Here is a 225,606-nt window from a genome sequence, read left to right as displayed (position 1 = left end):
CCGCTGCTGGACCGGATGGAGCTGGTCCGCCTCGACGGCTACACCGAGGACGAGAAGGTCACCATCGCCAGGGACCACCTGCTGCCCAGGCAGCTGGAGCGGGCGGGCCTGGCCCCCGACGAGGTCACGGTCGACGAGCCGGCGCTGCGGAAGCTGGCCGGTGAGTACACCAGGGAGGCCGGGGTGCGTGGCCTTGAGCGCACGGTCGCCCGGGTGCTGCGGAAGGTCGCGGCCCGCGCCGAGCTGGGCGAGCTGACCCTGCCGCACGCCGTCGCCGAGGACGGGCTGCGCGCCCTGATCGGCCGGCCGCACCACACGCCCGAGGCCGCCCAGGAGCCCGGGCGGCAGCGCACCGCGGTGCCCGGCGTCGCCACCGGGCTGGCCGTCACCGGCGCGGGCGGCGATGTCCTCTATGTGGAGGCGTCGCTCGCCGATCCGGAGACGGGCGGCTCCGGGCTCACCCTCACCGGGCAGCTGGGCGATGTGATGAAGGAGTCGGGGCAGATCGCCCTCTCCTATCTGCGGTCGCGCGGCGCCGAGTTGGAGCTGCCGGTCGGCGATCTCAGGGAGCGCGGCATCCATCTGCACGTGCCGGCCGGCGCCGTCCCCAAGGACGGCCCCAGCGCCGGGGTCACCATGACGACGGCCCTGGCCTCGCTGCTCAGCGGGCGCCGGGTGCGGCCCGAGGTGGCCATGACGGGCGAGGTGTCGCTCACCGGCCGGGTGCTGCCGATCGGCGGGGTCAAGCAGAAGCTGCTGGCCGCCCACCGCGCCGGGTTGACCACGGTGATCATCCCGCTCCGCAACGAGCCGGACCTGGACGATGTGCCCGCCGAGGTCCTGGCCGATCTGCGGGTGCACCCGGTCTCCGATGTCCGGCAGGTGCTCGAACTGGCCCTGGCCCCGGCCGAGTCGGCCGTCCCGCTGGCCGCCTGAGCCGGCCGTCCCACCCCTCCCGCGAGCCACCGGAAGGCGGCGCGCGGGAGGGGCGTAGGGTCTGCCGTTATGAGTCCTTCGATCGCGACCAACACCCGCGTTGACCTCGACGGCCTGCTGGACTTCGTCCGGGCCAGGCACCGCGCCGTCCTGCTGACCCGGCGCTCCGACGGCTCGCCCCAGGCGTCCCCGCTGACCTGCGGGGTGGACGACGCCGGCCGGCTGGTGATGTCGACCTACCCGGAGCGGGCCAAGACCCGCAACGCCGAGCGGGACGCCGAGGTCAGTGTCCTGGTCCTGTCCGACGAGTGGGACGGCCCCTGGGTGCAGGTGGACGGCGTCGCCGAGGTGTTGCGGGTGCCGGAGGCGATCGAGCCGCTGGTGGAGTACTACCGCAATATCGCCGGCGAGCACCCGGACTGGGCCGAGTACCGGGAGGCCATGGCCCGCCAGGGCAAGTCCCTGATCCGGGTCACCCCACGCCGCTGGGGCCCCGTCGCCACCGGCGGCTTCCCGGCCCGGCTGGCCAAGCCCTAGACAGCCGCGCGACGGTCGTGTGCCCGCAGCACCAGCCCGTGCGGGGCCATCACGATGCGGGGCCTGGGCCGCACCCGGGCGCCCGGCTCCGGCCGCAGATCCCACCGGCCGGCCAGCGCTGAGACGGCGATCACGGCCTCGTGCAGGGCGAACCTGGCGCCGATGCAGATCCGCGCCCCCGCGCCGAACGGCACATAGCCGACGGACGGCACCAGCGCCGAACGCCCCCCGGTCCACCGGTCGGGATCGAACCGCTCGGGATCGGGATGGACCGCCGGATTGTGGTGGAGCTGGTAGGGGCTCACATAGAACTCGGTGCCCTCGGGGAACCGGTGCCCGCCCAGCTCCACCTCCCTGGTGGCGCAGCGCGCGATGATCCAGGTGGGCGAGTGCACCCGCAGGGTCTCGGCGAACAGCGCGTTGGTGAACGGCAGTTGGGGCACATCCTCGGCCGTCGCGGTGCGTCCTTCGAGGACGGTGTCCAGCTCCTGGTGCAGCCGCTCTCCGAGCGCCGGGTCCTCGGCGACCCGGTGGAAGAACCAGGACAGCACGCTTGCGGTGGTCTCGGTGCCGGCGGCCAGGAACGTGACCACCTGGGCCTTCAGCTCCTCGTCCGAGAACAGCGCCTCCTCCTCGCCCGCCCCCTTCTCCAGCAGCGCGCTCAGCAGCCCACCCGCCGCGGGATCGGCGCGCGCGCTCTCCACGGCACGGGCGCAGGTGGCGTCCGCCTCCGCCACGGCGGCGGTGAACCTGCGGGCCGACGGCAGCGGGAGGTTCCGCGCCCACTCGGGGAGCACCGCGTGCCGGAACACCTCGCCGTCCAGCAGCCGGTCGAAAACGCTCACCATCTCGTCGATGCTCGACAGGTCGAAGCTGGGCAAAAGCGAACGTATCGTGACGCGTTGGGTGAGTCGGTTCAGTACCGGCACCAGGTCGAGACGCTCGCCGTCCCGCCAGGAGGCGGCCAGCCGCTCGGCCTCCTCGACCATGACGACGCCGGCCTCGCCGACCCGCTCGCGGGTGAACGCCGGCTGCATCAGCCGTCGCTGCCTCCGGTGCTCCGCCGCCGGGCAGGTGAGCAGCCCGTTCCCGAGCACCGCGCGGGCCTGATCGGCGATCTGCCCGCCCTTGTCGAAATCGCTCACATTGGTCAGCACCGAATGGGCAAGCTTCGCATCGGCAACCAGATAGCCGCGACGTCCCCGCAGCTTCAGCTCCTGAATGCCGGGGCCTCCCGAGCATGCCTTGAGCCAGCCGAGCGGATCCCGCCAGAGCGCCCCGGTATGGCCGAGGACCGGAATGGACCGAGGTGCCCTGGGCACGGTCCCTTGCTCGGATATCGACATACTGTGCCCCTTGTGCGGAGTTTGCGGTGATTTCTGGCCGGTGTAAGCGTGCCCCGGCCCCCGAACCGGACATCGTCGGGACGCTCCGTGGTCGGCGGAACGCGGCGCGCTGGCTGGCGCCCCGTCATGTTATGTGCTGCCGCCCCGCCCCGGCCAGGTGCGCCGGGTAGGGGATCGAGCGGCGTCGACCGGGGGAGTACCCGAGCCGTTGATTCGCTGCTGCGAAGGTTGAATCGAGGGGTGCCCCGGCTTCGTCCCGAAGGGCTCGGGCCCATCCGTCCCGGCCCGCCACCTCCCCGTCCGAAACCCGCCAGTGCCCAGGTCGGGCGACGTCGCACACTGGACGGGTGATGGACGACGACAGCAGGTACGAGGCGGTGCGCAGCCGCGACGAGCGATTCGACGGGGTGTTCTTCACCGCCGTCCTGACCACCGGCATCTTCTGCCGCCCCAGCTGCCCGGCGACCACACCCAAGCGGGCCAACGTCCGTTTCCTCCCCTCGGCCGCGGCCGCCCAGGGCGCCGGGTTCCGCGCCTGCCGCCGCTGCCGTCCGGACGCGGTGCCGGGATCGGCCGAGTGGAACGTGCGCGCCGATCTGGTCGGCCGGGCGATGCGGCTGATCGGCGACGGCGTGGTGGACCGGGAGGGCGTCGCCGGCCTGGCCGACCGGCTCGGCTACAGCGCCCGGCAGGTCCAGCGGCAGCTGGTCGCCGAGCTGGGAGCCGGACCCATCGCCCTGGCCAGGGCCGGACGCGCCCACACCGCGCGGATCCTGCTCCAGACGACCGAACTGCCGATCACCGAGATCGCGTTCGCCGCCGGCTTCGCCAGCGTCCGCCAGTTCAACGACACCCTGCGCGAGGTCTACGACCGCACCCCCAGCGCGCTGCGCGCCACGGCCCCCGCCGCCGGCCGCGCCGAGCCGGTCGAGGGCGCGGGGGTTCCGCTGCGGCTCGCCTACCGGGGCGCCTATGACGCGCGGCAGGTCTTCGACTTCCTCGCCCGCCGGGCGCTGCCGGGCGTGGAGGAGACGCTGGGCGCCCCCGGCGCCCGCACCTACCGGCGCACGCTGGCGCTGCCGCACGGCAGCGGGATCGCCGAGGTGGCGGAGAGCGCCGGCGCCCAGGACCGCCGCTGGCTGCCCTGCCGGCTGTTCCTCACCGATCTGCGCGATCTGACCTGCGCGGTCCAACGCCTGCGGCGCCTCTTCGATCTGGACGCCGACCCCTATGCCGTGGCCGACCGGCTCGGTGGCCGGCCGGGGCTCGGGCCGCTGGTCGCCCGGGCGCCCGGGCTGCGCTCGCCGGGCGCCGTCAGCTCCGACGAACTGGCGATCCGGGCGGTGCTCGGCCAGCAGGTCACGGTGGGCGCGGCCCGCACCCTGGGCGGCCGGCTGGTCGCCGCGCTCGGCAAGCCGCTGGGGCGGCCCGACGGCGGCCTCACCCACCTCTTCCCCGAGCCGGCGGCGCTCGCCGAGGCCGAACTCGCCGAGCTGGGCATGCCCGAATCCCGCCGCGCGACACTGCGCACCCTGGGCGCCGCGCTCGCCGACGGCCGCGTCCAGCTCAGCCCGGGCGTCGACCGGGACGAGGCCGAACGGCGGCTGCGCGCGCTGCGCGGCATCGGCCCGTGGACGGCCGGCTATGTGCGGATGCGGGCCCTGGGCGACCCCGATGTCTTTCTGCCGGGGGACGCCGGAGTCCGGCACGGGCTGGCCCTGATCGGAGCGACCGTGGCCGATGCGGAGCACTGGCGCCCCTGGCGCTCCTACGCGCTGCACCACCTCTGGCGGGCCACCAGCTGACCGAAAATCGACGCCCCCGGTGACACGTCGACGCCCCCCGGGGGGACCGAACGACGGCTCCCCCATGACCAACGGGCGAACGACCCTCGCCGCCACCGTCACCCCGAACCGACCGCGGACCGATCCGCGGACCGACTCACAGACCGATCGCACCACACGAACAACGGAGAGCACCGTGCGCTACACCATCCACCCCAGCCCGCTCGGCGACCTGCTGATCGCGGGCCCCCGCCCCGGCGTGCTGTCGTCGGTCACCGTGCCGGGGCAGCGGCGCGGCGCGACCGTCCAGCCGGACTGGGTGCGCGCCGACCCCGAATTCCGGTCCGCGACCGAGGAGTTCGACGCCTACTTCGCCGGCGAGCTGACGGAGTTCACCCTCACCCTGGAGGCGGCCGGCACCCCGTTCCGGCAGCAGGTGTGGGCCGCGCTGGACGAGATCCCGCTCGGCACCACCACCACCTATGGCGCGTTGGCCGCGAGCATCGGGATCTCGCCCCGCGCGGTGCGCGCCGTCGGCGGCGCGGTGGGCGCCAACCCGCTGACGGTGATCCGCCCTTGCCACCGGGTGCTGGGCGCCGACGGCTCGCTCACCGGCTACGCGGGTGGCCTGGACCGCAAGCGGCAGCTGCTGGTGCACGAGGGAGTGGCGCTGGGCTGAGGCGGGGCACCCGGTCAGCCGAGCAGCAGCACCGCGAGCCACAGGCCGACGACCAGCAGGCAGGCACACAGCTCCACCAGGGTGTAGCGGCCGGTCGTGCGCAGAATGTCCCGGGTCGACGCCCAGGCGGAGCCGTGCCCGCCGAGTCGCAGCCGCTCCCAGCCGTAGAGGCCGGCGACAAACCCCGGTACCGCGCCCACGACCGGCAGCAGGAAGAAGCCGACCGTCCCGGTGCCCGAGGCGAACAGCAGCTGACGGGTGCGGACTTCGGCGACCTGACCGCTGCCGGACGGCAGCAGCCACCGCACCACCTGGCTGATCAACAGCAGCGCCGTCGCGGCGACCAGCACCCACCAGGCGCGGGTCGTGCCGTCGGCGGACGACCACCAGAACACCCCGGCCCAGACGGCCAGGGTGCTCGGGACATGGGGCAGCGCGGTGGCCAGCAGGCCGCAGAGCATCACCACGCCCACCAGCGCCGTCTGCCACGTCCCCATGCGCCAAGGCTGCCCCAGGCCCCCGGGGCCCGTCACCCCGGGGGCGGTGACACATCCCCGGCTAGCCGAACTGGCGCTCGATTCTGGCCAACTTCTCCTCCAGGGAGTCGAGGCGCGGCGCGGCCGTCGACATCGAGCCGGCGTCGCCGTCGACCGTCGGCCCCTGGAGCGCCCTGGGCGTCCCCGCCGCCTCCAGGGCGGCCGGCTCCGGCGCCGGGGCCGGCGGCATGCCGACGCCCAGCTCCCGCCGGCCCCGCCCGAAGAACCGCTGCTGACCGCCGCCGATCGCGCGCAACCTGGCCCGCTCCAACTGGCGTTGCTCCCGGCGGCGCAGCTTGCCCTCCTCCTTCTTGCGGCGCTCCTCGCGCACCTCCTCGACCGCCTCGTCCAGGGTGCGCACCCCCTCGAGCAGCATCAGCGACCAGGCGCCGAAGGTCTCGCGCGGGGCCCGCAGCCAGCGGACGAAGCGGATCTGCGGCATCGGCCTGGGCACCAGACCCTGCTCGCGCAGCGCGGCCCGCCTGGTTTGCTTCAGCGCCCGGTCGAAGAGCACGGCGGCGGAGAGCGACATGCCGGCGAAGAAGTGCGGCGCGCCCGCGTGGCCCGTACCCCTGGGCGCGTGCACCCAGTTGAACCAGGCCGCCGCCCCGGCGAACAGCCACACCAGCATCCGGGAGCCCATCGAGGAGTCGCCGTGGCTGGCCTCGCGCACGGCGATCACCGCGCAGAACATCGCCGCGCCGTCCAACCCGAACGGCACCAGGTACTCCCAGCCGCCGGAGAGCGCGAGGTTCTCCCGGCCGAAGCCGACGAGACCCTGGAACGAGAGCGCCGCGGCCACCCCGGCGCAGCAGAACAGCAGCGTGTAGGACGCGGAGGCGTAAACCCGTTCCCGGCGCCGCCGTTGGGACTCCAGGCGTTCCCAGGAGTCCGTCTCCTGAGCCTCTCCAGAGGACTTACGGCCCCGGGTGAGCAGGGCCGTGGCGGCCAGGAAACCCACCAGCAGGATGGCCGCCGCCAACACCCAACTGAACTGCATGTCCGTCACCTTCACCGCGATGTTGCCCCTCGCCCGGGTGTGCCGTGCGACCCGGCGACGCCGGGCGCTCTCGGATTCCAGCTGTTTGGAGAAAGCGTGATGCTACCTGAGGCCCCGTCAGTTCCAATTCGGGCGTAATGCCACCAACGAGTGGTAATTTGGGGGAACTTGCCGCCGGGTACCGGATGATCTGTTATCAACCGGCGGTCAGGCGCCGCACCCGGTCGCTGTCACACATCCGCGGGCAGGTCACGCAGGTGTTCTCCGGGCGCAGCGTGTAGAACATGCAGCAGCTCGCCCGGTCCCGGGTGCGAAGCGGCTCGTCGGCCGGCCCGGTCAACTCCCGGAAGCCGGCGTCGGCGCGGAACGGCGCGGTGTTCCCCGGGAGAAGCAGCCCCAACTCCCGGACGGCACGCTCCTCCTCGTTCAGCAGATGGCCGAAATACCACAGGGACTCGGCGAGTTCGTCCGTGGCCACGCCCCAGAGGGCGCGCGCCCTGCGGCGCATCCTGGGCCCGAAGGCGTCCAGCAGCGGCCCCAGATGCTCGCTCGCCCCCCGCCGCACCTCGGCACGCAGCGCCTCCTCGTCCGCGACCACCACGGCGCCGGGCAGCCCGGCCGCCGGATCGTCCGGCAGACAGGCGAACGCGGAGACGCGGACGGTCAGCCGGGTCGGGTCCCGTCGGATCGCCACATCCTCGGGCGCCAGTCGGGGCACCCGGCGCAGCAGGAAGTACGGCAGCGTGAAGAGCACGGCGGCCGGCCAGGCGTACCGGTGCAACGCGAAGCTGGCCACCACATCGGGCCGGGCGTCACGGCCGTAGGCGACGCGGGCCTGCTCGGCCTCGGCGGCGATGAACGCGTCCAGCGCCGCGCCCCCGGCGGCCAGCTCGTCGCCCCGTGTCCAACCCGCACCGGACCGCGGCCGACCCTCGGTGATGCCCAGCGTGGGCATCGCCTCGGTCACCCGGGCAAAAGCGGGCGTCAGCGGTGTCGTGGTGGTCAACGCGGGCACGGTCATCTGGCCACCGATCCGTAACTGGTGCAGGTAAGCCTTACCTTACCTGACCGATCTCTGGGGTTTGCGGGTACGGAAACTCCGCCTAGGGTGCTGGAACCCACTTGATTCGGGGGCAGGAGGGATGGAGCGGACAGATGGAACCCACCCGAATGGAATCGGCCATTTCGGGGGCCGGGGCCGTGGCTGACCGTGTCCCGCCCAGGCGACGCTCACCGCTGCCGGTGCGCCCCCGTTCTTTGCCCGAGCGCTACTCCGTCAGGGCCCAGGTGCTGGCCGCCCTGAGGGACGCCCTGGCCAGCGGGGAACTGACCGCCGGCGAGACCTACTCGGCGCCGCTGCTCGCCGAACGGTACGGAGTGTCGGCCACCCCGGTGCGGGAGGCGATGCAGCGGCTGGCCAGCGAGGGCGTGGTGGAGACGGTGCCCAACCGGGGCTTCCGGGTCACCGGGCGCAGCCAGCGCGATCTGGCCGAGGTGGCCGAGGTACGCGCCGCCCTCGAAGTCCCCGCCCTCCTCGCGCTCGGGCGCACCCTGCCCCCGGAACGCTGGGAGGAACTGCGCCCGTTGGCCGACGCGACGGTCCGCATCGCGCTGCTCGGCGACCGCGCCGGCTACGCGGAGGCGGACCGCGCCTTCCACCGCGAGCTGCTGGGCCTGACCGGCAACCGCCATCTGGTCGCCGTCGCCCAGGAGATGCACCGCAAGGCCCAGAGCCCCCGGGTCGGCGGCCGCCCACCCGGCTGCGTCGAACTGGTCGCCAGCGCCCGCCAACACGGCTTCCTCCTCGACGCGTTGACCCGCCGCGACCTCCCCACCGTCGAACGCCTGGCCCACGCCCACCTGACGACGTGACGCGGCGGGACGCTGCGGCTGTCGCTCGACGCCATCGGAGGGCGGGCGCGGGAGGGGACGAGATCGGCCGGGCCGTTTGCGGCCGGTGGACAACACGGTGACGCGGTTACGCGCCGTTGGGCATCCGCGCACGCGGGTGACGCGGCGTTGTCATTGGTGAGTTGACGTCCGCGCCCGCGCCCGCGGGGGACGACGCGGCGCCCGGCTCGCTGTGCTGGCGCGGCGTTGCGCCGCCGGCCATCCGGCACGCCGGTAACACGGCGCCCCGGCCGGCGCGTTGGCATGCTGCCGCGATCGGCCGTCCGTACCCCGGCGGACGGAGGTACGGTCTGCGCCCGGCCCGGCGCCGCGCGGGCCCTTCACGGCCCGCTGTCCAGCGGGCCGGGCGGCACCGGTGCCGCCGCAGGCGCATCGGCAGTGGGCAACCCGGCCCACCGTGGACCGGCCCGCGCTGCCGGCGCCGTTGCCGCATCGGTTCGGTGGCAGCGGTGGTGCGGGGTCCCCGCCAGTGGGCAACGCGGCGCGCCGTGGGGTGGCCCGCGCTGGTGGCGTCATTGCCGCATCGGTTCGGCGGGCGCGGTGGGCGACGCGGCGCTGCGGGAGGGCGTTAGTCCGCGTTGCTGGTTCGGTGGCAGCGGTGGTGCGGGGTCCCCGCCGGTGGGCAACCCGGCCCACCGCGAGCTGGCCCGCGCTGCCGGCGTCGTTGGTGCATCGGTTCGGTGGGCGCGGTGGTGCGGCGTTCCCGTCGGTGGGGAACACGGCGTGCCGTGGAACGTGGAACGTGGAACGTGGAACGTGGGCGGGTGGCCGGGGGGCGTTGGTCTGTTCGCCCGGTGGCAGTGGTGGCGTGCCGGGGCGGGGGCTGCCGCAGGCGGGGGGCCGGCCCTGGGGTCAGTCGACTTCCGCCAGTTGGGGGGCGAGCCAGTGGGGGACCTCGCCGAGGAGACGGAAGAGGCGGGTGGCTTCGGCGCGCAGCCGCTCCGCCTCCTGGGGCGGTTGCACGCCGGCGAGCGCGACCAGGGCCGGTGCGATGCCGACCAGAAAGCCCAACTCCTCGCGCAGCCGCAGGGATTCGGCGAAGCCATGCCGGGCCTCCGCCACCTCGCCGTTCTCCAGCGCCAGCGCCGCCAGATGGCGCCAGGTGTAGGAGCTGAGCAGCGCGTCGCCCCTGCTCAGCGCCTCGTTGTGGGCGCGACGGTAACCCGTCTCCGCCGCCTGGGGGTTGCCGCTCACATGCTCGGCCATCAGCCCGCGCCGGAAGTCCAGCAGCGGCCGTCCCGGGGAGCCGGGCGCCAGCAGTGCCGCCGCGCGGCCCAGCGCGGCGCGCGCCTCGTCGGCGCGGTCGCGCACGCGCAACAGCGTTGCCGTGTAGGCGAGATAGCCGCGCTCGCAGGCGGCGGTGCCGCGTTCCTCGTCGGTGAGGGCCATCGACTCGGCGGCGCGCAGTGCCTCCTCGGCGCGCTCCCAGCCCTGGCTGGTGAACATGCAGCGTTCCACCAGCAGTCGGGCGCGGAGCAGCGCCGACCTCGGCTGGTCCTTCGCGGTGGGTTCGAGGAGGGCCGCGGCGTCCTCCCAACAGCCTCGTGACCGCAGCCGCCATACCGCACTGTCGAGCGCCGTTCCGCTCGCCGTTTCCAGAACCGGATGTGGTACGGCGGTATCCGTCACATCGCCCTCCCAGCGCGTCGTTGTGCTGTTAGCCCCTCGTGATGTGAGTGCATCTCAGCATGGGAGACGGCACCCGGCCAAGAGGGGAGCGTGAAACAGTTCACAAGTACCTTCCCCGGTCAGACCGTTACGCGCTTCGGTTGGGGCGGGAATCGGCCATTCGTGGCGGGTCAGCCCAGCCGGAGCGCCAGCAGGAAGTCGACCGCGTCCTCAAGGCGGTGTAGGTCGCGGCCGGTCAGCTGCTCGACGCGGCCGATGCGGTAGCGCAGCGTGTTCACATGGAGATGGAGTCGGGCGGCGCACCGCGTCCAGGAGCAGTCCTCTTCGAGGAACGCCTCCAGGGTGGGCAGCAGCGCCGCGTTGTTCCGTTCGTCGTAGGCGCGCAGCGGGGCGAGGAGTCGTTCGGTGAAGGCGCGGCGCACATCGTCGGGGACAAAGGGGAGCAGCAGCACATGGGAGGCCAGCTCCTCGTGGCCCGCGACGGACACCCGTCCGCCGCCCCTGGCGGCGGCGACCCGGCGCGCGTGCCTGGCCTCCTCCAGCGCCCCGCGCAGTCCGCCGGCCGATGAGACGGCGGCGCTGACGCCGAGCGTCAGCCGGGCGCCGTCGCCAAGTCCGGCGGCCAGCGGACGGTCGATCGCGCGGGCGATCGTCTCGGCCCGCAGCGGGGCGCCCGCGGTGTCCGCGTCGGCCGGCCAGGGGACCGGGACCAGCGCCACGGCCTCGCCCTCGGTGTGGGCGACGGCGCAGCCGGTGTCGGGGGAGGTGGGGTCCCAGAGCAGTTCCTCCAGGACCGTCCTGGCCGCCGGGCCCGCCTCGAAGTCCGCTTCGGGGCGGTGGAGTTCGGCGACCACCACCTGCCAGTCGGGGTCGCCGCCGCCGGGCAGCAGCACCGAGGCGGCGACCCGGAGGCGGGCGGCCAGCTCGGCCGGCGCGGCGCCGGCCGCGAGCAGGTCGAGGATCTGTCCGGCCAGTCGGCGGCTCACCCCGCGCGCGGCCTCCCTGCGGTCCCGTTCGGCGGCCACCAGATCGGCGACGCCGGCGAGCAGGTCGAGCCGGGCGGGCGGCCAGTCGGTGGCGTCGGCGCGGACGGCGAGCAGCCAGTCGGCGAGCGGGGTGGCGCCGGGGGACGTGGCGTCGCCGCGGACCGGGAAGACGGAGTACACCGGTCGCCCCTCCGGCGGCACCACCCGGTAGGGGCCCGGCCGGTCGGCGCGCCGGGCCGCGAGATGTCGGGCCGCGAGTTCGGGTCCGACGCCGGGCGGCAGCGCGTCGTCGGTGGCGCCGGCGATCTCCCGGCCGGTGGCCGTCAACAGCCAGGCGGACAGGTCGAGATCGGAGGCCAGCAGCGCCAGTACGGCACCCGGTCCCTCGCCGGCGGGGCCGGCGGACATCAGCCGCCGGTGCCGGTCCACCACGGCGGCCAGATCGCCGGCGCGCTCGCCCGACACCTGGCGGACCACGTGTTCGGTGAGTTCGGCGAAGCCCACCTTCTCGTCGACGGCGAAGAGCGGGAGCCCGTGCGCGGCGCAGGTCGTGGCCAGCTCGTCCGGCACGGTGCCGAACTCGACCTCGCCGGCGGCCAGTCCGGAGACCCCGGCGTCGACCAGCGTCCGCACGAAGGACGCCGCGTCCTCGGGGCCGCGCCACCAGGCCAGGCCGGTGAGCACCAGCTCGCCGCCGCGCAGATAGCGGCTGGGATCGCGGAGGTCGGTGGTCATCACCCCGCGCACCGGCCGGTCCAGCTCGGTCTCGCCGCACAGCAGTCGCAGTCCGAGGCGATCGGACTCCAGCAGGGCACGCAGTCGCACGGTGGGCCGCTCCTCGTGAACGTGTGTCGGCCTGTGGGGGGTGTCACGGGCCCGCCTCCACGGCGACGCCGAACCCGTGTGTTCGTATGAACCTACAAGAACGGTAACCCCTCCCGTGGTGGGCTTCGGCCCTTCGGTGACTGCACCTCCGGGCCCGGCCGGGGTCTACTGGGCGGAACGAACGACGGCGCCGGCCCCCCGGCGGGGGCGAGCGGCCCCTTCCCGCGCGCGTGCTCCCGTGACGGTCCCCGTACGCCCGTCCCGCCCGTTCGTCCGCACGTCCCGTACCGACCCCTCGCCCGTACCCGACGCGGAAAGAGCGACCCGATGGAGTTCTTTCGTCCGGCCACCTGGCAGGAGGCGCTGGCCCTCCGGGCGGCGCACCCCGACGCGGTCCCGCTGGCCGGCGGCACCGATGTGATGGTGGAGATCAACTTCGGCCGCCGGCGGCCCGAGCGGCTGCTCGACCTGACCAGGATCGCCGAGCTGCGCGAGTGGCGGATCGACGGCGACGCCGTGTCCCTGGGGGCCCTCGTCCCCTACCGCACGGTGATCGACAGGCTGGCGGCCGAGCTGCCCGGGCTGGCCCTGGCGGCCCGCACGGTCGGCTCCCCGCAGATCCGCAACCGGGCGACCGTCGCGGGCAACCTCGCCACCGGCTCGCCGGCCGGGGACGCCCATCCGGCGCTGCTGGCCGCCGGCGCGCGGGTGGAGCTGGCCAGCGTGCACGGTGAGCGCACCGTGCCCGTCGAGGAGTTCTTCACCGGGCCCAAACGTACGGTGCTCGCCCCCGGCGAGTTGATCCGCGCGGTGTCGGTGGACCGGGCGCGCGGGCCACAGGAGTTCGCCAAGGCCGGCACCCGCAACGCCATGGTGATCGCGGTCTGCGCGTTCGCCGTCGCCCTGCACCCGCACACCCGCACCGTGCGCACCGGCGTCGGCTCGGCGGCGCCCACGCCGATCAGGGCCACGGCGGCCGAGGAGTTCCTGGCCGGCGTGCTGGCCGAAGGCGACCACTGGACGAACGGGCGGCCCCCGCCACCGGCCGCCGCCCGGCGGTTCGCCGAACTGGCCGCCGACGCCTGTTCCCCCATCGACGACGTGCGGGGCAGCGCCGACTACCGACGCACCGCCGTGCGGGTGTTGGCCCGCCGCACCCTGGACTGGGCCTGGCGCGCCCAGACGATGCCCGAAGGAGGCACGCCATGCGCATCGAACTCACGGTGAACGGGCGCCCACACAGCGCGGATGACGTGTGGGAGGGCGAGAGCCTTCTCTATGTGCTGCGTGAACGGCTCGGGCTGCCGGGTTCCAAGAACGCCTGCGAACAGGGTGAATGCGGCTCCTGCACGGTCCGGATGGACGGCGATCTGGTCTGCGCCTGCCTGGTCGCGGCCGGCCAGGCCGAGGGCGCCGAGATCCGTACCGTGGAGGGCATGGCCGAGCGGGAGGGACAACTCGCCCCGCTCCAGGCCGCGTTCGTCGAGGCGGGCGCGGTGCAGTGCGGTTTCTGCACCCCGGGGCTGCTGCTGGCCGCCGAGGAGCTGCTGGAACGGGTGCCCCGCCCGGGGGACGCCGACATCAGGGAGGCGCTTTCGGGCAATCTCTGCCGCTGCACCGGCTACGAGAACATCCTGGACGCCGTCCGGCTGGCCGCCTCCCGAGGCCAGGACGCGCCGTCCGCACCCCAGGCGCCGACCGGCGGCCTGACGCCCGAACGGAGGCCCTGACCATGTCCGTTGTGCCTCCGCCCGCAGGACTGACCCAGCACGCCGACGCCCGCCCAGGGGCCGACGGCGGTGTCGGTGCCTCCCCGCAGCGCCCGGACGGGATCCTCAAGGTCACCGGCGAGTTCGCCTACTCGTCCGATCTCTGGCACCAGGACATGCTCTGGGGCCACACCCTGCGCAGCCCGCACGCGCACGCCGAGATCCGGGGCATCGATATCAGCGAGGCACTGACCGTGCCCGGTGTGCACTGTGTGCTCACCCACGCCGATCTGCCGGCGGCCACCCACTACGGCCTGGAGTTCGAGGACCAGCCGGTGCTCGCCTCCGACCGGGTCCGTTACCAGGGCGAGCCCGTCGCCCTGGTGGCCGCCGACCACCCGGAGACCGCCCGCCGGGCCGCCGAGCGGATCAGGGTGGACTACGCGCCGCTGCCCGTGGTGCACGACGAGGCCAGCGCCACCGCGCCCGACGCGCCCGTGCTGCATCCGGGGCGGGACGACCACCACGCCGAGCATGTGCCGCACCCCAATGTGGTGCATGTCCAGCCGGTGATCAGCGGCGATGTCGAGTCGGCGCGCGCCGAGGCCGAGGTGGTGGTGCGTGGCAGCTATACCGTCGGCATGCAGGACCAGGCGTTCCTCGGGCCCGAGTCGGGCCTCGCGGTGCCGGCCGAGGACGGCGGCGTCGACCTCTATGTCGCCACCCAGTGGCTCCATGTGGACCAGCGTCAACTCGCCCCCGTCCTCGGCCTGCCGGCCGAGCGGGTACGGCTCACCCTGGCCGGCGTCGGCGGCGCCTTCGGGGCCCGCGAGGACCTGTCGATGCAGGCCCACGCCTGCCTGTTGGCGCTCCGCGCCGACCGCCCGGTGAAGATGGTCTACAACCGCTACGAGTCCTTCTTCGGCCATGTGCACCGCCACCCGGCCCGGTTGACCTACGAACACGGCGCCACCAGGGACGGCCGGCTGGTCTATGTGACCGCCCGGATCGTGCTCGACGGCGGCGCCTACGCCTCGTCCACCCCGGCCGTGGTCGGCAACGCCGCCTCGCTCGGCATCGGCCCCTATCGGGTGCCGCATGTCTCGATGGAGGCCGTCGGGCTCTACACCAACAACCCGCCCTGCGGCGCGATGCGCGGCTTCGGCGCGGTGCAGGCCTGCTTCGCCTACGAGGCGCAGATGGACAAGCTGGCCGCCGCCCTGGGGATGGACCCGGTGGAGCTGCGGCAGCGCAACGCGCTGAGCCAGGGCGGCGCGCTGCCCACCGGGCAGCGGGTCGACGCGCCGGCGCCGGTCGCCGAACTGCTCCGGCTGGTCAGGGACAGGCCGTTGCCGCCCGAGCGGCCCTGGGAGACGTCGGACGCCGTCGGGCGTCCCGCCGTCGACCTGCGCGCGCTGCCCGGCGGGCTGGCCAACACCACCCATGGCGAGGGCGTGGTGCGCGGCGTCGGCTATGCGGTCGGCATCAAGAACGTCGGCTTCTCCGAGGGCTTCGACGACTACTCCACGGCCCGGGTGCGGCTCGCGGTGGTGGCCGGCGAACCGCAGGTCACCGTGCACACCGCGATGGCCGAGGTGGGGCAGGGCGGCGTCACCGTGCACGCCCAGATCGCCCGCACCGAGCTGGGCGTCGGCCGGGTGAGCATCCTGCCGGCCGACACCAGGGTCGGCTCGGCGGGCTCCACCTCCGCGTCCCGGCAGACCTATATGACCGGCGGCGCGGTGCGGAACACCTGCGAGGCGGTGCGCGCCGAGGTACTGAGACTGGGCAGGGAACGGCTGGGCGATGAGCATCCGGGTTGGGCGGAACCGGAGTTGCGGCTGGCCGACGGCGCGGTGGTGACCGAGGACGGCACGGCGCTGGCCGGGCTGGCCGAGGTACTGGGCGACACCGCGATCGATCTGGAGCTGGAGTTCCGCCACCGGCCGACCGAACCGTTCGACCGGGCGACCGGGCAGGGCTTCGGGCATGTCCAGTACTCGTTCTGCGCGCACCGCGCCGTGGTCGACGTGGACGTGGAACTCGGCCTGGTCAAGGTGGTGGAGCTGGCCGCCGCGCAGGACGTCGGCCGGGCCATCAACCCACAGGCGGTGCGCGGCCAGATCCATGGCGGCAGCACCCAGGGCCTCGGCCTCGCGGTGCTGGAGGAGATCCTGGTCGGCCCGGACGGCACCATCCGCAACCCGTCCTTCACCGACTATCTGATCCCCACCATCCTGGACACCCCGCCCATGCCGCTCGACGTGCTGGAACTGGCCGATCCGCACGCGCCCTACGGGCTGCGCGGCGTCGGCGAGGCGCCGACCCTGTCGGCCACACCGGCGATCGTCGCCGCCATCCGGCAGGCCACCGGACAGGAGCTGCCCCGGGTGCCGGTGCGGCCCGAACACCTCGCCCGCGGCTGAACAAGGGAGGCCGGTCATGCTGGACATCGCCACGGAACTGGTCGACTGGTGCCACCGGGGCCGGCCGTTCGCGGTCGCCACGGTGGTCGACGTCACCGGCAGCGCGCCCCGCAGCCCCGGCGCCGCGCTGGCCGTGGACGCGGACGGCACCGCGCTCGGCAGCGTCTCCGGCGGATGTGTGGAGGGCGCCCTCTTCGAGGAGTGCCGGCTGGCGCTCGACGAGGGCGCCCCGCGCCTGGTCGACTACGCGGCGGACCCGGCCGACCCGTTCGCACCCGCGCTCACCTGCGGCGGCGCCGTCGAACTGCTGATCACCCCGGTCCCCGCCGCATCCCCCGAACGGGCGTTGCTGGCCAGGGCGTTGACGGCGGTCGCGGACGGCGAGCCCGTCGCCCTGGTCCGCTCGCTGAACGGTCCCGGCACCCTGCTGCTGTGCGGCCCGGACGACACGGTGCACGGCACGCTGGGCCGGGGCCGGGCCCACGACCGCGCCGCGCTGGCCCGGGCCCGGACGATGCGCGCCGAGGGGCACACCGGCACGGTGCGGCTCGGCCCCGACACCCTGCTGGTGGAGACCCGCCAACCGCCGCCCAGGCTGCTGGTCTTCGGCGCGGTCGACTTCGCCGTCGCGCTCAGCCGCGTCGGGGCGCTGCTCGGCCACCGGGTCACCGTCTGCGACCCCCGTCCGGTCTTCACCACCCCGGAACGTTTCCCGGAGGCGGCCGAGGTGATCGTCGACCGGCCGCACCGCTACCTCGATGCCCAGCGACTGGGCAGCCGCGATGCCGTCTGTGTGCTCACCCACGACCCCGAGGTCGATGTGCCGCTGCTGGTGCGTGCCCTGCGGCTGCCGCTGGGCTATGTCGGCGCGATGGGCTCCCGCCGCACCCATGAGGACCGGCTGCGCCGGCTGCGCGCCGCCGGGGTCACCGAGGCCGAACTCGCCGTGCTGCGCTCGCCGATCGGCCTCGACCTGGGCGCCCGCACCCCGGCGGAGACCGCGCTCGCCATCGCCGCCGAGATCGTCGCGGTCCGCGGGGGCGGCAGCGGCGCGCCCCTCACCGGCGGTCGGATGCCCATCCACCGCGACCGGGGCGCCGGCCGCGAAGCCCCCGCCGACTGTCAGTGGCCGGACATAGGCTCGCCCCATGACGACCCCGCCCACCCTCTCCCAACGGGCCCTCAACCGCGCGCTGCTCGACCGCCAGTTGCTCCTCAGCCGCGCCGCGACCACGGCCGAGCGGGCGGTGGAGCGGCTGGTGGGCCTGCAGACCCAGGTGCCGACCAACCAGTACACGGCGCTGTGGTCGCGGCTTGTCGGATTCGACCCTGAGGATTTCTCCCGGCGGTTCGAGGCGCGCGAGTTCGTCCGGATCTCGCTGCACCGCTCCACCATCCACACGGTCACCGCCCGGGACTGCCTGCGGCTGCGGCCGATGCTGGAGCCGGTCCACCAGCGGCCGTTCCGCTCCGCCCTGGGCAAGCGGCTGGCGGGGGTCGAGCTGGCGGCGGTGGTCGCGGAGGCGCGCGCCCTGGTGGAGCAGGAGCCGCGCACCTTCCAGGCGTTGGGCCGCGAGCTGACCAGGCGCTGGCCGGAGCATGGGATCCACGATCTGGCCATGGTCGGCCGGCAGCTCCTGCCGCTGGTGCAGGTCCCGCCGCGCGGCCTCTGGCAGCGCGGCGGCGCGGCCGGGCACACCACGGCACAGTCCTGGCTGGGCGCGGAGCTGGGGGAGGAGACCGCCCCCGACGAGCTGGTGCTCCGCTATCTCGCGGCGTTCGGCCCCGCCTCCGTCAAGGACGCCCAGAGCTGGTCGGGGCTGACCAGGCTGCGCGAGGTCTTCGCCCGACTCGCCAGCCGGCTGCGGGAGTTCCGCGCGCCGGACGGGCGGGTGCTGTACGACCTGGCGGACGCCGCCGTCCCGGACGAGGACACGCCGGCGCCCGCGCGCTTCCTGCCCGAGTTCGACAATCTCTTCATCGGCCACCACGACCGCACCCGGGTGATATCCGACGAGGTCAGAAGCCGCACCTTCGTGGGCAACCGGGCCTATCCGGTCTTTCTCGCCGACGGGTTCATCCGGGGCACCTGGCGGATCGAGAAGGACCGCCGGGGCGCCTCGGCCACGCTCGCGCTGACCGCCCTGGAGCCGCTGTCCGCCGGGCAGCGCGCCGAGTTGGAGCGGGAGGGCGCCGAACTGCTCGCCTTCCACACCCCGGACGCCCGGCACGAGCTGCGCTGGACCACCGACTGAACGCGTGCGCCCCGGCCGGCGGGGAGTCAGCCGAGGTCGGCGTCCACTCCGTGGCGGAGCAGCAGTTCGCCCGGCTCGTTGACGGGCTGGGGCGTGCCGCTCAGGTCCAGCACCAGCAGCGGCAGCCGCAGCCTTTCGGCCTGGTCCCTGGCCGCCCCGAGATAGCCGGCCAGCGAGAAGGCCACCGGCTGGGAGGAGCTCAACAGGCCGTGCAGCCACAGCACTTCCAGCTCCTCGCCGCCGGTCGGCTGGGTGCTGGTGTCCACCAGGCCCACCACCGACGGGCCGCGCAGATCGAGCCCGGACGCCGTCCTGGGGACGGTACTGCGCACCCCGGTGAAGCCCAGCCAGCGCAGAAAGTGCGCGGCGCAGGCCACGGCGTCGTAGCGGGTCCTGATCGTCAACGGGCGGAACGCGCCGCGCGTCCCCTGGGCCGCCGCGTCGGCCGCCGCTTCGGGCCCCCGCTCGGCCGCGCCGCGCGCGGCGCGGCGGCCGACGGCGAAGTCCCTGGCCGCCCGGCCCCCGGAACCGGAGTTGGCGCCCGGCCCGCCGCCGGTCTCGGCGGCCGGGCGCCTGGCCCTGGCCGGGCCTCGGCGCCGCCGGGGCAGCGGTCCTGCCGGGTCCGAGCCCCCGCCCGCCGGCAGTTCGTCGGCCGGCGCCCCGGCCCCCGTGCCCCGGCGCTGCGGCGGCACGACGGGCTCGGCGGTCCCGGGCGGCCCGGCCGTCGCGTGCGTCTCGTTCGGCGCGGTGCCATCGGCGCCGCCGGCTATCCGGGGAGCCAGCGGGGTGAGCCGCACGGCGGCCCCGCAGGGGCAGTCGAAGCCCGGCTGCGGCCACTGCCCCGACTCCCCGCACGCCGGGCACTCCACCTCGGTCCAGGCGTCGGCCCAGGAGCGGAACGCCACCCGCTCCGGCACACAGTCGACCGCCACCGGGAGGGTCACCGGGGCGCCACAGGCACAGGGGTACTCCGGCGGGATGTAACGGTGCTCACGTCGGCACACGGGGCACCGTGTCACCACGCTCTTCGCCATCTCTCGCTCCCCGGACGGAACTTCTCGACGGGATTCACACAGGGTCCGTCGCACTTCTTATGACCATACGGTCCTATGCTGGAACTCCCATCGCTCTTCTGCCCGAGCGCCCCGCGAACAACTCCGAACCCCGCTCGGAGGAGACCGGAGGAGTCCGGAGGAGACCGAAGAACGACCGAAGAACATTGTTCATCGGAATGTGACACGCAATCTAGCCCTCCGTATGGCGTGATGCGCGGACAGTGATATTTACTTTCCCTGCTGGGTCTTGTCGCTTTGAGTTCGTCGTCTGTGGCCGGGGCGGGGGGCTCGGGCGGCGGTGACGTGGAGACGGGCATGGGGAGGGCTGAGTGGCAGGAGAAGCTGAGACGGCCCACACGGTACGGGGCGTACCGGTGGCCGGGCTCGACCCCCGGGTCACGACACTGCGCGCGGCCGTGCAGCGGCTGCGTCGTGAGCTGGGCGGCTATCAAGCGGCGCTCGCCGATCGCGAGGTCGCCGAGGGGCAGTTGGCGCGGCTCGAAGAACTGTCGGTGTCCGGGGTTCCCGACGAGGCGGCGCTGGGGCAGGCGCTGTTGGTGATCGCGGCGGCGCTCGGTTCGGTCAGCGCGCTGACGCCCGCGGTCGTGGAATTCCGAAGGGCCGTCGAGCTGTTCGGCGTCCCGCACTATCGCATCCAGGACGGTTCCTGGTTGTCCGTTCCCCGTCCGGGCGTCGGACGGGGGCAGGGAGCGGGCGCCGGGTTCTGACCCGGTGCCCCGGATCGGTGCGCGGAGGGCGTGACGACGGGTGCGGGCGCCGGCGTGGCGGGCGTCCGGCACCGGGTTAGGTTGGCCGCGTGCGACTGAGACTTGAGTTCACCACCGAACCCTTCGACCTGGACGAATCCCCTCCGCACGCCGTGGTGGCGCGCGAGGTGGTGCGTGCCGCCGGGTTGGAGGGGGTGGAGGTGGGTCCGTTCGGGAACACCGCCGAGGGCACGCCCGAGGCGGTGTTCTCCTGTGTGGACGCCCTGCTGCGCCAGGCGCTCGCCGCGGGGGCCACCCGAATATCCCTCCAGGTCAACGCCGTTGAGGCGAAACCCGATCAGGAGACGGAGCAGGACGCCGAGCCCGCCGGCGAGCGGGCGGCGGACGGGGGGTTCCCGATATGACAGGGCCCATCGTGCCCGGAGGGGCCCAGGACGCGGACGCGTCGGACGAGTCGGAGGAGGCGCGGTTCCTGGCGGCGGTGGCCCCGCTGCTGGACGCCATCGGCGGTGAGCTGGTCGCCCCGCTGGAGGCCGGCGAGGACGATGTCCCGCTCCGTTGGGAGGGCGCCACCGTGGCCGCCGTGCGGCTGCCCCTGCTCTCCGACTCCCTGGAGCATCTGCTGGACGATCTCAGGCGGCGGCACGGCCGGCCGCTGGCCGATCTAGACCGGCGGACCAAACAGCGGATCGTCCGAAGCCTGGAACACCGGGGCGCGTTCGCGATGCGCCATGGCGTGGAGACGGTGGCCGGGGCCCTCGGGGTGAGCCGGTTCACCGTCTACAACTACCTCAACCGCGCGAGCGGCGGCTGACCGGCGGCGGGGAGGGACCGCACCGGGGCGACGTGTCGCCGCGCACTTCAACAAACTGTTGACGCCCGTCGATCATGCGGCTTAGCTGGGCCCATGACCTCGCCTCCGCAACCCGGGTTGACCTGGCTCAACCACGCCCCGGAGAACGCCGTCCGGGAGACGCTGCGGCATGTCTGCGCCGCGTCCGCCTGGGGTGAACGGCTGCTGGCCGGGCGCCCGTTCGCCGATCTGGCCGGGCTGCTGGCCGCCCAGGACACCGCGTTGGCCGCGCTCTCGGCCGACGGCTTCGACGAGGCGGTCGCCGGCCATCCGCCGATCGGCCGGCCCAGGCCGGGGGACCCCACCTCGGCCCGCGAGCAGAGCGGTCTCGCGGAGTCGGACAGCGCGGTGCGGGACGCCCTGCTCGACCTCAACATCAGCTATCAGGAGCGCTTCGGCCGGGTCTTCCTGATCTGCGCCAGCGGGCTGTCGGGGGAGGCGATGCGCGACGCGCTGCTCGCCCGCCTCGACCACGATCCGGCGCACGAGGCGACCGTGGCGCGCGCCGAGTTGGGCAAGATCAACCGGCTGCGGCTGACCCGGCTGGTCCAGACGCCGGTCGCGGTCTCCACCCATGTGCTGGACACCAGCGCGGGCCGGCCGGCCGCCGGGATCGTGGTGCGGCTCGCGGTGCGCGAGGCCGGCCACGCGGGCGGCGCCGACTGGCGCCCGCACGCCGAGGGGCGCACGGACGCCGACGGCCGTTGTGCCGCGCTGCCGCCGCTGCCGGGGGGCGCGGTGGCGGCCCGGCTGACCTTCGACGTCGAGCCCTATCTCACCCGGGGCTCCACCGGGACCGCGTTCTTCCCCGAGGCCACCGTCACCTTCGCGGTCACCGCGGGCGAGCGCTACCACATCCCGCTGTTGTTGAACCCGTACGGCTATTCCGTCTATCGAGGGAGCTGATCCCATGCCGGTGCTCGGGCAGAACCAGTACGGCAAGGCGCAGACCCGGGTGGTCCGGGTGGGCCGGGCCGGTGAAACCCACCAACTGACCGATCTCACCGTCTCGTTGGCGTTCTCCGGGGCGATGGAGCGGGTGCACCTGGAGGGCTCGAACGAGGCGGTGCTGCCGACCGACACGGCCAAGAACACCGTCTACGCCTTCGCCAGGGAGCGCGGCATCGCCTCCCCCGAGGCGTTCGGGGCCGAGCTGGCGCGCCATTTCGTGGACTCCCAGCCGACCATCCACCGGGTGGTGGCGGATATCGAGGAGCACCACTGGGAGCGCCTTGGCGGGCACTCCTTCGTGCGCGGCGGTCAGGAGACCAGGACGGCCCGGGTCTCCTGGGACGGCGAACGGCTCGAAGTGCTCTCGGGGTTGACGGGGCTGACCGTGCTCAACACCACGGACTCCGAGTTCCACGGCTTTGTCAGGGACCGTTACACCACGCTGGCCGAGACCACGGACCGGGTGCTGGCCACCGAGGTGAGCGCGCGCTGGCGGCATGCCGCCGAGGACGCGGGGACGGTCGCGGCCACCGACTGGAACGCGGCCTACGCGGACGCCAGGGCAGCGCTGTTGGCGGCGTTCACCGACACCTACTCCCGCTCGCTGCAGCAGACGCTCTTCGAGATGGGGTCCGCAGTGATCGAACGAGTCACCGGGGTGGAGGAGATTCGTCTCTCTCTGCCCAACAAACACCATTTCCTGGTTGATATGAGCCCCTTCGGGATCGAGAACGAAACCGGGGATGGCGCGGTCTATGTGGCGACCGACCGGCCCTTCGGACTGATCGAGGCCACCGTGCTGCGGGACGGCGCGGACGAACGCATCCCCGTCGAGCTGACCCGCCCCTGAACCCCGCTCCTGACCCGCCCTGTCCAAGGAGGTGACCGTGTGACCGACGAGCCACGCGTGCTGATCGAGAACTGCGCCATCGCGACCATGGATGATGCCCAGACCGAGCACACATCCGGGTATCTGGTGGTCGCCGGCCGCCGGATCGTCGCCGTCGGGCCCGGTGCCGCGCCCCCCGAACTCGGCCCGTTCGACCGCAGGATCGACGCCGCGGGCCATCTCGCCACGCCCGGCCTGGTCAACACCCACCACCACTTCTACCAGTGGCTCACCCGGGGGCTGGCCCAGAACGCCAACCTCTTCGACTGGCTGGTCGCCCTCTACCCCACCTGGGCCAGGATCGACGAGGCCATGGTGTACGCGGCGGCCCGCGCCTCGTTGGCCATGATGGCGCGGGGCGGCGTCACCACCGCGATGGACCACCACTATGTCTTCCCGCGCGGGGCCGGCGATCTGCTGGGCGCCGAGATCCGTGCCGCCCGCGAGCTGGGCGTGCGGTTCACCGCGACCCGGGGTTCGATGGACCTGGGCGAGTCCAGGGGCGGGCTGCCGCCGGACTTCGCCGTGGAGACCACCGAGGAGGCGCTGGCCGCCACCGAGCTGGCCGTCGCCACGCACCACGATCCGGCGCCAGACGCGATGCTGCGGATCGCCGTCGCGCCCTGCTCCCCGTTCTCCGTCACCACCGAACTCATGCGGGAATCGGCCGAGTTGGCCCGCCGGCTGGGCGTTCGGCTGCACACCCACGGCTCGGAGACGGTGGAGGAGGCGGCGTTCTGCGAGCAGCGGTTCGGGATGGGGCCGACGGCCTACTTCGAGAGCACCGGATGGCTCGGCGACGACGTCTGGATGGCGCACTGCGTGCATATGACGGACGCGGACATCGCCGCCTTCGCCCGCACCGGCACCGGCGTCGCGCACTGCCCCTCGTCCAACGCGCGGCTGGCCGCCGGCATCGCCCGGGTGCCCGAGATGCTGGCCGCCGGGGTCCCGGTGGGCCTGGGCGTGGACGGCACCGCGTCCAACGAGTCGGGGGAGCTGCACACCGAGCTGCGCAACGCGCTGCTGATCAACCGCCTCGGCCCCGGCCGGGAGAAGGCGCTGACGGTCCGCCAGGCGCTGCGGCTGGCCACCAGGGGCGGCGCCGAAGTGCTGGGCCGGCAGGGCGAGATCGGCTCGCTCGAGGTGGGCAAACTGGCCGATCTGGTGCTGTGGCGGCTCGACGGTCTCGGCCATTCCACCATCGAGGACCCGGTGGCCGCGCTGGTCCTGGGCCCGCCCGCGCCGATCACCCTCTCCCTGGTGAACGGGGCGCCGGTGGTGGAGAACGGTGAGCTGCGCACCGCCGACGAGTCCGCCGTCGCGGCGGAGGCCCGGGCCCAGGCCCGACGGCTGGCCCAACTCGCCGCGAACGGCTGATCGTTCACGGGCGAACCGGGTCGGTGGAAGGGGCCGGCAGCTGTTCATGACATTTGTTCATGGCATTGCAATGTGTCGCAATGGCGCCGGCCCCGGCCCCGGGCGCAGGATGCTTGGCCATGACGACCAACGAGAGACGCTACGACCGCCGTCGGCTGCGCCAGTTCCTCGATGGCACGGCGCGTGCCGAGGGGATCGACCGCCGGGATCTGATCCGGCTGCTCGCCGCCGGTGGCGCCGTCGCCGCGACCTCGTCGCTCGCCTGGGCGCCGGGTGCCGCCGCGGCCACCGTGGCCGACGATCCCGCGCCCGGCATCGTCAAACCGCTGCCCGAGGACGGGTTCGTGGTGCACGGCACCAATGCGGAGACCCGCTGGTCGGCGCTGCGCGGCACCGGCTACCACACGCCCAACGAGCTGTTCTTCGTCCGCAACCACACCCGTACCCCGACGATCTCGGCGGCCGACTGGCGGCTGCGGCTGTGGGGGAGCGGACTGCGGGGCGGCGAGGTGGAGTTCGATCTGGACGCGCTGCGCGCGCTGCCCACCACCGTGCACACCGCGGCCGTGGAGTGTGCCGGCAACGGGCGCAGTTTCTATGCCACTCAGCAGGGTGAGGCCGCCTCCGGCACCGCCTGGCAGCTGGGCGCGATCGGCGTCGCCCGCTGGCGCGGCGTGCGGCTGGCCGAGGTGCTGCGCCGCGCCGGGCTGCGGCGGGACGCGGTGGACGTCCAGCCGCGTGGCCTCGACGATCCGTTTGTCGACTCCTCAGGGGCCGAACTCGGCCGGGTGCGCCGCCCGTTGCCGCTGGCCAAGGCGCTGGACGACGTGCTGCTCGCCTATGAGATGAACGGTGCGCCGCTGCCGCCCGACCACGGTCATCCGGTGCGGGTGCTGGTGCCGTCCTGGATCGGGATCGCCTCCATCAAGTGGGTGGGCGATATCGAGGTGTCGGCCGAACCGCTCTACTCCCCGTGGAACACCGATCTCTACCGGCTCTTCGGCCCCGACCACCCGGAGGGCGGCAGCGCGCCGCTGACCAGGCAGACCGTCAAGAGCGCCTTCGAGCTGGCCTTCGACGCGCCGCTGGCCGCCGGCCGCACCCATGAGCTGACGGGCCGCTCCTGGTCGGGCGCCGGGGTGATCCGCTCCGTCGAGGTCAGCACGGACGGCGGCCGGCGGTGGCGGCCGGCGCGCCTCAAGGACGCGCCGCGCCGCGACAGTTGGGTGCGCTGGTCGGTGCCGTGGACGCCGCGCCGGCCGGGGTCGGCGACCCTGTTGGCGCGCGCCACCGACTCGGCGGGGCGGACCCAGCCGGAGCGCTCGGTCTACAACCAACAGGGCTATCTCTTCGACGCGGTGGTGCGGCACCCGGTGCTGGTCACCGGCTGAGCGCGGGTTTCGTTTCGAGGGGGACCGGGTCAGGCGCGGTCCCCCTCGTCCTCGCCGAAGGCGGTCAGCACCCGGCCGCCGGTCTCCCGGTAGATCATCGAGCTGCGGAAGCTGACCACCTCGCGGCGGGCGCTGAACCGGTCCATCAGAAAGCCGTGCAGATGCTCGATATCGGTCACCGACACATGGACCACGAAGTCCTCGTCCCCGGAGACCACCATCACGGAGCGCACCTCGGGCAGTTGGGCGAGATAGTGCTCGAAGCTGGTGATCACCTCCCGGGTCAGGGGGCGCAGCCGGGCGAAGATCAGCGCCTGCAGGGAGCGGCCGAGCGCCCGGGGATCGACGGCGGCGTGGTAGCCGGTGATCACCTCGCGGGACCGCAGACCGCGGACGCGTTCGAGGCAAGTGGAGGGCGCGATTCCGACCAGGCGCGCCAGCTCGCGATTGGTCAGCCGTGCATCGCGCTGGAGATGGGCGAGGATCGCCGAATCAATGTCGTCCATGGAGGCTATTCTCCGGTCAACTCCGAACAGCGTTCGGTGCGGTCACCGGAGACCCGTCACGCCGGCTAGGTTCCTTGGGTACTCCCGCGCTGCCCGCTGTCGCCGAAGGAGCCGCCCATGACGCCCGCCGTCGATCACTACGACCGTCTGCTGGCCGAGCACTACTCCTGGATGCTGGGGGGCGATGTGCCCGGACTGGTGCCCACCCAGCGGGAGTTGCTGCTCGACCTGGGCGTGGCTCCGGGGACGGGCGGGGGGTTCGCCGTCGATCTGGGCTGCGGCCCCGGGCACACCAGCCTGGCGCTGGCCGCGCTGGGCTTCGAGACCGTGCTCGCCGTCGATCTGAGCCGACCGCTGTTGGCCGAACTGACCGACTACGCACGGGAGGTGCCCGCGGTGCGTCCGGTGTTGGCCGATGTGCGCACGGTACTGCGTGAACGGGTGCCCGTCGGCACCGTGGACGCGGTGGTCTGTCTGGGGGACACCCTGACCCATCTGCCCAGCCGGGGCGATGTGGCGGCGCTGCTCAACGATGTGGCCGCCGCGCTGGCCCCGGACGGGGTCGCGGTGCTGTCCTATCGCGATCTGACCGTTCCCCTTACGGGGACCGACCGTTTCCTTCCGGTCCGGGCCACGGACGACCGGATCATGACCAGCTTTCTTGAGTACCCCGACGACGACAACGCCTACACGGTGGTCGTCCACGATCTGGTGCACACCCGCCGGGACCCGGGCGACGACTGGACGTTGCGCACCAGCAGCTACCGCAAGCTGCGGCTCTCCCACGAGTGGGTGAAGCGGCAGTGCCGGACCGCGGGGCTGCGCGTCGTCGGGGACCACCAGACCACGGGAGGCGGCCTGCGCACCGTCGCCCTGCGGCTGGTCGGCTGACCGGCCGCAGGGCGACACCGCGGAGCGTTCAGTGCGTTCAGTGCGTTCGGTCGAGCAGTTGGTAGGCGGGAAGCGTCAGAAAGTCCACATAGGACTCGTCCAGCGCGATCTCCATCAGCAGGTCGAAGGCCCGCTCCCAGCCGCCCTCCACATAGGCGTCCTCGCCGATCTCGTCGCGGATGGCGAGCAGTTGGTCGGCGGCGACCTGGCGGACATAGGGCCGGGTGACCCGTTCACCGTTGTCCAGCAGCACCCCGGCGTTGATCCACTGCCAGATCTGCGAACGGGAGATCTCGGCGGTGGCCACGTCCTCCATCAGGTTGAAGACCGCGACGGCGCCCCGGCCGGCGAGCCATGCCTGGAGGTAGCGGGTGCCGACCTGGACCGCGTTGCGCAGCCCGTCGGCCGTCGGCGTGGCGGGCACCGAGCCGATGTCCAGCAACTCCTCGGCGGTGACCTTGACCTCGGGGCGCAGCCGCTCCTTCTGGTTGGGCCGCTCGCCGAGCACCGCGTCGAACGCGGCCTGCGCGACCGGCACCAGACCCGGGTGCGCCACCCAGGACCCGTCGAAGCCGTCGCCCGCCTCCCGCTCCTTGTCGGCCCGCACCTTGTCGAACGCGGCCCTGTTGACCTCGGCGTCCTTGGCCGGGATGAACGCGGCCATGCCGCCGATGGCATGCGCGCCGCGCTTGTGGCAGGTGCGCACCAGAAGCTCGGTGTAGGCACGCATAAAGGGCGCCGTCATGGTGATCGCGTTGCGGTCGGGGAGCACGAAGCGCTCGCCGCCGTCCCGGAAGTTCTTCACGATCGAGAACAGGTAGTCCCAGCGGCCGGCGTTCAACCCCGCCGCGTGCTCCCGCAGTTCGTAAAGGATCTCCTCCATCTCGAAGGCGGCGGTGACCGTCTCGATCAGCACGGTGGCCCGGACGGTGCCCTGCGGGATGCCCAGCGCGTCCTGGGCGAAGCGGAACACCTCGTTCCAGAGGCGCGCCTCCAGATGGGACTCCAGCTTGGCCAGATAGAAGTAGGGACCGCGACCGGTCTCGGCGAGCAGGGCCGCGTTGTGGAAGAAGAAGAGCCCGAAGTCCACCAGCGAGCCGGGAACGGGACGCCCGTCGACGGTGAGATGCCGCTCGTCCAGATGCCAGCCGCGCGGGCGGGTCACCACGACGGCCAACTCGTCGTCGGGGCGCAGCGCGTACTTCTTGCCGCGCTCGTCGGTGAAGTCGATCCGGCGGCGGAAGGCGTCGGCCAGGCTGAGCTGCCCGCCGATCACATTGGCCCAGGTCGGCGAGAGGGCGTCCTCGAAGTCCGCCAGCCAGATCCGGGCGCCCGAGTTGAGCGCGTTGACCGTCATCTTGCGGTCCGTCGGCCCGGTGATCTCCACCCGGCGGTCCTGGAGCGCGGGCGGCGCCGGGGCGACCGACCAGTCGCCGTCCCTGACCTCCGCCGTCTCGGGCAGGAAGTCCAGCCGGCCGGTGCGGGCGATCTCCTCCCGCCGGCGGCCGCGCAGGGCCAGCAGCTCGTCCCGGCGCGGGGTGAAGCGCCGGTGCAGCTCGGCGAGGAAGTCGAGAGCCTGTGGGGTGAGCACCTCGTCCTGGCGTGGCACCCGGTCCCGAGCTTCCACGGTGACGGCTGACATGGGTCACTCCTTCACTACGGTTCAGTGTTCGCTACGACATTCACTACGCCATAACGGCATGGAAATGGATAGTAGTTTCTACATCGTGGAAGATCAACGATGCGGTGGGGGTCCCGACAGCCGGCGCAGATCGGCCGGTTGGTCGATATCGTCCGGCGCCGCCACATCCCCACACTCCACCAGCGTGAGCTGGTCCGCGCGCGCCCGCAGATAGTCGCGCGCGCCCCGGTCGCCGCGCGCGGCGTCGGCCACCCCGGCGAAATGATCGGCCCCCAGCAGCACCGGATGCCCACGCCGCCCGCCATAGCTGGCCGAGACCAGCGACGCCGGGGAACGGAACGCCGCCCGCACCCGGGCCATCGCCTCGACACCCACCCACGGCTGGTCCACCAGCGCCACCAGCGCCCCCGCCGGCGGCTCGGCCAGGGCCCCGAGCGCGGCGAGCCCGGCACGCAACGACGAACCCATCCCCGTGGCCCACTCCTGGTTGCGCACGATCCGGCAGGCGCCCAGCGACGCGCGCTCCTCGACCTCGTCCGCGCCGGCGCCCAACACCACCAGCACCGGCGCGCAACCGGCCGCGCGCAACGCCTCGGACGTCAACTCGACCAGGGGGCGCCCCTCGTGCTCCAACAGCGCCTTGACCCGGCCCCCCAACCGGCTCCCACCCCCACCCGCCAACACCACCCCGGCCACCGCCTCACCCGTCATCCGCCCAGCGTAGGCCCGCGACCGGCCAGTTGCCGGGTGGCCTCCTGCGCCGGCGGGGTCGGCCCTTGCACGGTCCGGTGGGGGCCCGGTCAGCCCGGCCGGAGGCCGCCGCGTCAGCCGTCCGTGTCCGGCGCGGCCGTGGTCGGTGCCCGGTCGGCCGGGCCGGAGGCCGCCGGCTCCGGGGCGGCGGCCAGGACCGTGCCCAGTTCGTGGGCGACCTCCCGAAGCAGTGGGGCCAGTTTCTCCACGGCCTCGTCCGTCAGTCGTCCCGCCGGGCCGGAGACGGATATGGCGGCGGGGGTCGGGGCGTGCGGCAGCGCCACCGCGAGGCAGCGCACGCCGATCTCCTGCTCGTTGTCGTCCACCGCGAAGCCGCGCGCCCGCACCGTGCCCAGCTCGCGCAGGAACGCGTCGGGGGAGGTCAGGGTGCGCTCGGTGACCGCGGGCATTCCGGTGCGGTGCAGCAGCGCGCGCACCTCCTCGTCCGGGAGCCCGGCCAGCAGCGCCTTGCCGACGCCGGTGGCATGCGGCAGCACCCGGCGGCCCACCTCGGTGAACATCCGCATCGAATGGCGCGAGGGCACCTGCGCCACATAGACCGCCTCGTCCCCGTCGAGCAGCGCCATATTGGCCGTCTCGCCCGTCCCGGCCGCCAGCCGGGCCAGGAAGGGGCGGGCCCAGGTGGCCAGCGGACGGGCCGCGGCCTCGCCGAGCCGGATCAGTCGGGGGCCCAACGCATAGCGTCTGTTGGGCTGTTGGCGGACATAGCCGCAGGCGACCAGCGTGCGCATCAGCCGGTGGATGGTGGGGAGCGGCAGCCCGCTGCTGCTGGCCAGCTCGCTCAGCCCGGTGACGCCCCCGGCGTCGGCCATCAGTTCGAGCAGCCCGAAGGCTCGCTCAAGGGACTGAACCCCGCCGCTGGCGGAGGACTTGCGCACGTCGGACGGGGGCACGTCGCGTTCCTCATTCGGTGGTAGCGGTCCCCCAGAGCCTACCGGCCCTTGACGGGCCGCCCCGGTCCGTCGAACATCGAACCCTGACCGACTTCAACAAAACGTTGAAGCGACGTCGTCAGCGACCGCTGAGGAGTGGCCGGTTGTCCGAGGCAGACGCAGTTCCCGCGCGGCCGATCGAGGTGCTGCTGCGCTCCCGCCGGGTGGTCACCCCCACCGGCACCCGTCCGGCCGCCGTCGCGATCGCCGGCGAGCGGATCGAGGCGGTGCTGCCGCACGACGCCCCGCCCCCCGAGGGCGCCCGACTCGTCGACTACGGCGACGCCGCGCTGCTGCCCGGGCTGGTCGACACCCATGTGCATATCAACGACCCGGGCCGTGCCGCCTGGGAGGGCTTCGCCTCCGCGACCAGGGCGGCGGCGGCCGGCGGCGTCACCACCCTGCTCGACATGCCCCTCAACAGTGTGCCGCCCACCGTCAGTCCCGAGGCACTGGCCGTCAAACAGGCCGCCGCCCGGGGCCGGACCTGGGTGGACGTCGGCTTCTGGGGCGGCGCGGTGCCGGGGAACGCGGGGCGGTTGCGGCCCCTGCACCAGGCCGGCGTCTTCGGCTTCAAGAGCTTTCTCTCGCCCTCGGGCGTCGAGGAGTTCCCCGCGCTCGACCCCGAGGGGCTGGCCGGGGCGCTGACCGAGGTGGCCGCCTTCGACGGGCTGCTGATCGTGCACGCCGAGGACCCCGAGAGGCTCACCGAAGCGCCCGAGGGCAGCCGGCGCTATGCCGACTTCCTGGCCACCCGGCCGGCCGAGGCCGAACACGCGGCGATCGAACGACTGATCACCCTGGCCGCCCGAATCGGCGCCCGGGTTCATGTACTACACCTCTCGGCCGCCTCCGCGCTGCCGCTGATCGCCGAGGCCAAGGCCGCGGGGATCGCCGTCACCGCCGAGACCTGCCCGCACTTCCTCACCCTGACCGCCGAGGAAGTCCCGGACGGCGCAACCGAGTTCAAATGCTGCCCGCCGATCAGGGAGGCCGCCAACCAGGACGCGCTATGGGCCGCGCTCGCCGACGGCACCCTCGACTGTGTGGTCTCCGACCATTCACCGTGCACGGCGGACCTCAAGGTGCCGGACTTCGGCGCCGCCTGGGGCGGGATCTCCTCACTGCAACTGGGCCTGCCCGCCATCTGGACCGCCGCCGAGGCCCGGGGCCACCAACTCGACGATGTCGCCCGCTGGATGTCCACCGCCCCCGCCCGGCTGGCCGGCCTGCGCCACAAGGGCGCGATCGAGCCGGGCCGGGACGCCGATATCGCGGTGCTGGACCCGGAGGCCGGCTTCACGGTCGACCCGGCCGCGCTGCACCACCGCAACCCGGTGACGGCCTACGCCGGCCGCACCCTCAAGGGCGTGGTGCGCGCCACCTGGCTGCGCGGGCGACCCATCCTGGAAACCTCGGGAACTTCCGGGGCGGCCACCATGGACGGGCCCGGTCCGGGCGGGGCGCGTCCGGCCCCCGAACCGACCGGCCGGTTGATCGAGAGGACTGTCACGTGACAACGGATGGGACCAGCACGGTTTTCCCCGGCCACGCGGCCCCCTACGGCGGCGGCGACCCCTACGCCGACTACCGCGCCGCCGCCCCGGAGGACCTGCCCTTCACCCGGCTGCCCGATCTCGCCGTGCGCGCCGTCGGCGGCTGTGTGACGGCCGCCAACGACGAGTTCTTCGCCGAACGGGAGAACCTGCTCGCCCCCGGCCGCGCCGTCTTCGACCCCGCCGCCTTCGGCAACAAGGGCAAGGTGATGGACGGTTGGGAGACCCGCAGGCGGCGCGGCCGCCACGGCGAGCATCCGCACCCGTCGGCCGACGAGTACGACTGGGCGCTGATCCGGCTCGGCGTCCCGGGACGGCTGCACGGCCTCGTCGTCGACACCGCGCACTTCCGGGGCAACCACCCGAACGCGGTGCGCGTCGAGGCCACCACCAGGCCCGGCACCCCGGGCCCGGAGGAGCTGTTCGGGCCCGAGACCCGCTGGACGGAGCTGGTGCCGCGCACCGAGATCGGCGGCCACGCGGCGCACGCCTTCCCGCTGGCGCCCGCCGCCGGCGCCCCGTTCACCCATCTGCGGCTGAGCCAGTACCCGGACGGCGGCATCGCCCGGCTGCGGGCGCACGGCGTGCCGTTGGCCGACCCGGACTGGCTGACTGCCCTGGGCACGTTCGACCTGGCGGCGCTCACCCATGGCGGACTGGTGGAGGACGCCTCCAACTCCTTCTACTCGCCCCCGACCCACACCGTCTATCCGGGCCGGCCGCGCACCATGGACGAGGGCTGGGAGACCGCCCGCCGCCGGGACAAGGGCCACGACTGGCTGCGCTACCGGCTCGCCGAACAGGGCGTGGTGCGGGCCGTCGAGATCGACACCGGCTGCTACCGGGGCAACGCACCCGGCTGGGCCGAACTCTCCCTCTGGGACGGCCCGTCGGAGGAGGCGGCCACCGCGCCGGCCGAGACCTGGCGTCCGGTGCTGCCCCGCACCCGGCTGCTCCCCGACACCGTGCACCGTTTTGTGCTGCCCGACGACGTTCCCCCGGCGACCCATGCCAGGCTCGATGTCCACCCGGACGGCGGGGTGGCCAGGCTGCGGCTGCACGGCACCCTCACCGAAACCGGACTGCGGCGGCTGCGGGAGCGTCAACACCCGGTCGAGGGCTGAGAGTTCGGCGCCCGCTTTCGCGACCGCGAGGTGGGCGCGGCGTCGTGGTCATGTGAATTCCTGGGAAATATCCGGGATGCGTGGTTGACGCGGGTCACGCTACGCGCGTCACACTGGTTGGCATGGGCATGAATCGCGTATCCAGGACCGCCAGGGGCGCACGCGCCGGCGCCCTCGGCGCGCTGCTCGCCACCCTGTTGGTGGGCGGCCAGGCCACGGCAACGGCGGCACCCCCCACTCCTGCCCCGACCCCCGGCCACGCCACGACGGCCTTCGCTCCGCTGGCCTTCGGCGACATCTGCTACGGCGCCCTGCCCGCCCAGGCGTACGACACGCTCGACCTGATCGAGCGGGGCGGCCCGTTCCCCTATCCGCAGGACGGCGGCACCTTCTACAACCGTGAGGGCCTGCTGCCCGGCCAACCCACCGGCTACTACCACGAGTACACCGTGGAGACTCCCGGCAGCGGCGACCGCGGCGCGCGGCGGATCGTCACCGGCGACTCCCCACGGGAGGACTACTACACCGCCGATCACTACGCCTCGTTCGACCTGATCGACTACGGCTGCTGATCCCCCGAACCGCTGTCCCCCCACGGCGGCGCCGGGACCGTCCCCCACCGGTCCCGGCGCCGCACCTCTCACCGGCGCCGTTCGGGGCCGGGGAACTCACCCGAACGTGTGAACCGCGTGGCTCGTTCAGTCCTCGCTCGGCGGTGGTCCGGTCGAGCCGCGCAGGGTGAGCGAGGGCGCCGTGTCCTGGAGGTCGCCCGGCCGCTGTCCGCCCGCCGCTGCGCGCAGTCGCCGCGCCGCCCGCGCCCCGTAGGCCCCGATGTCCCGGCTGAGCGCGGTCAGCGGCGGGTCGACCAGCTCGCAGAGCGCGGAGTCGTCCCAGGCCACCACGGACACATCGGCCGGCACCCGGAGGCCGAGGCCCTGCGCCGCCGTCACGCCGGAGAGGGCCATCACATCGTTGTCGTAGAGGATCGCCGTCGGCCGCGAAGGGCCCGAGAGCAGCTCCCGGGTGGCGGCCGCGCCCCCCTCGCCGCTGTAGTCCGCCTCCAACGTGCGCCCGGCCAGGCCCAGTTCGGCGGTCATCCGGTCGAACGCCACCGCCCGGACCGAGGTGTGGCGCAGCCGGGCGGGGCCCGACACCCGGGCCAGCCGTCGGTGTCCGAGACCCGCCAGATGCCGCACGGCGACATCGACCGCCGCCGCGTCGTCGCTCCAGACCGCCGGCAGCCGGCCGGTGCCCAGCGGTCCGCCGATCACCACCGCCGGCATGCCCAGCTCCTCCAGCACCGCGACCCTGGCGTCGGACAGCTGCAGGTCGACCAGGAACACCCCGTCCACCGCGCGCCGCGCCCACCAGGAGCGGTACAACTCGATCTCGGCCGCCTGGTCCTCCGCCATGGTGAGCAGCAACGGCGTGGTGTCCCGCGCGAGTTCGGCCTGGATGCCGGAGAGCAGCTGCATGAAGAACGGTTCGATGCCCAGCGTGCGCGCGGGCCGGTCGATGACCAGACCGAACGCGCCGGCCCTGCCGTCCGAGAGCGCCCTGGCCGCGCTGCTCGGCTGCCAGCCCAACTCCTCGGCGATGGCCAGGATGCGGCCCCTGGTGGACTCCGAGACCCCGGGGCGGCCGTTGAGCGCGAAGGACACGGCGGCCTTGGTGACCCCCGCCCGGTCGGCGATGTCCCGCATGGTCGGGCGTTTCAAGCGGACCTCCTTGGATGACCGGCGGCCCGCTCGGCGCACCGGGCGGGCTGACCGCAATGATCCCCGGAGCGCGGCTGCGACAATCGGGCGGTCCCCCCGTCACCCGGGCGGGGCAGCCGGGGCCGCCCGCCCACCGCCGCCCGGCGCTTCGTACGCCGTTCCCCCGCCGGTCGTCGCCCGTTGTGCCCCGGGTCACCGGGGCGCCGCCCGGCGTTGGCCGGTCCGCTGCCAGCCGGTGGGCAGCCCGCCACCCTCCGCCGGCGTAGGGCACAATCGAGCCGATGAGTACCTACCGTGAGCGTGCGCACCGCCAGACGGCACGGGCTTCCGTGCTGCGTGCCATCGCCAGCCGCGAGCGCTCCTCACATCTGTCGGCGCCCCGGGTGCCGACCGTGGGGATCGACATCGGCGGCACCAAGGTGATGGCCGGTGTGGTGGACGCGGACGGCACCATCCTGGAGCGGCTGCGCACCGAGACGCCGGAGAAGTCCAAGAGCCCCAAGGTCGTCGAGGACACCATCGCCGAACTCGTGCTCGACCTCTCGGACCGGCACGATGTGCACGCGGTGGGCATCGGCGCGGCCGGCTGGGTGGACGCCGACCGGTCCACCGTGCTCTTCGCCCCCCATCTTGCCTGGCGCAACGAGCCGCTGCGCGCGGCGTTGGCCTCGCGTCTCGCCGTTCCGATCATGGTCGACAACGACGCCAACACCGCCGCCTGGGGCGAGTGGCGCTTCGGCGCCGGCCGGGGTGCCGACCATCTGGTGATGATCACCCTGGGCACCGGCATCGGCGGCGGGATACTGGAGTCGGGCAAGGTCAAACGGGGCGCGTTCGGGGTGGCCGGCGAGTTCGGGCACATGCAGGTGGTGCCCGAGGGGCACCGCTGTCCCTGTGGCAACCGTGGCTGCTGGGAGCAGTACAGCTCGGGCAACGCGCTGGTGCGCGAGGCGCGTGAGCTGGCCGCCGCCGACTCGCCGGTGGCGCACCACATCCTGGCCCGGGTGGAGGGCCAGATCGGGGACATCACCGGCCCGTTGATCACCGAGCTGGCCCGCGAGGGCGACGCGATGTGTGTGGAACTGCTCCAGGACATCGGACGTTGGCTGGGTGTCGGCATCGCCAACCTCGCAGCCGCGCTCGATCCGGCGCGCTTTGTCGTCGGCGGTGGGGTCAGCGATGCGGACGAGCTGTTGATCGGCCCGGCCAGGGAGGCGTTCAAACGGCAGCTGACCGGCCGGGGTTACCGCCCGGAGGCGACGATCGTGCGCGCGGCGCTCGGCGCCGACGCCGGCATGGTGGGCGCCGCCGATCTGGCCCGGCTGGTGGCCCGCCGGTTCCGCCGGGCCAACCGGCGCCGGGCCGAGCGCGCCCAGCACCCGGGCTTCGAGCTGCGGTTGACGCCGCGCGGACGGGCCGGTGACGCATGACCAGCACCCTGGGCACCAGCACCTCCCCCGGGGTGCCGCAACGACCGCCGCACCGGCCGCGCCACCGCTGGCTGGTCGCGCTGACGGTGCTGCTGCTGATCGCCATCCCCGCCGGCTATATGGTGCTCTCCGCCTACCAGAGCCGGGACAGCGGCGAGGACAAGGCCCGTTCCGCCTCCGCGCGGACCCTGGTCTACGAATGGCCGAGCAAGGTCCAGCGCCGCATCTACGACATCCCGATCCCGGGCGGTTCGGCCTATGTGGGGCATTTTGAGACCAACTCCTGGGACCGCAGCACCATGTATGTGGAGTTCCGCTGCTCGCCGAGTCAACTCAGCGGATTCCTCGAATCGTTGGGCACCAGCCGCGCCGCTCTCGCCGAGGGCACGGTGACCATCTCGGACGAGGAGGCGGACCAGGTCGGTTGGTCCTTCGAGGACCAGGACCGGGTCTACGCGGGCACCGTGGTGCGCCAGTCGGACCAGGAGCCCGAGGTCTCCATCACCGTCGACCTCACCAAGGAGGAACGGCCCCGCGTCTACGCCGTCTCCACCACCGAACCCTGACCTCCCGCGCCGTGGCCGGGTTGCGATCATGGGCCGGGGAACCGTGGGACAAGAGGCGCGGAAGGGACGGACGATGGAGGGTGCGGTGCCGCCGGTGGACGAGGAGCCGGGCGGGGGCGAGGCGGCGGGCGACAGCGCGTTGGCGCGGGTGCTGCGGGCCGCCGCGCGGGGGGAGTTCCCGCCGGGCGACGGCGGGGTCACGGTGATCCCGCCGCCCAACGCGCGGGACAGCGGCGTGCTGGGCATGACCGCGCATGCCGTCGTCTTCACCGACCAGGACCCGGAGTGGGTGCGGGCCACGCTGCGCGCCGCCTCGCCCGACCCGCTGGCGGCCCCGCTGGGGCCGGCCTTTCTGGCGGCCTTCGGTGCCCGGACGGGCCGCCGGGTCAACTGTGTGGATCTGCTGACGGTGGCCCCGGCGCTGCCCGGGGAACCGGAGTTGGAGCTCACCGAGGTCAGCGGCACGGACCACCCCCGGGTGGTGCGGGCCCGACGGTTCCGCGACCGGGTGCGGGTGTGGACGACTCCGGACGGCGGGGTGCTGGTGCTGGGAGCCGGCGTGGCCGGCCGCCTGGAGGTGGCGATCGAACTGGACGAGGCCGCCAGGGGGCGCGGCCGGGGCCGGGAGTTGGCCCTGGCGGCCCGCCAACTGGTGCCGGCGGGCGAGCTGTTGTGGTCCCAGCAGCCGCCGGGGAACGCCCGCAGCGTGCGCACCTTCCAGGCCGCCGGCTACCGGCCGGTCGGTGCCGAGGCACTGCTGATCGTGGACTGACGGTCCCGCAGGGCCTTCGGCGGTCGACCCATGGCCCGTTGTCAGTGGGTCCGATTACTCTGTGTGTTCAGTCGGTTGGGGGTGGCCGGAGGGCGGTCGGCCCGGTGCGGAGGGGGAGCCATGAGAGGTCTTCGGGATGCGGCGGTCACGCCGGCGCGCGCTCGGCGCGGCGTGGCGTGGGGGCCGCTGGTGGTGCTCCTGTTCCTGGGCGGCGGCTGGGCCGCGGTCACAATGGGGGTCGTTTGGTGGTTGGCGCTGGTCTGGGCGGTGGCGCTGGCCGGCCTGTGCTGGATCACGGCGGTGGCCCTCCTGGAGTCGCCCCGGCGCTGGCCCACCGCCGAGGTGCCGCACGATGCCGGCCCCGGCCTGTGGCTCTCCCAGGTCAAGGAGGTGGCCGCCCGGATGCGGACGCTGGCCGGGCGCCATGGCGAGCCGGGCCGTGGCGGGCTGTTGGAGGTGGCGGAGGCCGCCGATCGGCTCAGGGACACCGCGCTCGCGGCCCTGCGGCTCCTGGAGACGGCGGGCCCACGAACGGCGGCGGAGCTGAGCGAGGCGCGGGAGGCGAGGCCGCGCATACCGCCTGGCCCGGCGCGGGCGGCCCACCGGGCCGAGCTGCGGCGGCTGGACGACTGGCTGGCCTTCCGGCGCGCGTTCGAGGCGGCGCGGGGCGAGCTGCTGGGCACGCTTGAGGGCGGCGTCTTGGCCCTGCGCACGGCGGCGAAGGCGGAGAACGAGCGGCACAAGCGGGCCGCGCGCGGGCGCGAACTGCGCCGGCGTGGGCCCGAGTTGGCGGAGGCGCTGGCCGCCGTCGAGCGGTGTGACGCGCTGCTGGGCGCGCTCCGCCCGCCGCCCGGCGGCAGCCGGCTGCGTCGGCCCCGCTCGCTGGCCCTGGCCGGTTTCCTGGCCGCCTGGCTGGTCGCGTTCGGCGTGCTGCTCTGGTGGCCGCGGGGCTGGTATCTGATCCTGATCTGCACCGCGCCCTTCCTCGGGCTGCTGGCCTGGGGATACTCCGCCGCCGGTGGCGGCGCCGCCGCGTCGAGGTTGCTGCGGTCCGGCACTGGCCTCCTCGCGGGGCTGGTCGGCGGGGCGGTGCTGATCACCACGATGGGTGGCGGGGTGTTGGCCTACCACGAGCTCTTCGGCGAACGCGCGGTCGCCGAGGTCGTGTCGACCACGGTGGAGCGCGAGGCGCGCTGGCACGACCGCCCCACCGGGCGGAACTACGGGGTCGTCGAGGCGGGCACGGGCCGGGAGCTGGGCCGGATGTACATCGGTCCCCATGAGCGGGCCCATGTCCGGGATCGGCTGGCGGTCTCCGTCGACCGCTTCGGGGTGGCCGATCCGGTCTCCGCCGACCGGCTGCGCACCCTCTCGCCGCATACCGCGCTGATCGTGGGCGGGGTGGTGGGCCTGTTGGCGCTGCTGCTCGCCACCGCCCGCGCGGAGGCGCGCCACCACCGAATATCCGGTGGCGGCGCGCCCGTCGACTGATCGGGCTCCTGTCAGTCGACGGTGATCTCCAGGTTGTCGATGAAGGCGTCGAAGTCGCCGGTCGCCTGGTTCCGGTCGTAGCCGATCAGGATGGTCTCGATCGTGGTGCCCGCCAGCTCCGGGCCGAACTCGCTGACGATCGTGGTCCATTCGCCGACGGTGCCCTTGGGGGCCGCCGGGTGCATGTCCACCCCTTCGGTGGTGGTGGCGGCGCTGTCGCGCAACGTGGTGCCGTCGCTGAGCACGAAGTCCACCGCGATCTGGCGGCCGCCCTCGTTCTTCGGCAGGAAGTCGTAGGAGAGCCGGGTCCCGGCCGACACGGGGATGTGCACGTCGAAGGCCGCCATATACGCGTAGGAGTGGTCGGGTTGGGGAGCGTGCCCCCGCAGGCGGAGCGCGGACCGGCCGCCCCGCTGGTCGGTCCCCGTCGCGACGCGGAGCGTGGGGCCGCCCTCCCCCTCGGGGCCGGTCACATTGGCCGTGCCCCCGGGGCCCGGAGTGTCGGTCCAGGTGGGCTGGGCGTCGACGTCCGCCTCCAGACCGGTGCGGAAGAACACCGGCCCCTCGGAGAGCGGCACCGGAATCTCCGTCTCCAGGGGCTCGTCCCCGGTGATCATCCGGCTCGCGTGCGCCGCGAGCCGCAGATAGAAGTCGGGGGAGGTGAACACCCCGTCCGAGCTTGTGGTCTGGAAGTACTGGTCGGTCGGGATCATCGAGGAGTCGCTGGCGGCCGGCGCGATATTGGTGCCCTCGTCGTACTCGTCGAACATGGCGATAAACGCCTGGGGGATGTCGAGCGAGCGGACATTGACGGCCTGCTGCCACAGGAACTCGCCGCCGGCGCGGGGGATCTGGTTGCGCTCGCCGCCGTTCCAGTTGGCCCAGGAGAAGCCCGGGTAGATCACCGGGAGATAGTCCTGGCCCCGGCTGGCCAGATCGTCCCGGTCGGCCTCCAGAGTCGGGGTGAGATCCCCCTGGCTGCCGACGAACCATGGCGAGATCATGTCGAAGGCCCGGTAGACGGGGGTGAAGCCGGGCTTGGAGTTCGCCTCGGTGCGCCATCCGGATGGCACCGCCCCGATCACATAGGCGCCCTGTTCCTGGAACCACTCGACCACGCGCAGCGCGGTCTCGGCGGAGCCGGGGCGGTTGCTGAAGCCGAAGCCGAAGACCGCCACGACGGGCCTGCCGTCCTCATGCGCGTAGGACGGCGAATCCGGCAGCCCGAGCGTGCCGTTGACGCTTTCCGTCCAGTCGTTCCTCAGCGTCTCCTCGACGTTCTCGTCGGTGAGGCCGCTGATGTCGTACTCCAGATAGAAGCCCCGGTCGTGGTCCTCGGCCGCGTCCCTGGCCATGGCCGTGATGGCGTCGCGCTGCTCCTTGCGTTCGGGCACCACCATGTCCTGGCCGAACCGCTGGAGCGCCGCCCCGTCGATGCCGTACTCCCGCATCCAGGAGAAGTGTTGGTCGACGACCTCGGTGGAGTAGGAGGAGAAGAGCGTCGCCGGATCGCCGTTGCCCAGCCCCGCGTAGCCGGTGGGGAAGTGCGCGGAGTCGGGGTAGGCCGACATGTCCGGCCACATCTCGAAGGTCTGGTTGCCGGGGGAGGGTTGGCTGCCGTTCCAGTGCCGCCACTGGTTGACCGGGGAGCCGTCGCCCTCGGCGGAGAACCAGCCCTGATAGCCGGCGTACACCTGGCCGGTGATGGAGTGGTGTCCGGCGGCGGGCGCCGGCTCCGCGCCCGCCCGGGGCAGCGCGGCGGCCCCGGCGAGCAGCCCGGCGGCCGCCAACAGCGCCACCCCGGGCACGACGAAGGGAAGTCGCCGGCCGGTCTCTCCGTGTCGATGCATGCTGTCACCCTTGATCGTGGGCGGTGGGGGGAAGTGCCGCAGCGATGGAACATGAAAGTCCAACGGATTGGCTTAGTCAACCCTCTGCGCCCCGGATCACTCGATGATCAGCGGGAGTTGGGCCATACCGACGGCTGGTCGCCGCCCGGCCGGTGGCCCTTCTGGCAGATAATTACTTTGTCGGCTGTGTCGTGGCGCTGCTCGTCGCGCCCCTGACTCCTGGTTCCAAGGGGCGGGCCGGCCCCGATCGTCGGAAGGGCCGGGCGACGCACCCTAAGGCGCCAGCCGCTCCTCGGCGAGCTGGGCGGCCACGCGTTCCAGCAGCGGGCCCGCGTTGTCCATGCTGCGGCGGGGGTTGGGCTCCAGCGCGGTCAGCGGATAGGCGGCCTCGATGCCCGCGCCGGCCAGGTCATCCGCGTCGATGGCCAGCCGGCCGCAGACCGCGAGCACCCGACGGTCGGCCGCGCGGGCCGCCGCCGCGACGCCGGCCGGAGCCTTGCCGCGCAGCGTCTGTTCGTCCAACGAGCCCTCGCCGGTGATCACCACATCGGCCTCGGCCAGCGCCTCGGCGAAGCCCAGCACATCGAGCAGCACCTCGATACCGGGACGGAAGGTGGCGTCCAGGCCGATCAGCGCGCCGAAGCCGACGCCGCCGGCCGCGCCGGCACCCGGCGCCTCGGCCAGTTCGGCGACCCGGCTGCCCTCGACACGCTCCAACACCTCGGCGAAATGGGACAGCGCGCCGTCCAGCACCTCGACTTCCAGCGGGTCGGCGCCCTTCTGCGGGCCGTAGACGGCGGCCGCACCGGTGGGGCCGCACAGCGGATTGTCCACGTCGCTGGCCAGCACGAACTCGGTGTCCTTCAGCCGGGGATCGAGGCCGGAGAGGTCCACCGTGGCCAGCTCGCGCAGCGGCCCGCCGCCGAGCGGGACCGGATCGCCCTCGTCGTCCAGCAGCCTGGCGCCCAGCGCCATCAGCATCCCGGCGCCGCCGTCCGTCGTGGCGGAGCCGCCCACGCCGAGGATGATCCGGCGGGCGCCCGCGTCCAGCGCGGCGGCGATCAGCTCGCCGGTGCCGAAGGTGGTGGCCGTCATGGGGGCGAAGGTGCGCGGCGGCAGCAGCACAAGCCCAGACGCCTGCGCCATCTCCACCACGGCGGTGTCCCCGCGCAGCGCGAACCGCGCGGCCACCGGCGTGCCCAGCGGGCCCGTCGCCTCGACATCGACCGGGGTGAAGCCGCCGGCGACGGCCGCGTCGACCGTGCCGTCGCCCCCGTCGGCCACCGGCAGCGCGGTCACCGTGACCTCCGGGCGGATCTGACGGATACCGGCCGTGACATGTTCGGCCACCTCGGCTGCGGTGAGCGAACCCTTGAACTTGTCGGCGGCGATCAGCACGCGCCAGGTCTGCGTCATTCTGCGGTCCCTGTGGTCGTTGCGGTCGAACACGGACCCTATCCGGCTCCCCGCCCCACCACCACGGTTGCCGGATGCCGCGCCGGTCACACGGCCCCCGGGCGGGCCCTGGGCCGGCTGTCGCTAGATCGACAACGCCGGTGCGCCCCGGCGGAGTTGGCGCCACACCGCCTTGGCGGCGTTCTGCCCCGACATGCCATGCACCCCGGGCGCCGGCCAGGTCGCGGACGAGCAGAGGAAGACCGCGGGGTGCGGGGTCGCATAGGGACGGAACCCGATCCGCGGCCGGAACATCGTCTGGGTGCCGGAGAAGGCGCCACAGCTGATGTCGCCGCCCACATAGTTGGCGTTGCGCCGGGCCAACTCGGGCGGTCCGGCGACCGCCCGGGCCAGCACCAGATCCCGGAAGCCGGGCGCGAACCGCTCGATCTGGCGCTCCACGGCGTCCGTGAGATCGCCCGTCCACCCGTTGGGCACATGCCCGTAGGCCCAGTACACATGCTTGCCCGCGGGCGCCCGGCTCGGGTCGAACAGGGTCGGCTGGGAGGTGACCAGGAACGGCACCTCCGGGGCCTCGCCCCGGACCGAGGCCGCCCGCAGCGCCTCGGTGATCTCGGCGCTGCTGGAGCCGAGATGGACCGAGCCGGCGCGGCGCGCCTCCGCCGAGGTCCAGGGCACCGGCCCGTCCAGCGCATAGTCGATCTTGAAGGCGGCGGCGCCGTAGCGGAAGCGCCGGTAGGCGCGGCCCAGGCCGGCGATCCTGGCCAGCGCGGTGGGGGAGGTGTCGAAGACATAGGCGCGCGCGGGCGGCAGTTCGTCCAGCCGCTTGACCTCGACGCCGGTGTGGATCTCCCCGCCGAGATCGCGCAGATAGCCGGCCAGCGCGTCGGAGATGGCCTGGGAGCCGCCCCTGGCGATCGGCCAGCCCACCTCGTGCGCCGCCAACGCGAACACCAGCGCCACCGCGCCGGTCGCCGGCGTGGAGGTCGGCGCGATCACATGCGCGGCGAGCCCGGTCAGCAGCGCCCTGGCCCGGTCGTCGCGGAAGCGCCTGACCAGCCAGGAGACGGGCGGGGTGCCGGTGAGGCCGAAGCGGGCCAGCAGCAGCGGATCGCGAGGCAGCCCGTCCCAGGGCACCTTGAGGAAGTCGCCGACCAGCGTCTCCCACCGCCCCAGATAGGGCGCGAGCAGTCGGCGGTAGGCGGCGGCGTCGCGCGGGCCCAGGCTGGCCGCCGTCTCGCCCACGGTCCTGGCCAACACGGCGGCGCTGCCGTCCGGGAACGGATGCGCCAGCGGCAACTCCGGCTGCACCCAGCTCAGTCCGTACCGGTCCAGCGGCATCGCGTTGAACGCGGGCGAGCCGACGCCCATCGGGTGGACGGCGGAGCAGGGGTCGTGCCGGAAGCCGGGAAGCGTCAACTCCTCGGTCCTGGCGCCGCCGCCGACGGTCTCCTTCGCCTCGAAGAGCGCGACCGACATTCCGCGCCTGGCCAGCTCCACGGCGGCCGTCAGCCCGTTCGGCCCGGCTCCCACCACGACCACGTCACGCAACGCAGGCAACGTACGGCTCTCCCCTCAACGGTGAGTCACAGGCGGAACAGCACCCCGAGGATACGCCGCCGTCCCCGCCGCCCGGCGGCCGCCGTCCCGTCGCGCGCCCCCGCCCCGGGGACGGACGAACGGAAGGACTGGCGGACGGATAATCGGTTGTCCCGCACGGGTGTTGGGTCACAACCTGGCTCGTATGGGTTACACCGTGCGTGCCTATCGGCCGGCCGACGAACCGTCCTGGCTGCGCTGCCGGGTGCTTTCCTTCCTGGACACCCCGTACTACGACAATGTGCTCACCGCCAAGCCGGCGACCCCGGCGCCGGGCTTCTCCCTGGTCGCGGTGGACGAGGAACGGCCGGCCGGGGATGCGGTGGTCGGCTGTCTCGACCTCACCATGGCCGCCCCAGCCGCAGCCGATGGAATCGCCGCCGACCCAGCCGCAGCCGACCCAGCCGCGGCCGACGGAACCGCGGCCGACGGAACCGTGGCCGAGCGGCTGGCCACCATCGAGACCATCGCCGTGCATCCCGATGCTCAGCGACAGGGCATCGCCACCGCACTGCTGGCCGAGGCCAGGGCCCGCGCCGAGGCGGCGGGGGCGACCACCCTGGACGCCTGGACACGCGACCAGCCCGCCGGCCTCGCCTGGTACCACGCCGTGGGGTTCCTGGAGAGCGACCACTATCTGCATGTTTACGCCAACCACTATGCCGACGCGGGCGAGCCCGCACGGGCGGTGGAGCGCCCCCGGCCCGGCCTCGATCCGGTCATGATCTTCAACCATGCCCAACTGGACCGCGAGGCCGAGATGCGCGCACAGTTCCAACGCGTCTATGTATGCCGCAGGTTCAGCCAGCCGCTCGAGCCCAACCGCTGAGCCCGGAGCGCAGGCGAGGTCACCCGACCCGGACTCCCTCCGCGTCCTCCGATCCGAAGAGCGCGATCAGCCGCCGGGCGGTGGCCTCGTCGCGGGCCGCGGTGAACGGCATGTCGTTCCCGCCGGCCAGCCGGAACGGGGCCCCGTCCCGGGTCAGCTCAAGGCCGCCCGCCTCGCGGACCAGCAGCAGCCCGGCCGCATGGTCCCAGGCCTTCTCCCAGTCGAACGCGATGGCGTCCAACTCGCCGCGCGCCACCGCCAGATATTCGAGGCCGGCCGCCCCGCAGGGGCGTGCCGCCACCCCCTCGGTCTCCAGCGCGGCCAGCGCGCGCTTCTGCCGTGGCGAGGTGTAGTCGGGGTGGGAGTGGGCCACCCGCAGCGGGCGCGCGGGGTCGGGCGCGCCGGCGTGCAGCCGTACGCCGTCCAGCCATGCGCCGGCGCCGCGCCAGGCGTGCGCGAACAGGTCGTGCGCCGGCGCGTACGTCCAGGAGCCCAGCAGCTCGCCACGGTGGGCCAGCGCGACCAGGGTGCAGAACCCGGGCTCGCCCCTGACGAACGGCCGGGTCCCGTCCACCGGGTCCACGATCCAGACCGGGGCGTCCCCGGAGAGGGCCGCATAGCGCGCCGGATCCTCGTGCACCGCCTCCTCGCCCACCACCACCGAGCCGGGGAGCAGCCCGGCCAGGACGGCGGTGAGGGACCGCTCGGCGGCCTGGTCGGCGACCGTCACCAGATCGTGCGGCCCGGTCTTCACCGAGATCTCGTCGTCCGCCAACTGCCGCCAGCGCGGCAGGATCTCCCGGGCCGCGACCGTCCTTATGGCCTCTGTCACTGGGCTCACCAGCTCTTCCGCTCTCACCCGCCCATCGAACCACGCCCAGGAGCGGCGGATCGGTCGAGTGGGGGCGAACCAGTGGATTCCATCATCAGAGCCGCAGGTGCGCCGGGGCGCGCGCCCGGTTCAGGCCACGCCCGCGCGCCGGAGTTCGCTGGTGACCGCGAAATGGTGGCCGGGGGAGACCTCACGGGCGGCGGCCAGCAGGATCGGCACCAGCACATCGGGGGCGGTGTGCGCCGCCTGCGCCGCCTCCTCCGCCGTGCGGGCCCGCACCAACCCCCGCAACAGCGCGATCGCCTGGCGGCCGAGGCCGAACCCGCGCAGCGCGGCGGCGACCGAGCCGACCTCGGCGGCCGGCCGGGCCGCCCCCTGCCGCAGCAGCTGGTCGCAGTCCCGCTCCCGCCCCGCCAGGGACAGCGCCTCGGCCGCCGCCGCCAGCGCCTTCGGCGGCAGCGAACCGGCCTCCCACAGCAACGTGGTGGTCTCGGCGCCCAGGCCGGCCCGCTCCAACTCGGCCAGCAGCAGCGCCAGTCGGATCGCCGAGCCGCCGGCCGCCGCCGAGAGCAGGCCGTGCGCCGCCCCGCTCTCCCCCCGCGCCCGCAGCTCCCGCAGCTGGTCGACGGTCCTGGCCGCCGCCTCCCGGTCGTCCTGGCTCACCCGCTCCTCAAGCGTCGGCCGATGCTCCTCCAGCGCGCCCGCGAACCGGGAGCCGCTGGGCGGCCGGACCTGGGCGCCCGTCGCCGGTGCCGGCTCGGGGACGGCCGTCGGCCCGGTCGGCGGGGTCGGCTCCGGCTCGTCCGGCACCTCGATGCCGGCGAAGCGCGCGCCGCGCGGCCGGCGCGCCGGCTTGGACCGCTTACGCGCGGGGGCCGGGGCCGGGGCCGGGGCCGGCTCCGGTGTGGCCTGCTGCCGGGGGAGCGGGGGGCGCTCGGCGAGCCGTGCCAGCCGGGCGTGTGCCTCGGCGCGGCGGGCCAGCACGCGCTCCTGATCGTCGCGGGCCCACTCCGCGAGCCCGGCCAGCCGCTCCGCCTCGGGCAGCTGCCCCATCCGCCGGGCCGTCTCCTCGGCGTGCGCCAACATCCGAAGCCGCGCGTCGAGTTCCGCGCGGGTCCGGTCGAGATCGGTCAGCAGCAGCGTCAACGCCTCTTGTCCGCCCGGCAGTTCGTCATGGGCCAGGATCGCCGCCTCGTAGTGGGCGCGCAGCCGCCTGGTCGCGCGCCGCGCCGGCTCCGGGCCGCTCCGGACCGCAAGGTCCTGCACCAGATCGGCCACGGCGTCCCACGGTGGCAGCGCCCGACCGGCCAGCCAGGCGGCCAGCTCCGCACCGTTGCGGCGCTCGAAGGCCCCGAGCCAGCCGGACGCCGGATCGAGGACGTCGGCCAGCGCCCGGAGCTCGACGGTGAACGCCGCCAACCGGGCGGTCCACTCGCGTTCCGTCATGGACGCGTCAGGCATGGGCACATCAGGCATGGGCGTACTGAACCAAGCCGTGTTACGAACCTTGTTTCCGGCGGGCTACAGAACGTTTTCGGACGCAGCGGGTTGACCCGCGTGGCCTTTCGGCACCCCAAGTCGGCGCGCGGCCGATTCAGCGGCCCACGGCATAACCTTGCATCCCCCGGGGGTTGGCCGCCGCCGACAGCACCCCGGATTCCGGGTCACGACCCACCACACAGAGTCGCCCCTCCGTCCACGGTCCGGCGACCGTCACCCGGTGGCCGCGCCGGCGCAGCTCCTCGATGACCGGCTCGCCGATCCGCGCCTCGACGGTGACCGCGCCCGGCGTCCCGTCGCGGGGGAAGAACGAGCTGGGGAAGCCGTCCTGGTGCCAGTTGGGCGCGTCGATCGCGCCCTGTAGGTCGAGGCCGCCACGCACCGGCGCGCGCAGCGCCACGGCGAGAAAGAAGTGCGTCTGCCACTGGTCCTGTTGGTCGCCGCCCGGGGTGCCGAACGCCAATGTCGGCTCGCCGCCGCGCAGCGCCACCGTCGGGCTGAGCGTGGTGCGCGGCCTGCGCCCCGGGACGAGCGAGGACGGCAACCCCTCCTCCAGCCAGGTCATCTGCAGTCTGGTGCCCAACGGGAAGCCCAACTCCGGTATCACCGGGCTGGACTGCAACCAGCCGCCGCTCGGCGTCGCCGACACCATGTTCCCCCAGCGGTCCACCACGTCGACATGGCAGGTGTCGCCCCTGGTCTCGCCGTCCGCGCCCACGGTGGGCTCGCCGGCGCCGGCGGTGGGTGCGGCCGGGGTGGCCGCGCCGGACAGCAACCGGTCGGTCAGACGCGGCAGTCGGGGCGCCCGCCCGTCGGGTGCGCCCGGGCGCAGCTCCAACGAGGCCCGGTCGCCGACGAGTTGTCGACGTTCCGCGTTGTACCCGGGGGAGAGCAGCGCGTCGAGCGGCACCGGGGCCGAGTCCCCGTACCAGGCCTCCCGATCGGCCATGGCAAGTTTGCTCCCCTCTATCAGGGTGTGCACATAATCGGGCGTGCCATAAGCGGAGGCGTCCAGTCCGCCGTCCAGCAACGCCAGTTGCTGGGGCAGCACCGGCCCCTGGGACCAGGGCCCGGCCTTGCAGAGCGTCCAGTCGCCCCACTGGTAGCGCACCGGAGCCTCGTATCCGGCCGACCAGCCGGTCAGATCGTCTCCGGTCAGCACCCCGGCGTGCCGTTCGCCCGAGGAGTCCATCGCCGGACGGGCCGCGTGCCGGGCGATGGCGGTGCCGATGAAGCCCTCGCGCCAGATCCGGCGGGCCGCCTCGATCCGGGCCTCGCGGTCCCCGCCGGCCGCCGCGCTCTCCGCCAGCAGCCGCTGCCAGGTGGCCGCCAGCGTGGGGTTGCGCAGCAGCGCGCCGGGCGCCGGGGCGCGTCCGCCGGGGAGATAGACCTCCGCCGAGCTGGTCCACTCCCGCTCGAACAGCTCCCGGACCTTCGCCACCGTCCCGCCGATCTGCTCCACGGCCGGATGCCCCCGCTCGGCGTACCCGATGGCATAGCCGATGACCTGTTCGAGCTCCCTGGTGCCATGGTCGCGCAGCAACGTCAGCCAGGCGTCGAAGGCGCCCGGCACCACGGCCGCCAACGGCCCTGTGCCCGGGACGAGTTCCAGCCCGAGACCGGTGTAGTGGGCCACACTTGCCCCGGCCGGCGCCGGCCCCTGCCCGCACAGCACCCGCACCTCGCCGCCGGCCGGCGCGACGATGATCGGCACGTCCCCGCCCGGGCCGTTGAGATGCGGCTCGACCACCTGGAGCACAAAGCCGGCGGCCACCGCCGCGTCATAGGCGTTCCCGCCGTCCTCCAGCACCGCCATCGCGGACTGGGACGCCAGCCAGTGGGTGCTCGAAACCATGCCGAAGGTGCCCCGCAGGGTGGGCCGTGTGGTGAACATGCGCGGAGCATACGTGCCGGCCATCGAGCCCCAACAGGCCCATGGCCTCGGCCGATCGACGTGATAACCGTTTCCTCCCGGGCCGCCGGCCGGTCAGGATCGGGCCATGAGCACATCCGAAACGGAGCTGGCCCGCTGGCAGTTCGACCTCAGCTGGGCGCTCTTCGACCACCACCTCCAGCGGTTGGCACCCGACGACTTCCTCTGGGAGCCGGGACCGCTGTGCTGGACGCTCGACGCCGGCCCTGACGGCAGCTGGATCCCCGACTGGGCCGACACCGAACCCGACCCCGTCCCGGTGCCCACCATCGGCTGGCTCAGCTGGCATATCGGCTGGTGGTGGAGCGTGACCATGGACCACGCGCGGGGGCGCACGCCCCGGGAGCGCGAGGAGATCCACTGGCCGGGCCCCGGAGAGCCGACCATCGCCTGGCTCCGCGCCCTGCGCGACGAATGGCTCGACATCCTCGGCGGCCTCGACCCGTCCGCCCTCGCCGCCCCGGTCACCTTCCCCTGGGGCGAAGACTCCCCGTACACCGGGGCCCACCAACTCGCCTGGGTCAACACCGAACTCACCAAGAACGCCGCCGAGATCGGCCAACTCCGCCTGCTCCGCACCGCCGCCACGGCCGCCCCCGCCTGACCCCACGGCCCGGCGTGCACACCTCGCGTCGCGTGCCCGAGGCCGCCGGGACAGCTTGCGGTTTGTCGGCTGTCGGCCCGTTCCTGGGTGTCCGCGACGGGCTGGGCCATCGTGCCTCTGTGTCCGAGGTGGCCGCCGGCGGATCCCCGCCCGGGGTGTGGTGTGTCCGGTGGCCCCTCCGGCGGGGCACACTTCGCGCCGTGCGCGGCGGCCCGCCACGGGGCGCTACGACCGCACCGCACCACGGGCGCCCGCCCCCACCGCCGGCGTGCGACGTCAGCGCGCAGTGCCCAGCGCACCGCCGGCGCGCGGTCACCCCGCCGGGAGGCGGTACGCGCCGGCGACGGCCGCCGCCGCGGCGGCCGTCGCCGCGCGGTCGGCGGTGGGTTGGTCGATGGGGTCGCCGCTGGCCAGCAGCCGGTAGTAGAGCGGTGCGGAGACCGCGCGGACAACCTCCTCCGCGTCGGTGTCCCCGGAAAGCTCGCCCCGTTCGATCGCCTGGTTCACGCAGGGCGTCCACTCGGCGATCCGCACCCGGTAGAAGCGGTGCAGCGCCTCGGCGGTGCGCGGGTCGCACGACGCAGCGGTGATCACCGCGCGGAACAGCGGACCCTGGCGCGGGTCGGTCAACGTCCGCTGGACGAGGCGCCCGTTGGCCTTGAGGTCGCCGAGCAGCGAGCCGGTGTCGGCGCGGGGGAGCGAGGTCTCGGCCCATTCGGTCAGCAGGTCGGTGATCAGCCCGGTGGGCGTGCCCCACCGGCGGTAGACGGTGGTCCGTCCGACGTCGGCGCGGCGCGCGATATCGCCGAGGTCGAGTCGGGCGAAGCCGTGCTCGATCAGCGCGTCCCCGGTCGCGCGGAGCACGGCCTCGCGCACCCGTGCCGTCCGGCCGCCCGGTCGTGCCGTGCCCGGCTCGGCGTTCTCCACCATAAACGGGACTCCAGTTTCATTAGATGGCTGGGTCGTGCTAGCTTTCCCTCATCCTAATGGAACGACAGGCCCATTAACGGGCCGGTCGGCGTCGGGAGGACCCGTCATGGAATACCGCCAGCTGGGCTCGTCGGGGCTCAGGGTTCCCGAACTCAGCCTCGGCACCGGCACGTTCGCCGGCCGAGGACCACTCTTCGGCGCCTGGGGCGACACCGACGAACAGCAGGCCCGCCGCATGGTCGACATCTGCCTGGAACACGGCCTCACCCTGTTCGACAGCGCCGACGTCTACTCCGACGGCGCGGCCGAGGAGGTGCTGGGCGCCGCCATCAAGGGGCGCAGGGACCAGGTGCTGATCTCCACCAAGGCCGCCCTGCCCACCGGCGAGGGCCCCGGCGACGCCGGCACCTCCCGCGCCCGCCTGATCGCCTCCGTCGACACCGCGCTACGCCGCCTGGGCACCGACCACATCGACCTCTTCCAACTGCACGCCTTCGACGCCGCCACCCCCGTCGACGAGGTGGTCACCACCCTCGACGACCTGGTGCGCGCCGGGAAGATCCGCTACACCGGCGCCTCCAACTTCTCCGGCTGGCAGCTGATGAAGTCCCTCGCCTCCGCCGACCGGCACGGCCGCAACCGGCATGTGGCGCACCAGGTCTACTACTCGCTGGTGGGCCGCGACTACGAGTGGGAGCTGATGCCGCTCGCCCGGGACCAGGGCGTGGGCGCGCTGGTCTGGAGCCCGCTCGGCTGGGGACGGCTGACCGGCCGCATCCGCCGGGGCACCCCGCTGCCGCCCGGCAGCCGCCTCCACCGCACCGCCGACTTCGGCCCGCCCGTCGAGGACGAACAGCTCCACCGCGTCACCGATGTGCTGGACGAACTGGCCGAGGAGACCGGGCACATCGTCCCGCAGATCGCCATCAACTGGCTGCTGCGCCGCCCCACCGTCTCGTCCGTGCTCATCGGCGCCCGCAACGAGGAGCAACTGCGCCAGAACCTGGGCGCGGTGGGCTGGGCGCTCACCCCGGAACAGATCGCCCGGCTGGACGCGGCGAGCCTGCGTACCGCGCCCTATCCGTACTACCCCTACCGCCGGCAGGAGGGCTTCAGACGGCTCGACCCCCCGCTGGCCGGCTGACGTCGACCAGTTCGATATTGCGGGCGAACGGGCGGAACCCGAGCGAGGCGTAGGTCGCGGAGGCGGCGGGCGCGGCGGCGTCGCCCCGGGCGCAGACCCGCGCCGTGCGCGCGCCCAGCCGGCGGGCGGCGCGCAGCGCGCCGAGCATGGCGGCCCGGGCCAGCCCGAGCCGCCGATGACCGGGCACGGTGCCGACCGGCTCCAGCACGGCCGTCCGCGTCACCTCGTCGTACCAGGCGAGCGCGAAGGCCGCCGTCGACCCGTCCGCCGCCGTCACCCGCCAGTCCGTCTCCGGACGGTAGGGCCAACTCGCCGTGATCCGGCGGTAGTCGGCGCCGGTGAAGCCGCTCGCGGCGGGAAACGCCGCCCGATGCGCCCGGGCCCGCGCCGCCGTGTCGTCCGCCGTCCCCGAGGCCGTCACCGAGGCAGGCCCCGCCAGGTAGCCGGCGGGCAGCGGCGGCGGGTCGGGCAACTCGGCCAGGTCCAGCCGCAGATGGACGAAGAACGGCCGGCCCTCGTCCCGCCGCCGGAACCCGCGCGCGGACAACGCCTCGACCAGCTCCGTCTCGGCGTCCAACACGGTGACCGACCGGACCGCGCCCGCCCCGCCGACCCCGCTGACCTCGTCGAACCAGTCGAGCAGCGGCTCAAGAACCGCCAACTCCTGAGGATCCACCTGGAGATCGAGCGCGGCCGACGGTTTCTTCCAGGCCCAGGCAACCGTGCGGCCGTCCGCGTCCGACCAGAGCGCCATCGGCCGGTCGGGCGGCGGCACCGCGAACTGCCGCTGGAAGAACGCGAGTTCGCCCGGATGCCAGCGGCCCGGACCGTCCCACAGGCGCTGGGCCAGTGTCTGCGTCTCCCGCAGCATCTCCGCCCCGACGAGCTGCCGCCGCCGGTACCGTTGGTCGTCCGCCATGGCCAACCACCCTACGGCCCGGCACCGTTGGCGTCAGGCCACAAGCAGCCGCAGGCCCAGCTCCGCCGCGTCGAGGGCGACCAGATCGCGGTTGCGCTCGGCCCACCGGCCCGAGTCGAGGTCGTCGCGCAGCCCTCGCACCGCCCGCTGCTCGGCCTCGGGCCCGACCCTGGTCCAGACCGACACCGCCCGGCGCACCTGCTCCTCCAGATAGGCCTCGGGCCGGCGCCAGTGGGCCTCGAAGAAGCCGTCGGCGCAGTCCCAGGGGACGAGCACCGGCTCCGCGCGGCCACCGATCGCATGGGTCAGATCGGCCAACGAGGGCCAGTCGACCAGCAGTTCGGCGAACTCCGGCAGATAGTCGCGGGTGAGCCAGAACCGCTCCCGCCGGCCGGCGTCACCGGCGTCGTAGGTGAACACCACCACCCGACGCGCCACCCGCCGCATCTCCCGCAGCCCGGCGATCGGATCCCGCCAGTGGTGCACCGTGCTGAACGCCATCGCCGCGTCGAACGACCGGTCGGCGAAGGGTAGTCGCTCCGCCGCGGCGGCCAGGCACCGTGCCGCGCCCGCCGGACGCAGCGCCCGCATCACCGCCGACGGCTCCACCGCCGTCACCTCGCGGTCCGGTGGCTCGTAGGAGCCGGTGCCGGCCCCGACGTTCAGTACCGTTCGGGCGTCGCCGAGCGCGTCCCAGACCCGTGCGGCGATCCGGGGCTCGGTGCGCCGCGTCGTCGGGTAGTCGGAACCGATGGCGTCGTACAACTGTGCGCCGAACATCCTCAGTTGCTCCTCCGGTGTCGTTCTGATCCCCATGGCCCGCGCCTCCAACTCGCCGTCGATGGCCGTCACCATGGCGGCGGCCCGGTCGCGCTGTTCCAGCAGCAGACCGCGCAGCCGCCGCAGACGCGTCACCGCGTCGGTGGCCGGATCGTCGACCAGATCCGCGATCTCGCGCAGCCCGAACCCCAGCCGCCGGTAGGCCAGTACCTCCCGCAGCCGCTCCACATCGCGCGCCGAATAGGCCCGGTACCCGGCGGCGGTCCGCGCGGACGGCCGGACGAGGCCGATCTCGTCGTAGTGGTGCAGCGTGCGGACGGTCACGCCGGTCAGCTCGGCCACCCGTCTCACGGTCAGGTGCTCTTCCACCCGAGCGGCTATGCGGCATGACGTCACGTGAGGGTCAACCGCCGCGCCCGGGGAGACGACCGGGCCGCCCGCCCCAAGAGCCGGTAAAGATTCTCCCCGGCACCCGCCGCCCGACCGCCGGGGGCCCACCGGTTCCCGCAGGTCAACGGCCGCCGCGACGCCGGATATCGCCGTCCGGCACCACGGCGGAGAACCCCGTGCGCGCCTCTGGACCGACGCGCCGCCCCGCGTTAACGTCAGTGGATGGGAGCGCTCCCACTCCGGCTGCCCCACGCAGTCCCGGCGCACCGCACCCCCCACGATCAGGAGTATCGCCATGTCGCCTGCCCCCACCCCCGGACGCCGTCTGCGCGTGCCCGCCGCCGTGGCATTGGCCGTGACGCTCACCGCCGCCGGCGTCTCCTCCGCGCTCGGCGCCGATCCGGGCGCCCGTGCGGTCGACGTCCCGGCCGCAGCCGAATGCGGGACCGACGGCTTCTGCGAGGACTTCGAGGAGATGGACGGCGGTGCGCCGGGCGGCCGTTGGGAGGTCGAGACGCGGGACTGCTCGGGCACCGGGACGGCGACCGTGGACCCCGAGGCGGGGCGCGACGGCGGGCAGGCGCTGCGGATCGACGGCGCCGACGGCTACTGCAACCATGTCTTTGTCGCCACCGACCTGGCCGATGTGGACACCGGCGCCGGCCTCTATGTCCGCTTCTGGGTGCGGCACACGGACGAACTCCCGCAGCAGCATGTGACGTTCCTGGCCATGGAGGATGTCGCCGACAACTCCCGCGATCTGCGGATGGGCGGCCAGAACGCGGCGCTCCAGTGGAACCGGGAGTCCGACGACGCGACCCTGCCCGAGCAGAGCCCCGCCGGTGTCGCGCTGAGCGAGCCGCTCCCGGTCGACGAGTGGGTCTGTCTTGAATACCAACTCGACGGATCCGCCGGGCTGTTGGAGACCTGGCTGAACGGCGAGCAGGTGGTCGGGCTGGTGGTGGACGGGGAGCCGACGCACGATATCGACTCGCAGTGGCTGAACCGCGCCGACTGGGCGCCCGATGTGGTGGATCTGCGCCTGGGCTGGGAGAGCTACGGCGAGGGCGCCGACACCCTCTGGTACGACGACATCGCCGTCGGCACCACCCGCACCGGCTGCTGACCGGGGCGGAGTTGACTCGGTCGCCCGGGGAACTGGCGGTGGCACGCGCTCCCCGGGCGACCGGCTGGACAGGGGACGGGGCGGCGGCTCGGGGCCTGGGAGGCGGGTACCCCGAGCCGCCCGTCGGTCAGCCGCCGGGGGGCGTGAAACGCTCCTCGGTCAGCGGGATCTCACCCCGGAACATCCGCCCGCCGTCGCCGGTGAGGCGGAGGTAGTAGTCGGAGGTGCAGAACGTGCCGTCCTCGTCGAGGGCGAGGAAGCCGGAGTCCGTCGGGATGTCGGCCTGGGTCTCGGCCGTCTTGGCTATCTGGTTGGCCTCGTTGTACTCGTCGAACATCGAGATGTAGAGGCCCTGCACGCCGATCCGCGTCAGGTTGTAGAACTGTCGCCACATGAAGTCGCCGTGCAGTCGGTGACGTCGGGAGTTGTCGCCGGGGATGACGCACGGCTGGTAGTCCATCCCGTGTTCGTCGCATTCGGCCTGGTCGGGTGTGTTGACATGCTGGTAGAAGTGCTCGATGTCGGCGAGGTTGGTGAGCCGTCCCACCATCCAGGGCGAGAGCATGTCGAGCGAGCGGTAGACCTCGATGAAGCCGGGCCTGGAGTCCTGGGTGCCGGTGCGCCAGTGGGTGGGCACGCCGCCCATGACATAGATGTCCTGGGCATGGAACCAGTCGATGACGTCCTGACAGACCTCGGGCGGCCAGGTCTTGTTGGGCTCGTTGAAGCCGAACCCCCAGATGCCGACGACGGGTTTGCCGTCCTGCATGGCGTAGGCGGGGGAGTCGATATGCGACCGCATCTTGGCGGTCCAGTCGGCCTTGACCTCCTCCTGCATATCGTCCCAGGCCGTGACGTCGTACATGATGTAGTACTTGATCCCGTGCGTCTCGGCGGCGGCGCGGACCTTCTCGGCCATGTCGTCGCGGGTGGGGCCCTCCGAGCCGTTGGGGTTGAAGCGTTGGAGCGCGGCGGTGTCGATGCCGTACTCCCTCATCCACCGGAAGTGGACGTCGACGGTCTGGTCGTCGTGCGAGGAGAACACCGTGGCCGGGCCGCCGCCGCCGAGGTCGGCGAAGGCGGTCGGGTAGACGTTGCTGTACTCCCGCATGTCGGGCCAGCTCATGAGCGCGTGGTTGGTGGGGGACGGCGGCTGGGACCAGTTGGCCGACCAGTGCCACCAGCCGTCGATGGGGGCCTGGTCGCCACGGGCGGCGAACCAGCCCTGGTAGCCGGTGGTGATCCTGCCGACCACATCGCCCACGGCTCGGGCGCCGACCGCCCTGGTGGCGGGGGCGGCGCTGCTGGTGGAGGCGACCGAGGTCACCAGGGCGGCGGCCGGGGCTGCGGCCAGGGCGGAAGTGACGAATGCGCGGCGTGAGATTCCCATGTGGACCTCTCCGGTGGGGGATTTCCGCGAGTGATTGCAGCGCATCGTAACGACGAGGTTAAGGCTCTGCAATAACTGTGACGATCTGCGCAAAAACCTGATGAGTTCCGGGAGTTGGCGGCCAGGTGGGGGAGAGGCCCGCTGGCTCACGGGGCGCCCGCATCCGAACGGCCCCCGGCCGGCGCCGCGTTGGTCCGGCGGCATGCGGCCGCGTTCGCCGGGCGGCCGGCCGATCGGAAAGTGGGCCGACCCGGTCGGCATCGATGCTTTTTGGTCCATCCCCCGCTGATAGCTGGCCAGTTGCCCCCGCGCTGCTCCCAACGCCGTTGTTCAACGGGCAGAATCAGCCATGGCGGCCCGAGGCCGACCAGGGTGAGAGGGCAAGATGAACCAGCAGACCGTCGCCGATCCGGCCTGGCCCCGTGTCCATGACCTGCGTGGCGATCCCCTGGAGGGGCCGCTCTCCCTGTCCTGGCCCGCCGGCCACCGGGTGGTGGTCAGCGGACTGCCGGGGTGCGGCAAGTCCACCCTGATGCGTCGCGCGGTCGGCCCGGACGGCCGGGGCGACTCCGTGATCACCGTCGACTCCCAGGACGCGCGCGGGCGTTGGGACCGCAGGCTGGCCCACCGGCTGCCCTATCCCGTCTACCGTCCCCTGGTGCGGCTCGCGCACTACGCCAGGATCGTCTGGGTGCTGCGCCGCGCGGCGCCTGTCCTGGTGCACGACTGCGGTCGGGTGCCGTGGGTGCGCGGCTGGCTGGCCTGGCACGCCAGGCGCCGGGGCCGGCCGTACCATCTGCTGCTCGTCGATGTGCCGCCGGACGAGGCGCTGGCCGGGCAGGCCCGACGCGGGCGGGCCGTCTCCGCCTACGCCTTCCGCCGGCATCGGCGGGCGATGGCCCGGCTGGTGGCGCGGGTGGAGTCCGGGCGGCTGCCCGCCGGCTGCGGTTCGGTGATCCTGCTCGACGGCCCGGTGGCGGCACGCGCCCTGCTCCGCTTCACGGCCGAGCCCGACGGCATCGAGGCCGACGGCTACCCCAGGGTGGGGCGTCCCTAGGCGTACCGATCACGAGGCGTGTCCCGCGGCCGAGTCGGGGATGGCGGCATGGCGAAATGTTGCGGATGAGCCGTGATGATCACTCGATGGCGTGAGAATTCGGACGATTGGGTAACGTTCGGGCCTCGTTGGCGAGAGTGCTGGTGACGCAGACTTGCCAAGGAGGCCCGATTTTCGTGGTGGACCGAGTGTCTTCCCCGTGCCAGGACCGGCGTGACTCCCCGGAGTCCCCCGGCATCACATCGACCGATGGTGACGCCTCATCGGTGGCGACGGCCGAGGTGCCGCGCGCCTATCCCTTCGGGGACACCATCGGTCTGGCGCCGCATCCGGCCTATGCCGCGCTGCGGGAGGGGCCGCCCATCCGGGTGCGGCTGCCGTACGGGGAGCCGTGCTGGCTGGCGACCGGCCATGAGGACGTGCGCACGGTGCTGACGGACCAGCGGTTCAGCGTCGCCGAGGCGATGAGCCGGGACCATCCCCGGATGCGCCCGCTGGCCAGAAGGGGCGGCGGCATGGTGGCCATGGACCCGCCCGAGCAGACGCGGCTGCGCCAGGTGGTCAGCCGACGGTTCGCCGCCCGCCGGGTCGAGCGGATGGGCGACTACATCCGCGAGGTGGCCGAAGAGCAGCTGGCGGTGCTGCTGGCCGCTCCCCAACCTGCCGATTTCGTCGCGCTGTTCGCCACCCCGCTGGCGATCCGGGTCAGCTGCGATCTGCTGGGACTGCCCGAGGACGGGCGGCGGCAGTTCAGCGACTGGGCGCGCACCGTGCTCTCCTTCACCGCCACGGACGAGGAGGTGGCCGGCCGCACGGTCGCCTTCCGCGGCTATGTCGCCGATCTCGCCGAGCGTCGCCGGGCCGAGCCGTGTGACGATCTGCTCACCGATCTGGTCCAGGCGCGGGACGCCGGCAGGATCCACGAGGGCGAGCTGTTCGCCATCGCCGCCGAACTGCTCAACGCCGGATTCGAGTCCACCGCCTGCCAGTTGAGCAGCATCTGCTATCTGCTGGCGGTGCGCCCCGAGGTGTCGGCGCTGTTGCGTGGGCGCCCCGAGCTGATCCCGGGCGCGGTGGAGGAGATGCTGCGCTTCATCCCCCTGATCCTCGGCTCCACGCTGCCCCGCTACGCCACCGAGGACATCGTCCTGGGCTCCACCCTGATCCGCGCGGGATCGCCCGTGCTGGTGGATCTGGCGGCGGCCAACCGGGACGGACGGGTCTTCGCCGAGCCCGACACGTTCTCCCTGGAGGCGGCGGAGTCCACGGAGGCGCCGCGCCATCTGGCCTTCGGCGCGGGGCCGCACTACTGCCTGGGTGCCCAGCTGGCGCGCCAGGAGCTGCGGATCGCCCTGGAGCTGATGGTCACCCGGCTGCCCGAACTGCGCCTGGCCGTCCCGCGCGAGCGGGTGCCCTGGCGCACCGGCTCCCTGCTGGCCGGCCCCGAGGAGCTGCCGGTGGCCTGGTGAGGCGTCCGGCGGTGGTCAGGGCGTGGCCCGGATGAGGACGAGGGAGCCGTGGTACTCCGGCCGGTGGCGCAGCGCCCCGTGCCGGGCGTCCCAGGCGCCGGAGTCGAGATCGGCACGGAGCCGTGCGACGGCGGCGTCGGCCACGGCGGGCTCGACAAAGCTCCAGGAGGAGCAGGCCCGGCGGGCGCCGGGCTCCAGAAGCATCTCCGGCCGGCCGTAGTACGCCTCGTTGAAGCCGTCGACGCAGTCCGCCGGGATCCTCACCGGCTCCACCGTGACCCGCCCGCCGACGGCCTCGGCGATGACGTCGACGGGCGGGTACCGCCGGGCCTCCGCGTCCAGGACCGGTGGCGCGTACTCGTACAGCCAGAAGTCCCGGACGAGGGCCGGGTCGCAGGTGAGCACGACCACCGGGCCCGTGGCCACCCGGCGCATCTCGGCGAGCCCCGCCCGCACGTCCTGCCACTGGTGGACGCTGAAGGTGGTCAGCGCGGCGTCGAACGCGTCGTCGGGGAAGGGCAGTCGCTCGGCGGTGGCGTCCACGGCCGGCGCGAGGTGGGCGGGCCGTTGGGCGCGCATCGCCGCGGCGGGCTCGACCGGGGTCACCCGGAGGTCCGGCGATTCGTAGGAGCCGGCGCCGGCGCCCACGTTGACCACGGTGTCGGCGTCGCCGAGCGCGGCGCCGATCGCCCGGGCGATCCGGGGATCGGGCCGCCGGTAGTCGCGGTAGCCGGCGCCGATGGTGCCGTAGTCGGCGTCGCCGGCGCTGCCGGTCCCGGTTTGTTCAGTCACGGCATAAACGTATCCCCGGGGTCGCCGGGAGCGCCATCGTCGGTGCGCTCAGGGCGTCAGGCCGTAGACCTGGCGGGCCGTGTCGCCGAACACGTCCGAGCGTTCCTCCGGGGTCAGCCCCGCCGTCAACTCCTCGGCGGCGCCCACGACTTCGGCGTAGGAGGCGGCGGCGAGGCAGACCGGCCAGTCGGAGCCGAAGAGTAGTCGGCGCGGGCCGAACGCGTCGAGCGCGACCTCCGCGTAGGGACGCAGCCCGTCCGTCGTCCAGCCCGCCGGACCGGCCTCGGTGACCAGCCCGGACAGCTTGCAGCTGACGCCCGGCTCGGCGGCCAGCCGCCGCAGGTCGGCGGCCCAGGGGAGCAGTTCGCCCGAGGCGATCGGCGGCTTCGCCAGATGGTCGAGGACACACCGCAGTTCGGGCAGCGCCCGCACCGCCTCGACGGCGGCGGGGAGTTGGTGCGGCAACACCAGCAGGTCATAGACCAGGCCGGCCTCCGCGACGGCCGCCAGGCCCGCGCGTACCTCGGGGCGGGCCAGCCAGTCGGCGTCGGGCTCGCCCTGCACCAGATGGCGGATGCCGACCAGCCGATCGCCCCCGGGCCCGGCGCGCAGCGCGGCGATGGCCTCGGCGACCGCGCCGCCGCCCGCCGTGAGATCCACCCAGCCGACCACCCCCAGCACCAGCGGTTCGTCGGCGGCCAGCGCCAGGAACTCCGCCGTCTCCGCCATATCGGGCAGCACCTGCACCAACACCGTGCCCGCGACGCCCGCCTCGGCGGCCCGAGGCGCCAACTCGCCCAGGGCGAAGGTGCGGTGCAGCCGCGTCAGGCCGGCTTCGAGCAGCCAGGGCTGGGGGCGGCGGGTCAGATCCCAGAGGTGGTGGTGCGCGTCGATCCGGCTCATGCCCGGCCCTCCTCGCCGGCCGGCACCAACGCGTCCAGCTCGCGCCAGAGTTCCTCGGGGATCTCGACGGCGGCATGCGCCGCGTTCTCCGTGACCTCGCGGGCGTTGCGCGCCCCCAGCACCACCGCGCCGACCGCCGGATGCCGCCATGGGAACTGGATCGCGGCGGCCGCCAGCGGCACCCCGAACGCGGCGCAGGCTTCCGCGAGTTGACGCGCCCGGCGGAGCAGCGGCTCGGGCGCCGGCGCGTAGTCGAAGGTCGCGCCGGGGCGCGGATCGGCCAGCAGCCCGCTGTTGAACACGCCCCCCACCAGCACCCCGGTGCCCCGTTCGAGACAGGCCGGCAGCAGGGCCTCGGCGGCCCGCCGGTCCAGCAGCGAATAGCGGCCCGCGACCAGCACACAGTCCAGATCGGCCTCGGTGACCAGGCGCGTCAGCATCTCCGTCTGGTTCATCCCGGCGCCGATGGCCCGCACCACGCCCTGGGCGCGCAGCTCGGCCAGCGCCGGATACGCCTCGTGCAGGGCCTGTTCGCCGTGGTCGTCGGGATCGTGCAGCAGCACCAGGTCGAAGTGGTCGAGCCCGGACCGCTCCAGGCTCTCCTCCAGGGAGGCGCGCACGCCGGCGGCGCTGAAGTCCCACACCCGGGCCAGATCCGTCGGCACGCCGTGGAAGCCGTCGGTGCCGGGCGGCGAGAAGCCGGGCCGCAGCAGCCGTCCGACCTTGGTGGAGACCACCACCTCGGCCCGGGGCCGGTCGCGCAGAAACGCGCCGAGGCGCCGCTCCGAGACGCCGAGACCGTAGTGCGGCGCGGTGTCGAAGGTGCGAACTCCCGCGTCCCAGGCGGCCGTCAACGTCTCCTCGGCCGCCGCCTCGCTCACCGGCGTGTAGAGCCCGGCCAGCGGGGCGGTGCCCAGCGCCAGCCGGCCGACGGTGACGCCCGAGCCGCCGAGCGGGGCGCGCCCGCCGGCGGCCGTCATCGCCCCGCCCCGGCGCGCACGCCGGGCGTGCGCTCAGCGCGACGCGCCCCGCGCGCTTCCACCGGTTCGGCGTTCTGCGGGTGGGGGCCCCGCCGGGGGGTCGGCTTCGTCGGCATGGCTCTCCTCGCTCGGGGCCGCGTCCAGGCCCCGTTGGATTTCCAGATGGCGTCGCAGCCAGTGCTCGGTGCTGCTCACATGCACCAACGCCGTGGCCTCGGCCAGCGCCGCGTTCCCGTCGGCGAGGGCACGATAGATCGCCTCATGCTCGGCGAGGGTGCGTTCCGAGGCGTGCTCGTCCACCAGCGCGCGCCAGATCCGGCCGCGCAGGGTGCGTCCCGAGATGCCGTCCAGCAGCGAGATCAGCGTTTCGTTGCCGGTGGCGGCCAGCACCGCGCGGTGGAACGCCGCGTCATGGCGCACCAGCAGTTCGACGTCGTCCCTGGCGGCCCGCATGGCGTCCAGCTCGTCGGCCACCACAGCCAGCGCCTCCGGCGTCATCCGCCGGGCGGCCAGCCCGGTCGCCACCGGCTCGAACAGCCGGCGGGTCTCGGTGAGTTCGAGCAGGGTCTCGCCGTGCAGCAGCTCCACGGCGACCGCCAGGCCCTCCAGCAGCAGACTCGGCTGCAGGCTGGTCACATAGGTGCCGTCGCCCCGCCGGATCTCCAGCACCCGGGCGACCACCAGCGCCTTGACGGCCTCCCGCATCAGATTGCGGGAGAGGCCCAGCTCGGCGGCCAGCTGCTGCTCCGGCGGCAGCTTGGCGCCCGGCGGCAGCGCGCCCGTCTGGATCAGCTCTCGGATACGGACGATGGCGTTGTCGGTCAGCGACATCTGGTCCACCTCGGTGCGGGCCGTGGAGAGCGGGGCCTGAGGATGCAGGACCCTAACAGAAAGATCCTATCTTCCGGGAGGGGGTGTGATCTCCTGCCCCCCGGTGGATTGTCAACCACCCAAATAACCTGCGGTTTTGCTGCGAGGGGTGGACGTGGGGGGCGCTCGGGCCTATCAATAGATCCCATGTCTTGGGGTATCGCTCTGACCCGTATCAGCGCCGCCAGGCCGACGCGCACCGCCGTCGCCCGGCCCTGCCCCGAGGCCGAAGACGCCCACCTCCAGCAGCCCCGGCAGGCCCCATGACTGAGCAGATCACCGCGCTCGACGTGTCCGACGTCAGATTCCCGACCTCCCGCCAGCTCGACGGCTCCGACGCGATGAACCCCGAGCCCGACTACTCCGCCACCTATGTCACCGTCCGCACCAGCGCCGGCGCCGAGGGCCACGGCCTCGCCTTCACCATCGGCCGGGGCAACGAGGTCCAGGCCGAGGCGGTGCGGGCGCTCGCCCCGCTGGTCGTCGGGCTTCCGGTGGACGAACTCCTCGCCGATCTGGGCGCGTTCTCCCGCCGCCTGACCGGCGACGGCCAACTGCGCTGGCTCGGCCCGGCCAAGGGCGTGATCCATATGGCCGCCGCCGCCATCGACAACGCCGTCTGGGACCTGGCCGGGCGGCTGGCCGGCAAGCCGGTGTGGCGGCTGCTCGCCGAGATGACCCCCGAACAGCTCGTCGACCTGGTGGACTTCCGCTATCTGCGGGACGCCCTCACCCGCGACGAGGCCCTTGCCATCCTGCGGGCCGCCGAACCGGGGCGCGCCGAACGCACCGCCCGGCTGCTGGAGTCGGGCTACCCCGCCTACACCACCAGCCCCGGCTGGCTGGGCTACACCGACGAGAAGCTGGTCCGCCTCGCCAAGGAGGCGGTCGCCGAGGGCTTCACCCAGATCAAGCTCAAGGTCGGCGCCGATCCGGAGGCCGATCTGCGGCGGGTCCGGCTGGCCAGGGAGGCGGTCGGCCCCGACATCCGGATCGCGATCGACGCCAACCAGGCATGGGGCGTGCCGGAGGCGATCGAACGGCTGCGCCCGCTGGCGCCGCACGCGCCGTACTGGATCGAGGAGCCGACCTCGCCCGACGACATCCTCGGCCATGCCGCGATCCGCCGCGCCGTCGCCCCGATCCGGGTGGCCACCGGCGAACACTGCCAGAACCAGGTGATGTTCAAACAGCTGCTCCAGGCCGAGGCCGTCGATGTGCTGCAGATCGACGCCAGCCGCGTCGCCGGCGTCACGGAGAACGTCGCCATCCTGCTGCTGGCCGCCAGGTTCGGCGTTCCGGTCTGCCCGCACGCCGGCGGCGTGGGCCTCTGCGAGATGGTGCAGCATCTCGCCATGTTCGACTATGTGGCGGTGAGCGGCAGCACCGAGGACCGGGTGATCGAGTACGTCGACCACCTGCACGAGCACTTCACCGCGCCGGTCGAGGTGCGGGCCGGCCGCTACACGGCGCCGACGACCCCCGGGCTGGGCGCCGAACTGCGGCCCGAGTCCGTGGCCGCCCACCGCTATCCGGACGGGCCCGTCTGGCGGGCCGACGCGTGAACCAGGGAGCCGTGACACAGCCATGAACCCCTCCGAACGTCCCAACGCCCCAGCGTCAGAAGGAGAGTTCACCGGACTGGCCGCGCTGGTCACCGGCGGTGCCTCCGGCATCGGCCTGGCCACCGCCGGCCTGCTCGCCGCACGCGGCGCCACCGTCGCCTGCCTCGACGTCAACCCCGAGGTGCCCGCGCCGCTCCTCGGCTTCCGGGCCGATGTGAGCGACGACGCCTCGGTGCGCGTCGCCGTCGCCGACGCCGCCGAGGCGCTGGGCGGCCTCGACATCCTGGTCAACAACGCGGGCATCGGCGCCGCCGGCACCATCGAGGACAACCCGGACGACGAGTGGCACCGGGTGCTGGACGTCAACCTGCTGGGCGTGGTCCGGGTGACCAGGGCCGCGTTGCCGCTGCTGCGCGCCTCCGACCACGCGGCCATCGTCAACACCTGTTCCGTCGCCGCGACCACCGGGCTGCCCGACCGGGCGCTCTACTCGGCGACCAAGGGCGCGCTGCTGGCCCTCACCCGGGCCACGGCGGCGGATCTCGTCCGCGCCGGGATCCGCGTCAACTGCGTCAACCCCGGCACGGTCGACACCCCCTGGGTGGGGCGGCTGCTGGCAGCCGCCGACGATCCGGTGGCGGAACGGGCGGCTCTGGAAGCCCGCCAGCCCACCGGGCGGCTGGTCGCCGCCGAGGAAGTAGCCGAGGCCATCGCCCAGTTGGCCAGCCCGCGCGCGGGCGCCGTCACCGGCACCGCCGTCGCCGTCGACGGCGGCATGCACAGCCTGCGGCTGCGGCCCCGCTGACGCCGAGGCCGGAGGGAAAACGGCTGGAGCGGGAGCGCCGACCCATGCTGTCCCCGGTCCCGACGGACCGGTCGCGCGACCGGCCGAGCGAGGAGATCCGGCAGGCCACCCGCACGGGCCGAGCCGCGCGCCGACCGGCGTGGCCGGCGGTCAGCTCTCCCGCCAACCGAGCTTGATCAACCGGTTCTTGGCGTCCTCGGCGACCTCCTGGTCGGCGACGACGTCATAGTGCGCGGCCACGATCCGGTTGCGGGACGCGAAGTCCCGCTGGCCGCCGGTCATCGCCTGCCCGGCGAAGCCGAAGACGGCGCCGAACAGCGCGCCGTAGAACACGCCGCTCAGAATCGTCAACAGCACGCTGGCGCCGCCGTCCACGAAAAGGGACAGCAACAGCCCGACCAACAGGCCGAACCAGGCGCCCGTGCCGGCGCCGGCCCCAGTCGCGCGGGCCAGCGTGAGCCGGCCCAACACCGTCTCCACCATGCGCAGATCGGTCCCCACGATCGCCGTCCTGTCCACCGGGAACTCGTCGTCGGCGAGATGGTCCATCGCTCGCTGGGCGCCGGCGTAGTCCGGATAGGAGGCCACCACCGGGCGGGCGGCGGCGGCCCCGGCCTCGTCCTGGGACACCTGCTGCAGATACGAGATGCGGGACATCGCGCGACTTCCTTTCGCTCGGTCTCCCCGGTTCGCTCCTCTGCCTCCCCCCAGCCCAGGGTGCGCCCCGGCGCTGGTCCCCGCAAACGCGCCGGAGCGCACCCCCCCTGGTCAGCCCTCGGCGGGCAGCTCGTAGGAGAAGTGGTACGGGGTCGACGTCTCCCCCGGCCGGTGGGTGAAGCCCCCGCCGCCGGTCAACCCGGCCAGCGCGCCGCTGCCGGAGCCCGGCACCACGGAGAACTCGCAGGTCACCACGCCCGCCTCGTCGAAGTCGCCGCGCTCCTCCAGCACAAAGCCGCCGGCGCGGCCGTCCACCTCGCCGGTCACCAGCTCAAGACCGACAAACCGGCCGGTCTTCCCCTCCGTGTAGGCGATCGTGTACTCACAGCGCGTGTCGGCCGCCACGATCCCGCCGGAGAACGCGTTCCGCACCGTGGCATGCGCCAGCCTGGGCGGCTCGGCGTCCGCCGGGCCCACCGGGCTCTCCACCCAGTCGGCAAAGGTGAACTCGCCAGTCAGTGACGCGGACAGTGACTCGGACATCGATGGTCCCCTTCCGTGTTCCGCCACCGGCGCGGACCCTCCGGGCCGGGCGGACGAAGAGCACTCTGCCCGCCGTACCTGACACCTCCTGTCAGGTACGGCCTCGGGTCGTCGCATCATGGGACTTATGCGCGCCGACCGTCTGCTCTCCCTCCTCCTGCTGCTCCAGAACCGGGGCCGGCTCACCGCCCCCGAGCTGGCCGCCGAGCTGGAGGTCTCGGTGCGCACGGTCTACCGGGACGTCGAGGCGCTGGCGGCCTCCGGCGTCCCGGTCTACGCCGACCGGGGACCGGCCGGCGGCTATCGGCTGCTGGACGGCTACCGCACCCGGCTCACCGGGCTGACCGACGCCGAGGCCGACTCCCTCTTCCTCGCCGGAATACCTGGCCCCGCCGGCGAGTTGGGCCTCGGCGCCGAACTGGCGGCGGCGCAGCTCAAGCTCCGCGCCGCCCTCCCCGCCCCGCTGGGCGCCCGGGCGGCGCGGGTCGCGGAGCGCTTCCACCTCGACGCACACGGCTGGTTCCGCGAGACGGAGTCCGTCCCGCGACTGGCCACCGTCGCCCAGGCGGTCTGGGACCAGCGCGTCCTGATCGTCGACTACCGGGGCTGGCACCGCTCGGGCGAGCGGGAGCTGTGCCCGCTGGGGCTCGTCCTCAAGGGTGGCATCTGGTACCTGCTGGCCACCCGGGGCCGCCCGGACGACGAACCCAGGACCTACCGGGTCTCCCGGCTCGACACCGTGCGGCTCGCGGAAGCCACCTTCGAGCGGCCCGCCGGCTTCGATCTCGGCGCGCACTGGGCCGAGTCCACGCGCCGGCTCGCGGAGGCGCGTTTCCGCCACCGGGCCACGCTGCGGATATCGCCGCGCGGCGCCAAACTGCTGACCATGTTCTTCGGGGCGGCGGGCGCCGAGGCCCTGGCCGGCGCCGAGCCGGCGACGCCGGACGGCTGGCTGCGGGTCGAACTCCCCGTGGAGACCGAGGTGATCGCGGTCGGGGACCTGCTGCGCCTCGGCATCGAGGCCGAGGTGCTGGCGCCGGCCTCGCTCCGCGCGGCGGTGGCCGGGACGGTGCGCGAACTGGCCCACCGCTATGCCGCCCCGGACGCCGGCCGCCCGGGCGCCGAGGAGGGGGAACGGGCTGTCGCCCCGCCGCCCCCCACCCCCTGAAGCCGCCGAGAGCCCCGGAGAGCCCCCGAGATCCCCCGAGTTCCCCCGAGAGACTGGCCGGAAAGTGACGGCGTGAGTCGCCCCGCCCCGGCGCGCGCCACCCACCGCGCGCCGTCCGACCGATGCGACGCTCCGCCAGGTCCCCGTTCCGTCCGGTTCTCGCCAGGGCTCGTCCCTCGTGTCATGCACCGGTAGATTCCCGGCCATGAATGACGACGCGCTTCTCCCGGTGATCGCGGTGGCGGCCACCGCGTTGGTCGCTCTCGTGCTCGGGGCGTGGTTGCGCGGCCGGCTGGCCGCCCGGGCGAGACACCGCCTGCAGAGCTTCTTCGGGCTGCCGGACAACGCCGAATGTCTGCTGGTCGTCGGCCGCGACACCACCGCCGAGGGCGCGGTGACCCGCAACGACGTGCTGGCCCTGCTCGAACTCTCCGCCGTGATCAGGAACTGTGGCGCCACGGCCCAGCTGATATCGGGGGAGAGCGCCCGCCAGGGCTTCGGCGAACGCACCGAGTTCTGCCTGGGCGGCCCGACGGCCAACCGGCGGACCGCCGCACATCTGAGCAGCCTGCTGCCCGGCGTGCTGGTGAACACCGACTCCGAGGGCCCCGACCGCTGGGCCCTGGGCATCGGCTCCGAACGCTACCGGCTGGAGTCCGGCGTCGCCGAGTACGTGCTGCTGGCCCGCATCACCGCCGGACAGCAGGACCGCCCGGTCTTCCTCGCCTGCGGCCAGCGCTCCGTCACCAACCAGGCCGCCACCCGCTATCTCGCCAGGCACCATGTGAAGTTGGCGCGCAAGTACGGTTCCGGCGGCACCTTCTGCCTGCTGCTGAAGGTCTTCAACTCCCAGGCATACGGGGCGGATCTGGTCGAACTGGTCGACGATGTCACCAAGGCGGCCACCACCCCGCCGCCCAAGCTCACCACCAGTAAGGAACTCTGACGCGGCGTGACGTAGCCTGGGCTGGCGGGTACGGACGCCTCGTACGCCGTGGAAGGGAGACGCGGATGGGCGACAGCCGGCCGATGTATCAGCGCATCGCGGACGATCTGCGCCGCCAGATCGACGAGGGCGCGCTGCTGGTGGGGGCGCGGATTCCGTCCCGGGCGGAGCTGAAGCGGACCTACGGGGCCAGCGACCAGACGGTGGATCGCGCGGTGCGCGTCCTGAAGGCCGCCGGCTATGCCACGGGCCAGTTCGGGCGCGGGGTCTTCGTCAGCGACCGGGCCCCGATCGGCGCGCTGCTGCGGTCCACGGGCGCCGTGGACTCGCCGCTGTCGGCCAGCGTCCAGGCCCTGGCGGGCGGCTCGGCCGAGCATCCCGAGGTCAGCTGGGAGGCCGTCTCCACGCCCACCGTCGCGCCGCCGGGCATCGCCGAGCGTCTTGGCGTGGCGCTGGGGGAGGCGGTGATGTGCACCCAGTACGAGTACCTGGCGGATCGTCGTCCGCTGCAACTGGCCACCAGCTGGGAGCCGTTGACCCTGACCGAGGGCACCGACGTGGTCTATCCGGAGCGCGGCCCCTATGCCCGCAGGGGCGTGCGGGGCCGGTTCGCCGCCATCGGGGTGCGGGTGGTGCGGGCCCGCGAGGTGGTCGGCTCACGCCCGGCCACGGGCGCCGAGGCGGAGGCCCTGGGCTGCTCACCCGGGCAGTGCGTCACCTCCGTCGAGCGCACCCACTACGACGCGGACGACCGGCCGGTCGAGACATCCGACACCGTGGTGCCGGGGGACCGTTGGCGGCTGGAGTACGCCATCGCCTTCGGCGGCTGACCGGACGGGGGGCCGCCCGGCCGGCCCCCGCGGCATCCCGGCCCGCCGGCGCCGCGCGGCCTAGGATTCGGCCACCTCCGCGTAGACCTGCGACAGTTCGGGCGAGCCGGCCTCGGCCCACTGCTGCCCGGTGGCCGCCACATCGACCTGCCGCCCGGAGGCCATCACCACCACGGGCTGCCCGTCGGGCCCCGGGCCCCAGCGGGCGCCCGGCACGGTGCGCACGATGACCGTGCCGAGGTAGAGCCCGGCGTCGTTGGCCAACCAGGGCAACTCCTCCGGATCGTCACGCCAGCGGGGCACCAACTGGTCCAGCGCCTCAAGCGAGATCGGGGTGTCGCCCAGCACCAGTCCGGCCCGCTGCGCACGGTCGCGCAACAGCTCGCACTCGGAGAGCAGTTCCGCCACCCCTTCGGTGTCCGACCAGGCGTCGGTCGCGGGAGCGGGCCGCTTGCGCCAGTTGTCCAGGAAAGGGATGTTCATGCCCCAAGGGTCGCACCCCGGGCCCGGTTTGGCCGAAGCGGCGCGCGGTTCCCGCCATCCGTCGCGCCGTTCCCGCCGGCCGCCGGGAGGCGCAACGGGGACGCGACGCGGGCGACTTGCTTCCGCGCGCCGCCGTTCGGCTCAGCCGGCGAGCGTCAGATCCACCACCACCGGGGCGTGGTCGGACGCGCCCTTGCCCTTGCGCTCCTCCCGGTCCACATAGGCGTCCGAGACGGCCGCCTCGAACGCCGCGTTGCCGTAGACCAGATCGATCCGCATGCCCCGGTTCTTGGGGAAGCACAGCTGCCGGTAGTCCCAGTAGGTGAACGGGCGGTCGTACTTGAGCGGGCGCGGCACCACATCCGACAGCCCGGTGGTGCGCAGCTCGGCCAGCGCGGTGCGCTCCGCCTCGGTGACATGGGTGGCGCCGTCGAACTCCCCGATGTCCCACACGTCGTGGTCCGTCGGCGCGACATTGAAGTCGCCGAGCACCGCGAACGGCGTCGCCCCCGCCGCGTCCTTGGCGACCGTCTCCCGCAGCGCGGAGAACCAGGCCAGCTTGTAGGCGAAGTGCGGATGGCCGATCTCCCGCCCGTTGGGCACATAGACCGACCAGACGCGCACCCCGCCGCAGGTCGCCGCGACCGCGCGGGGCTCCGCCTCGTCGTTGAACGCCGGGCCGCCCGTGAGCCCCTCCACCACATCGGTCAGGCCGACCCGGGAGAGCACCGCGACGCCGTTCCACCGGCCGCTCGCGTGCACCGCGGCCTCATAGCCGGCGGCGCGCAGCGGCTCGGCCGGGAAGGCGGCGGTGTCGCACTTCAGCTCCTGCAGGCACAGCACATCCGTCTGACTGCGCTCCAGCCAGGCGAGCAGCCGCTCAAGACGCACGGTGATCGAGTTGACGTTCCAGGTGGCGATGCGCATGACGGCTCTTTCGGGAGGGACGTTCGACGAGTTGCAGCAGGTTATGGCGAGTTGGGGCGGGCGTGGGGCGGGGGGTTCGGCGTCCGGGCTAGACGGAGACGGACTCCCCGGGCGTCAGCCGGGCGTAGGAGGACGGGCCGATGTCCAGCCCCTGGGGGCTGAGGTTCCGCCCGTAGACGGCGAGGCCCGTGTCGGAGAGCAGCCCGTCGTGCACCGCGACGGCGCGCTTGGGAGCGACCTCGCGCACATAGTCGACCACCTCGGAGAACTTGTTCCACGGGGCGTGCAACGGCAGCATCAGCGTGTCGACGGGGCGGCCCGGCACGGTCAGCGCGTCGCCCGGATGGAAGACGGACTCGTCCACCAGGAAACCGATGTTGGCGATGCGGGGCAGATCCGGGTGGATCACCGCGTGCAGCTGGCCGTGCACCTCGACGCGGAAGCCCGCCGCCTCGAAGGCATCGCCCTCGCCGACCCTGTGCACCCGCCCGGGGAACGCGCCGGCGAGCAGATCGGCGACGGCCCCGGACGTCCAGATCTCCAGGCCGGGATCGGCGTCCAGCGCGGCCCGCAGCCGGCCCTCGTCCAGATGGTCGGGATGTTCGTGGGTGATCAACACGGCGTCGGCGCCCAGCGCGGCGTCCGGCTCGCTGAAACCACCCGGATCGATCACCAGCGTGCGGCCCTGCTCCGTGAGCCGCACACAGGCATGGCCCTTCTTGGTCAACTCCATGCGGCCATTGTGCAACGGGCCACCGACAGTCGCCGGAGCGACCACGAACCCGGCCGCGCCTCGCGGGGCGCGACCGGGTTCGGGACGTACGGAACAGCCGGAGGTACGAGCGGCCGGGGCCTCAGGACTGGGCGGCGCGCGCCTCGCGGCGGTTGTCGCGGAACGCGAAGACCCGGCGGCACATGGCGAACAGCGGGATCACCGCGCCCAGCACCAGTTGGAGCGAGCAGGCCGTCTGCAGCATCAGCAGCCCGCCGGGTGCGTCGAACGCCCAGGCGGTGAGCAGCGCCATGCTGAGCGTGATCCAGGCGAGCATGGCGACGGCCAGCGTGCCACGCGGCTTGGGGTACTCGACCCGGCTCACCATCAGCCAGGCGACGCCCCCGATGGCCAGCAGCGTGGGCGTGAACGGCAGTTCCAGCAGCACGATGGAGACCACGGTGAGCGCGCCGAAAGGGCTCGGCATGCCCTGGAAGACGCCGTGCGGCATGGTCACACAGGAGAATCTGGCCAGCCGGAGCACCACCGCCAGCAACACCACCGTGGCCGCCAGCGCCGAGAGCGGTTCATGGACGTCGCCGACCACCATCCCCCAGACCAGCACGAAATAGGCCGGGGCCAGACCGAAACTGATCAGATCGGAGAGGTTGTCCAGCTCGGCGCCCATCGGGGAGGAGCGCAGCTTGCGTGCCACCAGCCCGTCGCAGAGATCGAAGACGGAGGCCAGCAGCATCAACAGCACCGCGGTGGCGGCGTTGTTGCGGACCACGCCCGCGTCCCCGCTGTTGGTCAGGTGCGGGATCAGCACGCCGGTGGTGGTGAAGTAGACGGCGAGAAAGCCGCAGGTGGCGTTCAGCAGGGTGAGCGTGTCCGCTATTGACAGCCGCATGGAGAACGGCATGTCATCGGTCTCGCCGTCCCCCTCCTCATCAGCCCTCGCCCAGGCACGGGCGGACTTGCGGTCAATCACGGTCAAGGCGTGTCACTCCCGCCGTAGTGCGTTGGCCGACCTCGACGGCCGGCTCGATGCCCTCGGGGAGGTACACGTCGACCCGGGAGCCGAAGCGGATCAGGCCGATCCGCTCGCCCTGTTCGACCTTGCAGCCCTGGGGCACATAGGGCACGATCCGGCGGGCCACGGCGCCGGCGATCTGCACCATCTCCAGATCGCCCAGCTCGCTGTCGAAGCGCCAGACCACCCGCTCGTTGTTCTCGCTCTCCTTGTCGAACGCCGGGACATAGCCGCCCGGGATGTGCTCGACGGAGGCGACCGTGCCGGCCACCGGGGCGCGGTTGACGTGGACGTTGAGGGGGCTCATGAAGATCGCCACCCGGATCCTGCCGTCCGGCCAGTCGGTGATGCTCTGCACCACCCCGTCGGCGGGGGAGATCAGCCGGCCCTGGGAGATCTCCCGTTCCGGGTCCCGGAAGAACCACAGCATTCCCGCGGCCAGCGCGGTGGTCGGCACGGCCGCCGCCGCCCAACGACCGGACCGGCGCGCCTTGACGAGGCTGACGCCCGCGGCGGCGACCGTGGGCAGCAGCCAGGCGGACGCGCCGCGGGCCAGACGTACCCGGCCGCTGGGGGAAGAGGATGAGCGGTGAGGCATGAGAGACCTTCGTAGCGGTGAGTGCCGCACCCGTCCACAGCGAAGCGGCTTACTACCGATGCTATAGGTCCCCGGCGGTAACTCGGCAAGCCAGCGGGCTCATCGACGTCATTCGGCGGTCGTGGAACGGGCGCTGACCAGGGTGTGAAAAGGACAATCCGCTCAGTGGACGGGGCGCGTCCGGGAGGTGTTGGCTGAAGATCATCTTCCGATTGTTGACGGTTCCCTCATGGATCGGTCACATGACCGTTTCGCTCCGTGGCGGTCCGGTCGCCCAGTGCCGGCGGGTCGGTGGCGGTTTCCGTGCCGGCGGGGGCGCGTGGCCCTGGCGTGTTTCGGACGTTCCGGCGCGTCCTGGGCGGCGCCCTTCGGGCTCTTCGCGCTGGTAGCGCCCGGGTTGTCCGCTCCGGCGGCACGGGGTCGGTGCCCGGGCCGTGCGGACGGAGTGCCGGGCTGCGGGGGAGCGGGGGCCGGCGGCGGTGGCACGGAGGGTCGCGGAACGGTCGCGGGTGGTTTCCGAACGGGCCCCGTTCGGCGTGGTTCATGATCTGGTAAAAATCCGGGCGCGCGGGTGTGGATGGCCCGCACTGTGCCCGGATGGCCGAAATGCGTGGGCATCCGCACCCGCACCTCCGAGCCGCCGGCACCGCCCCGTCAGCGCTCCGGTGGTGTGAAGGCCGATGTACGCGTCAGGCCGGCGGCCCGGCCCTGGGCGGCGACCACCAGCGCCATCTTCCGACTGGCCTCGTCGATCATCTCCTCGCCCAGCATCACCGCGCCCCGGGCGCCGCCCGCCGCCGACAGCGCATGCGCATAGGCGTCCAGGATCAGTTCGGCCTGGTCGTAGTCGGACTGGGACGGTGCGTAGATCTCGTTGGCCGCCTGGATCTGGTCGGGGTGCAGCACCCATTTCCCGTCGAAGCCGAGCGCGGCGGAGCGGCCGGCCACCTCGCGGAAGCCGTCCGGATCACGGATCTGGAGATAGGGCCCGTCGATGGCCTGCAGGCCGTGCGCGCGGGCGGCAAGCAGGATGCGCATCAGGATGTGGTGGTAGGCGTCCGCCGGATAGCCGGGCGGCTGCTCGCCCACCACCAGGGTGCGCATCGCGATCGACGCCATGAAGTCGGCGGGCCCGAAGATCAGCGTCTCCAGGCGGGGCGAGGCCGCCGCGATGGCCTCCACGTTCAGCAGGCCCCTGGCGTTCTCCACCTGGGCCTCGATGCCGATGCGGCCGACATCGAGGCCCATCGTGCGCTCGATCTGGGTGAGCAGCAGATCGAGGGCGACGATCTGCTCGGCGTCCTGCACCTTGGGCAGCATCAGGCAGTCCAACCGGGCGCCCGCGCCCTCGACGACCGTGATCACATCGCGGTATGTCCAGTGCGTGGTCCAGTCGTTGACCCGCACCGCGCGCGTCTTGCCGCCCCAGTCGCCCTCGTTGAGCGCGGCCACCACCAACCCCCTGGCCGCCTCCTTGGCCGAAGGCGCGCAGGCGTCCTCCAGATCGAGGAAGACCATGTCCGCCGGCAGACCCTGGGCCTTCTCCAGGAAGCGCGGGTTGCTGCCGGGCACCGCGAGACAGGAACGGCGGGGCCGGAGCACGGGCGACGGAACGGCGGTCATCGAGGGGCCTTTCGAAAGCCGGCGGACATCGACGGCCGGCGGCGGCGACGGACCGACGGACGTCTACGGGGACGTCGTCGACGATACGACGTGGCACTGACAGCGCCGATCACCGCCGCTGGTGCAGCGCCTGTTCGATCGCCTTCATCACCTCGGGCAGCGGCGCGTCCGTCCTGGCGACCGTCACCAGCACCTCGCCCTCCCGCGTCGACATGACCGGCGGCCGGCTCGGCTGAGCCGCGCCCGACGGCAGATCGCCGAAGGCGCGCCGCACAATGGTGAACGCGTGGTCGAGCGCCGCCTCCACATCCCCCTGCCCCTCCCTGCGCAGCCAGCGGCGCAGCACATGGTTGTGCGCCGTGACCACCGCCGAGGCGGCCACCTCGGCCAGCAAGGGCTCGTCGCCGAGATGCGAGTGCTCGTCGAACTCCGCCAACAGATAGCGGGTGAAGAGCCGTTCGTAGCGGGAGACGGAGGCGATCTCGCGTTCCCGCAGGGCCGGCACCTCGCGGGTCAGTCGGTAGCGGGCCACCGAGAGGGCGGGCGAGGCGGTGTACATCCGCATCACCTCCTTGATCCCCCGGCAGATCGTGTCGATCGGGTTCTCCTGCGCCGGCGCCCCCAACAGCACCGACTGGACGCGCTCCAGGGTGTCGTCGTGGTCGGGGAAGATCGCCTCCTCCTTGGACCGGAAGTGGCGGAAGAACGTCCGTCTGGCGACGCCGGCGGTGGCGGAGATCTCGTCGACCGTGGTGGCCTCGTACCCCTTGGTGGCGAACAACTCCAGGGCCGCCGCCGCGAGTTCGCGGCGGACCTTGCGGCGCTGGGAGGACTGCTGGGTGCGAGCCGACTTCACGGGACGAGCCATGCAGGGAACGTACTCCATACGCGGCGTCCCACGCTCCCGGATACCCCCTGTTCCGGCGCCCGAGCCGCCTCAGGGCAGCGGGCCGGTGCGTCGTTCCTCGGCCACCAGTGCCGTGCCGATCCGCTCCTCGCGGCGCCGGCCGTCCGGCGGCAGCCCGGCCGCGGTGTAGAACCGCTGGGCGCGCTCGTTGCCGACCACCACCCACAGCCGCAGCCGCGCGTACTCCCGGGCGGCCAGCCAGTCGCGCGAGGCCGCCAGCAGCGCCCGGCCGACGCCGACGCCCCAGGCGTCGGGCCGGACATAGAGGGCGTACAACTCCCCGTCGCCGTCCCCGTCCGTCCCCGAGGCGTCGTCCGCCCGGTAGGGACCGGAAGACGCCCAGCCGGCCAGCTCGCCGTCCGCCCGGTGGGCGACCAGATGCCCGTCCAGCGAGGGACGCGTATCCAGCCAGCGGACGAACCGCCCGGGGCTCAGCCCGTCCAGGAACTCCGCCGGCATCAGCCCCCGATACGCCGTCCGCCAGCCCGCCACCCGCAGTTCGGCGACGGCCGCCGCGTCACCCTCAGTCATCGGTCGTATCGCGATGTCCATGGCGCAACGGTAGTGCGGGCGGGCGGCGGGTCGCCCCGGTCGCCGGGTGGGCCGGGCGCCACTACCGTGGAGCAAAGTGCCCCAAAAGGAGCAAGAACGTGCGTGCCTGGAGGTAACTGTGAAGGCGGTCGTGTACCAGGAGCCCTACTCCGTGACCGTGGAGGACGTACCCGACGCCCGGATCGAGGATCCGAACGACGTGGTCATCCGGGTCACCACCAGTGCCATCTGCGGATCCGATCTGCATATGTACGAGGGCAGAACCGGCGCCGAGCCGGGCATCGTCTTCGGCCACGAGAACATGGGCGTCGTCCAGGAGGTCGGACCCGGCGTGGCCAGGATCAAGAAGGGGGACCGGGTGGTCCTCCCGTTCAACGTCGGTTGCGGCTTCTGCCGGAACTGCCTCGCCGGCAAGACCGGATTCTGTCTCACGGTCAACGAGGGCTTCGCCGGCGGCGCCTACGGCTATGTCTCCATGGGCCCCTACCGGGGCGGCCAGGCCGAGTACCTGCGTGTGCCCTTCGCCGACTTCAACTGCCTGACGCTGCCCCCGGGCGAGGAGCACGAGGACGATTTCGCGCTGCTGGCCGATATCTTTCCCACCGGCTACCACGCCACCGAGCTGGCCGGTGTCAGCCCCGGCGAGACCGTCTGCGTCTTCGGCGCCGGCCCGGTCGGCCTGATGGCGGCCTACTCGGCGCTGCTGCGCGGGGCCAGCAAGGTCTTCGTGGTGGACAAGCAGCCGGACCGGCTGGCCCTGGCCGAGCGCATCGGGGCCATTCCCATCGACTACTCCAAGGCCGATGCCGCCAGCCAGATCAAGGACCAGACGGGCGGCGACGGCACCGACAAGGGCATCGACGCCGTCGGCTACCAGGCGACCGTCAAGGAGGGCGAGGAGCAGCCGGCCATCGTGCTCAACACCCTGATCGAAGCGGTCCGCCCGACCGGCGCCCTCGGCGTCGTCGGCCTCTATGTCCCCGAGGACCCCGGCGGCCCGAGCGAGAGCGCCAAGCACGGTCAACTTCTCGTCAAGGTCGGCAAGTTCTTCGAGAAGGGCCTGCGGATGGGCACCGGCCAGGCCAACGTCAAGGCGTACAACCGGCAGTTGCGCGATCTGATCATCGCCGGCCGCGCCACCCCCAGCTTCGTGGTCTCCCACCGACTGCCGCTGGCCCAGGCGCCCGAGGCCTACGACCGCTTCGACAAGCGGGCCGAGGGCTGGACCAAGGTCCTCCTCAAACCCGAACTCGTCGCCGCCTGACGGCGCCACCCAACGGTATGGCCGCCTGACGGCGCACGCCGGTCCCGCCCCGCTCGACGGGGCGGGACCGTTCTCGCTTTCGTGGACCGGATGCCTCGCTCAGCGCGGATACGGGCTGCCCCGGTCGGTCGAGCGCGCGGCCATCGCCAGGGCCACCACCCAACCCACCAACGTCCACCCCAGAAAGAGGTTGACGACCAGCACGGATCCCGCGTTACGCACGCCGCGCGCGAAAGCGATGATCGTGGGCACGAAGTAGAGCACCGCCAGTAGTAAGAAAACCGGTCCCGCAACGTCCATGACTCCCCCAGGAGTCAGTGGTCACTGGCGGAGACCCTACCGCAAACCTGACGCAGCGTAAGTGGTCGGTGTCGCCTTGCCACCGGCCGCACCCGGCTCCCCTGCCGTTGGCTTGCCCCAGGGGGACGGTGTACCGCTACGGTCCTGTCAACGCCCGTCGGCACAGAGGGCGTTGTCGATCATCGCCCGGGTCGCCTCGTCCTGGGCCTCCTGCTGCTCCTGGTCCTCGAAGCGCAGGGTGAACACGGCGGCGCTCGCCGCCGCCTCGCCGTCCTCGGTGACGGCGCCCTCGGAGACCGTGCCGAACGAGGTCCCGCCGTGGAACCACAGCCCCGGCTCGCCCTCACCGCAGCGCGGCGCCCAGACCAGGCCCAGGCCATAGCCCGCGCCCTCCCCGAAATCGTCGGCCGGCACCGTCTCCTGCATCTCGGCCAGCCGCTCCGGCGGCAGCAACGTGCCGTCCACCACCGCCCGTAGGAAGGTGTTCATATCGTCGGGCGTGCTGATCAGCGCACCGTCCGCGCCGCCTTCGCTCTGGAGCGTGGTGTCCGTCAACTCGCTCTCGCCCGGGAACTGCAGATAGCCGTGGGCGGTCGGCTCCGGAACGTATGCCGAGGTGCCGGGGGAGAAGGTGTGGTCCAGCCCCAGCGGCTCGATGATCCGCTCGTGCGCCTCCCGCTCCCAACTGTGGCCCGTGGCCTCCTCGATGATCATTCCGGCCAGCAGATAGTTGGTGTTGGAGTACGCCCACCTGGTCTCGCCCCCCGGGTCATCCGCGTCCGGAAGCCAGCCGGGCGGCTCGGTCATCGCCAGCGTCACCTTCTCCTCGACCGATCGCACCAGGAAACGTTCCTCGTGGTAGTTCTCCGGGTTGAGGAGTTCGGGATCGCCGAACAGCAGATCCGTGTAGTTGGTCAGCCCGCTGGTGTGCCGCAGCAGGTTCGCCACCGTCACCCGACTGCCGTCGTTGCCCTCGCCCGAGACGACGCCCGGCAGCCACTCCTCCACCGTGTCGGACAGCTCCACCCGTCCCTCGTCGACGAGTTGAAGCATCAGCACGGCGATGAAGGTCTTGGTGTCACTGCCGATCCGGTAGTACCCGTTCCACGGCACCTGCCGCTCGGTCCCCAACTCGGCGACCCCGGCCCGCGCCCGCTCCTGCTCGCCGTCCGCGCCCTCGACGGCCACCGTCATGCCGGTGGCCCCGGCCTGGACCACCAGCGCCGCGTCCCTTTGCAACCGCGACTCGTGCCCCGAGTCGCCCCCGCCGGCCGACGAGCCGATCGCCGCCCCGTTCGGCAACAGCGCCACGGCCGCCCCCGTCGCCACCACCCCGACACCGGCCGTCCACAGCCACGCCCGTGTCAGCCGCCCGTTCCTCGCCGTCCTCATCAGCAGATGCCTCCTCGGCGTTGCCGCCTCGCGCAAGATCAATGTGCGTGATCAACGTTAGAAACGGCGCGGCCCGGCCACCATGCGGCCCGCCCGCCACTTCGGGGTGGGGCTAACCCCCGGGTGGGCCGCCGGCCGTCAGTGTTTTGAACGCCTGAACGCCCCCGCTGCGCGGGGGCGTTCAGGCGTTTGTGGCTGGGTTCGGGGCCGGTTTGCGGCTGGTTCCGTGGCTGGGGCTGGTGGCCTCCGATGCTTTAGGCAGCCACCAGGGGGCGAGCCTCTAAGAGCGGGGGGCCACTCGGTCGAAAACGCGGTCAGGCACGGGTGCCCGACTCGCCGGTCAAGCTTACGGCCCCCCGCTCTCTCGCCCCCTGGCAGCTCCCGCCCAAAGCCTCTCCGGCCACCCGCGTGGGTTCGTTCAGGTGGTGGGGAGTTGGATGCTGATGCCGCTGTCGGCGGCGTCCAGGGCTTCCCCGATGATGCCGCTGTTGATCGATGTGGTGGGTGCCCAGCGGGTGTTGGGGTTGGTGTCCTCGGTGACGTCCGGGACGGTGTCGAACGTTCCTCCGTCCAGCACCCACAGTTCGCCGTTCTCGGCGGTCGGTTGGACGGTCCAGGCGCGGGTGATGTCGGCGAGGTGTCCGGTCCCGCGGGCGAGGGTGAGCCGTCCGGTGAGCGCGAGGTCCCCGTGGGCCGGGACGGTTGCCTGCGGCAGCTCATCGCGGTCGAGGAGGACGTACCCGTTGCGGGTGGTGACGAGGACGATGATCTGCTGGGACATGTGTTGGCTCTCTGTTCTAGGTGTAGGCGGCGTCGGGGCGTTCGCCGTTGATGAGTACGGGTACGCGACGTCGTTGGGCGGCGGCGCTGAGGGCGTTGCGGACGATGGGGGGTGGTTCGTGGAGTTCGCGTAGCGGCAGCCAGCCGGCGTTGGCCGGGAGGTGCTTGTGCGCGCCGGCGGGGATGGTGGGGGTGTGTCCGCCGTCCAGGACGTAGGTCAGCGATAGGTGGGGGTGGTGGGTGAGGCTGATGGCGTAGGCGTCGGTGACGCCTCGGTCGTAGCCGGTGGTGTCCATCAGCGTTTCGCGTGCGGTGAGGACGGGGCAGCGGCCGGGCGGGATGGTGCCGTGGGGCAGTGTCCAGCCGTCCGTGCCCTGGACCATCAGCAGGTGCCCGTCCCGGGTGGTGGCCAGGACCATGAAGGTGATGAGCATGAAGTTGTTTGTCCTTGTTGCTCAGTTGAGGGAGATGAAATAGCCGGTCAGGGCCGTGAACAGACACATCAACCCGACGAACGCCGGCCCGAACGCCCGGTCCAGAAACGCCAGCACCGGCTTCTGCGGGGGCGGCGGGTTCTCGTCCTCGTGCCGGCGGCGCACGACGCGCCAGTGCTTCTCCGCCCGCGCGAGAAACAGGTCGTGGTCCGGGTGTTGGGCGGTGTGCTGAACGGTCCAGACCGCAACGGGCTGCGCGTCGTCATCGAAGAGGGGCGAGCGGGCCTCGCAGACCATGCACTCCACGCCGTATATCCCGCTGGGCGCCCCGGGCCCGTGATCGTCGGTCAGGACCCAGTCCGCCGCCTTGATAATCGGCTCACGGGTCACGGCGCCGCCGCCTCGAACCGGTAGGCCCGCGTGATGTGTTCCCGGTAGGCGAGGTGATCCGGGTGAAGAGCGAGATGCTGCCCCGCCCACTCCGCCCCGTCCTCCGCGTCCTGCCCCTTCGGCCCGAAGAACCCGCAGCTCACACACTCCATGACGAACAACGTCGGCTGGTCCGGATCGAGAACGAACTCCGGAATACTCACGGCACATCCCCGCTCTTCAGGCGGTAGTTGCTCTCGCTGGCCGCGTTCCGTGCCTTGAGCCGCGCCCGCAGCTCCGCGTGCCGGTCCTCGGCCTCCGGCTCGGGCTCCGAACCGTCCTCCACCTGCGGCTCCTCCGCGTCGGACCGGTCGCTGCCCCGGCGCGAAAGAAACCGGGCGATAGGTTGATACATGCTGTCATCTCCAGATCTGTAGGTGATCGCACTCTCGAACTGTTCGAGTAGTTGCAGGAGATTTCCGGGTTTTGGTCCCGTGAGCACTGCGCCACGGTGTGTACTTGGGGAACCCGAGTGCTCATTGGTATCCCAAACCTGGCCGCCGACAGGCCGTTTGAAGCCCTCCAGGTGTTGTCCCCCACGTCTGACAGCGAGTAAGGCCGAGATGACAGAACAGATCGACGAAGAGCCGACAAGCGCGCGGGATGTGCTGAGCTACATGCTCAAGAGCCTGCGGGAGAAGGCCGGGAAGTCCCTCAGTCAGCTTGCCGAGGACACCGGCTACGAACGCAGCTACCTGAACCGCCTGGAGAACGGCGACCGCCTCTCCAAACGGACGGTGATGGAAGACCTCGACGGTTACTACAAGACCGATACCCTGCTCCGCAAGCTGTGGAAGCTGGCCAAGGACGAGGTGATCGTGGACCGCTACCGGCTGTTTATGCAGTACGAAGCCACGGCCACCATCATGCACCGGTATGCGGAGATCATTCCTGGACTGCTCCAGACCGAGGAGTACGCTCGCGTCATTCTTGCTTCGGCCCCCGGGCCGTGGACGCAGGATGAGTTGGAATCCCAGGTCAGTGCCCGTATCGATCGTCAGTTGCTACTGCACCAATCGCCAGCTCCCAGCGCGCGCTTCATCGTCAACGAGTCAGTCCTACGCAGACCCACTGCTGATCCCGAGGTCTGGCGAGAGCAACTCCGTCACCTGCTCAAGTCTGCCGATCTGCCTTCGATCGTCCTTCAGGTGCTGCCATTCAGCGTTGGCGTCCACCCGCTGATGGGTGGGTCGATGGCCTTGCTCTGGCAGCCGGACCATAGCCCCGTTGCCTGGTTGGAAGGCAACTACTCTGGGAGCTGTATGAGGACTCCGAGGAAGTCACGCAGTTCCGGTTGTCCTACGATCGGCTGCGTGATCTGGCGCTGACGCCCTCAGCCTCGGTGAACTTCATCAGCAAGATCCTGGAGGACTGCAAGTCATGAACACCCCTGACCTCACTGCCGCCTCGTGGCGCAAGAGCAGTTTCAGCACCGGGGGCGACAACAACTGCGTGGAGGTCGCCGACGGCTTCGCCGGCGTCGTACCGGTGAGGGACAGCAAGACCAGGTCCGACGTGCTGATGGTTCCTGCTCCGAGTTGGGCGGCGTTCGTCGCGTTCCTCAACCAGCGGTGACCTGATCCACATACGTCAATGTTCCGCTTGCTGTCTCCAGCCATCGCTCCGGTGCGTCGACACCCAGGTGCGGACCGTCCATAGGTCTTGGGGCTGTATCCCTACACGGTGTTGCGGCTGGACAAGGAGAGTGGGCTGGCCGCCGGCGACGCGGGCGGCAGCCCACTCGTGGTCAGCGGAAGTGAAGTCGTCGTCGATCCAGACAAATGGCGCTCCGGCGGCGTGCTGGATGAGGTGATCCCGCTTCCACAGATAGCCGTTGGGGTGGCTGGTGGTCAGCGGCAGGCGGGGGAGGGAGACATGCGGCCAGTCAGGAAGGCCGAGGCAGGGTGCGATGAGGCGGGAGGCGTCCTGGCGCCAGCTGGTGCACCACACCGGGGTCAGGCCGGTGTCGGCGACAAGGGCAGCGAGTTGGGGACCATGGTGCGGGTTGAGCCATACCTTGATCGGCTTGTCGTAGCCGGTCGGCGTGACGTGGTGGATGTCGTGGGTGGGAGGAGGGTCGCCCTGGTCGTCCGGTCCGGGGATGAGGACGCCGTCGACGTCGAGGTAGAGGATCATCTTGATTCTCCCTTGTACCCGCAGGTCAGCGTCGTGCAAGGACGGTGATGTAGTCGTGGTGGTCGTCGGCGCGAAGGACGACGAGGAGTTGTCCGCCGGGCCGTAACGCGTCGGCAGTGGCGGCCAGGAGTGGGCGCGGAGCAGCGAAGGAGAGGGCTCCGAAGATCGAGAGACAGACATCCACGGAGCCTGCCGCCAGGTTGCGCAGCCGCTCCGCCGCGTCTCCGTGAAGGAAACGCAGCCGGGGGAGATGGCCATAGAGGGCGCGAGCTCGGTCGACCTTGGAAGGATCGTGGTCGATGCCGATGCAACGAGTGGCGTGGGTGCTGAGGTGGGCGAGGTTGTGACCGCTGCCGCAGCCGAGCTCGACCACCAGGGCACCGGTCAGGTTGCCTAGGAGGGAAATGTCAGGGCCGGTGCCCGGCCGCCGGGTGAGTTCCAGGCGGCCGGGCGGAGTCAGACCTTCAGCAGTTCGGCGGCGTCCAGCACGTGGCGGGTGATCACGGTCATCCACTTGTCCTCGGCTCCTTCGGCCCAGCCCAGGCCGATTTGCTGGGTGAACCACTCGGCCACCCAGACGCGGTGCCAGCCCAGAGCCCACGAGGCGGCGTCCAGGCCGCCGCGGGCGGCCACTGCTTCGGCGGGGCCGCCGGCCCGCACATAAGAACTGAGCAAGGCATGGGTGTGGTCGGTGTCAGGGGTGGCGGTGGTGCCTTGCCAGGAGGCCAGGTCAAGCAGGCCGGGGCCGGTGAAGGCGCGTGCCAGGTCCAGCACGCGCAGGCCGGACGCGGTCACATGGAGCGAGGTGGGGTGGAACTCGGAGTGCACCAGCCCGAACGGCGGCACCTCCGCGCCCTGGGCGCGGGTCTCGGCGGCCCGGCTGAGCGCGGTCGCCGCAGTCCGAGCCTCTTCGCTGGCGCCGTAGCGGTCCAGACGGCGGGCGATCTTTCCGGGCAGAGCGGCGAGTTCGGGTTCGCCGAGGTGGGGGAGGCCCGGGGCGGAGGCGACGCGGTGGATCTGGACGGCGGCGGTGGCGCCGTCGGGGTCGTCGGCCTCGCGAACGGGTTCGCCAAGGTCCTCGATCAGCATCCCCAGCAGACGCTCGGCGTGGTGGGCCGCGTAGATGGCGGGGACCGGGAGCCCGCCGGCTGCCGCGATTTCGAGGGCGCGGTCCTCGCGGTCGAAGGGTGCCTCGGCGTACTTGAACACCACGGACGCGGCGCCGGGGAACGTCAGACGTTCCACGCCGGAGCGGGCCCAGACCCGGATCGGCTGGCGAACCGGGTCGCCCGGCAGTCCGGCGTTGGCCAGGAGGCCGGGCAGCAGGGCGGTCACGTCCGTGGTGTTCATCTGGGGGACTCCTTTTCGCTGATCAGTTGGTGGTCGGGACGGTGCGGCACGCGTAGACGGCGGTCAGCCATTCGTCGCGGAAGGCCCGCAGGCCGGTGCGGAAGGTCTCGATCGAGGCGCCGTAAGGCAGGCAGGCGCCACCGGACTGGTCGGGAACGGACTGGCAGCCGTGTACCAGCCGGCCGCCGAGGGCGGCGTGGGCCTTGATGGACTCCACTCGCCGTGACTCGTTGAACCACGTGCTGTGGTACACCTCGTCGATCATGCCGCCGGTCGTTTCGTCCAGGTCGAAGACGACAGACGTGGCGGCGGGGAAGAACCAGCAGGGGCCCACGTTGGAGATGGTGCCGTCCGGCTCGACCTTGTTCAGTGCCATGAGCGTCGCGGCCTCACGCAGCATCCGCAGCTCGTCGGGGCCGACCTGCTCCAGGCCGCCGACCGGCAGCAACTCGTCGCGGAACAGGTAGGAGTACACCCGTGAGGCGATGGCCAGGACCTCGGCGGCATCGGTGGTGGAGCGGCTGTTGCTGCGAATGAACTCCAACGCCGTCTGCTCCAGGGCGGCTTCGGCGGTTTCCTCCACGTTCAGGAGCTGATTCCGGACCAGGTGCCAGTCGCAGACCAGCCAGGAGGCAGAGTCGAAGCGGAAGAAGTACTCGGCAGGGTTGATGGACAGGGTCGGGCCGTCCACGGTGATACCGGGCAGGCGGGACCAGCGTGGATCGAACGCCTGGGCCAGTTCGACACTGATCGTGGATGGGGCGGTAGCGGTCATGTGCGCAACCTCCTGGCACTGCGAGCGGCTGTTACTCAGACTGGGGCCGTGCCGCACCTCGGCTTTGAAGATGCGCCCAAAGGGGGCGGTGAGGACAGCAAGTGGCATCGGCGGGGATGCTTGGCACCTGTGACATGCGGTGGTTGGACCGGATGAGTATCCGGTTCGTCAACGACCGTAAAGAGGAGGGCCGGCAGCACTCAACGAAGTTGCGGATGATTGCGGATCGTTCACCCGAGTGAGCCACGCGCCGAGATGATCAGGGCGCGTGCGTCGTCGCCATGGACGGCCATGCGCGCCAGCTCACCGAAAGCCTTGAAATAGTCGGCAAGCTCCCGGGGACGGGTGATGTTGATCTCAGCGGTCAGTGTTTCGACCACGGCCCGGCTTCTGTCATAGAGGGTGAACGCTTCGAGCGGCCAGACGGAGCGTCGGGCAGTCCTGGGAATGACCCCCAACGAGACCGAGGCGAGGGGGAGAACCGTGAGCAGATAGGAGAGTTGATCAGCCATGGTCTTCTCGCAGCCCACCTGTGAGTACAACACCCACTCTTCGATGAGGACGACAAAGCGGTGGTTTCCTTCGCGGAGTAATCTTCCGCGGGCGACGCGTGCCGCCACGGCCTCGCTGACGTCGTCGGGAGTGCCCTGGAAGCTCGTGATCGCGCTCATGAGCGCGGTGGCGTAGGCCGATGTCTGAAGGAATCCGGGGACTACGTTGGAAACGTAGGAGCGGCAGACTTCCGTCCGCTCGTGGAGCCCGTAGAAGTCCTCCTGGGTCTTCCGCATGCCGGTCCGGTGGAGCCGTCGCCAGTCCAGATACATGGAGTTCACGGTCCGGGCGGTGGCGATCAGGTCGTCGACTTGTTCTTCCGCACCACACGCCGCACACCAGGCGCGGATATCCGCATCGCTCGGGGTGGCTCTGGCCTTCTGGATGCGTGTGGTTTTCGCAGGATGCCAGCCACATCGGGCTGACAGTTCGCGGCCCGTGAGACCCGCATCCTGGCGGAGGTCTGTCAGGCGGGCGGCAAGGGACTCTCGGGCCGCCTGGGCGCTGGAATACGGTGACGCGGCCACGCGGATCAGGAGATGGCGTACTTCTCGTGGGGGATGGCCCGACTCCAAACGCTCTCAAATGCGGAGGAACACAGCGCCACGACATCGGCGCTGTCGCTCATCTCGGCCTCTACCGCTTCACCCTCGCCGGAGAAGTGGTTGAAGCGCACTACCCGATCATCGATAAGCCAGAAGTCTGCGGCGGGCAGAGGAATGCCGATCGCCTGGCGTCGTGCCAACCACCGCACGCTCTCACCGGCTTCGATATTCAGCGGGGTGAGCGCGTGCTCGTAACGGACGTAGCTGGTGACGGGCTCGGAAATGATACGTGCGCGACGCACGGCCACCCCACGAGACGAAACACTGGCCACCAGGCTCATCCAATCGGCGAGAGCTTTCCGGCCATCCGCCAGAGTCCATCTCCCCGACTCCCACAACTCACGCTCCTGCGCCTCCTCCGCGACGGCGTACACATCGCGCATTTCCAGATGGAGGGCCGAGTGTTCAGCAGAGGACAGCAGCTCATCGAAGCTGGGGATGGTCGATGGCTTCCGCGTCATCGATGGCCTTCCTGATGATGTCGATCATGCGATACGGGAGACGAATGACTGCCTCGTTGTCGGGCAAGGGGCTGTCACGTTGCGTTTCTGTCATCATCTCATCGTCGGCTCGCCACCCTTGCAGCACCAGTTCCTTCCTGGCGTCGTCGAGCCAAACAGCGGGGCAGTTGCCTCCGCCGGTCTCCGGATCGATGCCGATGAACCGTAGGACCACGACTGCCTCCCGAAGCCAGCGAATTGCGGGAACTGCTCAAGTCAAACGAAACGGTGACATCACGTCAACGACGGGGGTTCGATCCAGCCATCCAGGAACAAACCGGCGGTGGTACGAGGGAAGACGTTGCTGTCATCCACAGGACCGTCGGAGCTGATCGGCGAGCGGCGGAGGTGGGTGGTGGACTGGGCCTGGCCGACGAGGGGGGCGGCGTTTATCGATCCGGCGCTGTTGGTGACCCAGCTGGTCGCCGGTGGGCATTCGCCGGCGGGGGCGGAGGCCTGGGCGGCCGGTTGTCCGGCCTGGGTCGGGGCGGATCCGAAGGCGATCGATGCCTGGGCCGTGGCCTATGCGCGGATGACCCGGGTGCGGGCCCTGCGGAAGCCCGGCGAGCCGTGGCTCACGGCCATGGCTGACGCGATCGAGAGCTGGGCCAACCACCGGGGCATCACGGACATTCTCTGAGCGGTGGCCGGCCCCCCCCGCCCCATGATGTCGGGCATCGGCTCACGCCGCCGTCGCTCGTGGCGTGGCACCGGGCTGACCCGCCGTGCGCGTGTGTCAGCTGGTGGCCGACCGGTGTGGGTGGGGCATGTTCCAGCCCTGGGCGAGTCTTGACGGGTGGACGTTGGTGCCGCCGCCGAAGAACTCGCAGAATTTCATGATCAGCGGGTCCCAGCGGAGTGGGTCCACATGGTGTGTCCCCGGGATGATCAGTTCCTCCTCGACATGGGCGCGAAGAACCTCGACCTGGATGGCGCTGGCGTCGGGAGCGGGGTGTCCGAAGGGGTGGGCCGCGACGACCCGGCACTCCAGCTGGATCGGACACTCCGCGACCCGGGGGGCTCGGACCAGGTCCGATGGCTGCTCGGTCAGCCCGGCGGTCGAGAACTTCGCCGGCTCGTAGCGGTAGCCCTGCTGCACCTTGTGGTCCGGCACGGTCGGCTTCCCGGTGGTCAGCGCCAGCCGGTCAACCGCCTCGACCATCGCGGAGGAGGGCAGGTTGAGCACGCACTCGCCCTCCCGCAGCAGGTTCGCCGTGGTCTGGGCGCTGTCGCCGAGGCCGAGCACACAGGTCTGGCCCAACCACCACGCCGAGGACATCGGCGCGAGATTCGGTGTGCCGTCCTCGTTGAGCGAGCTGATCAGCACCACCGGGGTGCCGAAGTACAGAACCTTGAGGCCGGGGACGACATGCATGGGGTGGGCCCTTCACGGAGTTCAGCGGGAGGGACCCGCGATCGGGAGCACGGGCCTTCGGTGACTCTCCCGCAGGCGCCACCTCCCTGACCGGCGGAAACGCGACATCGCGCCCCGGAGTTGAACCGTCGGGGAGGGTGCGGCGTCACCGGCAACAGCCCGGAGCTTCGCCGGGACCCGATTCGGGCCCTCGCTGTCCCTGATCGTCAACGACCCGGGTGGGAGAGCCCCGTGAGCGAGATCGAGGACGACTACGAGGCGCTGCGCGCGATCGACTCCCGGGCGCGGGAGGCATGGTTGCGCGGCCGCTTTCCGCAGGGTGCGCCGCCGCAGTGGTGGCACGGGCTGCTGGGGTTCGCCGAGTCGGCGGCGCACCCGCTGCGCGGGCTGCCGGAGGCGGAGAGCCGGGCACGGTTCGCGTTCGCCCTCGCGCTGGTCCACACGGCGCACCGGACCGGTGCCATGAGCCGCTGCGCGGCCGGCTACCAGCGGGCCAGGCTGGCCGCGCTCGCTCTGCGTCATCAGCCCCGACTCGACGGGCTGCCGGCGGAGTTGAGCCCCGAGGGTGCCGTCCGCCAGCTGCTGGACGGGCTTCCGTTGACCCGGAGCGAGACGCGGGCGGCGATCGAGCGGCGTCGGCTCGCGGGCGACGACCACCCCGTTCGGGATGTCCTGCTGCACGATCTGGAACGGGCGCTGACCGCGCTGCCCTGGCTGACCGAGCAGCTCACCGACCCCGCCCTGAGGCGGGAGGCCGCCGACTGGCTGACGCTGCTCCGCTAGGCCGTGTCCGTAGGAGGGGCAGGGGGGTCGGGGGGCGTGAGCCGGCGGAGGCCGAGGTGGAAGGCGAGGAGGCGGGTGCGTTCCGGGCCGAGGACGGGCCGGGCCTCGGCCAGGCGCGTGGCGAGCACGGCGGCGATGGTGGCGTTCGGCATCGCGTAGGTGGTGGCGGCCTCGCGGGTCACCCAGGTGACCAGGTCGTTGCGGGCTCGGCCGCGCAACGCGTCGAGCGGGTCGGCGACGAGTTCCAGGTCGGTGCGGAGCCGGGTCCAGACGTCCAGGGCGTGGAGCAGCCGGTAGGCGGCCAGCCGGATGTGCCGGGGCCGGCGGATGTCGAGGAGTTCCCTGAGGTGGCGCGGGTCCAGCTGGTCGGTCCTGGCGCGTAGGGCGGTGCTGACCTGGCGGGTCACGGCGCCGGACGGGTCGGTGAGCAACGGGAGCAGGAGCGCCGGCTCGGCCGCGCCGAGTCGTCGTAGCGCGCGCACCGCGGCGGCTCGGCCCCGGGGGCGGGGGTGCGCCAGCCAGGGGCGGACGAGGTCGGCGTCCGGGCCGGCGCCGGTCTCGCCGAGGCCGGCGATCGCTCCGGGGGCGGGGGCGGGGCCCGCGAGCAGAGCGCGGTAGTGCTCCTCGGGAACGGCCCCGTCGCGGCGCAGTGCCGCCTGGGCGACGGCGCGCACGATCGGGTTGCGGTCCGGGAGGGCGTCGTGGGCGGGGCCCACCTCACCGGTGTTGGCCAGCGCCTGGACCGCGGCGGCGCGGACCACCGCGGCGCCGTTGGTCAGTAGCGGGCGGACCAGCTCGACGGTGCCGGTCTCGACGGCCTTCACCACGGCGGTCTCGGCGCAACGGGCCCTGGTCGGGAGGTCCTTGTCGTGTCGGGCGGCATGCAGCATCCGGGGCAGGTCGAGCCGGCCGGTGGCGAGCGCGGTGAGGTGGGCGGTGCGTCGGGTGTGCCGGTCCGGGGCGGCGAGGGCGGCGTGCAGCGCCTCGACGGGGCCCTCTCGGAGCATGGCCTCGACCCGTTCGGCGAGCCAGTGGCCGGTGCGGCGTTCCCGCAGGGCCAACGCCACCGGCGCGGTCGCGGCCAGGGTCGCGCCGGGTTGCTCCGACAGTCGGCGGGCCAGCGCGTCCCGGGCCGGGGTGCGGACCTGGGGCACCCAGTCCGCCGCCCGCAGGGCGAGTGTGGCCGGCGCGAGGGGGGCGTCGAGTTCGGCGAGGGCGTCGACCGCGGCCTGTCGCACATGGCCGTTGGGGTGGGTGGCGGCGAGGACGAGCCCCAGCGCGTGGGGGCCGTCGCGCAGCAGCCGTTCGACCGCGCTGGTCGTCCACCGCGGCTCGTGCCACCAGATGCGGCGGAGCCGCTCGTCGAGCAGCAGCCAGTGGCGGGGCGCGGCCGAGCGCAGCGTTCGTTCGACCTCCGCGCGCACCGCCGGATCGTCGTCGTGGCCGGCGGCGACCAGCGTCGTGGCCGACATGCCCGCCGGATCGCGGGGCTGGTGGGGGTGATGGGGCTGGTGGGGGAGCGGGCCATGGGGTACAGACCAGTGGAACATGTGGGCGCGGGCGTGCAGTTGGTGGAGCACGCGCTGTCGCAGGTGGTGGGTCATGGCGGTCCCCCTCGGGACGTTCGGCCGGCCCGCGCGGACGAGGCCCGGGCGGTCAGTCGTCGGCGCCGGAGGCGGCGTCAGTGGCAGTGGCGTCGGCGCCTCGGCCACGGTTGCGGGCGCGGTTGATCAGGGCGGCGATCATCATGACGGGGAAGAGGATCGCGCAGAGGACGAAGGGGCCGCCGGCGATCAGTAGGAAGAGGCCCATGAAGAGGAAGAGCACCAGCGCAGTGCCCCAGCCGTGGCCGAACGCGTAGGCGGTGTCCTTCTCGTTGGGCATCACCCAGCTGCTGAGGTCCTTGCGGATCAGCCGCACGTCGGCGACGTTCCCCTCGTCGCAGTCGCCGATGTGCACGCGGGTGTCGGGGAGCGGCGGGCCGCCGTTGTCCGGGGTGAAGACGCCGAAGCAGTGGGTGGCGGTGTGGCTGCTGCCTCGGCCGCCGCCCTCGCGGACCTCACGGGACTCGGTGACGGTGATGGTGCCCTGCTCGCCGTGCAGGTCGAAGGCCGCCGCGACGACGCGCGCCGACAGCACGGGCACGTCCTCGATCAGTTGGACGACAAAGACCGCCACCGGTAGACATATCAACCAGATCACCAACAGTCCGCCGATACTGGCGTGTTGGATACCCGAAAACAGCCGTCGCCCCCGCATCGGCCCCCCGTTCGATCGCGATGGCCCAGCGTACCGCCGCCTATGGGCGGGTCCGCACGGCCCCGCGTGACGTCATTCGTCGACGCGGGCGGGCGTCGAGGGGTGGGCGTCGGCGCGATCGGTGCCGTCCGCGCCCAGGCCGGCGAGCAGGCGCAGCCCGTCCTCGGCCGGGGTGCCGGGGGCCGCGGACAGGACCAGCAGTTCCCTGCCCGAGGCGTCCGGCAGCGCGAAGTTCTCCTGGTGGAGTTCCAGCAGGCCGACCAGCGGATGCCGGTACGCCTTGCGGCCATGGGTGCGGGCGCGCACGTCCGCGCGGGCCCAGAGGCGGCGGAAGCGTCCGCTGCCCATGGCCAACTCGCCGATGAGCGAGGCCAGTCGGGGGTCGTCGGGGTATTTGCCGGCGGACAGGCGCAGATGGCCCACCGCGTCCAGGGTGCAGTTCTCCCAGTCCGCGTAGAGGCCGCGTTCGGCCTCTTCGAGGAAGAGGTGCCGGGCGGTGTTCAGGCCCGGCATCGGCCGGCCGTAGAGCAGCCCGGCGAGGCGGTTCCCGGCAAGCACGTCCATCCGGTGGTCCATGATCAACGCGGGTGCGTCGGTGACCAGATCGAGAACGCGCAGCAGCTCGGGCCGGAGCCGTCCGCCCGGTGTCCGCGCGGGGCGGCGGCGCTGCCGGGCAAGCCGGTCGAGATGTTCGCGTTCGGTCTCGTCGAGTCGCAGGACGCGGGCGAGCGCGTCGAGGACCTGCTCGGACGGCTGGGTGGCGCGGCCCTGCTCCAGGCGGACGTAGTAGTCCACGCTGACGCCGGAGAGGTGCGCCACCTCCTCGCGGCGCAGGCCCTCGACCCGGCGGCGGCTGTCGGTGGGGATGCCCACGTCGGCGGGGTCGACCCGGGAACGCCGGGTCCGCAGGAAGCCAGCGAGATCGTCCATGCCTCCCAGTATGTCCCCCCGGATCCCGTCGGCGGGGTGCGCGAGGGTGGTCCCGCCGATACCAGGAAGTCCCGTCCGATGGAAGAGGAGCCCCTGAACGCGGGGCGGCGCCGGGCCCAGGATCGAAGGCGTCCGATTCCGAGTAACCCGAGTAACCCGAGCAACCCGAGGAGTTCCCATGAAGACGCTGATCGTTCATGCCCACCCGGAGCCGAGGTCGCTCAACGGCTCGCTGAAGGATCGCGCGGTGGCGACGTTGGAGAGCGACGGGCACGAGGTCCGGGTGAGCGATCTGTACGCGATGAACTGGAAGGCCGTCGTGGACGCGAAGGACTACGGGCCGGACGCCTCGGATCCGTTGCGGGTGGTCCGGGATTCGGGGCGGGCCTTCGACGCGGGGACGTTGACCGCCGATGTCCGCGCCGAACAGGAGAAGCTGCTGTGGGCCGACACGATCATCTTCCAGTTCCCGCTGTGGTGGTACACGATGCCGGCGATCCTCAAGGGCTGGGTGGACCGGGTGTTCACCTCCCACTTCGCCTATGGCGTCGGCGAGCACAGCGACGTCGGATACGGCGAGCGCTTCGGTGAGGGCACCCTCGCCGGCCGGCGGGCGCTGCTGTCGGTGACCGTCGGCGGCCCGGAGCCGCATTACGCCGCGCGCGGGATCAACGGGCCCATCGACGATCTGCTGTTCCCGATCCAGCACGGGATCCTCTACTACCCGGGTATCGAGGTGCTGCCACCGTTTGTGCTCTACGGAGTCGACCGGATGACCGGCGAGGGCTACGAGGCGGCCGTCAAGGCGTGGGAGGAGCGGCTGCGCACCCTGGAGTCGACGGAGCCGATCGCGTTCCGTCGGCAGAACTTCGGCGACTACGAGATTCCGTCGCTGCGCCTGAGGGAGGGGCTTGAGCCCGAGGGCCGTACGGGGTTCGGGCTGCATGTGCGGGGCTGACGGGTAGGCTCACCGGCCATGTCACCGATCCCGTTGCCGGCTGCCGCCTCGATCGACCGGCTGCTCGCGCTCGTTCCTCCGCCGTCGGATCCGGTGGCGGCGGACGCCGACTGGGCGGCGGCCGAGGCCGCGTTGGGGCTGGTGTTGCCCGCCGACCTCAAGGAGGTCTGGCGCCGTTACGGGGCCGGGATGTTCTGCGGCGAGGTGGGGCTGTGTTCGCCGGAGCAACTGGTGGAGTCCAACCGGCGGTTGCTGGGGGACTGGGCGACGATGCGGGAGGACTACCCGGAGGAGTACCCGCTGCCGTTCCACCCGGAGCCGGGCGGGCTGCTGGTCTGGGCGCTGGACTCGGTGGGCGGGGCGCTGTGTTGGCTGACGGAGGGCGATCCGGCGGGCTGGCCGGTGGTGCGTTGGCAGCAGCGGGACGGGGACTTCGCGAGATGCGAAGGGGGCGCGGCCGACCGGCTGGTGGCCGAGGTGGAGCGGCTGGTGGCGCGCTCGGCGGAGGGCGGGGTGCCGTATGACGCGCCCTGGTTCTCGCCGCGCCGCGAACTCGTCCATGTCGAGCTGCTGTTGACCCCGTCCCCGATGCCCTATCCGGAGCGGCTGAGGCTGCTGCGGGAGCGCCTGGCGCCCACGGTCGGCCGGGGCGGCTGGGCCGATCCGGACGGAGGGGTGCGGCAGGACCACTTCCTGGCCGACGAGTTGGGGTGGCGGCTGACCTACGAGATGGCGTACGGGCATCGGCTGCGGGTGAACTACCCGCCGGCGGACGAGGAACGGGCCCGGGAGACGGTCCTGGCCGCCGTCGCCGCGTTGGGCTGCCGGGTGATATCCGCCCACGGCGCGGCCGCCGGCTGGGGCCCGGCGCCCGCCGAAGACTGAACTGGCACTGAACTAGCGCGGCCCGTTGGGCACATACCCCAGGTGGACGGGGGCGCCGTCACGGGTTCGGTGTTCGGCGAGCAGGGTGGCCAGGGTGGGGGGCCACAACGCCTCTTCGGCGGTGGCCAGTTCGGCGGGGGTCCACCAGCGCCAGTCGAGTATGCCGTCCTCGGCGTGCGCGGCGGCCAGGCCGGGGCCGAGTTCGCGGCGGGGGCCTGGCGTGAGATATCCGAGATAGATGTGTTCGTGTTGGCGGACGGGCACGCCGCCACGGGTGTAGTCGTGCTCCCAGGTGCAGAGCAGTGGCCCGGGCTCGATATCGAACCAGCCGGTCTCCTCGCCGAGTTCGCGACGGGCGCCCTCCCTGGTGCTCTCGCCCGGATCGAGGCCGCCGCCCGGCAGTGACCAGTGGACGCCGACCTCCGAGTTGTCGTAGCGGAAGAGGAACGTCGCCCCGTCCGGTGCCAGCACCGCGATCCGCGCGGCGCGTCGTGGGGTTCTGGCGTGCGTCATGGCACCTCCGTGCTCGGTCACCCGGTGCAGCCTAGTTTCCCCCGTTCGCCTCCCCGGATGCGGCCGTCGGGGTTGACGCAAATTTCTTGCGGTTCTTGCGGGTTGTCGGCCCCCGGCGTCGGGGGCGGGCGTAAGTGGCAGCTCAACGGGGCGGCGGCATTTGCGTGCCCCGGGCAACCGGTGGGCGGGGGTGCGAAGTTGGTAAGCAAGAAGGCGTGCGCGACCTGTGGACACCTTGGCATGCTCCTGCAACTCTCTGATGTCAATACGCAAAATCATGCGCACGCCATGCGTGGTCATGCACGGTCATGCGTGCTGTCGGGATGGGCCAGGGATGTCGGCCAGGGACGAGGGCACAGGATGAGAGGCCAGGGATGAGACGAAGAGGTCTGGGAGCGCGGGCCGGAGCCGCCGCGCTCACCGCCATGCTGATGATCGGAGGTGGACTGACCGCCGGGGTCGCCACCGCCAGCGACACCGGGTTGGCCGCCGGGGCGCCCGCGACGGCCAGCAGCGTCGGCGGGGAACGCGCCGCCGCGCATATCACCGACGGTGACCAGGGCAGCTACTGGGCGAGCGCCGCCGACGAGTTCCCCGCCTGGGTGGCCATCGACCTGGGCGAGGTGGCCCGCGTCGACGGCGTGGTGCTCAGCCTGCCGGCCGACTGGGAGAGCAGGGAACAGACGGTCGCCGTGCACGGAAGCATGGACGGCACCACCTTCACCACGCTGGCCAACGCCGCCACCCTCACCTTCGACCCGTCCTCGGACAACCGGGTGACGGTCCCGCTGCCCGCGCAGCGGACGCGGTTTGTCCGGCTGGAGTTCACCGGCAACAGCGCTGCGGATCAAGCGCAGTTGGCGGAGCTGGAGGTGAGCAGGGCCGAGGAGTCGGAGGAGAACCTGGCGCGCGGGGCCACGTTCACCGCCAGCAGCTCGGCCGACGGCGGCGACGCCGAACTCGCCGGTGACGGCGAGCGGAACAGCTACTGGCAGAGCGAGAGCGGCGAACTCCCGCAGTGGCTGCGCGCGGACCTCGGTGCCTCGGTGCCGCTGAACCGGGTGGTGCTCGGCCTGCCGGGCGACTTCGAGCCGCGCACCCAGACGCTGACGCTCCAGGTGTCGCAGGACGGTACCGAGTTCACCGATCTCACCCCGGCCGAGGACGCGCTCTTCGACGCCGACGCCGCCGACAACACGGTGACCCTGGCCTTCGACAACACCACCGCCCGCTATGTGCGGGTGCTGGTCACCGGCAATACCGGCCAGGACGCCGCCCAGCTGGGCGAGTTGGAGATCTACGGCCCGACGGACGGCGACACCGAGGCGCCCGGCGCGCCGGGGTCGCTGACCAGCGCCCTCGCCGAGCCCGGGCAGGTCGGCCTGAGCTGGTCGGCCGCCGAAGACGACACCGGGGTGGTCGGCTACGAGATCTACGCCGACGGGGTGCTGCGCACCACCGTCTCCGGCGAGGCCACCTCCTACACCGACACCCAGCCGGCGGATGCCACCGTCAGCTACACGGTGCGCGCGCTCGACGCGGCGGGGAACCGTTCCGCCGACAGCGACGCGGTCACCCATGAGGGTGAACTCAACGTGCAGGCCGTGGAGTTGGCGCAGGGCAAGCCGATCAGCGCCTCCTCCCATGTACACACCTTTGTCGCGGCCAACGCCAACGACGGGGATGTGGCGACCTACTGGGAGGGTGGTGACCACCCGAGCGAGCTGACCGTCCAGCTGGGCGCCGAGGCCGAACTGGACTCGGTCGTGGTGCGGCTGAACCCGGACAACGCCTGGGGCGACCGCACCCAGCGGATCGCCGTCCTCGGCCGGTCCGGCTCGGGCGGCTTCGAGACCCTGGCCGCCGCGGCCGACTACGGCTTCTCCCCGGCCACCGGGAACACGGTGACCATCCCCGTCAGCGGGCAGGCCGCCGATGTGCGGCTGGCCATCACCGCCAACTCGGGCGCGCCGGCCGGACAGGTCGCCGAGCTTGAGGTGTACGGCGAGCCGGCCCCCAACCCGGACCTCGAAGTGGTCGCGCTGACGGCGACGCCGCCGGTCCCCTCGGAGTCGGACCCGCTGACCCTGACCGCGACCGTGCGCAACAGCGGCCCGGTCGCCTCGTCCGCCACCGAGGTGGCGTTCCTGGTGGACGGGGACGAGCAGGCCACCGCCGAGGTCGACGGGCTTGAGCCCGGCGACACCGCCGAGGTCTCCGCCGAGGTGGGCGTCTTCCCGGCGGGCGAACTCACGGTCGGCGCCGTGGTCGACCCGGAGAACACCGTGGTCGAGCAGAACGAGGACAACAACACCTATGTGAGCCAGGAACCGGTCGTGGTCGAGCCGGTGGCCAGCGCCGATCTGGTGGTGGCAGCGGTGACCTGGGACCCGTCGAACCCGTCGGCCGGCGACGAGGTCGACTTCTCGGTGCGGCTGGCCAACCGGGGCAGTCTGGACACGACGACCGGCAGCCACGAGATCACCCTGACGATCGGCGGCACCACGCTGACCGGCGCCTACAACGGCGCGATCGCGGCCGGCAGCACCACATCGGCCATCGCGCTGGGCAGTTGGACCGCGCAGGACGGCTCGTTCACCCTGTCCACCACGGTCTCGGCGGACGCCAACGAGATCCCGGCCAAGCGCGGCAACAACACCGACACCCGTTCCTTCGCGATCGGGCGCGGCGCGCAGATGCCGTACTCGATGTACGAGGCGGAGGACGCGACGACCGGCGGCGGCGCCACGGTGGTCGGCCCCAACCGGGACATCGGCGACCTCGCGGGCGAGGCGTCCAACCGCCAGGCGGTGACGCTGGAGTCGACCGGCGAGTACGTCGAGTTCACCACCGCGGAGGCCACCAACACCCTGGTCGCCCGGTTCTCCATCCCGGACAGCGCGAGCGGCGAGGGCATCGACAGCACGCTCAACGTCTATATCGACGGCGAGCCGCACGCCCCGCTCCAACTGACCTCGCGCTACTCCTGGTTGTACGGCGACGAGGCCAACCCGGGGAACTCGCCCGGCAGCGGCGGGCCGCGCCATATCTATGACGAGGCGCATCTGCTGCTGGACCGGACCGTGCCCGCGGGCAGCACCATCAGGCTGCAGAAGGACACGGCCAACGACACCGAGTACGCCATCGACTTCATCAGCCTGGAGCAGGTGGCGCCGCAGCCCAACCCCGACCCGACCGCCTACACCGAGCCGGAGGGCTTCACCCACCAGGACGTGCAGAACGCGCTGGACCGGGTGCGGATGGACACCACCGGCACCCTGGAGGGCGTCTACCTCCCGCCGGGCGACTACGAGACGTCCAACAAGTTCCAGGTCTACGGCGGCGCCGTCGACGTGGTGGGCGCCGGGGTCTGGTACACCCGCTTCCACGCGCCGACCTCGCAGACCAACACGGACATCGGCTTCCGCGCCGACTCGACCGCCGAGGGCTCGCGGTTCGCGCACTTCGCCTACTTCGGCAACTACACCTCGCGGATCGACGGCCCAGGAAAGGTGTTCGACTTCGCCAACGTCTCGGACATCGTGATCGACGACATCTGGGTCGAGCACATGATCTGCCTCTACTGGGGCGCCAACACCGACCGCATCACCATCAGCAACTCGCGTATCCGCAACCTGTTCGCCGACGGTCTCAACATGACCAACGGCAGCACGGACAACCATGTCACCAACAACGAGACCAGGGCGACCGGCGACGACAGCTTCGCGCTGTTCTCGGCGATCGACGCGGGCGGCGCCGACGAGACCGGCAACGTCTACGAGAACCTGACCTCGTTGCTGACCTGGCGCGCGGCCGGCCTGGCGGTCTACGGCGGCTATGACAACACCTTCCGCAACATCCGTATCGCGGACACCCTGGTCTACTCGGGCATCACCATCAGCTCGCTCGACTTCGGCTACCCGATGAACGGATTCGGTGAGATCCCGACCAACTTCCAAAACATCACGATCGAGAGAGCCGGTGGCCACTTCTGGGGCGACCAGGTCTTCCCCGGCATCTGGCTCTTCTCCGCCTCGGAGGTGTTCCAGGGCATCAGGGTCTCGGACGTGGACATCATCGATCCCACCTATGTGGGGATCATGTTCCAGACCAACTACGTCGGCGGCCAGCCGGAGTACCCGGTGACCGACACCGTCCTCACGGACGTCACCATCAGCGGGGCGCGGCTCAGCGGTGACAACTGGGAGCACAAGTCGGGGATCGGGGTCTGGGCCAACGAGTCGGCCGAGGCCGGCCAGGGTCCCGCGGTCGGCGAGGCCACGTTCAACAACCTGGTGCTCAACGACAACGTGGAGGACTTCCGCAACACCACCTCCACCTTCGAGTTCCATCTCAATCCGTAGCGACACCCGTAACACCGGCAGCAAGGCGGGGTCGTCCGGGATGTCCGGGCGGCCCCGCCGCCGTTCCGCTCAACCAGGCGTCCCTCAGGTGTCAACTCGCGGTTGACACTCGATGGGGTGTCAACCTAGAGTTGACACCATGACGGAACCCGTGGGAATGGCATATCCGGTACGGCTCGACGATCTGATCGACGCGATCAAGAAGGTCCACCCCGACGCCCTCGACCAGCTCACCGACGCGGTGCTCGCCGCCGACCACCTGGGCGAGCTGGCCGACCACCTCATCGGCCACTTCGTCGACCAGGCCCGCCGCTCCGGCGCCTCCTGGTCGGAGATCGGCCGCAGCATGGGCGTCACCCGGCAGGCGGCGCAGAAGCGGTTCGTGCCCAAGGACCCGGCGGGGCAGGGCGGCGCGACCGCCGAGGGGGACGCGGGGCTCGACCCGAGTCAGGGCTTCGGCCGGTTCACCCCCCGGGCGAAGAACGTGGTGATGGCGGCGCAGAACGAGGCCCACGCGGCGCGCAACAACGAGATCACCGCGGCCCATCTGGCGCTCGGGCTGCTGGTCGAGCCCAAGGGCGTCGCGGTGCTCGCCGTCGAGAGCCGGGGCGTGACCCCCGAGGCGCTGCGCGAGGCGCTGGTCGCCGCTCTCCCGGCGGCGGCCGACGAGGTGCCGGCGCTGATCCCCTATGACACGGGCGCGCGCAAGGCCCTGGAGCTGACGTTCCGCGAGGCGCTGCGCCTCGGGCACAACTACATCGGCACCGAGCACATCCTGCTGGCGCTGCTGGAGTTGGAGGACGGCGAGGGGCCGCTGCACGAGCTGGGCGTCGACAAGCCGAGCACCGAGGCGTTTGTCGTCGAGCTGCTGAGCCAGCTGGTCGAGAAGGACGGCTGAGCGGCGCCGGGGTGGGCGGCGCCGGCGGATCACATCAGCGTCAGCTGGGTGACCGCCGGCGTCGGCTCGCCCTCGACGGGGGGCTCGGGCTCGACGCGGGCCTCGGGCCCGGGGGAGCGGTGCGTGCCGGGCCGGCTCGGGCCGATCCCGCATTCGGCGGCGGCCTCGTGCACCTCCCGGGTGATCCGCCGCTGATACCACTTGGGGGCGTAGGCGCCGTCCGCGTAAAGGGCCTCGTAGCGGGGGACCAGGCGCGGATGGTGCCGGGCCAGCCACGCCATGTACCACTCCCTGGCGCCCGGCCGCAGATGCAGCGCCAGCGGGGTGACGGAGGTGGCGCCGGCCTCGGCGACGGCCCGCACCGTGCGCCGCAGCTGATCGGGGGAGTCCGCCAGATAGGGCAGCACCGGTGCCATCAACACCCCGCAGGGGATGCCGTGTTCGCGGAGCGTGCGGACCACGTCCAGCCGCCGCTCGGGCGCCGGGGTGCCCGGCTCGACCGTGCGCCAGAGCGTCTCGTCCAGCAGGCCGACCGAGACGGAGATCCCCACCTCGGTGACGGCGGCGGCCTCGCGCAGCAGCGGCAGATCGCGCAGGATCAGCGTGCCCTTGGTGAGGATGGAGAACGGGTTGGCCCGGTCCCGCAGCGCCGCGATGATCCCGGGCATCAACCGGTAGCGGCCCTCGGCCCTCTGGTAGCAGTCGACATTGGTGCCCATCGCGATGTGCTCGCCGCGCCACCGCGCCGCTCCCAGCTCCCGACGCAGCAGCTCGGGCGCGTTCACCTTGACCACGATCTGGGTGTCGAAGCCCAGCCCGGTGTCCAGATCCAGATAGCCGTGGGTCTTCCTGGCGAAGCAGTAGACACAGGCGTGGGTGCAGCCGCGGTAGGGGTTGACGGTGTAGGTGAACGGCATCCGCGACGCACCCGGCACGCGGTTGACGATGGACCTGGCGCGCACCTCGTGGAAGGTCACGCCCCGGAACTCGGGGGTGTCGATGGTCCGGCTGACCACATCGCTGCCGAAGAGTGCGGGGGGCGCCCCCGCCGATCCCTCGCTCAGCTGGTTCCAGCGCATCAGTGAACCCTCCTCGCCGCCGTGGACTCGTTAATAGAACACAGGTTCGAAGGCGAGGTGTCAAGCCGATTTGGCCGGGGACGCCCGAAGTGGAAGGCTTGTTGGCGGTTCCATCCGCTCGACGCACCGTCCAACACACCGCCCGACACACGGGTTTGACCGACACACGGGTTCACCGACGCATGGGGAGTGCTCGCATGGCGCAGATCGAGGTTGTCGCACGCCGGGAGATCGCGGCGCGGCCGGAGGAGGTGTATGCCGCCCTCGCCGACTTCCAGGAGGTCCACCCGCGGCTGTTGCCCGAGGAGTTCACCGACTACGAGGTGCGCGAGGGCGGTCACGGCGCGGGCACCGTGGTCTTCCTGAAGCTGCACGCCACCAGGAAGCGGGTCCGCTCCTGCCTGCTGGAGATCTCCGAGCCGGAGGAACGCACCCTGGTGGAGACCGACCGCGAGTCCACCCTGGTCACCACCTGGACCACGGCCCCGGCCACCGCCGAGGGCCGCGCCGAGGAGACGGATGTGACCGTCCGCACGGTCTGGGAGGGGTCGGGCGGCATCGGCGGCTTCTTCGAGAAGACCTTCGCGCCCCGGGTGCTCAAGGGCGTCTACGAGCGGCTGCTCGCCAACCTCGCGGCCGAGGTGGAGCGGGACAACCAGCCCTCCTGAACGAAGAGCCGGGGGCGGGCGGCACCGCCCGCCCCCGGGCCCGCCCTAGCCGAGGTGCAGCCCCATCCCCGCCGCCCCTGGACGCCGCTCCCGGCCCGTACGCAGCACCAGATCCCTGGTGTAGTCCTCGTCGCGCAGGCTCAGATAGGGCAGGGGAGGCTCGGAGAAGAGCCCGGCCAACCGCTCCCGGTAGGCGGCGGTCACCCGCGCGTACCCCTCCTCGTCCAGTTCGGGCGCGCCATACACCGGGAACGGCTCCAGCACCGCGAGCCCGGTGAAGAACAACACCCCGTGCTGGAGCGGATAGAGCACATCGGCCAGCGGGCCGTTGATGCCCCGCGCGGAGAACGAGGGCTCGTCGGCGCCGATGGTCACCGAGAGCAGCGCCCGGCGTCCGGCCAGGGTGCCTTCGCCGTACTTGGGCATCGAGCTGTCGCCGTAGCCGAAGCCGGCGGTGAACACCCGGTCGAACCAGCCCTTGAGGATGGCCGGCATCGAGAACCACCAGAGCGGGAACTGGAACACCACCGCGTCCGCCCAGCGCAGCTTCTCCTGCTCGGCCACCACATCGGCGGTCAACGTACCGGCGTCGAAGGCCCGTTCGGACACCCCCATCACATCGAGCCGTTCGGCGGGGTCATGTCCCGGGAAGTCGTCGCCGTCGACCGTGGCCTTCCACTTCATCGCGTGGAGGTCGGAGGTCCGCACCCGATGGCCGGCGGCGCGCAGCTCCGCCTCGGCGAAGGCGGCGAGCGAGGCGGTCAGCGAACGGGGCTCCGGATGGGCATGGACGATCAACACCTTGCGGCCGGTCCCGGCCGCGCTGTCATGCGTGGTCATGCCCCAGTTCTCGCAGCTCGGCCAGGGCGCAGCCAGAGCCCGGCGCGACCGGAGGACCGGCGTTCCTGGGACCGGCGGTCCCACCCTCGCGGAGGCCGCGTCGCCTCCGGCGCGATACTGGAGCCATGGCGGCGGACAGACTCAGGGACAGCGGCCGGGAGTTGGGGGCCTTTCTCCAGGCGCGCCGGGCGCGGATCGCCCCGGAGAGCGTGGGCGTCGACGGCGGGCGTCGCCGTCGGGTGAGCGGCCTGCGCCGCGAGGAGCTGGCCCGGCTCGCCGGGATCAGCGTCGACTACTACGTGCGGCTGGAGCAGGGCCGCGCCAACCAGCCGTCCCCCGAGGTGCTGGACGCGCTGGCCAGGGCGCTGCGCCTGGACCACACCGCCCGCGCCCATCTGACCGCGCTGGCCGGCCGGCCGCGCGCCACCGCCCCGCGCCCCGCGCCCTCGCCGGGACCGATCAGGGCCGAGCTGCGCCGGGTGCTGGACGGGCTGGCCGGGCTGCCGGCCGTGGTGCTCGACGAGCGGCTGCAGCTGCTCGCCTGGAACGCGCTGGGCTCCGCCCTCTTCGGCGGGCTCGACGAGCCGGCCGTCAGGGACCGCAACCAGGCGCGTCACCTCTTCCTCGACCCGTCCGCCGGGGAGACCTTCCCCGACTGGCCGGACCGCCGCCAGGAGGTGGTGGCGCTGCTGCGGCACGCCGTGGGGCGCTACCCCGAGGACGATCAACTCGCCGAGCTGGTCGCGGAGTTGGCCGAGCGCAGCGCCGACTTCAGGACCCGCTGGGCGGCCGGCGACGTGCGGATGTGCGGGGAAGGCAGCAAGCGGTTCGGACACCCCACCGTCGGCCCGCTGGAGCTGGACTACGAGACGCTGCACGTGCCGCCGCTGCCCGGCCGGATGGGGCAGCAGCTCCAGGTGTTCAGCGCCGCCCCCGGCACCCCGGGCGCCGAGGCGCTGCGCCGGCTCGCCGAGGAGGTGAACGGCGCTCGCGGGGGCGCGCGCGATCTGGCTGTGGGCTGAACGCGAAGGTAACGTCTCCCCCCATGACGAAGATCCTTATCTCCGCCGATATGGAGGGGGCCACCGGCGTCACCTGGCCGGCCGACTGCCTGCCCGGCACCCCCGAATGGCAGCGCTGCCGGCCGATGCTCACCTCGGACGTCAACGCCGCCATCGCCGGCTTCCTCGCCGGCGGCGCGGATACGGTCCTCGTCAACGAGGCGCATATGACCATGCGCAATCTGCTCCTCGAACAGCTCGACGACCGGGCCCAGTTGCTCACCGGCCGGCACAAGGACCTCAGCATGGTCGAGGGCGTCCAGCACGGCGACGTGGACGGGATCGCGTTCGTCGGCTACCACACCGGCGCCGGCGCCCCCGGGGTGCTGGCCCACACCTATCTGGGGAACTCCCTCACCGGCGTCTTCGTCGACGGCGTCCGGGCCAGCGAGGGCCTGCTCAACTCGCTGGTCGCCGCCGAGTACGGCACCCCGGTGGTGCTGGTCACCGGGGACGATCTGACCTGCGAGGACGCCAAGGGGTACGCCCCCGGGGCGGTGGGCGTCGCGGTCAAGGACCATGTGTCCCGCTATGCGGCGATCTGCCGCACCCCCGCCCGCACCGCGGCCGATATCACCGAGGGCGCCACCCGGGCCGCCGCGCTCGCGGTGCGGCACCCCCCGGCGGGGCCCAGGCCGCGCACCGTGGAGATCGACTTCGACGCCGAACAGCTGGCCGGCGCCGCCGCCCTGGTGCCCGGCGTGGAACAGACCGCCGAGCGGCGCGTCGCCTATACGGCGCCCACCATGTACGAGGGAATTCGCTGCTTCAAGACGGTCACCACCATGGTGTCCGCCGCCGTGGAGGAATGGTATGGCTGAGCCCCAGGCCCCGACGTCCGCCCAGGCCCCGGCCGCGCCCGAGGCGCCGCCGCATATCGACGCCCGGGCGCTGGACGAGGCGGTGCGCTTCACCTCCGAGCTGATCCGGATCGACACCACCAACCGGGGCGGCGGCGACGGCGTCGAGCGTCCGGCCGCCGAGTACGTCGCCGAGCGTCTTGCCGAAGTCGGCATCGAGCCGACGCTGTTGGAGAAGGCCCAGGGCCGCACCAATGTGGTCGCGCGGATCGAGGGCAGCGATCCCTCGGCCGACGCGCTGCTGGTCCACGGCCATCTGGACGTGGTCCCCGCCGACCCCGACGAATGGCGGGTCCACCCGTTCTCCGGCGAGATCAGCGACGGCGTGGTCTGGGGCCGGGGCGCGGTCGACATGAAGGACGCCGACGCCATGGTTCTCGCCGTGGTGCGCGCTTGGGCGCGCGCCGGCGTGCGCCCCCGGCGCCCCGTGGTGCTGGCCTTCACCGCCGACGAGGAGGACACCGCCTCCTTCGGCTCGGGGTTCCTCGCCGAACAGCACGCCGAGCTGTTCGACGGCTGCACCGAGTCCATCGGCGAGTCCGGCGCCTTCACCTTCCACCCCGGCGACGGCCGCCGCCTCTACCCGCTGGCCGCCGGCGAACGCGGCACCGCCTGGCTCACCCTCACCGCCCAGGGCCGCGCGGGACACGGCTCCAAGATCAACGCGGAGAACGCCGTCACCCGGCTGACGGCCGCCGTCACCAGGATCGGCGAACACCGCTGGCCCGTCCGGCTCGCCCCCACCGTCCGCGCCGGTCTCGCCGAGCTGGCCAGGGTCTACGGGGTGCCGCTGCCCGACCTCGAAGACCCGGACCCCGAACGTCTCGCCACCTCGGTGGACCGGCTGCTCGCCCTGCTGGGGCCGGCCGCCGAACTCCTCGCCCCCACCGTCCGCAACAGCGCCAACCCCACCATGCTGGACGCCGGTTACAAGGTGAACGTGATCCCCGGCAGCGCCGGCGCCCATGTCGACGGCCGGGTACTCCCCGGCACGGAGCGGGAGTTCGCCGCGACGCTGGACCAACTCACCGGGCCCGACGTCGACTGGGACTTCCTGCACCACGAGATCCCCCTCCAGGCCCCGGTGGACGCCCCCACCTACGCCGTGCTCCGCGACGCGCTGCTGCACTTCGACCCGGACGCGAGGGTCATCCCCTACTGCATGTCGGGCGGCACCGACGCCAAGCAGTTCTCCCGGCTCGGCGTCACCAACTACGGCTTCATGCCGCTGCGGCTGCCCGAGGGCTTCGACTACCAGGCGATGTTCCACGGCGTCGACGAGCGGGTGCCGGTCGAGGCGCTGCACTTCGGCACCCGGGCGCTCGACCGGGCGCTGCGCGCACTCTGACTGCCCGACAGCCCGACAGTCCATCAGTCATTGCCATCCGGGAGGACATCGGTCATGCCCCAGGCTCCGTACGGAAGTTGGCCCTCACCCATCGACGCCGCGCTGGTCGCCCAGCACGACGGGCGCCCCGAGGCGCTGGGCGTGGTCGGCGACGAGATCTTGTGGACGGCGCCGCGCCCCGCCGAGGGCGGCCGGCGCGCGCTGCTGCGGCTGCGCCCAGGGGACACCGCGCCGGTCTCCGCGCTGCCGGCGCCCTGGAACGTCCGCAACCGGGTCATCGAGTACGGCGGCTTCCCCTGGGCCGGCACGGCGCGCGCCGAGGGCGGCCCGCTGATCGTCTTCACCGACTTCGCCGACCAGCGCCTGCACGCCCTGGAGCCGGACGCCCCCGGCGGCGCCGCGCCCAGGGTGCTGACCCCGACCTCCGAGGTGGGCGGCGGGCTCCGCTGGTGCGATCCGCTGCTGGTGCCCGAACGCGACGAGGTCTGGTGCGTCCTTGAGGAGTTCACCGGCCCCGGGCCGAGCGATCTGCGCCGGCTGCTGGTCGCCGTGCCGCTGGACGGCTCGGCCGCCGAGGACCGGTCCGCGATAAGGGAGTTGACGGACGACCGGCACCGCTTTGTCACCGGCCCCCGTCGTTCGCCCGACGGCTCCCGGATCGCCTATCTGGCCTGGGACCACCCCCGGATGCCCTGGGACGGCACCGAACTGCTGCTCGCCGAGGTCACGGACGACGGCCGGCTCCGCCCCTCGCGGATCCTCGCCGGCGGCCCGACGGAATCCGTCACCCAGGTCGAATGGGCCCACGACGGCAGCCTGTTGGCGCTCACCGACCGCGAGGGCTGGTGGCAGCCGCACCGGATCGACCCGGACACCGGCACGGTCACCAACCTCTGTGCGAAACAAGAAGAGTTCGGCGACGCGCTCTGGCGGATCGGGCTGCGCTGGATGGTTCCGCTGCCGCACGGTACCATCGCCGTGCTGCACGGTCTCGGCACCTCGCGACTGGCCGTACTCGACCCGGCCACCGGCGAGTTGGCGGACGCCGTCGGCCCCTGGACCGCCTGGTGGCCCTCGCTGGCGGCGGCCGGCGAGCGGGTCGTCGGCATCGCGGCGGGACCGGACCGCGACTACGAGGTGGTCTGTCTCGATACCGCCACCGGCCACTGCCGGGTGCTGGCCGAGCGGCACGAGGACCGGGTCGACCCGGAGCACCACTCCCGGCCGGCGGCCCGGGTCTTCGACGGCCCCGGCGGCCGCGAGGTGCACGCCTGGGTGCATCCGCCGCGCCACCCCGGGTTCACCGGGCCGCCCGGCGCGGCGCCGCCCTATGTGATCTGGGCGCACGGCGGCCCCACCGACCATGTCCCGCTCGCCCTCGATCTGGAGATCGCCTACTTCACCTCGCGCGGCATCGGCGTCGCCGAGGTCAACTACGGCGGCTCCACCGGCTATGGCCGCGCCTACCGCGAGCGGCTGCGCGGCAACTGGGGCGTGGTCGACGTCGAGGACTGCGCCGCCGTGGCCCGTGGCCTGGTCGCCGAGGGCGCCGCCGATCCGGCCCGGCTGGGCATCCGCGGCGGCAGCGCCGGCGGCTACACCGCCGCCGCCTCGCTCACCGACCCGGACACGGCCGACCTCTACGCCGCCGGCGCCATCAGCTATCCGCTGCTGGACATGGTCGGCTGGTCCAGGGACGGCACCCACGATTTCGAGTCGCACTATCTGGAGTCGCTGATCGGCCCGCTGGACGATGTCCCCGACCGCTACCGGGAACGTTCCCCCGTCCACCACGCCGAGCGGATCGTCGCCCCCTTTGTGCTGCTCCAGGGCCTGGACGACCGGATCTGCCGCCCCGAGCAGGCCGAACGGCTGCTGGCGGCGGTGGCCGGCAGGGGGGTGCCGCACGCCTATCTCACCTTCGAGGGCGAGGGCCACGGCTTCCGCCGCGCGGCCACCATCCGCCGCGCCCTGGAGGCCGAACTCGCCCTCTACGTAAGCGCGTTCGGCCTGGACCGGGACGATGTGCCGGAGCTGGACCTGGACGGCGGCCGGGAGGCGCACTGAGAACGGCGCGGCGGACTACGTCACGGGCCGACGGGCGGCTACTCACCCGAATGGCGCAGATGGGGCGAATCGTCGAGCATGGTGGGGAGGCATGAGAACCACCCAACCGAAATGTTCGAGGAGGGACCCCTCATGACCATCGCCGCGGACATCATGAACCCCGGCGCACAGTGGATTCCCGCCACCGAGAGCCTGGACCGGGGCGCGCAGCTGATGCGCGAGCTGGACGTGGGCGCGCTTCCGGTGAGCGACGTCGACGAACGTCTCTGCGGGATCATCACCGACCGTGACATCGTGGTGCGGGTGGTGGCCGCCGGCCACGACCCGGCCAAGGTCACGGCCGGGGACCTGTGCCGGGGCACCCCGCGTTGGATCAACACCATGGCCGAGGTGGACGAGGTGCTCGCCGAGATGGAGACGCACCAGATCCGCCGCCTGCCGGTGATCGACGAGAACAAGCGCCTGGCCGGCATGATCAGCGAGGCCGATCTGGCCCGGGTGCTGAGCGACGACCAGCTCGCCGAGTTCGTCGAACGCGTCTACGCCTGAGCGCGCCCCGAGCGCCCTGGCGGCCGTCCCCCTTCCCGGCTCGGCGGGCGGACGGCCGCCTTCGCTCTCATCCTGGGGTCATGACCACCAGGACGAGAGCCCCACGGACCAACGAGTTCTTCACTCCCGGCCGGATCATCATGCTGGTGATCGCCGTGCTGACGCTGATCTTCATCTTCGGCAACACCCGCCAGACCAGGATCAGGCTGTTGATCCCCGAGGTCACCATGCCGCTCTGGCTGGCGCTGCTCTTCACCCTCGCCATCGGCGCCCTCTGCGGCGTCTACGCCGCCAGACGCCGCTGACCCGTCCGCGCCGTCCGCGCCGTCCGCACCGACGCGGCCGTTGCTGCGCCCGCTCGGGCAGTTTCCGGGCGTCCGGGCCCCGAGCGGGCTGAGGCTGGCCGGAAACGGGCGAGCCGGGCGGCGTCCGCGCCCCGCCGCGCGCCGCTGAGCTGCGCCGTCCACCCGCCGCCCGGCGCAAACAACGGGCACAACCGGGCATGATCCTGAGCAGTTGCCCTCTGTTCGACGCCGCTCTCCGACGGTACAAATCTCCGTACGGGCCCATTCGGGCACAGCTGGGAGAGACCGGACCGTCGTGGAGGCAGAGTGACCGCGGTAGAGCGTCAGCGCGCCATCGTCCATGCGGCGCGGCGCGCGGGTTCCGTCGAGGTCGCGGAGCTGGCCAGGGAGTTGCGGGTGGCGCGGGAGACCGTCCGCCGCGATCTGCGGGTGCTGGAGGCGCACGGGCTGCTGCGCCGCACCCATGGCGGCGCCTACCCGGTGGAGAGCGCCGGGTTCGAGACCACCCTGGCGGCGCGCTCCACCCGCCATGTGCCGGAGAAGCGGCGCATCGCGGCGGCCGCGGCCGAGCTGGTCGGCGACGCCGAGACCATCTTCGTCGACGAGGGCTACACCCCGCAGCTGATCGCCGAATGCCTGCCGCGTGACCGCCGACTCACCCTGGTCACCGCCTCCCTGGCGGTGGCCAGTTCGATGGCGCAGGTCAGCGAGTTCTCGGTGCTGCTGCTCGGCGGGCGGGTCAGGGAGGCGACGCTGGCCACCGTGGACAGCTGGACCACCAAGATGCTCGCCGGCTTCGTCATCGACCTCGGCTTCATCGGCGCCAACAGCATCTCCAGGGAACACGGCCTCACCACCCCCGACCCGGCCGTCGCCGAGGTGAAACGGCAGGCGGTGCTGGCCTCCAGGCGCCGCGTCTTCGCCGGTATCCACACCAAGTTCGGCGCCGCCAGCTTCTGCCGCTTCGCCGAGGTCTCCGACTTCGACACCATCGTCACCAGCGTGCGTCTCCCGGCAGCCGAGGCCCACCGCTATCTCCATCAGGGGCCCCAGGTCATCCGCGTCTGACCCGGCGCCCCGCCCGATCCCGCCAACCACCCACCCCCGCCTCGCGGGTGGGGTGATCCCGCACGGCCTCCACCACCTCAGGAGTACCCCACATGTCCCCTTCGTCCCGACGCACCCGGTGCGCCCTGGCCGTCGCCATGGCGGCCGGACTGCTGGTCACCTCCTGCTCCGGAGCCGGCGGCTCCGGCTCGTCCGACGGCGACAGCATCAACGTCCTGATGGTCAACAACCCCCAGATGACCCAGCTCCAGCAGCTGACGGCCGAACACTTCACCGAACAGAGCGGCATCGACGTCAACTTCACCGTCCTGCCGGAGAACGAGGTCAGGGACAAGATCAGCCAGGACTTCGCCAACCAGTCCGGCCAGTACGACGTCGCCACCATCTCCAACTACGAGACCCCCATCTACGCCGGCAACGACTGGCTGCACTCGCTCGACGACTATCTCGCCGACGACGCCGACTACGCCGTGGACGACATCCTGGAACCCATCCAGACCTCCCTCACCGGCGCGGACGGCAGCGTCTACGCCCAGCCGTTCTACGGCGAGTCGTCGTTCCTGATGTACCGCACCGACGTGTTCGAGGAACACGGACTGACCATGCCGGACCGCCCCACCTGGACCGAGGTCGCCGACTTCGCCGCCACGATCGACGGCGCCGAGGCCGAGATGAAGGGCATCTGCCTGCGTGGGCTGCCCGGTTGGGGCGAGGTCATCGCGCCGCTGACCACCGTCGTCAACACCTTCGGCGGCACCTGGTTCCACGCCGACTGGCAGGCCGGGCTCACCGACCCCGAGTTCGTCGAGGCGGTCGGGTTCTATGTGGACCTGGTCCGCGAGCACGGGGAGTCGGGCGCCGCCCAGGCCGGCTACGCCGAATGCCTCAACAACATGGTCCAGGGCAACACCGCCATGTGGTACGACGCCACCGCCGGCGCCGGCTCCCTGGAGGCCGAGGACTCCCCGGTGCGCGGCCGGATCGGCTATGTCGCCGCGCCCGTCGAGCAGACCGACAGCTCCGGCTGGCTCTACACCTGGGCCTGGGGCATCCAGAAGGCATCCGACAACGCCGACGCCGCCTGGGAGTTCATCTCCTGGGCGTCCAGCGCCGAGTACGAGGAACTGGTCGGCGAAACCCTCGGCTGGGAGAACGTCCCCGCCGGCAAGCGCTCCTCCACCTACGACAACCCGGACTACCAGCAGGCCGCCGCCGCGTTCTACGAGGTGACCAGGGACGCCATCAACGAGGCCGACCCGATCAGCCCCGGCGTGCAGGAACGCCCCGCGCCCGGCGTGCAGTTCGTCGGCATCCCCGAGTTCGCCGACCTCGGCACCCGGGTCTCCCAGGAGATCAGCGGCGCCATCGCGGGACAGCAGAGCGTCGAGGACGCCCTGACCGCCTCGCAGCGGCTCGCCGACGAGGTCGCCGAGAGGTACCGCGACTGATGGCCGGCCGCCTCCGAAGCGGCGGTCCCGGGACCGGACCCGCGCACGACGCCGTCGGGCCGCGCCGTCCCCAGCGGACGCCGGCCCGCGGCGGGAACCGGGCCAGGGCCTGGTCCACCAGGGCGCCGCTGCTGCCCGCGCTGGTGTTCCTCATCCTGGTCACCCAACTCCCCTTCGCCGCCACCCTGGTGATCTCCCTCTTCGAGTGGAACGCCCTCTACCCCGACGAACGCGCCTTCACCGGATTCGACAACTACGACACGGTGCTCGGCGAAGCCAGCCTGCGCCGCGCCGTGTTCACCACCGCGCTGCTCACCGCGACGGTGGTCATCGTCAGCCTGCTGCTCGGCCTCGCCCTGGCGCTGCTGCTCGACCGCCGCTTCCGGGGGCGCGGCCTGGTCCGCACCATGACCATCACCCCGTTTCTGCTGGTGCCGGTCGCCGCCGCGCTGATGTGGAAGCATCTGCTGTTCAACCCCGAATACGGCCTGCTCAACGGCCTGTTGGGGAAGTTCGGCGATCTGTTCGGCTTCACCGCGCCGCAGCCCGACTGGATCTCGGAGATGCCGCTGCTGGCCGTCGAGGTCTCGCTGATCTGGCAGTGGACCCCGTTCATGATGCTGATCCTGCTCGCCGGGCTGCAGAGCCGACCGCCGGAACTCGCCGAGGCGGCCCGGATCGACGGCGCCGGGGACTGGCAGATCTTCCGCCATCTCACCCTGCCGCACCTGCGGCGCTACCTCGAACTCGGCGCCCTGCTCGGCTCGATCTACATTGTGCAGAACTTCGACGCCGTCTTCACCCTCACCGGCGGCGCCCTGGACACCGCCAACCTCCCCTATGTCATCTACCGCGAGTTCTACCAGGCGCAGGACTACGGCGTGGCCTCGGCCGCCGGCGTGCTGGTGGTGCTCGGCTCCATCGGCATCGCCGTGTTCGCGCTGCGCGTGGTGTCCTCGCTCTTCCGAGAGGAGGGCAGCCGAGGATGACCTCCCCGACGTCCACCGGCTCCCGCGCCAGGCCACGTTCCGCCAAGGGCGCGCTGCTCGGCCTGCTGGCCTGGTTCGCCGGCCTGGTCTTCTTCCTGCCGGTCGCCTGGATGGTGCTGACCTCCTTCCACGCCGAGTCCGACGCGGCCAGCAACCCGCCGGCGCTCACCGCGCCCCTCACCCTGGACGGCTACCGGGAGTTCTTCGGCGCCTCCTCCGGCACCGACCCCTGGCCGCCGCTGATCAACTCGCTGACCGCCTCGCTGGTGTCCACCGCACTGGTGCTGCTGCTGGCGCTGCCGGCCGCCTACGCGCTCTCCATCCGGCCGGTGAAGAAGTGGCGGGACGTGCTGTTCTTCTTCCTCTCCACCAAGATGCTGCCCGTGGTCGCCGGGCTGCTGCCCATCTATCTCTTCGCCAAGAACACCGGACTGCTCGACAACATCTGGCTGTTGGTCCTCCTCTACACCTCCATGAACCTGCCGATCGCGGTGTGGATGCTGCAGTCCTTCCTCGCCGAGGTGCCGGTCTCGGTGATCGAGGCGGCCCAACTCGACGGCGCCAGGCTGCCGGTGGTGCTCGGCCGGGTGATCGCCCCCATCGTGCTGCCCGGCATCGCCGCCACCGCGCTGATCTGCTTCATCTTCAGCTGGAACGAACTGCTCTTCGCCCGGGTGCTCACCGGGGTCGTCGCCGAGACCGCGCCGGTCTTCCTCACCAGCTTCATCACCAGCCAGGGCCTGTTCCTCGCCCAGCTGTCCGCCGCCGCCATCGCCATCTCACTGCCGGTGCTCGCCGCCGGCTTCGCCGCCCAGGACAAACTCGTCCAGGGCCTGTCGCTAGGAGCCGTCAAGTGAAAGCCGCCCTGATCGAGTCCGTCGGCACGGTCACCGTCACCACCGTGCCCGACCCGACCCCGGGCCCCCGCGAGGTGGTGGTGAAGGTCGCCGCCTGCGGGCTCTGCGGTACCGACCTGCACATCAGGCAGGGCGAGTTCGCGCCGACGCTGCCCGTGGTGCCGGGCCACGAGTTCGCCGGCGAGGTGATCGCGGTGGGCCGCGACGTCCACGAACGCGCCGTCGGCGAACGGGTCGCCGTCGACCCCTCCCTCTACTGTCACGAGTGCCGCTACTGCCGCACCGGCCACAGCAACCTCTGCGACCGGTGGGCCGCCATCGGCGTCACCGTCGCCGGCGGCGCCGCCGAGTACGCGGTCGCGCCCGTCGCCAACTGCGTGCCGCTGCCCGACCATGTCGCCACCGAGGACGCGGCGTTGATCGAACCGCTGTCCTGCGCGGTGCGCGGCTACGACGTGCTGCGCTCCACGCTCGGCGCCCGGGTGCTGATCTACGGCTCCGGCACCATGGGCCTGATGATGCTGGAACTGGCCAAACGGACCGGCGCCAGCGCCGTCGACGTGGTCGACATCAACCCCGAACGACTCGCCACCGCCGGCCGGTTGGGCTGCTCCAACACGGCCGGGAACGCCGACGAGCTGGACCGCCCGCAGGGCTGGGACATCGTGGTGGACGCGACGGGCAACGCCGCCGCCATCCAGGACGGCATCGGCCGGGTCGCCAAGGCCGGCACCTTCCTCCAGTTCGGCGTCGCCGACTACGCCACCACCGCCACCATCGAGCCCTACCGCATCTACAACCAGGAGATCACCATCACCGGTTCGATGGCCGTGCTGCACAGCTACGAGCGGGCCGCCGAACTCTTCGCCACCGGCGTCCTCGACCCGGGCGTCTTCATCAGCGACCGGCTGCCGCTGGACGACTACCCGGCCGCCCTCGACCGCTTCGCCGCCGGCCTCGGACGAAAGATCGTGGTCCGCCCCTGAGCCCGCCCCGCCGCCCGGCCGGGGCGAGACGCTGGCTTATGCGGTCGAGAGCGTGGCCGATGGGCGGCGCCCGGGCGGTGTCGGTTCACTGGGGGGCATGACCACTCTGGCCCTGCTCGGCGCACTGCTCACCCTGGTACTGGCGGCGGTCGTCGCCGGCACGTTCTTCGCCTTCTCCGTCTCCGTGCTCCCCGGGTTGAACACCCTGGAGCCCGAGCAGGCGGTCGCGTCCATGCGGGCGATGAACGCCAGGATCCTCAACCCGCTCTTCCTCACGTCCTTCACCGCGATCCCGCTGACGGCGATCGCGACCGCCGTCGCCCTGCTGGCCCTCGGCCACCGGGCGGCGGCGTTCGTCTTTGTCGCCGCCGGGGTCAGCTATGCGGTGGGCGCCTTTCTGCCCACCGTGGCGGTCAACGTCCCCCTCAACGAGGCCCTGGCCAACGGCACCGCCGACCCCGCCACCCTCTGGCACGACTTCGCCCCCCGCTGGACCCGCTTCAACGCCCTGCGCACCGCCTTCGGCACGGCCACCGTGCTGCTGTCGGGACTCGGCCTCTTCCTCTGGCGCAGGGGTTGACCACGACCGGGGGTGGCCGCCCTAGGGTCGGCAGAGCAGTTCGCCGTGCGGGACGAGGAACCAGCCGTCCGGGTCCGCGCCCCAGGCGTGCCACGCCTCGGCGGTGGCGCGCAGCTCCTCGGCCGTGGCATGGCCGCCGGCCAGGGCGAGATCGGCGAACGAGGAGTCGGTGGTCCGCTCCGCCCACAGGCCGCTCCACCAGGCGCGGTCGGCCTCGCTCGCGAAACACCAGGCGGTGGCCGAGGCGGTGACCTCGGCGAAGCCGGCCTCCCGCGCCCAGGCGACGAGCCTTCGCCCCGCGTCCGGCTCGCCGCCCTCCGCCCGCGCCACCCGCCGGTAGCGGTCCAACCAGCCGTCGAGACCCGGGTGTTCGGGGTACCACGTCATGGCCGCGTAGTCGGCGTCCCGGACCGCGACCACGCCGCCCGGCCGGCAGACTCGGCGCATCTCGCGCAGCGCCCGCACCGGATCGGCCAGATGCTGCAGCACCTGATGGGCGTGGACCACGTCGAAGGAGTCGTCCTCGAAGTCCAGCGCATGGGCGTCGGCGGTGTCGAAACGGATGCCGGTGAGGCCCCGGGACTCCGCCTCGGCCCGGGCCGTCGCCAGGATGGCGGGCGCGTGGTCCACGGCGGTCACCTGCCCGGGGGCCACCCGCGCGGCGAGGTCGGCGGTCAGCGTGCCGGGGCCGCAGCCGAGGTCCAACAGGGCCTGTCCCGGGCGGAGTTCGGGCAGCAGATAGGCGGCGGAGTTCGCCGCGGTCCGCCACCGGTGGGAGCGCAGCACCGAGGTGTGGTGCCCATGGACATAACGGGACTCCGGATGCGTCTTCGACATGCCCCACACCCTCCTCCCGTCTCAGATCCCGGTCAATATCGTTTCGCATCATGGACACCGTCACTGGATCGGCCCACTCGCCCCGGCCGCCCGGATGGCCGCCACGCATGGCCGTGTTGCGCTGAAAGCGTGAGATGGGAGGCCCCATGACCGACCGGACGGAACCAACCGAGCGGCCCCGTCCTGCCACCGGCGCCGATCCGGCGGAACGGCAGGCGACCCCGCCGCGTCCGCTGTTCCAGCGGCGGCCCTGGCCGCGCGGCTTCGCCGAACGGCTCACCGACCCGTTGCCCGGGCTTCGCCCGATGCTGCGCGCCGTGCGGCAGGGCGCGCTCCGCCCCGGCGCCTCGGCCCGCTACGCCGCGGCCGGGCTCCCGTTCGCGCCCGAGCCGGTGCCGGACGTCGGGCCCGACACCGTGGCCGTCAGCTGGGCCGGACACGCCAGCTGGATCATCCGCATCGGCGGGCTGACCGTGCTCACCGACCCCGTCTGGTCCCGCAAGATCCTCGGCACCCCGCCCCGGCTCACCCCGGTCGGCGTGCCCTGGAACGAGCTGCCGCCGGTGGACGCCGTGGTGATCTCCCACAACCACTACGACCATCTCGACGCGCCCACCCTCAAACGGCTGCCCCGGCTCACCCCGCTCTTCGTGCCGGCCGCCCTCGGCGACTGGTTCCGCCGCCGGGGCTTCAACCAGGTGACCGAGCTGGACTGGTGGGAGGCCGCCGAACTCCCGGCCGCCGGCGGCCCGGTGCGCTTCGACTTCGTCCCCGCCCACCACTGGTCACGGCGCGGACTGCTGGACACCTGCCGCTCCCTCTGGGGCGGTTGGGTCCTCACCGACGGCGCGGGGCAACGGGTCTACTTCGCCGGGGACAGCGGCTACGGCCACTGGTTCGCCGAGATAGGCGCCCGCTGTCCCGGCATCGATCTGGCCCTTCTCCCGATCGGCGCCTATGCCCCGCCCTGGCTCCTCCGCCCGGTGCACACCGACCCCGAGGAGGCCGTTCGCGCCTGCCACGACCTGGGCGCGGCACTGATGGCGCCGATGCACTGGGGCACGTTCTCGCTCTCCGCCGAACCCCCGCTGGAGCCGCTGGTCCGGGTCCGCGCGGCCTGGCGCGCGGCCGGCCGCGCGCCCGAGGACCTCTGGGATCTGCCCATCGGCGGCAGCCGCGTCCTCTAGAACCCGCCGCCGGGACCTGCCGCGCCCCCGCCGTCCGTTCCGGGCGGCGGGGGCTTCGGCGTTCCCGCCGTTCCCCCGGAACTACCCGAAGGGGTAACGCGATCGGCGGCCGCTCCTTCCTAGACTCCAGGTCCCAACGGCCCACGGCTAACGGCCACGGCTAACGGCTAACGGCTTTGGGGATGACGGCGTCGTCAGGAACGAGGGAGGTAGGCCGATGTACAACCTCCACAAACTGCTATGGGACATCCGAAAGGACCCGGACCTCGCGAGGCGTTTTCTCGCCGATCCGGACGCGGTCCTGGATTCCTACGGAATCACCGGCGCGAACCGTGCCGCGATGCGCGATCTCGACTTCAGGGCCATGTACGAGCGCGGGTTCAACCCGTATCTCATCTACTTCTGCGCCATTCAGCTGAAGGTCGACCGCGCCGAGTACTACGCACGGATACGTGGGGAGGAGGTTCGATGAGCGAGCCCAGGGGACGCGTTGTCGGCGCTTTCACCGCTTCGCACTCACCGGGCATCACGGGATGGCCCGAGCGCGCCGAGCCCGCGAAACGCGAGGCCGTCGAATCCGCCTTCGCCGAGGTGCGGCGGAGAATCGACGCGCTGGCCCCCGACGCGATCGTCGCGGTGTCCGTCGAGCATTTCACCAACTTCCATCTGGGGAACCTCCCGGCCTTCGCCATCGCGACCAGCGACTCCTATCTGGGCCCGGTGACCAGGGAGATGGGCCGGTTCCTCGATGTCGAACAGCACCACTATCCGGGGCAGCCGGAACTCGGCCGGCATCTCTACGAGTTCGCCCTGGAATCGGAGTTCGACCCCGCCCTGGTCGAGGGCGGGCTTGAGTTCGACGAGAACTTCTGCGTTCCCCTCAAGCATCTCGACCCCGCGTCGAGGTACCCACTGGTGCCGGTCATCGTGAACGGCGTCAACCCGCCCTGGCCCGGCCTGCGGCGCTGCCACGACTTCGGGAAGATGATCCGCCGCGCGGTCGAGGCGCAGTCCGATGTGCGACGCGTCGTCGTGGTCGGCACCGGCGGCCTCTCGCACTGGGTCGGGCTGCCGGAGTCGGGGCGGATCAACACCGCGTTCGACCGCGATTTCCTCGGCCGGTTGAGCGACGGCGACGAGAGTCGGCTGCTCGCCTACTCCGCCGGCGAGATCGACGCCGCCGGAAACGGCGCCCATGAGATCCGGACCTGGCTGGTCGCCGCGGGCGCGGCCCGGGCGCCGTTCGAGGTGCTGGCCTACGAGCCGGTCCCCGAATGGCTGACCGGGACGGCGGTGGCCGCCGCCCGTATGTGAGTTCAGCCCGATCGGGCGGGCCGGCTCGATCGAGAAGACCGTGAACACCGAGAAGAAGGCAGGACCTGATGAGTAGCAAGCTTCCCAAGGTGACCGGGCGTGACATGCGCGGTGTCATGGCCTACCCGCCCACCCCCGCGCTGCCGGGCGCCGACCGGGTGGACGCGGAGAACACTGTGGACCTGGTGGAGACCGAGCGGATGATCCGCGCGCTCATCCGGGACGGCGTCGACGCGATCGCGACCAACGGGACGCTGGGCGAGATGGGCACGCTCACCCTGGACGAGTGGAAGGCGTTCGCCACCTGCGTGGCCGAGACCGCGCGGTCGGAGGACCCCGACTTTCCCGTCTTTGTCGGCGCCACCACCCTCAACACCCGGGACACCGTCGCGCGGATGAGGTTCCTCTCGGACATCGGCGTCACCGGGACCCTGCTCGGCCGCCCGATGTGGGGTGACATGGTCGCCCCGATCATGGAGCGGTTCTACCGGGACGTCGCCGAGGCCGTGCCCGAACTGGCCATCGTGGTCTACGACAACACGGCCGCGTTCGGTGGCGTGATCCCGCGTTCGATCTACCGCAGCCTGGTCGAACTGCCCCAGGTCGTCGCGGTCAAGTACGCCGGCGGCGCCTCGGTCGGCTTCCGCTACCACAACGACATGGCGCACACCGGCACCAGCTTCCCGCTGATGCCGATCGAGACCGACTGGTTCGCGGCCTGGGAGATGTACGGCGAGGAGCTGGCCGGCATGGCCTGGTCCTCGACCACCGCCATGGGCCCCGGTCCTGTGCTCGCGCTGCGCGACGCCCTCCGCGAGGGCCGCACCGACGACGCCCGCTGGCTCACCGAGCGGCTGCGCTGGGCGCACGAACCGTTCATCGTCGGACAGGACTTCTTCGAGTTCGCGAAGTACAACATTCCGCTGGAGAAGATCCGGGTCAACGCCGCCGGCTATATGAACGTCGGGCAGAGCCGGGTGCCCTACACGGAGGATCTGCTGCCCGAGGTGCACCGCGGGACGACGCTTGAGCATGTCGAGCGCTATCGGCAGATCACCGCCGAGATCGAGGCGCGGCTGGGCACCTCCACCCGGTCCGCCGAGAAGGTGTGACCCATGACCACGACGCCGATCGGTAAGGGAGTTGAATCGGCCCTCGAAGAGATCAGGGACGGAATTCCACAGGGACGCTTCCCGGCGCGCGTCTTCAACGACAGCGAGATCTTCGCCATCGAGCAGGAACGCCTTTTCGGCAAGGCGTGGTGCTTTCTCGCCCACGAGTCAGAGGTGCCCAACGCCGGCGACTATGTCACCCGCTATATCGCCAACAACAACCTCATCGTCGCCAGGGACGAGCACGGCGAGATCCATGCCAGCCTCAACATGTGCCGGCATCGTGGCAACATGCTCTGCAAGTCGGAGATGGGGAACGCCTCGCACTTCCGCTGCTCGTACCACGGTTGGGTGTACAAGAACTCCGGGGAACTCATCGGCGTTCCCTATCTGAAGGAGGGATACGAGGGCAGGCTCAGGAGACGCGACTGGGGTCTGCTCAAGGTGCGCACCGAGAGCTATGCGGGTCTGGTGTTCGGGACGATCGACCCCGAGGCGCCGTCGCTCGACGAATACCTCGGCGGTTTCCAGTTCTATCTGGACCTCTATCTCAAACAGGGGCGTTCGGGCAGCGAGGTGCACGGCCCGCCGGACCACTGGGTCACGGAGACCGACTGGAAGATCGCCGCCGAGAACTTCTCCGGCGACGGATACCACACGCCGGTCGCCCATCAGTTCGGCTTCAATCTGGGCTATTTCGCCTCCTCGGGGGCCACCCACAGCCAGGGCTGGGCCGCGAGCATCCCCGGCCGGGGACATGGCATCGGCCTCGGCCATACCCCTGGCTTTCCGCCGTTCGCCGGTTTTCCCGAGGAGTTGACCGCCGAGATGCGGCAGAGCCTCACCGCCGAACAGATCGAGGTGTTCTCCAGGACCAGGACCGCCGTCGGCACGCTGTTTCCCAACCTCTCCTTTCTGATGCAGCCGTTCAGCGTGGTCCCCGGGGAGACCGGCGTGCGGTTTGTGACGATGCGTCTCTACCATCCGATCGGCCCGGGCAGAACCGAGATGTACTCCTGGTGTCTGGTTCCCAGGGACGCGTCCGAGGAGTACAAGCGGGAGGCGTACCGCGCCTACACCCTGGCCTTCGCACAGGCTGGAACGTTCGAGCAGGACGATCTGGAGAACTGGGCCCGGGTGACGCGGTCCGCCGGGTCGACCATGGTCAGGGATGTCGACTTCCCCTACATCATGGGCATGGACAGCTCCCCCGATCCGGAGTTCCCCGGTCCCGGGCATGTGGTGAAGCCCTATGTCAACGACTCCAACTTCCGCAATCTCTGGTCCCGATGGTCCGACTACATGACGGGACGGGTGTGAGGGACGTGGCAGCCAAGGGAGTTGACCGGGACACCCTGCTCGACGTCGCCGACTTCCTGCACCGCGAGGCGCTGGCGCTCGACGAACGCCGCTACCGCGACTGGCTCGGGTATCTGACGGACGACATCAGCTATGTGGTGCCGCTCCGGGTGACCAGGGAGGGCCTGGCCGAATGGGAGGTCTCGCCGACGGCGCGGATCTTCGACGACGACAAGCAGACCCTGACCCTGCGGGTCGCCCGGCTGGAGACCGACTTCGCCTGGGCCGAACAGCCGCCGTCCCGTACCCGGCACTACGTGACCAATGTGGTGGCGGATCCGGGGGAGCGGGACGACGAGCTGCTGGTCTCGTCGAACTGCCTCGTCTACCGCAGCCGGGGGGACAGCATCGAGCCGAACCTCTACTCGGTCGCCCGCAGGGACACGCTGCGCCGCGCGGCGGACGGCTGGCTGCTGGCGCGGCGTTACGCGGTGCTGGACCAGGCGGTGATCAACGCACACAACCTGTCGATCTTTCTCTGACCCGACCGACCGAAGGAGCGCGCTGATGAGTGACGACGGGCCGGAACCCACGGCCGAGCACACCCCCCTGGCCGAGAACCCCGAGGACGGCGAGGTCCTTCCCCATCCGCGCGACGGCGGCAACGAGGGCCCCGTCGTCATCGCCAACGAGTTCGCCGACGTCGTGGTGCGCAAGGTCCAGACGCGCAACGGGACGCGGCTGGAGATCTGGTCCCCCCGGCGCAACACCTGCGTCCGCTACGACGCGGTGGCGCTGGACTGTCTGAGCTATCAGGAACCGGAGTTCATCACCGGGCTGCTGGCGAGGAAACCGGGAGCATGAGCGCGCACCCGAAGGGGCCGCGGCCCGGACCGCTGGCCGGGCTCAACACCCTGGTCACCGGCGGCGGTTCCGGCATCGGACGGGCGGTGAGCCTGCGGTATCTGGCGCTCGGCGCGACCGTCACCGTGCTGGAGAGATCCGCCCACCACGCCGAACTGCTGCGCCGCGACGCCGCCGGCCCGGCGGGGAGGCGGCTGCGGACGGTGGTGGGCGACGCGACGGACGCGGCGACGCTGGCCGAGGCGCTGGACGTCGCACGCGGCGACGAGCACCGGCTGGACCATCTCACCGCCTGCGTCGGGGTGTTCGACTACTACGCCTCCATCCGCGAACTCGACTGCGCACGACTGGAGTCGGCGGCCAGGGAGATCTGGGAGACCAATGTCCTCAGCGCGCTCAAGGGGATCACCGTCTGCCGGGAGGCGCTGTCGGCGGCCGGCGGATCGGTGACGCTGACGCTGTCGGAGTCCGCGTTCCACCCCGCCGGCGGGGGCGTGCTCTACGGCAGTTCCAAATGGGCGCTCCGGGGGGTGGTCGACCATCTGTCGGTCGATCTCGCCCCCCGGATCCGGGTCAACGGTGTCGCCCCCGGCGGCACCGGCGGCACCCGGTTCGGCGGGCTGCGCTCGCTCGGCCAGAGCATGACGGCCGACCGGGTCGAGGGCCGCGACGAACGCATCGCCCGCGGCAATGTGCTCGGGGTCACCCCGCAGCCGGACGACCACACGGGGGCCTACAGCTATCTGGCCGATCCGGTCGCCGCTCGGGTCGTCACCGGGATCGTCATCAACACCGGTGCCAGGAGAGAACCATGAAGGTGACCAGGGAGCACACGACGGGCGCCGAGGCGGTGGGCGGCACGCTCGCCGACCACGGCGTCGACACCGTCTTCGGGGTGGTGGGCAGCGGCAACTTCGTCGCGACGGACGCCCTCGTCCGGGGCGGGGCGCGGTTCCTCGCGGCCCGCCACGAGGGCGGCGCCATGGCCATGGCCGACGCCTACGGGCGCACCACGGGCCGGATCGCGGTCTGCAGCGTCCACCAGGGGCCGGGACTCACCAACACCCTCACCGCCCTCGGCGAGGCGGCCAAGAGCCGGACCCCGGTCGTCGTCATCGCCGGGGCGACCTCCGCCGGGATGACCAGGTCCAACTTCCATATCGACCAGGCCGCGTTGGTCACCGCCGCCGGCGGGATCGCCGAGCAGCTGTACCGGCCCGAGACCGTCGTCGCCGACACGGCCCGCGCCTACCGCCGGGCCCGCGACGAGCGGCGACCCGTGGTCCTCAACATGCCGCTCGACGTGCAGGCGGCGCGGGTCCCGGGGCCCGCGGAACCCGCCGGTGCCGTCGCGCTGTCGCCCCCGACCGCCGATGTCCGGCCGTCCGAGCGGGTCGTAGCCGAGCTGGCCGCCGAACTGCTGGCCGCGCGCCGCCCGGTGCTGCTCGCCGGCCGGGGCGCCTGGCTCGCCGGGGCCGGCGCGGTGATCGGCGAACTCGCCGACCGGATCGGGGCGCGGCTGGCGACCACCGCCGTGGTCAAGGGGCTGTTCGCCGGACACCCACGGGATGTCGGCATCGCCGGCGGGTTCTCCGAGCCCGTCGCCGTGGAGACCCTGGAGTCGGCCGATCTGATCCTGGCCCTGGGCGCGACGCTGACCACCTGGACGACGCGCGGCGACACCGTCTTCGACCACCGGGTCAGGGTGATCCAGATCGACCGGGACCAGCGGGCCATCGGCCTCAACGGACGGGTCGATCTCGGCATCGTCGGCGATGTGGGGGCCACGGTCACCGCGCTGCTCGCCGAGATCGACGACCGCCCGGCGGCCGGCACCTTCGACCCACCGCCACGCCCCCCGGCGCCGGACCCACCGGGGCGGAACACCGGGCCCGCCGCCGACGGCACCTGCCATCCCGCCGATCTCACCGCCTGGTTGGAGGAGTTGCTGCCGGCCGAACGGTCGCTGGTGCTGGACGGCGGCCACTTCATCGGCTGGCCGGCGATGGGCCTCTCCGTCCCCGACCCCGCCGGGTTCGTCTTCACCAGCGCGGGATTCCAGTCCATCGGCCTCGGCCTCGGCGCCGCCATCGGCACGGCCGTCGGCCGACCCGACCGACTCACCGTGCTGGCCGTCGGCGACGGCGGCTACCGCATGGCGCTGGCCGATCTGGAGACCCTGGTGCGCCTCGACCTGGATGTTCTGGTCGTGGTCTACAACGACCACGCCTACGGCGCCGAGGTCCACCACTTCCTCGACCACGGCTCGGGGTTGGAGCTGGTGCGCTTCCCCGACACCGACCTCACCGGCGGCGGGGACATCGCGGCGGGCGCCCGCGCGGCGGGGGCCCGCGCGCTCACCGTGCGCCGGCACGCCGACCTCGCGGCGGCCGCCGACTGGTTCGCCCGGCCGCGTGGACCCCTCGTTCTGGATGCCCGGATCGACCCCGGCGTCGTCGGCCCCTGGGCCGAGCAGGACTTCATCGGCCACTGAACCGAGCCCGCCCCCAGGGCAGTTCGGCGTGTAGTTCGGCAGCGGCTGTTTTCAGCCAGCCGGGCGAGGCCCTGGCCGCCCCTTCGACAGCGCCCCGGCGGGACCCCACCCGCCCCGCCGGGGCGCTTCCGCGCGCCCGCGCGCCTTCCGTCAACCGGCCCCGGCACGGCCCCTGAACACCGAGAAGTACCCGGACGGGGCCATGCCCGGGCGTCGAGTCCTCGGTAGCGTCCCGCCACACGTTCGCCCCAGCACATCGCGATAAGCGCACCAGAAGCTTGGAGAACGAGATGTCTCGAACAAAACGCTACCGAGCGGTGGTCGCCCTGTCGGGCGCCGCGCTCTGCCTCACCGCCTGTATGGGCGGGGGAGGCGCGCCCGCCGCTGTCGAGCCGGACGCCGAGATCAAGCTGAGCTACGCCTTCTTCGCGCCCGCCGCCTCCTTCCCCGGGGTGCAGATGCAGGAGTGGGCCCGGCGGCTCGGCGAACGGACCGATGGACAGGTGACGGTCGACCTCTACCCCGGCGGAACGCTGTTGTCCGCCGGCGACATCTACGACGGCGTCTCGGCCGGAGTCGTGGACATCGGGTTGGACTCCCCGGCCTACGACAGCAGACGGTTCCCGCTCTCCTCGGTGATCAACCAGCCGGTCGGCATCGAGAACGCCCAACAGGGCAGCGCCGCCTTCCTCGATCTGCTCCTGGAGTTCCGGCCCGAGGAGTTCGACGGCTACCAGATCATCACGGCGTTCACCACGGAGCCGGCCTATATCCAGACCAAGTCGCCGGTGCGCGGCCTCTCCGATATCGCGGGGACCGCCATCCGCAGCTCCGGCGCCGCGATCCCCACCATGGAGGCGCTCGGCGCCTCGCCGCTCAGCCTGTCCATGTCCGATGTCGCGGAGAACCTACAGACGGGCGTCGTCGACGGCTATGTCTCCTCGCGCGAGGTGCTGCGGGACTTCTCGCTCGCCGAGCAGGTCGGGCATGTCACCGACTACCCCCTCGGCATCTCCAACAGCTTTGTGGCCGTCATGGACCAGGAGGTCTTCGACTCGCTGCCGCAACACGTCCAGGACGAGATTCTCGGCCTGCGCGAGGAGATGACCACCTTCGCCTCGGAGTTCCACGACGACGAGAACGTGCGGGGAGCCCTTGAGTGGGCCGCCGCCGAGCACGGCGTCGAGACGGAGGAGCTGGAGCCCGGCGTCCGCGCCGAGTTGGACCGCCTGATGGAGGACCTGACCGACGACTGGGTCGACGACCACGCGGGCGCCGACTTCGACGCCGCCGAAGTGCTCGCCCGGATGCGCGAGTTGGTCGACCAGGCCGCCACCGCCGCCGACGACGAGGGACCGGCCGGGACCGAGCGGGCAGGGGAGGCGCCGTGACCACCAGGTTGATCGCCGGCACCGAACGGTTCACCCGGTCGCTGGCCCATGTCGGTGGCGTGGCGCTGCTCGCGATGCTGTTGCTGCTCGTCGCCAACATCGTGCTGCGAATGCTGGACACGCCGATCCGCAGCACCTACGAACTCGTGTCGATGCTGGTCCTGGTGGTGTCCGCGTTCGCGCTCGGCGAGGCGCAGACCCACAAGTCGCATGTCGCCATCGACATGGTCACCGGCCGGTTGACCAAGCGCGTCCAGCTGGTCGTCGGCACCGTGGTGACCCTCGCGTCGATCGCGCTCTTCGTCCAGCTGGCGCTCAGTCTGCTCCGCTACGGACTCAACCAGTACGACACCGGCTCGGCGACCGAGGCGCTTCAAGTCCCGCTGTGGCCGCTGGTGTTCGTGCTGCTCGTCGGTGTCGTCGGCCTGGTTGTCGCCCTGCTCGGCGATCTGGGCCGGATCACCGCCTGCTGGCGCGACAGGTCCGCCGAAGTGGACATCTGGTGACCGGCCCGAAGACCGGCGTTCCGACGCCGGCACCCGTTTCCACGCACGGGAGTACCTTGTGAGCCCGACCCTCGTGGCGATCCTCGGGATCGTCGTCATGCTCGGCATCCTGCTTCTCAGAGTGCCGGTCTCGTTCGCCATGCTCGGCGTCGGCTTCTTCGGCGCCGTGATCATCAAGGACGTGGACGCCGCCATTCATCTGGTGGCCGCCGACATGTACCGGCAGTTCTCCTCCTACACGATGGCCGTCGTGCCGCTGTTCATCCTGATGGGACAGGTCCTGTTCCGCACGGGAACCAGCGCCAAGCTCTTCGACACCGCCTACAAGTGGTTCGGGCACCTCCCCGGGGGCGTGGCCGCGACGACCGTCGCCGCGAGCATCGGCTTCTCCGCCATCTCCGGCTCCAACTCCGCCTCCACGGCGGCCGTCGGCTCGGTCGCTCTGCCCGAGATGAAGAGGTACGGCTACAGCCCCCGGCTGGCCGGCGGCGCGGTCGCCGTCGGCGGCACGCTGGGCATCCTGCTGCCGCCCTCGACCGCGCTGATCATCATCGCGGTGCAGTCCGAGCAGTCCATCACCAACCTCTTCCGCGCGGCCCTGGCCCCCGGCATAGTCGTCGGACTGCTGCTGCTGGCCACGGTGTTCGTGATGTGCCGGCTCAGACCCGAGCTCGGGCCGGCCGGGGAGAAGGCCGGTTGGAAGGAGCGGTTCAGCTCCCTTTCGGCGGCGAGCGAGACCGGGCTGCTGTTCCTGGTCGCCATCGGCGGGCTGTTCGCCGGGCTGTTCACGCCGGCGGAGGCCGCGGGCGTCGGCGCGTTCGGCGCCATCGTCATCGGCGTGCTGAGCCGCAGGCTGACCTGGAGCCTCTTCTGGACCTCGATCATCGAGACGCTGCGGATCTCCGCCATGGTCATCTTCCTGGTGGCCAGCGCCATTGTCTTCGGCCGCTTCCTCAGCCTCAGCCGGCTCCCGTTCGACCTGGCCGAATGGGTGGGCGGACTGCCCCTCGCGCCCATCGTGATCCTGCTGATCGTGATGGGGATCTACCTGGTCGGTGGCGCGATCATGGACGCCCTCGGCTTCCTGGTCATCAGCATCCCGCTGCTGTTCCCCCTGGTCGGCGAACTCGGTTACGACATCGTCTGGTTCACCATCATCGTCACGATGATCACCACGATCGGCGCGATCACCCCACCGGTCGGCGTGAACGTCTTCATCACCTCGGGCCTGGACAAGTCACTCGACGCCGTCACGGTGTTCCGCGGCGCCGCGCCGTTCCTGATCCCCTACGCCCTGGCGATGACGGTCTTCGTCATCTGGCCCGAGACGATCCTCTTCGCCGTCTGACCGCCGCGCGCCGCCGGGCCGGAACTACCCCACCGGGTGATGCCGGGGGAGCCGATGCCGGCCCTAGCGTGGCGACCTACTCACGAACTTCGTACAGCGATACGAACTTTCAAGAACTGCCAAGAACCGCCAGAACTGCCAGAACCGCCAGAACTTCCAAGAAGGAGAAGGTGCCGTGGCCGATTCGTCACTCCAGGTCCGAAAGACCTTCGCGCAGATCGAGGAGATCCGGTCGTCGGCCGGCAGCTCCGACGGGACGCCGCTGCGGAAGGTCGCCGTGTGCGCGGTGATCAGGAACCCCTACGCCGGACGGGGGTTCGTCGACGACCTCTCCGAACTCGTCGAGGCCGCCGATGCGTTGGGCACCTCCCTCGGGGAGGAGGCGGCCCGGCTCCTCGGGGCGCCGGTGGAGAGCTACGGCAAGGGCGGCCTGGTCGGCTCGGACGGCGAACAGGAGCACATCAACGCCGCGTTGACCTCCGTCTTCGGCAACGCCTTCCGCGACGCCATCGGCGGCGGCGCCGCCTGGATCACCTCCATGACCAAGCCGGCCGTCGCCGGCGACCGCATCGACGTGCCGACGGCGTACAAGGACGACGTCTGGGTGCGCAGCCACTACGACGGGGTGGAAATACGCGTCCCCGACGCGCCGCACCCGGACGAGCTGGTCGTCATCGCCGTGGTGACCAACCGGGGCCGGCTCAACGCCAGGGTCGGCGGCACCACCGTCGCCGATGTGCTGGCACGTGGGGACCAGCGATGAGCACGCTCGCCGTCATCGGCGCCGCCACCGTCTTCTCCGGCGACATCGAGGCGCCCGTCGTGGCGGGCGCCGACACCGTCGTCGTCACCGACGGCGTCATCAGCCGGGTGGGCGCCGCCGCCGGGCTGCGGGAGGTGATCGAAACCGCCGACACCGTGGTGGACGCCCGGGGGGCCACCCTGGCGCCCGGGCTCATCGACTCCCACTGCCATGTGGTGCTCGGGGACTACACCCCCCGGCAGAAGACGGTCGACTTCCTGGCGAGCTATGTGCACGGCGGCATCACCCGGGTCGTCAGCCCGGGGGAGATCCACGCCCCCGGACGCCCCCACTCGGCGGTGGGCGTCATGGCCCTGGCCGTCGCCGCCAGGACCTGCTTCGAGAACTTCCACCCCGGCGGCATGACGGTCCACGCCGGCGCCGTCGTGCTGGAACCCGTCCTGCGGGAACGGGACTTCGCCGCCCTCCAGGAGGCCGGGGTCTCGCTCGCGAAGTTCGGCTTCGGCCGCTACCAGGACCCGGCCGACGGCGCCGACCAGGTCCGCTGGGCGCAGCGGCACGGCATCACGGTGATGTGCCACTCCGGCGGCGCGAGCATCCCCGGAAGCAAACCGATCACCCCCGAACACCTCCTGGCCCTGGCGCCCGATGTCTGCGGCCATATCAACGGCGGGCCGACGTCCCTCGACCCCGCGGGGGTCGACACGATCATGGACCAGACCGAAATGGCGCTCCAACTGGTCCAGGCCGGAAACCTCCGGTCGGCCGTGCGCATTCTGCGACGCGCCGCCGAACGGGGCGCGCTGTCGCGGATCGTGATCGGCTCCGACACCCCGACCGGCACCGGAGTGATGCCGCTGGGTGTCATCAAGACCGTCGCCGAACTCTCCTCGCTGACCGGCCTCGATCCGGCGCTCGTCTGGGCCGCCGCCTCGGGGAACAACGCCCGGGTCTGGAACCTGCCGGCCGGGCTGATCGCCGAGGGGCGGGCGGGCGATCTGGTCGTCATGGACGCGCCCTGGGGATCGACCGGGGACAGCGCGCGCGCCGCCCTCGCCATCGGCGACATCCCCGGCATCTCCGCCGTCATCAGCGGCGGCCGGGTGCGCGCCCTCAACAGCCGTAACACGCCCGCGGCCGCACGGGACGCGACCGTCGAACCGCGGATCGAGCATCTGGAACCGAGCGGTCACTGACCCTCGAAGCGACGTCACGGAGGTGACACGACATGGGGACGAAGCTAGCGCTCGATGTGGACGCGTGCCAGGGGTACGCGAACTGCCTGATCGAGGGCCCCGCGCTGTTCGACCTCGACGACGACACCGGCAAGGCGGTGCTGCTGCGTGCGAACCCCACGCCGGAACTCCAGGCCCAGGCCGAGGCCGCCGTCCGGGGCTGCCCGGCCCGGGCCATCGCCATCGCCGTCGAGAGCGCCTGACATGCGGCGGGTCGCCATCGTCGGAGGCTCCCTCGCCGGGCTGAACGCCGCCGACGCGCTGCGCGAGCACGGGTTCCGGGGCGAGATCACCCTGATCTCGGCCGAGGACGAACTGCCCTACGACCGGCCGCCGTTGTCCAAGGAAGCCCTGCTGGCCGGCGTGGAGATGGAGAAGCTGCGGCTCCGCGCCCCGGAGTGGTACGAGGAGAACGGCATCACCACCCGGCTCGGGCACGCCGCCGTCCGCCTCGAACCCGCCCGGCGCAGGGTCCTGCTCGACGAGGGCACCGCCGTGGAGTACGACGGTCTGGTCGTCGCCACCGGGTCCAGGGCCAGGCGGCTGCCCAGCGCGGAGAACGCCCCGCCGGTCCATGTGCTGCGCACGGTCGAGGACGGCCTCCGGCTGCGGCAGGAACTCCGCCCCGGCCGCCATCTGGCGCTGATCGGCGCCGGGTTCATCGGCCTGGAGATCGCCGCGACCGCCCGACAACTGGGCCTGGACGTCACGGTGGTCGAGGTGGGACGCGTCCCGCTGACCCGGGCCCTCGGCGACGAGGTCGGCGCCTGGTTCCGCGCCCTGCACGGACGGCACGGGGTGGAGATCGAGTGCGCCTGCACCGTCGACACCGTCGTGCGCTCCGGCTCGGGCGCGCGGCTCACCCTGAGCAGCGGGCGGACCATCAACGCCGATGTCGTGGTGGCGGGCGTCGGCACCACCCCGGCCACCGACTGGCTCGACGGCAGCGGCGTCGAGACGACCAACGGCGTGGTCTGCCACGCCGACCTCTCCACCTCGGTGCCCGGCGTGGTGGCGGCCGGCGACATCGCACGCTGGTACAACCCGCTGTTCGACGAGGAGATCCGCGTCGAGCACTGGACCAACGCCGTCGAACAGGGGCGCCGCGCCGCCCAGACCCTGATCGGGCACGGCGAGGCGTTCACCGCCGTCCCCTACTTCTGGACCGACCAGTACGAGGCCCGGATGCGGTTCGTCGGACGCGCGGCGGCGGCCAGCGAGGTCGCCGTCCGGGAGTGGACGGACGACCGGCTGGTCGCCGTCTACGGCCGGGACGGCCTGGTGCGGGGCGCGGTGTGCGTCAACGCGCCCCGGGAGCTGGCCCGTTACCGCGCCGCCATCCGCGACCAGGTGCCCTGGGGCGATATCGCGGCGCTGTCATCCGCCGCGGGCCGCTAGAGAGACCCCCTTCCACAACCCACGAGGAGCAGAAGTGACCGATACCAAGACCGAGCCCGAGACCCGGAGCAGGCCGGACGGCGACGCCCTCGCCATCATCGAGCTGTTCCCCCAGGACGAGGACTGGTCGCTGCAGACCATGCGGCTGCTCGCCCAGGTCGCGGTGGGCGGCTCCGACCTGTTCGAATGCGCCCGCACGGCCGCCAGGATCGGCGACCGGACCACGGACCCCGAGGTGTGGGAGCGGGAGTGGAGCCGCACCGCGCGGGAGACCGCCGAACTCGGCCGTGCCGCGCTGCGCGCCGGGAACGTCACCACCGGGCGCCGCGCCCTGTTCCGCTCGATGAGCTACTGGCGGCACTCGGAGTTCTTCCTCACCTCCGACGACCCCAGGCGGAAGCGCGCCTACACGGAGGGCACCCGGAACTTCCAGGAGGCGGCCGAGCTGACCGGAGGGCTCATCGAGCGGATCAGCGTTCCCTTCGAGGGACAGACGATGGACGGCTATGTGGTCCGCCCCGACGCGTCGGGCCAGAAGCGCCCCACGGTGCTGCTGCTCGGCGGCGCCGACTCCTGGGCGGAGGAGCTGTACTTCCTCGGCGGCACCGAGTTCCCGGCCCGTGGCATGAACGTCGTGATGGTCGACACCCCGGGGCGCGGGAGTTCGCTGCGCTTCAAGGAGATGTACAGCCGCCACGACTACGAGGTGCCGGTCGCCGCGGTGCTCGACTTCCTCGCCGGGCGCTCCGACATCGACATGGACCGGCTGGGCCTGGCCGGGGTCAGCTTCGGCGGGTACTACGCGCCGCGCGCGGCGGCCTTCGAGCCCCGGGTGAAGGCCGTGGCGGCCTGGTGCGGCACCTGGAGCATTCTCACCGACTTCTACGAGTTCTATCCGCCGTTGCAGCAACAGCTGCAGTGGCTCTCGGGATCGAAGGACGACGCCGAGGCCCGGGAGAAGCTGGCGAAGTTCACTCTCGAAGGCGTCGCCGAGAAGCTGAACGTTCCCGTCTATGTCATGCATGGAACGGACGACATCGTCATGGATGTCGAGGGCGCGCGCCGTTTCGAGGCCGCGTTGCAGGTTGACGACGTGACCGTCGACATCTACGACCGGGCGGGCTCGTTGCACTGCAGCTACGACTATCTCGCGGTCGCCGCCGCGAGGTTGAGCGACTGGTTCCTTCGGCGGCTCTGAACTCCCGGCTCCGAACTCCGGGTTCCGAACTCCGGGGTCGCCGGCGACCGTTGCCGAGTCGGGGATCGCCGGCGGATGGAAGGCCCGCCGGCGATCCCGCCTGCCCGTTTCATGGGCACGTCATGCTCACGCACCGTACGGTTACCGCTTCTTTGCCATGTATTGACAGTGGGCCCGGGCATCACGTGTAATCGTGCGACTAACCCGGGCGCACCTCCGTCGAGCGAATGGGGTAAGTCCATGAGTTCCAAACTCGGCCTCACCGGTGACGGACGACACAGGTTCGCCCTCGAACTCCAACAGGCGCAGACCATCGACGATGTGCGGGACGTCTACTTCGGGACCGTGCATCAGGTCCTGCCCGCCGACGGCATCGGTTTCTACCGTTTCGGCCGCGACACCACGCCGGTGCTGGAGAGCCGATCGACGCTCAGTGACCGGTTCATGTACGCCTACGAGGGCACCGGCCGCCGCGACGATCCGGTGCTGGAACTGGTGCTTGAGCACGGGCTGCCGGCCGATTCCCACCATCTGGTGAGCCCGCGCCGCTGGGACTCGTCCGGCGCGAGATCCGTCCTGCTCGGCGAGGGGCTGGCCTACTCGATGGAGGCGCCGCTCATCGAGTCGGGCAGCGTGGTCGGAACGATCAACTTCGCCCGCGCCACGGACGGGAAGCCGTTCTGCGAGGAGGATCTGACCTCGGCCGGATTCATCAGCGAACATCTCAGCCTGGCGATGGAACGGGCCCGCCGATGGGACGATCTCGGGGAATGGGCGAGCCTGCTCGAAGGCACCTTCGACCACTTTCCGCACGGTGTTGTGGTAAGCGACCTCGACGGCCGGAGGCTTTTCTCCAACCGTGGCGGCCGAAATATTCTGGACAGCCCGGGCCATGCGCGGGAAACCTCTCGGGATCGCGCCATCGGGGGATTGTTCGACGAAGCGGTCGTCGAATTCCTGGAAAGCGGCCGGAAATCCGCTACCACCAATGTGCGGGACAATGTGACCGGCAAGAAAATCATTGTCAAGTCCTACCGGGCGCCAAGTCAGGATTCCGTTATCAGCCTGGTGTACGAGTGTATCGACGAGCAGGCCAAGGCACTTCCGGTATGGGGCGTTCTCTCGCCGAGGGAACAGGAGATCGCCACCCTCGTCAGCCAGGGACTCACCACCAAACGCATCGCGCAGAAGGCGTTCGTCAGCGAGAACACGGTGAAACAACACCTCAAGCGGATCTTCGCCAAGACCGATGTGCACAACCGGGCCGAGCTGGTCCAGCTGATCTGGACCTCGGGCGATCCCCGAGGGCTTCCCGACGCCCAATGAGGCGCCGGACGAAACACCTGACGAGGCGCCGAAAAAGACGCCTGACGGGGTGTCAACCCACGCCGCCGGCAGGTCAGTCGGCGTCGTCCGGGGTGGCGCGGCGGCGTCGGAGGCGGGGGAGGGCGGCGATCAGCAGGGTGAGGGCGATGGCGGCGACCACGCCCTGCCAGGGGTGGGGGAAGAGCGCGCCGCCCACCATGCCGAGCAGCCCGTAGACGCCGGCCCAGGCGATCGTCGCCGGGAGGTTGCCGCGCAGATAGACATGCGTCGGCGTGCGGGACACCAGACAGGCGAGCATCACCGGGAGGCGGCCCGCCGGGATCAGCCGGGAGACCAACAGCAGCAGCGCGCCCTGGCGTTCAAGCCGCCGTTGGGTGTTCTCCAGCGTCGCGGGGGAGACATGCGCGCTGATCCGGTCCAGCCAGCGGGACCCCCGGCGGCCCAGCAGGAACAGCGCCGTATCGCCCAGGAACGCGGCGCCCGCCGCCACCACCCAGACCAGCAGCGAGGTGACCACCGGATCGCTGTGGTGCACGGCGACCACCGCGGCCGAGCTGACCAGCGCGCCCGTCGGCACCACGGGAACCAACGAGCCCAACAGCACCAGTGCGAACAACGACGGGTAGCCGATGGCCTGTTGGGCGCCCTCGTGGGTGACCGTCTCCTCCGCCGCCAGCGCGGCGCCGGCCAGGGCCGCCGGCACCACCGTCACCCGGCCACCGCCAGCCGCACGCTCTCCCCGTGGGCCAGCCGGTGCACCCGCACCTCGGGCGCCAGCCGGGCGGCGTGCCGGTAGAACTCGTCGCCCGGGGCATGGAACTCGTGCGGGCGCACCGCCGACATGCCCAGCGGCCAGTAGGTGCCGTAGTGCACCGGAACGGCCGAGCGGGGCCGCAGCCGGGTCAGCGCCTCGGCAGCGCGCTCCGCGTTGAGATGCCCCTGCCCGAGGCCGGGGCCCCAGCCGCCGACCGGCAGCAGCGCCGAATCGACCGGGCCGACCTCGTCGGCCATCCCGCCGAAGAGATCGGTGTCCCCGGCGAAGTACGTCCTGGCCTCGCCCTCGACCACATAGCCGAGCGCGGCGGCCCGATGCCGCCCGAACGGCATCCGTCGCCCGTCGTGCTCGGCCGGCACCGCGCGTATCGTCAGCGGCCCCATGCACATCCGTTCGCCGGCGGTCAGTTCGCAGAAGTCCAGCCGGGGGGCCAGCCGGCGCAGCGCCGGCACCGCGTCGACGGTGCCGCGCGGCAGCACCAGCGGGATGCCGGCGGGCAGCGTGGCCAGCGAACGCAGATGCAGATGGTCCCGGTGCAGATGGGAGACGAGCACCAGATCCACCTCCCGCGCCGCGGGCGACGGCAGCGTTCCCCGGCGGCGCCGCAGATGGGCGCAGCGGCGGGTCAGCAGCGGATCGGTGAGCACGGCGGTACCCGAGTCGCGGACCGTGACCGTGGCATGACCCCACCAGGTGATCTCCACGGGCATGGGCGCTCCCTCATCCACTCGCTCCGCCGGGACGGTCGGACCCGGTCAAGGATGCCAGGTGGCGCGCGCGAGCGGAGGCGGGAGAACGGGGGGGGCGCTCCGTCGCCCGACCCCGCTGATCGGTAAGGATGGCGGAAGAGCGAAGCGAACAGTGGAACCGGAACCGGAACCGGGGAACGGAGGTGGTGCGCCGGTGGGCGGGTGGCGGAACGCGGGCGCGGCGGTGTTGCGGGTGCTGGCGGTATGGGCGGTGGCCACCGTCACCCTGATCGTGCTCGCCCTGCTGCTGCCGGACTTCCACCTCCAGTCGGCCGACGGCGACAGCCTCACCCGGGTGGGGTTGACGGCCGCGCTGGGCGCCGGGTTCTTCGGCCTGCTGAACGCCCTGGTGTGGCCCTGGCTGGTACGGGCCCTGCTGCTGGTGCCGGCGCTCGCCCTCGGCTCGCTGGTGTTCCTGCTCAACGGCTCACTGATGCTGCTGGCGCTCAGCGCGGTCCCGGGGCGCGGCCAGGCCGGCGCCGGCACCGCCGTGGTGGTGGCCGCGGCGACCTCGGTGACGTCGTCGGCGACCGGCGCCTTCCTGGCCGTGAGGGACCGGGGCGCGGCCCACCGCCGGCTGCGGCGGATGGCCGGGCTGCGCTTCGGGGGCGCCAGGCGCGGGGCGCCGAAGCCGCACAGCCGGGCCGCCGGCATGGTCATCCTGCAGCTGGACGGCATCGGCCTCGGCGTGCTGCGCGGGGCGATCATCGGCGAGCGCCCGGTGATGCCCACGGTGGCCGGGCTGTCCGCGCACAGCCATCGGCTGACCGGCTGGCGCACCGACTGGTCCAGCCAGACCGGCGCCTCCCAGCTGGGCATCCTGCACGGCAGCAACGAGGACGTGCCGGCGTTCCGCTGGTACGAGAAGGAGACCGGGCAGGTGCTGGTGAGCAACCGGCCGTCCAGCGCGGCCGAGCTGCAGCGCCGCGCGCAGGCGCGGGCCGGCAGCGCCGGGCTGCTGGCCGAGGACGGGGCGAGCCGGGGCAACCTCTTCACCGGCGGCGCCGGGCAGGCGGCGCTGGTGCTCTCGGTCGCGGCCAGGCGGCGCGCCGGGCAGCGCTCCCGGGCCGGTTACTTCGCCTACTTCTCCGATCCCGCGCATGCCGCCCGCACCGCTGGATCGTTTGTCGCCGAGCTGGTGCGGGAGCTCGGCCAGTCGCTCCGCGCCCGGCTCACCGGGATCCGGCCACGGGTGTCGAGGGGCGGCCTCTATCCGCTGATCAGGGCGTTCGCCACGGTGGTGCAGCGGGATGTGGTGACCGCCTCGGTGGTGGGCGACATCCTCAACGGGCGCGGCGTCGTCTACGCGGATCTGGTCGCCTACGACGAGGTGGCGCACCACTCGGGCCCGCACAGCCGGGACACCCGGCAGGTGCTGGCGCGCCTGGACCGCTGCGTGGAGCTGATCGTCCAGGCCGTCGAGCACGCGCCGCGCCCCTACCATCTGGTGCTGCTCTCCGACCACGGGCAGAGCCAGGGGCCCACGTTCGCCGGCGCGTTCGGGCACGGCCTGGAGGAGCTGGTGCGGATCGGCTGCGGCCGGCCGGTGCCCAGGGCGCCGCGCCGCGAGGAGTCGGGGGCCGAGGCCAGGGGAGTGGCGCGGGTGGCGCTGCACCGTCCGGAGGAGCCGGCCGAGCCGCCGCCCAGGGAACGCGACGAGCCGGGCTCCGAGACCGCGCCGGTGGTGCTGGCCTCGGGCAATCTGGGCCTGGTGTCCTTCCCCGACCTGCCGGGACGCGCCGACCGGGGGACCATCGACGGGCGCTATCCGGCGTTGCTGCGGACCCTGGCCGAGCACCCTGGAATCGGGTTCCTGCTGGTGTGGGACGAGCGGCACGGCCCGGTGGTGCTGGGCGCAGGCGGGGCCGAACACCGGCTCGACAGCGGGGAGATCAAGGGCGCCGACCCGTTGGCGCCGTTCGGCCGGGGGGCCGCCGAGGCGGTGCGGCGCACCGCCGGGTTCCGCAACTGCGCGGACATCATGGTCAACTCCGCCTACGATCCGGTCGCCGGCACGGTGCACGCCTTCGAGGAACAGATCGGCTGCCACGGCGGGCTCGGCGGCGCGCAGAGCCGGGCGTTTCTGCTCTCCCCGCGCCGGCTGTCGCCGCCGGCGCCCGACGGCGAGCTGGTCGGCGCCGAGGCGCTGCACCGGGTGCTGCGCCGCTGGCTGGACGAGGCCGCCACCGCCCACCCCGACCCGGCGGACGCCCCCGCCCGCGCCGCCTCGTAGCGCGGAGCGACGCGTACGGAACTACCCTGACGGGGAACGTGCGGCGAGCCGAGGAGGGTGACGATGGCACCGAAGCCGTTGAACGAGGTGGAGATCGGCGAGGTCCTGAGCGGCCTGCCCGGCTGGTCGTTCGGCGACGACCGGCTGGTGCGCGAGTACACCCTGGACGGTCCGCCGGCCGCCGTGGCGATGCTGGTGCATGTGTCGACCATCCAGGAACAGCTGGACCACCACGCCAGCCTGACGGTCACCTACAACCAGCTGGGCATCGCGGTCAACACCCACAGCGTGGGCGGCAAGGTCACCGAGCTGGACACCCAACTGGCCACCCGCATCGAGGAGATCGCCCCCGCCCACGGCGCCCGCTGACGGCCGCCGGCGGCGGCGGAACACGGTGGTACGGCCGGCGCCGGCGACCGCATACTGACGTCCATGGTCGACCACCAGTTCGCCGACGCCGGTCTCGCCGCGCTCTACGACCGTTTCCATCCCTGGGAGTCCAGGGGCGACGTCTCCTTCTATCTGCCGCATGTGCTGGCCGCCCGCTCGGTGTTGGACATCGGCTGTGGCACCGGACTGCTGCTGCACCGCGCGCGGGACGCCGGGCACACCGGCCGGCTCTGCGGACTCGACCCGGCCACCGGGATGTTGGAACGGGCCAGGCGGCGCAGCGATGTCGAATGGGTCCAGGGGGATCTCGAAACCGTCGACTGGCGCGGCGAGTTCGAGCTGGCGGTGATGACCGGCCACGCCTTCCAGGTGCTGGTGGCGGACGAGCAGCTGCGCGCCGCGCTCGCCGCCGTGCGTCAACTCCTCACCGAGGACGGTCGGTTCGCCTTCGAGACGCGCAATCCGGCGGCCCGGGCCTGGGAGCGCTGGACGCCGGAGAACTCCTCGACCACCCGGGCCGCCGACGGCACACCGGTGCGGATGGAGCACCGGGTGCTCAGCCCCGCCCCCGGCGAGCCGCTGGATCGCACGGTCACGTTCTCCACCACGTTCTCCGGCCCCGACGGGCGGGCGGAGGAGCGGAGTCGGAGCACGCTGCGGTTCCTGGACGCGCCCGAACTCGACGCGTTTCTGGCCGAGGCGGGTCTTGAGGTGGTGGAGCGGTTCGGCGACTGGGACGGCAGCCCGTTCGATCCCGAACACAGCCCGGAGATCATCGTCTTCGCCCGCCGAGGCGAACGGGCGCCGTCCCGGCCCTGAGAGGTCAGCCCTGCGGCATCAGCACCCCGTCGATGAGGTAGACCGTGGCGTTGGCGGTCTGCACGTTGCCGCAGACCACGGACGCGTCGTCGACCTGCCAGGACTCGCCCTCGCCCGAGACGGTGACGGTCCCGCCCTGGAGGGTTTCGAAGGAGCTCCGGGCCAGGTCCTCGGGCGCCAGTCGCTCGCCCACCACGTGGTAGGTGAGGACGCCGCCCAGGGCGTCGGGGTCGGCCAGCAGCCCGTCGAGGTCCTCCTCGGGGATCTCGGCGAAGGCCGCGTTGACCGGGGCGAACACCGTCAGGTTCTCCGTGGAGTTGAGGGTGTCACCGAGGCCGGCCGCCTCAACGGCGCTGACCAGGGTGGAGAGTTCGGGGTTGTTGCCGGCGGCGGTGGCCACCGGGTCCTGGGCCATGCCGTCGAAGCTGCCGGCCCCGTCCGGGGGAACGGCGGCGCAGGCGGGGCCGAACGGCTCAGCCGCCATATCGCCCGAGGTGTCCTCCTCCGACGGCGCCTCGTCCGTGTCCCCGCTCTCGTCCGTGCCGTTGTCCCCGTTGTCCGAGCTCTCCGAGCTCTCCGAGCTCTCGGATCGGTCGTCCGAGTCGTCGTCGGAGGAACAGGCCGCCAGGCCCAGTGGCAGCGCGGCGGCCGCCACCACGGCGACGGCGGTCCGGCGGGCTCGGTTCATGGTGCTACGCATGGAAGACAACTCCCTTGTGATGTAACGAAAATGACGTTCACTCGGATTGCTGATGTCTGTTCAGGCAGGTGTGGTCCTGCTTCGGGATCAGTCCACCCGCACCACCACCGAATGCCGTCCGGTGGCGCCGTCGGGGATGGTGCCCTGCCGGTCGGCGGTCTGGGTCGCCCCGTCGCGGTCGGTGGCGCGTACCTCGATGCGGTGCGAGCCCGCGTCCGGGGTCCAGCGCCAGTGCCACTGGCGCCAGGTGTCGACGGAGTCCTCGTCGGCCAACTCGGCCTCCTGCCAGGGACCTTCGTCGACCCGCACCTCGACCCGGTCGATGCCGGTGTGCTGGGCCCAGGCGACGCCGGCCACCGGGACGGTCTCGCCGGCCCGCAGGTCGGCGAAGCCCCGCGGGGTGTCGATCCGCGACTGGGTCTTGACCGGTGCCTCCACCGCCCAGCCGCGCCTGACCCAGTACGGGTCGAAGTCGCCGAAGGTGGTCAGCTCCAACTCCGTCAGCCATTTGCACGCGGAGACATAGCCATAGAGCCCGGGCACCACCATCCGCACCGGGTAGCCGTGCTCGAACGGCAGCGGCTCCCCGTTCATCCCGATCGCCAACAGCGCGTCCCGGCCGTCGAACACGGCGGACAGCGGGGTGCCCAGCGTCATGCCGTCCACCGACCTGGCCACCAACTGGTCCGCCTCACCGCCCTGTTGCGGCGGCCGCACCCCTGCGGCGCGCAGCAGCCCGGGCAGCGGCACCCCCAGCCAACTGGCGTTGCCCACATAAGGGCCGCCCACCTCGTTGGAGACACAGGTCAGGGTGATCCGCCGCTCCACCAGATCCCATGCCAGCAGATCGGCGAAGCTCAGCGTCAACGGCCGGGAGACGCCGAGGCCGTGGATCCGCAGCCGCCACGCGTCGACGTCCACCCGGGGCACCGTCAGGGCGGTGTCCACCCGGTAGAAGTCCCCGTTGGGCGTGCGGAACGGGGCGACGCCCGGTATGTCCAGGCTCGCGCCCGCCGGCAGCGGCGGCGCGGGCGACGCCGGCGGCGGCAGCCGCAGGGCCGAACGGTCCGCGGCCACCTCGGCCGCGTCCGCCGCGTTGCGCCACCGCGCCAGCAGCCCGGCGCCCGAGGAGGCCACCGCGACCGCGCCGGCCGCCAGCAGAAAGCGCCGCCGTCCGGCACCGCCCGCCCAGACGCCGGGAGCCGCGGGCGGCGCCAACGCGCCGACCAGCGCCCACAGCGTCCCGGCCGCGACCGCCGCGCCCAGCAGTGAGGGCAGAAAGTCCCATCCCCCGGCGTCCGGACGCTCGGCCGCCGCCAGCGCGCCCAGACCACCGAACGCCAGCACCAGGCCGGCGACCAGCCGACGCCACCGGCGGGCCAATACCCCGGCCAGCAGGGCGAGTAGCGCGAGCACCGCGAGGATGCCCAGCCGCAGCACCAGCTTGTCCTGCTCGCCGAAGGTGCGAACCGCCCAGTCCTTCACCGGGGTTGGCGTCCGGTCGATCGCCGCGCCGCCCACCGCCGTGACCGGCCCGGCCTCGCGCCGCACCGCCAGCGCCGCCAGCAGCTCGGCCACTGCCAGCGCGGCGGCCACGGCCAACAACCCGGCCAGCGCGGCCAACGCCCCGCTCAGCAACCTGTCTCTGTTCCTCACACCCCTGCTTCGGGCGCCAACAGCCCCCGGATGGGTGGGAGAAGAAGGAAACTTCGGCTGGGCGGAGATGCGGGCGGGCCGAGGAAGCGGGAATCCGCTGCCGGCGCTATCCGTCGAAGGCCATCGTGGCCAGCGGTCGGGTGGTCGGCTGCGGCGAGCCGCCGGACGGCTCCACCGTGATGCCCATGCCGCCGGCCCCGTCGACCCGGCCGTCCATCAGCAGCGCGCTGTTGGCGGCGGCCGGATCCAGCAGGCCGGCCGGGCGCATCGTGCCGGCGTCGTCGAACCACAGCTGGTACACCCGGTCCGCCGGCGGTTCCGGCAGCCCGGAGGCGAGGAACGCCGCCTGGTCATGGCCGGGGGAGACGACCACCGTCGCCGTGCCGCCGCCCGGCAGCCCGCCCGTGGTGATCCGCGCGTCCGGCGCGGCCAACACCCGCGCCAGCGCGTCCGCCTGCCGCTCCGCGCGCGCCACCCGCTCCCTGGCCTGCTCCGCCTGCTGCCACTGCCACACCGTGGTGCCGGCCAGGGCGGCGGCCAGACAGGCGGCCAGCGCGAACCGGGACAGCCGGGGCGCCAGCCGCCGCACCAGGCCGGCCGGCGGCTCCTGGCGCACGGCGCCGATCCGCCGCAGCACCACCTCCCGCATCGCCGGCGGTGGCACCCGCGCCGCCGCCACGCCCAACCGGCCGGCCGTCTCGGCGAGTTCGGCGACCTCACGGGCGCACGCATCGCAGCGCCGCAGATGCCGCTCGAACCGGGACCGCTCCTCGTCGGAGACCGCGTTGAGCACGTAGGCACCGCTCAGGGTGTGCGGCTCGGCCTCGTGTCGCTCGCTCATCCGGTCACTCCCAGGCAGTCCCGCAGCCGGATCAGCCCGTCGCGCAGCCTTGTCTTCACCGTACCCAGCGGCAGTGACAACAGCTGGGCCACCTCGCGGTAGGTGAGGCCCCGGTAGTAGGCCAGGGTCACCGACTCGCGCTGCCGTGGCGTGAGCGAACCGACGCAGCGCCGCACCTGCTCCCGTTCCAGCCGGGTCTCGACCTGCTCCGTCACCTCGTCGAACGGCGGCGTCCGGTCCAGCAGCGCGGCGCGCCGCTCGCGGTCGCTCGCCGACTGCGCGGAGCGCACCCGGTCCACCGCGCGGCGGTGCGCCATGGTCATCACCCAGGCCATGGCCGAGCCGCGCTCCGGCCGGTAGCGCGCGGCCTGCCGCCAGACGTCGAGCAGCACCTCCTGCGCCACCTCCTCCGACTGGGCGGGATCCCGCAGCACGCTGCGCACCAGCCCCAGCACGGGCCCGGCGACGGCGTCGTAGACCGAGGCGAAGGCGTCGTGGTCGCCCTTGGCGACCTCGGCCAGCAGGGCCCCGAGATCCGGCGCCGCCGCTCGCGCCGCGCCCGCCGCCCGGGCCGGCTTCTTCACCACGAGGCACCTCCGCGGCGCCGACACGGCGTCCCGGTGGACGGACGGCTCGGGGGTGACGTCATGGTTCCTCCGTGGTGGGCTGGACGGGCTCGCTTCCCATTCGGCACCGCGCCGGCCACGGATGGGTCAACGAGCCGACCGTTCCGCCGGCTTCGGCCGAGCGGTGCCCGATATGCCGCCGGGCCGCCTCCCCTCGTTCGGTGGGAGGCGGCCCGGTGACGGGAGGCTCGCTCAGATCCAGTTGGCCTCGTCCGGGTCGGCGCCCACCCGGTTCGGGGTGTCGAGGGCGCCGATCGCGGCAAGGTCCTCGGCGTCCAACGAGAAGTCGAACACGTCGAAGTTCTCGGTGATCCGCGACGGGGTGACGGACTTGGGGATCACCACGTTGTCCAGCTGCAGGTGCCAACGCAGCACCACCTGGGCGGGGGTGCGCCCGTGCTTGGCCGCGATCCTGGCCAGCTCCGGGTCGTCCAACAGGCCCTTGCCCGAGCCGAGCGGGGACCACGCCTCGGTGACGATGCCGTGTTCGGCGTGGAAGGCGCGGGACTCGGCCTGCTGGAAGTTGGGGTGCAGCTCGATCTGGTTGAGCGCGGGCACGATATCCGTCTCGTCCAGCAGCCGACGCAGGTGGTCGGGCTTGAAGTTGGAGACGCCGACCGCGCGGGCCCGGCCGTCGGCCAGGATCTTCTCCAGCGCCTTCCAGCTCTCGACATAGTTGTCATGCGCCGGGGCGGGCCAGTGGATCAGATAGAGATCGACATAGTCCAGGCCCAGCTTGCTCAGCGAGAGGTCGAAAGCGGCGAGCGCCTTGTCATGGCCGTGGTCGGTGTTCCACAGCTTGGTGGTGACGAACAGCTCCTCACGCGGCAGACCTGAGGACGCCAGCGCCCGGCCGGTGCCCTCCTCGTTGCCGTATATGGCGGCGGTGTCGATGCTGCGGTACCCGGCGGCGAGCGCCTGGCCGACCGCGACCTCGGCCTGGTCGTCCGGGACCTGCCAGACGCCGAAACCGAGCTGCGGCATCTGCACGCCATTGTTCAGAGTGACTTGGGGGACGCTACTCACGTGCTGTTTGGTCCTTTTCTGATCGCCAAGGATCGTTTGCTGATCGTCTATATCTTCCACAATGTGTCTTACTGATGCCCAAGTGTCCAGTGGTGTCCGGTGCGGTCCGGTACCGGACCCATGGGCCCGCTGGACAAACACCTGGGCGGCGCTCAGTGTTCCCGGCCCCCGGCGTCCGCGGGGCTCCCGGAGAGCGAGGTCAGCCGTTCGGCCCCGCTGTAGACGTTCATCGAGGTGCCGCGCAGAAAGCCGACCAGGGTCATGCCGGCCTCGGTCGCCAGATCGACGGCCAGCGCGGAGGGCGCCGACACGGCGGCCAGCGCCGGGATGCCGGCCATCACCGCCTTCTGCACCAGCTCGAACGAGGCCCGGCCCGACACCAGCAGCAGCGCGTCCCGCAGCGGCAGGGCGCCGGCCTGCAGCGCGTGCCCGACGATCTTGTCCACCGCGTTGTGCCGGCCCACGTCCTCCCGGACATCCAGCAGGGTGCCGTCCGCCGCGCACAGCGCGGCGGCGTGCAGCCCGCCGGTGCGGTCGAAGACCCGCTGGGCGGCGCGCAGCCGCCCGGGCAGCTCGGCCAGCACCTGCGGATCGATGCCGGGCCCGGGCGGCAGCGGCAGCGACCAGCGCGCGGTGGTGCGCACCGAGTCCAGGCTGGCCTTTCCGCACAGCCCGCAGGAGGAGGTGGTGTACACCTGCCGGGCCAGCGAGGCGTCAGGCGGCGGCACCCCGTCGGCCAGCCGCACGTCCACGACGTTGTAGGTGTTGGAGACGGTGCCGCCCTCGGGTCCGGTCGCGACCGCGCCCGCGCAGTAGGCGATCCGGGACAGCTCGTCCCGCTCGGCGAACACTCCCTCGCTCACCAGAAAGCCGCAGGCCAGGGCGAAGTCGTCGCCCGGCGTTCGCATGGTGATCGCCAGCGGGCGCCCGTTGACCCGGATCTCCAGCGGTTCCTCGCCGACCAGTGTGTCGGCTCGTGTATCGATGGCCCCGTCCCTGATCCGGATGACGCGGCGGCGTTCGGTGACCCGTCCCATGCTCGCCATCATGGCACCGCACACCGGTTCGGACATCGGTGGCGGGGCGGTCGTTTCGTCCGGTCGCGGGGCCGTGGCCCGCCCCGTGCCACCGTCACCCGGGCGACGGTGGCACGGGCCGACCCCGCTCAGTCGCGGGCGCGCAGGCTCTCCGGTGGGCCCAGATAGCTGGGGCGCAGTCCGCCGGTGTCCACCACCAGCTTCTGCAGCACCACCGTCGGGTCGACCATCCAGAACTTCAGCAGATGACGGCCCGGCTCGGAGACGCTGTGCTCGGTGGTGATCACGGTGGCATTGTCCGAGGTATTGCGTGCCCACTGCCGGTTCATGTTCTGGTCATCCGACCCGGTGAGGGCGGTGACATTCACGGACTGCGGCGGCGCGTCGTCGAGGGAGACGGCATAGCTGAGACCGTCGGTCGGCAGCACGTTGTTGCGCGGGGAGAGATAGGACAGCACTCGCACCGTGCCCGTGGTGAACAGCGTCAACTCGTACTCCAGGCGTGGTCCGCGCCCGCCGGGGGTCTGGCGCGGCGCGGTCACCGGGAACGGGGTGACGCCGGCGCCGGTGCGGCCCAGATCGGGCAGGGTCCGCCAGGTGATGCCGGCGGTGTGCACGGCGCGGGTGTAGTGCTCGGCCTCCATCGAGACATAGCCGCCCGCCTCGACAAAGCCGTGCAGCCGGCGGCGCGGTATACCCGGGTTGTCCACTTCGGCCAACACCTCGACCTCCCGGCCGGCGCCGGAGACGGTCAGCGGGACGGTGTGCCGGCCGATCGGCGCCGCGTCGTAGTCGACGGAGAGCTCCACCCGGACCTGGTCGGCGACCGTGCCGGTGGGCTCGCTGACCGTGAGCCACGGCTCGGCCGCGGTGATCCGGTAGTCGAAGGGGACGCTGCCCCGGTTGAACACCTCGACATACTGCGGCGGTTGGCTCTGATAGGGGCTGAAGGTGGGCAACACCGCGGGCTCGGCGGCGTGCGGCCACCAGTCGGTCGAGCCGTCGACGGCCACCCCCAACTCGGCCCCGGCGGCCGGTTCGATCCGTCGGACCGGGGGGAACACCGCGTCCGGCAGCGCCACATGGTTCGGGGTCTGCGGCTGTTGCCAAGGCGCGTCGGGGCCATAGCGCTCCACGTCGCCATAGCCGATCTTGGGCTGGGTCTGGAAGCCGGCCCATTTCCCGTCCGACAGCTCGTTGTTATAGAAGTCCGACATCGCCTGGTCGTCGGCGAATCTGGCGTCGGTGGCGTCGGCCAGCTCGTTGGTGGCCAGCCGGCCCTGTTCCGCATAGTGCAGGCTGGTGAACTCGGCGGCGCGCAGGGCATAGAGGTTTGCCGTCGCCTCCACCTGGTACTGCACCAGCTGGTAGAAGGCTTCCTGGCTGCCCGTGGGCAGGCCCTCGCCTATCTGCTGTACCCGGGCGTCCAGTGCCTCCCATTCGGCGGTGACCCGTTCCAGCTCCCGGTAGTTGACCAGGCTGAACGGGGTGGCCCGGTCGTCGTGGACGACGGCGGAGGGGTCGGTGGCCAGGTCCTTCTCCGGGTCCACGGTGATCCGCCGGTTGAGCAGTTCGGGCTTCCGGCGGGCCTGGAGCACCCCGTAGGTGTGCAGCACCTCGGCGATCGCCTCGGCGTGCTCGGGCCCGAAGTTCTCCTGGGCGTACCGCCGTTCCCATTCGCCCAGCGCCTCGATGTCCAGCCGTTCGGGGTCCCAGGCGTAGTCGAGGAAGAACTGCAACGGCAGCTCCTCCGCCTTGAGGTCGCCGACGTTGACCACCCAGAGCCGGTCGATCCCGTAGCGGTAGCCGAGATGCAGCTGCTCCCAGGTGCTCGCCAGGTTGATCGTGTCCACCCACTTGTAGTTGCGGCCGACGCCCACGTAGTCGAAGTGGTAGTAGAGGCCGTAACCGCCCGCGCGCTCCGGGAGTTGGGGGTCGGGCACCTTGCGCAGGTTGCCCCAGTTGTCGTCACAGAAGATCACGGTGACGTCGTCGGGCGGGCGCAGCCCCTCGTCCCAGTAGTGCTGAACCTCCTTGTAGAGCGTCTGGACCTGCGGGATGCTCGTCAACCCTTCGTCGGTGAGCTCGTCCAGGATCTCCCGCTGACTGGCGATGATGCTCTCCATCAGCTCGATGCCGTCCCCGTCGGGCAGGCTGACATCGCCGTTGCCGCGCATCCCGAGGGTGACCACGCCCTCGAAGCCCTCGTCCACCATCCGGCGCACGCCGTCGGCCCAGTACCGCTTGATGGCCTCGCCGTTGAAGCGGAAGCTCCACTCGCCGGTGCCGCCGTAGGGGTCGCTGCCCGGGGTGACGATCTCGCCGTTCTCGTCGCGCTGGGCCGCCACCGCGTGCCGGTTCCACTCCTCGATGCCGCGCATCATCGGGCCCTCGTGCGAGGTGCCCATGACCACGCCGTACGCGGTGGCGGTGGCGTGGTTGGCCGGATCGTCCTCGGCGAAGGCGCGGCCCCAGACCGCCGGCCACAGGTAGTTGGCCTTCAACCGCAGCATCACCTCGAACACCTTGGCGTAGAACCCGCTGTTGAACCCGCCCTCGTAGCCGGGGGCGTGGCCGGGGCCGAAGAACGCGGGCGCCCAGGTGCCCAGCGCCGGGTTCTCGTCGTTGATGAAGAAGCCCCGGTACTTGACCGCCGGCGTGCCCTGAGTGTGCCTGCCGGGCAGCGCATAGAGGGCATCACGGTGCGGTGGCTGGACATCGTCCCACCAGTACCAGGGCGAGACGCCCGCCTGTCGGGACACCTCGTAGACGCCGAAGATGGTGCCGCGCTGATCGCTGCCGGCCAGCACCAGGGCGCGCCCGACCCCGGGCAGCGGGTCGATCACCACCTGCTGGCGGCTGGTCTCCCAACGGCCCTCGATCCCTTCGACGTCGAGCTTGCCCGACTCCACGAGCCGGTCGATCAGCGGGCTGCGCCCGATGGTGCCGATGATCACGGCCGTGTCCAGCCGCCCGGCCGGTTCGCGCAGGATCTCGGGGGCGACCTGGGTGACACGTTCGATGTCCGCGCGCAGATCCCCGGCCACGCGGACCACGCCGGGGAAGTCGTCGTCGCTGACCAGGATCGGGGTGGCGCGTCCGTCGGCGACCAGGGGCAGGCTTCCGGGGCGCCAGGTGGAGGAGATGAAGAGGTCGCGCCGGTCGGCCGGCCTGGCGCTCGCGGGAGTGACGGTGGGGACGGCGGTGGCAGCGACGGTGAGCGGGAGGATGCTCAGAAAGGCACGCCGGCTCGTCATATTTCAGCTCCGGGCGTTGATGGGAATCACCGATAATTATCGGGGCGGTTCCGGAAGGCTAATGACGTGCTCACGGCGGGTCAAGAGGCATGCAACGAGCGCCTACCCGGCGGATGTTGTGCGGGCGACGGCTGAAAAGTTTTCAGTGCCAGGGGCCGGTCGTCGCCCCCGCCAGGCGGCGGGGCGACGACCACCGGGCGGCGTCCGGCCTCGGGGCCCCAGGGGCCTATGGCCCCAGGGCCTCAGGCGCGGCTGGCGAGATAGGCGCGCCAGCCGCCGTGCCGGGAGATGTCGGGAACGCCGGCCGTCGCATGGGGCTCGCAGAGAAAGCCGGTGATCTCCCGGCCGTCGGCCAGCCGGACGCGGCCCAGCGCCATGGGCGCCGGCAGCGCGGCCAGAAAACGGCCGAGAGCGGCGGCCGGCAGCGACCACAGCTCCCCGGCCAGGGCATGGCCCGGCTCGTCCGGCGCCACCCGCAGCAGCCCCGGGCGGGCCGGCTCGCCCGGCAGCGCCACCATCCGGTACTCGGGCGCCGTCACCACCTCGGCGACCAACCGCGCCCCGGCGCCCGTCAGTTGGTGGTTGAGCGGCTGACCGGACAGATGCGCGCCGAAGACGACGAGCGGCAGCCCCGGCGGGCCCCACCCCGGCGCTCCCGCCGGCTCGCCGGTGACCAGCCGCGCGATATCGCCGGCCACCCGGTCGGCGAAGGCGCGGGCGATCACGGTCACCCCGAACGGGCCGCCGTTCACCTCGCCCGCCGGCACCGCGACCGCCGAAAGGTCCAGCAGGTTCACGAAGTTGGTGAACAGGCCGAGGCGGCTGTTCACCCCGATCGGATCGGCCGCCACCTCGGCCAGCGTCGGATGTTCGGGCGCCGTGGGCAGCAACAGCGCGTCACAGCCGTCGAGTCGGGCCAGCGCCTGGTGTCGCAGCTCCGTCAACAGCCCGCGATCGGCCGCGTAACGGTGGGCCGGCAGCCGGCCGGCCGCCGTGATGATGGCGCGCACCTGAGGGTCGACGCCGGGCGCCGGGCCGGTCTCCGGATCGTCCAGGAACGCGCCCACGGCGGCATAGCGTTCGGCCGCGAAGGCGCCCTCGTACAGCAGCTCGGCGGCGCGCAGAAACGGGCCGATGTCGATGCGGCGGACGCGCGCCCCGGCCGCCTCCAGACGACGCACCGCACCCTCGAACGCGGCCAGCCAGTCGGAGGCCAGCACACCAAGGCCCTCGGGCGAGGGGATCGCCACCACCGGCGCCGGCGGCGCGGCCAGCGGCGCGTCCGCCGGCCAGGCGCGGCCGCCGGCGTCCGGCGGACCGGCGTCGAGCACCGCGCCGACCTCCTCGGCGGCCCGCACCGAACGGGCGAACACTGTCACACAGTCGAAGGACCTGGCGGCCGGCACCACGCCCTCGGTGGGCACCAGACCCAGGGTCGGCTTGAGCCCGACGATGCCCTGGAACGCCGCCGGCACCCGGCCCGAACCGGCCGTGTCCGTGCCCAGTGCGAAGTCCACGATGCCCAGTGCGACCGCCACCGCCGAGCCCGAGCTCGAACCGCCGCTGACCCGCGCCGGATCGCCGGCCGAGCGCACCGCGCCATACGGGCTGCGGGTGCCGACCAGCCCGGTGGCGAACTGGTCGAGGGCGGTCTTCCCGATCACCAGCGCGCCCGCGGCCCGCAGCCGCGCCACGGCCGGCGCGTCCTCCTTCGGCCGATAGGCGTAGCCGGGGCAGCCGGCGGTGGTGGGAAGGCCGGCGACATCGATGTTGTCCTTGACGCCGAAGACAAGACCGGCCAACGGCAGCGCGTCGCCGCCCGCCACCCGCAGGTCCAACTCGGCCGCCTCGGCGCGGAGTTCGTCGGCGTCCCGGACCACGATCCAGGCCTCGGGCCGGGCCGCTTCGGCGAGCAGCCGCAGGCTCTCCTCGACCCGTTCCACGGCGGTGGGGGAGACGGTCCCCCGGCGGTCGGGGGTGGCGGCGGGGGCGTGACTCACGGGTTCTCCTCGGTGCGGTGCCGGGCGGCCACCTGGCGGTGACCATCCGGGACAGGCGTTCGGTGGCCGCGCAGGGCCTGTTGGGCGAGCGCGCGGGCGGCCCGTTCCTCGACGACCTCAAGGGAGTCGCCCACATGGCGGTGCAACGCGTCCCTGGCCTCGGCGAGTCGGCCCTCCAGCACCAACTCGACGATCTCCAGATGCTCGACGACGGTGGCGCTGATCCGGTCGGCCGTGAGGTAGTCGTACATCCGCACCGGCCGGATGCGGCGGGTCACGGACTCCAGGGTCTCGGTGAGCCGGGGATTGCCGGAGGCCCGCAGCAGCGTGAGATGGAAGTCCTCGTCCCAGGCCACGAACCCCGGGTCAGGCGCCGGGGGTTGGGCGCGCAGCGCGCGCCAGCGATCCCGCAACGGCGCCAGCAGGGTCAGGTCGTGGGTCACCCGGGGGGACTCCAACGCCCGGGTGATGCCCCGGAGTTCGACGGTGATCCGCAGTTCGTAGAGGTCCCGCAGCTCGTCCAGGTTGGGGCGCGCCGGGTAGTAGCCGTCGCCGCGCCGCTCGACCAGACCGTCGGCGACCAGCCGCACCAGCGCCTCCCGCACCGGCGTGCGGGACACCCCGAGCCGTTCGGCCAGGCGCACCTCGACAAGCCGTTCCCGCACGTCGAACTCGCCCCGCAGCAGCAGTTCACGCAGCCCGGCATGGGCCTCGGCCCGCCGGTCCCGGCCGGCCCTGGCACCCGAAACGGCCGCGACCGGCGGCACGGCCGGCTCGGCGACGGGTGGCTCCGCGACGGGCGGCGGCCCTCCGGCCTCGGGCGCCGCGACGGCTTCGGTCGCCTCTGTGGACGAGGGTGCATACAGCGGTGCATCCATGAACAGCGACCGTAGAAACCGCCCGTTACCGCCGTTCCGACCGCCGGATTGCGTCCGTGTTACGGATCGGCCCCGCATGTTACGGGCCGCCTACCGAAGCGGGGAGCGCCGCCCGCCCACCCCGTGGACAGGCTGTTGACGCGGACGCCGGCCGCTGTTCCACTGGTGTGCATGAGGTTTTCGCGGCTTCTGGTCACCCGTGACCACATCGACTTCGGTCGCGTGTGGTCCGCCGCGTGTCGCCGCGCCGCCGTCGCCGGCTGAGCCCGCCCCGCCGAGCCGCGCGCCGCTCCCCGGCTTCCGGGCTTCCCAGGTTCCCCCGGTTTCCCTGGTTTCCCCCCGACTCTCCCCGACGTCAGGACCGCACCCCGCGCGGTCCCGCCCGGGACACGGCGCCCCACGCCCGCGCGTCCCACCCCTCCCGACATCCCGCCTCCCGACGGAGGCGACCCGGCCGAAAGGCAGCGTTCGCCATGCCCGTGGAATTCCTCGGTATCGCCGCGACCAACGACGGTTCGGAGACCACCCCCCGCTCCGGCGCCTCCTTCGACCCCGACTACACCCTCCGGCTCGCCCGGGCCCACGAGGACCACGGCTGGGACCGGGTGCTGTTCGCCTACAGCTCCGGCTCCCCCGACCCGGCCGCCGGCGCGGCCCTGCTCGCCTCCCGCCTCGACCGCCTCCAGATCCTGCTCGCGCACCGGCCCAACGTCTCCTACCCGACCTATGCCGCGCGGGCCTTCGCCACCCTCGACCAGATCAGCGAAGGACGGCTGACCGTCCACTTCATCACCGGCGGCAGCGACCACGAGCAGCGCAGGGAGGGCGACACCCTCGACAAGGACCAGCGCTACGACCGCACCCGCGAGTACATCGAGATCGTCAAGCGGGTGTGGACCAGCCGCGAACCCTTCGACCACGAGGGCAGGCACTACCAGTTCCAGGACTATGTGAGCGATGTCTTCCCCGTCCAACGGCCCCGTCCCAGGGTGTCGTTCGGCGGTTCGTCGCCCGCCGCCTACGCCGCCGGCGGCGCCGAGGCCGACATCTACTGCCTCTGGGGCGAGCCGCTGGCCCGCACCGCCGAGCAGATAGCCGAGGTACGGCGCGCCGCCGCGGCCGCCGGACGTGCCCAACCCCCGCGCATCCAGGTCGCGTTCCGCCCGATCATCGCCGCCACCGAGAAGCTGGCTTGGGAGAAGGCACACCGCACGGTCGGCGCCATCCGCGCCCGCGCCGCCACCGGAACGACCACCCGCAGGGGCGCCGTCGACCCACGGGCACCCCAGAACACCGGCTCCCAACGGCTGTTGGCCATCGCCGAGCAGGGCGAACGCTACGACCGCGCGCTGTGGACCCCGACCGCCGCCGCCACCGGCGGCGCGGGAAACTCCAACGCGCTGGTCGGCACCCCCGAGACCATCGCCGAGGCGCTGCTGGACTACTACGACCTGGGCGTGGACATCCTCTCCGCGCGCGGCTACGACCTGTTGGACGACGCGATCGACTTCGGCCGCCATGTCATTCCCCTGGTCCGCGTCGAGGTGGCCAGGCGCGACGCGCGCGCGGCGGCCGCCGCCGCACCGGCCGACGAGGTCGCCGCGCCGACACCCGTCGCGACCCCTTGACGGCTCTCCGTCCTGAGCCGGACAATCCCACGGAAGACCCGTCCTCGGGTCAGGTCTGACGGAACGGACGGAGCGCCATGGCGGAGGGCACCACGGAGGCGCGGCGCGATGCCCCCTCCCGCCTGTCGCATGCCTTCCGCGTCCCGGTTCCGCTCGCCGTCCCCGCGCCCCGGCTGTTGACCTGCCGGCGGCATATCGATCTGCTGCGCGTCTGTAGCGCTGGTTAACGCCTGTCGCACGGCGGTCGTGGGTCCCGCCCCACGACCGCCCCTCTCTCCTGCCCCCGTGCATTTTCGTGTAGACGTCCCCGAGGGAGAGCCATGCCCGAGACGATGCCGAACCCACCGACCGCCGCAGCCACTTCCGTCGTCCGCGAACGCATCGGCCCGGACGCCAAGAGCGGGCACTATCCCGCGCCACACCGCTACCAACTCCATGTGTCGCTGTCCTGTCCGGGCGGGTTGCGCGTGGCGATCACCCACGGACTGCTGGAGCTGGCCGACCGGCTGCCGCTCTCGCTGCTGCCGGCACTGCCGGACGACGAACGCGGCCATGCCGCGTTGCGCGACGCCTATGCCGCCACCGTGCACGGTTTCCACGGCCCGGCCCTCGGCCCGGCCCTGGTGGACCGCTGGACGGGACGCCTGGTCAGCAACCATGTGCCCGATATCCTGGCCGACCTCAGCCTGCGCTTCCACCGCCCCGGACTGCCCCGACTGCGCCCGTTCGGCGCCGAGTCGGCGATCGACGCGCTGACCGCGCGCTGCGCACAGGACATCGCCGAGGCCGCCCAACTCGCCGGCGAGGCGGGCGCGGGCGAGGCGGGCGAACGAGCCCTGGAACGGCTCCTCGACACGCTCTCCGAACTGCAGGAACAACTCACCCGTGGCCCCTACCTGCTGGGCCGGAACCTGACCGCCGCCGACGTCGAACTCTGGGTGGCGCTCGTCCAGTTGGACACCGTGCACCGCTGGCACCTGGGCGCCGACGCGGTGCGCCGGATCGCCGACCACCCCAGGCTGTGGGCCTATGCCCGGCGCCTCCGCGCCATCCCCGCCTTCGGCGACCGACTCCGGCTCGCCGACATCGCCCGCCGCCACGAGCACTGCTGCCGTGGCCTCGAAGCCGCCGGGGCCGCCGTCCAGATCATCGACTGGACCGCGGCCCCCAACGTTCTCACCCGCTGAGCCCGCCAGGAACGAAGCGCCAAGCCGTGTCCGGAACTCATCACATGGGGAGGTGGAACGCCGCTCGGAGGCGGGTCCGGCGGTGCACATCGTCACGGAATGATCACTTTCGAGCGCGACCCGTGGTCGCGCCGACAGGATGCGTTGCGTGACGACACCACAACAGCCTTCATGGTCCCAGCAGCCGCCCGCGCCGTATCAGGCGCAACCCGCAGGACCCCCACCCGGCAGATGGAAGCGCCTTCCCCTCTGGCAGAAAATCGGCATCATCGTCGGCGCTGTCCTCGTCCTCGGCATCATCGGAAACCTCGCCGATTCCGGAGAAGAAGAGGAGGAGCAGACACAGGCCAGCGAAACGGCCGAGGAGAGCGCCGATTCCGCAACCGAGGAAGAGCCCGCGGAGCAGGATGCGGAACCGGCGGCCGAAGAGCCAGCTCCCGAAGAGGAGCCGGAACCGGAGCCGGAACCCGAACCCGAACCGGAGGTGGAGGGCTTCGCCGGCAGCGGTGTGTTCCTCGTCGGAACCGACATCGACCCCGGCACCTACCGGACCGCCGGGCCCGACGGCTTCGGCTGTTACTGGGCTCGACTCTCCGGCACCAGCGGGGAGTTCGGCGACATCATTGCCAACGACAACCTTGACGGACAGGGCATCGTCACGATCGACCCGTCGGACGTGGCGTTCGAGACGACGGGCTGCTCGGACTGGACGCTCGTCGAGTAGACGCCCCGGCCGCCCGGTGGGCGCGAACCTCTCCGGGCGGTCGTAGCCCGGGTGAGTATGCCCGCCGGGCCAGCTCGGCGACGTCGAAGAACGAGCTCAGTCCGCCGACCCGCCCGGCTCGATCTCCTTCGGCGGTTCCGGAAGCAGGCGATTCACCATCGTTTCCGGTGTCGCATCCATGTCCAACGCCTTCATCGCGGCGGCGGAGTTGAGACCGTCCTTGCGCCTCGGGTCGGTCACCCGATCGATGAACGTCGTCGCGACTTCGAGCTTGTGGTCGATGTCCACTCCGCCTGCTTCAGCGCGTTGTTCAGGAAATCGAAATGGAACTTCTGTCGTTGCTTGGCACGGGTCTCCTCGCCAGCCTGCTGAATCCTCTCATCAGTGGTCGGGGGGACTTGTTGGTGGATATGGATGCTGCTGAAGCCGCCCGATTGCACCACACCGCTGTTTTCGAGGCCGCCCAGCGCGAACCTTCTGACCTCGCCCTCGAAGGTGCTGTCACCGTCTCCCATGGTTGCCATCTCGGCCCCCGGTTTCACCATGCTTGACATAACGTCAATTGTTCCCAGTGTAGGGGGAGTCACTGAAACCGGCAGCTGTCCCGGTCGACGGGAGACCATTGGCGGACGTGTTCTCAGCCGGTCGCTCTCAGGGGATGTGGAGGCCGGTGATGGCGCGCGCGATGACCAGGCGTTGGATTTCGCTGGTGCCTTCGAAGATGGTGTAGATCTTGGCGTCGCGATACATCCGTTCCACCGGGTGGTCGCGGCTGTAGCCGGCGCCGCCGAGGGTCTGGACGGCCTGTTCGGCGGCGCGGACGGCCAGTTCGCCGGCGCGGAGCTTGGACATCGAGCCCTGGGCCGCGGTGAACGGCTTCTCGTTGCGGCCCATCCAGGCGGCCTGCCAGATCAGCAGCCGGACGGCCTCGATCTCGGTGCGCAGATCGGCCAGGGCGAAGGCGACGGACTGGTTCTGGACGATGGGGCGGCCGAAGGCGACCCGGTCGCCCGCGTAGTCGAGGGCGTACTCGTAGGCCGCCCTGGCGATGCCGAGGGCCTGGGCGCCGACGGTCGGGCGGGACACCTCGAAGGTGGCCATCGCGGCCTGTCCCTTGGCCCGGCCGCCCTCCCGGGCGCGGGCCAGCCGTCGCTCCAGCCGGTCCCGGCCGCCCAACAGGCAGTGTCCCGGAACCCGCACCTCGTCGAGGAAGACATCGGCGGTGTGCGAGGCGCGCAGCCCCAGCTTCCTGATGCCGGGCCCGGCGGCCAGCCCGGCCGTGCCGGGCGGGACGACGAACGCGGCCTGTCCGCGCGCGCCCAACTCCGGGTCCACGCTCGCCACCACGACATGGACGTCGGCGATGCCGCCGTTGGTGATCCATGCCTTCTGGCCGTTGAGCACCCACTCGTCCCTGGCCTCGTCGTAGCGCGCCCTGGTGCGCATCGCGGCGACATCGGATCCGGCCTGGGGCTCGGAGACGCAGAACGCGGCGACCTTGGGGTCGTCCGCGTCGCCGAAGCACTGCGGCACCCACTCCACCAGCTGTTCCGAGGTGCCGGCGGAGAAGATGCCGGCCACCGCGAGGGAGGTGCCGAAGAGCGCCATGCCGATGCCGGCGTCGCCCCAGAACAGCTCCTCGTTGGCGATCTGGAGGGAGAGACCCGACGGGTCGCCGAACATCTCGGCCAGTGATTCGAAGCCGTAGAGCCCGATTCGGGCCGCCTCCTGGATCACCGGCCAGGGCGTCTCCTCGCGTTCGTCCCACTCCTTCGCCGCCGGGCGGACCACGCCGCTGGCGAAGCCGTGCACCCACTCCTTCAAGTCCTGTTGTTCCTGGCTGAGTTCGAGGGAAAATCCGGCCATCGCGCGGTCAGCCCTTCGGGATGTCGAAGAGTCGGGAGAGCCCGGAGGCGAGGCCCAGATCGCCGGCGATCCGGATCCTGCGGGTCATGAACATCGTGACCGGGCTGCCGTTTCCCGAGGTCAGCCGCAGGAACTCCACATCGGAGAGGGTGAGCGTGACCCTGGGGTTCTCGGCGTGCGCGCCCGCCCGCGCGGTGCAGGCGCCGTCGGCGATGTCGGTCTCGTAGACGGCGACGGACTCGCCGGTGATCTCCCAGCGGATCACGGCGGTGAGCGAGCCGGCGTTCTCGGGGCGGAACCGCTGTTCCATCCGGGCGAACACCTCGCCCAGCACCCGGGTGCGTTGCTCGCCGCGCAGCAGTCGGCTCAGCTCCTTGGCCGGGGTCCGTTTCACCAGCGCGGTGAACTCCTCGGGAGTGACCTGGGCGAAGTCGAGATCGCTGAGGTCGGAACCGCTTTCGGCCATGGCTCGTCCATCCTTACCGATGTCACCCGGGGTACGGCACACGCCTCGCGTGCTGTACTTACCGTCAAGTAGACTTACTGGAAAGTAAGATTACGTCCGATACGGGGATGCTGACAAGATTGACTGTTGAGAAGCCCAGGCGACGTCTCCCCCGGAGCGTGCGCGAGCGGGAGATCGTCGAGGCGGCGCTGCGGGTGTTCGCCCAACGGGGCTACCACGCGGCCGTGGTGGACGAGATCGCCGAGGTGGCGGGGATCTCCAAGCCCATGGTCTATCTCTATCTCGGCTCGAAGGAGGAGCTGTTCGCCGCGTGTATCCGGCATGCGTCGGCCGCCATGACGGCGGCCTTCCGGCAGGCGGCCGACGGCGGTGACGCGCCCGAACTCCGGTTGTGGCGAGGGCTTTCGGCGTTCTTCGGCTTTGTCGCCGAGCATCGCGACAGCTGGGTCATCCTGCACCGCCAGGCGCCTCAGCTCGGCGCGGCCATCACGGAGGAGCTGGCGCGGGCGCGCGATGCGGTGATGGACGAGGTGCGCGGTCTGGTGTGGCGCGGAATAGCCGATGCCGACGCCGACGAGGGGGAGGGCCGACTCGGCCAGGAGGACGCCGACTTCGTGGCCCAGGCGCTGGTGGGCGCGGCCGATTCGCTGACCGACTGGATGGAGACGCATCCGGAGGAGTCCTCCGAGCGGGTAGCTTTGCGGCTGATGAACATGGTCTGGGTGGGCATGCGCGATGTGCTCGACGGCGAGGTCTGGACCCCGCCGGCCTGAGCCCGCCGCCGCTGCGGGCGGGCCCAGGGCGGGGGAACGGCCGGGGCGCGGCCGTCAGATGATGGTGGCGCCGTACTGGCTCAGCACGGGGCCGATCGGCTGGTAGAAGGTGGTGCCGCCGGCCGAGCAGTTGCCGCTGCCGCCGACCGGGATGCCGATCAGCATGGTGCCCGCGGTCAGTCCGCTGCCGAAGTCATAGGGATCCAGGCAGAAGTTGGTGCGGATCAGGCCGCTGATGATCACTCCGTTACCGAAGTTGACGGTGACATTGATGGCGGAGATGGTCCCGGTGTGGCAGCCCGTGGCGGTGGTGCCGGTGGTGACCGGCTGGCCGAGGGTGGGGTAGCCGACGGAGTCGATGATGCCGCCGCCACCGCAGACCCGGGTCTGTTCCGCCGGGACCGCCGGGTTCTCGTAGCGGAAGAGGCCGTGGGTGAAGGTGGAGGCGGTGGTCGGGCCGAGGTAGACGGTCAGCTGTGGGTCCGCGTACCAGCCGGGGAAGGTGTCGGTGCAGGCGCCCGGCAGCAGGCCGAAGGCCGAGTCGCCGATCCGCAGGTTGACCGCCAGGGTGCAGGTGTAGCCGGTGCTGGAGTACACCTGGGTGCCGCCGGCCAGCAGGGGCTGGGCCGCGTCGGCCGTCGCTTCGGTGTCGAGCGCCGCCCCGAGGGTGGCCGGGGCGGCGCTCGACGGCGCCGGGGCCGCCGAGGCGGCGCCGGCGGTGGACAGGGTCAGCAGCGAGACCAGGACCGCCAGCGCCGACAGCGCGGCGACCAGACGTGGGGGGCGTGCGAGGAGCGTGACGTGCCGGGAGTGTGCCGTGCTCACGAGTCCTCCTGATGGGGAGCGGGCCGTCGTGAACTCGACGTGCCCCTGACAAATTGTGGGCTCCGTGGCTCCGGATCCGACACCCTGCCGGGGCGACCTTTTCGGCCAACTCCCGGCGTCCGCACGCCTGGTGTGACGCCCCCCGTCGGGAGGCCGGTCAGCCCACGATCGCCCGCCAGGTCACCGGCCCGGCCAGACCGTCGACCACCAGGCGATTCCCGCTCTGGAAGGTGCGCACGGCGGTGGTGGTCACCGCGCCGAAGCCGCCGTCCACGACCAGGCCGGCGCTGCGCTTGTTGAGCCCGGTCTGCAGCGCCCTGACATGGTGGCCGCTTGAGCCCTGCTGGAGCGAGTACACCAGCTTCTGCCAGGTGAGCGGGCCCACCTGACCGTCCGCCACCAGCCCGTTGCTCGACTGGAAGCTGCGCACCGCGGCGCTGGAGACGGATCCGTAGGCGCCGTCGACCGTCAGGCCCGCGCCCCTCTGGTTGAGCAGGTGCTGGATGACGCGCACCCGCTGGCCGGCCGCGCCGGGGTTGAAGCTGGACCAGCCGCGCTGCAGGTTGACGCCGCGCGCGGTGGCGAACGGCACCGGGTTCACGGCGTTGCCGAGGCTGCCGGAATGGGTCTCGAAGTGCAGGTGCGGGCCGGTGACATTGCCCGTGGTGCCCATGTCGCCGATCCGTTGGCCGGCCTTGACCGAGGCGTTGAGGTTCACCCGGAAGGCGTTGAGATGGCCGTAGTAGCTGTAGAGGCCGCCGGCGTGCTGGATCACGATGCCGTTGCCGGTGCGGCCCGGGAGCACGCCGACGCCGCGCCGGATCACCGTGCCGGCCGCCGCGGCGTAGACAAAGGTGCCCGAGGAGTTGGAGATGTCCTGGCCGGCGTGGCTGCCGCTGCCCCTGGGGGCGCCGAAGTGGCCGCCGGCGGGGAAGGTGCCCTGGGTGGGGTTGCACCAGGCGCCGTTCAGGGCGAGTATCCCGATGTCGTCGATGCCGTGGGTGTCGGCGTCGCTGCCGACGGCCCCTGGGCCGCCGCTGGCCGAGGCGGTGCCCGCCGCGAGCAGGGCGAGCGAGAAACCGGCGCCGACGCCGGCCAACATGCCTCTTCGGGAGATGCCATGACCTCGCAGGGCGGCGGGGTCGGGTGCGGAGCCGCTGTGGTCCTCGCACATGTCAGGTCCTCCTTGGTCGGGGGCGTCCACGGGGCGATCGTGTCGGCGTGGACGGGGTGGTGGGGGCGCCCGGGCGCGCCGGCCCGGGGTTCGTCCACCACCTTGGCCCGGAACCGGGGATCCAGTCAACGCCCGTAGACAGCCCGGGACATGGGGATTTTCCGGGGCCGTGGAGGCGCCGCGGCGGCGGCTGCCTCCGGTTCCGCCCCGTTCAGTCCGGGTCGGCGGCCGGCGGCGGCGCGACCGTGCCGGTCAGCTGGACGCGGCCGTCCTCGGCGGCCAGGGCGAACGTCCGGTACGGGCCCTCCGCCGTGGCGGCGAACGTGGGGCGGCTGGGCAGGGGAACGGGGGCCAGGAACCGGACCCGGACGGCGAAGGCCGCCGGCAGCGTCGGCCAGAGCGCGGAGAGCGCCCTGGCCTTGGTCCACATGCCGTGGGCGATGGGGCGACGGAAGCCGAACGGGCGGGCGGTCAGCGGATGCAGATGGATCGGGTTCCGATCCCCTGAGACCGCGCCATAGCGCCGGCCGAGCGCGGCCGGCAGCTCCCAACGTTCGCCGCCGGCAACGGGGTTGACGGTCGGCGCCCGCCGTTCGCGCGGGCCGCCGCCCTGCCGGTACAGATAGCCGCTGACGGACCGCCAGACCACAGCGCCGTCCGCGTCCCTGGCCTCGGCCCGCACCTCGAAGGCGGTGCCCCCCGGCCGGGGCCCGCCGGATGTGGCCCGGACCCGGAGGGCGAGCGGTTCGTCGACGGCGAGCGGCCGCATCAGCTCGACCAGGTTGTCGGTGTGCACCAGGCCCAGCGGCGGACAGGGGAAGTCGCGCGCGGTGAGCAGCGCCATGGTCAGCGGGAACGCCAGCAGATGAGGGTAGCAGGGCGGCAGCACCGTCGGATCGGGGAAGGCGGTGAGCCGGCGGTAGCGGGCCAGCCGGTCCGGCTCCGGCCTGGCCGCCGGCCGGCCCGACACCCGGTCGGGCACGGCCGACGGGCGCCGCCGCCGGGGGAGCAGCGCCCTGGCGTAGCTCAACGGCAGCGCGGGCGGACGGGGAAGCGGCGCTCCGGGGCGCGGCATCGCCGGCTCACGCCCCCATCAGCGCCTGGCCGCACACCCGGAGCACCTGACCGTTGACCGCGCCGGTGCCAGGCGCCGCCAGATAGGCGACCGCCTCGGCCACATCGACCGGCTGCCCGCCCTGGCCCAGGCTGTTGAGCCGCCGTCCGGCCTGCCGGACGAGGAACGGCACCGCCGCCGTCATCCGGGTCTCGATAAAGCCGGGGGCCACGGCGTTCACGGTGACGCCGCGTTCGGCGGCCATCGGCGCCAGCTCCTCCACCAGGCCGATCAAACCGGCCTTGCTGGCCGCGTAGTTGGTCTGACCCGCGTTGCCGGCCAGTCCGCTGATGGAGGAGGTGCAGACGATCCGGCCGCCGAAGCCCAGCCGGGGGAGCAGCGCGTCGGTGAGACGTTCCACGGCGACCAGGTTGACATCGAGCACCGCGCGCCAGTCGTCCACCGGCATCCGCGCCAGGGTGCGGTCCCTGGTGATCCCGGCGTTGTGCACCACCACATCCAACGAGCCGCCCACCTGGTCGAGTTGGACCAGCAGCCGGTCGGGCGCCAGCTCGGCGGTGAGGTCCAACGGGACGGCCACGCCGTCGAGTCGGGCGGCGAGCCGGCGCAACTCGGGCTCCTGGCCCGGGGTGTCGAGACAGAGCACCCGCGCGCCGTCCCGGTGCAGCACCTCGGCGACGGCCGCGCCGATGCCCCGGGCCGCGCCCGTGACCAGCGCGGTGCGGCCGGCCAGCGGCCGCGCCGGATCCGCCTCGGGGGCGTCGGGGGCGCCGGCCGTCAACCGCAGGGTCTGGCCCGAGACATAGGCGGAACGGGCGGAGAGCGCGAACCGGACGGTGGACCCGATCGACTCGGCGCGTTCGGCGCCCGCCGCGATCAGCAGCAGCTGGGCGGTGGCGCCGCCGCGCAACTCCTTGGCCAGCGAACGGACAAGACCCTCCAGGGCGCGCTGCGCCGCCGCGTGTGCCGGCCCCGCCGTGTCCTCCCTCGGCACGCCGATCACCAACACCCGGCCGTGCGGCGCCAGATGGCGCAGCCGGGGCTGGAAGAAGGCGTGCAGCCGGTCGAGTTCGGCCGCCGAAGCGATGCCGGTGGCGTCGAAGATCAGCGCGGCCGGACGCCTGGCCCGCTCGTCGATCTCGACCCCGTCGGCCTCAAGCACCTCGCGCAGCGCCGCCACGGCGTAGGAACGCCGGACGCTCCCCAGCACCACGGGCCCGGCGACCAACGGCGCACCGGGCCGGTGACGGCGCAGCGGCACCGGCCGTGGCAGCCCCAGCCGACGCACGATCCGGCCGCCGATCCGGCCGCTCGCGAAGGACAGATAGCGATCCGCCATTGATTTCCTTCCTACTGAAGGGTAAGTCTACTGACAAGTTAAACCCGTGCCCTCGGCGTCACAAGAGCCGAAGGACGGCGCCGGCCGGCGGCCGGCCAGGAGCGGACCGCCCCGAGCGAAGGAGTGACACGTTGACCGTGACCGGACGCCGGGTGGCCATTCTCGGCGGCAACCGTATTCCGTTCGCCCGATCCGACGGCGCCTATGCCACCGCGACCAACCAGGAGATGCTGTCCGCCGCCCTGGCCGGCCTGGTCGAACGCTTCGCGCTGCGGGGCGCGTTGCTGGGCGAGTTCGTCGCCGGTGCCGTGGTCAAGCACAGCAGGGACTTCAACCTCGCCAGGGAGACCGTGCTGGGCAGTGCCCTGGACCGGCGCACCCCCGCGTTCGACGTCCAACAGGCGTGCGGCACCGGCCTTGAGGCGGTGATCCTGGTCGCCAACAAGATCGCCCTCGGGCAGATCGAGGTGGGGGTCGCCGGTGGCGTCGACACCGCCAGCGATGTGCCGCTGGCGCTCGACGACCGGCTGCGCGCCGTCCTGTTGCGCACCCGCCGCGCCAAGAGCCTTGCCGCCAGGGTCCGTTCGCTCGGCGGGCTGCGTCCCCGCCAGCTGCTCCCCGAGATCCCGCGCAACGTCGAGCCGCGCACCGGGCTTTCGATGGGGGAGCACGCGGCCCGCACCGCCGCCGAGTGGGGAGTGACCCGTGCCGACCAGGACCGGCTCGCCGCCACCAGCCACCAGCGGCTCGCCGCCGCCTATCGGGAGGGCTTCTTCGACGATCTGTCGACCCCGTTCCGTGGCCTGGACCGGGACGCCAACCTCCGTCCGGACAGCACCCCCGAGCGCCTGGCCGCGCTGCGCCCGGTCTTCGGCGTCGACGGGCCCGAGCCGACGATGACGGCCGGCAACTCCACGCCGCTGACCGACGGCGCGGCGACCGTGCTGCTGGCCAGCGAGGAGTGGGCCGCCGCCAGGGGACTTCCGGTGCTGGCCTACCTCAGCCAGGCCCGTACCGGGGCGGTCGACTTCGTGGACGGGCCCGACGGGCTGCTCACCGCCCCGGTCTCGGTGGTGCCCCGGCTGCTGGACGCGGCGGGGCTGCGGCTGACCGACGTCGATCTGCTCGAACTGCACGAGGCGTTCGCCTCCCAGGTGTTGGCGACCCTGGCGGCCTGGGAGGATCCCGACTACTGCGCGCGCCGGTTGGGCCGGGACGCCCCGCTGGGCGCGGTGGACCGCGACCGGCTGAACGTCGTCGGCTCCTCGTTGGCCTGCGGCCATCCGTTCGCCGCCACCGGCGCCCGGATCGTGCCGACCCTGGCCAAGCTGCTGAGCCGACGCGCGGCCGAACGCGGCCCCGAAGGACCGCCGGTGCGCGGGCTGATCTCCGTCTGCGCGGCCGGCGGACTCGGCGTGACGGCGCTGCTGGAACGCTGACCCGACCGCCGACCCGCCGACGGGCGCGGGGAACGGTACACAGGCAGGACCCGACGGGCGAGCAACTGGGAGAGCGAGATGGGCATCAGGCGGGACATGACCCGGGTGCGGGCACGCGGCGGCTGGGCCGAACGGACCGTGCCGGAGACGGTCAGGGACGAGACGGGGGTGCGGCAGGCGTCGGTGCCGCCGCTGGTGCCCCCGCCCACGGAGGGCAGCATCGCCGACATCCCGTTCCGCAACGCGGCCGAGGCACCCGAGGCGGTGGTGATGCGCCGCAAGGAGGCCGGGCGTTGGGCGCCGGTCACCGCGCGGGAGTTCGCCGAGCTGGTGACCGGCGTGGCCAAGGGGCTGATCGCCGCCGGGCTGCCGCTCGGCGGCCGGGTCGCCCTGATGTCCCGCACCTCCTACGAATGGGCCGTGCTGGACTTCGCGATCCTCGCCGCGGGCGGCCAGTGCGTTCCCGTCTACCCCACCTCGTCCGCCGACCAACTGGCCTGGCTGGTCAGCGACTCGGGGGCCGGCCAGCTGATCGTGGAGACCGCCGAGCACGCCGAGACGGCCGCCCGCGCCCTGGCGGAACTTCCCGGACTCCCCGAACCCTCCGCGCGTGCCGAACTCCCCACCGTCTGGCGGCTGGACGAGGACGCGCTGGGCCAACTCGTCGAGCGGGGACGCGGGATACCCGACGCGGAGGTCACCGCGCGCCGCGCGGCGCTGGGCCCGGACAGCGTCGCCACCCTCACCTACACCTCCGGCACCACCGGCCGGCCCAAGGGCTGTGTCCTCACCCACGCCAATCTGCACGCCGAGTCCGCCAACCTGGTGGAGCTGCTGATCCCGGTCTTCCGTGAGGTCACCGGGCAGACGCCCAGCACCCTGGTCTTCCTGCCGCTGGCCCATATCCTGGGCCGCACCATCCAACTCGCCTGCGTCTCCGCCCGGGTGGTCATCGGACACTGCCCCAGCGTCAAACCCGACGAGCTGCGGCCCGAACTCGCCTCGTTCCAGCCGACGTTCGTGGTCGGCGTGCCCTATCTCTTCGAGAAGATCCATGACACCGGGCGGGCCACCGCCGAACGCCTGGGGCGCGGCGCCTCGTTCGACCGGGCCGACCGGATCGCCGTCGCCTGGGCCGAGGCGGAGCTGCGCGCCTACCGGGGCACCGGACGGGGGCCGGGGGTGAGGCTGCGCGCCGCCAAGGCGCTCTACGATCTGCTGGTCTACCGCCGGATCAGGGCCGCGCTCGGCGGCCGGCTGCGCTGCGCCATCAGCGGCGGCTCCCCGCTGGACCCCCGGCTGAGCCACTTCTTCTTCGGCTGCGGCATCCTGGTCTACGAGGGCTACGGGCTGACCGAGACCACATCGGCCGCCACCCTCAACCCGCCGCTGGCGCCCCGCTTCGGCAGCGTCGGGCAGCCGGTGCCCGGCACCTCGGTGCGGATCGCCGAGGACGGCGAGGTCCAGATCAGTGGCGGCACCGTCTTCGACGGCTACCGTGGCGACGAGGCCGCCAGCCGCGCGGTGTTGGAGGACGGCTGGTTCCGCACCGGCGATCTGGGACGGCTCGACGAGGACGGCTATCTCACCATCACCGGACGCGCCAAGGACATCCTGGTCACCAGCGGCGGCAAGAACGTCTCCCCGAGCCTCCTGGAGGACCGGCTGCGCGGCCGCCCGCTGATCGGGCCCTGCATGGTGGTGGGCGAGGGACGCTCCTATGTGGCCGCGCTGATCACCCTCGAACCGGAGGCCACACAGCACTGGTTGCGGCTGCGGAACCGTCCACGGAACACCCCGTTCGAGCGGCTGCGGGCCGACGAGGAGCTGCTGGCCGCCGTCCAACAGGCCGTCGACCACGCCAACGAGGCGGTCTCCCGCGCCGAGTCGATCCGTCGATTCGCCCTGGTCGAGGGGGAGTTCACCGAGGAGAACGGACTGCTGACCCCGTCCCTGAAGATCCGCCGCGCCGCCGTGGCCGCCGCCTACGCCGAGGAGATCGAGGGCCTCTACTCCTGACAACGGCTGCCCTCTCCTGACGGCCGGACTCTGCTCTGGGTAGCCGGACGAGCACGCATCGACGCGCCACGCGAGGGGGCGCGTTCCGTTTGCGTCGGTCCCTGGGGAGACTGAAGTCGGTTGGCTAACGGGCGAGTTGCCGCACTAACTCTACGGCCTGGGATGTCCTACGATCTGGCCGGGGCTGACGCACGGTCCCCGATGTGCCTCTGACGGTGATCGAGTTCGTGCGAAGGACATGGATATGGCTCAGCACGGTACGGACCTTCTGGCCTGGCGCAAGAGCAGTTACAGCGGAGCCTCCGGCGGGGACTGCGTCGAGGTCGCACGAGGCGCGCGCGGGAAGGTCCCGCTCAGGGACAGCAAGCGCGCCGGCGGCCCGGTGGTCGCCGTCTCGCCGGCGGCCTGGCGGGCCTTTGTCGGCGCGATGGAGGCGCCGGCGCGCGCCGGCTGACCCCGGTGCCCGGCGGCGCGGGGCGGCGCGATACGGGGCAAGAATGCGCCGCCGGGGCCCGGGGTTTGTCATTCGTTCGGTGGAACGGGCGGCGTAGCGGGGGAGCAAGGAGGGGATCGGCCAGAAGGATACGGGCGTGCCAGACGACGTGCTCAACGCCTTTCCCTTCTTCCCCCGCCCGGTCGCCGTTCCGCCGCTGACGCCCCGACAACCGGCCTGTGGCCGCTGTGGGCGGGCGCTGTGGCCGGATGTCACGGTGCCAGGACGGCCCCCGGTATGGGCCTGCGCGTTCTGCGGCACGCCCGAGGGCCGGTTCTGGCATCCGCACCACGGCCGGCACTGTCCCCATGGCTACCCCTGGCCGCTGCTGCGGGACTCCCCGGCCCAACTCTTCATCTGCTACTGAGAGTTCCGCTGCCGGGGGGTGGGTCACCGCCGGGCGCGGCGCTGTCTGGCCGCCTCGTAGAGGACCACGCTGGCCGCGTTGGCCGCGTTCAACGAGCTGGCCGAGCCGGTCATCGGGATGGAGAGCAGCACGTCGCACCGCTCCCGCCAGGCCGTGCTCAGCCCGCTGGTCTCGTTGCCGATCAGCAGCAGGACCGGGCCGGTCAGATCGAAGGCGTCCACCGGGGCCGAACCGCCCTCGTCCGTCCCCACCACCGTCACCGCACGCCCGTGCCGGCCGGCGCCGTCCAGCCAGGACAGCACCTCGCGGTGGCTCGGGCCGCGCACCACCGGCAGGCCGAAGAGCGAACCCGTGCTGGCCCGGACCGACTTGGGGTCGTAGACATCGGCCGCATGGCCCGTCACCACCACCCCCGAGGCGCCGAAGGCGTCCGCCGAACGGATCACGCTGCCCACATTGCCCGGGCTGGTCGGCCGGTCGAAGACCAGGCCGACGAAGTCCGGGCCCACCGGGATCCGCGTCAGATCGTCCGGCGGCAGCTCGGCGACCGCGATCAGCTCGGGCGTGCCCTCGTCCTTCTCACCCAACTCGGCCAGCAGCTCGGGCGCCATGGCCACCTGCTCCGCCGTCACCTCGCGGAGCAGGGCCCGCGCCCAGCGGCTCAGTTCGCGTTCCGCGTCGTAGACGAGCGTTCGGATCGGCCAGCCGTGCTCCACCGCGAGGGAGACCGGGCGTACCCCCTGCACCAGGAACTCGCCGGCGCGCTGTCGCTTGGTGCGGTTGGTCAGTTGTGCCTGCCACTGTTGAAAGCGCGCGTTCCGGGTCGTGATCCGCCGCACCGCCACCGTTGTTCCCCGCCTTGTGAAGACTCGCGCCAAGAAATGCTCTGTTTCCGCCCGAAGACGGTACCGCGAGCGGCCCCGCCGGCGCAGCAGGGATCGTCCGCCGCCGGAGTCGACGACCGGTTGGTGGAGTACCCGACGGGCGGCGACCCCCGGGTGCGGGATCAGTTCATCACCGGCTATGCCGTCGCTCCGGGGCCGGACGGCGAGCAGCGTCGCATCAGTGTGCTGCTGCGGTCCGCCGATGTGATGCCGGAGGAGAGCGGCCGGGGAGCTGCCGGAGCTGGTGGAGGGCCGGCGGTTGGCCACCGAGGGGGTGAACGCGGCGCTTGAGGTGCTGCCCGACGACCTCGCCTGGTGGAGCTGAGCGGGAATGAGTGGAGCTGAGCGGGACGCGTCAGGACTGGTAGCCCTCGACCTCGCGGGCCGGGCGCGGGGTGGCGCCGTCCGGATCGTCGCCGAACTCGGCCCGTGCCCGGCGCTGCCGGAGCAGGTCCCAGCACTGGTCGAGCCGCACCTCCAGTTCGCTGAGGCGCAGCCGCTCGTCCTCCGCGAGGCCGCGCCCGGTGCCGCGTTCGCGCAGCGCCCGCTCCTCCGAGACCAGCTCGTCGACACGGGCCAGAATGTCCTGGTCGCTCATGTTCGTCAGGGTAGGGCGGCCGGCCGGAGACGGCCATCCGAGCCGGCCGGCCACCGCCCGTCGCCTGAGGGTGGGAGGGGCCGCCGGGGCTCAGGGGGCGGCGTCGAAGAGCGCGTCCAGAAAGGCGTTGCGGAAGCATCCGTCGGGGTCGAGCGAGGCGGCCAGCCGCCGGAAGTCGGCGAACCCGGGGAAGCGCTCCACCACTGTCGCGGGGGCGGCGCCGGTGAGCTTCCCCCAGTGCGGGCGGGCGCCCAGCGGCAGTAGCCGGGACTCCACGGCGGCGAGCACCGGCAGCACCGCCGTCTCGTCCTTGATCCAGGTGAAGTGGAAGGCCACCGAGTCCCGGCCCTGGGCGGGGCTCAGCCACAGCTCGTCGGCCGCGATGGTGCGGATCTCGGCGGTCTGGAGCACCCCGGCGAACTCGGCCGCGATCTCCCGCAGCGCGGCGATCGCCTCGGTGGCCCGTTCGCGTGGCAGGAACAACTCGGACTGCAGCTCCTCGCCGCCACTGGGGGTGAACTCGGCACGGAAGTGCGGCAGCCGCTCGTGCCACGGGCCCGGCACCCCGCCCTGCCGGGTGCAGAAGGTGGCCGGCATCCCCGGGATCGGATGCCAGGGCTCGGTGGCCGGCGTCCCGCCGAAGAAGCGTTCGCCCGGCTGCCCGGCGTCTTCCCGGTCGACACGGCGCTTGAGCACCACGGTGGCCTCGCCGCCGTGCCAGTCGGTGAAGACGCTGACGCTGTAGGCGCTGGCGGAGATCTCCGGATAGTGCGCGGCCACCGCGTCCAGCGGCACCCCGGTGTAGACCCACTGGGCCACCTCGAAGGTCGGCTCTATCTCCAGGGTCAGTGCGGTCACCACGCCCAGCGCGCCCAGATGCACCACCGCGCCGGGGAAGCGCTCCGGATCGCTCTCGGCGTCGACGGTGTGGAGCCCGCCGTCGGGTCCGACGAACTCCATCGCCCGCACCGCCGACGCCAGCCCGGGCCGCTCGTTCCCCGAGCCATGGGTGCCGGTCGCGACCGAGCCGGCGATCGAGATATGCGGCAGCGACGCCAGATTGCCCAACGCGAAGCCGGCAGCGTGGAGTTCGGCCGCCAGCTCGCCATAGCGCAGCCCCGCGCCGAGCGTGACCGTGCGGCGGTCCCGGTCGATCTCCACCCGGCGGGGCAACCTGTCCACCCGGATCAGATCGCCCACCGTGTCGGCGATCAGGTTGAACGAGTGGCCGCTGCCCAGCACATGGGCCCGTTCGGCGCCGGCGACCAGGCGCCGCAGCTCGTCGATCGAGGTCGGCCGGTGCAGCCGAGCCGCGCCGAAGGTGATGTTTCCAGCCCAGTTGTGTGCCGGGGCGCCGGTTGTCTGCATGTGTCGACGGTATTACGACCATCGCCGAGGACGAACAGCCACCCCGGACGTCCGACGTCCTGGTTCTCCCTGACCTGCGCCGGCACCGCACGGCGGCGCCGTCCGCGGCCGTCGGCGTGAGCGGTCCTTGTAACACCGTTCGCCGGGCGGGCGAGCGATGGAAACCGGCCAATTCCGGGGCCCGTTGCTGCGCCGGGTCGAGGCGATGAGCTGTGATGGTCCCGAAGGAGCCAAGACCGGCCGGGTCGCGGCCGGGAGATCACGGGGATCACGGAGATGGGGAGGGCGTCGTCGATGGCCGAGCGTGGCAGTGAGTCGACCGCCGGGCCGGCCAACGGTTCGAGCGGCGGCGCCGAGCGGAACACCGACTGGGTGCGCCGCTACCACCCCAATCCGCATGCCCCGTTCCGGCTGGTGGCGCTGCCGCACGCCGGCGGGTCCGCCAGCTATTTCTTCCGCTTCGCCGAGCTGATGGCGCCGACCGCCGAGGTGCTGGCCATCCAGTATCCGGGCCGGCAGGACCGGTACGCCGAGCCGCCGATGCCCAGCGTCGACCTGCTCGCCGACGCCGTCCACCAGGCGCTCCGGCCCTTCGCCGACCGGCCGCTGGCCTTCTTCGGGCACAGCATGGGCGCGGTGATCTCCTACGAGGTGGCACGCCGCTTCGAGGCCGGCGACGGGCTGGTCGCCCAGGGGCTCTTTCTCTCCGGGCGCCGCTCCCCGACGGTCCACCGCACCGAGACGGTGCACCAGCGTGACGACGAGGGGCTGATCGCCGAGGTGACCGCGCTCAGCGGCACCGACTCGGCGTTGCTGCGCGATCCTGGCATGGTCTCCATGGTGCTGCCCGCGCTGCGCGGCGACTACACGGCCATCGAGACCTACCGCCACCGGCCGGGGCCGCCGCTGCGCGCGCCGCTGCATGTCCTGCTGGGCGATGTCGACCCGCGTGTCGACGAGGAAGAGGGCCGCGCCTGGGCGCAGTTGAGCGAGGGCCCGTTCAGTCTGCACGGCTTCACCGGCGGTCACTTCTATCTCGCCGACCACTGGGAGGCGGTCGCCAAGGAGGTCGCCCGGGCCCTGGCGTCCTCGCCGCTGCCGGACGCCGCCGCCCGCTGAGCCGTCCCGTGCGACGGCCCAGCGCGCGACGCCCGGATCAGCCGGCGGTGCCCCAGGCCTCGGCGAGCAGTCGGTAGGAACGGACCCGGTCCGCGTGGTCATGGGTGATGGTGGTGATCAGCAGCTCGTCGGCGCCCGTCGCCGCGCGCAGCCGGGTCAGCCCGTCGACGACCTGGCCCGGTGTGCCGACGAACTGGGTGTCCAACCGGTCGGCCACCAGCCGCCGTTCCTCCTCCGTCCAGCTGGCCGCCGCGGCCTCCTCCGGTGTCGGGAACGGGATGGCGCCGCGCCCGTCCCTGATCGCCCGCACCCAGGGCGCGTAGCCGCTGGCCAGCCGGCGCGCCGTCGACTCGTCCTCGGCCACCACCACATCGGCCGACACCTGCACCAGGGGCTCGGCCAGTTCGGCCGATGGCACGAACGCCTTCCGGTAGGCGGCCACCGTCTCCAGCACGGTGCCCGGGCTGACGTGGTAGTTGGCGGTGAACGGGAGGCCGCGCTCGCCGGCGACCCTGGCGCTCTCGCCCGCGCTGCTGCCCAGCACCCAGAGCTGGACGTCGGCGCCCTCACCCGGCGTCGCATGCGCGTCCAGCCCCTCGGGGGAGCGGTAGGTGCCGTCCAGCAGGGCGCGGATCTCGTCCACCTGCTCGGCGTAGTCGCGTGGTTCGGCGCCCGGGTGCTGCAACAGCCGTAGATGCACGGCGAATCGGGGGGAGGCCAGCAGCTTTCCCGGGTGGAAGGGCGGCGGGACCAGCAGCCCCTCGACCTCGCGCGCCGCGACGGGCTCGGACTCGGACTCGGGCTCGGGCTTGGAGTCCGGCTGGGGCTGGGGTTGGGGCTTGCCGGCCTCCTGCCCCTGCTTCGCCCGATGGCCCGAGCGGCCGAGGCCCAGATCGATCCGCCCGGGGGCCAGCGCGTCCAGGATGCCGAACTGCTCCACCACGGACAGCGCCGTCTGATGGCCGAGTTGGACCGCTCCCGAGCCGACCCGGATCCGGCGGGTGGCGCCCGCGATCAGGCCGATCACCAGGGCGGGTTGCGAGCTGGCCACCCCGGGGACCAGATGGTGCTCGGCCAGCCAGTAGCGGTGGTAGCCCAACTCCTCGGCGTGTTGGGCCAGATCGACGGAATTGCGCAGCGCCTGGCCGGCGGTGCTTCCGGAGCTGATGGGCACCAGGTCGAGTATGGACAGCGGCACGGACTCGTGCGACATGCGCACCCCTCTCAGTGGCGGTTCACTCGGGTGACCGACCGGTCGACGGGCGGGGGACGGGGGGCGGGGAGGCCACGGGTGTCCCGTCCCCCGCGTCAACGACCGGGCGGCGGTGGTGCGTTCAGCGCGCTGCGCTGACCAGTTCGTCGGCCGGCGGTCTCGCCGACCGGCCGGCCGGCCGTGGCAGACCGTAGTGCTCGCGCAGCGTGCTGCCGGTGTACTCGGTTCGGAACAGGCCGCGTTGCCGCAGGATCGGCACCACCTGTTCGGCGAAGACGTCGAAGCCGCCGGTCAGCCAGGGCGGCATGATGTTGAAACCGTCGGCGGCCCCGTTCTCGAACCACTTCTGGATCTGGTCGGCCACCTGCTCCGGGGTGCCGGTGACCACCCGGTGCCCCCTGGCCCCGGCGAGCTGGTGCAACAGCTGCCGCACCGTTGGCTGTTCACGGTCGATGATGTCGAGGATCACCTGGAACCTGCTGCCGTTGCCGCGTTCGCCGTCCGTCTCGATCAGCTCGCGTGGCACCGGTCCGTCCAGCTGCTCGGTGGTCAGCCGCACGCCCAGGATGCGGTGCAGCATCTGCAACGAGTACTCCGGCTGGGTGAGTTCGTTGAACTCGTCGTGCAGCGCCCGCGCCTCGGCCTCCGTCGAGCCGATGAACGGGCTGATGCCGGGCAGCACCAGCAGCAGGTCGGGGTCGCGGCCCGCCGCCGTGGCGCGGCGCTTCAGATCGGCGTAGAACTCCTGCCCGCTGGGCAGGGTCTGATGGGCCGTGAACACCGCCTCCGCATACCGCGCGGCGAACGACCGTCCGTCCTCGGACGAGCCGGCCTGCACATAGACCGGACGGCCCTGCGGGGTGCGCGGGATGTTGAGCGGACCGCGCACCCTGAAGTGCCGGCCCTCGTGCTCGATGGGATGCACCCGGTCGGTGTCGGCGAAGAGCCCCGACGCCGGATCGGCGATCAGCGCCTCGTCCTCCCAGCTGTCCCACAGCTTGCTGACCACCTCGACGAACTCCCGTGCCCGGTCGTAGCGTTCGGCGTGCACCGGATGGGCGTCCAGACCGAAGTTCGCCGCCGCCTGCGGCGCGCCGGTGGTGACGATGTTCCAGCCGGCCCTGCCGTTGCTCAGATGGTCGAGCGAGGCGAAGAGCCGGGCCAGGTTGTAGGGCTCGAAGTAGGTGGTGGAGGCGGTGGCGATCAGTCCGATGCGCTCGGTGACCGCCGCCAGGGTCGCCAGCGAGGTGAACGGCTCCAGCCGGAACCTGCTGGCATAGCGGACGTTGTCGGCCAGCGCCGGGCCGTCGGCCAGGAAGATCCCGTCGAACTTCGCCGCCTCGGCGCGGCGCGCGATGTCCTGGTAGTAGCGGATGTCCAGCAGGCGCTCCGGCTCCGAGCCCGGGTAGCGCCAGGCGGCCTCGTGGTGACCGCCCGGATAGATGAAGAGGTTGAGACGCAGCTGGCGGCGCGCCCGCGCATCGGCCTGACGGCTCACGGGAGTTCGCCTCCTTCCGGGGTGGGGCCGACGGGGTCGGCTGCCGGGTCGACGCCGAGCAGGGTGAGCAGTTCGGTGCGGAGCGTTGCGTAACGCGCGGTGCCCGGGCTGCGCGGCGGCGGCAGGTCCACCGGCAGATCGGCGGCGATCCGGCCCTCGTCCAGTACCACCACCCGGTCGGCCAGCGCTATCGCCTCGTCCACGTCATGGGTGACCAGCAGCACGGCCGGCCGGTGCCGGTCGCAGAGCTGCCGCAGCAGGGTGTGCATCCGTAGCCGGGTCAGCGCGTCGAGCGCCCCGAACGGCTCGTCCGCCAGCAGCAGTTCGGGATCGCGCACCAGGGAGCGGGCCAGGGCGACGCGCTGCTGCTCGCCGCCGGACAGCTCCACCGGCCAGGCGCCTTCCCGGCCCGCCAGGCCCACCTCGGCCAACGCCGTTCTGGCGCGCGCCTCGGCGTCCGGACCGCCGAGGCCCAGCGCCACATTGTCCAGGACCCGCTTCCAGGGCAGCAGTCGGGCGTCCTGGAAGACCACTGAGACCTTCTCCGGCGCGGCCAGTTCCTGATAGGACGTCACCTCGTGGTCGATGCCGGCCAGGACCCGCAGCAGCGTGCTCTTGCCGGAGCCGCTGCGGCCGATCAGGGCGACGAACTCGTCGGGCGCGATATCGAGATCCAGCGCGTCCAGCACCCGCCGCTCGCCGAACTGCCGGGTCAGAGAGGCGATATGGACGGCCGGCCCGGCCGGTGCCTCGGTCAGTCCGCCAGCGTGCGCTGCCATGACAGTGCCTTTCGTTGCGCGAGCCTCACCAGGCCGTCGGAGATCAGGCCGAGCAGTCCGTAGACCACCAGGCCGACGAGGATGACGTCGGTCTGGCCGTAGGTGCGGGCCAGCTCCATCATGTAGCCGATGCCGCTGGTCGCGTTGACCTGTTCGACCACCACCAGGGAGAGCCAGGCCGCGGTCACGGCGAACCGCAGGCCCAGCAGGAAGCCGGGCAGCGCGCCCGGCAGCACCACATGCCGCAGAAAGCCCCAGCGGCTCAGCCGCAGCGTCTCGGCCAACTCCACATAGCGGCTGTCGATGCCGCGCAGCCCGTGGTGGGTGTGGATGTAGATCGGCACCAGCACGCCCAGGGTGATGGTGATGACCTTCATCGACTCGCCGATGCCGAACCACAGGATCAGCAGCGGGATCAGCGCCAGCGAGGGGATCGACCGTTTGATCTGCACGGGACCGTCGATCACGCCCTCGCCGAGACGGCTGAGGCCGGCGATCAGCGCCAGCACCAGACCGGCGGCGACGCCGAACGCCAGCCCGGAGAGGGCGCGTTCGGTGGACGCCCACAGATGGTCCTGGAGGCGGCCCTCGTCGATCAGCTCACCGGCGGTGGCGACGACGTCCCAGGGCGCGGAGAGATTGCGCTCGTCGATCAGGCCGGCGGCCGAGCCGACGGCCCAGACGGCGAGCAGCAGCGCCGGGCCGATGGCCCAGCCGAACGGGATGGGGCGGCCCGGGCCGAGCCGCCGCCGGCGCCGCCGGAGGCGGGTCGTGCTCGGCCGGCGCGCCTTCTCCGTGGTCTTCTCGGCGGCTTTCGCGACGGGTGGCCCCGGCGGTGCGTCGGTGGTCGCGACCTCGGGTTTGGACAACTCGGTGCTCATCACGCGTCACCTTCTTCCGCCGCGCCGCTCTCGCCGTTGTTGTCGCTGTCGCTGTCGCCGGCTGCGTTGCCGCTTGCCGCGACGGCCTCGGACCAGGCTTCGGCGGCGACCGTCTCGAAGCGGCGGTCGAAGAGGATCTCCGCGTCGAACGACTCGTTGCCCAACTCGGCGGCCAGCAGATCGATCGTCTGCTGTTGGCGCTCGATGGCCCCGGTCCAGTCCGCCGGGATGTCGGGATGGCCGCTCTGCTCGACCAGATAGACGCCGTCCTCGTAGGACAGGCCCTGATCGTCGATGTAGTAGCCCTGGATCCACTCCTCGGGGTGCTGGTCGATCCAGAGCTGGGCGCGGGCCCAGATCTTGACGAACTCCCTGATGGCGGCGGCCTTTTCGGGATCGCTCACCGAGGAGGTGGGCACCCACAGATGGCCGGGGTCGTCCCGCAGGCCGTGTGGGATCAGGCTGCCGCCCTCGTCCCCGTACTGTTCCGCGTAGCGGCGGATATGCACCGAGCCGAGCGGTGCCACCTCGACCTGGCCGCTGCCGAGCGCCGTGGGGTAGACATCGCCGGTGCTGGGCAGCTCGACCAGCTCCACGTCGTCATGACCGAGCCCGGCCGCGTCCAACACACGCAGGATCAGGGCGCCCTGGGCCTGGCCCGGGCTGAAGGCGATCTTCTTGCCGCGCAGGTCGGACAGCTCCTGGACGTCCACCCCCGGCGCGATGCCCAGCTCGTAGATGGGGTGCGCGATCGGGTCGTCGCGGAACTCCGCGGCCACCAGCTTGGTGTCGAGACCGGTCCAGTGCGCGTGGATGGACGGGATCTCGGCGGCCGAGCAGACGTCGAGGGAGTCGGCCCGGAACGCCTCGGAGCACTGGGGGCCGCCGCTGAGGTTGGCCCACTCGACCTCGAAGGGGATCTCGTCGATCAGCCCGGAGAGTTCGAGGGCGACCTCGATCTCCGGGGTGCCGATGGTCAGCTTGGTGTCGGGGGAGACCGTGTCGGGGATCTCGGTCTCGGCGAGTTCCGAGGCGCTGGCGGTCGCGGTGTCGTCGGCGCAGCCGGTGGTCAGGAGCAGGGAGCCGAGGAGCAGCGCGGTGCCGAGGGCGGCGGGGCGCGAGGTGCCACGGAGACGCGGGAATGATCCATACCTGGGCATAGGTGGTTCCAAGAGGTGAGGAATCGCCGGAGAGAGCCATGCGACGGTTCGCCGGCGCCGGAACAAGGGGCGCGGCGTGGCGCGGAGGGCGCGTAGCGTCGGTGGGCAGGGGAAGCCGGCCGGTGGGGCGGAAGGGCCCGTCGGCTGGGGGTGGGGCGGGGCAGTGCGCCTGGGCCGGGGGAGGGCTGCCGCAGCGGCGTCGGTGCGGGGGCGCGGCCGGGGAGCGGAGCGCGGGGGTCAGCGACAGATGGCGGTGCTCACGCGCATCAGATCGACGGCGCGGCGCTCGGTGAAACGCTCGGAGGTCCGCATGTCGGGGAACGTAGCGAACGTCTGCGCGAGGGGTCAAGACACCGCGCACGGGTCCGTCGCCGGGCCGGGAAGCGCTTGGCGCCGCGGACATGTGTCGGCAATATTCTGGTGGGCAACTCCCTTATGTGGACTGATAGTTGGGCTTTTCTTGCGGCATGGGAACGGTATGTGAAATCGATATGGCGACGTTCCCGACGAGCGCGGAGCCGCCTCGTCGAACCGGTCGGCGCGGTGCGCGGTGGATCGGGTGCGGGGGTCGGTGTCGCGGTGGGTGTCGGGGTGGGCAACAGCCCGGCATGGTGCGTCGATCGGTGATCGAAACCCTCTGGTCCTCAGAGTGAAAAGCGCATTATCGTCCTCTCTGGCTGTATTGCAGGTACACCTCTTGGAGGCCGTGACCATGCCCGAACCTCTGGGCGTCCAGCTCTATACCGTGCGCGAGGCGATCGCGAACGATCGCGACGGCGCCCTGCGCCGGATCGCCGACATCGGGTTCACCGCCGTCGAACCCTATGACCCCACCAACGACCCCGAGGGCTTCCGTCGAGTCGCCGACGACCTGGGCATCACCGTCCCCGTCATCCATGCCGTCGCCCTGGTGAGAGAGGACGAGCCGGGGCCGGTCTTCGACGCGATCAACACCGTCGGCAGCGAGTTGGCCATCGTGCCCGCCGGCATCCCCGAGGAGGACTTCACCACCCGCGACGGCATCGCCCGCGCCGCCGACCTGCTCAACGGACTGGCCGGGCAGGCCGCCGAACACGGCATCCAACTCGGCTACCACAACCACTGGTGGGAGCTTGAGCCGGTGATCGAGGGCCGCCATGCCCTGGAACTCCTCGCCGAACTCCTCGATCCCGCCGTCTTCCTGGAACTGGACACCTACTGGGCCGCCCTCGGCGGAGCCGATGTCCCCCGACTGCTGACCGACCTGGGCGAGCGGGTGCGGGCCCTGCACGTCAAGGACGGCCCCCTCACCAGGGACGGTGCCCATCTCGCCGTCGGCGCCGGCCGGATGCCGGTGCGTGACATCCTCGCCGCCGCCCCCGACGCGCTGCGCATCGTCGAACTCGACAGCTGCGACACCGATCTCTTCGAGGCCCTGGCCGCCAGCCGCGCCTACCTCAACGCCCTGGAGTCCGCATGACCACCGGCCCCGTAGGTATCGCCGTCGTCGGCGCCGGAGTCATCAGCGACGCCTATCTGAAGGCCCTCACCAGCTTCCCCGACACCCGGGTGCTCGCCGTCGCCGATCTGGACACCGAGCGCGCCGCCCGGGTGGCCGCCGAGTACCAGGTGCCCGTGGCCGGCGATCTGGACGCCGCGTTGGCGGTGCCCGAGGTCGAGATCGTCGTCAACCTCACCGTGCCCGCCGCTCACGCCGAGGTGGCGAACGCGGCCGTCCGGGCGGGCAAGCACATCTACGGCGAGAAGCCCCTCACCACCCTGCCCGAACAGGGCGAGCGACTGCTGGCCGACGCCGCCGAACGCGGGCTGCTGGTGGGCAACGCGCCCGACACCTTCCTCGGCGCCGGCATACAGACCGCGCTCCGAGCCGTCCAGGCCGGCCTTATCGGCACCCCGATAGCCGCGCACACCGCCGTGCAGAGTCTGGGCCCCGAGGGCTGGCACCCCGACCCGGCCTTCTTCTACCAGCCGGGCGCCGGACCGCTCTATGACATCGGCCCCTACTACCTCACCTCCCTTGTCGCTCTCTTCGGTGGCGTGGCGCGGGTCGCCGCCACCGCCCGCCGGGGCCGCGACCGCAGGGTCACCGGCTCGGGCCCCAAGGCGGGCCAGGAGTTCCCCGTCGACGTGCCCACCCATGTGAGCGCGCTGTTGGAGTTCCACTCGGGCCCGAGCGCCGCCTCGGTCTTCAGCTTCGACTCGGCGACCCGCCGGATCATGTTCGAGGTCATCGGCAGCGAGGGCGCCCTCGCCGTGCCCGACCCCAACACCTTCACCGGCCCCGTCCAGGTCAGGGCCAACGACTCCGACGAGTGGCAGGAACTCCCGGTCACCGGAACCACCGCCGGCCGGGGCATCGGCGTCCTGGAGATGGCCCGAGCCCTGCGCACCGGCCAACCACACCGCGCCTCAGGCGAGTTGGCGCTTCATGTGCTGCACACCATGGCCGCGATCACGGCCTCAGCCGAGGCGCACAGCTTCACCGACGAGAGCGTCAACACCCCCCTTCCCGCGCCGACCCCGCTGCCCGAGGACTGGGACCCCTACGCCGCGGAACTCGGCTGACCGACTGACCCATTTCCACGTTGCGACTCCGTTCCGCTCGCTTCTGTCTCTGTTGCCGCTCCTCTCTTTCGGGGCCGGGCGCGTCGCCTGCCTGCGCCGCCCCGACCGCCCGCAGCCGCCCGGCCCGCACCCGGCCCGGCGGCTGCGGCCCCTCGATACCGAAGGCGCCCACCCGCGCCTCCGACGGTACGCACGATCACGTAGCGTCACAATCACCCGTTAGGGTTCACTCTGTGTTGTGGTGTTGCCGCGCCGCGCCGCTCCGTGGTCGGCCAGTCGGTCGATCGGCGATGAGTTCGACGCCCGGCAGCGGTCCACCCCTCGACAGCGCTCAGACGTCGAGGAGTAGGAGTCCGACATGCAGAAAATCATCACGAACCTGTGGTTCGACGACCAGGCGGAGGAGGCGGCGGCCTTCTACACGTCGGTCTTCGACAACTCCCGCGTTCTGGAGACCCAGCGCTACGGGGGGGCGGGCCCCCGCGAGCCGGGCTCGGTGATGACCGTGACCTTCGAGTTGTTCGGGCAGCGGTTCATCGGTCTCAACGGTGGCCCCGAGTTCACCTTCAACGAGGCGATCTCGCTCTATGTGGAGTGCGAGTCCCAGGAGGAAGTCGACAGCTACTGGGCACAACTGACCGCCAATGGCGGTCAGGAGGTCGAGTGTGGCTGGCTCAAGGACAAGTTCGGCGTCTCCTGGCAGATCGTGCCCAAGATCCTTACGGAGTTGATCGCCGACCCCGACCCCGAGAGGTCCCAGCGGGTGATGCGGGCCATGCTCGGCATGAAGAAGATCGACATCCGGGGCCTCGAAGCCGCGTACGCGGGCTGAACACGCGGGCGGCGATCGGCGAGGGCCGGCGGCGTCCCGTTTCCGGCCCTCCGCCGGTCACCCCGGACATCCGGTCACCTGGTCATGCGGTCACCCGGTCACCCCGGACATCCGGTCACTTCGCGCTGTTGCCGGCCTTGGCGTAGTGGCCGTGGAGCATCCCGGTCGCCTGACCGACCTCGATCAGATAGCCATCGGGATCGCGCAGATAGCACCGGATCTCCGCCCCTCTGTCCAGAGGCTCCGTGACGAACTCGGCGCCCTTGCCGCGCCATTCGTCGTAGCGGGCGTGGATGTCCGCGACCCGGAGGTTCAGAAAGGCGGACGCGGTGCCGGCGTCGGTGGGTGCGGCGAGGGTGATCCCGGGCTTGTCGGGGGTGGGCCCACCGCCGGGGTTCATGATGATCCAGGTGTTGGCGAGCTTGATGGTGCAGGGGTTCTCCGCCAGGACGATCTCCCCGCCCAGCACCTCGCTGTAGAAGCGGCGGGCCCGGGACACGTCCCGCACGGTCAGGAAATGGGTCACCAACAGGCCCTGCTCGGCCGTGGGCGCGGGAAAGGACGGTTCCGCCATGGCGATCCTTCGAGAGGAATGGTGGGGTTCGGGCCTTATCATCCGGTGGTTCGCCAACGGGGGCGGCGGAGCGACACGCGGTGCGCGGTGCGCTGGCCGCGCCGGCTTGGCGGATGCGCGGCGGGGCGCCGGCGGGGGCGGTCCGGCGGTGCGCGACAGATAGTGACGGGCAGGCGGGCCGGGCGGCGACTGGCAGGTGGGTGTGGCTGGTGGGGGGGCCGGTCGGGCAGGTGGTGAGGGGAAGGCGGGCGAGGCGCGGGCGTGGGGCGGTGGCCAACACGGACGGCGGGGTAGTGGGGCCCGGGCAGGCGGGCCGCGTGGCGACTGGCAGGTGGGTCGGGTAGTGATGGGTGTGGGGGGTGGGCAGGGTGTGACGGGGAGTGAGGGAAGGGGGTGGCCGTGGATCGGTTGCCGGTGGATGTGGTCGCTTCGGCGAGTGGCCTGGTGTACGTGGCTCGGCTCGACGGGCGGCGGATGGGGGATCGGGACGCGGTGTTCGCCCGGTTCCGGGAGGAGGTACGGCTGCCCGACTACTTCGGGTGGAACTGGGACGCCCTGACCGACTGCCTGCGGGACCTGCGCTGGCTGGGCGCGGAACGCTGCCTCCTGGTCATCGAGCATGCGGAGGCGCTGCTGGCCGAGCACCCCGGGGAGCGGGCGGAGCTGCTGGAGACCCTGGAACTGCTGAGTGCGGAGAGCGTGGGGAGCGCCGGGCGGGTCCCCCTGCGGGTGGTGCTGCTGTCCGACTGACGCGGGCGGGCCGGAGCGCCGGCGGTCGGCCCGCCCCGGCGGTTGCAGGCGGCGCGGGCGGACGTCCACGGTCGGTGCGGTCGTTGGCCGACCGCCCCGCCGAGGCCGGCGGTCGGGTGATTCTTCGACTGCCGTTCGGGGCCGGTTCGGGTCAGTCGGTGGGCGGGGTCGCGTCCGAGGTGGCCTGTTCGAGGGCTTGGGCCGAAGGGGCGTGGAGGGTGGCGGGGTTGTCGGGCCAGCCGAGGGTGTGCAGGGCCAGGTCGGCGGTGCGCAGCGGCTGGTCGGGGTGGCCGAGGCCGTCCGCGCGTAGGTTGGGGAGGGTTTCGGTCAGCCGGAAGACCGTGTCGTCGGCCGGGTCGGCCCGGTAGCCACCGGTCGGCGGGGCCGGGGCCTCGTCCAACACGGCCTGGGAGAGCGCCCGGTAGCGCAGTCGCAGCGCGTCCCGCTGCTGGTGGAAGCGGGCGAACCGTTCGGTGCGGACCTCGGGCAGCAGATAGAGGATGCCCAGGTTCCAGGGGCTGGTCCACAGCTGGACGGCGTCCCCGTGGCAGAGCGCGTGCAGCCGGACGGGGGCGGAGAGGGGGCGCCGGGCCAGGGCGTCGGCGATGCGCAGCGGGCCGGCGACGGTGCCGCTGAGCAGGGCCTCCAGGATGTCGTCCTTGGTTCTGAAGTGGTGGTAGAGGGAGGGCTGACGCATGCCCACGGCCTCGGCGATTTTCCGGGTCGAGGTCGCCGCGTAGCCACGGGTGGTGAACAACTCCCCGGCCGCGTCGAGGACTTCGTCCCTCGGTGTGGTGCCTGGTCGGCGCTTCTGTGCGAGCCGGGGGCGCCCCGGGACACTGGTGCTCACCGCACCAGCATGCCAGGGGCGCCCCGGCGGGCGGTCAGCGGGCCGGCGCGAGGTCCGCATCGGGGGAACGGGGAACGCTCGGGGTCGTGGACGGAGGCGCGGAAGGGCCGGCGGGTTCGGGGGCCGGACGGAGCGCCGCGACCGTCAGATAGGCGAGCAGCGAGGCGCCGGCCGCCAGGAAGGTCGACCAGCCGTCGATCGACGCGGACAGGAAGTCGTTGGAGACATAGAGCAGGGTGTTCTCGGTGCCATAGATGGTGGGGGTGAGTACAAAGCACACCAACCGCACCGCGATGCCCACCACGATCGCCGCGCCGGCCGCCCGCGCATCGCCACGCCGCCAGAAGGTGCCCAGGACAAAGGGCGCGATCAGGCTGGCGAGCAGCAGGTCGAAGGTGAGTGTCAGCAGGATGCCGGTCTGTGGGACGCGGAGCGCGACCACCGTGGCGGCCACGGCGATCGGCAGCATGGTGACGCGGGTGGCGCGCAGCACCCTGGGGGTCATCACCGTGGCGTCGGCGTCCACTCGGAGCACATTGCGGACCACCACGGAGGAGGTGGCCAGCAGGATGCCGCCGATGGTGGTCAGGCTGGCGGCCAGCAGCCCCGAGAGGACCAGTACGGCCAGCCAGGTCGGGGCGTGGTGCCCCAACAGCACGTAGAGGATGGGGCCTTCGGCCGCGCGGTCGCCGACGACGGTGACGGCGGCCAGGGCGACAAAGGACAGCGGGAGACAGAACACCAGGATGCCGGCGGCTGCGGAGAGCGCGGCGCGGCGGGCGTCGTTGGGGCTGCGGGCGGAGAAGATCCGCTGCATCAGATCGATGGCGACGAGGTTGCCCAGGCCGAGGGCGATGATGGTGGCCCAGTTGATGGCGGCCCCGTGCTCGGTCGAGGTCAGCTGTTCCAGGTCGCCGGGGCCGAGTCCGGCCGGGATGTCGAAGCCGTGGGTGGTGGCCATCCAGATCACCAGGGCCAGCACGCCGACGGTGTTCAGGGCGAACTGGGCCAGCCCGGTGGAGAGTCCGGCGAACATGCCGCCGGAGAGGGTGTAGAGGAGAACGATCGGGATGGTCACCACGATGCCGGTGGTGTAGCTGAGGCCGGAGAAGAACTCGAAGAGGAAGCCGATGGCGACCAGGTTGCCGGCGAGCAGGATGGCGAAGCTGCCGACGGTCAGTACGGAGGAAGCCAACTGCACGCCCCGGCCGAAGCGTTGCTCGAAGAACTCGGGCAGGGTGACCGCCTCGCTGGCGCGGATGCGGCGGGCGAAGAACAGTCCCATCAGCAACAGGCAGAGGGCCAGGCCGATGGGCAGCGCGGCGCCGGCCCAGAAGCCGAAGCCGGAGGTGAGATCGGCGTTGCCCAGGGTCGCGTTGGAGTCCACGGCCTGCGAGATCAGCAGGGTGGCGACCAGTGCGGCCGGCAGACTCCGCCCGGCCACCAGGTAGTTGGCCGAGTCGCCTTGGACGCGGCGGGCGGAGAAGACGCCGATCACGGTGATCAGCGCCATACAGATACCGACGCCGGTAATGATCATGGGGTGCTCCAGAAGGGGGAGAAGGGGCGGGGAGCGAGCCCGGCGTCGGCGTCGGAGTCGCGTGCGGACATGCGGGATTTCTGGTCGCGAGGGGCGTTCCGGCAGGTCAGCCGGGGTGGGCGGCCTCTCGCTGTCTGGCCTCCTGGCCGAAGGAGGACAGTGGGCGGGCGTCCTCGGGCAGCGTCAGGCTGCCGTCGGCGAGGCGGCGGCGCAGATAGCGGAAGCTCTGCGCGGTCTGCGCGAACAGATGCTCGCCGGCGACCAACGGCGGCTTCGCCGGCCGGTGTTGGTCGACAAAGGCGGGCAGCGGGGCCACGGCGGTGTCGTAGTCCACGTTGAAGAACAGCGGGAACGAGTAACGTTCCGCCGGCACCTTGCGGACCCGGTGGGTGGTCGCGGTGAACTCGCCGTTGGTCCAAACCTCCAGCAGATCACCGATGTTGAGGACGAACGCGTTCTCGACGAACGGCACGTCGAGCCAGTCGCCGGCGCCGTTCATCACTTCGAGTCCGCCGGTGGTGGGCCGCAGCAGCGTCAGGCACTCGTAGTCGGTGTGCGCGCCGATGCCGGGGCGGTCCTGCGCCTCGGCGTCGAACGGGTAGTGGATCAGCCGTAGTTGGGCCGGTGGGGTGCTGACATGGCGGTCGAAGCGGTCCGCCGGTTCGCCCAGCGATTCGGCGAAGGCCCGGAGCAGTACGCGGGCGAGGTCGAAGACCGCCCGGTAGTAGGCCAGCACCGGCGCGCGGAAGTCGTCGAGATCGGGCCACTGGTTGGGGCCGAGGAGCGGGTTGCCGGCCAGATAGCGGGGGTCGTCTGCGGGCAGGTCGAGGGAGAGGTCGAACGCCTCCTTGTGGTCGGGGGTGGCGCCGGCGAACACCTCCTCGCCGATGGGGACATAGCCCCGGTGGTTGCTGGACCGGCCGATATAGGAACGCATCTTCTCCTCGGTCGGCAGGGCGAAGAACCGTCGGGTGGCGGCGAGTAGCGCGTCGAAGAGGCTCTGGTCCACGCCATGGCCGACCAGTTGGGCGAAGCCGACGCGTCGGGCGGCGTCGCCGAGGCGGGCCACGGTCGCCGCGCGGTCCGGATGGTCGGCGGTCAGCAGCGGTGCGATATCGAGGATCGGGATGGCGGTGAAGTCCGTTGCGTCCATGGGGAGTTCCCTTCTCGGGGCGTCGGGGCGTCGGGGCGTCGGGGCGTCAGGGCGCGGCGAGCGCCCAACGGGTGCGGGTGGGTTGGCCGTCGGGGGAGTGATCCGCGACGGTCAGCCGGTCGGGCTCGCGGCCCGGGGCGGGGGCGAGGTCGGCGCCGACCCGCCAGGGCAGGGTGGAGCGGACGATGCTCCAGACCTCGCCGCCGTCGTCCCGTCGGTCGACGCGCCCCATGGACAGTTCGAAATCGACCAGTTGGCGGGCATGGTGGAGGTTCGACGTGGCCTCGCGGAGCTGGTCGCGCAGCGAGGCGTCGTCCCGCAGCGTTCCCGGGCGGCGGTCCCGGACATAGCCGAAGTGGTCGCCGAGCCGGAGCAGCAGCCCACGCCGCCCGTCGGGGCCGCGCAGCGGCGACTCCCGAACGATGGCGGGTGGGGTGGACGGGGCGGGTGGCGACGCGGCGACCCAGCGTTCGGTGTAGGGCTGGTGGACGCCGGTCTCGATCAGCGCGCCGTCGGGCGCGCGGTGGAGCCGGCCGGCGTCCGGGGTCGGCCCGGCCGGGTGCAGCGAGAGCGGCCTGGTCCACTCCACATGGTCGCCGTGGTCCAGCAGCCGGCCGGCGAACGCCTCCTGGCCGGCCAGCGCCAGCACCCCGTCGATGTCCAGGGCGGCCAACGAGGCGGCGGCTGGGCGCCGTTCGGCTGGTGGCTGGCGAAGATCGCAGTAGTGGACATCGAGGTGCAGCCAGTGAACTTCGGTATCGCGGTCGGGCGGCAGGTCGGGCAGCCTGATCCAGTCGCGTCGCCACAGTCGGCGGTGCGGCGCGGCAGGTTCACCCGGTCCGGCGGCGTGGCGCGGCGGCGTGCTCATCGTGCCGCTCCGGCGGGTTCTTCGGCGGGTTCTCCGGCCGGTTCTTCGGCGGGGCTCACGATGACCACCAGCGGATCGCCCGCCGCGACCTGGGCGCCGGCGTCGACCACCACCTGGTGGACCACCCCGGCGCTGGGCGCGGTGACCAGGGTCTCCATCTTCATGGCCTCAAGCGCGAGCAACGGCTGTCCGGCCTCGACATGTTCGCCCCTGGCCACGTCGACCCGCCAGACATTGGAGACAAACGGGGCGTCCACCCGTGCGCCGCCCTCGGGGACGACCAACTCGGCGGCCGGCGGGGGAGTCACGGCGGACTCGGCGCGCTTGGCCCGGTCGAACTCGCCCGCCGCCTCCCACTGGGCGCGCTCCTGGTCGAAGGCGGCCGTCTGTCGGGCCCGGAAGGCGGCGATGGAGTCGGCGTTGTCGGCCAGAAACTGTTCATGGGCGGCGAGCGAGAAGGTGCCGTCCTCGATCTCCGGGTGGGCTCGGCCGGCCGCCATGTCGGCACGCAGTTCGAGGAGTTCGTCGGCGCTCACCGGATACCAGGAGATCCGGTCGAAGAACCTCAGCAGCCAGGGGCGGTCGGGGGCGAACGGCGGGGTGCGGCGGTAGCGGCTCCACACCTGGGTGGTGCGGCCGACGAACTGGTAGCCGCCGGGCCCCTCCATGCCGTAGACGCAGAGATAGGCGCCGCCGATGCCGACCGAGTTCTCCGCCGTCCAGGTGCGGGCCGGGTTGTACTTGGTGGTGACCAGACGGTGGCGCGGGTCCAGTGGGGTGGCCACCGGAGCGCCCAGATACACGTCCCCCAGGCCCAGTACCAGATACTCCGCGCTGAACACCGTGTCCAGTACCTCGGCGACGCTCGTCAGCCCGTTGACCCGTCGGATGAACTCGATGTTCCACGGGCACCAGGGCGCGTCGTCCCGGACGCCCGTCATATAGCGCTCGATCGCCTCCCTGGTCGCCGGATCGTCCCAGCTCAGCGGCAGTCGGACGCGGCGGCTCGGCACCACGAGACGCGAGGTCGCCGGCAGCGTCTCCTCGATCTCGGTGAGCAGCCCGAGCAGCTTGCCCAGCGGCAGCACATCGGGGTCGGTGTGCACCTGGAGGGAGCGGATGCCGGGGGTCAGATCGACGATGCCGGGCGCCTCGCCGCGCTCCCGCAGCTGATCGAGCCGGGTGTGCAGGGCGTGCACACGGGCGCGCAGCGCCAGGTCGAGCACCATCTCGCCGTACTCGACCAGGAGATGGTCGTCGCCACCGCGCCGGTAGGTGACCGCCGGCGCACCTTCGCCGCCCGGCCGGCGGGCCAGCACCCCGTCGTCCCCGTCCCCGCCGTGGATCTCCACGGTGCGGCGGGCGGCGCCGCGTGCCGGGGAGAGGTCGCCGCGCGAGGGCGCGCTCTCCGCGCGCACCGGCACAAAGCGCACGGTGTCCCCCGGGCGCAGCTGCCCCAACTTCCAGCGTTCCGCGCCGATCACCGTCACCGGGCAGACGAATCCGCCGAGGCTGGGCCCGTCCGGGCCGAGCAGGATGGGGGTGTCCCCGGTGAAGTCCAGGGCGCCGACCGCATAGGCGGTGTCATGGATGTTGGACGGGTGCAGCCCCGCCTCGCCGCCGTCGGGGCGGGCCCACGCGGGTTGGGGGCCCTCCAGCCGTACCCCGGTCCTGGCCGAGTTGAAGTGCACGGTGTAGGCACTCCGGTACAGCGTCTCGATATCCGCGCGGGTGAAGAACTCCGGTGCCCCGTGCGGCCCTTCGGTGACCGCCAGCTCCCAGGTCTCTGTCAGCGCTGGGCGCCGCTCGGCCGGCACGGGGCCGGTCGGCCGGCCCGGCGCGGCTCCGGTGCGCAACACATCGCCGCCGCGTAGTGCTCGACCTCCGTGCCCACCGAAGCCACCGAGGGTGAACGTCGAGGCACTGCCCAGATAGAGCGGAACGTCAAGGCCGCCGGCGAACAGCAGATAGGTGCGCAGACCGGGCCCGGGCGCGGTGCCGATGTCCAGTACGCCGCCGGCGGGCACGGTGAACGGTTCCCAGAGCGGCATCTCGACGCCGTCCACCGTCACCGGGCACGCTGCGCCGGTGACACAGACGGTGGTGGCATGGCTGAAGCTCAGCGCGGGCCCCTGAGCCGTGCACTCAAGGCCGGGTGCCCCCTCCGGGTTGCCGAGGGCGATATTGCCGAGGCGGAAGGAGAGTTCGTCCATCGGGCCGCTCGGTGGCACCCCCACCTGCCAGAGTCCGATCCGGCCCGGCGCGTCCTGCACGGTGCTCAGCAGTCCCGGCCTGGTCACGGTGATCCGGGGCGTGGGGTCGGCGACGGTGTCCAGGGTGGCCGTGTGATGGTCGGCCGCCCGTACCTCGGGATGTTCGGTGAGGGTGGCCAACAGGCCCAGATTCACCTCGATGCCATGCATGGTGGTGGCTCGTAGCGCCTCGCCGAGCCGGTCGAGGGCGGCGTCCCTGGTCGGACCACTGGTGATCACCTTGGCCAACAGCGGGTCGTAGAACGTCGACACCTCGGTGCCGGACTCGACCCAGCCGTCCACCCGGATCCCGGGGCCGGTGGGCAGGGTGACCTCGGTCAGCAGTCCGGCGCTCGGCGCGAAGTCGCGCGCCGGATCCTCCGCGTAGACGCGGGCCTCCACCGCGTGCCCGGAGACGGGGACCGCGCCGCTGGTGGCGCCGCCGGGGAGATGAGGGCCCAGCAGCTCGCGTTCGCCGCGTGCCAGCCGCAGCATCCAGGCGACCAGATCGACGCCGGTGACCTCCTCGGTGACCGGATGTTCCACCTGGAGCCGGGCGTTGACCTCAAGGAACGACGCCTCGGCGCGGCGCGGGTCATAGACGAACTCCACGGTGCCGGCACCGCGGTAGGCCACCGAGGCGGCCAGGGCGCGGGCCGATTCGTGCAACCGTTCGCGCAGCGCGTCGGGCAGGGCGGGGGCCGGCGCCTCCTCCACCACCTTCTGGTGCCGACGTTGCAGCGAGCAGTCCCGGTCGCCCAGCGAGACCACCCGGCCCGTGCCGTCGCCGAAGACCTGCACCTCGATATGGCGGGCGCGCTCGACATAGCGTTCGGCGAAGACGCCGGCCGTGCTGAAGCTGGTCTCGGCGAGTCGACTGACCGCCGCATACTGCTCGTTCAGTTCCTGGGCATCGCGGCAGACCCGCATGCCGATGCCGCCCCCGCCGCCGGTGGCCTTGAGGATCACCGGATAGCCGATCTCCTCGGCCGCCGCGACGGCCGTCGCGGCGTCGGGCAGCAGTTCGGTGCCGGGGAAGACGGGCACCCCGGCGGCCCTGGCCGCCGCCCGGGCGGTGTGCTTGGTGCCGAAGATCCGCAGCTGTTCGGGGGTGGGGCCGACGAAGACCAGCCCGGCGGCGGTGACCGCCTCGGCGAACGCGGCGTCCTCGGAGAGGAAGCCGTACCCCGGGTGCACCGCGCCGGCGCCGGTGTCGACGGCCGCGGCCAGCAGCGCCTCCCGCCGCAGATAGCTCTCGCCGGCCGGCGCGGGGCCCAACCTGACGGCCTGGTCGGCGAGATGGACATGCGGGGCGCCCCGGTCGACGTCCGAGAACACCGCGACCGTGCGCAGCCCGAGCGCCCTGGCGGAGCGGATGATCCGGCCGGCGATCTCGCCCCGGTTGGCGACCAACACGGTGTCGAAAGCGGGCTGTTGACTCATGCGGCGGCTCCCGGGTGGGGCCGGGTGACGATCATCCGCACCGGCGTCGGGTCGAAGGCGTTGCACGGGTTGTTGATCTGCGGGCAGTTGGAGACCAGCACCAGGGTGTCGATCTCGGCGCGCACCGCGACCCGTTTGCCCGGGGCGGAGAGGCCGTCCACGATGCCCAGCGCGCCGTCCGGATCGACCGGGACGTTCATGAACCAGTTGATATTGGAGGCCAGGTCCCGCGCGGTCAGCCCATGCCGTGCCCCCTCGCGCAGAAAGTTCTCCTTGCAGCCGTGCTGATGCTCGGTGTGGTGGCCATAGCGCAGGGTGTTGGACTCCTTGGAACAGGCGCCGCCCAGCGTGTCGTGCGCGCCCACCTCGTCGTCCACCACGGTCATCAGGGCCTCGCCGGTGTCGGCGCGCAGCACCGATCCGGTGGTCAGGAGGATTCCGCCCTGGCGTCGAACGGTCTCCGGCGCGGAGTAGCGCACCGTGGTGTCGTGGGCGGCGTAGAGCAGACAGTCCACGGCCTGGTTGCCCGCCAGGTCCACGATGGTCAGCACATCGCCGGCGGCCACCACGGCCGACCAGGGCGCGCGGGCGGCCACCAGCTCGTCGAGCAGCACCTCGCCCGGAACCAACGCCGGTGCGGGGAGGAGGAGTTGATCGGTATGCGCGGTCATAGGACGCCCCTCGCCAGCAGATCGGACTCGGTGTTGGCGATGGCCGTCAGATGCTCGGGGCCCAACTCGCCCACCAGCTCCCCGGCGGCCAGCGCCGCCAGCTCCTCCTCGGCACGCCAGGCTCTGATCTCCAGCGGTGAGCACTGGAACTCGTCCCTGGGGTCCAGCGGATGTGCGGTGTTGGCGATCAGGACCAGGACATCCAGGTGCGTCAGCAACTCGACCGATCGGCCGGGTCCCGCCGATCCCAGCCAGCTGAAGCGGCCCGCGGCGTCCACCCGCACCCCCTGGAAGAAGGAGATCGCGGGCACCAGGTCACGGGCCGTCAGATCGTGTTTGAGCGCGCCCAGCAGCAACAGCTCCCGGCCGGCCGGGGTCGCCGAGAACGACGAAGAGGCCCCGTATCGGGCGTTGTTGCCGGCCGCCGTGCTGGTGCCGGCGAGCGCGTCATGGTGGCCGTCGGCGGTGTCGGCCACCACGGTGGCCAGCACCCGGCCGAAGCCGCTGAGCAGCGGATGCCCGGCGGTGGGATACGCCTGCCAGGGCACCTTGACGGTGTCGGCGACGCTCAGCCGCTCCTGGGTGGCGCCGGCCCGGTGCAGCAGCAGATGCGCACAGGCGTCGCCGGCCGGGTCGGTCAGCCGCAGCCGGGTGCCCCTGGCCAGCACGGCGGTGGTGTAGCCGCCGGGGGCCACGGTCTCCGCCCAGGTCAGGGGCCCGGGCGGCGGCCCTTCCCGGCCCGGGACCTCGGGCGCGGAGTCCGCCGGAACGTACCTCATATGGGGCCCGACCCGCCCGTGTTGGGCCCGCGCGTGGGCCTTGGCCCCGGCGGTGGTGGCGGTGCCGGCAGCGGCTCCGCCTGGCGTCGATGTCACATCCACTCCCGCGACGATGGTTTCTATCAACTGATCCGAAAGGGTCTCGGTCGTCGATTTCCGCCGGGTCGCCCGGGATGAGAACAACGTGTTGCGGGAGGGCGGGCCATGTTTCTATCGAGTGACAGAAGCCTCACTCGGGCCCGTTCAGGGACCACCGGCCCCGGACGGTCGTCGAACCGTCCGGGGCCGGTGGCGGGGCCGCGCGCGGGTGGTCAGTCGCGGCGCGCCGCCAACTGGTCGACCAACAACGGGAGCTGGCCGTCCCGCGCCGGCTCGGTCGCCAGCTCGGCCGCCGCCTCGGACGACGGCTCCCGATCGGCGCCGCAGAGCGCCTCGTCCAGATGGAGGATCACCGCCAGATCGGCCGGATGCGGCTCCAGGGCGCCCTCCTCGTTCACCGTCTGGTAGTGCGACTCGTTGTAGCCGATCGCCGCCTGGCTCTCCCCGTCCGCGCTGGAGAAGGCCAGCGTGGAGGCGCCCCAGACGACCCCGTCGTGTCCCCAGAAGGTGTCGCACGACAGGGTGATCGGATAGACGCCAAGGCCGTAGGCCCCGACCACCGCACCGTTCTCGTCCTCCACCGGCACCGTCTGAAGCATCTCGGCCACCTGCTCGTCCGGCAGCAGCTCGCCGCCGAACAGCGCGGCCTGGAAGGCGTTGAGATCGGCCATCGTGGTGACCAACGAACCGGCCGTGCTGACATACGACATGTCGTAGATGGAGTAGTCGCGCGGCCGCTCCTGCATCCCGTGGAGCGTGCTGTACATCCGCGGGTGCGGCCCCCTGATCACGGCCGACTCCGGGAAGGCGGTGTCCCGCAGGCCGGCCGGCTCGATCACCCGCTCCGTGATGTACCGCTCGGCCGGCATGCCGGTCACCTCCCCCAACAGCAGCCCGGCCAGGACGTAGTTGGTGTTGGAGTAGGAGTGCCCCTCGCCCGGCGTTCCGGTGGCGGGCACGGTCAGGCCCAGGGCCACCAGCTCCTCGGGTGCGATCCGGCGGAACCGATGCTCGTGCAAACTGCGCGTCGAGCCCTCGATCAACGAGGGGAAGGCGGGCACCACATAGTCCCCGATGCCGCTGGTGTGGTTGAGCAGCATCCGCACCGTGACCGTGTCGGCCAGCTCCTGGGGGAGCGTGCCCGCCGGCAGATAGCGCCCCACCGGGGCGTCCAACTCGATGTTGCCCTCGGCGACCTGCTGGAGCACGGCGACCGAGACAAAGGTCTTGGTGACGCTGGCCACCCGCTGCCGCAGCTCCGGCCGGGTGGGGCGGCCGGTCCGTGTGTCGGCGACCCCGGCGGCGCCCGACCACCGGTCGTCGCCGACGGAGGCGGCGGCGAAGGCCCCCGGCACTCCGGCCTCGGGAACCGCCGCCAGCGAGGCGTCCAACACCTCGTCCCGGGACGGCCCTTCGTCCGCCAGGGCCGGCATGGTCAGGGAGGTGGCGCAGAGCGCGACGGCGGCCGCGCCGATCGTCAGCGAACGGGTGCGGGTACGGGTGCGGTTGCGGGTACGGGCGCGTGTGTGTCGTGGGGAGGAGGCTCGCACGCGGATCTCTCTCTGTTGTCGCCTTCTTTTGCATGGGTGAATCCGTCCATATTCTGGGCCGGCCGGCGTCCGACGGCTTCCCCCTCAGGGGCCATTCACCGCCGGCCGACTACGACCTGGTGATGAGACGGCGTGTCAGGGGTCGACGGTCGGACGGTCTTGGCAGCGTTGCCCCGCTGTGCCACGCTCCCTGATGTGACGGCCCTTCCCTGGTTCGGCCTCTACCGCCGCCTGCATGTGGATCTGGGGCGCGTGCACACGGCCGCCTGTCGCCGACGCTGAACTCCCCCCACCCAGCTCGCCGTTCAGTCGTCGCCGCACCGAAGGACCCGCCATGAGCGCCCATGAGCACGCGCATCACCACCACGAGCACCATCACGACCACGAGCACCACCAGGACCACGGCCGCCCCGCCGATCCCACGCTCTACCGTTCGCCGGCCGAGGCGGTGGCGGCGCCGGCCGAACCGCTGGCCTATGTGGTCGGCTTCGACCGCGCCGGCGAACGGCCCGACGCGCTGTTCACCGTGGACACCGACCCCACGTCCGCACGGTACGGCCAGGTGGTCGGCGAGACCCGACTCACCACGCTGGGCGACGAGTTGCACCACTTCGGCTGGAACGCCTGCTCCAGCGCGCTGGCCCACGCCGGCCACCACAGCCCCGAGCGTCGCTATCTGCTGCTGCCGGGGCTGCGCTCCTCCCGGCTGCATGTCTATGACACCCACCCGGATCCGGTGCGCCCGCGCCTGGTGAAGGTGATCGAGGCCGCCGAACTCGCCGAGAAGGCCGGGTATTCGCGCCCACACACCCTGCACTGCGGCCCGGACGGCGTCTTCCTCTCCTGCCTCGGCGGCGCCGAGGGGGACGAGGGCCCGGGCGGCGTCGCCCTGTTGGACCACGAGACCTTCGATGTGCTGCGCGCCTGGGAGACCGAGCGCGGCCCCCAGCGGCTCGCCTACGACGTGTGGTGGCATCTCAACAGCGATATCGCGGTGACCAGCGAATGGGGCACCCCCGGCATGGTGGAGAACGGGCTCGATCCGGAGCTGCTGCTGGGACGCCGCTATGGCCACGCACTGCACTTCTGGGACCTGAGCACCGGCCGGCACCGACAGCGAGTGGACCTCGGGGACCAGCATCAGATGGTCCTCGAACTGCGCCCGGCCCACGATCCCGAGGCGAGTTGGGGCTTCGCCGGCGTCGTGGTGAACGTGGAGGACCTTTCCGCGTCCGTCTGGGTCTGGCATCGGACGGACGAAGAGGATGACGACCAGGGCGGGTTCGCGGTGCGCAAGGTGATCACCCTGCCGGCGCGCCCCGCCGATCCGGAGCAACTGCCGCCCGCGCTCCGCCCGTTCGGCGCGGTGCCACCGCTGATCACCGATATCAACCTGAGCGTGGACGACCGTTGGCTCTATGTCTCGGCCTGGGGCACCGGAGAGCTGCACCAGTACGACGTGTCCGACCCGTTCCACCCCCGGCACACCGCCTCCGTGCGGCTGGGCGGGATCACCGAGCCCGCCGCGCATCCGGCGGCGCCCGACACCCCGCTGACCGGGGGGCCGCAGATGGTCGAGCTGAGCCGCGACGGGCGGCGGGTGTACCTCACCAACTCGCTCTACGGCGCCTGGGACGACCAGTTCTATCCCGACGGGGTCGAGCCCTGGCTGGCCAAGCTGGACGCGGATCCGGAGCACGGCGGCCTCGCGGCCGATCCCGGGTTCTTCCCGCACGGCGAGGCGTTCGCCGGGCTGCGGGTGCACCAGACGCACCTCGCCGGCGGGGACGCCTCCTCCGACTCCTACTGCTACCGCTGAACCACGCCCGGCGCCCGTGCCGCTCGACCGACCGGTTACCGGCCGGTCGGGCGGCACGGGCCCGCTTGGAACGGTTCCCGGTGGGTACCCGGCCGCCCTGACCCTCGGCGCCCTGGAGGTGGAGCATGAGCCGGACCCGTGTGGTGATCGTCGGAGCGGGGTTCGCCGGTTATCGAGCCGCTCGGATTCTGAACCGGACCGCACGGCGGCACGTGGAGGTGGTGCTGCTCAACCCCACCGACTACTTCCTCTACCTGCCGCTGCTGCCGCAGGTGGCGGCCGGCATCCTGGAGCCACGGCGGGTCAGTGTCTCGCTGACCGGCACCCTGCCGCATGCCAAGCTGGTGCTCGGAGAGGCACAGCGAGTGGACCTCTCCTCGCGCACCGTGCACTTCACCGATCCCGAGGACCGGCCCGGCGAGCTGAGCTACGACATGCTGATCCTCTCGGTCGGCAGCGTCAACCGGCTGCTGCCCATTCCGGGGGTCGCCGAGCACGCACACGGCTTCCGTGGCCTGCCAGAGGCGCTGTATCTGCGCGATCATGTGGTGCGCCAGCTGGAGCTGGCCGCGCATGCGTCGGACCCGGCGGAGCGGCAGGCCAGGGCCACCTTTGTGGTGGTCGGCGCCGGCTACACCGGCACCGAGGTGGCCGCCCAGGGGGCGATGTTCGCCGACGCGGTGGTACGCGGCGAGCAGGCGGGGGAACGGGTCTCGCCCCGCTGGCTGCTGCTGGATATCGCCGATCGGGTGCTGCCCGAGCTGGACGAGAGACTCAGCCGTACCGCTGACCGGGTGCTGCGTAAGCGCGGCGTGGACGTGCGCACCGGCATGTCGGTGAAGGAGGCCACCCGGGACGGGGTGCTGCTCCAGGACGGCGAGTTCGTCCCGACCCGTTCGCTGGTCTGGTGCGTCGGGGTGCGCCCCGATCCGCTGGTGGACGATCTCGGTCTCGACACCGAACGCGGCCGGCTGGTGGTGGACAGCTTCCTCAATGTGCCCGGCCATCCGGAGGTGTTCGCCGCCGGCGACGCGGCGGCGGTGCCGGATCTGACCCGGCCGGGGGAGTTCACCCCGATGACCGCCCAACACGCCTGGCGCCAGGGGAAGACGGCGGCCAGGAACGTGTCGGCCCGGCTGGGGCTCGCGGCCGAGCCGCGCCCCTATGAGCACCATGACCTGGGGTTCGCCGTGGACCTCGGCGGGGTGCAGGGCGCCGCCAACCCGTTGGGCGCCTCGCTCTCCGGCCCGCTGGCCGGCGCGGTGACCCGTGGCTACCACCTGATGGCCATGCCGGGGAACCGGGTGCGGGTGGGCGCCGACTGGCTGCTGGAGGCGGCACTGCCCCGGCAGGCCGTGCAACTGGGCATGGTGCGCTCCGGCTCGGTGCCCCTGGACACCGCGTCCCCCGAACTGGCCCGCGTCCCCCGCACCGACCGTCCCGGCGACTGAGCCCTCGACGAGCGCGATCGGCGACGACCGCGCCCGGGCCCCGCCTGAGCACCGTGAACAGGCGGGGCCCCGGACGCGTTACGCAAGCGACTCCGACGGTGCCGACCGTCGCGGCCGGTGCTGACGGGGCGTCAGGCCGCCGTGCGGTCGGAGTCCCGTTCCCAGACGCGGTGTTGGGCGATCACATCGGCGAAGGTGGACACCACGGTGGCGGCGTCCGCGCCGGTGACCACGCCGAGGTTGTCGACGGCGCGGTCGCCCACATCGGCCAGCCGGATGCCGGGCAGCCCGATCTCGCGCAGCAGGCCGATGCCGGAGCCCAGCGCCGCGATGGCCTTGCCGTGTTTGAACGCCTGCGCGACATAGTGCAACGCCAGCCCGTCGCGGCTCAGTTCGAGCACGCTCGCCTCGCCACCAGGGACCAGCACGGCGTCATAGAGCACCGACGACATGGTGCTCATCGCGCGGTCCACCTTGACCGCTCCACCGTCCTCGGACGACACCTCGCCGTCGTGCGCGGCCAGCACCTCGGGCACCGCGCCGCCGCCGGTCAGCGCGTCGCGCGCGGCCATCACATCGGTGGCGGAGACCCCGTCGGCGACCAGGATGGCGATCTTCCTGGTCGCGATGGTGCCGGGCTGCTCGGTGGCCATGCTCAGCGCGGGGGAGGTGCGGCCCGCGTTCTCCGCGACCGGCTCGGCCGGCGGCCGCACGCCGATGCCCACGGCCACCGCGACGGCCAACTCATGGTCGATATGGTTGAGTTGTTCGATCGTCCGCTCCCTGACCTGGCGCGCGTCGACCTTGCCGAGTTCGAAGCGGTAGGCCGCGACGATATGGCCCTTCTCCCAGGGCGCCATGCTGTTCCAGAAGAGCTGGGCCTGGCTGTAGTGGTCGGAGAAGCTGTCGCTGCGCTTACGGATCTTGTCGCCGTCGACCCGCACCTGGTGGTGCCGGAACGCGCCGGCGTCGACGGACGCCATCGCGGGGCAGCCGCCGCCGAGGCTGTTGGGCGCGTAGGCGGTCGGGTCCGGGTGGATGCGGTGCTGACCGTAGCCGTCCCGCTGGTTGTTGCGGACCGTGGCGAGCGGCTGGTTGACCGGCAGCTGCTGGAAGTTGGGGCCGCCCAGCCGGATCAACTGGGTGTCCAGATAGGAGAAGTTGCGGCCCTGGAGCAGCGGGTCGTTGGTGAAGTCGATGCCCGGCACCACATGCGCGGTGTGGAAGGCGACCTGCTCGGTCTCGGCGAAGAAGTTGTCCGGGTTGCGGTCCAGCGTCATCCGGCCGATCGGCCGCAGCGGGACGATCTCCTCCGGGATGATCTTGGTGGGGTCGAGCAGATCGAAGTCGAACGAGAACTCGTCCTCCTCCGGGACGAGTTGGACGGCCAGCTCGTACTCGGGGAAGGCGCCCGAGGCGATGGCGTCCCAGAGGTCCCGCCGGTTGAAGTCGGGGTCGGCGCCGGCGATCTGCTGGCACTCGTCCCAGACCAGGGAGTGGGTGCCGAGCAGCGGGCGCCAGTGGAACTTCACAAAGGTGCCCTGGCCCCGCGCGTTGACAAACCGGAAGGTGTGCACGCCGAAGCCCTGCATCATCCGGTAGCTGCGCGGCAGCGCCCGGTCGGACATCAGCCACATCACGGTGTGCAGGGTCTCCGGCTGGAGGGAGACGAAGTCCCAGAAGGTGTCGTGCGCCGAAGCGGCCTGTGGCATCTCGTTGTTGGGCTCCGGCTTGACCGCGTGCACAAAGTCGGGGAACTTGATCGCGTCCTGCACGAAGAAGACCGGGAAGTTATTGCCGACCAGATCGTAATTGCCCTCGCGGGTATAGAACTTGGTCGCGAAGCCCCGGACATCGCGCACCGTGTCGGCGGATCCGCGCGAACCGGCCACGGTGGAGAAGCGGACGAAGACGGGGGTGCTGCGGGACGGGTCCTGGAGGAAGTCGGCCCGGGTGAACTCGGCCAGCGACTCGTACGGGCGGAAGTGACCGTAGGCGCCGGCGCCCCGCGCGTGCACCACCCGTTCCGGGATGCGCTCGTGGTCGAAGTGGGTGATCTTCTCCCGGAAGTGGAAGTCCTCCAGCAGCGTCGGGCCGCGCTCGCCGGCGCTCAGCGAGTTGTCGGTGTCATCGACTCTGGTGCCGAAGTTGGTGCTCAGCGGGGCGTCCTCGCCCCGGTCGCGCAGCGGATCCAGCTGACGCTGTTTGTCCAGTTGTTCCTCGCCGGGCATCGGCTCTCCTTCGCTTCGGTCCACGGGCTGCGGGTGTGGGCACGGCCGGGCGGCACCCGTGTCGGGTGCCGCCCGGGGGCTCGGCGCGCCGCGAGCCGGTCCACGGCGCGCGCCGCCGGCGCCGAGTTTCCCCCGACAATAGGGATAAAACGCTGCAAACGGGTGCCCCCGGCGTGGCGCGATCCGGACCGGGGGCGGGGGCGACGGCGGGCACGGCCGAGCGGGTGTCGCGCGCTCAGCGGGGCGCCAGCGCGGCCCGCCCGGTCAGGGCGGCCACCGCGCTCAACAGCTCCTCGTCGCCGATCGCGTCAAGGCTGGGCACGTCCCGATCACCGAGGCGCAGATGTGGCACCCGATAGGGCAACAGATGATCGGAGCCCAGACAGGGCGGCAGCAGGCTGACGATCGGGGTGCGCACCGCGGCGGCCAGCTGGGCGGGCGCGGTGGCGCCGGCGACCACGGCGCGGGCGCCGGCGAGGACACCGGCCAGCCGGGGCAGCTCGGTCAGCCCGCCCAGGTCCAGGGCGCGACCGCCGGCCACCTGGCGGGTCAGCGCGCGCTCGTCCGGGCCGCCCGTCACCACCACCCGGTGTCCGGCGTCGTCGAGGGCCGCGACCGCGCCCTCCGCCCGGGCCGGCGTCCAGGCCCGCTCGGCCACCGTTCCGCCCGGGTGGACCACCAGATAGTCGCCCGTCCCGGTCAGTCCGCCGGCGCCGGGATGGGCCCTGATGCCCAGTGCGCCGTCGTCGCCCGCCGGCAGCGGGAAGCCGGCGGCGGCCGCGAGGTCCAGGGCGGCCTCCGCCTCGTGCCGCCGCTCGGCCCGCCGGTTGCGCAGCCGCAACAGCGGCCCGGGCGCGTGCTCGCAGTCGGCCGCGACCCAGGCCACCCCGGCGAGCTTGAGCAGCAGCGCGGCGGGCAGCGGGCTCTGGCGGGGCGAGGCGAAGATCAACGCGCGCTCGAAGCGCCGCGCCGCCAACCGTTCCACCAGCTGGTTCACGGTGGAACGCTGGACCGCCGGCGGTGAGATGGAGACCCGCGGCGCGTCGTAGACCAGCACCTCGTCCACCCCGGGCAGCAGCCGTCCGGCGGCCTGGCCGCGTGGGCCGCAGAGCAGGGTGGTGGACCTCGAACCGGCCGCCACCGCCCGGATGGCGGGGCCGGCCAGCAGCACGTCGCCCGCGCCGTCGAGGCGGACGACCAACGTGTGCGGTGGCTGGCTCATGGGCCCGCGAGTTGCCCGATCCGCCGGGGGCAAACCCGTTCGAAGGCCCCGGTACCGGACACGCCGACGGCCGGCGCCACGGAGGGCGCCGGCCGTCGGCCGAACGGTCTCGGGTGCCGCCGGCGCGCTATCCGCGCACCCGCGCCGACTCCCGCGCGGCGGCGGTGACGGGCACCGGCTCCCGCGCCGGCGTCCTGGCCCGGGTCGGGGCGGTGGTGGCGGGTTCGTCCCCCTCGATCGCGGCCCTGACCCGCTCACAGGCCCGGTTCAGCAGCCGGGAGACATGCATCTGCGAGATGCCCAGTTGATCGGCGATCCGGCTCTGTGTCATGCCATGGAAGTACCGCAGATACAGGATGTGCCGCTCCCGCTCGGGCAGTGAACGCAGCGGATGGCGCACCGCCTCCCGATCCACCACCCGGTCGAAGCCGGGCTCCAGGGTGCCCAGGGTGTCCAGCAGCGAGTAGTCGCCGTCGGCGCCCGGGAGTTCGGCGTTCAGCGACAGGGTGCTGTAGCTGTCCAGGGCTTCGAGCCCGGTCCGCACCTCGTCCTCGGTGAGCCCGCTGTGCTCGGCGAGCTGCGCCACGCTCGGCCCCCGGTCGTCCAGCCGGAAGCTCAGCTGCCGCGCCGAGGCGCGCACCCGGTTGCGCAGCTCCTGGGTGCGACGGGGCACGTGCAGGCCCCACATATGGTCCCGGAAGTGCCGTTTGACCTCGCCCACGATGGTGGGCACGGCATAGCTCTCGAAGGGACGCCCCCGGCTGGGGTCATAGCGGTGGACCGCCTTGACCAGGCCGAGCGCCGCCACCTGTTCCAGGTCCTCCAGGGCCTCGCCCCGATCCCTGAACGTCCGGGCCAGCCGGTCCGCCATCGGAATCCAGGCGCAGATGACATCCCGGTACAACGCCTCGCGTTCCGGGCACGGTGGCAGTTCCGCGATGCGTTGGAACTGCCGGCTGGTATCCGGTGCGTCGTCGTGCGGATGGCGCTTCTTACGGGGGCGTGCTGGGGTATTCATTCCTGCTCTCCCAGGTGAGGGTGGGCGTGCGATTCCGCGCTGAACTCGCCACGGGAAGAGACCGCTGTCCCTCAGTCTGCACGCGAAAGTCGCCCCCCACATCTTGAGCGGGACGAGCGCCCCGAAAGCCCCTCGACGCCGGGCGAAGAGAGGGTTATCCCGCGCCCTGTCCGGTTACCCGCGGAGTCGGGGCGCGAACATCGGACGCGGCCCCTTCAGGTTCCACCAGATCCGACGGACAAGGAGCGGCACGATGACCTATGGCACCTTTATGTCCACCGTCAGGGAACGGGGAGAATACGCCGCCGACGAGGCCGAGCGCATTGTCGAGGCGGTTATCGAAACCCTCGGCGAACGGCTGCCGGACACCTCCGCCGAACATCTGGCCGACCAGTTGCCCACGCGGCTCGCCGATATCGTCGACCGGTCGGAGGGGCCGGCGCGCACGTGGGGCGTCGAGGAGTTCATCCACCGGGTCGCCGAACACGCCGAGGAGGACGAGGCGAGCGCCGAGGAGCACACCCGGGTCGTCCTCTCCGTGCTCGCCGACCAGATCACCGGCGGTGAGATGAACAAGCTGATCAGTCAACTGCCCTCCGGCTACGCGGACTTGTTCGGCCATGGCGAGCTGACCTGACCGGCGGCCGGCCAGCGACGGGCCGGCGGCTGACCGGGGACGGGCCGGGGACGGGCCGGGCGGCGCACCGCCCACGAACGGCCCAAAGCGCGGCGCCATGACCCCCTCGCAGTACAACGGGGGCCGCGAGTCGGGCGAGAGGACACCATGGCGACGTTGGCACCAGCACGGCCCGGGCCGTCCACGGACGGGCCGCGCCGACCGGCCGGACCGTCCCCGGTGGAGTGGCTGACCACCACCGACCACAAACAGATCGGGAAGCTCTACCTGGCGACCTCGTTTCTGTTCTTCCTGCTGGCGGGCCTGCTCGCCCTGCTGATGCGCGCCGAACTGGCCAGGCCGGGACTGCAGTTGCTCAGCGCCGAGCAGTACAACCAGGCGTTCACCCTGCACGGCACCGTGATGATGCTGCTCTTCGCGACGCCGCTCTTCATCGGCTTCGGCAATGTCATCGTGCCGCTGCAGATCGGCGCCGCCGATGTGGCCTTCCCCCGGCTGAACGCGCTGGCCTACTGGCTGTTCCTGTTCGGCGGGCTGACCGTGGTCGGCTCGCTGCTCACCCCCGAGGGCCCGGCGTCCTTCGGCTGGTTCGCCTACGCGCCGCTGAACAGCGCCGTCTACTCGCCGGGCGTGGGCCCCGACCTGTGGGTGATGGGCCTGTCCCTCTCCGGCTTCGGCACCATCCTGGGCGCCGTCAACTTCATCACCACGATCATCTGCCTGCGCGCGCCCGGCATGACGATGTTCCGGATGCCGATCTTCACCTGGAACGTGCTGCTGACCAGCGTGTTGGTGCTGATGGCCTTCCCGGTGCTGGCCGCGACGCTGTTCGCGCTGGAATCCGACCGGGCCTTCGGCTCCCATGTGTTCGACGCGGCCAACGGGGGCGCGCTGCTCTGGCAGCACCTCTTCTGGTTCTTCGGCCATCCGGAGGTGTACATCATCGCGCTGCCGTTCTTCGGTATCGTCTCCGAGATCATTCCGGTGTTCAGCCGCAAACCGATCTTCGGCTATCTGGGACTGGTCGCGGCGACGGTGGCGATCACCGGGCTCTCGGCGGTGGTGTGGGCCCACCACATGTTCGCGACCGGCGCGGTGTTGCTGCCGTTCTTCTCGTTGCTGTCCTTTCTCATCGCGGTGCCGACCGGCGTCAAGTTCTTCAACTGGATCGGCACCATGATGAACGGATCGCTCTCCTTCGAGGCGCCCATGCTCTGGTGCATGGGATTTCTGGTGACGTTCCTCTTCGGCGGGTTGACCGGGGTGATCCTGGCGTCTCCGCCGCTCGACTTCCAGGTGACGGACAGCTACTTCGTGGTGGGCCACTTCCACTATGTGGTCTTCGGTACCGTGGTCTTCGCGATGTTCGCCGGATTCCACTTCTGGTGGCCGAAGATGACCGGCCGCATTCTTGACGAACGGCTGGGGAAAATCCATTTCTGGACGCTGTTCGTCGGTTTTCACACGACCTTTCTGGTGCAGCACTGGCTCGGCGCCGAGGGCATGCCGCGCCGGTATGCCGACTATCTCGCCGCGGACGGCTTCACGGGGCTCAACATGGTCTCCAGCATCGGCGCGTTTCTGCTCGGCCTCTCCACGCTGCCGTTCCTCTACAACGTGTGGCACACGACGCGCACCGCGCCCCCGGTCACCTCCGACGATCCCTGGGGCTACGGCCGGTCGTTGGAGTGGGTCACCTCCTGCCCGCCGCCGCGCCACAACTTCACCACCCTGCCTCGGGTGCGTTCCGAGTCACCGGCCTTCGACCTGCACCATCCGGAGGTCGTCAGGGCCGACCAGGCGCGCCGGGACGGTCGGCGGGACGTCCTCGACGCCGCCGGCTGAGCCGCCCCTCCCGCCGACGGCTCGGGGACGGTCGGCTCAGGGGTGGCGCCAGTGGTCGGTGGGCAGCGCCGACGAGCCGGTGGGGCCCATCGTCAGCATCCCGCCGTCCACCGGCCAGGACGCCCCCGTGACATAGCCGGCCCGTTCGCTCGCCAGAAACGCGATCACCTCGGCGACCTCGCTCGGGTCGCCCGGGCGCCGCAGCGGGATGCCGGGGCGCTCCAGGGTGTGCACATCCACATCCACATAGCCGTTCATCGGCGTCGCGATCTCGCCTGGCGCCACCGCGTTGACCCGGATGCCGTGCTCGGCCAGCTCCAGCGCCATCACCTGGGTGAGCAGCCCGAGCCCGCCCTTGGCCGCGCAGTAGGGCGCGGTGCGCACCCGCGGCTGGTGTTCGTGCACGCTGGTCACATTGACGATGCTGCCGCCGCCGCCCTGGCGGATCATCCAGCGGGCCGCGCGTTGGGCACAGAGCATCGGGCCGATCATGTTGACGTTCAACACCCGGTACATCTCCGGGAGTTCCACATCCAGAAAGTCGACATTGCTGCCCGTGCCGGCGTTGTTGACCAGGATGTCGAGGCGGCCGAACCGCTCCGCCAGGGTGTCCACCACATCGGCGGCCTCCGGCAGCAGCGCGAGATCCACCTCCGCCGTCTCCGCGCGCCGCCCCGCCGCGCGGACCGCCCTGGCGGTGGTCTCGGCGCCCTCGGCGTCGCCGAACCAGGCGATGCCCACGTCGACGCCCTGCCGGGCGAGGGCGATCGCCGTGGCGCGGCCGATCCCCGAGTTGGCCCCCGTGACCACGGCCACCGGCGCGGCGGGCGCGTTCGCCGCCCCCGAGGTCGGCTCGGGGGAGTTCGGTTCCGTCATGAGTCACACTCCGTGGTCGTTTACTCGCTGATCCTTGGCGCGGTGGGGGCGCGCATCGAGCCCTACCCTCGCGCAGCCGCCGCCAGCACGGCGCGCGGGGTCGCCGAACGGCGTGCGTCCGCCCGTTCCACGCCCCCGGAGCCTCCCGCGCGCCCCCGGGTTTACGCCATCCCGGGATGGATACTCGCGCGTCATGAGCGATCAGCTGCCCTCGCAGGCCGAGGGGGAACGGGACGAGGAACTGTCCCCCGACGTCCAGTCGACGGACGAGCGGGCGCGCAGCGGCCATGACCACCCCCGGCAGACCCCCTCGCAGGCCGAGGGCGAGCGGATGGACGACCGCGACGACGAGTGAGGCCCTGAGCGTGCCGGGTCAGCCCCGGTCGGAGTCCCCCTCGGAAGCGGCCGGGCCCACCAGCTCGGCCAGCACGTCCTCCATGGTCACAAAGCCCAGCAGGGTGCCGCGTTCGTTGACCACCGAGGCCAGATGGGTCTCGGCGGCGCGCATCGCGGTCAACACGTCGTCCAGCCGGGTGTCGAGACGCACCTGTACCACCGGATGCAGCAGCCGCCGGGGGAACGGGCGGTCGCGGGCCGTCGCGGAGAGCGAGTCCTTCACATGGAGGAAGCCCAACACCGTCCGCCCGGGCCCCGTCACCGGCAGCCGGGAGAAGCCCGAGGTCGCCGACGTGTGCTCCAGCTGACGCGGGGTGACCAGATGCCCCACCGTCACCATCCGGCTGGTCGGCACCATGATCTCGGTCACCGTGCGGCTGCCCAACTCCAGTGCGTCCCGCAGCCGTTCGCTCTCCTCGGCGGCCAGCAGACCGGCCGCGTTGGAATCGGCCACCATCTCCGCCAGCTCCATCTCGGTGAAGACCGACGCCACCTCGTCCCTCGGCTCCACCCGCAGCATCCGCAGCAGCACATTGGCGAACGCGTTGATGCCGAAGATCACCGGACGCAGCGCCTGGGTCAGCGCCACCAGCGAGGGACCCAGCAGCAGCGCCGTCCGCTCCGGCGCGGCCAGCGCGATGTTCTTCGGCACCATCTCGCCGAAGAGCATATGGACATAGGTCGCCACCGACAGCGCCAGCGCGAAGGAGATCGGATGCACCAGCGAGTCGGGCATCCCGACCGCGCCGAACACCGGCTCCAGCAGATGGGCCATCGCCGGCTCGGCCACCGCGCCCAGCACCAACGAGGTGGCCGTGATGCCCAGTTGGGCCGTGGCCATCATCGCCGACAGATGGCGCAGCGCCCACAGCACCGTGGCCGCACCGCGTTCGCCCCGTTCGGCGCGCGGCTCGATCTGGTCCCTGCGGACCGAGATCAACGCGAACTCGGCGCCGACGAAGAACGCGTTCGCCAGGATCGACAGCGCGCCGAGCGTCAGCTGGAGGGCGATCATCGGGTGCCCTCCAGCCCGGCGGCGTCCGCCTCCGGCGGGGGCGCGGTGATCCCCACCCGCTCCGCGCGGTGCCGGGCCGTCCGCAGCACGACCAGCCGCCAGCCGTCGACCTCGACCGTGTCGCCGGTCGCCGGGATCCTGGCCAGCTCCGTGGCCAGCAGCCCGGCGACCGTCTCGTAGGGCCCCTCCGGCACCTGGAGCCCGATCGCGGCCAGCTGGTCGAGCCTGGCGTTGCCGCCCGCCTCCCAGTGCCCGGGACCCATCGGCGCCAGATCGGGCGTCCGCGCCGGATCGTGCTCGTCCCGCACCTCGCCGACGACCTCCTCGACGATGTCCTCCAGGGTGACCACGCCGGCGGTGCCGCCGTACTCGTCGACGACCACGCCCAGCGAACGGGTGCCCCGCAGCCGCTCCAGCAGCCGGTCGACGGGGAGGCTGTCCGGCACCAGCACCGGCTCGGTCAGCAGATCGAGCACGGGGGTCTCCGCCCGGTCCCGGACGTCGAGCGCCAGCACGTCCTTGATATGCACCATCCCCAGCACCTCGTCCAGGTTCCGCTCGTGGACCGGGAACCGGGACAGGCCCGTCTCCCTGGTCAGCTCCGCCGCGTCGGCGGCCGTCGCCGTCGACGCCAGGGCCCGCACGTCGACCCGGGGCGTCATCACGTTCTGCGCGGTCAACTCCGCCAGATGCAGCGTCCGCACGAACAGCTCCGCCGAATCGCGCGGCAGCACCCCCTCGGCCGCCGAGTGCCGGGCCAGCGCCACCAGCTCCTGCGGGGACCGGGCCGACGCCAGCTCCTCCGTCGGCTCGATGCCGAAACCGCGCACCAGCCGGTTCGCCATCTCGTTGAGATGCCGGATGAACGGCCCGAACGCCGAGGTGAAGAGCCGGTGCGGGGTGGCGATCGCACGGGCGACGGGCACCGGCCGGGAGATCGCCCAGTTCTTCGGCACCAACTCGCCCACCACCATCAGCACCACCGTGGAGAGCCCCACGCCCAGCAGCAGGGCCAGCGTCGACGAGGCGCCGACCGGCAGCCCGGTCGCCTCCAGCGGCCCGCGCAGCAGCGCCGAGACCGACGGCTCGGCGAGCATGCCGATCACCACCGAGGTCACCGTGATGCCGAGCTGCGCCCCGGACAGCTGGAACGTCAGCTGGCGCACCGCCCGCACCGCGCTGGCCGCGCCCGGCTGGCCCTCCCGGGCCGCCCGCTCCAACTGGCCGCGCTCCACGGTGGTCAACGAGAACTCGGCCGCCACGAACACGGCGCAGGCCAGCGTCAGGCCCAGCGCCACACACAACAGCAGGACTTCCGTCACGTGCCCATCCTCCCCTCGCCCCCCGTCGCTTCGTCGGATATGCGGATGTACCGCGTTTGCCCCGATGACGCCCGGGTACTCGGCGCGGCGCCGCAACGCACCGCCGGCGGGCGGCGAAAGGGAGCTGCCGCGATGGAGCAGGAGATCGACCCCTATGTGGCGGCCCGGCCCTCGGCCGACGGGCGCGAACTGCTGGTCACGCTGGGCTCGGGCCGGGTGGTGCGGATGCGCTGCAGCGTTCCCCTGCCCGGCGTGCTGCGGATCCGCGCGAGCGGGCGGGCCGAGGGCAGCGAAGGCCCGGACACCGGCGACGGGGCGCCCGTGCTGGTCCCGTTGGACGACCGGCCGGCCACCCTCACCCGCACCGCCGACGGCGTGGAGATCACCGGGCCCGAGGTGTCCGCGCACTGGGACACCGGCGGCGAGGAGAGCGGCCCCGACATCGTGCAGGGACTGCGGTTCGGCGCGTTCCGACGCTTCGCCCACCCCGACGCCGACACCGTGCCCTACCGCGCCGGCTACCGGCCGGCCGCGCCCGGCCGGCCCGCTGGCTGGCTGGAGACCGTCCACCTGGCCCCCGGCGCGGCCGTCTACGGCGGCGGCGAGAGCTATCAGGGCATCGACCTGCGCGGCCGGTTCCGTCGGATGCGCAACACCGAACAGAACCGGGACGGCGGCCGGGACTCCGCCTATCTCAACATCCCGCTGCTCTGGTCCGACGCCGGCTGGGGCCTGTTCGCGCACACCGGCGCCCAGGTGGACGCCGATATCGGCGCCACCCACTCGGAGGCCGCCTGCGTCCGGATCGACGGCGAGGATCTGGACCTCTTCCTGATCCGGGGCGACGCCCCCACCATCCTCGCCCGCTATCTGGCGCTGACCGGCCGGCCGCGCACGCTGCCGCACTGGGCCTTCGGCGTGTGGATGAGCCGGTCCTCCTACTTCACCGCCGACGAGGTCGTCGAGACCGTCGACGAACTGCTCAGGGCCGGCTGCCCGGTCGATGTGATCCATGTCGACGAATGGCTCGACGAGTCGGTGCTCGCCGACGCCGCCTGGTACACCGAGGCCGACCGGACCCGCTTCCCCGAGGGCTGGGCGCACCGCCTCACCGAGCGCGGGGTGCGGCTGAGCCTGTGGATCAACCCCTACATCAAACGGGACAGCCCGCTCGGCGACGAACTGGCCGAACGCGGCTATCTGGTACGGGACGGCGAGGGCCGGCCGGCCGCCATCGCCGACGACCCCCGCACCTGCGCCCTGGACTTCACCCATCCGGAGGCGCGCGAATGGTGGTGCGAACGGCTCGCGACGACCCTGCGCACCGAACACAACGCGGCGGTGCTCTCCGACTTCGGCGAGGAGATCCCCGACGACGCCGTCTTCGCCGACGGACGGCGCGGCACCGACTGGCACAACACCTACGGGCTGATCTACCAGGACACCGTGCACGAGGCGGGACGCCGCGCCAGAGCGGGGGACTTCGTCGCCATCTCCCGTTCCGGCACGGCCGGTTCACAGCGCGATCCGGCGCACTGGGCCGGCGATCTGCCGTCCACCTGGACCGGACTTGTGTCCACGCTGCGCGCCGTGCTGTCCATGTCGCTCAGCGGCTGTTCGGTGGTCACCCATGACGCCGGCGGCTACTGGACACCGGCGTCGCTGCGCAGGGCCAAGGAGCTGCGCGCCACCATGACACCGGACGCCGTACACAGCGATGTCGACCCGGAACTGTACGGACGCTGGGCCCAGTGGGCGGCCTTCTCCCCGCTGATGCGCTTCCATGGCCTCGGCCGGCGCGAGCCCACCGCCTACCCCGAGCCGGCCCGGGGCGCGGCGATCGCCGCGTGCCGGCTGCGGCGGCGGCTGCGCCGCTATGTCGCCGCCTCCGCCGAAAGCGGCGCGGCCGAGAACCTGCCGCTGATGCGGCCCATGCCGCTTGTCCACCCCGGCGTGCCCGAGGCACAGAGCGCGGACGCACAGTATCTGCTCGGCCCCGATGTGCTCGTCGCCCCCGTGCTGGAACCGGGCGGCCGCCGGCTCCTCTGGCTGCCGGAGGGCGACTGGCTCCCGCTGGTCGGCTGCCCGCCGCTGAGCGGCCCCGGCTGGCACGAAGTGCGCTGCGCCGCCGACGAGTTCCCCGCCTTCGTCCGCGCCGAACGCGGCGTCCCGGCCGTCCTCGACGACGAGGACGCCGTCGAGGAGACCGTGGGCGTCGCGGCCGAACGCCCCGACAGCCGGCGTTAGTCCGTCGGCTTCCCGGGCCGGTCCGCCGACTCGCCCCGGAACGCGGTCAGGATCTCGCCGGCCGCCAGGGTCGGCGTCAACGTGCCGTCCCGGACGCGGCGTTCGAGCGTCGGGGTCAGCTCGCGCACCAGGGGGTGCTGGTGCAGCTCGCCCAGCAGCTGGTCCCGCACCATGTTCCAGGTCCACCGCACCCGCTGGTCGTCCCGCTTCGCCGTCAGCCGGCCGTGCTGCTCCAGGGTGTCCCGATGCTGGCGGACCCGCTCCCAGACCTTGTCGAGCCCGGTCTCCTCGCGCGCGCTGCAGGACAGCACCGGCGGCGTCCAGATCGCGTCCACCGGCTGCATCATCCGCAGCGCACCGCGCAACTCCCGTGCGGCTCCCCGCGCGTCCCGCTCGTGCGGGCCGTCCGCCTTGTTGACGGCCAGCACGTCCGCCAGCTCCAACACGCCCTTCTTGATGCCCTGGAGCTGATCGCCCGTCCTGGCCAGCGTCAACAGCAGGAACGTGTCGACCATGTCGGCGACCGCCGTCTCCGACTGGCCGACGCCCACCGTCTCCACCAGCACCACGTCATGGCCCGCCGCCTCCATCACGACGATGGCCTCCTGGGTGGCCTTGGCCACCCCGCCCAGCGTGCCCGCGCTCGGCGACGGACGGACAAAGGCGTGCGGATCGACCGCCAGCCGCTCCATCCGGGTCTTGTCGCCCAGGATGGAACCGCCGGTGCGGGTCGACGAGGGGTCGACGGCCAGCACCGCGACCCGGTGCCCCGCGCCGGTGAGCAGGGTGCCGAAGGCGTCGATGAAGGTGGACTTCCCGACGCCCGGCACCCCGCTGATGCCGATCCGGTGCGCCTTCCCCGCGTGCGGCAGCAGTTCGAGCAACAGCCGCTGCGCCAGCGCCCGATGGGCCGGCTTGCGGGACTCGATGAGGGTGATGGCACGCGCCACCCAGGAACGGGTGCCGGCCAGCACGCCCTCGGTGTACGTGGCGAGGTCGGGAGCCGTCACCGATCGTGCCCCAGATTGGTCGCCAGCTTGTCGAGCAGATCCAGGGCGCACTCCGGGATGACCGTGCCCGGCGGGAACACGGCGGCGGCGCCCGCCTCGTGCAGCGCGGGGATGTCGTCCGGCGGGATGACGCCGCCCACCACGATGGTGATGTCCTCCCGGCCGGCCTTCGCCAACTCCTCGCGCAGCGCCGGCACCAGGATGAGATGCCCGGCGGCCAACGAGGAGACGCCGACCACATGCACGTCGGCCTCCACCGCCTGCCGGGCGACCTCGTCCGGCGTCTGGAACAGCGGGCCGACGTCCACGTCGAAGCCCAGGTCGGCGAACGCGGTGGCGATCACCTTCTGGCCCCGGTCGTGGCCGTCCTGGCCCATCTTGGCGATGAGGATCCGGGGCCGACGCCCCTCGGCCTCCTCGAAGGCGACAACCTCGGCCCTGGCCCGCTCGATCGTCGACGAGGGGCCCGCTTCCTGGCGGTACACCCCAGTGATGGTACGGATGTTTCCGGCGTGCCGCCCGAAGACCTTCTCCAACGCGTCGGAGATCTCGCCCACCGTCGCCTGCGCGCGCGCCGCGTTCACCGCCGCGTCCAGCAGATTGCCACGCTCCGGGTTCTCCGCCACCCGGGTCAGCGCCTCCAGCGCCTCGCCGCAGGCCACCCCGTCCCTCGTCTCGCGCAGCCGGCGCAGCTTCTCCAACTGCTGGGCGCGCACCGAGGTGTTGTCCACCTTGAGCACATCGATCTGCTCCTCGGCCGAGACCCGGTACTTGTTGATGCCGATCACCGGCTGCCGCCCGGAGTCGATCCGCGCCTGGGTGCGCGCCGCCGCCTCCTCGACGCGCAGCTTCGGGATGCCGGCGTCGATCGCCTTGGCCATGCCGCCGGCCGCCTCGATCTCCTGGATGTGGTGCCAGGAACGGACCGCCAGATCGTGGGTCAGCCGCTCGACATAGGCGCTGCCGCCCCACGGGTCGATCACCCGGGTGGTGCCCGACTCCTGCTGGAGCAGGATCTGGGTGTTCCGCGCGATCCTGGCCGAGAAGTCGGTGGGCAGCGCCAGCGCCTCGTCCAGCGCGTTGGTGTGCAGCGACTGGGTGTGGCCCTGCGTGGCGGCCATGGCCTCCACACAGGTGCGGGTCACGTTGTTGTAGACGTCCTGGGCGGTCAGCGACCAGCCGGAGGTCTGCGAATGGGTGCGCAGCGAAAGGGACTTGGGGTTCTTCGGATCGAACTGCCGCACCAGCTTCGCCCACAGCAGGCGGGCCGCGCGGAGCTTGGCCACCTCCATGAAGAAGTTCATGCCGATGCCCCAGAAGAACGAGAGCCGGGGCGCGAACGCGTCCACGTCCAACCCCACAGCGCGCCCGGCGCGGATGTACTCGACGCCGTCCGCGAGGGTGTACGCCAGCTCCAGGTCCGCCGTGGCCCCGGCCTCCTGGATGTGGTAGCCGGAGATGGAGATCGAGTTGTAGCGCGGCATCCGCTGCGAGGTGTAGGCGAAGATGTCGGAGATGATCCGCATCGAGGGACCCGGCGGATAGATGTAGGTGTTGCGGACCATGAACTCCTTGAGGATGTCGTTCTGGATGGTCCCGGCCAGCTTCTCCGGCGGCACCCCCTGCTCCTCGGCCGCCACGATATAGAGCGCCAGCACCGGCAGCACGGCGCCGTTCATCGTCATCGACACGCTCATCCGGTCCAGCGGGATGCCGTCGAACAGCTGCCGCATGTCCAGGATGGAGTCGATCGCCACCCCGGCCATGCCCACGTCGCCGGTGACCCGGGGGTGGTCGCTGTCATAGCCCCGGTGCGTCGGCAGATCGAACGCGACGGAAAGCCCCTTCTGCCCGGCGGCCAGGTTGCGGCGGTAGAACGCGTTGGACTCCTGCGCCGTGGAGAACCCGGCGTACTGCCTGATGGTCCACGGCTGGTTCACATACATCGTCGGATAGGGGCCGCGCAGAAACGGCGCCATGCCCGGATACGTCCCGAGGAAGTCCACCTCGGCCAGATCGTCCGCCGTGTACAGCGGCTTGACGTCGATGCCCTCCGGCGTGTGCCAGAGCAGCTCCTCGGTGCTGTGCCCGGTCCGCTCCTTCACGGCCGAGCGCCACCGCTCCAACGAGCCCGGATCGTCGGGCTCGGCGCCCAGATCGACCGTGCTGAAATCGGGGATCACACTCATCGTCCCGCCACTCCCGTCACATCGAGCGCCGTGGTCAGCACGGACACCGCGTCGCATCTCAGATAGACGAACTCGTCGACGCCGTCCGGCGTCTCGGGCAGCCGCCCGGCGAGGTACACCCGCGCGGCGCCCGCCTCCCGCAGCGCCAGCGCGACCTCGGCGGCCCGCTCCTCGTAGAGGGCGTCCGTGCCACAGACGCAGGCGACCGCCGCCCCGCTGGCCCGGAACGCCTCGCCCGCCGTGGCCCCGTCGACCGACGCGTCGGGGCGCACCGGCTCGACACCGCCGGCCTGGAACAGATTGGCCGCGAACGTGGCCCGCGCGGTGTGCGCCGCGACCGGTCCGAGCGTGGCCAGAAACACCCTGGGGCGCGCCCCTGTGGTCGCCAGATGCGCGTCCGACCTGGCCCGCAGCGCCTCGTACGCCTCGTCCCTGCGCACCCGGGGCAGCCCGCCGCCCGGCCGGGGCGGCGCCGGCTCCCGCACCACGGGCTCCGCCGCCAGATCGGGGAACTCGCTGACCCCGGTGACCGGTTCACGCCGGGTCGCCAGCGCGGTCGAACGCCGCTCCCAGGTGGCGGCCAGCCGATCGGCCACCAGACCCGAGTCCAACGCGGCGGCCTGACCGCCGCTCGACTCGATCTCCTGGAACCAGGCCCACGCCGCGTGGCTCAGATCCTCCGTCAGCCGCTCCACGTACCAGGAGCCGCCCGCCGGATCGATCACCCGACCCAGATGCGACTCCTCCAGCAGGATTGTCGAGGTGTTCCGCGCGATCCGCCGCGCGAAACCGTCCGGGGCGCCCAGCGGCTCGTCGAACGGCAGCACCGTCACCGCGTCGGCGCCGCCGACCCCGGCCGCCATGGCGGCCACCGTCGTCCGCAGCATGTTCACCCACGGGTCCCGCCGGGTCATCATCACCCGCGACGTCACCGCGTGCTGCGCCTGCGCGCCCGCCTCCCGCGAGGCGCCGCTGGCCTGCGCCACCCGCGCCCAGAGCCGCCGCGCGGCACGGAACTTCGCGATCGAGAGGAACTGGTCGGCATCGGTGGCGAACCGGAACTCCAACTGCCCCAACGCCGCGTCGACCGAGAGCCCGGCCGCCGTCAACTCCCGCAGATAGGCGACGCCGGTGGCCAGCGCACAGCCCAGCTCCTGCGCCGGCGAACCGCCGGCCTCGTGGTACGGCAGCCCGTCGACGACCAGCGCCCGCACCCCGGGGAACTCCCGCGCCACGCGCACCGCGAGCGCGGCCGCCGGCGCCAGCTCCACGGCCCGGCCGGTGCCGGCCCGCACGCCCAACGGGTCGGCACCCAGCCGACCCAGCGCCTTCTCCGGCGCCACCCCGCGCTCCGCGAACAGCGCCAACAGCGCCTCGCCCGCGGCGGCGAAATCCGCGCCCGCGTCCAACACCACGGGGGCCAGATCGAGCAGCACCCCGTCCAGCGCGGCCGGCAGCCCGTCGATCGGCACCCCGGCCTCGCCGACCGCGACCCACAGCGAACTGACGCCCAGCTCCAGATCGGTCAGCAGCGCCTCGTTCAGCCGCGCCGGACGCGGATCGGCGTGGTACTGGCGCACATCCCAGCCGGAGAGCACGTTGCCCTCGGCCCGCGCGCCCCGCGCGAACGGCGCGAAACCCGGAAAACCGGCCGGTGCCGCATCGTTCTCCGCCGTGTAGAGCGGCAGTGCGACCAGCGAGTCCTCCAGCCTGGTCGCCAACCGCCGCTCGGCCTCCTCGCCGGTGAGATCGCCGGCGCCCGACTTCTTCAGCACGCCGACCGCCAACGACCGCCACTGCTGTCGGTCGCCGACGGGAAACTCGCCGGCCAGGGATAGGCCGTCGTCGGGCTGGGCTGTCAACTCCATGACCACGCGCTTCCGCTAGGGGATCGTCCACGGGGGGAACGTCCGAGGGGGAACGTCTCAAGGAAAGTCCAGAAGAACGCCGGAGGGAACTCCACAGCGGCCCTTCGGACAAAAGTCTGGGGTATTCCAGGGGGGTGACGCCGCTCCCCCCGGGGTACCGTTCCGGGCGCCCCTACGGCGGCGCCAACCCCTCGGGCGCCGGGGACACCACCCGGTCGCAGCGGCCCCTGGACGTCGCCACCAGCGCCGCGTTGAGCCGGTCGTTCTCCGCCACCCAGGCGCGGGCCGCCGCCGCGTCCCGGCCATGCCGGCGGTGCCGGGCGACCAGCCGGACATCGCACACCGCCTCCGGCGCTTCCACGTACCACAGCTGATCGATACGGGCCCGCGCCGCCCGCCACGCCGGTGCGTCCAGGCCCAGGTAGTTGCCCTCGGTGACGATCAGCCCGGCCGTCGGCGACACCACATGACGCGCCGCCACCGGCTCGTCCAACGCACGGTCGAAATCCGGCACATACACCACCTCCCGGCCCACCGCCGCCACCAGACGGGCCAGCAACGCGGCATAGCCCCAGGCATCGAAACTGGGCTCCGACCCCTTGCGCGACCGCAGCCCCAACCGGTCGAGCTGGGCGTTGGAGAGATGGAAACCGTCCAGCGGCACATAGGCGGCGGCCCCGCCGAGCGCCCGCACCAGCGACCGGGCCAGCGTGGACTTCCCCGCGCCCGGCGGGCCGGCCAGGCCCAGCACGGCACGGCCGACCGGGGGCAGCAGCGCCCTCGCGTCGTCGACCAACGAGACGGAGTCCATACCACTCAGCGTAAGTTAACGCCGGTTCGCCGTCAGCCACGCGTCGGCGGCAGCCTGGCCTCGCCCGGCGAACGGTCCGGCCGCAACCCCCGCCAGGACGGCTGCCGCAGCCGCCCCTCCCTGGTCCAGGCCCGGAACGCCACCTCGCCCACCAGCGTGGGCGTCACCCAGTGCGCCAGCCGCGCCCGCTCCCCGGGCACCGGCTCGTCGAACGGCGGCCGGTCCCTGCCCAGCCCGGCCAGCCGGGTGCGCAGATCGGCCAGCACCGCCTCGCTGAACCCGCTCCCCACATGGCCGATATAGCGCAGCCGATCCCCCTCGTCATACGCGCCCACCAGTAGCGAACCCACCGTGCCCGACCGCCGGCCACCCCCGGGCTGCCAGCCGCCGACCACCACCTCCAACGTCCTGACCAGCGGCGTCTTCACCCAGTGCCGGGAACGCCGGCCCGGCTGGTAGGGCGAGTCCAGACGCTTGGCCACCAACCCCTCCAGACCGTGCCGCTCGGCGATCCCCAGCAGCTCGACCGGGTCCGCCGCCGGGCCCGCGTAGTACGGCGGGACCGCCACCCGCCCGGACGGGTCGGACGGCAGCCCCGCCAGCAGGTCCCGCCGCCGCCGGTAGGGCTCGGCCAGCAACCGCTCACCGGCCAACAGCAGCAGATCGAAGGCGAAGAACGTCACCGGGATCTCCGCCAGCAGCGCGGCGGACGGACGCCGACGCTGGTGCCGCCGCTGCAACCGGCCGAAGTCGGGGCCGCCGTCCGCGCCGAGCACCACGATCTCGCCGTCCAGCACCGCCGAACGGCCGGCCAGCAGTTCGGGCGCGAGCCGGCCGACCTCCGGATAGGTCGGGGTGAGGTCGTTACCGTTCCGGCTGGTCAGCCGCACGGTGCCGTCGGCGGCCACGCGCAGACAGCAGCGGTAGCCGTCCCATTTCCACTCGTACGCCCAGGCCCCGGTGGGCGGCCGCCCGTCCACGGCCAGCATCGGCGCCACCGGGTCGGGCACCCGGCCGGCCCGGTCGTTCCCGGTGTCCTCCGTGCTCCCCTTGTTCCCCTTGTTCCCCGTCTGGTCCTGTCGCACCCGCCCAGTACACGCGGCGCGCCCGCCCGGGCTCCGGACCCGCGAGGGCGCGCCGGGCCCGGTGCCCCGGGCGGGTGCCTGCCGACGTGCCCCGGGCGGGGGTTCAGTCCCAGTCGTCCTGGTTGAGGAAACGGGCGAAACCGCGCCAGGAGTTGGGGCCCATCTCGCCGTCGACCGGACCGGTATAGCCGTGCGCCGCGGCCAGCCGCTGCACGGCGGCCCAGGTGTTCGGCCCCGGCACCCCGTCGACCGGCCCCGAGTAGCCCCAACGGTCCCGAAGGATCCGCTGCAACGCCGCATAGGTGTTCGGCCCCGGCACCCCGTCGATCGGCCCGGTGTATCCCGCCTCGATCGACAACCACTTCTGCGCGCGGCGCCAGAGGTCGGGGTCGGGCACGCCGGTGGTCTCCGTCGCGGTCTTGGGCAGTCGGTCGTCCGGCGGGGGGCCGCCGTCCTCGACCACATCGAAGGCGCCGGCCCTGGCCAGGCTGAGATCCACGGCGGGGGCGCCGCCGGTCGAGCCGACCGAGGTGTACTGGTGCGCCGCCCAGTCGGGGTACTTGCCGCCCAGCTCCGGATCGCCGTGCCGGTTGCCGTCGTTGGGCCCCCAGGAGGCCACCCAGAGGTGCGCCCCGCCGGCGATGGTCTGCGGCCAGTTGCCGGCGCGCAGATCCGCTGCGCCGATGTAGAACCAGGGCACAAAGGGCCCGACCCGCTCCCTGACCCGCCAGAACCAGCCGGCCACCTGGCCGTCGGACCAGAGCCGGGTCGAATCGTCCAACACCTCGACGTCCAGGGCCAGTACATCGCCGGGACGGTAGTCGTGCAGATGGTCGACGAAGTAGTCGGCGGCGGTCGCCGGGGTGGCGAAGTCGCCGGAGAGCCAGTAGTGGCCGACCCGCAGCCCGGCGGCGCGGGCGCCGGCGACCTGCTCGGTGTAGTACGGGCTGGTGTAGGGGCCCTCGGCGAGTTGGCAGCCGCCTGCCTTCACAATAGCGAACTGTTGGCCCTGGTCCCGGGCCAGCGCGAAGTCGATGCCGGCCTGGGTGGTCGCGACATCGATGCCGTGCAGATCGGCGGCCGGGGCCGGGGCCGTCCGGGCGAGGGCCGGGCGGGTGCCGAGCAGGCCGGCGCCGGCGGGCGCCAGTGCGGCAAGGGTCAGGCCGCGCATCCAGGTTCTTCTTCTCATGGGCTCTCCCGGTTCTTCTCGGGTATCTGGAGCGGAGGGGTCAACGCGAGTAGAGTGCCATGCTCCTGTCAATTCCGCTCCCCCCTCTCTCCCCGGAGGTTCGTCGTGTGTGAGCACCATCAACCCATGTCTGAAAGGCAGTTGAGCCGCCGTGGACTGTTGCGTGGCAGCGTGGCCACGGTCGGTCTCGCGGTCGGCGGCAGCAGTCTGCTGATGGCCGGCACGGCCCATGCCGCCGACTTCTACCACCCCTTCACGGGGTACCAGCTCACCGGCACCTGGCAGGACCACCTCAACCGGGGTTCGCTCGGCGGCCTTGACTTCGGGATGAATGTGGGCACCCCGCTGCCCGCCGCCGGCCCGGGGACCGTCACCAACATCCCCTATAACGGGACCGGAGGGCATACCGTCACCATTAGCCATAGCAATGGGTGGCGAACGCAATATATGCATCTTTCCGGGTTCTCCCTCGGCAACGGGGCCAGCGTCGGCCGAGGCGGCACCGTCGGTCTCTCCGGCGGTCAGCCCGGTGCCCCGGGATCCGGCGAGTCCACCGGACCGCATGTGCACTGGCACATGATCAACCCGAACGGGGTGCGCACCAACCCGCTGGACTTCCTGGGCGGCGGCGGGGGAGGCGGCCGGCTGCCCAAGACCAGCACGGAACAGGACGGCGTCCCCGGCACCATCTTCTGGCAGCGGGCGCAGAAGTGGCTGTCGATCGAGTCCGGGTACACCGGGCCGATCGACGGGGCGCCGGGGCCGAACACCTATGCGGCGTTGCAGCGCAATGTGCGGGACCACTGGGGCTATGGCGGTCCGATCGACGGGGTGATGGGTCCCAACTCCTGGGCCGGGGTGCAGCGGCTGGCCGCCGCGCACGGCTACACCGGGCCGATCGACGGCGTGATGGGCCCCAACTCCTGGCGTGGCTTCGCGCGTTTCCTCAACCAGGACCGCTGGGACTGACCGCGTCCGGAACGTGGCGGCGCCGCCGGGACCGACCGGTCCCGGCGGCGCCGCCGTTCGTCCTCGCGGGCTCAGTCGATGGGCGTCCAGGTGAAGTCGACCTGGTCGCCGGCGGCTATCCGGAACTGGCAGCCGCCGACCGGGGTGGCCACCCCGTTGACCTCGATCAGCCAGAAGTCGTCCGCGGTCTGGGTGTGGCCGTCGATCGTGGTCACCAGGTAGTCGTCGAACGAGGCGTACCAGACGCCGTCCCAGTCGAAGCCGCCGAGCGTGGCGGCGTCGTCCAGCGCGGCGGTCGGGGTGGCGCCCGGCGTCGGGTTGGCCCCGTTGTTGGTGCCGTCGCAGACATGGGCGCCGCCGCTGGGCGGGTTGACGGTGTGGCCGTCGGTGGTGATCTCGTCGTCGAAGATCACCCCATTGGGGCCGGTCACGGTGAAGTTGACGGTGACCGGGGCGGCTGCCTGGACGCCGCCGTCGGCCTGGGCGCTGGGGACGGTGGTCAGCAGGGCGAGGCCGAGGGCGGCGGTGGCGGTCACGGCCCGCCTGCGCAGGGTGGTCATCGTGCTGGTGGACATGGCGATCTCCTCGGTGAGCGGTGGGAGTTGCTGTCACTGCGGGTGGTGCGGGTGGTGCGGTCCTGCGGTTCTGGGGAAGGGCGTGCGGGCAGGGCCGACCGGCCGCGCGGGCCCGAAGGCCCGGCGGTCGATCGGATGAACGGTGGGGCTGGTTCTCCGTCAGGCGACGGGTCGGCGGCGGGAGTTGGCCAGCGCCCAGATGCCTCCGCCGGCGGCCAGCAGCGCGGCGGCCCAGCCGATCAGGGGCAGCACATCGCTGCCGGTGTCGGCCAGGTTGCCGTTGCCGCCCGGGCCGCCGCTTCCCGAGCCGCCGGAGGTCGGCCCGTCGGACGAGCCGCCGCTCGTCTGGGGCGTGGGGGCGTTGGGGCCGCCGCCGGTGTTGTCGCCGCCGTCGGCCGAGCCGGCGTCGCCCGTGCCGCCGTCGCCGGTCGCGGCGCCGCCGGCGTCCGTCGCGCCGGGGTCGCCCGAGGTGCCGCCGTCGTCACCGCCGTCGGACGATCCGCCGTCGCCCGAGGCGCCGCCGCTGTCGGCGCCGCCCTGGTCGGAGCCCGCGCTGGTGCCGCCGGAGCCGCTGCCGGGGGAGCAGTCGATCACGCTCGCGTCGGGCGCGGCGCCCTCGCCGTCGATCTCGCCCAGTGGCTGCCCGGCCAGCGCGGGGATCACCTGGGCGGTGGCGCGCAGCGCCATCCCGTTGATCACCGGCTCCATATAGCCGACGCCGCCCCGGTCCTCCGGGTCCGCGGCGCAGCCGGCCTGGAGGGAACGCAGCCAGGCGGTGCCCGCCTCGGCGGACTCGGCACGGTCGCCGGCGATCAGCGCCTGGACGGCGAGCGCGGTGGAGTTGGAGTTGGGCGGGCTGCTGGCGTTGTAGCCGAAGCCGCCGGTCTCCTGCTGCTGGCCCTCCAGCCAGTCGAGCGCGGGCTCGGCGTCGGCGGTGCGGCCGGCGTCCAGCAGCGCCTGGACGGCCATCCCGGTGCTGTCGGTGTCCGAGGTGCACCGGCTGGGGTCGCGCCGCAGCGAGAGCGGGTAGCCGCCGTCGGCGCAGCGGGTGGAGGCGAGGAAGTCGACGGCCGGCTCGGGGAGTTCACCGGTGCGGCGGAGCGCGAGCACGCCGAGCGACTGGGTGAACTGGTTGGACATGTCGCCGGCCGGGCCGGCGTCGGTGAACCGACCGTCCGCGTTGATCCGTTCCAGCAGCAGCCCGGTCAGATCGTGTCCGCCGAAGTCGCCGGGGTCGCGGTGCTGGATGGCGGCGACCAGGGCCAGTTTGGCGGTGCCGCCGGCGTTGACCGCCTGGTCGCCGCCGCGCCGCACATAGCTGGTGGCGTTCTCCGCCAGCCAGTCGGTGGCGCGGTCGGCGGCCTCGCCGGCGGTGCCGGTGGAGGCGAACGCCATCACCAGGTCGGCGGTCAGGCCGTGGTCCTCCGACGCGTGGGTGCCGTCGGTGAGTTGGGCGAGCGACCAGGTGACGGCGGCCTCGGCCGGGGACGCCAGCTCGGGCGGCTCTTCGGCGAGCGCGGTGCCCGGGGCCAGCAGGGTGCCGGCGAACAGCGCGGCGGTGGCCAGCGCGCCGGTGGCCAGGGCGGTCACCCGTCGCCAGGGTCTCCGGCGTTCGGGTACGGGCGCGACGAGGGCGTCGTTCATCGCTGGTTTGACCTTTCCCAGGGCCGAGACATGGCCCCCGGCGGTCCCCTGGGCACGAAAAACCCCGGCGCACGCGTGACGCGAGCGGCGGGGGCCGGCCAGCCCTGGGGGCTGTGGGCTCCACGCTGCGAACCATGACAGTGAGAAGCGGATACCACGTCGCCGGCCGGGCGATCCGACTCGCGGCGCCACGCGGGCGCCGCTCACGGTTGCAGGTCAGTGCCGGATTCCCACCGGACTTCCCCCGGGCCATGCGCGTCTGAGTTGTCCATCCGCCGGAGCGGAATCCCTCCAAGAGTAAAGAGACCACGCCGATTTGACCAGCCACCCACGGTGCTGAAGGGCCCGGCGCCGCCGGTGGGGCGGGGCCGGGCCCGAAGTCGCCTCGTGGGGACGCGGGTTACTCGGCGGCCTCGGCGAAGGTCACCCGGTGCAGCTGACCGGGCAGGTCGTTGACCACGAACAGCTCGCCGTCGCCGTTCTCACCGAACGCCGTCACCTGGGTGGGGAACTCCCCGATCACGGCGTCCTGGTAGCCGCCTGAGCCGTCGGCGCGCAGCGCCCAGGCGGTGGAGGAGCAGTAGTCGGTGGCCACATAGGTGCCCTCGGCGAGGTCGGCGAACTCCGTGCCCCGGTAGACATGGCCGCCGATCACGGCGCAGCCCTCCGCCGAGGTGGCATAGGTGAAGATTGGGTCGGTGAACTCGGCGCCGTCCTGGCACTGTCCTGGCTCGAACTCGTCCAGGCCCTCCCGGCAGGCCCAGCCGAAGTTGGCGCCGCCGCCGTCCGCCGCCAGATGGTTGACCTCCTCCCACGCGCCCTGGCCGACGTCGCCGATCCACAGCGAGCCGTCCGCGTGGTCGAAGGAGAACCGCCACGGGTTGCGCAGCCCCCAGGCCCAGATCTCGTCGCGGGCCTCGGGATCGTCGACGAACGGGTTGTCCTCCGGTACGCAGTAGGCGAGTTCGCCACAGGACCGGCTGACGTCCAGCCGCAGGACGGTGCCCAACAGGGTGTCCAGGCGCTGCCCGTTGCCCTCCGGATCGCCACCGCCGCCGCCGTCACCGAGGCCCCAGTAGAGATAGCCGTCGGTGCCGAAGGCCAACTGGCCGCCGTTGTGGTTGGTTTCGGGGTGCTCCTGGCTGAGCAGCACGTCGAGCGACGCGTCCGCGAGGCCGTAACGCGCCAGTGTCACATCGCCGTCGGGCAGCGCGGTGTACGCCAGATACAGCTCCTGGCTGTCGGCGAAGTCGGGGGCCGTCGCGATGCCCAGCAGGCCGCGCTCGTTGCCGGAGGCGTTCACCACGTCGGTGAGATCCACCAACGGCTCCTCGGCGAGGCCGGCTTCGGGCTCGTAGACCCGGACCGCGCCCGGCTTCTCGGCGATGAACAGCCGGTTGGTCCCGTCGTCGGGTCCGGCGATCGCGGTGGGGCGCTCCAGGCCCGCGCCGATCTGCTCGGTGGCGAGCGTCAGATTCTCCACCGGGACGGCTCGCGGTTCCGGCGCGGACTCCTCGGCCGCGCCGGCGGTCCAGGCGAGGGCGCCGAGCGGCACGGCGGCGGCCAGGGAGGCGCCGATCAGCAGCCGTCGGACGGGGTGACGGGAGGGGGTGGTCGATGGGCGTTGTGGCATGGTGACTCCAGGAATGTGGGGCTTCCTTGGGGCTTCCTCGGGCAACGCTGTCGCCGGGTGCGCCCGAGATCGTGGGGGACGGTGGGGCACCGGGCGGCCGTTGGGACGCTACCCGGACGCCGCCGGCCGCACCAGAGGGACGTCCGCGGGATCCTGCGGACGGCCCAGTTCCGTACCATCTCCCCTCGTGGCCAAGGGAGTTGACGGACCCCCTCGACACACCGCACGGAACCCGGTTGCCGCGCGCCGCCCCGGCCTGCTCGGATGGCCGGATGAGCACAGCGCGCAACGACGAGCTTCTCGCCCTCTACGATCTGCGGATGCGGCGTGAGGCCCCGCCGGACGAGCCCGGCGCCCGGGTGGAACGCGCCGGGCGGGTGGTCCGGCAGATCAACGGGGACAGCGGCGGGGGCCTGGTGCTCTGGTCGGATCTGACGTCGGCCGCCGACGCCGACGCGGCGATCGCCGAACAGTGCGCGTACTTCGACGGGTTGGGCCGCTCCTTCGAGTGGAAGCTCTATGCCCATGACCGGCCGGCCGACCTCGGCGAGCGGCTGCGGGCCGCCGGCTTCGAGGCCGAGGAGCCGGAGACGCTGATGGTGGCCGAGATCGCCGCGATGGACCGGAGGCCCGTCTGGCCGGCCGGCACCACGGTGCGCCGGGTCACCGACGCCGACGGCGTGCGGGCCGTGGTCGAGCTGCATGGCGCGGTCTTCGGCGGCGACCAGGAGCCGCTGCGCCGCCGGCTCCTCGGGCAGCTCGCCCACGATCCGGACCAGGTCCGGGTGCTGCTGGTGCTGGCCGGCGAACTCCCGGTCTGCGCCGCCAGGTTGGAGCTGACCCCCGGCACCGGGTTCGCCAGCCTCTGGGGCGGCGGCACCCTCCCCGCCTGGCGCGGGAAGGGCATCTACCGGGCGCTGGTCGCGCACCGCGCCGCACTGGCCGCCGAGGCCGGCTACCGCTATCTCCAGGTGGACGCCTCCGACCGGAGCCGCCCCATTCTGGAACGTCTGGGCTTCACCGCGCTGACCACCACCACGCCCCATATCCACCGGGCCGCGCCCCGGCCGTGAACCGTGCCGCCCGTCCCACCCGTCAGGCGCCGGTCAGCACGACCAGCCGTTGGGTCGCCCTGGTCATCGCGACATAGCGGTCGACTGCGCCCTTGACGCCGGTGCCGAACGACTCGGGATCGACCAGCACCACCAGATCGAACTCAAGTCCCTTCGCCAGCTGGGGAGTCAGCGACCGGACGCGGGGCCGCTCGGGGAAGGCGGGATCGCCGATGACACAGGCGATCCCGTCGGCGTGCTCGGCCAGCCAGCCGTCCACGGTCGCGGCCAGCTCGGCGACCGTGCCATAGGCCACCGGAACGCCACCGCGTCGGACGGACGTCGGCACGTTGGCGTCCGGGATCGCCGCGCGGATCACCCGCTCGGCCTCGACCATGACCTCCTCGGGCGTGCGGTAGTTGACGGTCAGGGACGCCACCCGGGCCCGGTCCAGACCGATCCGGGCGAGCCGTTCCGTCCAGGACTCCGTGAACCCGTGCCTGGCCTGGGCCCGGTCCCCGACGATGGTGAAGCTGCGCGACGGGCAGCGCTGGAGCAGCATCTGCCACTCCGCGTCGGTCAACTCCTGGGCCTCGTCCACGACCACATGCGCGAACGGCCCGACCAGCGGCTCGGGGGCGGTGCCCGGCAGCGCGCTCTCGTCGACCAGGGTGTCCCGCAGATCCTGGCCGCGCAGCATGGTCACCGCGCCCTCGCCGTCGGGGTCGGCGTCCAGCATGTTGTCGATGACCCTCTCCATCCGCGCCCGTTCGGCGGCGACGGCCGCATCGCGCCGGCGTTGGCGCAGCGACGCCCGGGGATCGCCCAGCCGCTGTCGGGCCGCGTCCAGCAGCGGCAGATCGGACACCGTCCACGCCTGGGCGTCCGCGCGCCGCAGCCGCCGGACGTCGTCCGGGCCGAGCCAGGGCGCGCACATCCGCAGATAGGCGGGTACCGACCACAGGTCCCCGACCAGATCGGCGGCTTCGAGCAGCGGCCAGGCCCGGAAAAGGGCCCGCAGCAGCTCCTTGTCGCGCCGCATGGCGTTCAGAAACACCGCATGCGGGATGTCCTGGCGGCATTTGCCGTGCAGGAGCGTGACCAGCTCCGCCCAGATCTGCTCCCGTGCCTCGTTGTGCGGGGTGCCCGGCTCGGCCGCCGCGAACGCCTCGGCCCAGTCGTCGGCGGTCAGCGGGAGATCGCCCCATTCGGTGGCGACGGTCATCCCCTCCGTCGGCGGCTCCTCGTAGAACCTGACGGCCGGCTCGATCGCCCGCACCATCTCGACGGACGCCTTCAGCCGGGCCACCTCGGGATCCGCCTCGATCGTCGCGGCGGCCCCCTCGGCGACCAGATCCCGCAGGGTGCAGGTGCGCACGCCCTCCTCGCCCAGGCTGGGCAGGACATCGGCGACATACGACAGATAGGGCTGGTGCGGCCCGACAAACAGCACGCCGCCCCTGCGGTGCCCGAGACGCGGGTCGGCGTAGAGCAGATAGGCGGAACGGTGCAGCGCGACGACCGTCTTCCCCGTTCCCGGGCCGCCGTCCACGACCAGCGGGCCGCGCGATCCGGCCCGGACAACGGCGTCCTGGTCGGACTGGATGGTGGCCAGCACATCCCGCATCCGGTCCGACCGGTCGCTGCCCAGGCTGGCGATGAACGCGGACTGGTCGTCGAGCGCCGCATGGCCAGCCAGCCCTTCCGTGGTGAACACCTCGTCCCAGTAGTCGCTGATCCTGCCCCGCGACCAGCGGTATCTGCGCCGGCTGGCCAGCCCCATCGGGGTGGCGTGGGTCGCGGCGAAGAACGGCTCGGCGGCGGGGGAGCGCCAGTCGATCAGCAGCCTGCGCCCGGTGCTGTCGGTGAGACCGAGGCGGCCGATATACACCGGCTCGCCGCTGTCGGCGTCGACGAATCGGCCCAGGCACAGGTCGAGGCCGAAGCGCCGCAGGGCGCGCAGCCGGGCGCTCAGCCGGTGGATCTCCGCGTCCCGTTCCATGGCCTGGCGACCCAACCCGCCGGGCGCCCTGCGCTCGGCGTCCAGACGTTCGGACAGTTCGGCGATCGACTGCTCCAGGCTCTCGGCGATGGCCGCGAAGTGCCGCTCGTCGTCGGCGATCAGCGCCGGATCGGCCTTGGCGGCAAGGCGCTCGGACAGATCGAACGCACCGGTGGTCAACAAAAATCTCTCATTTCCGCAAGTTCTGGACTCGGCCAGCGAATTCTGCGGCATAAGGGGGGCCTTGCGGCAAGCCCCCGGGTGCGCTATACGTTGAGAGTGGCAGGAGGTTCCCCCTCCTGCTTCTCTTATGCCCGGCCCTCGCCGCCTTCGCGGTCTTTGCGGTCTTCGCGGTCTTTGCGGCGCTGGGCGCGGCGGCTCAGCCGGGGGGTTCCGTCCATACCGGGTGGCTCGGCTCGTCCAGCCATACCGTGGCCCGGCCGCTCCCGGCCACCGTCATCCCCAGCCGGTCGACGTCGGGCTGCCCGGCCGCCCGCCACCAGGCATAGGCGTCCAGATACTCGTCCCACAGCGGGCGTGGCCCCGCCTGCCGCACCCATACCCCGGGCCCGACGCGGCCGCGCCGCACGCCGGCGGTCCAGCCGCCGCCCGCCAGATCGTAGAGCCACTGGGTGTGTCCGTCGTCGTGCCGCTGCACCGCATAGGCCGCGTCCCGCAGGCGCAGACCGGCGAAGAACGGGAACGGATGCCAGCCGTGCGGGGGCCAGGCAGCGGATCTGATGTCGTGGAACGGCAGCTCGGCGGACCGGGGCGGGGAGGCATCCCGCTGAGCGCGCATGCGCATAAAGGACACCAGCGAAAGGAAACGCCCCTCGGCGGCGCCGTCCGGCCGCACGGTCAGCCGCAGCAGCGCGTCACGGTGCCGGGAGAACGGGGTGCCCCAGGGCAGGACGGCAAGACCGCCGGGCACCAGCTGCTCCAGCCAGGCCGGCGGGATCCGCCGCACCCCGCAGGTCACGATCAGCCGGTCGAACGGGCCGTGTTCGGGCGCGCCCGCCGCTCCGTCCCCGACCAGCACCCGGGGGCGCGAGCCCATCAGGGCCAGCGACCGCTCGGCGGCCTCGGCCACCGCCGGGTCGATCTCCACCGTGGTGACCCGGTCGGCGCCCAACCGATGCGCCAGCAGGGCCGCGTTCCAGCCGGTGCCGGTGCCGATCTCCAACACCCGCATGCCGGGGGCCACATCGAGCGCGGCGAGCATCGCGGCCACCAGCGACGGCCTGGACGCCGAGCTGGTCGCCTCCCGCCCGGGCGCCTCGCCGGTGTGCGCGCCGTCGTCCCACTGGGTGACCACCGGCAGATCGCTTTCGGCGGCGGCGCGCCAGCCCGCCGGATCCAGCCGCGCGTCCACCCGGGCGAACGTCTCCCCGGCCTGATCGTGCGGCCAGATCACCGGCGGCAGAAAGGCGGCCCGGGGCACCTCGGCGAACGCGTCGCCCCAGCCGGCCGGCGCCTGGACGCCGGCCGCCGGAGCGCCCGCACCGCTTGGTGGCACTACGCGCCGTCCTCGCGGCCCTCGCTCTCCCGGTGTTGCCCCTCCCCGGCCGGGGCGCTGCCGTCCGTCGCGGGCGGTGGCGGCTCGTAGGGCGTGCCCGGCAGCCCGTCCGGGCCGAGACCGCCCTGCCCGTCGCCGTGTTGACCAGCCATTCCGCTCTCCCCTGATGCCTTGTCGTGGACGCCGGCACCGAGGCTAGGGGGAGTGCGGGGGCGCGTGGCAGGCGCGCACGGAGGTGTGTCGCGGAGCGGGCGAAACGGTGTGATCCGGGTCGGCGAGGTGGTGGCGGAAGAAGGCGACGGCGTCGGCGGCGGCGCGGGGCCGGGCGGTGGGATCGGCCGGGGCTTCGGCGATGAAGTCGTCGTGCCGGACGTCCGGGCCGAGGGAGCGTCCCTCGGCGGTGGGGATATGCGTCAGATAGGGCTCGACGGCGCTGGCGAAGGGGGTGATGGTGTCCGCGTCCCCCCAGCGGATCTCCACCGGTACGCGCACCGACCGCAGGCTGTCGACGCTGACCAACTGCCCAACGGCCGGGGCGACTTGAAAGACGGCGCGGACCCGGGGGTCGGTCAGGTCGGCCTCCGGGGCCGAGGCGGTGAACCGGGCCTGCATGTCCTCCGCCGGGGCCTTCGCGGCGTATGCCTCCCTCAGGTCGGGGAACTCGGGGAGCGGCGGGACCTCGACATGGCCGTCGATCACCGCCTGCAGGATCTGCCGGTCGGGGCGCCCGCCGGCGAGGGCGGCCGCCGTGAAGCCGCCGAGCGAGAAGCCGGCGGCGCCGACCGGCCCGACGGGGCGCTCGGCGGCCAGCCGGTCCAGTACGAAGGTGAGGTCCCTGGGGCGCTCCCAGATGAAGACAAAGCCCTCCGGCTCGTAGCCGTCGACGAAGTTGTTGCCATGGTGGTCGACGGAGACCACCTCGAAGCCGGCCGCCGCCAGGGGTTCGGCGAGCCAGCCCATGGCGCCGCCCGAGCCGCCCGTGCCATGCGAGACGAGGACCAGCGGCGCTGGCCCGGCCGGCCCGGCGGCGGGCCGCCACCGATAGACCCTGACCGGCCGGGGCCGGTCGGGGAACCGGTAGTCCTGGCGGGTCTCGTCGTACCACAGCTGGGCGGTGGGCTGCGTCGTCATGGGGGCATCGTAACGAGGCGCCGGTCGCCAACGGTTGGTCCTGATGCTCAGGCCACCTCGTGCAACCAGCCCGTCCAGCGGTCGAGTTGGGCCAGTTCGACGCGCAACTGCCCCAGGTACTCCAGGGCGTGGTGGTGCGCCGCCGCGCGTTCGGGTGGGGAGACCGGGCGGTGGCCCAGGGCCCGCCAGAGCATGAGGGCGGCGCCGCCCAACCGCTGGTCGATCAGGCCGCCGAACGCCGCCGGCACCGCCGGAACGGGCGCGCCGCCGGCCGCGCGGTAGGCGGTCAGCACCTCGATCACGCCGGCCCGGTCCCAGCCGTCCGCCGTCCGGCTGAACGCGAGGGCGGTGCGGGCCGCCTCCCAGGGCGCCAGATCGCGGCCGGCCCCCTCCCAGTCCAACAGCACCGGGGTTTCGGCGGTCCGCAGGACATTGTCCGGCTTGATGTCCCGATGGCTGAAGACCCGTGCGGCATGGGGGAGTTGGGCACCCGAGTCGGTGATGATCCGATGGGCGGCGGCCACCTCGGGGAGGTGGTCGGCCACGGCCAGCACAAAGTCCGGATCGATATCCGGGCCCGCCTCGTCGAGCCACCGCTGCCAGGCGTCCGCCGGATGCGGCGGGTAGACATTGCCCTCGTCGGCGTTCCCGGTCGGCGCCAGGGCGTGCAGTCGCGCCAGCGTGCCGCCCACCCAACGCCGAAGCTCCGGCGGGTGGTTGGTCTCGGCGATCGGGCTGC

The 225,606-nt window shown here is 72.3% G+C and carries 217 protein-coding genes, 1 pseudogene and 1 riboswitch (2 of these 219 running past the window's edge); of the genes and pseudogenes, 103 read left to right on the top strand and 115 right to left on the bottom strand.

What is annotated here, in order from left to right:
* Positions 1–936, top strand: partial view of an endopeptidase La gene (gene lon, locus AOM46_RS21330; RefSeq protein ID WP_062214174.1) — the 3' portion only. It extends 1,461 nt beyond the left edge of the window; only the last 936 of its 2,397 coding nucleotides appear in the window; the start codon falls outside the window, past its left edge; the stop codon is at positions 934–936.
* Positions 937–1,005: 69 nt separating this feature from the next.
* Positions 1,006–1,473, top strand: coding sequence for a PPOX class F420-dependent oxidoreductase (locus AOM46_RS21325; protein ID WP_062214173.1), 468 nt, complete (start codon positions 1,006–1,008; stop codon positions 1,471–1,473).
* Here the strand turns inward: AOM46_RS21325 and AOM46_RS21320 are convergent.
* Complete coding sequence (locus AOM46_RS21320) at positions 1,470–2,795, bottom strand: cytochrome P450 (protein WP_158920536.1); 1,326 nt, start codon at positions 2,793–2,795, stop codon at positions 1,470–1,472. The two genes, AOM46_RS21325 and AOM46_RS21320, sit on opposite strands and share 4 nt — an antisense overlap.
* 374 nt (positions 2,796–3,169) lie before the next feature.
* On the opposite strand from AOM46_RS21320, the gene AOM46_RS21315 reads away from it, so the two are divergent.
* Both AOM46_RS21315 and AOM46_RS21310 read left to right on the top strand, forming a co-directional pair.
* Positions 3,170–4,624, top strand: coding sequence for an AlkA N-terminal domain-containing protein (locus tag AOM46_RS21315; RefSeq protein ID WP_062214171.1), 1,455 nt, complete (start codon positions 3,170–3,172; stop codon positions 4,622–4,624).
* A 175-nt stretch (positions 4,625–4,799) separates the two neighbouring features.
* Positions 4,800–5,282, top strand: a complete 483-nt coding sequence (locus AOM46_RS21310; RefSeq protein ID WP_062214403.1) for a methylated-DNA--[protein]-cysteine S-methyltransferase — start codon at positions 4,800–4,802, stop codon at positions 5,280–5,282.
* Between the two features lie 14 nt (positions 5,283–5,296).
* Here the strand turns inward: AOM46_RS21310 and AOM46_RS21305 are convergent, their stop codons facing one another.
* The 3 genes from AOM46_RS21305 to AOM46_RS21295 form a co-directional block, all read right to left on the bottom strand.
* Positions 5,297–5,779 (bottom strand): DUF456 domain-containing protein, encoded by a 483-nt coding sequence (locus tag AOM46_RS21305; protein WP_062214170.1) that lies wholly within the window; start codon positions 5,777–5,779, stop codon positions 5,297–5,299.
* A 61-nt stretch (positions 5,780–5,840) separates the two neighbouring features.
* Positions 5,841–6,818 (bottom strand): DUF2637 domain-containing protein, encoded by a 978-nt coding sequence (locus tag AOM46_RS21300; RefSeq protein WP_370592751.1) that lies wholly within the window; start codon positions 6,816–6,818, stop codon positions 5,841–5,843.
* Between the two features lie 196 nt (positions 6,819–7,014).
* Positions 7,015–7,839 (bottom strand): (2Fe-2S)-binding protein, encoded by an 825-nt coding sequence (locus tag AOM46_RS21295; RefSeq protein WP_062214168.1) that lies wholly within the window; start codon positions 7,837–7,839, stop codon positions 7,015–7,017.
* Positions 7,840–8,018: 179 nt separating this feature from the next.
* On the opposite strand from AOM46_RS21295, the gene AOM46_RS21290 reads away from it, so the two are divergent.
* Positions 8,019–8,690, top strand: coding sequence for a GntR family transcriptional regulator (locus AOM46_RS21290; protein WP_370592750.1), 672 nt, complete (start codon positions 8,019–8,021; stop codon positions 8,688–8,690).
* An 891-nt stretch (positions 8,691–9,581) separates the two neighbouring features.
* Here AOM46_RS21290 and AOM46_RS21285 read toward each other — a convergent pair.
* Both AOM46_RS21285 and AOM46_RS21280 read right to left on the bottom strand, forming a co-directional pair.
* A complete protein-coding gene (locus AOM46_RS21285) occupies positions 9,582–10,358 on the bottom strand; it encodes a hypothetical protein (protein ID WP_062214167.1) in 777 nt (258 codons plus the stop codon).
* A gap of 170 nt (positions 10,359–10,528) precedes the next feature.
* A complete protein-coding gene (locus tag AOM46_RS21280; protein WP_062214166.1) occupies positions 10,529–12,169 on the bottom strand; it encodes a PucR family transcriptional regulator ligand-binding domain-containing protein in 1,641 nt (546 codons plus the stop codon).
* A 327-nt stretch (positions 12,170–12,496) separates the two neighbouring features.
* Between AOM46_RS21280 and AOM46_RS21275 the strand changes: the two genes are divergently transcribed.
* From AOM46_RS21275 to AOM46_RS21255, 5 genes and pseudogenes are all read left to right on the top strand, one after another.
* Entirely contained in the window at positions 12,497–13,396 is a 900-nt protein-coding gene (locus AOM46_RS21275) for a xanthine dehydrogenase family protein subunit M (RefSeq protein WP_062214165.1), read from the top strand.
* Positions 13,375–13,899 (top strand): (2Fe-2S)-binding protein, encoded by a 525-nt coding sequence (locus AOM46_RS21270; RefSeq protein WP_062214164.1) that lies wholly within the window; start codon positions 13,375–13,377, stop codon positions 13,897–13,899. The genes AOM46_RS21275 and AOM46_RS21270 overlap by 22 nt, the downstream gene beginning before the upstream one ends.
* A 2-nt stretch (positions 13,900–13,901) precedes the next feature.
* Complete coding sequence (pucD, locus tag AOM46_RS21265) at positions 13,902–16,304, top strand: xanthine dehydrogenase subunit D (protein WP_062214163.1); 2,403 nt, start codon at positions 13,902–13,904, stop codon at positions 16,302–16,304.
* A 16-nt stretch (positions 16,305–16,320) separates the two neighbouring features.
* A pseudogene (locus AOM46_RS32370) lies at positions 16,321–17,400 on the top strand (XdhC family protein); the annotation flags it as partial.
* 163 nt (positions 17,401–17,563) lie between these two features.
* Positions 17,564–18,559 carry a winged helix DNA-binding domain-containing protein gene (locus AOM46_RS21255; RefSeq protein ID WP_234313898.1) on the top strand — a complete coding sequence of 332 codons (996 nt, stop codon included), beginning with the start codon at positions 17,564–17,566 and terminating at the stop codon, positions 18,557–18,559.
* Between the two features lie 26 nt (positions 18,560–18,585).
* On the opposite strand, the gene AOM46_RS21250 is transcribed toward AOM46_RS21255, so the two are convergent.
* The gene (locus AOM46_RS21250) at positions 18,586–19,503 is read right to left on the bottom strand and encodes a hypothetical protein (protein WP_062214161.1); all 918 of its coding nucleotides are present in this window, start codon (positions 19,501–19,503) and stop codon (positions 18,586–18,588) included.
* Between the two features lie 440 nt (positions 19,504–19,943).
* On the opposite strand from AOM46_RS21250, the gene AOM46_RS21245 reads away from it, so the two are divergent.
* The 7 genes from AOM46_RS21245 to AOM46_RS21215 all read left to right on the top strand — a co-directional run bounded on the left by AOM46_RS21245 (position 19,944) and on the right by AOM46_RS21215 (position 25,806).
* On the top strand, positions 19,944–20,342 hold the full coding sequence (locus AOM46_RS21245) for a DUF5955 family protein (RefSeq protein ID WP_370592749.1): 399 nt from the start codon (positions 19,944–19,946) through the stop codon (positions 20,340–20,342).
* Positions 20,343–20,431: 89 nt separating this feature from the next.
* Entirely contained in the window at positions 20,432–20,746 is a 315-nt protein-coding gene (locus tag AOM46_RS21240) for a thiamine-binding protein (protein WP_234313897.1), read from the top strand.
* The gene (locus AOM46_RS21235) at positions 20,743–21,156 is read left to right on the top strand and encodes a helix-turn-helix domain-containing protein (RefSeq protein WP_078857049.1); all 414 of its coding nucleotides are present in this window, start codon (positions 20,743–20,745) and stop codon (positions 21,154–21,156) included. The genes AOM46_RS21240 and AOM46_RS21235 overlap by 4 nt, the downstream gene beginning before the upstream one ends.
* Positions 21,157–21,249: 93 nt before the next feature.
* Positions 21,250–22,101 carry a 2-oxo-4-hydroxy-4-carboxy-5-ureidoimidazoline decarboxylase gene (gene uraD / locus AOM46_RS31405; RefSeq protein ID WP_078857048.1) on the top strand — a complete coding sequence of 284 codons (852 nt, stop codon included), beginning with the start codon at positions 21,250–21,252 and terminating at the stop codon, positions 22,099–22,101.
* A gap of 4 nt (positions 22,102–22,105) precedes the next feature.
* Positions 22,106–22,996 carry a factor-independent urate hydroxylase gene (gene pucL, locus AOM46_RS21225; protein ID WP_062214159.1) on the top strand — a complete coding sequence of 297 codons (891 nt, stop codon included), beginning with the start codon at positions 22,106–22,108 and terminating at the stop codon, positions 22,994–22,996.
* Between the two features lie 39 nt (positions 22,997–23,035).
* A complete protein-coding gene (locus tag AOM46_RS21220) occupies positions 23,036–24,415 on the top strand; it encodes an 8-oxoguanine deaminase (RefSeq protein WP_107080131.1) in 1,380 nt (459 codons plus the stop codon).
* Between the two features lie 119 nt (positions 24,416–24,534).
* A complete protein-coding gene (locus tag AOM46_RS21215) occupies positions 24,535–25,806 on the top strand; it encodes a sulfite oxidase (RefSeq protein WP_062214158.1) in 1,272 nt (423 codons plus the stop codon).
* 29 nt (positions 25,807–25,835) lie between these two features.
* Here the strand turns inward: AOM46_RS21215 and AOM46_RS21210 are convergent, their stop codons facing one another.
* Complete coding sequence (locus AOM46_RS21210) at positions 25,836–26,312, bottom strand: Lrp/AsnC family transcriptional regulator (RefSeq protein WP_062214157.1); 477 nt, start codon at positions 26,310–26,312, stop codon at positions 25,836–25,838.
* 117 nt (positions 26,313–26,429) lie between these two features.
* On the opposite strand from AOM46_RS21210, the gene AOM46_RS21205 reads away from it, so the two are divergent.
* Positions 26,430–27,203 carry a bifunctional 2-polyprenyl-6-hydroxyphenol methylase/3-demethylubiquinol 3-O-methyltransferase UbiG gene (locus AOM46_RS21205; RefSeq protein WP_062214156.1) on the top strand — a complete coding sequence of 258 codons (774 nt, stop codon included), beginning with the start codon at positions 26,430–26,432 and terminating at the stop codon, positions 27,201–27,203.
* Positions 27,204–27,240: 37 nt separating this feature from the next.
* Here AOM46_RS21205 and aceB read toward each other — a convergent pair whose 3' ends face one another.
* From aceB to AOM46_RS21190, 3 genes are all read right to left on the bottom strand, one after another.
* On the bottom strand, positions 27,241–28,845 hold the full coding sequence (gene aceB / locus AOM46_RS21200; RefSeq protein WP_062214155.1) for a malate synthase A: 1,605 nt from the start codon (positions 28,843–28,845) through the stop codon (positions 27,241–27,243).
* 93 nt (positions 28,846–28,938) lie between these two features.
* Positions 28,939–29,556, bottom strand: a complete 618-nt coding sequence (locus AOM46_RS21195) for an NTP transferase domain-containing protein (RefSeq protein WP_199824035.1) — start codon at positions 29,554–29,556, stop codon at positions 28,939–28,941.
* Positions 29,557–29,669: 113 nt separating this feature from the next.
* Positions 29,670–30,509: an IclR family transcriptional regulator gene (locus AOM46_RS21190; RefSeq protein ID WP_062214154.1), complete on the bottom strand. Its 840-nt coding sequence runs from the start codon at positions 30,507–30,509 to the stop codon at positions 29,670–29,672.
* Between the two features lie 143 nt (positions 30,510–30,652).
* Between AOM46_RS21190 and allB the strand changes: the two genes are divergently transcribed.
* From allB to AOM46_RS21175, 3 genes are all read left to right on the top strand, one after another.
* Positions 30,653–32,065 carry an allantoinase AllB gene (gene allB / locus AOM46_RS21185; RefSeq protein WP_234313896.1) on the top strand — a complete coding sequence of 471 codons (1,413 nt, stop codon included), beginning with the start codon at positions 30,653–30,655 and terminating at the stop codon, positions 32,063–32,065.
* Complete coding sequence (gene alc, locus AOM46_RS21180) at positions 32,062–33,228, top strand: allantoicase (RefSeq protein ID WP_062214153.1); 1,167 nt, start codon at positions 32,062–32,064, stop codon at positions 33,226–33,228. The genes allB and alc overlap by 4 nt, the downstream gene beginning before the upstream one ends.
* 122 nt (positions 33,229–33,350) lie before the next feature.
* On the top strand, positions 33,351–33,800 hold the full coding sequence (locus AOM46_RS21175) for a ribonuclease domain-containing protein (RefSeq protein WP_078857047.1): 450 nt from the start codon (positions 33,351–33,353) through the stop codon (positions 33,798–33,800).
* A 126-nt stretch (positions 33,801–33,926) separates the two neighbouring features.
* Here the strand turns inward: AOM46_RS21175 and AOM46_RS21170 are convergent, their stop codons facing one another.
* A complete protein-coding gene (locus AOM46_RS21170; RefSeq protein WP_062214152.1) occupies positions 33,927–34,946 on the bottom strand; it encodes a LacI family DNA-binding transcriptional regulator in 1,020 nt (339 codons plus the stop codon).
* Positions 34,947–35,227: 281 nt separating this feature from the next.
* Here AOM46_RS21170 and AOM46_RS21165 point away from each other — a divergent pair, with 281 nt between their 5' ends.
* The 4 genes from AOM46_RS21165 to AOM46_RS21150 all read left to right on the top strand — a co-directional run bounded on the left by AOM46_RS21165 (position 35,228) and on the right by AOM46_RS21150 (position 39,205).
* Positions 35,228–36,376, top strand: coding sequence for an ROK family glucokinase (locus AOM46_RS21165; RefSeq protein ID WP_062214151.1), 1,149 nt, complete (start codon positions 35,228–35,230; stop codon positions 36,374–36,376).
* Complete coding sequence (locus AOM46_RS21160) at positions 36,373–36,942, top strand: hypothetical protein (RefSeq protein WP_062214150.1); 570 nt, start codon at positions 36,373–36,375, stop codon at positions 36,940–36,942. The genes AOM46_RS21165 and AOM46_RS21160 overlap by 4 nt, the downstream gene beginning before the upstream one ends.
* 73 nt (positions 36,943–37,015) lie before the next feature.
* Positions 37,016–37,714: a GNAT family N-acetyltransferase gene (locus AOM46_RS21155; protein WP_234313895.1), complete on the top strand. Its 699-nt coding sequence runs from the start codon at positions 37,016–37,018 to the stop codon at positions 37,712–37,714.
* Positions 37,715–37,834: 120 nt separating this feature from the next.
* Positions 37,835–39,205: a hypothetical protein gene (locus AOM46_RS21150; protein ID WP_158920534.1), complete on the top strand. Its 1,371-nt coding sequence runs from the start codon at positions 37,835–37,837 to the stop codon at positions 39,203–39,205.
* An 11-nt stretch (positions 39,206–39,216) separates the two neighbouring features.
* Here AOM46_RS21150 and AOM46_RS21145 read toward each other — a convergent pair whose 3' ends face one another.
* The 3 genes from AOM46_RS21145 to AOM46_RS21135 form a co-directional block, all read right to left on the bottom strand.
* Positions 39,217–41,055: a glycoside hydrolase family 71/99-like protein gene (locus AOM46_RS21145; protein WP_199824034.1), complete on the bottom strand. Its 1,839-nt coding sequence runs from the start codon at positions 41,053–41,055 to the stop codon at positions 39,217–39,219.
* Between the two features lie 273 nt (positions 41,056–41,328).
* On the bottom strand, positions 41,329–42,471 hold the full coding sequence (locus tag AOM46_RS21140) for a glycerate kinase (RefSeq protein ID WP_062214396.1): 1,143 nt from the start codon (positions 42,469–42,471) through the stop codon (positions 41,329–41,331).
* Positions 42,472–42,594: 123 nt separating this feature from the next.
* On the bottom strand, positions 42,595–44,031 hold the full coding sequence (locus tag AOM46_RS21135; protein WP_062214148.1) for an NAD(P)/FAD-dependent oxidoreductase: 1,437 nt from the start codon (positions 44,029–44,031) through the stop codon (positions 42,595–42,597).
* A 184-nt stretch (positions 44,032–44,215) separates the two neighbouring features.
* On the opposite strand from AOM46_RS21135, the gene AOM46_RS21130 reads away from it, so the two are divergent.
* Complete coding sequence (locus AOM46_RS21130; protein WP_062214147.1) at positions 44,216–44,899, top strand: GNAT family N-acetyltransferase; 684 nt, start codon at positions 44,216–44,218, stop codon at positions 44,897–44,899.
* 19 nt (positions 44,900–44,918) lie between these two features.
* Here AOM46_RS21130 and AOM46_RS21125 read toward each other — a convergent pair whose 3' ends face one another.
* From AOM46_RS21125 to AOM46_RS21115, 3 genes are all read right to left on the bottom strand, one after another.
* Complete coding sequence (locus AOM46_RS21125) at positions 44,919–45,740, bottom strand: inositol monophosphatase family protein (protein ID WP_234313894.1); 822 nt, start codon at positions 45,738–45,740, stop codon at positions 44,919–44,921.
* A gap of 120 nt (positions 45,741–45,860) precedes the next feature.
* Positions 45,861–47,192: a hypothetical protein gene (locus AOM46_RS21120; RefSeq protein ID WP_234313893.1), complete on the bottom strand. Its 1,332-nt coding sequence runs from the start codon at positions 47,190–47,192 to the stop codon at positions 45,861–45,863.
* Between the two features lie 133 nt (positions 47,193–47,325).
* Positions 47,326–49,125: a gamma-glutamyltransferase family protein gene (locus tag AOM46_RS21115; protein ID WP_062214144.1), complete on the bottom strand. Its 1,800-nt coding sequence runs from the start codon at positions 49,123–49,125 to the stop codon at positions 47,326–47,328.
* Positions 49,126–49,231: 106 nt separating this feature from the next.
* Here AOM46_RS21115 and AOM46_RS21110 point away from each other — a divergent pair, with 106 nt between their 5' ends.
* A complete protein-coding gene (locus AOM46_RS21110) occupies positions 49,232–49,768 on the top strand; it encodes a DinB family protein (RefSeq protein ID WP_062214143.1) in 537 nt (178 codons plus the stop codon).
* A 312-nt stretch (positions 49,769–50,080) separates the two neighbouring features.
* Here AOM46_RS21110 and AOM46_RS21105 read toward each other — a convergent pair whose 3' ends face one another.
* Positions 50,081–50,698, bottom strand: a complete 618-nt coding sequence (locus AOM46_RS21105; RefSeq protein ID WP_062214142.1) for a TetR/AcrR family transcriptional regulator — start codon at positions 50,696–50,698, stop codon at positions 50,081–50,083.
* Between the two features lie 106 nt (positions 50,699–50,804).
* Here AOM46_RS21105 and AOM46_RS21100 point away from each other — a divergent pair, with 106 nt between their 5' ends.
* Positions 50,805–51,842 (top strand): aldo/keto reductase, encoded by a 1,038-nt coding sequence (locus AOM46_RS21100; RefSeq protein WP_062214141.1) that lies wholly within the window; start codon positions 50,805–50,807, stop codon positions 51,840–51,842.
* Here AOM46_RS21100 and AOM46_RS21095 read toward each other — a convergent pair.
* Positions 51,811–52,761: a GNAT family N-acetyltransferase gene (locus AOM46_RS21095; RefSeq protein WP_062214140.1), complete on the bottom strand. Its 951-nt coding sequence runs from the start codon at positions 52,759–52,761 to the stop codon at positions 51,811–51,813. The genes AOM46_RS21100 and AOM46_RS21095 overlap by 32 nt on opposite strands.
* A gap of 33 nt (positions 52,762–52,794) precedes the next feature.
* On the bottom strand, positions 52,795–53,883 hold the full coding sequence (locus AOM46_RS21090) for a MerR family transcriptional regulator (protein ID WP_062214139.1): 1,089 nt from the start codon (positions 53,881–53,883) through the stop codon (positions 52,795–52,797).
* Between the two features lie 343 nt (positions 53,884–54,226).
* On the opposite strand from AOM46_RS21090, the gene AOM46_RS21085 reads away from it, so the two are divergent.
* On the top strand, positions 54,227–55,057 hold the full coding sequence (locus AOM46_RS21085; RefSeq protein WP_078857045.1) for a hydrolase: 831 nt from the start codon (positions 54,227–54,229) through the stop codon (positions 55,055–55,057).
* Between the two features lie 127 nt (positions 55,058–55,184).
* Here the strand turns inward: AOM46_RS21085 and AOM46_RS21080 are convergent, their stop codons facing one another.
* Entirely contained in the window at positions 55,185–56,447 is a 1,263-nt protein-coding gene (locus tag AOM46_RS21080; RefSeq protein ID WP_062214137.1) for a glycoside hydrolase family 71/99-like protein, read from the bottom strand.
* A gap of 385 nt (positions 56,448–56,832) precedes the next feature.
* Here AOM46_RS21080 and AOM46_RS21075 point away from each other — a divergent pair, with 385 nt between their 5' ends.
* A complete protein-coding gene (locus AOM46_RS21075) occupies positions 56,833–57,504 on the top strand; it encodes an AAA family ATPase (RefSeq protein WP_062214136.1) in 672 nt (223 codons plus the stop codon).
* Positions 57,505–57,770: 266 nt separating this feature from the next.
* Positions 57,771–58,973, top strand: a complete 1,203-nt coding sequence (locus AOM46_RS21070) for a cytochrome P450 (RefSeq protein WP_062214135.1) — start codon at positions 57,771–57,773, stop codon at positions 58,971–58,973.
* 15 nt (positions 58,974–58,988) lie between these two features.
* Here the strand turns inward: AOM46_RS21070 and AOM46_RS21065 are convergent, their stop codons facing one another.
* The 4 genes from AOM46_RS21065 to AOM46_RS21050 are packed head-to-tail and all read right to left on the bottom strand — an operon-like array spanning position 58,989 to position 62,479.
* The gene (locus tag AOM46_RS21065) at positions 58,989–59,765 is read right to left on the bottom strand and encodes a class I SAM-dependent methyltransferase (RefSeq protein ID WP_062214134.1); all 777 of its coding nucleotides are present in this window, start codon (positions 59,763–59,765) and stop codon (positions 58,989–58,991) included.
* Between the two features lie 48 nt (positions 59,766–59,813).
* Positions 59,814–60,668, bottom strand: a complete 855-nt coding sequence (locus AOM46_RS21060; RefSeq protein WP_062214133.1) for an amidohydrolase — start codon at positions 60,666–60,668, stop codon at positions 59,814–59,816.
* A complete protein-coding gene (locus AOM46_RS21055) occupies positions 60,665–61,648 on the bottom strand; it encodes an aldo/keto reductase (protein ID WP_062214132.1) in 984 nt (327 codons plus the stop codon). The genes AOM46_RS21060 and AOM46_RS21055 overlap by 4 nt, the downstream gene beginning before the upstream one ends.
* 33 nt (positions 61,649–61,681) lie before the next feature.
* Positions 61,682–62,479, bottom strand: a complete 798-nt coding sequence (locus tag AOM46_RS21050) for a FadR/GntR family transcriptional regulator (protein ID WP_078857044.1) — start codon at positions 62,477–62,479, stop codon at positions 61,682–61,684.
* A gap of 302 nt (positions 62,480–62,781) precedes the next feature.
* Here AOM46_RS21050 and AOM46_RS21045 point away from each other — a divergent pair, with 302 nt between their 5' ends.
* Together AOM46_RS21045 and AOM46_RS21040 are read left to right on the top strand one after the other, a co-directional pair.
* The gene (locus AOM46_RS21045; RefSeq protein WP_062214131.1) at positions 62,782–64,083 is read left to right on the top strand and encodes an enolase C-terminal domain-like protein; all 1,302 of its coding nucleotides are present in this window, start codon (positions 62,782–62,784) and stop codon (positions 64,081–64,083) included.
* A 22-nt stretch (positions 64,084–64,105) separates the two neighbouring features.
* Positions 64,106–64,888, top strand: coding sequence for an SDR family NAD(P)-dependent oxidoreductase (locus AOM46_RS21040; RefSeq protein ID WP_062214130.1), 783 nt, complete (start codon positions 64,106–64,108; stop codon positions 64,886–64,888).
* Between the two features lie 150 nt (positions 64,889–65,038).
* Here the strand turns inward: AOM46_RS21040 and AOM46_RS21035 are convergent, their stop codons facing one another.
* Entirely contained in the window at positions 65,039–65,545 is a 507-nt protein-coding gene (locus tag AOM46_RS21035; protein ID WP_062214129.1) for a general stress protein, read from the bottom strand.
* A gap of 111 nt (positions 65,546–65,656) precedes the next feature.
* Positions 65,657–66,088, bottom strand: coding sequence for a DUF3224 domain-containing protein (locus tag AOM46_RS21030; RefSeq protein WP_062214128.1), 432 nt, complete (start codon positions 66,086–66,088; stop codon positions 65,657–65,659).
* 118 nt (positions 66,089–66,206) lie between these two features.
* On the opposite strand from AOM46_RS21030, the gene AOM46_RS21025 reads away from it, so the two are divergent.
* The 3 genes from AOM46_RS21025 (at position 66,207) to AOM46_RS21015 (ending at position 69,032) form a co-directional block, all read left to right on the top strand.
* Complete coding sequence (locus AOM46_RS21025; protein ID WP_078857043.1) at positions 66,207–67,256, top strand: YafY family protein; 1,050 nt, start codon at positions 66,207–66,209, stop codon at positions 67,254–67,256.
* Positions 67,257–67,461: 205 nt separating this feature from the next.
* Positions 67,462–68,202, top strand: coding sequence for a hypothetical protein (locus AOM46_RS21020; RefSeq protein WP_062214126.1), 741 nt, complete (start codon positions 67,462–67,464; stop codon positions 68,200–68,202).
* A gap of 65 nt (positions 68,203–68,267) precedes the next feature.
* Positions 68,268–69,032 (top strand): GntR family transcriptional regulator, encoded by a 765-nt coding sequence (locus tag AOM46_RS21015; RefSeq protein ID WP_062214125.1) that lies wholly within the window; start codon positions 68,268–68,270, stop codon positions 69,030–69,032.
* Between the two features lie 60 nt (positions 69,033–69,092).
* Here AOM46_RS21015 and AOM46_RS21010 read toward each other — a convergent pair whose 3' ends face one another.
* From AOM46_RS21010 to AOM46_RS20975, 8 genes are all read right to left on the bottom strand, one after another.
* A complete protein-coding gene (locus AOM46_RS21010) occupies positions 69,093–69,515 on the bottom strand; it encodes a DUF6278 family protein (RefSeq protein WP_062214124.1) in 423 nt (140 codons plus the stop codon).
* A 141-nt stretch (positions 69,516–69,656) separates the two neighbouring features.
* Complete coding sequence (locus tag AOM46_RS21005; protein ID WP_062214123.1) at positions 69,657–70,442, bottom strand: exodeoxyribonuclease III; 786 nt, start codon at positions 70,440–70,442, stop codon at positions 69,657–69,659.
* Positions 70,443–70,530: 88 nt separating this feature from the next.
* Positions 70,531–71,175: an MBL fold metallo-hydrolase gene (locus AOM46_RS21000; protein WP_062214122.1), complete on the bottom strand. Its 645-nt coding sequence runs from the start codon at positions 71,173–71,175 to the stop codon at positions 70,531–70,533.
* Positions 71,176–71,296: 121 nt separating this feature from the next.
* A complete protein-coding gene (locus AOM46_RS20995; RefSeq protein WP_078857042.1) occupies positions 71,297–72,076 on the bottom strand; it encodes a CDP-alcohol phosphatidyltransferase family protein in 780 nt (259 codons plus the stop codon).
* A gap of 61 nt (positions 72,077–72,137) precedes the next feature.
* Positions 72,138–72,785 carry a phosphatidylserine decarboxylase gene (locus AOM46_RS20990; protein WP_062214120.1) on the bottom strand — a complete coding sequence of 216 codons (648 nt, stop codon included), beginning with the start codon at positions 72,783–72,785 and terminating at the stop codon, positions 72,138–72,140.
* 654 nt (positions 72,786–73,439) lie between these two features.
* Complete coding sequence (locus tag AOM46_RS20985) at positions 73,440–74,408, bottom strand: CoA ester lyase (protein ID WP_062214119.1); 969 nt, start codon at positions 74,406–74,408, stop codon at positions 73,440–73,442.
* Between the two features lie 109 nt (positions 74,409–74,517).
* Entirely contained in the window at positions 74,518–75,276 is a 759-nt protein-coding gene (locus AOM46_RS20980) for a TetR family transcriptional regulator (RefSeq protein ID WP_062214118.1), read from the bottom strand.
* A gap of 69 nt (positions 75,277–75,345) precedes the next feature.
* A complete protein-coding gene (locus AOM46_RS20975) occupies positions 75,346–75,867 on the bottom strand; it encodes a GNAT family N-acetyltransferase (RefSeq protein ID WP_078857041.1) in 522 nt (173 codons plus the stop codon).
* Positions 75,868–75,985: 118 nt separating this feature from the next.
* Between AOM46_RS20975 and AOM46_RS20970 the strand changes: the two genes are divergently transcribed.
* The gene (locus tag AOM46_RS20970; RefSeq protein WP_062214116.1) at positions 75,986–77,131 is read left to right on the top strand and encodes a glutathione-independent formaldehyde dehydrogenase; all 1,146 of its coding nucleotides are present in this window, start codon (positions 75,986–75,988) and stop codon (positions 77,129–77,131) included.
* A gap of 99 nt (positions 77,132–77,230) precedes the next feature.
* On the opposite strand, the gene AOM46_RS20965 is transcribed toward AOM46_RS20970, so the two are convergent.
* From AOM46_RS20965 to AOM46_RS20935, 7 genes are all read right to left on the bottom strand, one after another.
* On the bottom strand, positions 77,231–77,395 hold the full coding sequence (locus tag AOM46_RS20965; protein ID WP_234313892.1) for a superinfection immunity protein: 165 nt from the start codon (positions 77,393–77,395) through the stop codon (positions 77,231–77,233).
* Between the two features lie 183 nt (positions 77,396–77,578).
* Positions 77,579–78,823 (bottom strand): serine hydrolase, encoded by a 1,245-nt coding sequence (locus AOM46_RS20960; RefSeq protein WP_078857040.1) that lies wholly within the window; start codon positions 78,821–78,823, stop codon positions 77,579–77,581.
* A 418-nt stretch (positions 78,824–79,241) separates the two neighbouring features.
* A complete protein-coding gene (locus AOM46_RS20955; protein ID WP_062214114.1) occupies positions 79,242–79,604 on the bottom strand; it encodes a hypothetical protein in 363 nt (120 codons plus the stop codon).
* A 16-nt stretch (positions 79,605–79,620) separates the two neighbouring features.
* Entirely contained in the window at positions 79,621–80,037 is a 417-nt protein-coding gene (locus tag AOM46_RS20950; protein ID WP_062214113.1) for a hypothetical protein, read from the bottom strand.
* 21 nt (positions 80,038–80,058) lie between these two features.
* Complete coding sequence (locus AOM46_RS20945) at positions 80,059–80,427, bottom strand: hypothetical protein (protein WP_062214112.1); 369 nt, start codon at positions 80,425–80,427, stop codon at positions 80,059–80,061.
* Positions 80,424–80,630, bottom strand: coding sequence for a hypothetical protein (locus AOM46_RS20940; protein WP_062214111.1), 207 nt, complete (start codon positions 80,628–80,630; stop codon positions 80,424–80,426). Before AOM46_RS20940 ends, AOM46_RS20945 begins: the two co-directional genes overlap by 4 nt.
* Positions 80,627–80,821 carry a hypothetical protein gene (locus AOM46_RS20935; RefSeq protein WP_062214110.1) on the bottom strand — a complete coding sequence of 65 codons (195 nt, stop codon included), beginning with the start codon at positions 80,819–80,821 and terminating at the stop codon, positions 80,627–80,629. The genes AOM46_RS20940 and AOM46_RS20935 overlap by 4 nt, the downstream gene beginning before the upstream one ends.
* Before the next feature lie 208 nt (positions 80,822–81,029).
* Here AOM46_RS20935 and AOM46_RS20930 point away from each other — a divergent pair, with 208 nt between their 5' ends.
* Both AOM46_RS20930 and AOM46_RS20925 read left to right on the top strand, forming a co-directional pair.
* Entirely contained in the window at positions 81,030–81,794 is a 765-nt protein-coding gene (locus AOM46_RS20930; protein ID WP_370592748.1) for a helix-turn-helix domain-containing protein, read from the top strand.
* Positions 81,795–81,846: 52 nt separating this feature from the next.
* Complete coding sequence (locus tag AOM46_RS20925) at positions 81,847–82,041, top strand: DUF397 domain-containing protein (RefSeq protein ID WP_062214109.1); 195 nt, start codon at positions 81,847–81,849, stop codon at positions 82,039–82,041.
* Positions 82,042–82,056: 15 nt separating this feature from the next.
* Here the strand turns inward: AOM46_RS20925 and AOM46_RS20920 are convergent, their stop codons facing one another.
* From AOM46_RS20920 to AOM46_RS20895, 7 genes are all read right to left on the bottom strand, one after another.
* A complete protein-coding gene (locus tag AOM46_RS20920) occupies positions 82,057–82,602 on the bottom strand; it encodes an HAD domain-containing protein (RefSeq protein ID WP_062214108.1) in 546 nt (181 codons plus the stop codon).
* A gap of 25 nt (positions 82,603–82,627) precedes the next feature.
* Positions 82,628–83,116 (bottom strand): class I SAM-dependent methyltransferase, encoded by a 489-nt coding sequence (locus tag AOM46_RS34150; RefSeq protein ID WP_370592747.1) that lies wholly within the window; start codon positions 83,114–83,116, stop codon positions 82,628–82,630.
* The gene (locus AOM46_RS20915; RefSeq protein WP_062214107.1) at positions 83,059–83,952 is read right to left on the bottom strand and encodes a phosphotransferase; all 894 of its coding nucleotides are present in this window, start codon (positions 83,950–83,952) and stop codon (positions 83,059–83,061) included. The genes AOM46_RS34150 and AOM46_RS20915 overlap by 58 nt, the downstream gene beginning before the upstream one ends.
* Positions 83,953–83,974: 22 nt before the next feature.
* The gene (locus tag AOM46_RS20910) at positions 83,975–84,727 is read right to left on the bottom strand and encodes a hypothetical protein (RefSeq protein WP_062214106.1); all 753 of its coding nucleotides are present in this window, start codon (positions 84,725–84,727) and stop codon (positions 83,975–83,977) included.
* A gap of 230 nt (positions 84,728–84,957) precedes the next feature.
* Positions 84,958–85,806 carry a helix-turn-helix transcriptional regulator gene (locus AOM46_RS20905; protein ID WP_062214105.1) on the bottom strand — a complete coding sequence of 283 codons (849 nt, stop codon included), beginning with the start codon at positions 85,804–85,806 and terminating at the stop codon, positions 84,958–84,960.
* Positions 85,807–85,811: 5 nt separating this feature from the next.
* Positions 85,812–86,345: a DUF6879 family protein gene (locus AOM46_RS20900; RefSeq protein WP_062214104.1), complete on the bottom strand. Its 534-nt coding sequence runs from the start codon at positions 86,343–86,345 to the stop codon at positions 85,812–85,814.
* Positions 86,308–86,559, bottom strand: a complete 252-nt coding sequence (locus AOM46_RS20895) for a hypothetical protein (RefSeq protein ID WP_062214103.1) — start codon at positions 86,557–86,559, stop codon at positions 86,308–86,310. Before AOM46_RS20895 ends, AOM46_RS20900 begins: the two co-directional genes overlap by 38 nt.
* 126 nt (positions 86,560–86,685) lie before the next feature.
* Here AOM46_RS20895 and AOM46_RS20890 point away from each other — a divergent pair, with 126 nt between their 5' ends.
* Positions 86,686–87,024 (top strand): hypothetical protein, encoded by a 339-nt coding sequence (locus AOM46_RS20890; protein ID WP_158920530.1) that lies wholly within the window; start codon positions 86,686–86,688, stop codon positions 87,022–87,024.
* 96 nt (positions 87,025–87,120) lie between these two features.
* On the opposite strand, the gene AOM46_RS20885 is transcribed toward AOM46_RS20890, so the two are convergent.
* On the bottom strand, positions 87,121–87,759 hold the full coding sequence (locus AOM46_RS20885; RefSeq protein WP_062214101.1) for a flavin reductase family protein: 639 nt from the start codon (positions 87,757–87,759) through the stop codon (positions 87,121–87,123).
* A gap of 231 nt (positions 87,760–87,990) precedes the next feature.
* Between AOM46_RS20885 and AOM46_RS20880 the strand changes: the two genes are divergently transcribed.
* Positions 87,991–88,542 (top strand): hypothetical protein, encoded by a 552-nt coding sequence (locus AOM46_RS20880; RefSeq protein WP_062214100.1) that lies wholly within the window; start codon positions 87,991–87,993, stop codon positions 88,540–88,542.
* Here the strand turns inward: AOM46_RS20880 and AOM46_RS34755 are convergent.
* From AOM46_RS34755 to AOM46_RS20865, 3 genes are all read right to left on the bottom strand, one after another.
* Positions 88,539–90,146 carry a hypothetical protein gene (locus AOM46_RS34755; protein WP_199824033.1) on the bottom strand — a complete coding sequence of 536 codons (1,608 nt, stop codon included), beginning with the start codon at positions 90,144–90,146 and terminating at the stop codon, positions 88,539–88,541. The two genes, AOM46_RS20880 and AOM46_RS34755, sit on opposite strands and share 4 nt — an antisense overlap.
* A 52-nt stretch (positions 90,147–90,198) precedes the next feature.
* Positions 90,199–90,744: a hypothetical protein gene (locus AOM46_RS20870; RefSeq protein ID WP_158920528.1), complete on the bottom strand. Its 546-nt coding sequence runs from the start codon at positions 90,742–90,744 to the stop codon at positions 90,199–90,201.
* Positions 90,745–90,873: 129 nt separating this feature from the next.
* Positions 90,874–91,731: a helix-turn-helix transcriptional regulator gene (locus AOM46_RS20865; protein WP_062214098.1), complete on the bottom strand. Its 858-nt coding sequence runs from the start codon at positions 91,729–91,731 to the stop codon at positions 90,874–90,876.
* A gap of 178 nt (positions 91,732–91,909) precedes the next feature.
* On the opposite strand from AOM46_RS20865, the gene AOM46_RS20860 reads away from it, so the two are divergent.
* Positions 91,910–92,689 carry an NAD(P)H-dependent oxidoreductase gene (locus AOM46_RS20860; RefSeq protein WP_062214097.1) on the top strand — a complete coding sequence of 260 codons (780 nt, stop codon included), beginning with the start codon at positions 91,910–91,912 and terminating at the stop codon, positions 92,687–92,689.
* 18 nt (positions 92,690–92,707) lie between these two features.
* Positions 92,708–93,574: an SMI1/KNR4 family protein gene (locus AOM46_RS20855; protein WP_062214096.1), complete on the top strand. Its 867-nt coding sequence runs from the start codon at positions 92,708–92,710 to the stop codon at positions 93,572–93,574.
* Between the two features lie 12 nt (positions 93,575–93,586).
* Here AOM46_RS20855 and AOM46_RS35495 read toward each other — a convergent pair whose 3' ends face one another.
* Positions 93,587–94,087, bottom strand: coding sequence for an NUDIX hydrolase (locus AOM46_RS35495; RefSeq protein ID WP_062214095.1), 501 nt, complete (start codon positions 94,085–94,087; stop codon positions 93,587–93,589).
* A gap of 374 nt (positions 94,088–94,461) precedes the next feature.
* Here AOM46_RS35495 and AOM46_RS20845 point away from each other — a divergent pair, with 374 nt between their 5' ends.
* Together AOM46_RS20845 and AOM46_RS20840 are read left to right on the top strand one after the other, a co-directional pair.
* Positions 94,462–98,451 carry a discoidin domain-containing protein gene (locus AOM46_RS20845; protein ID WP_062214094.1) on the top strand — a complete coding sequence of 1,330 codons (3,990 nt, stop codon included), beginning with the start codon at positions 94,462–94,464 and terminating at the stop codon, positions 98,449–98,451.
* A 139-nt stretch (positions 98,452–98,590) separates the two neighbouring features.
* Positions 98,591–99,349 carry a Clp protease N-terminal domain-containing protein gene (locus tag AOM46_RS20840; RefSeq protein WP_199824032.1) on the top strand — a complete coding sequence of 253 codons (759 nt, stop codon included), beginning with the start codon at positions 98,591–98,593 and terminating at the stop codon, positions 99,347–99,349.
* A 29-nt stretch (positions 99,350–99,378) separates the two neighbouring features.
* Here AOM46_RS20840 and AOM46_RS20835 read toward each other — a convergent pair whose 3' ends face one another.
* Positions 99,379–100,428, bottom strand: coding sequence for an Rv2578c family radical SAM protein (locus AOM46_RS20835; protein ID WP_062214092.1), 1,050 nt, complete (start codon positions 100,426–100,428; stop codon positions 99,379–99,381).
* A gap of 197 nt (positions 100,429–100,625) precedes the next feature.
* Here AOM46_RS20835 and AOM46_RS20830 point away from each other — a divergent pair, with 197 nt between their 5' ends.
* A complete protein-coding gene (locus AOM46_RS20830; protein WP_062214091.1) occupies positions 100,626–101,096 on the top strand; it encodes an SRPBCC family protein in 471 nt (156 codons plus the stop codon).
* Between the two features lie 45 nt (positions 101,097–101,141).
* Here the strand turns inward: AOM46_RS20830 and AOM46_RS20825 are convergent, their stop codons facing one another.
* Complete coding sequence (locus tag AOM46_RS20825; RefSeq protein ID WP_062214090.1) at positions 101,142–101,936, bottom strand: NAD(P)H-dependent oxidoreductase; 795 nt, start codon at positions 101,934–101,936, stop codon at positions 101,142–101,144.
* Between the two features lie 125 nt (positions 101,937–102,061).
* Here AOM46_RS20825 and AOM46_RS20820 point away from each other — a divergent pair, with 125 nt between their 5' ends.
* The 12 genes from AOM46_RS20820 (at position 102,062) to AOM46_RS20765 (ending at position 114,054) form a co-directional block, all read left to right on the top strand.
* Positions 102,062–102,958, top strand: a complete 897-nt coding sequence (locus AOM46_RS20820) for a helix-turn-helix domain-containing protein (protein WP_062214089.1) — start codon at positions 102,062–102,064, stop codon at positions 102,956–102,958.
* Positions 102,959–102,981: 23 nt separating this feature from the next.
* Positions 102,982–103,818: a M55 family metallopeptidase gene (locus AOM46_RS20815; RefSeq protein ID WP_062214088.1), complete on the top strand. Its 837-nt coding sequence runs from the start codon at positions 102,982–102,984 to the stop codon at positions 103,816–103,818.
* On the top strand, positions 103,811–105,205 hold the full coding sequence (locus AOM46_RS20810; RefSeq protein WP_062214087.1) for a M20/M25/M40 family metallo-hydrolase: 1,395 nt from the start codon (positions 103,811–103,813) through the stop codon (positions 105,203–105,205). The genes AOM46_RS20815 and AOM46_RS20810 overlap by 8 nt, the downstream gene beginning before the upstream one ends.
* A gap of 54 nt (positions 105,206–105,259) precedes the next feature.
* Positions 105,260–107,272: a prolyl oligopeptidase family serine peptidase gene (locus tag AOM46_RS20805; RefSeq protein ID WP_062214086.1), complete on the top strand. Its 2,013-nt coding sequence runs from the start codon at positions 105,260–105,262 to the stop codon at positions 107,270–107,272.
* A 132-nt stretch (positions 107,273–107,404) separates the two neighbouring features.
* Positions 107,405–107,821, top strand: coding sequence for a CBS domain-containing protein (locus AOM46_RS20800; protein WP_062214393.1), 417 nt, complete (start codon positions 107,405–107,407; stop codon positions 107,819–107,821).
* Between the two features lie 80 nt (positions 107,822–107,901).
* Positions 107,902–108,126, top strand: a complete 225-nt coding sequence (locus AOM46_RS20795; RefSeq protein ID WP_062214085.1) for a DUF1049 domain-containing protein — start codon at positions 107,902–107,904, stop codon at positions 108,124–108,126.
* 306 nt (positions 108,127–108,432) lie between these two features.
* Positions 108,433–109,194, top strand: coding sequence for a DeoR/GlpR family DNA-binding transcription regulator (locus tag AOM46_RS20790; protein ID WP_062214084.1), 762 nt, complete (start codon positions 108,433–108,435; stop codon positions 109,192–109,194).
* 92 nt (positions 109,195–109,286) lie between these two features.
* Positions 109,287–110,642 carry a sugar ABC transporter substrate-binding protein gene (locus AOM46_RS20785; protein ID WP_062214083.1) on the top strand — a complete coding sequence of 452 codons (1,356 nt, stop codon included), beginning with the start codon at positions 109,287–109,289 and terminating at the stop codon, positions 110,640–110,642.
* Entirely contained in the window at positions 110,642–111,631 is a 990-nt protein-coding gene (locus AOM46_RS20780; protein ID WP_062214082.1) for a carbohydrate ABC transporter permease, read from the top strand. The genes AOM46_RS20785 and AOM46_RS20780 overlap by 1 nt, the downstream gene beginning before the upstream one ends.
* A complete protein-coding gene (locus AOM46_RS20775; protein ID WP_062214081.1) occupies positions 111,628–112,488 on the top strand; it encodes a carbohydrate ABC transporter permease in 861 nt (286 codons plus the stop codon). The genes AOM46_RS20780 and AOM46_RS20775 overlap by 4 nt, the downstream gene beginning before the upstream one ends.
* Positions 112,485–113,474, top strand: coding sequence for a zinc-dependent alcohol dehydrogenase family protein (locus AOM46_RS20770; protein WP_062214080.1), 990 nt, complete (start codon positions 112,485–112,487; stop codon positions 113,472–113,474). The genes AOM46_RS20775 and AOM46_RS20770 overlap by 4 nt, the downstream gene beginning before the upstream one ends.
* Positions 113,475–113,571: 97 nt before the next feature.
* Entirely contained in the window at positions 113,572–114,054 is a 483-nt protein-coding gene (locus tag AOM46_RS20765) for a DUF1772 domain-containing protein (protein ID WP_062214079.1), read from the top strand.
* A 21-nt stretch (positions 114,055–114,075) separates the two neighbouring features.
* Here AOM46_RS20765 and AOM46_RS20760 read toward each other — a convergent pair whose 3' ends face one another.
* A complete protein-coding gene (locus AOM46_RS20760) occupies positions 114,076–114,891 on the bottom strand; it encodes a methyltransferase domain-containing protein (protein ID WP_062214078.1) in 816 nt (271 codons plus the stop codon).
* A gap of 146 nt (positions 114,892–115,037) precedes the next feature.
* Here AOM46_RS20760 and AOM46_RS20755 point away from each other — a divergent pair, with 146 nt between their 5' ends.
* From AOM46_RS20755 to AOM46_RS20700, 12 genes are all read left to right on the top strand, one after another.
* The gene (locus AOM46_RS20755; protein ID WP_062214077.1) at positions 115,038–116,078 is read left to right on the top strand and encodes an MBL fold metallo-hydrolase; all 1,041 of its coding nucleotides are present in this window, start codon (positions 115,038–115,040) and stop codon (positions 116,076–116,078) included.
* Between the two features lie 217 nt (positions 116,079–116,295).
* Positions 116,296–116,550: a hypothetical protein gene (locus AOM46_RS20750; RefSeq protein WP_062214076.1), complete on the top strand. Its 255-nt coding sequence runs from the start codon at positions 116,296–116,298 to the stop codon at positions 116,548–116,550.
* Positions 116,547–117,392, top strand: a complete 846-nt coding sequence (locus AOM46_RS20745) for a hypothetical protein (RefSeq protein ID WP_062214075.1) — start codon at positions 116,547–116,549, stop codon at positions 117,390–117,392. Before AOM46_RS20750 ends, AOM46_RS20745 begins: the two co-directional genes overlap by 4 nt.
* 68 nt (positions 117,393–117,460) lie before the next feature.
* Entirely contained in the window at positions 117,461–118,504 is a 1,044-nt protein-coding gene (locus AOM46_RS20740) for a dihydrodipicolinate synthase family protein (protein ID WP_062214074.1), read from the top strand.
* 3 nt (positions 118,505–118,507) lie between these two features.
* The gene (locus AOM46_RS20735) at positions 118,508–119,824 is read left to right on the top strand and encodes an aromatic ring-hydroxylating dioxygenase subunit alpha (protein ID WP_062214073.1); all 1,317 of its coding nucleotides are present in this window, start codon (positions 118,508–118,510) and stop codon (positions 119,822–119,824) included.
* 5 nt (positions 119,825–119,829) lie between these two features.
* A complete protein-coding gene (locus AOM46_RS20730) occupies positions 119,830–120,345 on the top strand; it encodes a 3-phenylpropionate/cinnamic acid dioxygenase subunit beta (protein ID WP_062214392.1) in 516 nt (171 codons plus the stop codon).
* Positions 120,346–120,370: 25 nt separating this feature from the next.
* Positions 120,371–120,667: a hypothetical protein gene (locus AOM46_RS34745; protein WP_199824031.1), complete on the top strand. Its 297-nt coding sequence runs from the start codon at positions 120,371–120,373 to the stop codon at positions 120,665–120,667.
* Positions 120,664–121,482: an SDR family NAD(P)-dependent oxidoreductase gene (locus tag AOM46_RS20720; protein WP_062214072.1), complete on the top strand. Its 819-nt coding sequence runs from the start codon at positions 120,664–120,666 to the stop codon at positions 121,480–121,482. Before AOM46_RS34745 ends, AOM46_RS20720 begins: the two co-directional genes overlap by 4 nt.
* Positions 121,479–123,161 carry a thiamine pyrophosphate-binding protein gene (locus tag AOM46_RS20715; RefSeq protein WP_062214071.1) on the top strand — a complete coding sequence of 561 codons (1,683 nt, stop codon included), beginning with the start codon at positions 121,479–121,481 and terminating at the stop codon, positions 123,159–123,161. The genes AOM46_RS20720 and AOM46_RS20715 overlap by 4 nt, the downstream gene beginning before the upstream one ends.
* 290 nt (positions 123,162–123,451) lie before the next feature.
* Positions 123,452–124,552 (top strand): TRAP transporter substrate-binding protein, encoded by a 1,101-nt coding sequence (locus AOM46_RS20710; protein WP_078857038.1) that lies wholly within the window; start codon positions 123,452–123,454, stop codon positions 124,550–124,552.
* Positions 124,549–125,058 (top strand): TRAP transporter small permease, encoded by a 510-nt coding sequence (locus AOM46_RS20705; protein WP_062214069.1) that lies wholly within the window; start codon positions 124,549–124,551, stop codon positions 125,056–125,058. Before AOM46_RS20710 ends, AOM46_RS20705 begins: the two co-directional genes overlap by 4 nt.
* A gap of 58 nt (positions 125,059–125,116) precedes the next feature.
* The gene (locus tag AOM46_RS20700) at positions 125,117–126,406 is read left to right on the top strand and encodes a TRAP transporter large permease (RefSeq protein ID WP_062214068.1); all 1,290 of its coding nucleotides are present in this window, start codon (positions 125,117–125,119) and stop codon (positions 126,404–126,406) included.
* Positions 126,407–126,515: 109 nt separating this feature from the next.
* On the opposite strand, the gene AOM46_RS36120 is transcribed toward AOM46_RS20700, so the two are convergent.
* Positions 126,516–126,590, bottom strand: coding sequence for a prepilin-type N-terminal cleavage/methylation domain-containing protein (locus AOM46_RS36120; protein ID WP_078857079.1), 75 nt, complete (start codon positions 126,588–126,590; stop codon positions 126,516–126,518).
* Here AOM46_RS36120 and AOM46_RS20695 point away from each other — a divergent pair.
* The 6 genes from AOM46_RS20695 to AOM46_RS20670 all read left to right on the top strand — a co-directional run bounded on the left by AOM46_RS20695 (position 126,582) and on the right by AOM46_RS20670 (position 132,326).
* On the top strand, positions 126,582–127,169 hold the full coding sequence (locus tag AOM46_RS20695) for an amino acid synthesis family protein (RefSeq protein ID WP_062214067.1): 588 nt from the start codon (positions 126,582–126,584) through the stop codon (positions 127,167–127,169). The genes AOM46_RS36120 and AOM46_RS20695 overlap by 9 nt on opposite strands.
* Positions 127,166–128,365, top strand: a complete 1,200-nt coding sequence (locus AOM46_RS20690; protein WP_062214066.1) for an amidohydrolase family protein — start codon at positions 127,166–127,168, stop codon at positions 128,363–128,365. The genes AOM46_RS20695 and AOM46_RS20690 overlap by 4 nt, the downstream gene beginning before the upstream one ends.
* 32 nt (positions 128,366–128,397) lie before the next feature.
* On the top strand, positions 128,398–128,607 hold the full coding sequence (locus AOM46_RS20685) for a ferredoxin (protein WP_062214065.1): 210 nt from the start codon (positions 128,398–128,400) through the stop codon (positions 128,605–128,607).
* 1 nt (position 128,608) lies between these two features.
* On the top strand, positions 128,609–129,802 hold the full coding sequence (locus AOM46_RS20680; protein ID WP_062214064.1) for an NAD(P)/FAD-dependent oxidoreductase: 1,194 nt from the start codon (positions 128,609–128,611) through the stop codon (positions 129,800–129,802).
* A gap of 34 nt (positions 129,803–129,836) precedes the next feature.
* Positions 129,837–131,000, top strand: coding sequence for a S9 family peptidase (locus AOM46_RS20675; RefSeq protein WP_062214063.1), 1,164 nt, complete (start codon positions 129,837–129,839; stop codon positions 130,998–131,000).
* A 321-nt stretch (positions 131,001–131,321) separates the two neighbouring features.
* Complete coding sequence (locus AOM46_RS20670; protein WP_158920526.1) at positions 131,322–132,326, top strand: LuxR C-terminal-related transcriptional regulator; 1,005 nt, start codon at positions 131,322–131,324, stop codon at positions 132,324–132,326.
* A 73-nt stretch (positions 132,327–132,399) separates the two neighbouring features.
* Here AOM46_RS20670 and AOM46_RS20665 read toward each other — a convergent pair whose 3' ends face one another.
* Positions 132,400–133,029 carry a DedA family protein gene (locus AOM46_RS20665; RefSeq protein ID WP_234313908.1) on the bottom strand — a complete coding sequence of 210 codons (630 nt, stop codon included), beginning with the start codon at positions 133,027–133,029 and terminating at the stop codon, positions 132,400–132,402.
* A gap of 5 nt (positions 133,030–133,034) precedes the next feature.
* Positions 133,035–133,811 (bottom strand): MBL fold metallo-hydrolase, encoded by a 777-nt coding sequence (locus AOM46_RS20660; protein WP_062214061.1) that lies wholly within the window; start codon positions 133,809–133,811, stop codon positions 133,035–133,037.
* Here AOM46_RS20660 and AOM46_RS20655 point away from each other — a divergent pair.
* The 3 genes from AOM46_RS20655 to AOM46_RS20645 all read left to right on the top strand — a co-directional run bounded on the left by AOM46_RS20655 (position 133,810) and on the right by AOM46_RS20645 (position 137,292).
* Positions 133,810–136,083, top strand: a complete 2,274-nt coding sequence (locus AOM46_RS20655) for a phage holin family protein (protein WP_078857036.1) — start codon at positions 133,810–133,812, stop codon at positions 136,081–136,083. The two genes, AOM46_RS20660 and AOM46_RS20655, sit on opposite strands and share 2 nt — an antisense overlap.
* A gap of 63 nt (positions 136,084–136,146) precedes the next feature.
* Positions 136,147–136,452: a 4a-hydroxytetrahydrobiopterin dehydratase gene (locus AOM46_RS20650; protein WP_062214059.1), complete on the top strand. Its 306-nt coding sequence runs from the start codon at positions 136,147–136,149 to the stop codon at positions 136,450–136,452.
* 63 nt (positions 136,453–136,515) lie between these two features.
* A complete protein-coding gene (locus tag AOM46_RS20645) occupies positions 136,516–137,292 on the top strand; it encodes a class I SAM-dependent methyltransferase (RefSeq protein WP_062214058.1) in 777 nt (258 codons plus the stop codon).
* 4 nt (positions 137,293–137,296) lie between these two features.
* Here the strand turns inward: AOM46_RS20645 and AOM46_RS20640 are convergent, their stop codons facing one another.
* From AOM46_RS20640 to AOM46_RS20600, 9 genes are all read right to left on the bottom strand, one after another.
* Positions 137,297–137,992, bottom strand: coding sequence for a fasciclin domain-containing protein (locus tag AOM46_RS20640; protein WP_370592746.1), 696 nt, complete (start codon positions 137,990–137,992; stop codon positions 137,297–137,299).
* 87 nt (positions 137,993–138,079) lie between these two features.
* Positions 138,080–139,648, bottom strand: a complete 1,569-nt coding sequence (locus AOM46_RS20635) for a molybdopterin-dependent oxidoreductase (RefSeq protein ID WP_078857035.1) — start codon at positions 139,646–139,648, stop codon at positions 138,080–138,082.
* Between the two features lie 106 nt (positions 139,649–139,754).
* Positions 139,755–140,489 (bottom strand): anti-sigma factor domain-containing protein, encoded by a 735-nt coding sequence (locus AOM46_RS20630; protein WP_062214056.1) that lies wholly within the window; start codon positions 140,487–140,489, stop codon positions 139,755–139,757.
* On the bottom strand, positions 140,486–141,073 hold the full coding sequence (locus tag AOM46_RS20625) for a sigma-70 family RNA polymerase sigma factor (protein WP_062214388.1): 588 nt from the start codon (positions 141,071–141,073) through the stop codon (positions 140,486–140,488). Before AOM46_RS20625 ends, AOM46_RS20630 begins: the two co-directional genes overlap by 4 nt.
* A 234-nt stretch (positions 141,074–141,307) precedes the next feature.
* Positions 141,308–142,141, bottom strand: coding sequence for an aldo/keto reductase (locus tag AOM46_RS20620; protein WP_062214055.1), 834 nt, complete (start codon positions 142,139–142,141; stop codon positions 141,308–141,310).
* Between the two features lie 152 nt (positions 142,142–142,293).
* Entirely contained in the window at positions 142,294–143,178 is an 885-nt protein-coding gene (fdhD, locus tag AOM46_RS20615; RefSeq protein WP_062214387.1) for a formate dehydrogenase accessory sulfurtransferase FdhD, read from the bottom strand.
* 128 nt (positions 143,179–143,306) lie between these two features.
* On the bottom strand, positions 143,307–146,435 hold the full coding sequence (locus AOM46_RS20610) for a glycosyl hydrolase 115 family protein (RefSeq protein ID WP_062214054.1): 3,129 nt from the start codon (positions 146,433–146,435) through the stop codon (positions 143,307–143,309).
* A gap of 242 nt (positions 146,436–146,677) precedes the next feature.
* Positions 146,678–148,435, bottom strand: a complete 1,758-nt coding sequence (gene atzF / locus AOM46_RS20605; protein WP_062214053.1) for an allophanate hydrolase — start codon at positions 148,433–148,435, stop codon at positions 146,678–146,680.
* Positions 148,432–149,313 carry a GntR family transcriptional regulator gene (locus AOM46_RS20600; RefSeq protein ID WP_078857034.1) on the bottom strand — a complete coding sequence of 294 codons (882 nt, stop codon included), beginning with the start codon at positions 149,311–149,313 and terminating at the stop codon, positions 148,432–148,434. The genes atzF and AOM46_RS20600 overlap by 4 nt, the downstream gene beginning before the upstream one ends.
* A 473-nt stretch (positions 149,314–149,786) precedes the next feature.
* On the opposite strand from AOM46_RS20600, the gene AOM46_RS20595 reads away from it, so the two are divergent.
* The 4 genes from AOM46_RS20595 to AOM46_RS34140 all read left to right on the top strand — a co-directional run bounded on the left by AOM46_RS20595 (position 149,787) and on the right by AOM46_RS34140 (position 152,852).
* Positions 149,787–150,941, top strand: coding sequence for an LLM class flavin-dependent oxidoreductase (locus AOM46_RS20595; RefSeq protein ID WP_062214052.1), 1,155 nt, complete (start codon positions 149,787–149,789; stop codon positions 150,939–150,941).
* 77 nt (positions 150,942–151,018) lie between these two features.
* Positions 151,019–151,168: a hypothetical protein gene (locus tag AOM46_RS34145; RefSeq protein ID WP_158920524.1), complete on the top strand. Its 150-nt coding sequence runs from the start codon at positions 151,019–151,021 to the stop codon at positions 151,166–151,168.
* Between the two features lie 93 nt (positions 151,169–151,261).
* Positions 151,262–152,128 carry a glutathione S-transferase C-terminal domain-containing protein gene (locus AOM46_RS20590; protein ID WP_062214051.1) on the top strand — a complete coding sequence of 289 codons (867 nt, stop codon included), beginning with the start codon at positions 151,262–151,264 and terminating at the stop codon, positions 152,126–152,128.
* 148 nt (positions 152,129–152,276) lie between these two features.
* Complete coding sequence (locus AOM46_RS34140; RefSeq protein ID WP_158920522.1) at positions 152,277–152,852, top strand: hypothetical protein; 576 nt, start codon at positions 152,277–152,279, stop codon at positions 152,850–152,852.
* A gap of 96 nt (positions 152,853–152,948) precedes the next feature.
* Here AOM46_RS34140 and AOM46_RS35490 read toward each other — a convergent pair whose 3' ends face one another.
* A complete protein-coding gene (locus tag AOM46_RS35490; protein ID WP_062214049.1) occupies positions 152,949–153,140 on the bottom strand; it encodes a hypothetical protein in 192 nt (63 codons plus the stop codon).
* A gap of 35 nt (positions 153,141–153,175) precedes the next feature.
* On the opposite strand from AOM46_RS35490, the gene AOM46_RS35485 reads away from it, so the two are divergent.
* A complete protein-coding gene (locus AOM46_RS35485; RefSeq protein WP_234313890.1) occupies positions 153,176–153,403 on the top strand; it encodes a hypothetical protein in 228 nt (75 codons plus the stop codon).
* A gap of 100 nt (positions 153,404–153,503) precedes the next feature.
* On the opposite strand, the gene AOM46_RS20575 is transcribed toward AOM46_RS35485, so the two are convergent.
* Both AOM46_RS20575 and AOM46_RS20570 read right to left on the bottom strand, forming a co-directional pair.
* Positions 153,504–154,718: an acyl-CoA dehydrogenase family protein gene (locus tag AOM46_RS20575; protein WP_062214048.1), complete on the bottom strand. Its 1,215-nt coding sequence runs from the start codon at positions 154,716–154,718 to the stop codon at positions 153,504–153,506.
* A gap of 7 nt (positions 154,719–154,725) precedes the next feature.
* Positions 154,726–155,184, bottom strand: a complete 459-nt coding sequence (locus AOM46_RS20570) for an SCP2 sterol-binding domain-containing protein (RefSeq protein WP_062214047.1) — start codon at positions 155,182–155,184, stop codon at positions 154,726–154,728.
* 119 nt (positions 155,185–155,303) lie between these two features.
* Between AOM46_RS20570 and AOM46_RS20565 the strand changes: the two genes are divergently transcribed.
* Positions 155,304–155,957 (top strand): TetR/AcrR family transcriptional regulator, encoded by a 654-nt coding sequence (locus AOM46_RS20565; protein ID WP_234313889.1) that lies wholly within the window; start codon positions 155,304–155,306, stop codon positions 155,955–155,957.
* 54 nt (positions 155,958–156,011) lie between these two features.
* Here the strand turns inward: AOM46_RS20565 and AOM46_RS20560 are convergent, their stop codons facing one another.
* From AOM46_RS20560 to AOM46_RS20545, 4 genes are all read right to left on the bottom strand, one after another.
* Positions 156,012–156,782: a S1 family peptidase gene (locus AOM46_RS20560; protein ID WP_062214045.1), complete on the bottom strand. Its 771-nt coding sequence runs from the start codon at positions 156,780–156,782 to the stop codon at positions 156,012–156,014.
* Positions 156,783–156,939: 157 nt separating this feature from the next.
* Positions 156,940–157,956 (bottom strand): peptidoglycan-binding protein, encoded by a 1,017-nt coding sequence (locus tag AOM46_RS20555; RefSeq protein ID WP_078857033.1) that lies wholly within the window; start codon positions 157,954–157,956, stop codon positions 156,940–156,942.
* A 211-nt stretch (positions 157,957–158,167) separates the two neighbouring features.
* Positions 158,168–159,031: a MaoC/PaaZ C-terminal domain-containing protein gene (locus tag AOM46_RS20550; protein WP_062214044.1), complete on the bottom strand. Its 864-nt coding sequence runs from the start codon at positions 159,029–159,031 to the stop codon at positions 158,168–158,170.
* Between the two features lie 7 nt (positions 159,032–159,038).
* Positions 159,039–160,370, bottom strand: coding sequence for a 3-oxoacyl-ACP reductase (locus AOM46_RS20545; RefSeq protein ID WP_062214043.1), 1,332 nt, complete (start codon positions 160,368–160,370; stop codon positions 159,039–159,041).
* Positions 160,371–160,501: 131 nt separating this feature from the next.
* On the opposite strand from AOM46_RS20545, the gene AOM46_RS20540 reads away from it, so the two are divergent.
* From AOM46_RS20540 to AOM46_RS33385, 4 genes are all read left to right on the top strand, one after another.
* The gene (locus AOM46_RS20540; RefSeq protein ID WP_062214042.1) at positions 160,502–161,809 is read left to right on the top strand and encodes an acetyl-CoA C-acetyltransferase; all 1,308 of its coding nucleotides are present in this window, start codon (positions 160,502–160,504) and stop codon (positions 161,807–161,809) included.
* A 78-nt stretch (positions 161,810–161,887) separates the two neighbouring features.
* A complete protein-coding gene (locus AOM46_RS20535; protein WP_062214041.1) occupies positions 161,888–163,828 on the top strand; it encodes a long-chain fatty acid--CoA ligase in 1,941 nt (646 codons plus the stop codon).
* 244 nt (positions 163,829–164,072) lie between these two features.
* Positions 164,073–164,282: a DUF397 domain-containing protein gene (locus AOM46_RS20530; RefSeq protein WP_107080129.1), complete on the top strand. Its 210-nt coding sequence runs from the start codon at positions 164,073–164,075 to the stop codon at positions 164,280–164,282.
* Positions 164,283–164,418: 136 nt separating this feature from the next.
* Entirely contained in the window at positions 164,419–164,688 is a 270-nt protein-coding gene (locus AOM46_RS33385; protein ID WP_062214039.1) for a hypothetical protein, read from the top strand.
* Between the two features lie 23 nt (positions 164,689–164,711).
* On the opposite strand, the gene AOM46_RS33380 is transcribed toward AOM46_RS33385, so the two are convergent.
* A complete protein-coding gene (locus AOM46_RS33380) occupies positions 164,712–165,533 on the bottom strand; it encodes a TrmH family RNA methyltransferase (protein WP_234313888.1) in 822 nt (273 codons plus the stop codon).
* 123 nt (positions 165,534–165,656) lie between these two features.
* Here AOM46_RS33380 and AOM46_RS34135 point away from each other — a divergent pair, with 123 nt between their 5' ends.
* Complete coding sequence (locus tag AOM46_RS34135; RefSeq protein WP_158920520.1) at positions 165,657–165,863, top strand: hypothetical protein; 207 nt, start codon at positions 165,657–165,659, stop codon at positions 165,861–165,863.
* 64 nt (positions 165,864–165,927) lie between these two features.
* Here the strand turns inward: AOM46_RS34135 and AOM46_RS20515 are convergent, their stop codons facing one another.
* Together AOM46_RS20515 and AOM46_RS20510 are read right to left on the bottom strand one after the other, a co-directional pair.
* Positions 165,928–166,170, bottom strand: coding sequence for a DUF2630 family protein (locus AOM46_RS20515; protein WP_062214038.1), 243 nt, complete (start codon positions 166,168–166,170; stop codon positions 165,928–165,930).
* A gap of 90 nt (positions 166,171–166,260) precedes the next feature.
* Positions 166,261–167,538 carry an FAD-binding protein gene (locus tag AOM46_RS20510; RefSeq protein WP_062214037.1) on the bottom strand — a complete coding sequence of 426 codons (1,278 nt, stop codon included), beginning with the start codon at positions 167,536–167,538 and terminating at the stop codon, positions 166,261–166,263.
* Between the two features lie 294 nt (positions 167,539–167,832).
* On the opposite strand from AOM46_RS20510, the gene AOM46_RS20505 reads away from it, so the two are divergent.
* Entirely contained in the window at positions 167,833–168,657 is an 825-nt protein-coding gene (locus tag AOM46_RS20505) for a thioesterase II family protein (RefSeq protein WP_062214036.1), read from the top strand.
* Positions 168,658–168,694: 37 nt separating this feature from the next.
* On the opposite strand, the gene AOM46_RS20500 is transcribed toward AOM46_RS20505, so the two are convergent.
* The 6 genes from AOM46_RS20500 to AOM46_RS36115 form a co-directional block, all read right to left on the bottom strand.
* Positions 168,695–169,870, bottom strand: coding sequence for an LLM class flavin-dependent oxidoreductase (locus AOM46_RS20500; RefSeq protein WP_062214035.1), 1,176 nt, complete (start codon positions 169,868–169,870; stop codon positions 168,695–168,697).
* 121 nt (positions 169,871–169,991) lie between these two features.
* Complete coding sequence (locus AOM46_RS20495) at positions 169,992–171,368, bottom strand: LLM class flavin-dependent oxidoreductase (protein WP_062214034.1); 1,377 nt, start codon at positions 171,366–171,368, stop codon at positions 169,992–169,994.
* A complete protein-coding gene (locus AOM46_RS20490; RefSeq protein WP_062214033.1) occupies positions 171,365–172,147 on the bottom strand; it encodes an ABC transporter ATP-binding protein in 783 nt (260 codons plus the stop codon). The genes AOM46_RS20495 and AOM46_RS20490 overlap by 4 nt, the downstream gene beginning before the upstream one ends.
* Entirely contained in the window at positions 172,123–173,028 is a 906-nt protein-coding gene (locus AOM46_RS20485; protein WP_062214032.1) for an ABC transporter permease, read from the bottom strand. The genes AOM46_RS20490 and AOM46_RS20485 overlap by 25 nt, the downstream gene beginning before the upstream one ends.
* Positions 173,028–174,188, bottom strand: coding sequence for an ABC transporter substrate-binding protein (locus AOM46_RS20480; protein ID WP_078857032.1), 1,161 nt, complete (start codon positions 174,186–174,188; stop codon positions 173,028–173,030). Before AOM46_RS20480 ends, AOM46_RS20485 begins: the two co-directional genes overlap by 1 nt.
* 237 nt (positions 174,189–174,425) lie before the next feature.
* Positions 174,426–174,500 carry a putative leader peptide gene (locus AOM46_RS36115; RefSeq protein WP_370592756.1) on the bottom strand — a complete coding sequence of 25 codons (75 nt, stop codon included), beginning with the start codon at positions 174,498–174,500 and terminating at the stop codon, positions 174,426–174,428.
* Positions 174,501–174,900: 400 nt separating this feature from the next.
* On the opposite strand from AOM46_RS36115, the gene AOM46_RS20475 reads away from it, so the two are divergent.
* The 3 genes from AOM46_RS20475 (at position 174,901) to AOM46_RS20465 (ending at position 177,585) form a co-directional block, all read left to right on the top strand.
* A complete protein-coding gene (locus AOM46_RS20475) occupies positions 174,901–175,647 on the top strand; it encodes a sugar phosphate isomerase/epimerase (RefSeq protein WP_062214383.1) in 747 nt (248 codons plus the stop codon).
* Entirely contained in the window at positions 175,644–176,753 is a 1,110-nt protein-coding gene (locus AOM46_RS20470; RefSeq protein ID WP_062214031.1) for a Gfo/Idh/MocA family protein, read from the top strand. The genes AOM46_RS20475 and AOM46_RS20470 overlap by 4 nt, the downstream gene beginning before the upstream one ends.
* A gap of 358 nt (positions 176,754–177,111) precedes the next feature.
* Positions 177,112–177,585, top strand: coding sequence for a VOC family protein (locus AOM46_RS20465; protein WP_062214030.1), 474 nt, complete (start codon positions 177,112–177,114; stop codon positions 177,583–177,585).
* Positions 177,586–177,700: 115 nt separating this feature from the next.
* On the opposite strand, the gene AOM46_RS20460 is transcribed toward AOM46_RS20465, so the two are convergent.
* On the bottom strand, positions 177,701–178,159 hold the full coding sequence (locus tag AOM46_RS20460) for a VOC family protein (protein WP_062214029.1): 459 nt from the start codon (positions 178,157–178,159) through the stop codon (positions 177,701–177,703).
* Between the two features lie 399 nt (positions 178,160–178,558).
* Here AOM46_RS20460 and AOM46_RS20455 point away from each other — a divergent pair, with 399 nt between their 5' ends.
* Positions 178,559–178,909 carry a barstar family protein gene (locus AOM46_RS20455; protein WP_234313887.1) on the top strand — a complete coding sequence of 117 codons (351 nt, stop codon included), beginning with the start codon at positions 178,559–178,561 and terminating at the stop codon, positions 178,907–178,909.
* A gap of 151 nt (positions 178,910–179,060) precedes the next feature.
* Here AOM46_RS20455 and AOM46_RS20450 read toward each other — a convergent pair whose 3' ends face one another.
* The 8 genes from AOM46_RS20450 to AOM46_RS20415 all read right to left on the bottom strand — a co-directional run bounded on the left by AOM46_RS20450 (position 179,061) and on the right by AOM46_RS20415 (position 190,114).
* Entirely contained in the window at positions 179,061–179,759 is a 699-nt protein-coding gene (locus AOM46_RS20450; protein ID WP_062214027.1) for a TetR/AcrR family transcriptional regulator, read from the bottom strand.
* A gap of 34 nt (positions 179,760–179,793) precedes the next feature.
* Positions 179,794–181,299, bottom strand: coding sequence for a sodium:solute symporter (locus AOM46_RS20445; protein ID WP_062214026.1), 1,506 nt, complete (start codon positions 181,297–181,299; stop codon positions 179,794–179,796).
* A 106-nt stretch (positions 181,300–181,405) separates the two neighbouring features.
* Complete coding sequence (locus AOM46_RS20440; protein ID WP_062214025.1) at positions 181,406–182,452, bottom strand: isopenicillin N synthase family oxygenase; 1,047 nt, start codon at positions 182,450–182,452, stop codon at positions 181,406–181,408.
* 46 nt (positions 182,453–182,498) lie between these two features.
* Positions 182,499–183,320, bottom strand: a complete 822-nt coding sequence (locus AOM46_RS20435; RefSeq protein ID WP_062214024.1) for a hypothetical protein — start codon at positions 183,318–183,320, stop codon at positions 182,499–182,501.
* Positions 183,317–187,015 (bottom strand): urea carboxylase, encoded by a 3,699-nt coding sequence (uca, locus tag AOM46_RS20430; RefSeq protein WP_062214023.1) that lies wholly within the window; start codon positions 187,013–187,015, stop codon positions 183,317–183,319. Before uca ends, AOM46_RS20435 begins: the two co-directional genes overlap by 4 nt.
* Positions 187,012–187,686, bottom strand: coding sequence for an urea amidolyase associated protein UAAP2 (locus AOM46_RS20425; RefSeq protein WP_062214022.1), 675 nt, complete (start codon positions 187,684–187,686; stop codon positions 187,012–187,014). Before AOM46_RS20425 ends, uca begins: the two co-directional genes overlap by 4 nt.
* Positions 187,683–188,561 carry an urea amidolyase associated protein UAAP1 gene (locus tag AOM46_RS20420; RefSeq protein ID WP_234313886.1) on the bottom strand — a complete coding sequence of 293 codons (879 nt, stop codon included), beginning with the start codon at positions 188,559–188,561 and terminating at the stop codon, positions 187,683–187,685. Before AOM46_RS20420 ends, AOM46_RS20425 begins: the two co-directional genes overlap by 4 nt.
* A 215-nt stretch (positions 188,562–188,776) precedes the next feature.
* A complete protein-coding gene (locus AOM46_RS20415) occupies positions 188,777–190,114 on the bottom strand; it encodes a serine hydrolase (protein WP_067226410.1) in 1,338 nt (445 codons plus the stop codon).
* A gap of 334 nt (positions 190,115–190,448) precedes the next feature.
* Between AOM46_RS20415 and AOM46_RS20410 the strand changes: the two genes are divergently transcribed.
* Both AOM46_RS20410 and AOM46_RS20405 read left to right on the top strand, forming a co-directional pair.
* Positions 190,449–191,933: a selenium-binding protein SBP56-related protein gene (locus AOM46_RS20410; RefSeq protein ID WP_078857030.1), complete on the top strand. Its 1,485-nt coding sequence runs from the start codon at positions 190,449–190,451 to the stop codon at positions 191,931–191,933.
* 125 nt (positions 191,934–192,058) lie between these two features.
* Positions 192,059–193,384, top strand: coding sequence for an NAD(P)/FAD-dependent oxidoreductase (locus tag AOM46_RS20405; RefSeq protein ID WP_062214021.1), 1,326 nt, complete (start codon positions 192,059–192,061; stop codon positions 193,382–193,384).
* Positions 193,385–193,515: 131 nt separating this feature from the next.
* Here the strand turns inward: AOM46_RS20405 and AOM46_RS20400 are convergent, their stop codons facing one another.
* From AOM46_RS20400 to AOM46_RS20390, 3 genes are all read right to left on the bottom strand, one after another.
* Positions 193,516–195,615, bottom strand: a complete 2,100-nt coding sequence (locus AOM46_RS20400) for a catalase (protein ID WP_062214020.1) — start codon at positions 195,613–195,615, stop codon at positions 193,516–193,518.
* Between the two features lie 235 nt (positions 195,616–195,850).
* Entirely contained in the window at positions 195,851–196,837 is a 987-nt protein-coding gene (locus tag AOM46_RS20395) for a glycosyltransferase family 9 protein (protein ID WP_062214019.1), read from the bottom strand.
* 127 nt (positions 196,838–196,964) lie between these two features.
* A complete protein-coding gene (locus tag AOM46_RS20390) occupies positions 196,965–197,855 on the bottom strand; it encodes a SigB/SigF/SigG family RNA polymerase sigma factor (RefSeq protein ID WP_078857029.1) in 891 nt (296 codons plus the stop codon).
* 253 nt (positions 197,856–198,108) lie between these two features.
* On the opposite strand from AOM46_RS20390, the gene AOM46_RS20385 reads away from it, so the two are divergent.
* A complete protein-coding gene (locus AOM46_RS20385) occupies positions 198,109–198,492 on the top strand; it encodes a DUF2267 domain-containing protein (protein ID WP_062214018.1) in 384 nt (127 codons plus the stop codon).
* Between the two features lie 147 nt (positions 198,493–198,639).
* Positions 198,640–200,337: a cytochrome c oxidase subunit I gene (gene ctaD / locus AOM46_RS20380; protein ID WP_078857028.1), complete on the top strand. Its 1,698-nt coding sequence runs from the start codon at positions 198,640–198,642 to the stop codon at positions 200,335–200,337.
* 36 nt (positions 200,338–200,373) lie between these two features.
* Here ctaD and AOM46_RS20375 read toward each other — a convergent pair whose 3' ends face one another.
* Positions 200,374–201,213: an SDR family oxidoreductase gene (locus AOM46_RS20375; protein ID WP_062214016.1), complete on the bottom strand. Its 840-nt coding sequence runs from the start codon at positions 201,211–201,213 to the stop codon at positions 200,374–200,376.
* Between the two features lie 193 nt (positions 201,214–201,406).
* On the opposite strand from AOM46_RS20375, the gene AOM46_RS34740 reads away from it, so the two are divergent.
* A complete protein-coding gene (locus AOM46_RS34740; protein ID WP_199824029.1) occupies positions 201,407–201,568 on the top strand; it encodes a hypothetical protein in 162 nt (53 codons plus the stop codon).
* 18 nt (positions 201,569–201,586) lie between these two features.
* Here the strand turns inward: AOM46_RS34740 and AOM46_RS20370 are convergent, their stop codons facing one another.
* Positions 201,587–202,624 carry a hemolysin family protein gene (locus AOM46_RS20370; protein WP_062214015.1) on the bottom strand — a complete coding sequence of 346 codons (1,038 nt, stop codon included), beginning with the start codon at positions 202,622–202,624 and terminating at the stop codon, positions 201,587–201,589.
* Positions 202,621–203,946 (bottom strand): hemolysin family protein, encoded by a 1,326-nt coding sequence (locus AOM46_RS20365; RefSeq protein WP_062214014.1) that lies wholly within the window; start codon positions 203,944–203,946, stop codon positions 202,621–202,623. Before AOM46_RS20365 ends, AOM46_RS20370 begins: the two co-directional genes overlap by 4 nt.
* 132 nt (positions 203,947–204,078) lie before the next feature.
* Here AOM46_RS20365 and AOM46_RS20360 point away from each other — a divergent pair, with 132 nt between their 5' ends.
* Positions 204,079–206,193, top strand: a complete 2,115-nt coding sequence (locus tag AOM46_RS20360) for a TIM-barrel domain-containing protein (RefSeq protein ID WP_062214013.1) — start codon at positions 204,079–204,081, stop codon at positions 206,191–206,193.
* Here the strand turns inward: AOM46_RS20360 and meaB are convergent.
* From meaB to AOM46_RS20330, 6 genes are all read right to left on the bottom strand, one after another.
* Positions 206,190–207,203 carry a methylmalonyl Co-A mutase-associated GTPase MeaB gene (gene meaB, locus AOM46_RS20355; protein ID WP_062214012.1) on the bottom strand — a complete coding sequence of 338 codons (1,014 nt, stop codon included), beginning with the start codon at positions 207,201–207,203 and terminating at the stop codon, positions 206,190–206,192. The genes AOM46_RS20360 and meaB overlap by 4 nt on opposite strands.
* Positions 207,200–209,392, bottom strand: a complete 2,193-nt coding sequence (scpA, locus tag AOM46_RS20350; RefSeq protein WP_062214011.1) for a methylmalonyl-CoA mutase — start codon at positions 209,390–209,392, stop codon at positions 207,200–207,202. Before scpA ends, meaB begins: the two co-directional genes overlap by 4 nt.
* Positions 209,389–211,254: a methylmalonyl-CoA mutase family protein gene (locus tag AOM46_RS20345; RefSeq protein ID WP_062214380.1), complete on the bottom strand. Its 1,866-nt coding sequence runs from the start codon at positions 211,252–211,254 to the stop codon at positions 209,389–209,391. Before AOM46_RS20345 ends, scpA begins: the two co-directional genes overlap by 4 nt.
* A 178-nt stretch (positions 211,255–211,432) precedes the next feature.
* Positions 211,433–212,071, bottom strand: coding sequence for a nucleoside/nucleotide kinase family protein (locus AOM46_RS20340; protein WP_062214010.1), 639 nt, complete (start codon positions 212,069–212,071; stop codon positions 211,433–211,435).
* 32 nt (positions 212,072–212,103) lie between these two features.
* Positions 212,104–213,156, bottom strand: coding sequence for a non-homologous end-joining DNA ligase (gene ligD, locus AOM46_RS20335; protein WP_234313884.1), 1,053 nt, complete (start codon positions 213,154–213,156; stop codon positions 212,104–212,106).
* Positions 213,157–213,259: 103 nt separating this feature from the next.
* Positions 213,260–214,345: a GH25 family lysozyme gene (locus AOM46_RS20330; protein ID WP_062214009.1), complete on the bottom strand. Its 1,086-nt coding sequence runs from the start codon at positions 214,343–214,345 to the stop codon at positions 213,260–213,262.
* 126 nt (positions 214,346–214,471) lie between these two features.
* Here AOM46_RS20330 and AOM46_RS20325 point away from each other — a divergent pair, with 126 nt between their 5' ends.
* On the top strand, positions 214,472–215,314 hold the full coding sequence (locus AOM46_RS20325) for a M23 family metallopeptidase (protein WP_062214008.1): 843 nt from the start codon (positions 214,472–214,474) through the stop codon (positions 215,312–215,314).
* A 71-nt stretch (positions 215,315–215,385) separates the two neighbouring features.
* Here AOM46_RS20325 and AOM46_RS20320 read toward each other — a convergent pair whose 3' ends face one another.
* The 3 genes from AOM46_RS20320 to AOM46_RS20310 form a co-directional block, all read right to left on the bottom strand.
* Positions 215,386–215,889, bottom strand: a complete 504-nt coding sequence (locus tag AOM46_RS20320) for a DUF4430 domain-containing protein (protein ID WP_234313883.1) — start codon at positions 215,887–215,889, stop codon at positions 215,386–215,388.
* Positions 215,890–216,048: 159 nt separating this feature from the next.
* Positions 216,049–217,533: a prenyltransferase/squalene oxidase repeat-containing protein gene (locus tag AOM46_RS20315; protein ID WP_158920518.1), complete on the bottom strand. Its 1,485-nt coding sequence runs from the start codon at positions 217,531–217,533 to the stop codon at positions 216,049–216,051.
* Between the two features lie 147 nt (positions 217,534–217,680).
* Positions 217,681–217,833, bottom strand: a riboswitch (cobalamin riboswitch).
* A 100-nt stretch (positions 217,834–217,933) separates the two neighbouring features.
* A complete protein-coding gene (locus AOM46_RS20310; protein WP_062214006.1) occupies positions 217,934–219,166 on the bottom strand; it encodes a sorbosone dehydrogenase family protein in 1,233 nt (410 codons plus the stop codon).
* 272 nt (positions 219,167–219,438) lie between these two features.
* Here AOM46_RS20310 and AOM46_RS20305 point away from each other — a divergent pair, with 272 nt between their 5' ends.
* Complete coding sequence (locus AOM46_RS20305) at positions 219,439–220,239, top strand: GNAT family N-acetyltransferase (protein ID WP_062214377.1); 801 nt, start codon at positions 219,439–219,441, stop codon at positions 220,237–220,239.
* A 22-nt stretch (positions 220,240–220,261) separates the two neighbouring features.
* On the opposite strand, the gene helR is transcribed toward AOM46_RS20305, so the two are convergent.
* From helR to AOM46_RS20285, 5 genes are all read right to left on the bottom strand, one after another.
* Entirely contained in the window at positions 220,262–222,454 is a 2,193-nt protein-coding gene (gene helR / locus AOM46_RS20300) for an RNA polymerase recycling motor ATPase HelR (RefSeq protein ID WP_062214005.1), read from the bottom strand.
* A gap of 145 nt (positions 222,455–222,599) precedes the next feature.
* The gene (locus AOM46_RS20295) at positions 222,600–223,736 is read right to left on the bottom strand and encodes a methyltransferase domain-containing protein (RefSeq protein ID WP_062214004.1); all 1,137 of its coding nucleotides are present in this window, start codon (positions 223,734–223,736) and stop codon (positions 222,600–222,602) included.
* Positions 223,736–223,888, bottom strand: coding sequence for a hypothetical protein (locus tag AOM46_RS34130; protein WP_158920516.1), 153 nt, complete (start codon positions 223,886–223,888; stop codon positions 223,736–223,738). Before AOM46_RS34130 ends, AOM46_RS20295 begins: the two co-directional genes overlap by 1 nt.
* A gap of 43 nt (positions 223,889–223,931) precedes the next feature.
* On the bottom strand, positions 223,932–224,867 hold the full coding sequence (locus AOM46_RS20290; RefSeq protein WP_067226407.1) for an alpha/beta fold hydrolase: 936 nt from the start codon (positions 224,865–224,867) through the stop codon (positions 223,932–223,934).
* A 47-nt stretch (positions 224,868–224,914) separates the two neighbouring features.
* A protein-coding gene (locus tag AOM46_RS20285) for an aminoglycoside phosphotransferase family protein (protein ID WP_062214003.1) crosses the window boundary here: on the bottom strand, positions 224,915–225,606 show its 3' portion. 358 nt of this gene lie beyond the right edge of the window; 692 of the gene's 1,050 nt are visible here — the last part of the coding sequence; its start codon lies beyond the right edge, outside the window; the stop codon is at positions 224,915–224,917.

The sequence above is a fragment of the Streptomyces sp. NBRC 109706 genome, assembly GCF_000974485.1.
Taxonomy (GTDB): domain Bacteria; phylum Actinomycetota; class Actinomycetes; order Streptomycetales; family Streptomycetaceae; genus Streptomyces.
The sequence above is the reverse complement of the archived record's forward strand: the minus strand, read 5'-3'. Positions and strand labels throughout refer to the sequence as shown.

Coding starts and splice junctions, on each gene's coding strand:
- AOM46_RS21025 (WP_078857043.1), top strand. CDS start 66,207: ATGGGACTTATGCGCGCCGACCGTCTGCTCTCCCTCCTCCTGCTGCTC.
- AOM46_RS20595 (WP_062214052.1), top strand. CDS start 149,787: ATGCCCGTGGAATTCCTCGGTATCGCCGCGACCAACGACGGTTCGGAG.
- AOM46_RS21205 (WP_062214156.1), top strand. CDS start 26,430: ATGACGCCCGCCGTCGATCACTACGACCGTCTGCTGGCCGAGCACTAC.
- AOM46_RS20340 (WP_062214010.1), bottom strand. CDS start 212,071: ATGGACTCCGTCTCGTTGGTCGACGACGCGAGGGCGCTGCTGCCCCCG.
- AOM46_RS20510 (WP_062214037.1), bottom strand. CDS start 167,538: ATGCAGACAACCGGCGCCCCGGCACACAACTGGGCTGGAAACATCACC.
- AOM46_RS21300 (WP_370592751.1), bottom strand. CDS start 6,818: ATGCAGTTCAGTTGGGTGTTGGCGGCGGCCATCCTGCTGGTGGGTTTC.
- AOM46_RS20470 (WP_062214031.1), top strand. CDS start 175,644: ATGACCACCGGCCCCGTAGGTATCGCCGTCGTCGGCGCCGGAGTCATC.
- AOM46_RS21145 (WP_199824034.1), bottom strand. CDS start 41,055: ATGCATCGACACGGAGAGACCGGCCGGCGACTTCCCTTCGTCGTGCCC.
- AOM46_RS21275 (WP_062214165.1), top strand. CDS start 12,497: ATGGAGTTCTTTCGTCCGGCCACCTGGCAGGAGGCGCTGGCCCTCCGG.
- AOM46_RS20490 (WP_062214033.1), bottom strand. CDS start 172,147: ATGGCAGCGCACGCTGGCGGACTGACCGAGGCACCGGCCGGGCCGGCC.
- AOM46_RS20810 (WP_062214087.1), top strand. CDS start 103,811: ATGGCTGAGCCCCAGGCCCCGACGTCCGCCCAGGCCCCGGCCGCGCCC.
- helR (WP_062214005.1), bottom strand. CDS start 222,454: ATGCCGCAGAATTCGCTGGCCGAGTCCAGAACTTGCGGAAATGAGAGA.
- AOM46_RS20955 (WP_062214114.1), bottom strand. CDS start 79,604: ATGTCCCAGCAGATCATCGTCCTCGTCACCACCCGCAACGGGTACGTC.
- AOM46_RS21130 (WP_062214147.1), top strand. CDS start 44,216: ATGGGTTACACCGTGCGTGCCTATCGGCCGGCCGACGAACCGTCCTGG.
- AOM46_RS21295 (WP_062214168.1), bottom strand. CDS start 7,839: ATGACCGTGCCCGCGTTGACCACCACGACACCGCTGACGCCCGCTTTT.
- AOM46_RS21175 (WP_078857047.1), top strand. CDS start 33,351: ATGGGCATGAATCGCGTATCCAGGACCGCCAGGGGCGCACGCGCCGGC.
- AOM46_RS20535 (WP_062214041.1), top strand. CDS start 161,888: ATGGGCATCAGGCGGGACATGACCCGGGTGCGGGCACGCGGCGGCTGG.
- AOM46_RS20680 (WP_062214064.1), top strand. CDS start 128,609: ATGCGGCGGGTCGCCATCGTCGGAGGCTCCCTCGCCGGGCTGAACGCC.
- AOM46_RS21075 (WP_062214136.1), top strand. CDS start 56,833: ATGAACCAGCAGACCGTCGCCGATCCGGCCTGGCCCCGTGTCCATGAC.
- AOM46_RS20820 (WP_062214089.1), top strand. CDS start 102,062: ATGGCGGCGGACAGACTCAGGGACAGCGGCCGGGAGTTGGGGGCCTTT.
- AOM46_RS20555 (WP_078857033.1), bottom strand. CDS start 157,956: ATGTGCGAGGACCACAGCGGCTCCGCACCCGACCCCGCCGCCCTGCGA.
- AOM46_RS20740 (WP_062214074.1), top strand. CDS start 117,461: ATGAGTAGCAAGCTTCCCAAGGTGACCGGGCGTGACATGCGCGGTGTC.
- AOM46_RS20920 (WP_062214108.1), bottom strand. CDS start 82,602: ATGATCCTCTACCTCGACGTCGACGGCGTCCTCATCCCCGGACCGGAC.
- AOM46_RS20780 (WP_062214082.1), top strand. CDS start 110,642: ATGGCCGGCCGCCTCCGAAGCGGCGGTCCCGGGACCGGACCCGCGCAC.
- AOM46_RS21000 (WP_062214122.1), bottom strand. CDS start 71,175: ATGGAGTTGACCAAGAAGGGCCATGCCTGTGTGCGGCTCACGGAGCAG.
- AOM46_RS20975 (WP_078857041.1), bottom strand. CDS start 75,867: ATGGACATCGCGATACGACCGATGACTGAGGGTGACGCGGCGGCCGTC.
- AOM46_RS20745 (WP_062214075.1), top strand. CDS start 116,547: ATGAGCGAGCCCAGGGGACGCGTTGTCGGCGCTTTCACCGCTTCGCAC.
- AOM46_RS20640 (WP_370592746.1), bottom strand. CDS start 137,992: ATGCGTAGCACCATGAACCGAGCCCGCCGGACCGCCGTCGCCGTGGTG.
- AOM46_RS21010 (WP_062214124.1), bottom strand. CDS start 69,515: ATGAACATCCCTTTCCTGGACAACTGGCGCAAGCGGCCCGCTCCCGCG.
- AOM46_RS34130 (WP_158920516.1), bottom strand. CDS start 223,888: ATGGCTGGTCAACACGGCGACGGGCAGGGCGGTCTCGGCCCGGACGGG.
- AOM46_RS21050 (WP_078857044.1), bottom strand. CDS start 62,479: ATGTCGCTGACCGACAACGCCATCGTCCGTATCCGAGAGCTGATCCAG.
- AOM46_RS21095 (WP_062214140.1), bottom strand. CDS start 52,761: ATGGCGGACGACCAACGGTACCGGCGGCGGCAGCTCGTCGGGGCGGAG.
- AOM46_RS20500 (WP_062214035.1), bottom strand. CDS start 169,870: ATGTCGCACGAGTCCGTGCCGCTGTCCATACTCGACCTGGTGCCCATC.
- AOM46_RS20425 (WP_062214022.1), bottom strand. CDS start 187,686: ATGACCGCGCATACCGATCAACTCCTCCTCCCCGCACCGGCGTTGGTT.
- AOM46_RS20320 (WP_234313883.1), bottom strand. CDS start 215,889: ATGTCCACCAGCACGATGACCACCCTGCGCAGGCGGGCCGTGACCGCC.
- AOM46_RS35495 (WP_062214095.1), bottom strand. CDS start 94,087: ATGACGCACGCCAGAACCCCACGACGCGCCGCGCGGATCGCGGTGCTG.
- AOM46_RS20570 (WP_062214047.1), bottom strand. CDS start 155,184: ATGGCCGAAAGCGGTTCCGACCTCAGCGATCTCGACTTCGCCCAGGTC.
- AOM46_RS20925 (WP_062214109.1), top strand. CDS start 81,847: ATGAACACCCCTGACCTCACTGCCGCCTCGTGGCGCAAGAGCAGTTTC.
- AOM46_RS21045 (WP_062214131.1), top strand. CDS start 62,782: ATGACTGAGCAGATCACCGCGCTCGACGTGTCCGACGTCAGATTCCCG.
- AOM46_RS20815 (WP_062214088.1), top strand. CDS start 102,982: ATGACGAAGATCCTTATCTCCGCCGATATGGAGGGGGCCACCGGCGTC.
- AOM46_RS20715 (WP_062214071.1), top strand. CDS start 121,479: ATGAAGGTGACCAGGGAGCACACGACGGGCGCCGAGGCGGTGGGCGGC.
- AOM46_RS20950 (WP_062214113.1), bottom strand. CDS start 80,037: ATGCTCATCACCTTCATGGTCCTGGCCACCACCCGGGACGGGCACCTG.
- AOM46_RS21160 (WP_062214150.1), top strand. CDS start 36,373: ATGACCAGCACCCTGGGCACCAGCACCTCCCCCGGGGTGCCGCAACGA.
- AOM46_RS20290 (WP_067226407.1), bottom strand. CDS start 224,867: ATGACGACGCAGCCCACCGCCCAGCTGTGGTACGACGAGACCCGCCAG.
- AOM46_RS20930 (WP_370592748.1), top strand. CDS start 81,030: ATGACAGAACAGATCGACGAAGAGCCGACAAGCGCGCGGGATGTGCTG.
- AOM46_RS20600 (WP_078857034.1), bottom strand. CDS start 149,313: ATGGATGCACCGCTGTATGCACCCTCGTCCACAGAGGCGACCGAAGCC.
- AOM46_RS20845 (WP_062214094.1), top strand. CDS start 94,462: ATGAGACGAAGAGGTCTGGGAGCGCGGGCCGGAGCCGCCGCGCTCACC.
- AOM46_RS21100 (WP_062214141.1), top strand. CDS start 50,805: ATGGAATACCGCCAGCTGGGCTCGTCGGGGCTCAGGGTTCCCGAACTC.
- aceB (WP_062214155.1), bottom strand. CDS start 28,845: ATGTCAGCCGTCACCGTGGAAGCTCGGGACCGGGTGCCACGCCAGGAC.
- AOM46_RS20755 (WP_062214077.1), top strand. CDS start 115,038: ATGACCGACCGGACGGAACCAACCGAGCGGCCCCGTCCTGCCACCGGC.
- AOM46_RS21120 (WP_234313893.1), bottom strand. CDS start 47,192: ATGCCTGACGCGTCCATGACGGAACGCGAGTGGACCGCCCGGTTGGCG.
- AOM46_RS20530 (WP_107080129.1), top strand. CDS start 164,073: ATGGCTCAGCACGGTACGGACCTTCTGGCCTGGCGCAAGAGCAGTTAC.
- AOM46_RS20325 (WP_062214008.1), top strand. CDS start 214,472: ATGTCTGAAAGGCAGTTGAGCCGCCGTGGACTGTTGCGTGGCAGCGTG.
- AOM46_RS20855 (WP_062214096.1), top strand. CDS start 92,708: ATGTCACCGATCCCGTTGCCGGCTGCCGCCTCGATCGACCGGCTGCTC.
- AOM46_RS20480 (WP_078857032.1), bottom strand. CDS start 174,188: ATGCCCAGGTATGGATCATTCCCGCGTCTCCGTGGCACCTCGCGCCCC.
- AOM46_RS20690 (WP_062214066.1), top strand. CDS start 127,166: ATGAGCACGCTCGCCGTCATCGGCGCCGCCACCGTCTTCTCCGGCGAC.
- AOM46_RS20760 (WP_062214078.1), bottom strand. CDS start 114,891: ATGTCGAAGACGCATCCGGAGTCCCGTTATGTCCATGGGCACCACACC.
- AOM46_RS21060 (WP_062214133.1), bottom strand. CDS start 60,668: ATGAGCCGGATCGACGCGCACCACCACCTCTGGGATCTGACCCGCCGC.
- AOM46_RS20410 (WP_078857030.1), top strand. CDS start 190,449: ATGAGCGCCCATGAGCACGCGCATCACCACCACGAGCACCATCACGAC.
- AOM46_RS20835 (WP_062214092.1), bottom strand. CDS start 100,428: ATGCGCTGGAACCAGCTGAGCGAGGGATCGGCGGGGGCGCCCCCCGCA.
- AOM46_RS20630 (WP_062214056.1), bottom strand. CDS start 140,489: ATGAGCGAGCGACACGAGGCCGAGCCGCACACCCTGAGCGGTGCCTAC.
- AOM46_RS20370 (WP_062214015.1), bottom strand. CDS start 202,624: ATGATCGCCCTCCAGCTGACGCTCGGCGCGCTGTCGATCCTGGCGAAC.
- AOM46_RS21325 (WP_062214173.1), top strand. CDS start 1,006: ATGAGTCCTTCGATCGCGACCAACACCCGCGTTGACCTCGACGGCCTG.
- AOM46_RS21085 (WP_078857045.1), top strand. CDS start 54,227: ATGTCGCCTGCCCCCACCCCCGGACGCCGTCTGCGCGTGCCCGCCGCC.
- pucL (WP_062214159.1), top strand. CDS start 22,106: ATGCCGGTGCTCGGGCAGAACCAGTACGGCAAGGCGCAGACCCGGGTG.
- AOM46_RS20960 (WP_078857040.1), bottom strand. CDS start 78,823: ATGAGGACGGCGAGGAACGGGCGGCTGACACGGGCGTGGCTGTGGACG.
- AOM46_RS20360 (WP_062214013.1), top strand. CDS start 204,079: ATGGAGCAGGAGATCGACCCCTATGTGGCGGCCCGGCCCTCGGCCGAC.
- AOM46_RS21020 (WP_062214126.1), top strand. CDS start 67,462: ATGAATGACGACGCGCTTCTCCCGGTGATCGCGGTGGCGGCCACCGCG.
- AOM46_RS21195 (WP_199824035.1), bottom strand. CDS start 29,556: ATGACGGGTGAGGCGGTGGCCGGGGTGGTGTTGGCGGGTGGGGGTGGG.
- AOM46_RS20485 (WP_062214032.1), bottom strand. CDS start 173,028: ATGAGCACCGAGTTGTCCAAACCCGAGGTCGCGACCACCGACGCACCG.
- AOM46_RS21055 (WP_062214132.1), bottom strand. CDS start 61,648: ATGACGGCCGCCGGCGGGCGCGCCCCGCTCGGCGGCTCGGGCGTCACC.
- AOM46_RS20995 (WP_078857042.1), bottom strand. CDS start 72,076: ATGCCGTTCTCCATGCGGCTGTCAATAGCGGACACGCTCACCCTGCTG.
- AOM46_RS20775 (WP_062214081.1), top strand. CDS start 111,628: ATGACCTCCCCGACGTCCACCGGCTCCCGCGCCAGGCCACGTTCCGCC.
- AOM46_RS20655 (WP_078857036.1), top strand. CDS start 133,810: ATGGGCGCTCCCTCATCCACTCGCTCCGCCGGGACGGTCGGACCCGGT.
- AOM46_RS21040 (WP_062214130.1), top strand. CDS start 64,106: ATGAACCCCTCCGAACGTCCCAACGCCCCAGCGTCAGAAGGAGAGTTC.
- AOM46_RS20830 (WP_062214091.1), top strand. CDS start 100,626: ATGGCGCAGATCGAGGTTGTCGCACGCCGGGAGATCGCGGCGCGGCCG.
- uca (WP_062214023.1), bottom strand. CDS start 187,015: ATGAGTCAACAGCCCGCTTTCGACACCGTGTTGGTCGCCAACCGGGGC.
- AOM46_RS20865 (WP_062214098.1), bottom strand. CDS start 91,731: ATGGACGATCTCGCTGGCTTCCTGCGGACCCGGCGTTCCCGGGTCGAC.
- AOM46_RS20805 (WP_062214086.1), top strand. CDS start 105,260: ATGCCCCAGGCTCCGTACGGAAGTTGGCCCTCACCCATCGACGCCGCG.
- AOM46_RS21035 (WP_062214129.1), bottom strand. CDS start 65,545: ATGTCCCGCATCTCGTATCTGCAGCAGGTGTCCCAGGACGAGGCCGGG.
- AOM46_RS20710 (WP_078857038.1), top strand. CDS start 123,452: ATGTCTCGAACAAAACGCTACCGAGCGGTGGTCGCCCTGTCGGGCGCC.
- AOM46_RS21210 (WP_062214157.1), bottom strand. CDS start 26,312: ATGGACGACATTGATTCGGCGATCCTCGCCCATCTCCAGCGCGATGCA.
- AOM46_RS34745 (WP_199824031.1), top strand. CDS start 120,371: ATGAGTGACGACGGGCCGGAACCCACGGCCGAGCACACCCCCCTGGCC.
- AOM46_RS21315 (WP_062214171.1), top strand. CDS start 3,170: ATGGACGACGACAGCAGGTACGAGGCGGTGCGCAGCCGCGACGAGCGA.
- AOM46_RS20310 (WP_062214006.1), bottom strand. CDS start 219,166: ATGCCACAACGCCCATCGACCACCCCCTCCCGTCACCCCGTCCGACGG.
- AOM46_RS20840 (WP_199824032.1), top strand. CDS start 98,591: ATGACGGAACCCGTGGGAATGGCATATCCGGTACGGCTCGACGATCTG.
- AOM46_RS21110 (WP_062214143.1), top strand. CDS start 49,232: ATGAGCACATCCGAAACGGAGCTGGCCCGCTGGCAGTTCGACCTCAGC.
- AOM46_RS20660 (WP_062214061.1), bottom strand. CDS start 133,811: ATGCCCGTGGAGATCACCTGGTGGGGTCATGCCACGGTCACGGTCCGC.
- AOM46_RS20935 (WP_062214110.1), bottom strand. CDS start 80,821: ATGTATCAACCTATCGCCCGGTTTCTTTCGCGCCGGGGCAGCGACCGG.
- AOM46_RS35485 (WP_234313890.1), top strand. CDS start 153,176: ATGGAACTTCTGTCGTTGCTTGGCACGGGTCTCCTCGCCAGCCTGCTG.
- AOM46_RS20910 (WP_062214106.1), bottom strand. CDS start 84,727: ATGACCGCTACCGCCCCATCCACGATCAGTGTCGAACTGGCCCAGGCG.
- scpA (WP_062214011.1), bottom strand. CDS start 209,392: ATGAGTGTGATCCCCGATTTCAGCACGGTCGATCTGGGCGCCGAGCCC.
- AOM46_RS21030 (WP_062214128.1), bottom strand. CDS start 66,088: ATGTCCGAGTCACTGTCCGCGTCACTGACTGGCGAGTTCACCTTTGCC.
- AOM46_RS20440 (WP_062214025.1), bottom strand. CDS start 182,452: ATGGACGCAACGGACTTCACCGCCATCCCGATCCTCGATATCGCACCG.
- AOM46_RS20685 (WP_062214065.1), top strand. CDS start 128,398: ATGGGGACGAAGCTAGCGCTCGATGTGGACGCGTGCCAGGGGTACGCG.
- AOM46_RS20305 (WP_062214377.1), top strand. CDS start 219,439: ATGAGCACAGCGCGCAACGACGAGCTTCTCGCCCTCTACGATCTGCGG.
- AOM46_RS34740 (WP_199824029.1), top strand. CDS start 201,407: ATGAGCGATCAGCTGCCCTCGCAGGCCGAGGGGGAACGGGACGAGGAA.
- fdhD (WP_062214387.1), bottom strand. CDS start 143,178: ATGGGACGGGTCACCGAACGCCGCCGCGTCATCCGGATCAGGGACGGG.
- AOM46_RS21105 (WP_062214142.1), bottom strand. CDS start 50,698: ATGGTGGAGAACGCCGAGCCGGGCACGGCACGACCGGGCGGCCGGACG.
- AOM46_RS20980 (WP_062214118.1), bottom strand. CDS start 75,276: ATGGCTCGTCCCGTGAAGTCGGCTCGCACCCAGCAGTCCTCCCAGCGC.
- AOM46_RS20800 (WP_062214393.1), top strand. CDS start 107,405: ATGACCATCGCCGCGGACATCATGAACCCCGGCGCACAGTGGATTCCC.
- AOM46_RS20435 (WP_062214024.1), bottom strand. CDS start 183,320: ATGAGCACGCCGCCGCGCCACGCCGCCGGACCGGGTGAACCTGCCGCG.
- AOM46_RS20915 (WP_062214107.1), bottom strand. CDS start 83,952: ATGAACACCACGGACGTGACCGCCCTGCTGCCCGGCCTCCTGGCCAAC.
- AOM46_RS20315 (WP_158920518.1), bottom strand. CDS start 217,533: ATGAACGACGCCCTCGTCGCGCCCGTACCCGAACGCCGGAGACCCTGG.
- AOM46_RS34145 (WP_158920524.1), top strand. CDS start 151,019: ATGGCGGAGGGCACCACGGAGGCGCGGCGCGATGCCCCCTCCCGCCTG.
- AOM46_RS20645 (WP_062214058.1), top strand. CDS start 136,516: ATGGTCGACCACCAGTTCGCCGACGCCGGTCTCGCCGCGCTCTACGAC.
- AOM46_RS21015 (WP_062214125.1), top strand. CDS start 68,268: ATGGGCGACAGCCGGCCGATGTATCAGCGCATCGCGGACGATCTGCGC.
- AOM46_RS20900 (WP_062214104.1), bottom strand. CDS start 86,345: ATGACGCGGAAGCCATCGACCATCCCCAGCTTCGATGAGCTGCTGTCC.
- AOM46_RS20795 (WP_062214085.1), top strand. CDS start 107,902: ATGACCACCAGGACGAGAGCCCCACGGACCAACGAGTTCTTCACTCCC.
- AOM46_RS21155 (WP_234313895.1), top strand. CDS start 37,016: ATGGAGGGTGCGGTGCCGCCGGTGGACGAGGAGCCGGGCGGGGGCGAG.
- AOM46_RS20650 (WP_062214059.1), top strand. CDS start 136,147: ATGGCACCGAAGCCGTTGAACGAGGTGGAGATCGGCGAGGTCCTGAGC.
- AOM46_RS20885 (WP_062214101.1), bottom strand. CDS start 87,759: ATGCATGTCGTCCCCGGCCTCAAGGTTCTGTACTTCGGCACCCCGGTG.
- AOM46_RS20445 (WP_062214026.1), bottom strand. CDS start 181,299: ATGATCATTACCGGCGTCGGTATCTGTATGGCGCTGATCACCGTGATC.
- AOM46_RS20990 (WP_062214120.1), bottom strand. CDS start 72,785: ATGCCTCACCGCTCATCCTCTTCCCCCAGCGGCCGGGTACGTCTGGCC.
- AOM46_RS20405 (WP_062214021.1), top strand. CDS start 192,059: ATGAGCCGGACCCGTGTGGTGATCGTCGGAGCGGGGTTCGCCGGTTAT.
- AOM46_RS20610 (WP_062214054.1), bottom strand. CDS start 146,435: ATGACGAGCCGGCGTGCCTTTCTGAGCATCCTCCCGCTCACCGTCGCT.
- AOM46_RS20575 (WP_062214048.1), bottom strand. CDS start 154,718: ATGGCCGGATTTTCCCTCGAACTCAGCCAGGAACAACAGGACTTGAAG.
- AOM46_RS21215 (WP_062214158.1), top strand. CDS start 24,535: ATGACGACCAACGAGAGACGCTACGACCGCCGTCGGCTGCGCCAGTTC.
- AOM46_RS20385 (WP_062214018.1), top strand. CDS start 198,109: ATGACCTATGGCACCTTTATGTCCACCGTCAGGGAACGGGGAGAATAC.
- AOM46_RS20550 (WP_062214044.1), bottom strand. CDS start 159,031: ATGCCGCGCCCCGGAGCGCCGCTTCCCCGTCCGCCCGCGCTGCCGTTG.
- AOM46_RS20590 (WP_062214051.1), top strand. CDS start 151,262: ATGCCCGAGACGATGCCGAACCCACCGACCGCCGCAGCCACTTCCGTC.
- ctaD (WP_078857028.1), top strand. CDS start 198,640: ATGGCGACGTTGGCACCAGCACGGCCCGGGCCGTCCACGGACGGGCCG.
- AOM46_RS20395 (WP_062214019.1), bottom strand. CDS start 196,837: ATGAGCCAGCCACCGCACACGTTGGTCGTCCGCCTCGACGGCGCGGGC.
- AOM46_RS20475 (WP_062214383.1), top strand. CDS start 174,901: ATGCCCGAACCTCTGGGCGTCCAGCTCTATACCGTGCGCGAGGCGATC.
- AOM46_RS20505 (WP_062214036.1), top strand. CDS start 167,833: ATGGCCGAGCGTGGCAGTGAGTCGACCGCCGGGCCGGCCAACGGTTCG.
- AOM46_RS20545 (WP_062214043.1), bottom strand. CDS start 160,370: ATGGCGGATCGCTATCTGTCCTTCGCGAGCGGCCGGATCGGCGGCCGG.
- AOM46_RS20985 (WP_062214119.1), bottom strand. CDS start 74,408: ATGACCGCCGTTCCGTCGCCCGTGCTCCGGCCCCGCCGTTCCTGTCTC.
- AOM46_RS20465 (WP_062214030.1), top strand. CDS start 177,112: ATGCAGAAAATCATCACGAACCTGTGGTTCGACGACCAGGCGGAGGAG.
- pucD (WP_062214163.1), top strand. CDS start 13,902: ATGTCCGTTGTGCCTCCGCCCGCAGGACTGACCCAGCACGCCGACGCC.
- AOM46_RS20825 (WP_062214090.1), bottom strand. CDS start 101,936: ATGACCACGCATGACAGCGCGGCCGGGACCGGCCGCAAGGTGTTGATC.
- AOM46_RS20515 (WP_062214038.1), bottom strand. CDS start 166,170: ATGAGCGACCAGGACATTCTGGCCCGTGTCGACGAGCTGGTCTCGGAG.
- AOM46_RS21165 (WP_062214151.1), top strand. CDS start 35,228: ATGAGTACCTACCGTGAGCGTGCGCACCGCCAGACGGCACGGGCTTCC.
- AOM46_RS20375 (WP_062214016.1), bottom strand. CDS start 201,213: ATGACGGAACCGAACTCCCCCGAGCCGACCTCGGGGGCGGCGAACGCG.
- AOM46_RS21080 (WP_062214137.1), bottom strand. CDS start 56,447: ATGGGAATCTCACGCCGCGCATTCGTCACTTCCGCCCTGGCCGCAGCC.
- uraD (WP_078857048.1), top strand. CDS start 21,250: ATGACCTCGCCTCCGCAACCCGGGTTGACCTGGCTCAACCACGCCCCG.
- AOM46_RS21005 (WP_062214123.1), bottom strand. CDS start 70,442: ATGCGCATCGCCACCTGGAACGTCAACTCGATCACCGTGCGTCTTGAG.
- AOM46_RS21115 (WP_062214144.1), bottom strand. CDS start 49,125: ATGTTCACCACACGGCCCACCCTGCGGGGCACCTTCGGCATGGTTTCG.
- AOM46_RS21305 (WP_062214170.1), bottom strand. CDS start 5,779: ATGGGGACGTGGCAGACGGCGCTGGTGGGCGTGGTGATGCTCTGCGGC.
- AOM46_RS20330 (WP_062214009.1), bottom strand. CDS start 214,345: ATGAGAAGAAGAACCTGGATGCGCGGCCTGACCCTTGCCGCACTGGCG.
- AOM46_RS21270 (WP_062214164.1), top strand. CDS start 13,375: ATGCGCATCGAACTCACGGTGAACGGGCGCCCACACAGCGCGGATGAC.
- AOM46_RS20860 (WP_062214097.1), top strand. CDS start 91,910: ATGAAGACGCTGATCGTTCATGCCCACCCGGAGCCGAGGTCGCTCAAC.
- AOM46_RS21140 (WP_062214396.1), bottom strand. CDS start 42,471: ATGACGCAGACCTGGCGCGTGCTGATCGCCGCCGACAAGTTCAAGGGT.
- AOM46_RS20390 (WP_078857029.1), bottom strand. CDS start 197,855: ATGAATACCCCAGCACGCCCCCGTAAGAAGCGCCATCCGCACGACGAC.
- AOM46_RS20735 (WP_062214073.1), top strand. CDS start 118,508: ATGACCACGACGCCGATCGGTAAGGGAGTTGAATCGGCCCTCGAAGAG.
- AOM46_RS20400 (WP_062214020.1), bottom strand. CDS start 195,615: ATGCCCGGCGAGGAACAACTGGACAAACAGCGTCAGCTGGATCCGCTG.
- AOM46_RS20750 (WP_062214076.1), top strand. CDS start 116,296: ATGTACAACCTCCACAAACTGCTATGGGACATCCGAAAGGACCCGGAC.
- AOM46_RS34755 (WP_199824033.1), bottom strand. CDS start 90,146: ATGACCCACCACCTGCGACAGCGCGTGCTCCACCAACTGCACGCCCGC.
- AOM46_RS20720 (WP_062214072.1), top strand. CDS start 120,664: ATGAGCGCGCACCCGAAGGGGCCGCGGCCCGGACCGCTGGCCGGGCTC.
- AOM46_RS20785 (WP_062214083.1), top strand. CDS start 109,287: ATGTCCCCTTCGTCCCGACGCACCCGGTGCGCCCTGGCCGTCGCCATG.
- AOM46_RS20765 (WP_062214079.1), top strand. CDS start 113,572: ATGACCACTCTGGCCCTGCTCGGCGCACTGCTCACCCTGGTACTGGCG.
- AOM46_RS20460 (WP_062214029.1), bottom strand. CDS start 178,159: ATGGCGGAACCGTCCTTTCCCGCGCCCACGGCCGAGCAGGGCCTGTTG.
- AOM46_RS21150 (WP_158920534.1), top strand. CDS start 37,835: ATGAGAGGTCTTCGGGATGCGGCGGTCACGCCGGCGCGCGCTCGGCGC.
- AOM46_RS21235 (WP_078857049.1), top strand. CDS start 20,743: ATGACAGGGCCCATCGTGCCCGGAGGGGCCCAGGACGCGGACGCGTCG.